216 protein-coding genes, 2 tRNA genes and 3 pseudogenes (2 of these 221 running past the window's edge) are annotated in these 230,686 nt (G+C 55.8%); 85 read left to right on the forward strand and 136 right to left on the reverse strand.

The genetic code is table 11. The features are described 5' to 3' along the window. Positions 1–627 carry the 3' portion of a LacI family DNA-binding transcriptional regulator gene (locus ACRZ91_RS08850; protein WP_480904365.1) on the forward strand. The gene continues 387 nt to the left of window position 1, outside the view, so the window shows 627 of its 1,014 coding nt (coding positions 388–1,014); its start codon lies off the left edge, out of view; its stop codon occupies positions 625–627. A 104-nt stretch (positions 628–731) separates the two neighbouring features. Here ACRZ91_RS08850 and ACRZ91_RS08855 read toward each other — a convergent pair whose 3' ends face one another. Next, positions 732–1,085, reverse strand: a complete 354-nt coding sequence (locus ACRZ91_RS08855) for a winged helix-turn-helix transcriptional regulator (protein ID WP_480654352.1) — start codon at positions 1,083–1,085, stop codon at positions 732–734. Positions 1,086–1,126: 41 nt separating this feature from the next. On the opposite strand from ACRZ91_RS08855, the gene ACRZ91_RS08860 reads away from it, so the two are divergent. Together ACRZ91_RS08860 and ACRZ91_RS08865 are read left to right on the forward strand one after the other, a co-directional pair. Then, positions 1,127–2,248, forward strand: a complete 1,122-nt coding sequence (locus ACRZ91_RS08860) for an NAD(P)/FAD-dependent oxidoreductase (protein WP_480904811.1) — start codon at positions 1,127–1,129, stop codon at positions 2,246–2,248. 58 nt (positions 2,249–2,306) lie between these two features. Further along, a complete protein-coding gene (locus ACRZ91_RS08865) occupies positions 2,307–3,062 on the forward strand; it encodes a globin domain-containing protein (RefSeq protein WP_480904368.1) in 756 nt (251 codons plus the stop codon). A gap of 220 nt (positions 3,063–3,282) precedes the next feature. Here ACRZ91_RS08865 and ACRZ91_RS08870 read toward each other — a convergent pair whose 3' ends face one another. From ACRZ91_RS08870 to ACRZ91_RS08970, 21 genes and pseudogenes are all read right to left on the reverse strand, one after another. Then, positions 3,283–4,251, reverse strand: coding sequence for a D-2-hydroxyacid dehydrogenase (locus ACRZ91_RS08870; protein WP_480904371.1), 969 nt, complete (start codon positions 4,249–4,251; stop codon positions 3,283–3,285). A 53-nt stretch (positions 4,252–4,304) separates the two neighbouring features. Next, positions 4,305–4,508 (reverse strand): hypothetical protein, encoded by a 204-nt coding sequence (locus ACRZ91_RS08875; RefSeq protein WP_480904374.1) that lies wholly within the window; start codon positions 4,506–4,508, stop codon positions 4,305–4,307. Further along, positions 4,505–5,248 carry a maleate cis-trans isomerase family protein gene (locus tag ACRZ91_RS08880; RefSeq protein WP_480904377.1) on the reverse strand — a complete coding sequence of 248 codons (744 nt, stop codon included), beginning with the start codon at positions 5,246–5,248 and terminating at the stop codon, positions 4,505–4,507. Before ACRZ91_RS08880 ends, ACRZ91_RS08875 begins: the two co-directional genes overlap by 4 nt. Continuing rightward, entirely contained in the window at positions 5,245–6,327 is a 1,083-nt protein-coding gene (locus ACRZ91_RS08885; RefSeq protein WP_480904380.1) for a pyridoxal phosphate-dependent aminotransferase, read from the reverse strand. Before ACRZ91_RS08885 ends, ACRZ91_RS08880 begins: the two co-directional genes overlap by 4 nt. After that, complete coding sequence (locus tag ACRZ91_RS08890; RefSeq protein WP_480904383.1) at positions 6,324–7,973, reverse strand: hydantoinase B/oxoprolinase family protein; 1,650 nt, start codon at positions 7,971–7,973, stop codon at positions 6,324–6,326. The genes ACRZ91_RS08885 and ACRZ91_RS08890 overlap by 4 nt, the downstream gene beginning before the upstream one ends. Next, positions 7,970–10,069: a hydantoinase/oxoprolinase family protein gene (locus tag ACRZ91_RS08895; RefSeq protein ID WP_480904385.1), complete on the reverse strand. Its 2,100-nt coding sequence runs from the start codon at positions 10,067–10,069 to the stop codon at positions 7,970–7,972. The genes ACRZ91_RS08890 and ACRZ91_RS08895 overlap by 4 nt, the downstream gene beginning before the upstream one ends. A 382-nt stretch (positions 10,070–10,451) precedes the next feature. Then, a pseudogene (locus ACRZ91_RS08900) lies at positions 10,452–11,072 on the reverse strand (IS6 family transposase); the annotation flags it as partial. A gap of 61 nt (positions 11,073–11,133) precedes the next feature. Next, positions 11,134–12,126, reverse strand: coding sequence for a C45 family autoproteolytic acyltransferase/hydolase (locus ACRZ91_RS08905; RefSeq protein ID WP_480904388.1), 993 nt, complete (start codon positions 12,124–12,126; stop codon positions 11,134–11,136). Between the two features lie 8 nt (positions 12,127–12,134). Next, complete coding sequence (locus tag ACRZ91_RS08910; protein WP_480904391.1) at positions 12,135–13,583, reverse strand: biotin carboxylase; 1,449 nt, start codon at positions 13,581–13,583, stop codon at positions 12,135–12,137. A gap of 17 nt (positions 13,584–13,600) precedes the next feature. Further along, a complete protein-coding gene (locus ACRZ91_RS08915) occupies positions 13,601–16,333 on the reverse strand; it encodes an aminotransferase class I/II-fold pyridoxal phosphate-dependent enzyme (protein ID WP_480904394.1) in 2,733 nt (910 codons plus the stop codon). A 42-nt stretch (positions 16,334–16,375) separates the two neighbouring features. After that, positions 16,376–17,344 (reverse strand): carbon-nitrogen hydrolase family protein, encoded by a 969-nt coding sequence (locus ACRZ91_RS08920; protein ID WP_480904398.1) that lies wholly within the window; start codon positions 17,342–17,344, stop codon positions 16,376–16,378. Continuing rightward, positions 17,341–17,478: a hypothetical protein gene (locus ACRZ91_RS08925; RefSeq protein ID WP_010442677.1), complete on the reverse strand. Its 138-nt coding sequence runs from the start codon at positions 17,476–17,478 to the stop codon at positions 17,341–17,343. The genes ACRZ91_RS08920 and ACRZ91_RS08925 overlap by 4 nt, the downstream gene beginning before the upstream one ends. Further along, positions 17,475–17,825, reverse strand: coding sequence for a hypothetical protein (locus ACRZ91_RS08930; protein ID WP_170543489.1), 351 nt, complete (start codon positions 17,823–17,825; stop codon positions 17,475–17,477). Before ACRZ91_RS08930 ends, ACRZ91_RS08925 begins: the two co-directional genes overlap by 4 nt. After that, positions 17,822–18,295 carry a VOC family protein gene (locus tag ACRZ91_RS08935; RefSeq protein WP_480423145.1) on the reverse strand — a complete coding sequence of 158 codons (474 nt, stop codon included), beginning with the start codon at positions 18,293–18,295 and terminating at the stop codon, positions 17,822–17,824. Before ACRZ91_RS08935 ends, ACRZ91_RS08930 begins: the two co-directional genes overlap by 4 nt. Before the next feature lie 137 nt (positions 18,296–18,432). After that, the gene (locus ACRZ91_RS08940; RefSeq protein WP_480904401.1) at positions 18,433–18,804 is read right to left on the reverse strand and encodes a cupin domain-containing protein; all 372 of its coding nucleotides are present in this window, start codon (positions 18,802–18,804) and stop codon (positions 18,433–18,435) included. 64 nt (positions 18,805–18,868) lie between these two features. After that, positions 18,869–19,576, reverse strand: a pseudogene (locus ACRZ91_RS08945) (IS6 family transposase). Between the two features lie 113 nt (positions 19,577–19,689). Continuing rightward, positions 19,690–20,610 (reverse strand): sugar kinase, encoded by a 921-nt coding sequence (locus ACRZ91_RS08950; protein WP_480904404.1) that lies wholly within the window; start codon positions 20,608–20,610, stop codon positions 19,690–19,692. 33 nt (positions 20,611–20,643) lie between these two features. Then, positions 20,644–22,425, reverse strand: a complete 1,782-nt coding sequence (locus ACRZ91_RS08955) for an IlvD/Edd family dehydratase (RefSeq protein WP_480904407.1) — start codon at positions 22,423–22,425, stop codon at positions 20,644–20,646. A gap of 1 nt (position 22,426) precedes the next feature. Further along, positions 22,427–23,536, reverse strand: coding sequence for a Gfo/Idh/MocA family protein (locus ACRZ91_RS08960; protein ID WP_480904410.1), 1,110 nt, complete (start codon positions 23,534–23,536; stop codon positions 22,427–22,429). Next, the gene (locus tag ACRZ91_RS08965; protein ID WP_480904413.1) at positions 23,533–24,588 is read right to left on the reverse strand and encodes a sugar phosphate isomerase/epimerase family protein; all 1,056 of its coding nucleotides are present in this window, start codon (positions 24,586–24,588) and stop codon (positions 23,533–23,535) included. Before ACRZ91_RS08965 ends, ACRZ91_RS08960 begins: the two co-directional genes overlap by 4 nt. A 24-nt stretch (positions 24,589–24,612) precedes the next feature. Next, complete coding sequence (locus ACRZ91_RS08970; RefSeq protein ID WP_480904416.1) at positions 24,613–25,647, reverse strand: LacI family transcriptional regulator; 1,035 nt, start codon at positions 25,645–25,647, stop codon at positions 24,613–24,615. Between the two features lie 146 nt (positions 25,648–25,793). Here ACRZ91_RS08970 and ACRZ91_RS08975 point away from each other — a divergent pair, with 146 nt between their 5' ends. The 6 genes from ACRZ91_RS08975 to ACRZ91_RS09000 are packed head-to-tail and all read left to right on the forward strand — an operon-like array spanning position 25,794 to position 31,923. Continuing rightward, a complete protein-coding gene (locus ACRZ91_RS08975) occupies positions 25,794–27,023 on the forward strand; it encodes an ABC transporter substrate-binding protein (protein ID WP_480904419.1) in 1,230 nt (409 codons plus the stop codon). A 58-nt stretch (positions 27,024–27,081) separates the two neighbouring features. Continuing rightward, positions 27,082–28,005: a carbohydrate ABC transporter permease gene (locus ACRZ91_RS08980; RefSeq protein WP_480904422.1), complete on the forward strand. Its 924-nt coding sequence runs from the start codon at positions 27,082–27,084 to the stop codon at positions 28,003–28,005. Beyond that, a complete protein-coding gene (locus ACRZ91_RS08985; RefSeq protein ID WP_170780559.1) occupies positions 27,998–28,915 on the forward strand; it encodes a carbohydrate ABC transporter permease in 918 nt (305 codons plus the stop codon). Before ACRZ91_RS08980 ends, ACRZ91_RS08985 begins: the two co-directional genes overlap by 8 nt. Before the next feature lie 4 nt (positions 28,916–28,919). After that, positions 28,920–30,008: an ABC transporter ATP-binding protein gene (locus tag ACRZ91_RS08990; protein WP_480904425.1), complete on the forward strand. Its 1,089-nt coding sequence runs from the start codon at positions 28,920–28,922 to the stop codon at positions 30,006–30,008. 25 nt (positions 30,009–30,033) lie between these two features. Then, on the forward strand, positions 30,034–30,777 hold the full coding sequence (locus ACRZ91_RS08995) for a sugar phosphate isomerase/epimerase family protein (RefSeq protein ID WP_480904429.1): 744 nt from the start codon (positions 30,034–30,036) through the stop codon (positions 30,775–30,777). A 9-nt stretch (positions 30,778–30,786) separates the two neighbouring features. Then, positions 30,787–31,923 (forward strand): Gfo/Idh/MocA family protein, encoded by a 1,137-nt coding sequence (locus tag ACRZ91_RS09000; protein ID WP_480904432.1) that lies wholly within the window; start codon positions 30,787–30,789, stop codon positions 31,921–31,923. Positions 31,924–32,068: 145 nt separating this feature from the next. Here ACRZ91_RS09000 and ACRZ91_RS09005 read toward each other — a convergent pair whose 3' ends face one another. The 6 genes from ACRZ91_RS09005 to ACRZ91_RS09030 form a co-directional block, all read right to left on the reverse strand. Next, complete coding sequence (locus ACRZ91_RS09005; protein WP_480904435.1) at positions 32,069–32,305, reverse strand: fumarylacetoacetate hydrolase family protein; 237 nt, start codon at positions 32,303–32,305, stop codon at positions 32,069–32,071. Next, on the reverse strand, positions 32,281–32,988 hold the full coding sequence (locus ACRZ91_RS09010) for an IS6 family transposase (protein ID WP_480904438.1): 708 nt from the start codon (positions 32,986–32,988) through the stop codon (positions 32,281–32,283). Before ACRZ91_RS09010 ends, ACRZ91_RS09005 begins: the two co-directional genes overlap by 25 nt. A gap of 94 nt (positions 32,989–33,082) precedes the next feature. Then, the gene (locus ACRZ91_RS09015) at positions 33,083–33,535 is read right to left on the reverse strand and encodes a GNAT family N-acetyltransferase (protein ID WP_170558215.1); all 453 of its coding nucleotides are present in this window, start codon (positions 33,533–33,535) and stop codon (positions 33,083–33,085) included. Between the two features lie 55 nt (positions 33,536–33,590). Next, positions 33,591–35,657, reverse strand: coding sequence for an oxidoreductase (locus ACRZ91_RS09020; RefSeq protein WP_480904441.1), 2,067 nt, complete (start codon positions 35,655–35,657; stop codon positions 33,591–33,593). Between the two features lie 75 nt (positions 35,658–35,732). Continuing rightward, entirely contained in the window at positions 35,733–36,401 is a 669-nt protein-coding gene (locus ACRZ91_RS09025; protein WP_480904444.1) for a TetR/AcrR family transcriptional regulator, read from the reverse strand. A 172-nt stretch (positions 36,402–36,573) separates the two neighbouring features. Beyond that, positions 36,574–36,903: a DUF6614 family protein gene (locus ACRZ91_RS09030; protein ID WP_480904447.1), complete on the reverse strand. Its 330-nt coding sequence runs from the start codon at positions 36,901–36,903 to the stop codon at positions 36,574–36,576. A gap of 77 nt (positions 36,904–36,980) precedes the next feature. On the opposite strand from ACRZ91_RS09030, the gene ACRZ91_RS09035 reads away from it, so the two are divergent. After that, entirely contained in the window at positions 36,981–38,273 is a 1,293-nt protein-coding gene (locus ACRZ91_RS09035; RefSeq protein ID WP_480904450.1) for an NAD(P)/FAD-dependent oxidoreductase, read from the forward strand. 21 nt (positions 38,274–38,294) lie between these two features. Here ACRZ91_RS09035 and ACRZ91_RS09040 read toward each other — a convergent pair whose 3' ends face one another. Further along, positions 38,295–39,647, reverse strand: a complete 1,353-nt coding sequence (locus tag ACRZ91_RS09040; protein ID WP_480904452.1) for an MATE family efflux transporter — start codon at positions 39,645–39,647, stop codon at positions 38,295–38,297. A gap of 27 nt (positions 39,648–39,674) precedes the next feature. Beyond that, positions 39,675–40,313, reverse strand: coding sequence for a TetR family transcriptional regulator C-terminal domain-containing protein (locus ACRZ91_RS09045; protein WP_480904455.1), 639 nt, complete (start codon positions 40,311–40,313; stop codon positions 39,675–39,677). Positions 40,314–40,452: 139 nt separating this feature from the next. Between ACRZ91_RS09045 and ACRZ91_RS09050 the strand changes: the two genes are divergently transcribed. The 4 genes from ACRZ91_RS09050 to ACRZ91_RS09065 are packed head-to-tail and all read left to right on the forward strand — an operon-like array spanning position 40,453 to position 46,184. Beyond that, positions 40,453–42,090, forward strand: a complete 1,638-nt coding sequence (locus ACRZ91_RS09050; RefSeq protein WP_480904458.1) for a phytoene desaturase family protein — start codon at positions 40,453–40,455, stop codon at positions 42,088–42,090. Continuing rightward, positions 42,087–43,619 carry a phytoene desaturase family protein gene (locus tag ACRZ91_RS09055; RefSeq protein WP_480904461.1) on the forward strand — a complete coding sequence of 511 codons (1,533 nt, stop codon included), beginning with the start codon at positions 42,087–42,089 and terminating at the stop codon, positions 43,617–43,619. Before ACRZ91_RS09050 ends, ACRZ91_RS09055 begins: the two co-directional genes overlap by 4 nt. Beyond that, the gene (locus ACRZ91_RS09060; protein ID WP_480904464.1) at positions 43,616–44,791 is read left to right on the forward strand and encodes an aminomethyl transferase family protein; all 1,176 of its coding nucleotides are present in this window, start codon (positions 43,616–43,618) and stop codon (positions 44,789–44,791) included. The genes ACRZ91_RS09055 and ACRZ91_RS09060 overlap by 4 nt, the downstream gene beginning before the upstream one ends. A gap of 13 nt (positions 44,792–44,804) precedes the next feature. Beyond that, on the forward strand, positions 44,805–46,184 hold the full coding sequence (locus ACRZ91_RS09065) for an aminotransferase (protein ID WP_480904467.1): 1,380 nt from the start codon (positions 44,805–44,807) through the stop codon (positions 46,182–46,184). A gap of 33 nt (positions 46,185–46,217) precedes the next feature. Here ACRZ91_RS09065 and ACRZ91_RS09070 read toward each other — a convergent pair whose 3' ends face one another. Then, positions 46,218–46,997, reverse strand: a complete 780-nt coding sequence (locus tag ACRZ91_RS09070) for a class I SAM-dependent methyltransferase (RefSeq protein WP_480904470.1) — start codon at positions 46,995–46,997, stop codon at positions 46,218–46,220. A gap of 186 nt (positions 46,998–47,183) precedes the next feature. Between ACRZ91_RS09070 and ACRZ91_RS09075 the strand changes: the two genes are divergently transcribed. Next, complete coding sequence (locus ACRZ91_RS09075) at positions 47,184–49,643, forward strand: GcvT family protein (RefSeq protein WP_480904473.1); 2,460 nt, start codon at positions 47,184–47,186, stop codon at positions 49,641–49,643. 24 nt (positions 49,644–49,667) lie between these two features. On the opposite strand, the gene ACRZ91_RS09080 is transcribed toward ACRZ91_RS09075, so the two are convergent. The 5 genes from ACRZ91_RS09080 to ACRZ91_RS09100 all read right to left on the reverse strand — a co-directional run bounded on the left by ACRZ91_RS09080 (position 49,668) and on the right by ACRZ91_RS09100 (position 54,444). After that, positions 49,668–50,300 (reverse strand): TetR/AcrR family transcriptional regulator, encoded by a 633-nt coding sequence (locus ACRZ91_RS09080; RefSeq protein ID WP_170352666.1) that lies wholly within the window; start codon positions 50,298–50,300, stop codon positions 49,668–49,670. A gap of 1 nt (position 50,301) precedes the next feature. Continuing rightward, the gene (locus ACRZ91_RS09085) at positions 50,302–51,144 is read right to left on the reverse strand and encodes an ABC transporter permease subunit (protein ID WP_170352665.1); all 843 of its coding nucleotides are present in this window, start codon (positions 51,142–51,144) and stop codon (positions 50,302–50,304) included. Next, positions 51,145–52,038 carry an ABC transporter permease subunit gene (locus ACRZ91_RS09090; protein WP_480904814.1) on the reverse strand — a complete coding sequence of 298 codons (894 nt, stop codon included), beginning with the start codon at positions 52,036–52,038 and terminating at the stop codon, positions 51,145–51,147. It lies immediately after the preceding gene. A gap of 65 nt (positions 52,039–52,103) precedes the next feature. Next, positions 52,104–53,246 carry an ABC transporter ATP-binding protein gene (locus ACRZ91_RS09095; protein WP_170352663.1) on the reverse strand — a complete coding sequence of 381 codons (1,143 nt, stop codon included), beginning with the start codon at positions 53,244–53,246 and terminating at the stop codon, positions 52,104–52,106. 88 nt (positions 53,247–53,334) lie between these two features. Beyond that, positions 53,335–54,444: an extracellular solute-binding protein gene (locus ACRZ91_RS09100; RefSeq protein ID WP_170464492.1), complete on the reverse strand. Its 1,110-nt coding sequence runs from the start codon at positions 54,442–54,444 to the stop codon at positions 53,335–53,337. Between the two features lie 466 nt (positions 54,445–54,910). Here ACRZ91_RS09100 and ACRZ91_RS09105 point away from each other — a divergent pair, with 466 nt between their 5' ends. Together ACRZ91_RS09105 and ACRZ91_RS09110 are read left to right on the forward strand one after the other, a co-directional pair. Then, positions 54,911–56,116 (forward strand): aromatic ring-hydroxylating oxygenase subunit alpha, encoded by a 1,206-nt coding sequence (locus ACRZ91_RS09105; protein WP_480904478.1) that lies wholly within the window; start codon positions 54,911–54,913, stop codon positions 56,114–56,116. 388 nt (positions 56,117–56,504) lie between these two features. Next, a complete protein-coding gene (locus ACRZ91_RS09110) occupies positions 56,505–57,770 on the forward strand; it encodes a flavin monoamine oxidase family protein (RefSeq protein WP_480904481.1) in 1,266 nt (421 codons plus the stop codon). A gap of 494 nt (positions 57,771–58,264) precedes the next feature. On the opposite strand, the gene ACRZ91_RS09115 is transcribed toward ACRZ91_RS09110, so the two are convergent. Further along, a tRNA-Ser gene (locus tag ACRZ91_RS09115) sits at positions 58,265–58,354 on the reverse strand. 204 nt (positions 58,355–58,558) lie between these two features. On the opposite strand from ACRZ91_RS09115, the gene ACRZ91_RS09120 reads away from it, so the two are divergent. From ACRZ91_RS09120 to ACRZ91_RS09155, 8 genes are all read left to right on the forward strand, one after another. Next, positions 58,559–59,860, forward strand: coding sequence for an SPOR domain-containing protein (locus tag ACRZ91_RS09120; protein ID WP_480904484.1), 1,302 nt, complete (start codon positions 58,559–58,561; stop codon positions 59,858–59,860). Positions 59,861–59,879: 19 nt separating this feature from the next. Further along, entirely contained in the window at positions 59,880–61,046 is a 1,167-nt protein-coding gene (locus ACRZ91_RS09125) for a D-alanyl-D-alanine carboxypeptidase family protein (protein ID WP_480716384.1), read from the forward strand. Beyond that, positions 61,043–61,669: a dTMP kinase gene (gene tmk, locus ACRZ91_RS09130; protein WP_010442736.1), complete on the forward strand. Its 627-nt coding sequence runs from the start codon at positions 61,043–61,045 to the stop codon at positions 61,667–61,669. The genes ACRZ91_RS09125 and tmk overlap by 4 nt, the downstream gene beginning before the upstream one ends. A gap of 7 nt (positions 61,670–61,676) precedes the next feature. After that, positions 61,677–62,798 carry a DNA polymerase III subunit delta' gene (locus ACRZ91_RS09135; protein ID WP_170476482.1) on the forward strand — a complete coding sequence of 374 codons (1,122 nt, stop codon included), beginning with the start codon at positions 61,677–61,679 and terminating at the stop codon, positions 62,796–62,798. Further along, the gene (locus ACRZ91_RS09140) at positions 62,795–63,601 is read left to right on the forward strand and encodes a TatD family hydrolase (protein ID WP_170476484.1); all 807 of its coding nucleotides are present in this window, start codon (positions 62,795–62,797) and stop codon (positions 63,599–63,601) included. The genes ACRZ91_RS09135 and ACRZ91_RS09140 overlap by 4 nt, the downstream gene beginning before the upstream one ends. Then, positions 63,598–64,395, forward strand: coding sequence for an MBL fold metallo-hydrolase (locus ACRZ91_RS09145; RefSeq protein WP_480904489.1), 798 nt, complete (start codon positions 63,598–63,600; stop codon positions 64,393–64,395). The genes ACRZ91_RS09140 and ACRZ91_RS09145 overlap by 4 nt, the downstream gene beginning before the upstream one ends. Before the next feature lie 44 nt (positions 64,396–64,439). Continuing rightward, entirely contained in the window at positions 64,440–65,372 is a 933-nt protein-coding gene (locus ACRZ91_RS09150; protein WP_170543474.1) for an AEC family transporter, read from the forward strand. Positions 65,373–65,444: 72 nt separating this feature from the next. Further along, the gene (locus ACRZ91_RS09155) at positions 65,445–66,131 is read left to right on the forward strand and encodes a sirohydrochlorin chelatase (protein ID WP_480904491.1); all 687 of its coding nucleotides are present in this window, start codon (positions 65,445–65,447) and stop codon (positions 66,129–66,131) included. 11 nt (positions 66,132–66,142) lie between these two features. Here ACRZ91_RS09155 and ACRZ91_RS09160 read toward each other — a convergent pair whose 3' ends face one another. From ACRZ91_RS09160 to ACRZ91_RS09180, 5 genes are all read right to left on the reverse strand, one after another. Next, positions 66,143–67,141: a diguanylate cyclase domain-containing protein gene (locus ACRZ91_RS09160; protein WP_480904494.1), complete on the reverse strand. Its 999-nt coding sequence runs from the start codon at positions 67,139–67,141 to the stop codon at positions 66,143–66,145. Next, a complete protein-coding gene (locus tag ACRZ91_RS09165; RefSeq protein ID WP_170476494.1) occupies positions 67,138–67,725 on the reverse strand; it encodes a heme NO-binding domain-containing protein in 588 nt (195 codons plus the stop codon). The genes ACRZ91_RS09160 and ACRZ91_RS09165 overlap by 4 nt, the downstream gene beginning before the upstream one ends. Before the next feature lie 123 nt (positions 67,726–67,848). Further along, positions 67,849–69,408: a trimethylamine methyltransferase family protein gene (locus tag ACRZ91_RS09170; protein ID WP_010442744.1), complete on the reverse strand. Its 1,560-nt coding sequence runs from the start codon at positions 69,406–69,408 to the stop codon at positions 67,849–67,851. Between the two features lie 120 nt (positions 69,409–69,528). Continuing rightward, entirely contained in the window at positions 69,529–70,221 is a 693-nt protein-coding gene (locus tag ACRZ91_RS09175) for an HAD family hydrolase (protein WP_170476499.1), read from the reverse strand. Between the two features lie 19 nt (positions 70,222–70,240). Then, entirely contained in the window at positions 70,241–70,525 is a 285-nt protein-coding gene (locus ACRZ91_RS09180; RefSeq protein WP_010442746.1) for a DUF3572 domain-containing protein, read from the reverse strand. Positions 70,526–70,614: 89 nt separating this feature from the next. Here ACRZ91_RS09180 and ACRZ91_RS09185 point away from each other — a divergent pair, with 89 nt between their 5' ends. Continuing rightward, positions 70,615–72,015 carry a diguanylate cyclase gene (locus ACRZ91_RS09185; protein ID WP_480904499.1) on the forward strand — a complete coding sequence of 467 codons (1,401 nt, stop codon included), beginning with the start codon at positions 70,615–70,617 and terminating at the stop codon, positions 72,013–72,015. Between the two features lie 4 nt (positions 72,016–72,019). Here ACRZ91_RS09185 and ACRZ91_RS09190 read toward each other — a convergent pair whose 3' ends face one another. The 4 genes from ACRZ91_RS09190 to ACRZ91_RS09205 are packed head-to-tail and all read right to left on the reverse strand — an operon-like array spanning position 72,020 to position 73,903. Then, complete coding sequence (locus ACRZ91_RS09190; RefSeq protein ID WP_480904502.1) at positions 72,020–72,493, reverse strand: periplasmic heavy metal sensor; 474 nt, start codon at positions 72,491–72,493, stop codon at positions 72,020–72,022. Next, positions 72,490–72,834, reverse strand: coding sequence for a hypothetical protein (locus ACRZ91_RS09195; RefSeq protein WP_480904505.1), 345 nt, complete (start codon positions 72,832–72,834; stop codon positions 72,490–72,492). The genes ACRZ91_RS09190 and ACRZ91_RS09195 overlap by 4 nt, the downstream gene beginning before the upstream one ends. Continuing rightward, positions 72,827–73,441 (reverse strand): RNA polymerase sigma factor, encoded by a 615-nt coding sequence (locus ACRZ91_RS09200; protein WP_480904508.1) that lies wholly within the window; start codon positions 73,439–73,441, stop codon positions 72,827–72,829. The genes ACRZ91_RS09195 and ACRZ91_RS09200 overlap by 8 nt, the downstream gene beginning before the upstream one ends. Before the next feature lie 6 nt (positions 73,442–73,447). Continuing rightward, a complete protein-coding gene (locus tag ACRZ91_RS09205; RefSeq protein WP_480904511.1) occupies positions 73,448–73,903 on the reverse strand; it encodes an EF-hand domain-containing protein in 456 nt (151 codons plus the stop codon). 221 nt (positions 73,904–74,124) lie between these two features. On the opposite strand from ACRZ91_RS09205, the gene ACRZ91_RS09210 reads away from it, so the two are divergent. Both ACRZ91_RS09210 and ACRZ91_RS09215 read left to right on the forward strand, forming a co-directional pair. Continuing rightward, positions 74,125–74,523, forward strand: coding sequence for a DUF983 domain-containing protein (locus ACRZ91_RS09210; protein WP_480904514.1), 399 nt, complete (start codon positions 74,125–74,127; stop codon positions 74,521–74,523). Further along, complete coding sequence (locus ACRZ91_RS09215; RefSeq protein ID WP_170543444.1) at positions 74,520–75,221, forward strand: NUDIX hydrolase; 702 nt, start codon at positions 74,520–74,522, stop codon at positions 75,219–75,221. Before ACRZ91_RS09210 ends, ACRZ91_RS09215 begins: the two co-directional genes overlap by 4 nt. Here ACRZ91_RS09215 and ACRZ91_RS09220 read toward each other — a convergent pair. The 32 genes from ACRZ91_RS09220 to ACRZ91_RS09375 all read right to left on the reverse strand — a co-directional run bounded on the left by ACRZ91_RS09220 (position 75,218) and on the right by ACRZ91_RS09375 (position 104,231). Next, entirely contained in the window at positions 75,218–76,885 is a 1,668-nt protein-coding gene (locus ACRZ91_RS09220) for a ribonuclease J (RefSeq protein ID WP_480904517.1), read from the reverse strand. The two genes, ACRZ91_RS09215 and ACRZ91_RS09220, sit on opposite strands and share 4 nt — an antisense overlap. Continuing rightward, complete coding sequence (locus ACRZ91_RS09225; protein ID WP_010442755.1) at positions 76,882–77,661, reverse strand: type III pantothenate kinase; 780 nt, start codon at positions 77,659–77,661, stop codon at positions 76,882–76,884. The genes ACRZ91_RS09220 and ACRZ91_RS09225 overlap by 4 nt, the downstream gene beginning before the upstream one ends. An 11-nt stretch (positions 77,662–77,672) precedes the next feature. Continuing rightward, positions 77,673–78,422 (reverse strand): biotin--[acetyl-CoA-carboxylase] ligase, encoded by a 750-nt coding sequence (locus tag ACRZ91_RS09230; RefSeq protein ID WP_480904520.1) that lies wholly within the window; start codon positions 78,420–78,422, stop codon positions 77,673–77,675. A 53-nt stretch (positions 78,423–78,475) separates the two neighbouring features. Continuing rightward, positions 78,476–79,918, reverse strand: coding sequence for an NADH-quinone oxidoreductase subunit NuoN (nuoN, locus tag ACRZ91_RS09235; protein WP_480904523.1), 1,443 nt, complete (start codon positions 79,916–79,918; stop codon positions 78,476–78,478). A gap of 15 nt (positions 79,919–79,933) precedes the next feature. After that, a complete protein-coding gene (locus ACRZ91_RS09240) occupies positions 79,934–81,478 on the reverse strand; it encodes an NADH-quinone oxidoreductase subunit M (RefSeq protein ID WP_170543436.1) in 1,545 nt (514 codons plus the stop codon). Further along, complete coding sequence (gene nuoL / locus ACRZ91_RS09245) at positions 81,478–83,658, reverse strand: NADH-quinone oxidoreductase subunit L (RefSeq protein WP_480904525.1); 2,181 nt, start codon at positions 83,656–83,658, stop codon at positions 81,478–81,480. Before nuoL ends, ACRZ91_RS09240 begins: the two co-directional genes overlap by 1 nt. 6 nt (positions 83,659–83,664) lie before the next feature. Then, positions 83,665–83,970, reverse strand: a complete 306-nt coding sequence (nuoK, locus tag ACRZ91_RS09250) for an NADH-quinone oxidoreductase subunit NuoK (RefSeq protein WP_480904528.1) — start codon at positions 83,968–83,970, stop codon at positions 83,665–83,667. A 4-nt stretch (positions 83,971–83,974) separates the two neighbouring features. Further along, positions 83,975–84,577, reverse strand: a complete 603-nt coding sequence (locus ACRZ91_RS09255; protein WP_170543433.1) for an NADH-quinone oxidoreductase subunit J — start codon at positions 84,575–84,577, stop codon at positions 83,975–83,977. After that, positions 84,574–84,984 carry a carboxymuconolactone decarboxylase family protein gene (locus tag ACRZ91_RS09260; protein ID WP_010442761.1) on the reverse strand — a complete coding sequence of 137 codons (411 nt, stop codon included), beginning with the start codon at positions 84,982–84,984 and terminating at the stop codon, positions 84,574–84,576. The genes ACRZ91_RS09255 and ACRZ91_RS09260 overlap by 4 nt, the downstream gene beginning before the upstream one ends. Continuing rightward, entirely contained in the window at positions 84,981–85,475 is a 495-nt protein-coding gene (nuoI, locus tag ACRZ91_RS09265) for an NADH-quinone oxidoreductase subunit NuoI (RefSeq protein ID WP_480904531.1), read from the reverse strand. The genes ACRZ91_RS09260 and nuoI overlap by 4 nt, the downstream gene beginning before the upstream one ends. Before the next feature lie 2 nt (positions 85,476–85,477). Beyond that, entirely contained in the window at positions 85,478–86,515 is a 1,038-nt protein-coding gene (gene nuoH / locus ACRZ91_RS09270; protein ID WP_480904534.1) for an NADH-quinone oxidoreductase subunit NuoH, read from the reverse strand. Between the two features lie 204 nt (positions 86,516–86,719). After that, positions 86,720–88,741 carry an NADH-quinone oxidoreductase subunit NuoG gene (nuoG, locus tag ACRZ91_RS09275; protein WP_480904537.1) on the reverse strand — a complete coding sequence of 674 codons (2,022 nt, stop codon included), beginning with the start codon at positions 88,739–88,741 and terminating at the stop codon, positions 86,720–86,722. A gap of 3 nt (positions 88,742–88,744) precedes the next feature. Further along, complete coding sequence (locus tag ACRZ91_RS09280; RefSeq protein WP_170476539.1) at positions 88,745–89,149, reverse strand: DUF5333 domain-containing protein; 405 nt, start codon at positions 89,147–89,149, stop codon at positions 88,745–88,747. 98 nt (positions 89,150–89,247) lie between these two features. Further along, the gene (locus ACRZ91_RS09285; protein WP_480716407.1) at positions 89,248–89,604 is read right to left on the reverse strand and encodes a hypothetical protein; all 357 of its coding nucleotides are present in this window, start codon (positions 89,602–89,604) and stop codon (positions 89,248–89,250) included. A 75-nt stretch (positions 89,605–89,679) separates the two neighbouring features. Further along, the gene (locus tag ACRZ91_RS09290; protein WP_480716408.1) at positions 89,680–90,183 is read right to left on the reverse strand and encodes a DUF3291 domain-containing protein; all 504 of its coding nucleotides are present in this window, start codon (positions 90,181–90,183) and stop codon (positions 89,680–89,682) included. Further along, positions 90,180–90,596: an MAPEG family protein gene (locus ACRZ91_RS09295; RefSeq protein WP_010442769.1), complete on the reverse strand. Its 417-nt coding sequence runs from the start codon at positions 90,594–90,596 to the stop codon at positions 90,180–90,182. Before ACRZ91_RS09295 ends, ACRZ91_RS09290 begins: the two co-directional genes overlap by 4 nt. A 5-nt stretch (positions 90,597–90,601) precedes the next feature. Then, positions 90,602–91,900 (reverse strand): NADH-quinone oxidoreductase subunit NuoF, encoded by a 1,299-nt coding sequence (gene nuoF, locus ACRZ91_RS09300; RefSeq protein ID WP_480904817.1) that lies wholly within the window; start codon positions 91,898–91,900, stop codon positions 90,602–90,604. Positions 91,901–91,912: 12 nt separating this feature from the next. Beyond that, positions 91,913–92,134 carry a DUF5337 domain-containing protein gene (locus ACRZ91_RS09305; protein WP_010442771.1) on the reverse strand — a complete coding sequence of 74 codons (222 nt, stop codon included), beginning with the start codon at positions 92,132–92,134 and terminating at the stop codon, positions 91,913–91,915. A 30-nt stretch (positions 92,135–92,164) separates the two neighbouring features. Then, complete coding sequence (nuoE, locus tag ACRZ91_RS09310; RefSeq protein ID WP_170775688.1) at positions 92,165–93,265, reverse strand: NADH-quinone oxidoreductase subunit NuoE; 1,101 nt, start codon at positions 93,263–93,265, stop codon at positions 92,165–92,167. After that, on the reverse strand, positions 93,265–94,488 hold the full coding sequence (locus ACRZ91_RS09315) for an NADH-quinone oxidoreductase subunit D (protein WP_170543420.1): 1,224 nt from the start codon (positions 94,486–94,488) through the stop codon (positions 93,265–93,267). The genes nuoE and ACRZ91_RS09315 overlap by 1 nt, the downstream gene beginning before the upstream one ends. Further along, on the reverse strand, positions 94,488–94,613 hold the full coding sequence (locus ACRZ91_RS09320; protein WP_480904543.1) for a hypothetical protein: 126 nt from the start codon (positions 94,611–94,613) through the stop codon (positions 94,488–94,490). Before ACRZ91_RS09320 ends, ACRZ91_RS09315 begins: the two co-directional genes overlap by 1 nt. Next, the gene (locus tag ACRZ91_RS09325) at positions 94,613–94,786 is read right to left on the reverse strand and encodes a hypothetical protein (protein ID WP_010442775.1); all 174 of its coding nucleotides are present in this window, start codon (positions 94,784–94,786) and stop codon (positions 94,613–94,615) included. The genes ACRZ91_RS09320 and ACRZ91_RS09325 overlap by 1 nt, the downstream gene beginning before the upstream one ends. Further along, positions 94,786–95,391, reverse strand: a complete 606-nt coding sequence (locus tag ACRZ91_RS09330; RefSeq protein WP_170476545.1) for an NADH-quinone oxidoreductase subunit C — start codon at positions 95,389–95,391, stop codon at positions 94,786–94,788. The genes ACRZ91_RS09325 and ACRZ91_RS09330 overlap by 1 nt, the downstream gene beginning before the upstream one ends. A 12-nt stretch (positions 95,392–95,403) precedes the next feature. Next, positions 95,404–95,937: a NuoB/complex I 20 kDa subunit family protein gene (locus ACRZ91_RS09335; protein ID WP_010442777.1), complete on the reverse strand. Its 534-nt coding sequence runs from the start codon at positions 95,935–95,937 to the stop codon at positions 95,404–95,406. After that, complete coding sequence (locus tag ACRZ91_RS09340) at positions 95,928–96,293, reverse strand: NADH-quinone oxidoreductase subunit A (RefSeq protein ID WP_480716411.1); 366 nt, start codon at positions 96,291–96,293, stop codon at positions 95,928–95,930. The genes ACRZ91_RS09335 and ACRZ91_RS09340 overlap by 10 nt, the downstream gene beginning before the upstream one ends. A 182-nt stretch (positions 96,294–96,475) precedes the next feature. Next, a complete protein-coding gene (locus ACRZ91_RS09345; protein ID WP_170543418.1) occupies positions 96,476–97,258 on the reverse strand; it encodes a crotonase/enoyl-CoA hydratase family protein in 783 nt (260 codons plus the stop codon). Between the two features lie 2 nt (positions 97,259–97,260). Beyond that, positions 97,261–98,115, reverse strand: coding sequence for a hydroxymethylglutaryl-CoA lyase (locus ACRZ91_RS09350; RefSeq protein WP_170543416.1), 855 nt, complete (start codon positions 98,113–98,115; stop codon positions 97,261–97,263). 79 nt (positions 98,116–98,194) lie between these two features. Further along, positions 98,195–100,126, reverse strand: coding sequence for an acetyl/propionyl/methylcrotonyl-CoA carboxylase subunit alpha (locus ACRZ91_RS09355; RefSeq protein WP_480904549.1), 1,932 nt, complete (start codon positions 100,124–100,126; stop codon positions 98,195–98,197). Beyond that, on the reverse strand, positions 100,116–100,631 hold the full coding sequence (locus tag ACRZ91_RS09360) for a DMP19 family protein (protein ID WP_480904552.1): 516 nt from the start codon (positions 100,629–100,631) through the stop codon (positions 100,116–100,118). Before ACRZ91_RS09360 ends, ACRZ91_RS09355 begins: the two co-directional genes overlap by 11 nt. A gap of 8 nt (positions 100,632–100,639) precedes the next feature. Beyond that, positions 100,640–102,247, reverse strand: a complete 1,608-nt coding sequence (locus ACRZ91_RS09365) for a carboxyl transferase domain-containing protein (protein WP_480904555.1) — start codon at positions 102,245–102,247, stop codon at positions 100,640–100,642. Further along, positions 102,244–102,708: a lysozyme inhibitor LprI family protein gene (locus tag ACRZ91_RS09370; RefSeq protein ID WP_480904558.1), complete on the reverse strand. Its 465-nt coding sequence runs from the start codon at positions 102,706–102,708 to the stop codon at positions 102,244–102,246. Before ACRZ91_RS09370 ends, ACRZ91_RS09365 begins: the two co-directional genes overlap by 4 nt. Further along, positions 102,705–104,231 (reverse strand): AMP-binding protein, encoded by a 1,527-nt coding sequence (locus ACRZ91_RS09375; protein WP_480904560.1) that lies wholly within the window; start codon positions 104,229–104,231, stop codon positions 102,705–102,707. Before ACRZ91_RS09375 ends, ACRZ91_RS09370 begins: the two co-directional genes overlap by 4 nt. A gap of 136 nt (positions 104,232–104,367) precedes the next feature. Here ACRZ91_RS09375 and ACRZ91_RS09380 point away from each other — a divergent pair, with 136 nt between their 5' ends. Beyond that, positions 104,368–104,973, forward strand: a complete 606-nt coding sequence (locus ACRZ91_RS09380; protein WP_480904563.1) for an OmpW/AlkL family protein — start codon at positions 104,368–104,370, stop codon at positions 104,971–104,973. A gap of 46 nt (positions 104,974–105,019) precedes the next feature. Here ACRZ91_RS09380 and ACRZ91_RS09385 read toward each other — a convergent pair whose 3' ends face one another. From ACRZ91_RS09385 to ACRZ91_RS09395, 3 genes are all read right to left on the reverse strand, one after another. Beyond that, positions 105,020–106,183 (reverse strand): isovaleryl-CoA dehydrogenase, encoded by a 1,164-nt coding sequence (locus ACRZ91_RS09385; RefSeq protein WP_480904566.1) that lies wholly within the window; start codon positions 106,181–106,183, stop codon positions 105,020–105,022. 163 nt (positions 106,184–106,346) lie between these two features. Next, positions 106,347–107,537, reverse strand: a complete 1,191-nt coding sequence (locus ACRZ91_RS09390) for a DegT/DnrJ/EryC1/StrS family aminotransferase (RefSeq protein WP_480904569.1) — start codon at positions 107,535–107,537, stop codon at positions 106,347–106,349. 39 nt (positions 107,538–107,576) lie between these two features. Then, entirely contained in the window at positions 107,577–108,248 is a 672-nt protein-coding gene (locus tag ACRZ91_RS09395) for an HAD-IA family hydrolase (protein WP_170543398.1), read from the reverse strand. Between the two features lie 134 nt (positions 108,249–108,382). On the opposite strand from ACRZ91_RS09395, the gene glmU reads away from it, so the two are divergent. Genes glmU through ACRZ91_RS09410 form a run of 3 tightly spaced genes read left to right on the forward strand, consistent with a single transcriptional unit; the run spans position 108,383 to position 112,252 of the window. Next, on the forward strand, positions 108,383–109,735 hold the full coding sequence (gene glmU / locus ACRZ91_RS09400; RefSeq protein ID WP_480904572.1) for a bifunctional UDP-N-acetylglucosamine diphosphorylase/glucosamine-1-phosphate N-acetyltransferase GlmU: 1,353 nt from the start codon (positions 108,383–108,385) through the stop codon (positions 109,733–109,735). 3 nt (positions 109,736–109,738) lie between these two features. Beyond that, on the forward strand, positions 109,739–111,562 hold the full coding sequence (gene glmS / locus ACRZ91_RS09405; RefSeq protein ID WP_480904575.1) for a glutamine--fructose-6-phosphate transaminase (isomerizing): 1,824 nt from the start codon (positions 109,739–109,741) through the stop codon (positions 111,560–111,562). 6 nt (positions 111,563–111,568) lie between these two features. Continuing rightward, positions 111,569–112,252 (forward strand): DNA alkylation repair protein, encoded by a 684-nt coding sequence (locus tag ACRZ91_RS09410; RefSeq protein WP_480904578.1) that lies wholly within the window; start codon positions 111,569–111,571, stop codon positions 112,250–112,252. Here ACRZ91_RS09410 and ACRZ91_RS09415 read toward each other — a convergent pair. Further along, positions 112,240–112,656 carry a hypothetical protein gene (locus ACRZ91_RS09415; RefSeq protein WP_480904581.1) on the reverse strand — a complete coding sequence of 139 codons (417 nt, stop codon included), beginning with the start codon at positions 112,654–112,656 and terminating at the stop codon, positions 112,240–112,242. The genes ACRZ91_RS09410 and ACRZ91_RS09415 overlap by 13 nt on opposite strands. A gap of 91 nt (positions 112,657–112,747) precedes the next feature. On the opposite strand from ACRZ91_RS09415, the gene moaA reads away from it, so the two are divergent. Beyond that, entirely contained in the window at positions 112,748–113,755 is a 1,008-nt protein-coding gene (moaA, locus tag ACRZ91_RS09420; RefSeq protein WP_480904584.1) for a GTP 3',8-cyclase MoaA, read from the forward strand. A 1-nt stretch (position 113,756) separates the two neighbouring features. Then, entirely contained in the window at positions 113,757–115,052 is a 1,296-nt protein-coding gene (locus tag ACRZ91_RS09425) for a 3-deoxy-D-manno-octulosonic acid transferase (protein ID WP_480904587.1), read from the forward strand. A gap of 78 nt (positions 115,053–115,130) precedes the next feature. Here ACRZ91_RS09425 and ACRZ91_RS09430 read toward each other — a convergent pair whose 3' ends face one another. Genes ACRZ91_RS09430 through ACRZ91_RS09450 form a run of 5 tightly spaced genes read right to left on the reverse strand, consistent with a single transcriptional unit; the run spans position 115,131 to position 121,669 of the window. Continuing rightward, positions 115,131–116,294 (reverse strand): M20 aminoacylase family protein, encoded by a 1,164-nt coding sequence (locus tag ACRZ91_RS09430; RefSeq protein ID WP_480904590.1) that lies wholly within the window; start codon positions 116,292–116,294, stop codon positions 115,131–115,133. A 17-nt stretch (positions 116,295–116,311) separates the two neighbouring features. After that, positions 116,312–117,475, reverse strand: coding sequence for a M20 aminoacylase family protein (locus ACRZ91_RS09435; protein ID WP_480904593.1), 1,164 nt, complete (start codon positions 117,473–117,475; stop codon positions 116,312–116,314). 14 nt (positions 117,476–117,489) lie between these two features. Then, a complete protein-coding gene (locus ACRZ91_RS09440) occupies positions 117,490–118,656 on the reverse strand; it encodes a M20 aminoacylase family protein (RefSeq protein ID WP_480904596.1) in 1,167 nt (388 codons plus the stop codon). A gap of 20 nt (positions 118,657–118,676) precedes the next feature. Continuing rightward, complete coding sequence (gene argE, locus ACRZ91_RS09445) at positions 118,677–119,843, reverse strand: acetylornithine deacetylase (RefSeq protein ID WP_480904599.1); 1,167 nt, start codon at positions 119,841–119,843, stop codon at positions 118,677–118,679. A 5-nt stretch (positions 119,844–119,848) separates the two neighbouring features. Next, entirely contained in the window at positions 119,849–121,669 is a 1,821-nt protein-coding gene (locus tag ACRZ91_RS09450; RefSeq protein ID WP_170476593.1) for an ABC transporter ATP-binding protein, read from the reverse strand. Between the two features lie 285 nt (positions 121,670–121,954). Between ACRZ91_RS09450 and ACRZ91_RS09455 the strand changes: the two genes are divergently transcribed. The 3 genes from ACRZ91_RS09455 to ACRZ91_RS09465 all read left to right on the forward strand — a co-directional run bounded on the left by ACRZ91_RS09455 (position 121,955) and on the right by ACRZ91_RS09465 (position 125,733). Beyond that, positions 121,955–123,661 carry a peptide ABC transporter substrate-binding protein gene (locus ACRZ91_RS09455; protein WP_010442802.1) on the forward strand — a complete coding sequence of 569 codons (1,707 nt, stop codon included), beginning with the start codon at positions 121,955–121,957 and terminating at the stop codon, positions 123,659–123,661. Positions 123,662–123,752: 91 nt separating this feature from the next. Continuing rightward, positions 123,753–124,760, forward strand: a complete 1,008-nt coding sequence (locus ACRZ91_RS09460; protein ID WP_010442803.1) for an ABC transporter permease — start codon at positions 123,753–123,755, stop codon at positions 124,758–124,760. Further along, positions 124,753–125,733 carry an ABC transporter permease gene (locus tag ACRZ91_RS09465; RefSeq protein WP_170775653.1) on the forward strand — a complete coding sequence of 327 codons (981 nt, stop codon included), beginning with the start codon at positions 124,753–124,755 and terminating at the stop codon, positions 125,731–125,733. Before ACRZ91_RS09460 ends, ACRZ91_RS09465 begins: the two co-directional genes overlap by 8 nt. 6 nt (positions 125,734–125,739) lie before the next feature. Here ACRZ91_RS09465 and ACRZ91_RS09470 read toward each other — a convergent pair whose 3' ends face one another. The 3 genes from ACRZ91_RS09470 to ACRZ91_RS09480 all read right to left on the reverse strand — a co-directional run bounded on the left by ACRZ91_RS09470 (position 125,740) and on the right by ACRZ91_RS09480 (position 128,686). Further along, entirely contained in the window at positions 125,740–126,876 is a 1,137-nt protein-coding gene (locus ACRZ91_RS09470) for an MFS transporter (RefSeq protein ID WP_480904604.1), read from the reverse strand. Positions 126,877–126,945: 69 nt separating this feature from the next. After that, complete coding sequence (locus ACRZ91_RS09475) at positions 126,946–128,223, reverse strand: DUF3422 family protein (RefSeq protein ID WP_480904607.1); 1,278 nt, start codon at positions 128,221–128,223, stop codon at positions 126,946–126,948. Positions 128,224–128,329: 106 nt separating this feature from the next. After that, on the reverse strand, positions 128,330–128,686 hold the full coding sequence (locus ACRZ91_RS09480) for a VOC family protein (RefSeq protein ID WP_480904610.1): 357 nt from the start codon (positions 128,684–128,686) through the stop codon (positions 128,330–128,332). 740 nt (positions 128,687–129,426) lie between these two features. Here ACRZ91_RS09480 and ACRZ91_RS09485 point away from each other — a divergent pair. Continuing rightward, a complete protein-coding gene (locus ACRZ91_RS09485) occupies positions 129,427–130,716 on the forward strand; it encodes a hypothetical protein (protein ID WP_480904613.1) in 1,290 nt (429 codons plus the stop codon). Between the two features lie 339 nt (positions 130,717–131,055). Here the strand turns inward: ACRZ91_RS09485 and ACRZ91_RS09490 are convergent, their stop codons facing one another. After that, positions 131,056–132,048, reverse strand: a complete 993-nt coding sequence (locus ACRZ91_RS09490) for an AraC family transcriptional regulator (RefSeq protein WP_170700185.1) — start codon at positions 132,046–132,048, stop codon at positions 131,056–131,058. 151 nt (positions 132,049–132,199) lie between these two features. On the opposite strand from ACRZ91_RS09490, the gene ACRZ91_RS09495 reads away from it, so the two are divergent. From ACRZ91_RS09495 to ACRZ91_RS09520, 6 genes are all read left to right on the forward strand, one after another. Continuing rightward, complete coding sequence (locus tag ACRZ91_RS09495; protein ID WP_170568146.1) at positions 132,200–133,573, forward strand: metal-dependent hydrolase family protein; 1,374 nt, start codon at positions 132,200–132,202, stop codon at positions 133,571–133,573. A 66-nt stretch (positions 133,574–133,639) separates the two neighbouring features. Next, positions 133,640–135,151 carry a metal-dependent hydrolase family protein gene (locus ACRZ91_RS09500; protein ID WP_170666093.1) on the forward strand — a complete coding sequence of 504 codons (1,512 nt, stop codon included), beginning with the start codon at positions 133,640–133,642 and terminating at the stop codon, positions 135,149–135,151. 119 nt (positions 135,152–135,270) lie between these two features. After that, positions 135,271–135,672 (forward strand): hypothetical protein, encoded by a 402-nt coding sequence (locus ACRZ91_RS09505; RefSeq protein ID WP_480904617.1) that lies wholly within the window; start codon positions 135,271–135,273, stop codon positions 135,670–135,672. 26 nt (positions 135,673–135,698) lie between these two features. Beyond that, positions 135,699–136,043: a hypothetical protein gene (locus ACRZ91_RS09510; protein ID WP_480904620.1), complete on the forward strand. Its 345-nt coding sequence runs from the start codon at positions 135,699–135,701 to the stop codon at positions 136,041–136,043. A 12-nt stretch (positions 136,044–136,055) separates the two neighbouring features. Further along, positions 136,056–136,871 (forward strand): dipeptidase, encoded by an 816-nt coding sequence (locus tag ACRZ91_RS09515; protein WP_480904623.1) that lies wholly within the window; start codon positions 136,056–136,058, stop codon positions 136,869–136,871. Positions 136,872–136,947: 76 nt separating this feature from the next. Next, positions 136,948–138,201: a carbohydrate porin gene (locus tag ACRZ91_RS09520; RefSeq protein ID WP_170568150.1), complete on the forward strand. Its 1,254-nt coding sequence runs from the start codon at positions 136,948–136,950 to the stop codon at positions 138,199–138,201. Between the two features lie 481 nt (positions 138,202–138,682). Here the strand turns inward: ACRZ91_RS09520 and ACRZ91_RS09525 are convergent, their stop codons facing one another. From ACRZ91_RS09525 to ACRZ91_RS09535, 3 genes are all read right to left on the reverse strand, one after another. Further along, positions 138,683–140,137 (reverse strand): NAD(P)(+) transhydrogenase (Re/Si-specific) subunit beta, encoded by a 1,455-nt coding sequence (locus ACRZ91_RS09525; RefSeq protein WP_170476605.1) that lies wholly within the window; start codon positions 140,135–140,137, stop codon positions 138,683–138,685. 13 nt (positions 140,138–140,150) lie between these two features. Beyond that, positions 140,151–141,722, reverse strand: a complete 1,572-nt coding sequence (locus tag ACRZ91_RS09530) for a Re/Si-specific NAD(P)(+) transhydrogenase subunit alpha (protein ID WP_170476607.1) — start codon at positions 141,720–141,722, stop codon at positions 140,151–140,153. Positions 141,723–141,854: 132 nt separating this feature from the next. Then, positions 141,855–142,304 carry a methyltransferase family protein gene (locus ACRZ91_RS09535; RefSeq protein WP_480904629.1) on the reverse strand — a complete coding sequence of 150 codons (450 nt, stop codon included), beginning with the start codon at positions 142,302–142,304 and terminating at the stop codon, positions 141,855–141,857. 218 nt (positions 142,305–142,522) lie between these two features. Between ACRZ91_RS09535 and kynU the strand changes: the two genes are divergently transcribed. Next, entirely contained in the window at positions 142,523–143,716 is a 1,194-nt protein-coding gene (gene kynU, locus ACRZ91_RS09540) for a kynureninase (protein ID WP_480904632.1), read from the forward strand. On the opposite strand, the gene ACRZ91_RS09545 is transcribed toward kynU, so the two are convergent. Further along, positions 143,709–144,287 (reverse strand): TetR/AcrR family transcriptional regulator, encoded by a 579-nt coding sequence (locus ACRZ91_RS09545; RefSeq protein WP_480873486.1) that lies wholly within the window; start codon positions 144,285–144,287, stop codon positions 143,709–143,711. The two genes, kynU and ACRZ91_RS09545, sit on opposite strands and share 8 nt — an antisense overlap. A 99-nt stretch (positions 144,288–144,386) precedes the next feature. Here ACRZ91_RS09545 and ACRZ91_RS09550 point away from each other — a divergent pair, with 99 nt between their 5' ends. Then, a complete protein-coding gene (locus ACRZ91_RS09550) occupies positions 144,387–144,851 on the forward strand; it encodes a (2Fe-2S)-binding protein (RefSeq protein ID WP_480904635.1) in 465 nt (154 codons plus the stop codon). Positions 144,852–144,854: 3 nt separating this feature from the next. Beyond that, positions 144,855–147,095, forward strand: coding sequence for a xanthine dehydrogenase family protein molybdopterin-binding subunit (locus ACRZ91_RS09555; protein WP_480904637.1), 2,241 nt, complete (start codon positions 144,855–144,857; stop codon positions 147,093–147,095). Positions 147,096–147,134: 39 nt separating this feature from the next. On the opposite strand, the gene ACRZ91_RS09560 is transcribed toward ACRZ91_RS09555, so the two are convergent. The 3 genes from ACRZ91_RS09560 to ACRZ91_RS09570 form a co-directional block, all read right to left on the reverse strand. Then, the gene (locus ACRZ91_RS09560; RefSeq protein WP_480904640.1) at positions 147,135–147,914 is read right to left on the reverse strand and encodes a gamma-glutamyl-gamma-aminobutyrate hydrolase family protein; all 780 of its coding nucleotides are present in this window, start codon (positions 147,912–147,914) and stop codon (positions 147,135–147,137) included. Positions 147,915–148,049: 135 nt separating this feature from the next. Beyond that, entirely contained in the window at positions 148,050–148,475 is a 426-nt protein-coding gene (locus tag ACRZ91_RS09565) for a GlcG/HbpS family heme-binding protein (RefSeq protein WP_480904643.1), read from the reverse strand. An 81-nt stretch (positions 148,476–148,556) separates the two neighbouring features. Next, on the reverse strand, positions 148,557–150,692 hold the full coding sequence (locus ACRZ91_RS09570; protein ID WP_480904645.1) for a malate synthase G: 2,136 nt from the start codon (positions 150,690–150,692) through the stop codon (positions 148,557–148,559). 205 nt (positions 150,693–150,897) lie between these two features. Between ACRZ91_RS09570 and pepN the strand changes: the two genes are divergently transcribed. The 8 genes from pepN (at position 150,898) to ACRZ91_RS09610 (ending at position 160,438) form a co-directional block, all read left to right on the forward strand. Further along, entirely contained in the window at positions 150,898–153,450 is a 2,553-nt protein-coding gene (gene pepN, locus ACRZ91_RS09575; protein ID WP_480904647.1) for an aminopeptidase N, read from the forward strand. A 38-nt stretch (positions 153,451–153,488) separates the two neighbouring features. Next, the gene (locus ACRZ91_RS09580) at positions 153,489–153,875 is read left to right on the forward strand and encodes a hypothetical protein (protein WP_260022846.1); all 387 of its coding nucleotides are present in this window, start codon (positions 153,489–153,491) and stop codon (positions 153,873–153,875) included. A gap of 126 nt (positions 153,876–154,001) precedes the next feature. Continuing rightward, a complete protein-coding gene (locus ACRZ91_RS09585) occupies positions 154,002–155,255 on the forward strand; it encodes a hypothetical protein (RefSeq protein ID WP_480904649.1) in 1,254 nt (417 codons plus the stop codon). A 77-nt stretch (positions 155,256–155,332) separates the two neighbouring features. Beyond that, the gene (gene gatB, locus ACRZ91_RS09590; protein WP_480904652.1) at positions 155,333–156,844 is read left to right on the forward strand and encodes an Asp-tRNA(Asn)/Glu-tRNA(Gln) amidotransferase subunit GatB; all 1,512 of its coding nucleotides are present in this window, start codon (positions 155,333–155,335) and stop codon (positions 156,842–156,844) included. A gap of 152 nt (positions 156,845–156,996) precedes the next feature. Next, entirely contained in the window at positions 156,997–158,235 is a 1,239-nt protein-coding gene (pepT, locus tag ACRZ91_RS09595; protein WP_480904655.1) for a peptidase T, read from the forward strand. A 98-nt stretch (positions 158,236–158,333) separates the two neighbouring features. Beyond that, the gene (locus ACRZ91_RS09600) at positions 158,334–158,765 is read left to right on the forward strand and encodes a DUF4177 domain-containing protein (RefSeq protein ID WP_480609049.1); all 432 of its coding nucleotides are present in this window, start codon (positions 158,334–158,336) and stop codon (positions 158,763–158,765) included. A gap of 178 nt (positions 158,766–158,943) precedes the next feature. Then, positions 158,944–159,432: a hypothetical protein gene (locus tag ACRZ91_RS09605; RefSeq protein ID WP_480904659.1), complete on the forward strand. Its 489-nt coding sequence runs from the start codon at positions 158,944–158,946 to the stop codon at positions 159,430–159,432. Positions 159,433–159,736: 304 nt separating this feature from the next. Then, the gene (locus ACRZ91_RS09610; protein ID WP_480904661.1) at positions 159,737–160,438 is read left to right on the forward strand and encodes an SPASM domain-containing protein; all 702 of its coding nucleotides are present in this window, start codon (positions 159,737–159,739) and stop codon (positions 160,436–160,438) included. Between the two features lie 436 nt (positions 160,439–160,874). Here ACRZ91_RS09610 and ACRZ91_RS09615 read toward each other — a convergent pair. Continuing rightward, positions 160,875–160,950, reverse strand: a tRNA-Thr gene (locus tag ACRZ91_RS09615). A 179-nt stretch (positions 160,951–161,129) separates the two neighbouring features. Here ACRZ91_RS09615 and ACRZ91_RS09620 point away from each other — a divergent pair. Next, the gene (locus tag ACRZ91_RS09620) at positions 161,130–162,005 is read left to right on the forward strand and encodes a hypothetical protein (protein WP_480904664.1); all 876 of its coding nucleotides are present in this window, start codon (positions 161,130–161,132) and stop codon (positions 162,003–162,005) included. Positions 162,006–162,015: 10 nt separating this feature from the next. On the opposite strand, the pseudogene ACRZ91_RS09625 reads toward ACRZ91_RS09620, so the two are convergent. The 8 genes and pseudogenes from ACRZ91_RS09625 to ACRZ91_RS09660 form a co-directional block, all read right to left on the reverse strand. Then, a pseudogene (locus tag ACRZ91_RS09625) lies at positions 162,016–162,126 on the reverse strand (GapR family DNA-binding domain-containing protein); the annotation flags it as partial. 254 nt (positions 162,127–162,380) lie between these two features. Continuing rightward, entirely contained in the window at positions 162,381–162,779 is a 399-nt protein-coding gene (locus ACRZ91_RS09630) for a RidA family protein (protein ID WP_319546576.1), read from the reverse strand. Continuing rightward, positions 162,772–163,686, reverse strand: coding sequence for a sugar kinase (locus ACRZ91_RS09635; protein ID WP_480904667.1), 915 nt, complete (start codon positions 163,684–163,686; stop codon positions 162,772–162,774). Before ACRZ91_RS09635 ends, ACRZ91_RS09630 begins: the two co-directional genes overlap by 8 nt. 55 nt (positions 163,687–163,741) lie before the next feature. Continuing rightward, positions 163,742–164,797: a D-TA family PLP-dependent enzyme gene (locus ACRZ91_RS09640; protein WP_480904670.1), complete on the reverse strand. Its 1,056-nt coding sequence runs from the start codon at positions 164,795–164,797 to the stop codon at positions 163,742–163,744. Then, complete coding sequence (locus tag ACRZ91_RS09645; protein WP_480904673.1) at positions 164,794–166,260, reverse strand: M81 family metallopeptidase; 1,467 nt, start codon at positions 166,258–166,260, stop codon at positions 164,794–164,796. The genes ACRZ91_RS09640 and ACRZ91_RS09645 overlap by 4 nt, the downstream gene beginning before the upstream one ends. 88 nt (positions 166,261–166,348) lie before the next feature. Further along, entirely contained in the window at positions 166,349–167,389 is a 1,041-nt protein-coding gene (locus ACRZ91_RS09650; protein ID WP_480904676.1) for a TRAP transporter substrate-binding protein, read from the reverse strand. Between the two features lie 36 nt (positions 167,390–167,425). Continuing rightward, positions 167,426–168,709 carry a TRAP transporter large permease gene (locus tag ACRZ91_RS09655; protein WP_480716008.1) on the reverse strand — a complete coding sequence of 428 codons (1,284 nt, stop codon included), beginning with the start codon at positions 168,707–168,709 and terminating at the stop codon, positions 167,426–167,428. Further along, positions 168,706–169,224, reverse strand: coding sequence for a TRAP transporter small permease (locus ACRZ91_RS09660; protein WP_480904679.1), 519 nt, complete (start codon positions 169,222–169,224; stop codon positions 168,706–168,708). The genes ACRZ91_RS09655 and ACRZ91_RS09660 overlap by 4 nt, the downstream gene beginning before the upstream one ends. A gap of 200 nt (positions 169,225–169,424) precedes the next feature. Between ACRZ91_RS09660 and ACRZ91_RS09665 the strand changes: the two genes are divergently transcribed. Next, entirely contained in the window at positions 169,425–170,360 is a 936-nt protein-coding gene (locus tag ACRZ91_RS09665) for a MurR/RpiR family transcriptional regulator (protein WP_480904682.1), read from the forward strand. Between the two features lie 332 nt (positions 170,361–170,692). Here ACRZ91_RS09665 and ACRZ91_RS09670 read toward each other — a convergent pair whose 3' ends face one another. Next, complete coding sequence (locus tag ACRZ91_RS09670; RefSeq protein ID WP_170543278.1) at positions 170,693–171,163, reverse strand: nucleoside deaminase; 471 nt, start codon at positions 171,161–171,163, stop codon at positions 170,693–170,695. Between the two features lie 81 nt (positions 171,164–171,244). Beyond that, positions 171,245–172,615 carry an amidohydrolase family protein gene (locus ACRZ91_RS09675; protein WP_480904685.1) on the reverse strand — a complete coding sequence of 457 codons (1,371 nt, stop codon included), beginning with the start codon at positions 172,613–172,615 and terminating at the stop codon, positions 171,245–171,247. A 100-nt stretch (positions 172,616–172,715) separates the two neighbouring features. On the opposite strand from ACRZ91_RS09675, the gene ACRZ91_RS09680 reads away from it, so the two are divergent. Further along, entirely contained in the window at positions 172,716–173,636 is a 921-nt protein-coding gene (locus ACRZ91_RS09680; protein ID WP_480904687.1) for a LysR family transcriptional regulator, read from the forward strand. Between the two features lie 338 nt (positions 173,637–173,974). Continuing rightward, the gene (locus ACRZ91_RS09685) at positions 173,975–175,069 is read left to right on the forward strand and encodes a BMP family ABC transporter substrate-binding protein (RefSeq protein ID WP_480904690.1); all 1,095 of its coding nucleotides are present in this window, start codon (positions 173,975–173,977) and stop codon (positions 175,067–175,069) included. A gap of 350 nt (positions 175,070–175,419) precedes the next feature. On the opposite strand, the gene ACRZ91_RS09690 is transcribed toward ACRZ91_RS09685, so the two are convergent. Further along, positions 175,420–175,689, reverse strand: coding sequence for a DUF2312 domain-containing protein (locus tag ACRZ91_RS09690; RefSeq protein WP_010443248.1), 270 nt, complete (start codon positions 175,687–175,689; stop codon positions 175,420–175,422). Between the two features lie 147 nt (positions 175,690–175,836). Between ACRZ91_RS09690 and ACRZ91_RS09695 the strand changes: the two genes are divergently transcribed. After that, positions 175,837–176,055 (forward strand): hypothetical protein, encoded by a 219-nt coding sequence (locus ACRZ91_RS09695; protein ID WP_010443249.1) that lies wholly within the window; start codon positions 175,837–175,839, stop codon positions 176,053–176,055. 9 nt (positions 176,056–176,064) lie between these two features. Here the strand turns inward: ACRZ91_RS09695 and ACRZ91_RS09700 are convergent, their stop codons facing one another. Continuing rightward, positions 176,065–176,280 carry a hypothetical protein gene (locus ACRZ91_RS09700; protein ID WP_010443250.1) on the reverse strand — a complete coding sequence of 72 codons (216 nt, stop codon included), beginning with the start codon at positions 176,278–176,280 and terminating at the stop codon, positions 176,065–176,067. Positions 176,281–176,522: 242 nt separating this feature from the next. On the opposite strand from ACRZ91_RS09700, the gene ACRZ91_RS09705 reads away from it, so the two are divergent. The 4 genes from ACRZ91_RS09705 to ACRZ91_RS09720 are packed head-to-tail and all read left to right on the forward strand — an operon-like array spanning position 176,523 to position 178,711. After that, positions 176,523–177,386, forward strand: a complete 864-nt coding sequence (locus ACRZ91_RS09705) for an MBL fold metallo-hydrolase (RefSeq protein WP_170775067.1) — start codon at positions 176,523–176,525, stop codon at positions 177,384–177,386. Positions 177,387–177,413: 27 nt separating this feature from the next. Next, positions 177,414–177,842 carry a YeeE/YedE family protein gene (locus ACRZ91_RS09710; RefSeq protein ID WP_260022869.1) on the forward strand — a complete coding sequence of 143 codons (429 nt, stop codon included), beginning with the start codon at positions 177,414–177,416 and terminating at the stop codon, positions 177,840–177,842. After that, positions 177,842–178,273, forward strand: coding sequence for a DUF6691 family protein (locus ACRZ91_RS09715; RefSeq protein WP_480904697.1), 432 nt, complete (start codon positions 177,842–177,844; stop codon positions 178,271–178,273). The genes ACRZ91_RS09710 and ACRZ91_RS09715 overlap by 1 nt, the downstream gene beginning before the upstream one ends. A gap of 9 nt (positions 178,274–178,282) precedes the next feature. Then, positions 178,283–178,711: a TIGR01244 family sulfur transferase gene (locus ACRZ91_RS09720; RefSeq protein ID WP_170543264.1), complete on the forward strand. Its 429-nt coding sequence runs from the start codon at positions 178,283–178,285 to the stop codon at positions 178,709–178,711. 5 nt (positions 178,712–178,716) lie between these two features. Here ACRZ91_RS09720 and ACRZ91_RS09725 read toward each other — a convergent pair whose 3' ends face one another. From ACRZ91_RS09725 to ACRZ91_RS09745, 5 genes are all read right to left on the reverse strand, one after another. Then, on the reverse strand, positions 178,717–179,811 hold the full coding sequence (locus tag ACRZ91_RS09725) for a FliM/FliN family flagellar motor C-terminal domain-containing protein (RefSeq protein WP_480904700.1): 1,095 nt from the start codon (positions 179,809–179,811) through the stop codon (positions 178,717–178,719). A gap of 77 nt (positions 179,812–179,888) precedes the next feature. After that, a complete protein-coding gene (locus ACRZ91_RS09730; RefSeq protein ID WP_480904703.1) occupies positions 179,889–182,570 on the reverse strand; it encodes an ATP-binding protein in 2,682 nt (893 codons plus the stop codon). Next, positions 182,558–182,878 (reverse strand): hypothetical protein, encoded by a 321-nt coding sequence (locus ACRZ91_RS09735; protein ID WP_480904706.1) that lies wholly within the window; start codon positions 182,876–182,878, stop codon positions 182,558–182,560. The genes ACRZ91_RS09730 and ACRZ91_RS09735 overlap by 13 nt, the downstream gene beginning before the upstream one ends. Further along, a complete protein-coding gene (locus ACRZ91_RS09740) occupies positions 182,875–183,255 on the reverse strand; it encodes a response regulator transcription factor (protein WP_010443258.1) in 381 nt (126 codons plus the stop codon). The genes ACRZ91_RS09735 and ACRZ91_RS09740 overlap by 4 nt, the downstream gene beginning before the upstream one ends. Positions 183,256–183,333: 78 nt before the next feature. After that, positions 183,334–184,629 (reverse strand): short-chain fatty acyl-CoA regulator family protein, encoded by a 1,296-nt coding sequence (locus tag ACRZ91_RS09745; protein ID WP_480904709.1) that lies wholly within the window; start codon positions 184,627–184,629, stop codon positions 183,334–183,336. Between the two features lie 176 nt (positions 184,630–184,805). Between ACRZ91_RS09745 and ACRZ91_RS09750 the strand changes: the two genes are divergently transcribed. The 4 genes from ACRZ91_RS09750 (at position 184,806) to aat (ending at position 188,033) form a co-directional block, all read left to right on the forward strand. Beyond that, positions 184,806–185,342: a helix-turn-helix domain-containing protein gene (locus ACRZ91_RS09750; protein WP_010443260.1), complete on the forward strand. Its 537-nt coding sequence runs from the start codon at positions 184,806–184,808 to the stop codon at positions 185,340–185,342. Between the two features lie 150 nt (positions 185,343–185,492). Next, on the forward strand, positions 185,493–185,993 hold the full coding sequence (accB, locus tag ACRZ91_RS09755) for an acetyl-CoA carboxylase biotin carboxyl carrier protein (RefSeq protein WP_480904712.1): 501 nt from the start codon (positions 185,493–185,495) through the stop codon (positions 185,991–185,993). A 9-nt stretch (positions 185,994–186,002) separates the two neighbouring features. Further along, the gene (gene accC, locus ACRZ91_RS09760; RefSeq protein ID WP_170775090.1) at positions 186,003–187,352 is read left to right on the forward strand and encodes an acetyl-CoA carboxylase biotin carboxylase subunit; all 1,350 of its coding nucleotides are present in this window, start codon (positions 186,003–186,005) and stop codon (positions 187,350–187,352) included. Between the two features lie 48 nt (positions 187,353–187,400). After that, positions 187,401–188,033 (forward strand): leucyl/phenylalanyl-tRNA--protein transferase, encoded by a 633-nt coding sequence (aat, locus tag ACRZ91_RS09765; RefSeq protein ID WP_480904715.1) that lies wholly within the window; start codon positions 187,401–187,403, stop codon positions 188,031–188,033. Here the strand turns inward: aat and ACRZ91_RS09770 are convergent. The 6 genes from ACRZ91_RS09770 to ACRZ91_RS09795 form a co-directional block, all read right to left on the reverse strand. Then, positions 187,997–188,356 (reverse strand): DUF2155 domain-containing protein, encoded by a 360-nt coding sequence (locus tag ACRZ91_RS09770; protein ID WP_170775094.1) that lies wholly within the window; start codon positions 188,354–188,356, stop codon positions 187,997–187,999. The genes aat and ACRZ91_RS09770 overlap by 37 nt on opposite strands. After that, the gene (mlaD, locus tag ACRZ91_RS09775; protein WP_010443265.1) at positions 188,353–188,805 is read right to left on the reverse strand and encodes an outer membrane lipid asymmetry maintenance protein MlaD; all 453 of its coding nucleotides are present in this window, start codon (positions 188,803–188,805) and stop codon (positions 188,353–188,355) included. Before mlaD ends, ACRZ91_RS09770 begins: the two co-directional genes overlap by 4 nt. Positions 188,806–188,808: 3 nt before the next feature. After that, entirely contained in the window at positions 188,809–189,192 is a 384-nt protein-coding gene (locus tag ACRZ91_RS09780; RefSeq protein ID WP_480904718.1) for an NADH:ubiquinone oxidoreductase subunit NDUFA12, read from the reverse strand. Between the two features lie 79 nt (positions 189,193–189,271). Continuing rightward, complete coding sequence (locus tag ACRZ91_RS09785; RefSeq protein WP_480656060.1) at positions 189,272–189,634, reverse strand: RidA family protein; 363 nt, start codon at positions 189,632–189,634, stop codon at positions 189,272–189,274. A gap of 191 nt (positions 189,635–189,825) precedes the next feature. Further along, the gene (clpX, locus tag ACRZ91_RS09790) at positions 189,826–191,091 is read right to left on the reverse strand and encodes an ATP-dependent Clp protease ATP-binding subunit ClpX (protein WP_480904721.1); all 1,266 of its coding nucleotides are present in this window, start codon (positions 191,089–191,091) and stop codon (positions 189,826–189,828) included. A 135-nt stretch (positions 191,092–191,226) separates the two neighbouring features. After that, positions 191,227–191,859: an ATP-dependent Clp protease proteolytic subunit gene (locus ACRZ91_RS09795; protein WP_010443269.1), complete on the reverse strand. Its 633-nt coding sequence runs from the start codon at positions 191,857–191,859 to the stop codon at positions 191,227–191,229. A gap of 295 nt (positions 191,860–192,154) precedes the next feature. On the opposite strand from ACRZ91_RS09795, the gene ACRZ91_RS09800 reads away from it, so the two are divergent. From ACRZ91_RS09800 to ACRZ91_RS09815, 4 genes are all read left to right on the forward strand, one after another. Continuing rightward, positions 192,155–192,496: an ArsR/SmtB family transcription factor gene (locus ACRZ91_RS09800; RefSeq protein ID WP_480456298.1), complete on the forward strand. Its 342-nt coding sequence runs from the start codon at positions 192,155–192,157 to the stop codon at positions 192,494–192,496. Between the two features lie 188 nt (positions 192,497–192,684). Continuing rightward, positions 192,685–192,822 carry an entericidin A/B family lipoprotein gene (locus ACRZ91_RS09805; protein ID WP_480904725.1) on the forward strand — a complete coding sequence of 46 codons (138 nt, stop codon included), beginning with the start codon at positions 192,685–192,687 and terminating at the stop codon, positions 192,820–192,822. A gap of 1,376 nt (positions 192,823–194,198) precedes the next feature. Next, entirely contained in the window at positions 194,199–194,411 is a 213-nt protein-coding gene (locus ACRZ91_RS09810) for a hypothetical protein (protein WP_170476667.1), read from the forward strand. A 241-nt stretch (positions 194,412–194,652) separates the two neighbouring features. After that, complete coding sequence (locus ACRZ91_RS09815) at positions 194,653–195,462, forward strand: hypothetical protein (protein ID WP_480904729.1); 810 nt, start codon at positions 194,653–194,655, stop codon at positions 195,460–195,462. Positions 195,463–195,931: 469 nt separating this feature from the next. Here the strand turns inward: ACRZ91_RS09815 and ACRZ91_RS09820 are convergent, their stop codons facing one another. The 3 genes from ACRZ91_RS09820 to ACRZ91_RS09830 all read right to left on the reverse strand — a co-directional run bounded on the left by ACRZ91_RS09820 (position 195,932) and on the right by ACRZ91_RS09830 (position 203,397). Further along, positions 195,932–199,072: an efflux RND transporter permease subunit gene (locus ACRZ91_RS09820; protein WP_480904732.1), complete on the reverse strand. Its 3,141-nt coding sequence runs from the start codon at positions 199,070–199,072 to the stop codon at positions 195,932–195,934. Positions 199,073–199,076: 4 nt separating this feature from the next. Beyond that, on the reverse strand, positions 199,077–200,204 hold the full coding sequence (locus ACRZ91_RS09825; RefSeq protein ID WP_480904736.1) for an efflux RND transporter periplasmic adaptor subunit: 1,128 nt from the start codon (positions 200,202–200,204) through the stop codon (positions 199,077–199,079). A gap of 910 nt (positions 200,205–201,114) precedes the next feature. After that, positions 201,115–203,397, reverse strand: coding sequence for an adenosylcobalamin-dependent ribonucleoside-diphosphate reductase (locus tag ACRZ91_RS09830; RefSeq protein WP_480904739.1), 2,283 nt, complete (start codon positions 203,395–203,397; stop codon positions 201,115–201,117). Between the two features lie 114 nt (positions 203,398–203,511). On the opposite strand from ACRZ91_RS09830, the gene ACRZ91_RS09835 reads away from it, so the two are divergent. After that, positions 203,512–203,943, forward strand: coding sequence for a DUF1489 family protein (locus tag ACRZ91_RS09835; RefSeq protein ID WP_170543240.1), 432 nt, complete (start codon positions 203,512–203,514; stop codon positions 203,941–203,943). Here ACRZ91_RS09835 and hisG read toward each other — a convergent pair. Genes hisG through hisS form a run of 3 tightly spaced genes read right to left on the reverse strand, consistent with a single transcriptional unit; the run spans position 203,940 to position 207,205 of the window. Continuing rightward, on the reverse strand, positions 203,940–204,629 hold the full coding sequence (gene hisG / locus ACRZ91_RS09840) for an ATP phosphoribosyltransferase (protein ID WP_480904743.1): 690 nt from the start codon (positions 204,627–204,629) through the stop codon (positions 203,940–203,942). The genes ACRZ91_RS09835 and hisG overlap by 4 nt on opposite strands. Continuing rightward, positions 204,626–205,714 carry an ATP phosphoribosyltransferase regulatory subunit gene (locus ACRZ91_RS09845; RefSeq protein ID WP_480904746.1) on the reverse strand — a complete coding sequence of 363 codons (1,089 nt, stop codon included), beginning with the start codon at positions 205,712–205,714 and terminating at the stop codon, positions 204,626–204,628. The genes hisG and ACRZ91_RS09845 overlap by 4 nt, the downstream gene beginning before the upstream one ends. A gap of 3 nt (positions 205,715–205,717) precedes the next feature. Further along, a complete protein-coding gene (gene hisS / locus ACRZ91_RS09850) occupies positions 205,718–207,205 on the reverse strand; it encodes a histidine--tRNA ligase (RefSeq protein ID WP_480904749.1) in 1,488 nt (495 codons plus the stop codon). Between the two features lie 125 nt (positions 207,206–207,330). Here hisS and ACRZ91_RS09855 point away from each other — a divergent pair, with 125 nt between their 5' ends. Both ACRZ91_RS09855 and ACRZ91_RS09860 read left to right on the forward strand, forming a co-directional pair. Beyond that, positions 207,331–207,525 carry a SlyX family protein gene (locus ACRZ91_RS09855; RefSeq protein ID WP_480904752.1) on the forward strand — a complete coding sequence of 65 codons (195 nt, stop codon included), beginning with the start codon at positions 207,331–207,333 and terminating at the stop codon, positions 207,523–207,525. 10 nt (positions 207,526–207,535) lie between these two features. Then, the gene (locus ACRZ91_RS09860; RefSeq protein WP_480904755.1) at positions 207,536–208,108 is read left to right on the forward strand and encodes an imm11 family protein; all 573 of its coding nucleotides are present in this window, start codon (positions 207,536–207,538) and stop codon (positions 208,106–208,108) included. 136 nt (positions 208,109–208,244) lie between these two features. Here the strand turns inward: ACRZ91_RS09860 and ACRZ91_RS09865 are convergent, their stop codons facing one another. From ACRZ91_RS09865 to dnaE, 3 genes are all read right to left on the reverse strand, one after another. Then, entirely contained in the window at positions 208,245–208,616 is a 372-nt protein-coding gene (locus ACRZ91_RS09865) for a hypothetical protein (RefSeq protein ID WP_010443295.1), read from the reverse strand. 2 nt (positions 208,617–208,618) lie between these two features. Next, entirely contained in the window at positions 208,619–208,828 is a 210-nt protein-coding gene (locus ACRZ91_RS09870; protein ID WP_010443296.1) for a YMGG-like glycine zipper-containing protein, read from the reverse strand. Positions 208,829–208,914: 86 nt separating this feature from the next. Continuing rightward, positions 208,915–212,415, reverse strand: a complete 3,501-nt coding sequence (dnaE, locus tag ACRZ91_RS09875; RefSeq protein ID WP_480904759.1) for a DNA polymerase III subunit alpha — start codon at positions 212,413–212,415, stop codon at positions 208,915–208,917. A 344-nt stretch (positions 212,416–212,759) separates the two neighbouring features. On the opposite strand from dnaE, the gene xdhA reads away from it, so the two are divergent. The 7 genes from xdhA (at position 212,760) to ACRZ91_RS09910 (ending at position 222,170) form a co-directional block, all read left to right on the forward strand. Further along, the gene (gene xdhA / locus ACRZ91_RS09880; RefSeq protein ID WP_480904762.1) at positions 212,760–214,121 is read left to right on the forward strand and encodes a xanthine dehydrogenase small subunit; all 1,362 of its coding nucleotides are present in this window, start codon (positions 212,760–212,762) and stop codon (positions 214,119–214,121) included. Continuing rightward, positions 214,118–216,520 (forward strand): xanthine dehydrogenase molybdopterin binding subunit, encoded by a 2,403-nt coding sequence (gene xdhB / locus ACRZ91_RS09885; RefSeq protein ID WP_480904765.1) that lies wholly within the window; start codon positions 214,118–214,120, stop codon positions 216,518–216,520. The genes xdhA and xdhB overlap by 4 nt, the downstream gene beginning before the upstream one ends. Then, positions 216,520–217,485, forward strand: a complete 966-nt coding sequence (gene xdhC, locus ACRZ91_RS09890; RefSeq protein ID WP_480904767.1) for a xanthine dehydrogenase accessory protein XdhC — start codon at positions 216,520–216,522, stop codon at positions 217,483–217,485. Before xdhB ends, xdhC begins: the two co-directional genes overlap by 1 nt. After that, complete coding sequence (locus ACRZ91_RS09895) at positions 217,482–218,999, forward strand: ABC transporter ATP-binding protein (RefSeq protein ID WP_480904770.1); 1,518 nt, start codon at positions 217,482–217,484, stop codon at positions 218,997–218,999. Before xdhC ends, ACRZ91_RS09895 begins: the two co-directional genes overlap by 4 nt. A gap of 63 nt (positions 219,000–219,062) precedes the next feature. Beyond that, the gene (locus tag ACRZ91_RS09900) at positions 219,063–220,145 is read left to right on the forward strand and encodes an ABC transporter permease (RefSeq protein WP_480904773.1); all 1,083 of its coding nucleotides are present in this window, start codon (positions 219,063–219,065) and stop codon (positions 220,143–220,145) included. Next, positions 220,145–221,065, forward strand: a complete 921-nt coding sequence (locus ACRZ91_RS09905; RefSeq protein WP_170476699.1) for an ABC transporter permease — start codon at positions 220,145–220,147, stop codon at positions 221,063–221,065. Before ACRZ91_RS09900 ends, ACRZ91_RS09905 begins: the two co-directional genes overlap by 1 nt. 31 nt (positions 221,066–221,096) lie before the next feature. Beyond that, positions 221,097–222,170 carry a BMP family ABC transporter substrate-binding protein gene (locus tag ACRZ91_RS09910; protein WP_480904776.1) on the forward strand — a complete coding sequence of 358 codons (1,074 nt, stop codon included), beginning with the start codon at positions 221,097–221,099 and terminating at the stop codon, positions 222,168–222,170. A gap of 64 nt (positions 222,171–222,234) precedes the next feature. On the opposite strand, the gene ACRZ91_RS09915 is transcribed toward ACRZ91_RS09910, so the two are convergent. The 3 genes from ACRZ91_RS09915 to ACRZ91_RS09925 form a co-directional block, all read right to left on the reverse strand. Then, entirely contained in the window at positions 222,235–223,041 is an 807-nt protein-coding gene (locus tag ACRZ91_RS09915; RefSeq protein WP_480904779.1) for a class I SAM-dependent methyltransferase, read from the reverse strand. Positions 223,042–223,202: 161 nt separating this feature from the next. Continuing rightward, the gene (locus tag ACRZ91_RS09920; protein ID WP_170780658.1) at positions 223,203–224,435 is read right to left on the reverse strand and encodes an HlyD family secretion protein; all 1,233 of its coding nucleotides are present in this window, start codon (positions 224,433–224,435) and stop codon (positions 223,203–223,205) included. A gap of 3 nt (positions 224,436–224,438) precedes the next feature. Continuing rightward, on the reverse strand, positions 224,439–224,840 hold the full coding sequence (locus tag ACRZ91_RS09925; protein ID WP_480904820.1) for a hypothetical protein: 402 nt from the start codon (positions 224,838–224,840) through the stop codon (positions 224,439–224,441). A 203-nt stretch (positions 224,841–225,043) separates the two neighbouring features. Between ACRZ91_RS09925 and ACRZ91_RS09930 the strand changes: the two genes are divergently transcribed. The 3 genes from ACRZ91_RS09930 to ACRZ91_RS09940 all read left to right on the forward strand — a co-directional run bounded on the left by ACRZ91_RS09930 (position 225,044) and on the right by ACRZ91_RS09940 (position 227,168). Continuing rightward, complete coding sequence (locus ACRZ91_RS09930; protein WP_480904782.1) at positions 225,044–226,111, forward strand: NAD(P)/FAD-dependent oxidoreductase; 1,068 nt, start codon at positions 225,044–225,046, stop codon at positions 226,109–226,111. Further along, a complete protein-coding gene (locus tag ACRZ91_RS09935; protein ID WP_480904785.1) occupies positions 226,108–226,761 on the forward strand; it encodes a DUF938 domain-containing protein in 654 nt (217 codons plus the stop codon). The genes ACRZ91_RS09930 and ACRZ91_RS09935 overlap by 4 nt, the downstream gene beginning before the upstream one ends. A gap of 71 nt (positions 226,762–226,832) precedes the next feature. Further along, positions 226,833–227,168: a carboxymuconolactone decarboxylase family protein gene (locus tag ACRZ91_RS09940; protein WP_480904788.1), complete on the forward strand. Its 336-nt coding sequence runs from the start codon at positions 226,833–226,835 to the stop codon at positions 227,166–227,168. Between the two features lie 66 nt (positions 227,169–227,234). Here the strand turns inward: ACRZ91_RS09940 and ACRZ91_RS09945 are convergent, their stop codons facing one another. Continuing rightward, a complete protein-coding gene (locus ACRZ91_RS09945) occupies positions 227,235–229,742 on the reverse strand; it encodes a GcvT family protein (protein WP_480904791.1) in 2,508 nt (835 codons plus the stop codon). Positions 229,743–229,880: 138 nt separating this feature from the next. Beyond that, positions 229,881–230,686: the 3' portion of a hypothetical protein gene (locus ACRZ91_RS09950; RefSeq protein WP_480904794.1), read on the reverse strand. Its footprint extends 439 nt past the window's final position; only the last 806 of its 1,245 coding nucleotides appear in the window; the start codon falls outside the window, past its right edge — the gene reads right to left on this strand; its stop codon occupies positions 229,881–229,883.

A 230,686-nucleotide genomic window follows, 5' to 3' on the forward strand; every position in this document is an offset into this window, starting at 1 on the left:
ATCATCACTGGCATTACCCACAGCCCGGCGTTTCACGAACTGATCGAACGGGCGTCGTTGCCAACGATCGTCACGTCTTTCTTTAATCCGGAAAATCCGCTGCCGACCATCGGGTATGACAACGCGGCTGCGGCGCAACTTGCCCTACAACACCTTGTTGGACTCGGACACCAAGACATTGCGGTCGTGCATGGTCCCGTTAACGATAATGACCGCACCCGAGCGCGCCTAATCGGCCTCAAAGCCTTTCCCTTCGACGGAATCCTTTCGACCTTCGAGACCGAGATCAGCCATCAGGGCGGCGCAGACGCTGCAAAACACTTGGGCAATCTAAGCACCAGGCCAACGGCAATTCTATGTCTATCCGATGTCGTCGCCCTGGGGGTTTTGCTTGGTCTTCAGGCGCAAAATATCATCGTCCCGGACCAAATTTCCATGGTCGGGGTTGACGATCTTCCAACTTCGTCTGTGACCGTTCCGCCACTGACAAGCGTACATTTACCGGTTTCTCAGATGGGTGAACGCGCGGCGGACGCGCTTGCCAACTGGATCACCTCTCATCAGGCGCCCAAATCCGAAGAGCTGTTTACACAACTCGTTGTACGGAACTCTACAAAACGTTGTTGAGGCAAGTGGGCCAGACCAGACATTGGCCGACCCGTTCGATATCGGGCTTCAGTGTCCTGAAAGCAACCGTTGGAAGGATGTAATTACTGCCGGGACGTACGCAACTATATGCGCTCCTTGCTGTCTTTCGGATGTGCCATTTTACCCGCGTTTGTTGCCGCCCATTCATGCATGGCCTGCAACAAGGGGATCAGACTTTGCCCCAATGAGGTCAGACTGTATTCCACATGTGGAGGGATAGTCCGAAAGTCCTTGCGGGACACAAAGCCAGCGTCCTGTAGCTCGCCAAGTTGTCGGGTTAGAGTGCGGTGGGTGATGCTACCGAGGTTGCGCTGAAGCTGATTGAACCGTGAGGTTTCCTGCGCCAGCCAATAGATGATCAAGAGTTTCCACTTACCCGAGATCGCTTCTATCAGTGGCTCAATCAGACAGTTTTCATCTGGTTCGCGCGTTGCCATAGCGGTATCCTATGTGACCGTACTTGTCGTTTTGATCTTGTATTTTTAACTACGCCTCAGACTTACGGAACGCAACGAGGAAGAAGATGACCCAGAAGAAAGTCGTGATTGTCGGCGGTGGATACGTTGGCTTTGAGGTCGCCAAAGCACTGGATGGATACGCTGATGTCACGCTGATCGAGCAACGCGAAGCCTTTGTGCAGCCGCCAGCGACCATTCGTGCACTTTTGCAGCCCGAATTGTTGGATCAGATCATTCTGCCCTATGATCGTTTGCTGATGCGCGGACGCGTCATTCGCGGTCGGGCCTCAAGGGTTACACAATCCGAAATTACGTTAGAAGACGGAACCATCTATACCGCCGATTACATCGTCCTGGCGACAGGTTCGTCCTATGCCGCGCCTTTCAAGCCCGAAGGGAACAGCATTAAGGATTTTCGCGAGGCGAGTGCTGAGGTTAGTTTACAATTGTCGTCAGCAAAATCGGTTGTCATCGTCGGAGCAGGTGCGGTCGGCACCGAGTTGGCAGGGGAAATCGCCGCAGCTCAACCCGACAAAGACATCACATTGGTTTCTTCAGATAACACTTTGTTTCCAATGTACCCGGCAAAGTTGGGCGCGCAGTTGAAACGCAAGCTGGAACGCGCCGGCGTGAACATCGTTCTGGGCCAAAGAGCGGAAAACTTGCTACACTTGGACAGACCCTATGCCGGGTCGGTCAAATTGACCGATGGCCGGGTGATTAGTGCTGATCTGGTGTTTCCTGTGATCGGATCCAGGCCAAATACGGCTTTGGCGCAAACGCTTTCCGGGGTCGCCACGGCACCTTCTGGCCGGATACAAACCGACAAATGGTTACGCCCTTCCAAGCACCCGAACGTCTTCATCGCAGGGGACATTGCCGATATCGGTGACGGTATGACCATTGTGGCAATATCCCGACAGAATCCGTGGCTAATCAAAACCTTGAAACAAGCACTGAAAGGCCAGTCGATCGAGGATCTAAAGCCATATGTGCCATGGAAAAAAGCCCCGATCTTACTGCCCCTTGGTCCCAAAATCGGGAACAGCTGGCTATTTGCGACTGTTGGCGATTGGGTCACGCGCCAGATGAAGGGAAAAGACCTTTTTATTTCGAAGTATCGCAAGGCGTTCGGGCGATAGGATGGGCTGAATGCCCCACAATTCACCTCCCGACAAGAGACTGCCAGGACATAAACTGATGACACGTGTCGACCTTCCGAAATTTCCAACGAGCCACGGGCATATGAGTAAGCGCGTTCAGCAGGCATATATCACAGCTGCGATCGAAAATGGACTGCTGCCCGCTGACGCCCACCGCATGGCAGAGGTTGTTTCGCTAACTGCACCGGGCGACACCTCAAAGCCGATTCAGTTCTGGCAGCTATTCTCTGTCTTGGGACAAGATGCAATTGTTGGCGTAGTCACCAGATTCTATGAACGCGTGTTTGCCGATGAGCCTTGGTTCACATCCGTCTTCGAAAGGGTTGGGGGATTGCACCACCATGTTGCGACCCAGGCATCCATGTGGATCGATGTCATGGGGGGTGGCCCCTATTACCACGGCGCTGAGTTCCGGTTGAACTTTCATCACGCTCATAACGCAATGGCACTGATGAATGACAAGGGGGCAGAAAGATGGGCCACCCTGATGCGACAGACGTTGGATGCCTCTGCGGACCTGCTCACAGATGATCCACGCGTGCGGATCAGCCTCAACACGTTCCTGTCATACTTCATGACAAAATACGCCGAAGAATTCGCCTTCCAGGATCGGCACATTTTTGGTGAAACGAACGCACAGCTAAAGCGCCGAATAAACTTCCTGAGAATGACGGCCGCAGCAATCGAAAATTTGAGCACGCAAGAGCTAAGCGACGCGCTGGCTGAGCACGGTGTGGACGTGTCCCAATATCCGGACAAACAGGCGCTTGTTGAAAAAGCGTTGATGATGTGACGCCTGCAATCCAAGCCAGACACCATATCACCCCACTGAAACACCTGGCAGCATAACAAACGCTAATGTTGAAGCTGCCAGACCGTTTCCGATGATTGTTCCTTGTGCCGTGCAGAAACCGCGTCGCTTGGCAAGCGCGGCTATGCGGCTTGACTTGAAAATTGATCCAGAGGAAAACAGGCGCTTCGAACCAAATAGGCTGCAGGTCAGGTCAATTTCTTTAGTATCCACGCACAGGGTTCACGATATTGACCAATCTCTCACCGCGCATCCAGCGATCCAGGTTCTGTATAAACAGATCAAAAGAAGCCTGTTCCCATTCGGCATAAACCGATGAGCAATGCGGTGAGATGATCACGTTCTCAAGAGCCCAGAGCGGGCTTGTTTCGGGAAGAGGCTCGGTTTCGAACACGTCCAGTACCGCCGCCGCCACATGCGCTGCACTCAGTGCTACGTGAAGGGCAGCTTGATCCACCACACCGCCGCGTGAAACATCCGCGAGGATGACGCCTTGCTTCATCGCCGCAATCTCTCGCGCACCGATCAAGCCACGTGTCGCTGGAATTAGTGGGGTCGAGACTGCAATGAAATCCGCAAATGGCAGAAGGTCATGCAGTTCATCCGCTGCGTGCACCTCATCGACATTTTTCATCGGCTTGGGGCGCGCGCGGGTTCCCAGGACTTTCATTCCGAAGGCCTTGGCGCGCGCCGCCACCGCCTGACCGGTATGACCCAGCCCGATGATCAGGAGTGTTTTGCCCGCGAGCGGCCTGACCGTACGAGCGTTCCAGACCCGCGCAGCCTTGTCTTTCTGCAGACCAGGCACATCCAGGGTAAAATGCAAAAACCCGCCAAAGATATATTCCGCCATCATCCCAGCGGCCACACCCGCAGCATTGGTCACGATAGTCCTCTGAGGGTCCCACAGGCCGTAATGATCGGTACCCGCCCCACCATTGGCAATCCAACTTGGGCCTTGCGGGCCAAACAGCGCGTCGCGCGGATAGCCAGGCGTGCCCGCGAAACGAACCGAATAGACGACCTCGGGCTTATAGCTGTCGATCAGCGCAGGAAGGCCCTCATAGCTGTTGCATTCACGATAATCTGCCTTTGGGAATACGGCGCACAAGCTTTCGGCAAGCGGTGCCGTGTCGCTGTTGTGCAGAATGATACGCGGGGTGTCAGACATGGTTTTCCTCCACGGAAGCACGGACATGCTGTTCCATTTCACTAAATTTGGTCTCAGGCCGCATCAACCGCCCTGGCATCTTTCGCGGTGCCGCGAGTGGCAAAGGCACAATCCACAGTGACTCTCCCTACCATCACACCTCTTGCAGCGGCTACCATGCGAACCGTGTCGATCAGCAGCGCTACGCCCAAGTTTAGAGCACCTCGCAGCATGTCCTGGCATGCGAGCGAGAGCTCAGCGACCCGGTCAAAACTCATAGCCGCTCTCTTTCCAAAAGCTGACCGAACCCCGGCAAGGCCTCGCCGATTCCAGCAAGCTGCATCGCACGGAAAGCCATTGCTTGATTAGACGTGATTACTGGTTTGCCCACAGCTTGCTCTAAATGGGCGATGATCTCGACGCTGCGCATGTCAGTGCAAGACAGCACAATCGCATCGGCCTCGGGATGGTTGGCGGCAAGGCCCAAATCGAACACCGCCTGCGGGTCCAGTTCGCCCTGTCCGTAGTTGTCCAAATCACTGTCCACCTCTGAGCGGATCAAGGTTTCAACACCCATTTGTGCCAGAAATTCGACGGCCATGTCATTGATCGCAGGCACATAGGGCGAGGCAAAGCCGATACGCCCCACCCCCAGTGTAGTCAGCGCGTGTACCAAAGCGCCTGCCGCCGTCACAGTTTGGGCACCACTCGTGGCTTTGATCCGTTCAGCAAGCCCTCGGTCAAATACCGGGCCGTGCGTAAGCGTAGCCGAGGTACAGCCATAAAGGATCACATCCGGACGTACACCCTGCAACAGATGCAGCGACTCGTCCAAATCCGCTGCGCCCAGCCCGTGCATCTGGTCTGCATCGGGGACCTTGTCCTGATCATAGCCCCCCATACGGGCGAAATGCATCGACACGCCATCGGGGCGCAACAGTGTCATGTCGGGTTCGAGATTTGTATTGGTGAAAGGCACCAGAACACCAAATCGGGCACGCCCACGAGAATTCGTCATGATAATCCCTCCTTTACCAGGCGCTCCAGAAGGCTCGCAGCAATGTCGATTTGATCCGCGACACCGATGGTTACACGTAGGCAATCGGCAAGCCCAGCTCCGGCTTGCGGGCGCAAAAACACGCCCTCTGCCCGAAGGGCATGATCGGCGTGGTGCGCCGCTTCAGGGCTTTCCATATGGATCAGGACGAAATTGGTAAAACTTTCAGGCACATTTAGCCCGGCCTGAAGCAGCCGTTGGCGCAATCCGTCGCGCAATCTCGCCGTTTCCCGACAGGTTTCGCGCATATATCCTTGATCCAAGAGCGCAGCTTTTGCAGCCGCCTGGCCGGCAATCGTGATGTTGTTGGGGTTCATCACCTTGCGAAGCTCTCGGGCGATTTCAAGTGGAAACAAGCCCCAACCTACGCGCATCCCGGCCAGACCATACGCCTTAGAGAAAGTACGCAGAACCACCGTATCGCCGCGTTCGACCAGATCGAACACGGGCTCTCTTATATGATCGGTGAACTCGCCATATGCTTCGTCGACCACCAGTAGGGTATCGCGCGGCAAGCCTTCGCGCAGACGTACCAGTTCGGCGCGCGGGATGCGGGTGCCAGTAGGATTGCCGGGATTGGCAACGAAGACGATACGGGTGTCGTCCCGGATAGCTGCAAGCAACGCATCGACTGAAACGCGCTTGTCTTCTTCCGGAGCGTCGTCATAGCGCGCTCGTGCTATCTGCGCGGCAGTTCGGAAAAACGGGTAGGCATGCGCTGGGGCCAGTACCGAATTGTGCTCATCCGCAAAAGCTTGTGTGATGCATGAAATCAGCTCCATCGAGCCACAGCCACACAGGATGCCGTTAGCAGGGATACCATGGAGCCTCGACAACGCTGCGCGAAGCTCCCCCCACTCTGGGTCGGGGTAGAGATTTCCGGCTTCCAGCGCTTTTGCGGCCGCGTCAATCGCGAGGGGACTGGGAGGGCGTAGGCTTTCATTTTGAGAGAGCGAAATCAGGGGCTTCCCCTTCGGTGCATCAAGCTGAGCCAGCGCATAAGGTGACATCGCGGATATATGCCCAACCGAACGGATCATGGTTTGTACCCATAGATATCGCGCGCAGCTTCTTGACTGATCAGTCCTTCGTCCAGATCGCGGCGAACGTCGTTCCGACTACGCTCATGCGGATCTCCAAAACCGCCACCACCCGGTGTTTCGAAAAGCAAGGTTTCTCCTGCCTTCACCCGAACCTCACCTTTTCCAGGCAGATCTGGTCCGTCATGGCCGATGCGGATGCGCCCCGGTGCGCCAGGATCCCCTCCCTGACGCCCGCGCGCAGGGTTCAAGACACGCTCGACCGAAAGAAACACCATGAATTCTTCGTCCTGCGACGAGCGTACTTCGATATGTTGACCTAAGCCGCCGCGTGTTCGCCCGGGTCCGCCGCTGTCCGGAATGAGCTCGCGCCGTGTGATCAGGACAGGCGCGACCGCTTCGGTCGTTTCCACCTGACTTCCCCAGACACCCGACGGAAAGGCGGTAGCCGAGAGCCCATCCAGATCAGGCCGCGCCCCGGTTCCACCGCTGAATACAAGCTCCAGTGCAAACTGCTCATCCCCACGAGACACCGCCTCGGGTGTATGGCGCAGCGGCAGGTCATACATGCATGATGCCCCCTCGGCCGGGACAGAATCCGGCAGCGCCTGCGACAGGCAGCCATAGACCAAATCGGGTGTCATCTGCCCCAGTGTATGGCGCATGGCGACCGGTGCGGGTGCTTGGGCGTTCAGAATACAGTTCTTTGGCCCCGTAACGTGGAATGGCTCAAGCGAGCCCGCATTGTTGGGAATGTCCGGCCCGATAATACAGCGAAAGGCAAACACCGAATATGCGGTGGCGTAATTGAGCGGCACGTTGATACCCTTTTTTGACAGGCCGGAAGTGCCGCTGAAATCCAGATTAACGTAATCTTCACCGATGGTCAGGGTCGCATGAAGATCAATCTCCTGCTCATACCCGTCTACCTTCAGCACAGTGTGCCACGTCCCCTCGGGAAGCTGGGCAATGGCCTCAACGGTGCCACGATATGAAGTGTCGATGATGTAGTCGGCCAGCTCGTCCAGATGGTCGATACCGAACTCATCCATCATGCCGGCAAGTCGCGCGGCACCAGTCTCGCAACACGCGATCAGCGCATAGATATCGCCTTCATTGGCGACGGGTTCGCGAGAGTTGGCTTTGACTATCTCCATCAGAAGTGTGTTTAGATTGCCCGTATCCACTAGCTTACAAGGAGGAATGAGCAGCCCCTCGTCAAAGATGTCAGCGCCCTCTGGCCCCATTCCCAGCCCGCCCAGATCGACTAAATGCGAGGTGCAGGAGGTAAACCCGACCACCTGATCCCGAAAAAACACCGGCATCATCAACAGGAAATCGTTCAGGTGCCCAGAGGCTATCCATGGATCATTCGTTAAGTAAATGTCGCCGGGCCTCATATCCTGAAGCTGAAAGCGGCTGCGCAGTGTTTTGACTGCTTCAGCCATGGTATTGATATGACCGGGCGTGCCGGTCACGGCCTGGGCCAGCATTCGGCCCTGTAGATCGAATATGCCAGCGGAAATGTCACCGCATTCGCGCACGATGGGGCTGAAAGCTGCGCGTATCAGCGCCTGACCTTGTTCCTCTACCACGGCCAATAGCCGATTCCACATGACCTGCAGGCGAGTATTCGACGTGCTCATCGGTTGCCCTCCCGTTTGCGTATGAGGCAAATGTTACTGCCGCCATCCAAATGGGCTGAGAAATCTGCGCTGACGAATGTCGTGGTCTGCGGCTCGATAATCAGGGCAGGCCCGCTCACTTGGTCGCCGGGCCTGAGCGCTGCGCGCTCGTGGATCTCCGCCTCGCGCCACTCACCGGTGACATCACACAGGATGCGCCGCTGCCCATCTGGCCGCGCAGGATTTTTCTCAAGCGTCTCAGGGTAATGCTCCAGCGCGGGTGGCTCTGATGTTACCTCCAGCGCCCAATTCAGAACCTCGATAATCATGCCTGGCACTGCGCGGCTGAATTGGCGGCTGTATTCCTCCTCGAACGTCTTGCGAAGTGCAGGAATGTCCGCCTCTTTCAAGGCCCGGTCAGGTAGCGTGATTTCAATCTCGTGCCCTTGCCCGTGATAGCGCATGAAAGCCTGCCTTTGCCGGGTTAGTCGCCCTTCTGGTGCGCCAGCCCTCACAACGGCCTCAGCCTCACTGATCATTGCGTCGAAGAAGGCATTAAGCCCCTCAAGGTCGAGCGCCTCAAGGGTGCTATAGCGCGAGCGGATGATTTCAAACGAGACCGGAGCAAATAGGAACCCCACCGCCGAACCTACCCCTGGATCACGCGGGACCAGAATGCGATCGACTTGTGCACGCCGCGCCACCCTTGTGGCGTGCAGGGGGCCATTGCCACCAAAAGCGATCATCAACCGAGCGCCCAGATCCTTGCCAGATTCCACCGCATGCATCCGCCCTGCGGCAGCCATGTTCTCATCCACGATCTCGCTGACCCCATGGGCGACCTGTGCGCTGTTTAGCTCCAGCGCCTGCCCGATCCCCGACGCAAGCGCAGTTTCAGCCGCGTCCGTATCGATCCCAAGCCGTCCCTCAGCAAAACGCCCGGGTTCAATCAGCCCCTGCAACACATCGGCATCTGTCACCGTCGGATCGGTTCCACCCTTGGCAAAGGCGGCGGGTCCGGGCTCGGATCCCGCACTTTCGGGCCCGACCTGCAAGCGGCCTAACCGATCCACATGCGCGATCGAACCGCCACCTGCTCCAATCTCGATCATTTCGATCACCGGAATGCGTACAGGCATACCCGAACCCTTGATGAAACGCGCCGCACGCGCGATTTCGAATTTTCGGGCTGTCTGCGGGCGATATTGGTCGATCAGGCACAGTTTGGCAGTCGTACCGCCCATGTCGAAACTCAGCACTTCGCGCTCGCCGGTCTCGGCGGCGATGCGCGCAGCCAGAATGGCGCCCCCTGCAGGACCGGATTCTACAAGTCGGATCGGCAGGCGCGCGGCGGTTTGCATCGTGGTCATGCCCCCACCCGCAGTCATCATCAGGATCGGGCATTGCAACCCCTTATCGCTAAACCGCGCTTGGAAATCAGCAAGATAACTTTCCATCTGAGGCTGGATATAAGCGTTGGCTATGGTAGTTGAGAGCCGGTCGAACTCGCGCGCCTCGGGGCTGACCTCGTGCGATAGCGAAATCGTTAGATCGGGTAGCGCCGCCAGCAGAAGTTCTCGCAGTCGCAACTCATGTGTCGGGTTGGCATAGGCATGCATAAGGCAAATGGCCACGGCCTCAGCGCCGCAAGCAGAGAGCTCTTCAGCCAGTTGGGAAACAGCCCCATCATCGAACGGCTGCAACTCCTGCCCGCGCGCGTCCATTCGGCCTTTAATCGTAAAAGCGCGCGCACGCGGCACGATCAGATCAGGTTTAACAAGATTGATCTCATATTGGTTGTAGCGGCGCTCATAGGCGATCTCGAGAATGTCACGAAACCCTTCGCTCGTCACAGTCGCCACAACTGCTCCGCGGCGCTCGATCAACGCATTGGTGGCCAGTGTCGTGCCATGGATAAAGCCGCTGATCTGAGGCCAGTCCGCCCCGGTTTTGTCCAATACGTACTTAGCACCCGCAAGCGCCCCAAGTGTCGGGTTTTTCGAGGTGGTCGGTGTTTTGGCAGTGGCAAGGATATGACCTTGCTCATCGACCAAAACCGTATCGGTAAATGTACCGCCAATATCAACGGCAAGGCGCAACCCGTTCTTGTTGTGCATCTAGAAAAACCACAATATCAGGAGAGGCAGAAGAGTTGAGGATGCCCGGTCCAGCAAAAGCCAAATCGGTTCATTACCAGCGTCAGTTTAGACGACCAGATCACAGCCGGTTTCCCGGCGTCCCAGTTTTGCAATCATGATTTGCGCCATGTTTGGCCGCTCTTGCTCTTTTCCATTCCCAAAACGCTGCCCGAGTACGGGACTTGCTGTCAACAAAAATGTGGAGATGTCCTGCAAGCATGCGGGTGCGTCAGCCAGATTCGAACCAGCCTCAGATAGACCAATAGGGCCGTCCTTTAAAAAACGCGAAGATCGCGTGATCTGGATGAGCGGCCGTGCGCTTTAATTTGAATACACCCCCGTTGGCTAGCGATCTTTCCTAATTGATGTGGTTCTAAACAAAGGAATGGACGGAGGCGAATTTCTGTAGACTTCGCATGCGCTTGAAACGCCGCATCGCGCGTTCGCATCGTAGGAAAGGAAGATGTGAATTCTCGACGCGGTTTTTGAGCCACCTGCCCGTCTGTTGTTTTTTGTTAGCACCAAGCTCTGTGAGAGCGGCCCGGTACGATGCGAAGCGGTCCGTGACGACGTTTACCGCTTTACCGTGTCGCTTGATCAATTTCTTGAGGAATTTAAGTGCTACAGCTTTGTTTCAGCGTTTGGTGACAACGGCTTCCAGCACCTCGCCCTCATGATCCAAGGCCCGCCAAAGATAATGCCGCTTACCATTCACCTTCACAAAAACCTCATCCACTTACCACTTCCGTTTGGAGAATACGCGCAGCTGCTGAACACGCTTTCTTCGGATCTCAGCAGCAAACATCGGGCCAAACCTGTTCCACCAATACCGGACAGTTTCGTGGCTCACGTCGATGCCTCGCTCGTGCAACAAGTCTTCGACATTTCGAAGCGAGAGCGGGAAACGGATGTAAAGCATCACTGCAAGGCGGATGATCTCGGGGCTGGTTTTGAAGTGCTTAAAAGAGGCAAGATTGGTCATGGGCAAAAGCTACGCAACCGCCCTACCCCGCTCAAGCAAAGTTCTTCTGACAAAACCCGGGCTAGTATGAGACCTCCGCCTCCGCCTTCGGCAATATCAGGCTGACCTTTCCTTCGCTGAAGTTACTAAACGACAGATCCCAGCTCGTCCCTGGCCATACCAGTTGCAATTGCTTTGTTGCTGGTCGGTAGACAGCAGTATAGAGCGTACCGAACCCCGAGCTGAATGCCGTGGAGTAGAGAGGCGGACGCAGGAAAGCGTCGATAAACCGCTTTTCACTTTCGGGGTGCTGGTTGAGACGGTTCAACAGGAACCGTTCCCGCTCGAGCGTAGCGGTAAAGCGTGCATGTTTCGACCATTCCACCTGGCCCTGGTGGTTGGTCGCCACCGGCACGTCAGAGATTTGCGGATGCCGGTCGGGGGCCAGAAACACCGTGCCATGATTGTACTTTGCGTCCAAAACGGTGACGTTATAGCTCATGTGGCAGGGAATACGACTTAGGCATTCAACCGCTTCAGCGGTTGTTTCGCAGGTTTGCAGAACATAGCGCAGGATCAGTGGAACGCCGAACCCATCACCCACCTCGCGCCGCCCACCAAACGTCAGCGACACCGTCAGACCGGCATCGTTTATCCCGTCGAGCAGGCCAAGTACGCCATCACTCATCCCGATCACGCCACGCTCACCCCAGCGGGTTCTAAGCAAGGCGGCATCGAAGGTCTTGGGGTGATAATCATAGTTACGCACCAGAATAGGTGTCTTGCCGCGCCAGACCGCCTGGCTGCACCCCGACAGGTATTTCGGCGGGCAGTAAAAGCTGAGAAACCGCGCTTGGCTGTCGCTGCCGCCGACCAGTTCAACCACCTCTTCATACAGTGGCATGATCTCGGGCATATGCTGTTCCAGCGCGCGCAGACATTCGCGATAAGTGGGGCGGGCCGAATACCCCTCTTGCGCCCACCATTTGCAGTAAGCGGGCCAGTATTCGGCAAACAGCCCGGCCAGCTTGGGACCGGGCTGCGCCTCGTCGATGGAACGAAAAACAAGCGTCATAGGACTTTCTACATGATTTTGAACGCGGGGTCTTCCATCGGTTGCGCAGCGGGCAGAGGTTCAGCCATATAAGCCGAAGTGATCCCATGGATCCACTTTTTCGACTTGTCAGTCAGTTTGAAACCTTTGGTCATCGACCGCCCGCGCGTCACCAGAATGCCCAGATCAGCCCCTTCATAGCGGTAATCGCCAACATTCGAGATGCGCAGGAAAAACGCCTCATTCTCGCCCACGGCGCGGCGGTGATAGTCGAACCGGTCAAACACCACACGCCCGTCTTCCAGCATCTTGTAGATCCCCGATTGCGGGGCCTGCGTGATGCGGTCGACACTGTCATCGGTATGTTTGATCACCATCTGTGACCAACTGTCGATCATGTCCGGGTCAGCCCAGCGGGCATTCAGTTCCTCGACATCCAGTTCGAACGGTTTCTTCGAAAACTCCAGCAGGTGGAACAGGAACAGTGGCGCATCGGCATGAGCAAAGGCTGCGTGGTTGGTCATCGAACTGGCGCCGGTGATGCGGGGGTTCAATTCGCCTAGCCAAAGCTCATCGGTTTTCTTGTCGATCAGGAAGTCGAGCTCGAAATACCCGCGATAACCGGATTTGCGCAGTTCTTCCCCGAACTGGAAGGTCAACTGCCGCGCTTGTTCGCGGGCCTTGGGTGGGAAGGCCGTCGAGAAAATCTCATTCCCGCACCAGCCACCGCGATAGGGGGTGAGTTCCTTAAAGCCCACAAGCTCGGTCATCAGTGGGCCGACGATGGTGCCTTCGGACGTCGCACAGGCCTCGATTGCTGCACCGCGACAATCGATCCGTTTCATGATCTTGATCTCGCCTTCCCCGACGATCTCGTGCTCATGCTTTTTGAAATCGGTCTCGGACTTGATGAAAAAAGTCGTGTGGCCACTGTCGCCAAAGGCCGATTGCAGCACCAGATCGTGGCCCAGACCCGCCTTGTCGCAGATTTTCCGCAGGTGATCGTAGCTTTTGACCACACTCAGGGTGTTTGGCACCGAAGGTACGCCCGCCTTATTGCCGATGCGAACTGTTTCGATCTTGTTGTCGCATTTGGTTCGCAGCTTGGCCTTGGGGAACCAAAGCTGACCGCCCAGCTCCTTGACGAGCTTCTCGGTCGTCTCGTCAAACATCAGGAAGACAAACTTGGGCTTGCCACCGCGCCGCTTGACCAGATCAATGACCTCTTTGTGCTGCAGCAGATAGTTGTTGATGTCTTCGATCGACTGGAATTCGTCATGCGGCATCTCGGAAGGGACGAACACGTTCGGATGTCGACCGTCAAAGCAATCCATGTAGCAGATATAGGTAAAGTTCATCACCCATTCATCCAGCCCCAACAAGTTGAAATTGGTCGCCGATACAAAGTAGATCGGGTCCTTGTTGGTATGAAAATACCGGCGGATTTCCGAGATGTTTTTCAGCACCTTCTTTGGCATATGGTCCTCCCAGTCCCTTATGATTTCTTAATTGTTTTCAAAGCGTCTTCGGTAAATATGCGCAGGCCCAGATCGGCGCGGAATCCATGGATTTCCGAGACGTCCAGTTCCTGCATGAATTTTAGGATTTCGGGGCTGATCACCTGCCCCGGCACCAGAATCGGAAAGCCCGGCGGATAAGGGATCACGAAGGTGGCTGAGACCATTTCTTCCCCGGCCTCCAGCCGGTCCAGCATGTCTTTGTCGGGCTCGACATAGTCGCAGTTGTCTTCGTCATAAGACAAGAAAAACGCTGTGCGGATGTCGCCTGCCTCAGTGCCTTTTTCACAGCGGAACGCATCGTGGAACCGGCTGAAATCGGGCAGCGGCGGGACATGCTCGCTCAGGTTCCTGACGCGCTTGTCGAAAGCCAGTTTCTCCATCTTGGACGCATCATCCATCAGATCGTCCAGTTCCTTGGCGATCTCGACCAGCACTTCGATCAGATAGGCGACGGAACTGCGCGTGGTGCCTATGTTGGTCATGAACAGCACGGTATTACGCGATGTCTTGTTGATCTGGATGCCGTATTTATCCATCAAGATCTTCGTCTTGAACGTATCGCCGTCCCAGCCCGTCGCGCCGACATGCAGGGTGATGCGTGTGGCATCAAGAACGAATTCGTCTTTGGCCCAGCAATCCCAGACATCGGCCCAACCCTGATCCGGGTCGAAATAGCTGGTCATTCCGCTTTCGCGATATTGCTCGGGGATCATGTCGCCTGCGGTGACCAGCCGGAAGTATTTCTTGAGCAATGGATGCGTTGTAACCGCCCGGCGGATTGCCATGGCGCTTTCGACCTGCCGCTGGACGAACTCATACCCTTCGATCTCGACCTGCCTGCGGCCCACGTCCAGCGACGCAATGATCTGGTAGTTGGGCGAGGTCGAGGTGTGGGTCATATAAGCCTCATGAAAGGCTTCTTCGACAGCACCTTTGAACTGCTGGTCGTTGACGTGGATCATCGAACCCTGCCGTAGCGCGGTCAGCGTTTTATGCGTTGATTGCGTGGCATAGACCCGCACCCGTGCGTCCGGTGGTGCGATCAGGCGCGTATCGAGCCACGCGTCATCTCCCTTGCCCTCCAGTTCCTTTTGCTGTGCCGCATAGGCCTCGGCGTGTTCGGTGGTGCGGAACTCTTCTCGCAGAATATTGGCCGAACGCATCGCGGTGCGTACGCGGGTATTGGGCGCAAAGCGGGCGTAACCAAACCATGCCTCATCCCACAGGAACACAAGGTCTTTCTTGATCGCCAGACATTCCTGCATCACCCGCTGGACGTTATAGACGATGCCGTCAAAGGTGCAGTTGGTCAGCAGCACCATGCGCACCCGGTCCAGTTTGCCTTCAGCGCGCAGGGCCAGCAGTTTATGTTTGATTTCACGTACCGGTACCGCACCGTACATCGAGTAATCGTGCAGCGGATAGCTGTCCATGTAGACCACGCTCGCCCCCGCCAGCACCATACCGTAATGGTGTGATTTATGGCAGTCACGGTCGACCAGCACGATGTCACCGGGCCGGACCAGCGCCTGCACGACGATCTTGTTGCAGGTCGATGTTCCGTTGGTGGCAAAGAAGGTCTGTTTAGAGCCAAAGGCGCGAGCGGCGGCTTCTTGCGCCTCCTTTATCGGACCCTTGGGTTCCAGCAGCGAATCCAGCCCACCCGAGGTGGCAGAAGTTTCAGCCATGAAGATGTTCGATCCGTAGAACGCCCCCATGTCCTGAATCCAATGACTGCGGCTGATGGATTTACCCCGGCTGATTGGCATTGCGTGAAACACGCCTGTGGGCTGTTTGGAATATTCCTTGAGCGCTGTGAAGAACGGCGTCTTGTACCTTCGTTGCACCCCCCGCAGGATGTTCAGGTGCAGTTCCAGAAAGTCTTCCTGATTGTAGAACACCCGCCGGCACAGGCCGAGATCAAGACCGGCGATATCTTCCGCCGAGCGGTCGGTGATCAAATAGGCATCCAGCTCGGGACGAAGCATGCCGATCCGGCGACAGGTTTCAGGACCGTATTCCGAGGGTGACAGCGCATCAAGATCGGCGCCCTCGCCATAGAGACTGATATAGCGACCCAAAACATTGGTTTCGTTCTTGGATTTCAGGCTCAGGCCCGGGCGGACGATCACAGCCTGCACATTCTGGTTAAACAGAACTCCGATCAGCGCGTCCTCGACGCTGGGTACCACTACGGTCTCATAGATGAACGGATCTTCGCTGCGGCGCATCCGTTGCAGGCTGGTTTGCAGGAAGCGTTCCTGATGTTCGTTGACGTTGTCGACGATCATCACTTCGAAATAGGGCCGCCCCAGCGCGCGCGCCTCGTGACTTTGGGCCGCTTCGTCCTCGAACTCATCGCCTTCGGTTTCATCCGCGATCAGGGGGATCGAGCGGCGACGATACGCCCCCGATGTAAGCGCACGCGACACCCGGCGCACGGCGGTTGAAAAATCGCCAAAGTTGCCATGATCCAACAACCGGCGCAAATAGTCGAAGGCCGACCCGCCTGGAAAAGCGAAATACACCTCGATCGGGGCCAGCGCCTGCAACAATTGCCGTGCCCGGTCTCGATCCTTGTCGCTCGCACTCTGATCCAGAGATTCGGCCGTTTCCCGCAGCGCGCTCCATCGGTCTGCTCTCAGCTGTGAGGCGCTGTAGTAGTCCGAGATAGTGTGGAGCTTTTCGCTATCGGAAATGCCGTGCATGAAATTTTTCCTTTCTGCCGATACCGAAAAGTTGGGCTGGTATCAGTCTGTGCCGGAGCGCCCTTTGTAGAGATACAGATTGTCGGGCTTGGTCGCGGCGTCTTCGTTATATCCCAGCGCCGTTCTGGGGTCGGATGCAGCGACACCCGCGACGTCGCCTTTCTGCGGAATACGCAGTGGGCCCAGCGTATGCAGATAAGCATCCGCCCCGCTGGTACGGTCATAAACCGGGAAGTCCGCCTCGCGGTCACGGAAACTCTTGAGAACCTGCCCCAGACCTTTCAGTCCAACTTCACGTTGGCGACGGACCTGATCGAGATCGATCTCGATGGGGAAGATGTCCTCTTGCCCTGCCGATTGGTGCAGCACAGTGGCCGATGGGTCGACGACCAACGAGCGGCCAACGCCCCCAGCGGCCAGCCCGTTCACATCGAACACATAGCATTGGAACTGCGCGGCGGTCGCCTTGGCAATCGATAGCTCGGCCTCGCGGTCGGTTGTGCCGGTCAGGACCGGATGCAAAAGAACCTCAACCCCCTGAGAAGTCAGGTGCCGTGTTGTTTCGGGAAACCAGATATCATAGCAGATCGACAGGCCAAACCGGCCCACTTCCGGCACGTCGAATATGCAGAACTCTGTGCCTGAGGCGATGTTTTGTTCATAAGGCTTGAACGGGAACATCTTGGAGTATTTCGAAACGATCTCACCATCCGGGTTGATCACCACGGAAGTGTTATAAATCCGCCCATCCTCGCGTTTCTCGAACATCGAGCCAGGGACCAGCCAGATCCCGTAACGCCGCGCCGCGTCCTGAAAGCGCGACAGGTCGTCATTGGGAAAGGGTTGGGCAAACCGGTCGAGCGGACCGTGAGGCGCCAGCTCGCTGAACAAGGCCATCTGGGTCCAGGGGAACCGAGCCATCATGATGTCGATCCGATGCAACATAGCGTCGACGTTCGACTGCAGCGCGCCGACATGCATCTGGATTCCGGTTATCGCAAAGGGGGTCATATTTCGTTTCTTCTCATTTTCTCGCCGATTGCGACCGCCGCTATGATCCGGCGCTCTTCATCGGAACACAAAATCGTGTATTCACGCAAGCCTGCTGTCCTCAGGCCAATTGTTTTGGAAGATTCCGGCGTCATTGTGCCTCTTCCTCGGCTGCATCATCTGTTAGAGTTTCCACAAAATCGATATCGTTGCGGACCCAGAAGAAACGGAAGCCACAACTGCGCAGCCATTTTTCAAGGCGGTCCAGGCTGGACCATTCCCGCCGCAGACCGCGGGTGGATTCGACCAACGCCCATTGGCCATCGACCAGAAAATACACCGTCCAGGTGTTGGGATGCGTCGAGTGGTTGGCAAAGCCGCCGCTGACCACCTCGCGCGCCGTGCGCACGGCGACAGGGTAATCTCCGATGCGGTTTTCAGCCGCAAGAATCGCCAGATCGTTTTGACGGATAGTGAATGTTGGGAACGGTGCGACGCTCATGCAGCCTCGGTCTGTACGGCGTCGAGCAGCGCCTTGCGCCGTTCACTGATCTCCGCCGGTTTGAGGTTTTCGATACGGGTCGCAAGCGTCCAGACATGGCCGAAGGGATCGGCGATTGTAGAGCAGCGTTCACCCCAATAGGTATCGGTCGCCTCGGCAATCAGGCGGGCGCCATTTTCCAGCGCGGTCGCGAGGGTCGCGTCAGTGTCTTCGACATACATGTGATGTCCAACCGGTGTGACCGTGCCCGAAACGGCGGGACCATGCGCACCCCAACCGGCGGTGACAAACAGCATCGAATTGCCGATCTTGATGACGGCAAATCCCGGAGCCTCTTCCACATCACAGGCCTGGACCTTCGCGCCAAAGGCGCTTTCGTAGAACTGCAGCGCTGCGGGTACGTCACCAACGGCAAGCGACGCGGTGCAGGTACGATAGCCACGGGGCATAGTGGCAGGCTTCTTCATCATTCCGGTCCTCTCCGAATTGGGCGACGGTCGCCCTAAGTGACATGCAGGAAATTCCCGCACTATGCATCATACTGTGGCTCATTCCGGCGGGACCTGCAACACTATGATGCATAGTGCTTATTTTTCACTCCAAATGCTCAGAAAGTTGGCGGTGTGCAGGCGCTGATGATCCGGCAGACTACGGGGTCGACCTGCAGGAACCGTTGCGGCGTGCGACTGTTGAAGTAATGGGCATCGACCGGCCCCAGAACCTTGCGTTGATCGCCCACCGTCACCTCGACCCGGCCCGAGATCACGGCGCCGCCCTCTTCCACCTCATGGCCATACATCACCCGCCCTGTATCGGCGCCAAAATCATAGGTCTCCTGCAAGATCATCATCGCGCGCGCATGCAGGTTTGATCCCACCTGCCACAGCGACAGCCCGCCCTTGCCGTTCTTGGTCAGTTCTTCAGCAGCGTAGAACACTGTCTGCTCACTTTCGATCTCGGACGAGAAAAAGTCCGACATGCTGATCGGGCGGCGCTGTCAGACGAATTCGAACCAGTCTCAGTTAGCCGCGGAAACCGCGAACCTATCCGGAACAAAGTTGACGCCATTCGCTAAGAGCAACGGCCCGGGTCAGCTTGAAGGTGTCTCGGCCGGCTAGCGATCTTTCCTGGTTGAAGTGGTTGTAGACGGAGGAATGGACGGAGGCGAATTTCTGCAAACTTCGCATACGCCTGAAACGTTGCATCGCACGTTCGCGTCTTCGAAACGGCAGGTGCGAGTTCTCGACGCGGTTTTTGAGCCACCTGCCCGTCTGTTGTTTTTTGTTAGCACCAAGCTCTGTGATAGCGGCCCGGTACGATGCGAAGCGGTCCGTGACGACGTTTACCGCTTTACCGTGTCGCTTCATCAATTTCCTGAGGAATTTCAGTGCTGCAGCTTTGTTTCAGCGTTTGGTGACAACGGCTTCCAACACTTCGCCCTCATGATCCAAGGCCCGCCAAAGATAATGCCGCTTACCATTCACCTTCACAAAAACCTCATCCACTTACCACTTCCGTTTGGAGAATACGCGCAGCTGCTGAACACGCTTTCTTCGGATCTCAACAGCAAACATTGGGCCAAACCTGTTCCACCGATACCGGACAGTTTCGTGGCTCACGTCGATGCCTCGCTCGTGTAACAAGTCTTCGACATTTCGAAGCGAGATTGGGAAACGGATGTAAAGCATCACCGCAAGGCGGATGATCTCGGGGCTGGTTCTGAAATACTTAAAAGAGGCAAGATTGGTTATGGGCAAAAGCTACGCAACACCCCTGCCCGCCTCAAGCCAAGTTCTTCTGACAATACCTTGCCGTCAATTGATGTTCTGCAGGCACACAGCCTTTTTGACCTCTGGGCGAGAACTCAAGCCGGTTGAGATTCTTCTGGAATAATCGCCCCCGAATGCATCACGATCTGCGACGCGAGAGAATGCCCGTACTTCATGGCTACGCTAGTATCTCCGGTCTGCAGAAAACGGCCCAGAAAACCACCATTAAAACCATCTCCCGCCGCAGTTGTGTCGACCACTTTGTCCACCGCTTGGAACTGCTTAACTGGTTGCGGGCCTTTCAAGCATAGCGGACCTCGATGACCACGTTTCAGAGCCCCATTTTCGATACCATATGTCTGGAAGCGTTTGACAACCTGATGTTCTGAAATCTCGTCAAACAGGGTCAACTCATCATCCAACGAGGGCAAAGCAATGTCACATTGTCGCCAAGCAGCTTCGACCGCGGTCAAAGCAACGCTCTTTGATGGCCACAATGACGGGCGATAGTTGCTGTCGAAAACAAACTTTCGACCCATTGTGCGATAAGTTGGCAACCAATTTAGAAAGGCGTGACGGATATTCTCATCTAGAATCGCAAGTGTGATTGCCGAGGCGTAGACAACGTCATATTTTTCGAGGGACTGAAATGGATGACGTTCATTCTGCTGAAAGAGCAGACGCGCGGCGGATTGATGGCGCCAGTATTGGAAACTGCGCTCTCCGGATGGATCTGTTGCGATAGCATAGACACCGGGCAATCGACCTTCGATCCTTCCCAAATCGTTGATGCCAATTCCCTCTGCCTGAACAAATCGAGAGATTTCGTCAGAGAAGTGGTCGCTTCCCAGCAGACTGACAAGACTGACACTGTGTTTGGCAGGCAAGGTGCGGCGTAAATAGATCGCTGTGTTTAGCACGTCACCCGCGACTCCGATTCTGGCTGTACCGGGAATGGTAGTGGCAATCAGTTCCATCATGACTTCACCGATGCAGGCGACTTTCAAAGATTTCATTGGCCGTACTCCTTACCGGAACATTGCTTTGCATCAGTGATTGTGTCTGAGGGCGAACTTTCGTTCGATGTCCTGAAATTTAGGTGCCTGCCTCAGCACCATGCCTTCCGAAAAGGGTTGAACAGAGTCTCGGAACATTTGCTGCCATGGGGTTTGGCTTGCTGGGGCCTTGAAGCCTCCCGCGTTTTCCAGCGCCCTTCGTCGGTCAGCCAATTCTTCATCGGCGATCAATACATTGACCGTCCGATTGTTCAGATCTACCCGCACCCGATCTCCGGTCTGCAATATTGCGAGACCACCGCCATCGGCTGCCTCGGGCGAAGCGTTCAGGATTGAAGCGGAACCGGATGTTCCCGATTGCCGCCCATCTCCGATACAGGGAAGGGCGTGAACGCCTTGTTTGATGAGGTAGGACGGCGGTCGCATGTTTACCACTTCAGCACCACCCGGATATCCAATAGGCCCTGCAACCCGCATCACCAGAATGCAATTTTCATCGATTTCAAGTTTCGGATCATCAATGGTTTTGTGAAATACCTCTGGCCCGTCAAATACAATGGCGCGCCCTTCAAACGCGTTCGGATCGTTTGGATTGCAAAGATAGCGCCGGCGAAAGGCATCACCGATGACCGAGGTTTTCATAATGGCGCTGTCAAACAGATTGCCCTTCAGATTGAGAAATCCGGCATCCTGCGAAAGAGGATTTTCCACCGAGCGAATGACATCCGCGTTTGTAGCCTCAATCCCGGAGTTGTTTTGGGCGATCGTCTTACCGTTGGCGCAGATCACATCCGGATGCGGCAGCAATCCTGCGCGCATTAGCTCAGCGACAACAGCAGGCACACCACCAGCGCGGAAAAAGTCCTCACCCAAATACTGGCCTGAGGGCTGAACATTTGCCAACAGCGGAATGGCGTGACCCAGACTTTCCCAATCATCATTGGTCAACTCGATACCCAGATGGCGGGCAATTGCGTTCAGGTGAATCGGCGCGTTGGTCGATCCCCCCAGCGCAGAGTTGATGACAATGGCATTCTCGAACGCTTCGCGGGTCATGATCTTGCTCGGACGCAAATCCTCTCGCACCATTTCGACAATGCGCAAACCGGTATAGTAGGCCATTTGCCCACGTTCCCGATACGGCGCGGGAATGGCGGCAGAACCCGGAAGTTGCATACCCAGCACCTCGGCGAGCGAGTTCATGGTGGATGCGGTTCCCATTGTATTGCAATAGCCAACTGAAGGGGCGGATGAGGCGGCAAGCTCAAGAAACTCTTCTGCGTCGATTTCACCAGCCGCCAGTTGTTGCCGCGCCTGCCAGATAACACTTCCCGACCCGGCCCGTTCACCCTTGTACCACCCATTCAGCATTGGCCCGACTGACAGCGCAATCGCAGGAACGTTCACGGTCGCCGCAGCCATTAACAGCGCAGGCGTTGTCTTGTCGCATCCAATGGTTAGTACAACCCCATCAATAGGATAGCCAAACAGTGTTTCCACTAGGCCCAGATAGGCCAAGTTCCTGTCCAGCATGGCGGTTGGGCGTTTTCCAGTCTCCTGAATCGGATGCACCGGGACTTCCAGCGCAATACCGCCAGCGGTTCGAATGGCCTCGCGCGTGCGCTGCGCGAGCTCAAGATGATGACGGTTGCAGGGCGAAATGTCGCTGCCGGTCTGGGCGATCGCGATGATCGGTTTGTCGGACCTCAATTCTTCCAGTGTCAGCCCATAATTCAGGTATCGTTCCAGATAAAGAGCCGTCATCTCAGGATCATCGGGATTGTTGAACCACTCACGCGAGCGTAGCTTGGTCATGTCACCGCCCCACCCATGCGCCGTCTTTGGCGGACGAAGATTGGGCCGCCGCTATAAACCACATCCCGTCCAGACCGTCCTGCAAATTCGGGATCAGCGCATTATCGGTGCCCGAGGAAATCACATCGGCGATGTCATTGTAGAGCGTTGCAAAACCTTCCAAATACCCTTCGGGATGTCCTGGCGGGATGCGCGTCCAATCCGGGCCCGTTCCGGCCCCACCCCGGGTCAGGATCTGTTTCGGTTCGCCAAAGCGCGTGTAGCTCATGTGGTTGGGGTTCTCCTGTGCCCATTCGAGCCCACCTTTGTCGCCATAAATGCGCAGGCGCAGACCGTTTTCGCAGCCCACCGCCACCTGACTGGCCCAAAGCATTCCCCGTGCGCCGCCTTCGTATCGCAGCAGGATATGTGCGTTGTCGTCCACCTTTCGGCCAGCGCCAAAGCTTTGCAGATCCGCAGACAGCGCCTGAACCTTTTGTCTGGTAACAAAATTGGCCAGATTGAACGCATGGGTACCAATGTCGCCGATAGCACCGGCGCCGGACTTCGTTGGATCGGTGCGCCAACCGGCCTGCTTGTGTCCGTCCTGTTCCAGCGGTTCGGTCAACCAGTCTTGCGCATATTCCGCCTGTACCAACCTGATTTGTCCCAGATCACCGCGCGCAATCAGGGCGCGGGCCTGCCGTATCAGCGGGTAACCCGTGTAGTTGTGGGTCAGAAAGAACCGGGCCTTGCTGGTTTCGACGGCAGCCTTGATCGCATCAGCTTCCTCGCTGCTGGCAGCAAGAGGTTTGTCGCAAATCACGTGGATACCTGCATTCAGGAACGCTGCGCTGGGACCAGTATGCATGTGGTTGGGGGTCACGATGGCAACCGCGTCAATACCATCTGGGCGCACAGCCTCGGCCTTTGCCATATCCTCGTAAGAGGCATATGACCGGTCCGGCGCGATTCCAAGTTCCGCTGCACTGGCCGCCGCCCGATCTGGATCCGAGGACAGCGCCCCGGCAACCAGTTCAAATCGCCCGTCGATACGGGACGCAATCCGGTGCACGGCGCCGATAAAGGCCCCTTGCCCGCCACCAACCATGCCCAGTTTCAAACGTGTCATAGCCCCAACATTCCCTTGATCATTACCTCATCCCGCTCACCACCGGCAAAGTCGTCAAAGGCTTTCTGCGTGACCTCGATCAGGTGTTTTTCAATGAATGGCGCGCCTTCGGCCGCGCCTTGTTCGGGGGATTTGATGCAGCATTCCCATTCCAGAACCGCCCAGCTGTCAAAGCCGTATTGGGTCAGTTTCGAAAAGATCCCGGCAAAATCCACCTGGCCATCGCCAAGCGACCGGAACCGGCCCGCGCGGTTCATCCATCCCTGATAGCCGGAATACACGCCTTGCCGCCCGTCCGGATTAAATTCGGCGTCTTTGACATGAAACGCATTGATACGGTCATGGTAGAGATCGATGAACGCCAGATAATCCAGCTGCTGCAACAGGAAATGGCTGGGATCGTAATTGATCATCGCGGCTTCGTGCCCACCGCAGGCATCGACAAACATCTCGAATGTCGCACCGTCAAACACATCCTCACCAGGATGGATTTCAAACCCGATATCCTGCCCGTGATCGGCATAGTGGTTCAAGATAGGAGTCCACCGGCGGCCGAGCTCGGCAAAGGCTTCTTCGATCAGCCCGTCGGGCCGCTGTGGCCACGGGTAAAGAAACGGGAACGCCAGAGAGCCGGTGAAACTGACCGTGTGCTTGAGGCCCAGCCGTTTGCTGGCAATCGCGGCTTTCATCATTTGATCCACAGCCCATGCCTGACGCCTGGTCGGGTTACCGCGGCAGTCTTCCGGCGCAAAGGCATCAAATGCTGCGTCATAGGCCGGGTTTACCGCAACCAATTGGCCTTGCAGATGGGTCGACAGTTCGGTGATCTCGACCCCTGCATCCGCGCAGATGCCCTTGACCTCATCGCAATAGGTCTGGCTGTCAGCGGCCTTGTCCAAATCAAACAGACGCGCGTCAAAGGTCGGTATCTGAATCCCTTTGTACCCAAGCCCGGCGGCCCAGGCTGCGATTTCAGCAAGTGAGTTGAACGGCGCGTCATCCGCCGCGAATTGTGCCAGAAACAGAGCTGGCCCTTTGATCTGAGTGCTCAATTCGGTCTCCTTGATGTTCGGACGTTAAAGGCTGTGAAGGGCGCTACGGTCGGGCACTTCCAGACATTGCATGGGTGAAATATCGGGGTTCTGGATCGCCTGAATTGTGGCCTTGGCAAGAAATGCTCCGGTCGTATCCACGTTCTCGTGCACCACAATGATCTCGGGGCGCACAAATTGCAGCATTGGAATGGCCTCTTTCGACACGATGTCGAAATCGCGCCCAACCCGGAAATCCAGGCTTTCCATTCCAGCCACAACCGCCATGGTCGCGTTGGTTGAGGCGCATATGAACCCGTCTATCTTGGGGTCTGCAGCCATCTTTCGCGTCGCCCATTCACGGGTTTCGAATGTGGTGGCATCGCTGTGCACCTGTTGTGCAACATGCAGATTCACACCCTGTTTTTCAGCAGCCGCCTTTGCCCCGTTCACCATTTCCAATGCATAGTTCTGGTCAAGCGGAGGGGCGACCAACACAAGATTCCGACGTCCCTTGCGAACAAGTTCATCAACCCCCAGCCGTGCATATGTGAAATTGTCGAAATCGTAATAGGCATGCTGTCCGGCCCATTTGGTACGACCATGGGTGGCAAAGGGAAACTTGCGGTCCATAAGGTATCTGGCGCGCGGGTCCTCGGTCCGGACCTGGTTGAAGATGATGCCATCTGCAGTCTGATTTTCGACGATGTAACGCACCGACTCCATTGGATCATCATCAGGCAGGATCGGAATCACGTTCAGATGGTAAGGGGTCTCGCGAAGGGAAACCCCGATCGACGATAACAGGCGCGCCGTGACATTCATCATTTCGCGTTCGGTTGACATCACCAGTGAGATCACATTGGTGCGTCCGGTCCTCAGACCAACGCCAGCGCGGTTGGGGACATAACCGAGTTCTTTGGCGATCTGCCGAATCTTTTTCTTGGTTGATTCGCTAATATCAGGCGCATCCGCCAATGCGCGCGAAACGGTGGGAACAGCCATTCCACTCGCTTCCGAAATGGTCTTGAGGGTCGGCTTCCGAGAGCCTGATCTGGGCGCAGGGCTTTTATTTTTCATCGTTTTTACCTTCGCTTTACTGAGGCCGATCAGAACTGCAGGGCGGTATCTGATGGCGCTAAATTTATCCAGCAAGAAAACTGTTGCAAGCACAATCTAAAACGTTATAGAAAAATCTACAACGATTTAGTTGGGAGGAAAATGCTATGAAGATCAAAGCCGCACTGGCAACCACTGCAGCAATTGTTAGCGCTAGCGCGTTGAGTGCTGCCGATCTTGAGGTGACACATTGGTGGACATCCGGAGGTGAAGCGGTTGCAGTTTCGGAATTCGCCAAGGCCGTAAACGAAAAGACGGCGCATAACTGGGTGGACGGCGCGATCGCCGGATCCGGTGGTACGGCGCGCCCCATCATCATCAGTCGCATCCTTGGTGGTGACCCAATGGCGGCGACGCAGCTGAACCATGGTCGTCAGGCGGAAGAGCTGATCGAAGCGGGCCTGATGACGGACCTCACTGACTTGGCCGAGGCCGAAGGTTGGAAAGACTTTGTATACCCCTCATCCCTTCTAGAGGGCTGCACCTACGAAGGGCGTATTTACTGCGTTCCGGTAAACATTCACTCGACCCAATGGCTGTGGCTCAGCCACGACGCGTTTGAAAAGGCCGGTATTGAGGTACCAAAGGACTGGTTCGAATTCGTCGCTGCCGCACCCAAGCTGGAAGAAGCCGGATTGGTGCCGATGGCACAGGGTCAGCAAGGCTGGCAGCAGGCGATCGCGTTCGGCGCATTGTCAATCAGTGTGGTCGGGATGGACACCTGGAGCAAAGTTGTCGTCGAAAAGGATGCCGACGTAGCCGGCGGACCGGAATATGCCAAAGTGTTCCAGGCTTCGGCTGATGCCCGCGAACTGGCGCGCAACAGCAACGTGCAGGACTGGAATCTTGCTACCAACATGGTGATCACCGGCAAAGCGGGTGGACAGATCATGGGCGACTGGGCTCAGGGTGAGTTTGCCGTAGCTGGTCAAGTGGCAGGCGAAGACTACACCTGCCTGCCAGGTCTGGGCTTAAACCAGGTCATCGACACCGGTGGAGACGCGTTCTATTTCCCCGTCGTCGACGACCCTGATGTCAAGGCCGCACAGCTTGAGATGGCCTCGATCCTGATCTCGAAAGAGGCGCAGGTCGCCTTTAATCTGGCAAAAGGTTCGCTGCCCGTCCGGGGTGACATTGATCTGTCGACGGCAAATGACTGTATGCAGAAGGGCCTTGCGATCCTCGCAGCGGGCGGCGTGTTGCCCAATGCGGACCAAACTCTGTCCGCTGACACTCAAACTCAGATCAAGGATCTGATGGCCGAGTTCTGGGCTTCGGACATGACCGCCGAAGATGCACAGGCCCGGTACGCGTCGATTATCGCGTCTGCCGACTGAGCCCGACATGTCGGGGCGCGCCTCTCCCCCCGCGCCCCGACCCTTCACGGGGTTTCCTATGACACTTGCAGATACCGCACGCGTATCCGACAACCCGGTACGCCGTCCAAAACAACTATTTCGCAACCTGAGCGCCAAATTCGCCTCGATCCCGATGATCCTCACGGCGCTGGTGGTGTTCGTTGGCGGCACGGCGTGGACAGTCGCACATTCCTTCACCAAGTCTCGCCTGCTGCCAAAGTGGGACTTTGTTGGACTGGACCAATATGAACGGCTTTGGAACAGCAATCGCTGGATCATTTCGGTCGAAAACCTGTTGATCTACGGTGTGTGTTCGCTGGTTCTGACCATGGTCTTGGGTTTTTCCCTCGCGGCCCTTCTGGATCGCAAGATCCGGTTCGAGGGCGCGTTTCGCACCATCTTTCTATATCCTTTCGCCCTGTCCTTCATCGTCACCGGTCTGGCCTGGCAATGGATCCTGAACCCCGATTTCGGCATTCAGGGCGTTGTGCGCAACATGGGCTGGGAGAGCTTTACTTTCGACCCCCTCAACAATCCGGACATCGTTATCTTCGGCATCCTGATCGCGGGCCTCTGGCAGGGCACCGGCTTTGTAATGGTCATCATGCTGGCCGGTCTGCGCGGAATAGATGAAGACATTTGGAAAGCCGCTCGAGTCGATGGCATCGGCATCACCAAAACCTATGTCCGCGTGATCATCCCAATGATGCGCCCTGTATTCGTGACCGCCTTGGTCATCATCGCCAGCGGTATCATCAAGCTTTACGATCTTGTGGTCGCGCAGACCAATGGCGGCCCGGGCATCGCGTCCGAAGTCCCGGCCAAATACGTCATCAACTACATGTTCGAAGCGCAGAACCTTGCGCAAGGCTTTGCTGCCTCAACCATGATGTTGCTCTCGGTCATCATCGTGCTGGTCCCGTGGGCTTATCTGGAATTCGGAGGAAAGAAACGTGGTTGATGCGACATCCCAAACCGCTGGACGGATTCTGGAAGGCCCGCGCGGAAGCAAGCCTAAATCGCGTCTCTCGCGCCGCAACATATTCCTCTATGGCACTTTGCTGCTGGTTTCGATCTACTACCTGTTGCCGCTTTACGTGATGATCGTCACCTCGCTGAAGGGGATGCCGGAGATCCGTCTGGGCAATATCTTTGCGCCACCTGTCGAAATCACCTTTGAGCCTTGGGTAAAGGCCTGGGCAGAGGCCTGCACGGGCATCAACTGCGATGGCCTGAGCCGGGGGTTCGGAAATTCGGTGAAGATCTTGATCCCATCGCTTATCCTGTCCATTTCGATTGCCAGCGTGAACGGCTACGCGCTTGCCAACTGGCGGTTCAAAGGGTCCGAGGTGTTCTTTACCATCCTGATCATCGGGGCCTTCATCCCCTATCAGACCATGCTCTATCCCATCGTGATCATCCTGCGGGAGATCGGGTTGATGGGTTCGCTCTGGGGACTGGTTCTTGTACACACCGTGTTTGGGATGCCGATTCTGACCCTGCTGTTCCGAAACTACTTCACCTCGCTGCCGGAAGAGCTGTTCAAGGCCGCCCGCGTCGACGGTGCCGGGTTTTGGGGCGTCTATTTCCGGGTTATGCTGCCCATGTCGATCCCGATTTTCGTGGTCGCGATGATCCTGCAGGTCACCGGAATCTGGAACGACTTCCTGTTCGGCGTGATTTACACCAAGCCCGAAACCTATCCGATGACGGTGCAGCTGAACAACATCGTGAACTCGGTCCAGGGCATCAAGGAATACAACGTCAACATGGCTGCAACGCTACTGACCGGCCTTGTCCCTCTCGTCATCTACTTTGTCTCCGGCAAACTCTTTGTGCGCGGTATCGCCGCCGGCGCTGTGAAAGGTTGACCCAATGAACATCCATTCCCATTCCGTCGAAGTCCGCGATCTGGACCTGCACTTTGGCGAAGTCAAAGTTCTGCAAGAGCTGAACATCGACATCCATGAAGGCGAGTTTCTGGTGCTGCTGGGGTCGTCCGGGTGTGGCAAATCCACCCTGCTGAACTGTATCGCCGGGCTGCTGGACGTGACCGACGGGCAGATTTTCATCAAAGGTCAGAACGTAACCTGGAAGGAGCCCTCAGACCGTGGCATCGGCATGGTGTTCCAGTCTTATGCGCTGTACCCGCAAATGACTGTCGAAGGAAACCTGTCCTTCGGCCTCAAGAACGCGCGCGTTGCCAGAGATGAGATCGCCAAGCGCGTGGCGCGGGCCGCCGAAATATTGCAGATCGAACCTTTGCTCAAACGCAAGCCGGGCGCATTGTCCGGCGGTCAGCGCCAGCGCGTCGCCATCGGCCGGGCACTGGTACGTGATGTCGATGTATTCCTGTTTGACGAGCCGCTCTCGAACCTTGACGCCAAGCTGCGCACCGATCTGCGGGTTGAACTCAAACGCCTGCATCAGCAGCTCAAGAATACCATGATCTATGTGACGCATGATCAGGTCGAAGCAATGACACTTGCGGACCGGATTGCCATCATGAAAGGGGGCAAAATCATGCAATTGGGCAGCCCGGACGAAATCTACAACCGGCCACAAAACATCTATGTCGCAGGTTTCATCGGCAGCCCGGCAATGAACATGATCGAAGGCCGCATCGACAATGGCCATTTCGCCGGACACGACCTGTCGCTGCCGCTGGACGGCTACGAATTCAAAAGAACAGACCACCACGCCGGACCCGTTGTCATCGGTATTCGCCCCGAACATGTTCTGACCGGCGACGCGGTTGAGACTGCTGCAGCACAGGCAGAGGTCGAAGTTCAGATCGTCGAGAAACTGGGTTCGGATACCCTGGTTCACTCCACCCTTGGGTCACACAATCTACGGTTCCGCATGGATGGGCTCAGCCGCGTGGCCGAAGGCGATCGCCTGCGAATTGGTTTCGATACTTCACGCGCTTCGCTGTTTGACGCCGCGACCGAGACGCGACTGTAACCCGCGTCAGATGAAAGGACATATCATGCCTGCTATTTCATATCAGCTTTACGGTTCGCGAAACTGGCCCCTGCCGGACACGCTCGCCATGCTTTACGCAACAGGATTTAACGAGGTCGAAGGATATGGTGCCCTGTTCGCCCAAGCACCTTCGCTCACGGAAGACCTCGCAACGGCGGGGCTGAGAATGCCCACATTGCACTACGGCCTCGCCGACCTTGAACGCGACCCGGGCGCTGCGATTGATCTCGCCCAGGCTGTTGGAGCCGAAGCGGTGTTCGCACCCTTTCTAGATGCCGAAGACCGCCCGACGGATCGCTCCGGTTGGGAAGTATTTGCCGAACGTCTGGTAGCAGCCGGCAAACCACTGCAAAAAGCCGGGCTGATCTTCGGCTGGCACAATCACGATTTCGAACTGGTCGATCTGGGTGGTGGCGTAACACCGCTGGACATCATTGCCGGGGCCTCGCCCGATCTGAAGCTCGAGCTTGATCTCGGCTGGGTCGTGCGCGCCGGGCTGGACCCGGTACACCTCATCCGAACCTACAGTGATCAGATACATTCGGCGCATATCAAGGACCTCGCGCCGCAAGGCGATTGCGTTGACGAAGACGGTTGGGCCGATGTCGGTTATGGGGTCATGGACTGGACCGCGATCCACGACGCGCTGCAGGACGCCGGTGTCTCTCGTTATGTCATTGAACACGACAACCCCAACGACCACCACCGTTTTGCGTCGCGTTCGCTGGCAACCGTACAAGCCCTTTGAGGATATTCCATGAGCACTCTTGGCGTCGGCATCATCGGATGCGGCAGCATCTCTACTACGTACCTAAAATTTGCGCCCCTTTTTAAAGGGCTGGAAGTCCGTGCGGTCGCTGACATCAATATGAGCGCGGCGCAGTCCCGCGCCGACGAGTATAATATCCGCGCCGAGACAGTGGATGACCTGCTGTCCGCCAACGATATTGACGTTGTCGTCAATCTGACCATCCCCGAGGCCCACTTCGACCTGACCAAGCGTATTCTCGAGGCCGGAAAACACGCCTATTCAGAAAAACCTCTGGTCCTGACATTGGATCAAGGCAAAGCCCTGCGGGATCTGGCCGAAAGCAAAGGGCTACGCGTGGGCTCGGCACCGGACACGTTTCTGGGTGGTGCGCACCAGCAAGCACGCGCGGTCATCGATGACGGCCAGATCGGCCGCGTGATAGGCGGAACCTGCCACGTGATGTCACGTGGCATGGAGCATTGGCACCCAAACCCAGACTTCTTCTTCCAACCGGGCGCAGGGCCTATCCTTGATCTCGGCCCATACTACATCACCAATTTGATCCAGCTGATCGGTCCGGTTAAGGCCGTCTGCGCCATGACTGCTGCAAGTTTTCCCACGCGTACAATCGGCAATGGCACCCGCGAAGGCGAAGAGATCCCAGTCAATACGCCAACCAATATCCACGCGCTTCTTGAATTTGAGAATGGCGCAATCGTAACCTTGGGGGCCAGTTGGGACATCCGCGCTCACACGCATCCTAATATGGAGCTATACGGCACCGAGGGCACGATGCAGGTGCCCGACCCAAACTTCTTCGGCGGAGACGCGATGGTTTCCGATCAAGCTGGCGACCTGCATCCTTTGCCTGGCTCAGAGCATCCATTTGGCGTTCCGAACGAAATCCACGGCGAAGACACGCAGCAGGCAAACTATCGCACCGCTGGATTGGCAGACATGGTACAAGCCATTTCTGAAGGGCGGCCCCACCGCTGCAATATCGGTCTGGCCGTACATACCGTTGATGTCATGACGTCGATACTGGACGCCGGGGAAGGTCGGCGCTGGGTCGAAACCTCGACGACATGCACGAGGCCCGATCCTCTGACCGAGAATGACGCTCGTTTATTGCTTGTCCCATAGATGACGCGATCCTGTTCGCGGTCTTGTTCTATGTTCGGTATGACATGTCCGTGATCTAGAAGAGATCATGCGTGTCAGGGGCGCCGATGGCCTTTCCCGAGTCTGCGTAGTGCTCGATCAATTCAGCGACTAAATGGGGCATCTGTTATCCGTTTACACAAGCATCAGTTACTTTCGCAGAGGAAGGTAGTTGCTCAGTTACGCGGAGGTTCAGACTGCCCAGCTTGTCGATTGCAACGACCATGACATCCCCGCGATTGACCGGACTAACTCCAGAAGGTGTTCCTGAGAGGATGACGTCATCGGTGCTGTCAGACGAATTCGAACCAGTCTCAGTTTGCTGCGAAAACCGCGAACCTATCCGGAACAAAGTTGACGCCACTCGCTAAGAGCGGCGGCGCGGGTCAGCTTGAAGGTGTCTCGACTGGCTAGCGATCTTTCCTGGTTGAAGTGGTTGTAGACAGAGGTATGGACTGAGGCGAATTTCTGTAGACTTCGCATGCGCCTGAAACGCTGCATCGCGCGTTCGCGTCGTCGAAACGGCAGGTGCGAATTCTCCACGCGGTTGTTGAGCCACCTGCCCGTCTGTTGTTTATCGAGTGCGCCCATTTCTCTGAGCGCTGGCGTGTAGGAAGCGAAGCGATCTGTGACGATCTCTTCGGCGCAACCGTGTCGCTTCATCAATTTCTTGAGGAATTTCAGTGCTGCAGCTTTGTTTCGGCGTTTGGTGACAACGGCTTCTAACACCTCACCTTCGTGATCAACAGCCCGCCAAAGATAATGCCGCTTGCCATTCACTTTCACGAAAACCTCGTCAACGTGCCACTTCCATTTGGAGAAGGCGCGCAGGTGCTGAACACGCTTCCGTCGGATCTCAGCCGCAAACATTGGACCAAACCTGTTCCACCAATATCGGACGGTTTCGTGGCTCACGTCGATGCCTCGCTCGTGCAACAGATCTTCGACATTCCGAAGCGAGAGCGGGAAACGGATATACAGCATCACCGCAAGACGGATGATCTCGGGACTGGTTTTAAAGTACTTGAAAGAGGCAGGTTTGGTCATAGACAAAAACTATGCGACCGTCCTTCCTGCCTCAAGACAACTTCTTCTGACAAGACCAGCGCTAAGATAAGTTTTTCTGGCAAGTCGCTACCAGTTATTCATCTTTTTCATAAACTATAAATGGCGTTCTTTTAGCGACTTTGTCGTACAGAACTCGACCGGGATAGTTAAATTCTTGAGTTGTCCAGTAGGTGGTTGGAACACCGTGCTGCTTAGCGATCTGAAAAACAGATTCGATCAGAGCTCGTCCAACACCTTTTCCCCTAACCTTCGGATCAGCGAAAAGATCCATAAGATAACACGTATCCTCCACCGACCACATGGACCTATGGTAAAGGTAGTGCGCCAATCCGACCGGTTTCCCTTCTAACTCGGCGATGAGGCAATTGTATTCACCTACATCCGTTGACAGCAATCTCTTGAACGAAACCTCGTAGACTTCTTCTGAAACAGAGGTCTCGTAGAAATCCAAATATGCCGTCCATAAGCGGCGCCAATCTTCGTTGTCTTTCAATTCAAGAGGACGGATAATTAAGCCTTCCGGCATTGGTGATTTCTCCTGCATTCCCTTGAGTGCGTACAAACGGGATCGCCCAGCGCAGTCAAATCGGCTGCTGCTCGACATCCAGACGATCATGTCTAAGTGGAATGTCCTCATCCACTGCTTCGTCCAATTCCTGAGCGTATCGATGACCTGAATAAACCGCTGCTGCAATAATCGCCGGAGCGTCGCAATCTCCTATGCGACGCAGGCTGAACGACAAATCCTCGGAACTCACCCGCCCCAGCAATCCCCTGTAGAGACCATCATTTGGCTTCCGAGCAGTAACCATCACTATGTTGCCAACCGGAACTTTCACATTTGGACCGCAATAGACGCACTCCAACTCTGCGATTTCGCCATCAAATTGTTGAAGCGACTTTGACGGCAGGATCTCGACCCCTAAGCGAAGCAAATGCGTTCGGATGCGCCAACGTTCGGACGTATTTCCTGCCCAGTCAGAAACACTGTCAGACGGTGTGACCAGCGTGACGGCATGTCCATGCGCTCTGATTTTTTCAGCAATAACACTAGCCATGTAGTAGCCATCACCATCAAAAACGAGCGTTGGTCCATCGGGAATTTTCCCATCCATGATGTCATCGGGAGTAAAGACCCGACCTAAGGCAGACCCTTTTGCGACCGGGGCGAAACGTACTTCGTCAAAATACTCCTTTCGCCAAGTCGCGCCGGTTGCAATCGCAACGTGGTCAGCATCGACGGCCAAGATATCGTCAACTGTCAGCGGGCTTTCACGGTAGATTTCAACGTTGGGCATCTCCATCAATTGCTGCTCGCGATAATCTTTGACGCGAATGTACTCGCTCATTCCAGGCAGAGCCGCTTCGCGCGAGACCCTGCCACCCAACTCACGATTAGCTTCCGCCAATTGGACATCATACCCACGCACGCCAAGTGCCCGTGCCGCTTCCAGTCCGGCAGCGCCTGCCCCGACAATCAAGACGCGCGCATCTGAGGATTTCTTACGAATGATTTCAGGGTGCCAGCCTTTGCGCCACTCCTCTCCCATTGTTGGATTCTGAGTGCATCGAATAGGTACCCCTATCGAGTCACTGGCGTAACAAACATTGCATCCGATACACTCGCGGATCGCGGACAAGCGTCCTTCCTCAATCTTCTTTGGAAGGTATGGATCAGCAATCGACGGGCGCGCTGCCCCGATGAAATCGGTTACGCCCCGCCTGACTTGCGAGACCATGGTATCCGGTGACGTGAAGCGACCAACGGTCACGACAGGCTTATCCGTTACCGACTTGACCCAATGCATGTAGGGTTCAAGAGCTGCTTCTTTGGTAAAACGGGAGACACCCATCTCAACCGAATAATCTGCGATGTTGATATCCCACAAATCCGGCAGGTCAGAGAGCATCTCAAACATCTCTCGTCGTTCACCATAGATTGGCTGGCCATCCTCGCCGATCTCTTCGTCAGCCGAGAACCGAACGGCCACTGCGCACCGGTCGCCAACGGCGTCCTTGGTTTCCTGAATCAATTCTCGTGTGAGACGCACCCTATTTTCTAAGTTGCCACCATATTCGTCACCGCGCGTGTTCACGCGCGGATGCAAAAAATTCGAGATCAGGTATCCATGCGTTGCATAAACATAGACAACGTCAAATCCAGCGTCTCTTGCCCTCAAAGCGGCCTTTCGATGCCAACGGCGTAGATCCCGGATGTCCTGCTTGTCCATGGCGCGGGTCTGAAATGGATGCCCTTTTGTGTTTGGCCGGCTGTCCACATCCATGCCCGGCAACCGGGAGAACAAGTTGTTCGAGTTGGCGCCTCCGTACCATAGTTCAGCACCTGCAAGGCTGCCGTATTCGTGCACCGCGTCCGTCATCAGTGCGTGCGCCCGAACATCACTGTCATCCCAAAGCGACGCGTAGGGATGCGGAAGGTCGTCGGATGATGGGTGGATCGAGTTGTATTCCGTGCATATGACGCCCCACCCTCCTTGCGCCTTCACTTTACGCATAGCAGCAAGCGTACGTGGGTATTGCCAACCCATACCTGTACAGTGTGGCACCTGATAAAACCGGTTTGGCGCAGTAACTGGCCCGATTTGGACTGGTTCGAAAAGGATGTCGTAGCGAGAGTCCCTGTCCATTTATTTGTCCTTATTTAGCTGCGCCATGCGCCGGCTGATCTTGTCTGGAATTTCCGGTCTGAGAGCCATTCTGCTTCAATCACCGTTGTTGAACGCGGGTATTTGAAAGTGATCCGGGTAGACCTTGGCAAGAAAGGCGGCGATGTGATCCCGGGCGACAGAACGCCGAAAATTCTCGGGATAGGTCAAAAGTTCCAACCAGATTCCGTCGTAAAGAGCTTCCAAAATATTGGCGACTTGCCTTGGCGGCATGTCTTCATACCCACCGTCTTCAGCAATCTCTGAACACAGTCTCAGTGCTACGTCGTACCGCTCCTGATCGATGTCATTGATCAGACTGCGATAGACTTCGCGCCGTCCTGCCTCTCCAAAAAACGCAAACCAAACAGCTAGCTTTTTTGGCGTGCAAATCTGAGGGTGAAAGTGCGCATCGATGATCGCCAACAATTTTTCAGGCGCTGACAATCCTGCATCGTCAAAGGCTTCCAACCACTGTTCGTGGTGTTCCTTTGCTAGAAACAGCAACGTTTCTTCCAGCAAGTTCTGCTTACTTTTGAAGTGAAAGTTGACGATGCCAAGTGACAAACCGGCAATCTCGGTCACTGTGGACATGGTCGTTCCACCAATTCCGTATTCGGCAATCGAGTCGATTGTCGCATCGATCAGTTGTTGACGCCTCACTTCCTTGGACTCGGTACGCCGCCGTCCCTCAGGGTTTGTCTTTTCGATTGGCGATTGTCTCACCCGAATGCATCCCATCTACTAAAGCACTTCATCGGTCTTGCCTGCCCCCAACAGCCGTTCTCACTCAGCGTGTGGACAACTGACATCTATGCATAGATGCCATTGATTGAACAATCATTCAATGGAAAAGAGAAAATGATGTGAAAACATCCGGACGTACGCAATCGTAGATCTAGAGTTCCGACCAAAAAGTGAAAACCGGATCGTGCACCAAAGAAATAACTCTACGATGCAAAGCCCCCAAAGGCTCAACGCGGCCTTCAATGGCGGCCCAAGCCGCGTCTGCCTGCGATTGATCCTTGAACTCTATAACAGCCATAAGCGTATGGTTGCGCAGCTCGTCGGTATCGTAACCACTTGCGGGGATGCGCCTGCACAAAGGCGTACTTTCGGCGGCAAGGTCCGTCTTGATCAAGTGTTCGACAAACGCGTACCACGCCTGCTCAAACGCGTCGAGCTCGACGTGTGGTTTCAATTCGAATTGGTTCAAAAGTCTGGGCATTCGTCACATACTATCCGGCAAGTATCACGAGCCAAACCTACGTAGTTCCCCCCACAAGGCAAGCGCGAGGCCACTAAATGATCCGAAACGAAAACCCAGTCATTGCAAATAGCCTGTGGTCAGCAACAGCAGGCTATTCGTCAGAATGTCCACAATTGGTTGGCGAACAGCACTCTGACGTGACCGTGATTGGCGCCGGGTTTACCGGGCTTTCGGCAGCACTTAACCTGGCCGAGAAAGGCGTCAAAGCTGTTGTCATCGATGCGCATCATCCGGGCTGGGGAGCTTCTGGACGTAATGGCGGTCAAATTAATGTAGGCCTAAAGGACGGGCCGACGGGCATCAAAACCAAATTTGGTGACATCTGGGGAACCAGAATGATCCGAATGGCCGGTGACGCCGCCGATCTTGTGTTTGACTTAATAACTCGGCACGGGATTGAGTGCGACGCAAATCGTCCTGGCTGGCTGCGCGCGGCGCATACTCAAAAAACACTCAGAGAACTGCACAAACTAGCCGAGGATTGGGACAACCACGGCGGCGGCATGATGCGGCTTGATCAAAGCGAAATGCAGCGACTGACCGGGACCGAAGCTTACCTTGGCGGCGTTCTGGATCGCCGCGGCGGAGTATTGCACCCGTTAAACTATGCACTTGGGCTGGCCGAAGCAGGTCGCCGCAATGGCGTGCAAATTTTCGGTGGAACGCCTGCCAAGCAGATTTTGTCAGAGGCAGGTCGCTTTCGGATTGAAACTCCCAAAGGAGCGGTCATCTCCGAAAAAGTGCTGATCTGTACGAACGCCTATTCTGGAGATCTTCATCCGCGCTTGGCTAAATCCGTTTTGCCCGTGCGCTCGGTTCAGGTCGCTACGGCGCCCCTGTCCGACAACGTCCGCCAGACAATTCTGCCAGAAGGCAACGCTTTGTCAGACGCACGACGCCTACTTCTCTATTTCAGGCAAGATGCCGACGGTCGCTTTCTGATGGGAGGTCGCGGCACCTACAACGACGATTCCACTCTCAAACAAATTGAGCGGTTGAAACGCATTTCTGTTGAACTTTTCCCCCAATTATCTGGAGTTCAGTGGGAATACGAGTGGGGCGGCTTTGTTGCTTTGACCAAAGATCACTATCCACATCTGCATGAGCTCACACCGGGGGTTATGACAGGATTGGGATATAATGGGCGCGGCGTTGCTATAGCTACGGCAATGGGGCGCGTCCTCGCTAAATGGGCGACTGGAACCAAATCAGACGAGCTGGAATTTCCTGTCACCCTCCTCAGACCACTGCCTTTCTCCTTTGCGAAAGAAACTCTGGTCGAAGCAGAAATCCTGCGCTTGAAACTCTTAGACAAGTTGGGCCTTTAGAAGGCCAGCAAACAGCGCCGCCTAGCCGTTTTGGGAAAAGAAGCGATAGGTCAACGCGATAGCGGCCAATGAGAGACCTGAGCCGTATCCGATCCAAACTCCGTTGGGACCGAACCCAAGCCAAAAGCCCAGCACATATCCAAGCGGCAAAGCAAAGACCCAATAGGCAATCAGGGTAATGGCGACAGGAACATGATTGTCCATCGTGCCCCGAAATGCGCCTAGCATTGTCCCTTGCACACCATCTGCAATCTGCATTGCTACAATCACAAGGAACATCGATATCGCGAGAGAAACGACCTCTGGGTCATCTGACAGGCTATTTGTCAAAGGGGCACGGCCAAGCAAAATACCAGTGACGACCACGGTCATCCAACCAACGACGACCAACAGCGACGCTAAAACGATCGGCTTCAACCTTTCTCTTTCATCGGCTCCAATTGCTTGAGCTACGCGTATAGAAATCGCAATCGAAACGCCTAATGGCACCATGTAAATGACGTCGCTGACCGCCGAAACGATTTGATGGGCGGCGAGCGCGGCGGCGCTGAACCAACCAAGCATAAGGCCAGCAACTGCGTAAGCGGCCCCCTCCCCCAAATAGCCAACGGAGATAATGAATCCTTCTTTGAGCTGCGCTTTGACCTCGGACCTGTCGAAACTCGCGGCCCTCAGAAGGCCTCTCTTTCTTTTGCATACTCGTATGATCACGAGCGCCATTATCAACGGCACTATCTGAGACAACAGACTTGCAATCCCGGCGCCAACAAGACCCAGACCTGGCCAGCCACCAACTCCGTGGATCAAAACATAGTTCGAAGGGATGTTGAAACCGACCGCAAGAAACGCAAGACCAACCCCAATCCAGGGACGGTTCATGGCGTCAAAAAGAGCCTTCAGAGTATACAAAATCGTAAAGGGCACCAAAAGAAGGCTCATCGCGATCCAGTACCCGCCTATTAGACTGACAACTTCAGGCGGCTGCCCAATCCAAGAAAGTACAGGCTTTAGGCAGATCATTGAAACAGCTCCAACTGACCCCACGACCAAAGAAACAAGAATTCCGGCGCTTTTTGCTGCTGCCAACCCTTGGTCACTTGTTTTCCCAAAAGCCTCTGACATGCGCACACCAATTGCGGACACAAAGCCATAGAGCGCTGAATAGAAAATTATCAGCACCGAGGCCGTGACTGAGACCGCTGCCAGAGGAAGTGTGCCCAATGGGGCCACCATCACTGTGTCAACGACACCAATCAAAGCAGCAGCAGCAAGAGAAATGACTATCGGGAGAGCAAGCCGCGCAAGGTAACGTGCCTCTTTTAAGATCGCGCCCCAGGATGGCCGAGGCTGCTGCGATATCCGCACTCGCGTCATATTGCTGGGCCTTTCAGTCGAAATTGACTAAGCCGTATCTCCAAGTAATTCTGGGACCAAACGAACAAGGCATCCCCAGGCAGCTTGCTCCGCCTGCTTTCGGTTCAGGCCTTGCGGAGCGAGATGCAGTCGTTGCCAATAGCCATCCGTTAATGTCTCCATCCATTCAGCCATTTGATCTGCTGAAGTAACGTCGTCTGCTGAGAGCAATTCTTTCCAGATCAATCTCAAGGTCTCTCTTCGACGTGTCTCAAAATGCTCGGCAACTTCATCATACTGCAGTTGAAATCGAAGCTCGCCCCAGAATGCATACCAAAGGGGTAAGACATCCGGACCACACGCATCAGGGTGGAAGTCAGCTTTTATCAAAGCCCTTATCTTTTCAGCGGGCTTGTCCCCTGCTCGCTCTAAAGAAGCTGTCCAGTGCTCCTCGTAACGCTGGTACAGGTCACGCAAAGTTTCGGTCAGAAGACCTAGCTTTGATTTGAAATAAAACGCCGCAACACCCTGAGAAAGCTCTGCCTCAGACGCGACTGTTGCAAGCGTTGTTTTTGCCAATCCATGGGTCAATATTGAGCGGCAAGCTGCGTCCAACAGCTGCCGGCGACGACGATCTGCGTTCTCCTTCCGCTCTTTGCGAGGACGTTTCCGCTCTACTTCGACCAATTGCCGCTCCTCCTACGATTGCAGCCATCTACAGCGCGCAAAAAAGATGCGTCAATAGCTTGAAATTTATTTGAGCGCTCAAATAAACTTTACGAACGCGCACCCGATCTGTAAACGGATAAGAAAGGGATGGAGCAATTTGACAGTTGATAACAGATACGATGTGATTGTGGCTGGCGCCGGTCACAACGGATTAACCGCCGCAGCCTATTTGGCGCGCGCTGGCATGCGTGTTTTGGTGGTCGAAAAAAACGACTGGATCGGTGGCGCGGCAGTCAGCCGGTCGCTACACGAGGGTTGGACATACTCTAACTGCTCATACGTATGCTCTCTTCTGCGGCGCGAGATTGCCAGGGACCTCGAGCTACCAAAATACGGTCTTCAGGTTATTCCGTATGAAGGCGGCGCGAGCTTCACGCTCGATGGGGATTACTTCGCCTACTATTCCGACCACAACGCTCTGAAGCGTGAGATGGCACGTCATTCTGAAAAAGATGCCGACGCCTATCGCCGCTATTCGCAAGCCATTATGCGGCAATGCCGTTTTATCCGTCCGTTTCTACTTCGGGACGCACCGGACCCCGCTTCTCTACATCCGCGCGATCTCGGCGAACTGGCTTACCTCGTAAAAAAAGCACATGGCCTGGGTAGTCGGGAGCTTGGTGAAACGCTGAAATTCTGGACAATGTCTATTGGTGACTTCCTGGATGAACACTTCGAAAACGACCTGATCAAGGCCCATTTGGCTGGCTCAGGCATTATCGGCACCGGCCTCGGCGTTTATTCTCCCGGAACAGCATACGTTTTGCTGCACCACTACATGGGTGACATTGATGGCGGTATCGGTGCCTGGGGTTTCGCGCGCGGCGGGATGGGCGCGATTTCGAATGCGATTGCTGGCTCATTTAAAGAGCACGGAGGTACGATTCACATAGGTTCAGCGGTTGAGAAAATCCTTAGCAAAGATGGACGCGTTGAAGGCGTAGCTCTTGAGGACGGCAAGGTTTTTTATGCCCCTGTCGTTGCCTCCAATATGGATATCAAACGCACTGTTCTGCACCATATTGATACGGCCGAGTTGCCGGATGAATTCACGAAGGCGGTGCGGAACTTCAAAATTCGTGGCTCTTCGGCGAAACTCAACATCGCACTTGACCGCTTTCCAAATTTCCCTGCAGCACCCGAGCACACCAGCTTCCTCAGGGGTGATTTGCATGTGTCGCAAAGCCTCTTTGAACTTGAAAAGGCCTATGATGATTGGAAAGCCGGGCGCTGGTCGGAAAAGCCTTATATCGACATGCTCATCCCCAGCCAGATTGATCCGACTATGGCGCCGACAGGTGCCCACATGATGACGGTTTTCGTCCAATATGCTCCTTACGATCTGGAAATCGACGGCGTTAGATCCGCCGAGAATTGGCACGACAAGCAGCGCAACGCGATGGCAGAAACTGTACTCGAACAGATGTCTGTGGCGTGCCCTGACATTCGCGAGCGCGTTGTTCATATGGAAGTTCGTTCACCATTGGAAATTGAGCGCGAGGTCTGTCTGACAGAGGGCAACATTTTCCAAGGCGAACTAACTTTTGATCAGCTTTTCTTCAATCGGCCTGTCCCGGGTTGGTCGCAGTACAATTTACCTATCAAGGGGCTTTATCTGTGCGGGTCGTCCGCCCATCCCGGCGGTGGGGTTATGGGGGCCCCAGGTGCAAACGCTGCTCGCGCTATTCTCAGGAAAGAAACACGGCATGGCCGAATGAAGGGGTATGCCGCATGAGCCAATTTGATGCGATTGTCATTGGCGGCGGTGTAAACGGCCTGATTGCCGGAACACTCCTTGGTCGACGCGGCAAGAATGTCTGTATCATTGAGAAATCCGACAGGTTCGGCGGCATGGCGTCTTATTCTGTGGACGGCGGTCCGACCCTTGCACACTCGTTATACAACCTGAGCCCGCGGGCATTGGGTGACATCGGCATAGATCTTCAACACCCTGTCCTGTCCGGCAAACCTGTCTCCACGGTTTCTTTGTCTGAGGATGGGCGGCATATCGTCTTCAATAACGTAGGCGTCATTTGGAGCGAGGGGGCAAAACACCCGGAATCCGACGCCTGGTCCGATCTGACAAAGCAGTTGATTACGTATGGGGGCCTTTTGCGCCAACTCGCCGAGGCCCCACCACCTGGCGGTCAAAAAGCCATCCTTTCGCGGGGTGGGCTGAATGAGTTTTTGCGCCTGGCAAAACTAGGCATCGGATTGAAAAAGCTTGGAAAATCCGAGATGCGGCGTTTCATGCAGGTCGTTTTGTCCAATGTCCACGACATTGTAATTGATGACTTGCCGGAAGGACCGGTGGCTGGAATGCTTGCCGCTGATGCAATCTGGGGGTCAGCCACCGGTCCAAGATCTCCGGGCACTGTGTTCAATCTGATTTATCGGCTTGGCCACGGAGGTAACATCACACAACCAGCAGGTGGGATGTCCGCGCTGACCGATTTGATGGTTGAAGCAGCACAAAAGGCGGGGTGCGTGCTGATGCCGGAAACTGAGGTGTCTCGCATTATGTTGCACGACGACACAGTCTCCGGAGTGGCAACTAACGATGGACGAACTTTGACCGCACCCATTGTGCTCAGCAACCTTGCTCCAAGACGAACAAGCCGAATGACCGGACCCTCTGCTTTTGACATCGAAGCAATGCGGCGAGTTCGAAATATTCGAGCTCGTGGAACAGCGGCTAAGGTCAACCTACGGTTAAAAGACGACGCCGCCCTGCCCGGTCTGCCTAGCGAACTAGCCCACGAACGACTGATCTATGCCCCTTCTGTGGAGTACATCGAAGCAGCGTTTAATCCAGCTAAGTACCGTCAAATGTCTAAAGCACCGGTGATTGAAGCCTTTAAAATGCAGACAGCCGATGGGGCAAATTGGCTGTCAACAATAGTGCAATATGCGCCATCTGACATTGAAGGCGGTTGGACTGAGACTGCCAAGGAACAGCTTGCGCAAATCACAGTTGGAACTCTTAGCCGTGCCCTGCCCGGCTTGGGTGATCAAATCGCAGGCAAACAGGTCATAACTCCGGATCAAATCGAAAGCGCGACTGGAGCACCAGGGGGGCACTGGCACCATGCGGAAATGTCCTTGGACCAACTGCTGACACTTCGGCCCGCGAACGGGATGGCCAGATATTCCATGGGGCCGAAGGGGCTATTCCAATGTGGTGCGGCAACGCACCCCGGCGGTGATGTCATGGGGCTCGCTGGTCGCAATGCTGCGCTGGCAGCGCTGGAGGCACAGGCATGAGCATCTTCACCGATCCGAAACTAGGTTTGATCCCCGGGCCATTTCACGAAAAACTCGAAGAGCAAAATCGCGCGCAAAATTGGTACGATTGGGCGGGTTATGCCGCCCCGGGCGTGCTGGACAGTGTCGAGTTCGAGTACTTCGCGCTGCGCAATCAGGCATCCTTGTTCGACATCTCACCAATGCACAAGTACCGATTGACTGGAGCGGATACGACAACGATGCTCAATCGCCTAGTGACACGGGACATCCGAAAAATCGGCGTTGGTCGCGTGGGGTACGCAATCTGGTGTGATGAAGAGGGTATGGTCATCGATGACGGGACCCTTTTCCATCTTGGCGACAACGATTGGCGCCTTTGCTGTCAGGAACAAATGCTGACATGGCTACTCGACGCGGCTTGGGGTTTTGACGTTTCAGTCGTCGACGAAACTCACAGTATCGCTGGACTTTCGCTGCAGGGCCCGACCTCCTACGCAGTTTTGGAGGCCGCCGGGTTAGATGTCAGCCAGCTGAAGCCATTCGATCTTGCTCAAGTTGACCAAGATCTCATGATTTCGCGGACAGGTTTTACCGGTGATCTGGGCTATGAACTCTGGTGCGACTGGGATAAAGCAGAAGCGCTTTGGGACCGTATTTGGACAGGTGGAGCACATCAGGGACTACGCGCCATTGGATACGAAGCTGTAAATTTGGCCCGTATTGAAGCGGGGTTTCTGACCGCAGGCGTAGATTTTCAGCCAGTTCATGCGACCGAGCGGTTGCACCGGGGCCAAACACCCTTCGAACTCGGTCTGGGTCGGCTAGTCGACTTCAAAAAAGGTCATTTCAATGGTCGGCGAGAGCTGCTGTCCAAGCGAGAAACTCCAAGAAGCCTGCTCATGCGTTTCGATGTCGAAGGTTTCAAACCCTCGGAAGGGTCATTGATCTACAACCGACGCAAAAAAGAAGTTGGGCACATAACGTCCGGAATATGGTCGCCGACCGCCAAACGCAATATCGCGTTGGCACATGTCCGTATGCCGGATGCAGGCCGGTCATCCGGCTTAAAGGCGGAAATTTACACTCTGCAAGAAGGCAAATGGGACACCAGAATGGCGCGCCTTACACCTGTCACCAAAGCCTTTTTTGCACCGCCCCGCGCACGTGCCACGCCACCGGCCCGCACCTAAAGGAGAAGCAGACGTGAATACCCTAGGCAATACACCAACCGACGGCGACCTTGTCGCTTGGGATCGCGACCATCACCTACATCCTTGGGCCGGAACCGATGGCTTTGGGTCCGACGAGTACATGCGGGTAAATACAGCGGATGGTATCTACCTTTGGGATGCTGCCGGGAAGCGCTATATCGATGGCCCCGGCGGTATGTGGTGCACACAGATCGGATACGGGCGTCAGGAGATGGCCGATACCATTTCCCAACAGGTTATGAAGATGCCTTACGCATCGCCCTGGTCGTTTACGACTGAGCCCGCAGCCGTTTTGGCACGAATGATCGCAGAACGCACGCCAGGTGATCTCAACACAGTGCACTTCACAACCGGTGGGTCTACGGCCGTTGATACCGCACTGCGGACTGCGCTTTTTATGAACAAACGGCTCGGCCGACCGGAGAAGAAAATCGTGATCGGCAGGGAAAAAGGCTATCACGGATCCACTTTTCTCGCCGCGACTGTCACTGGGAAAGAGCGTTTCGAAACATGCTTTGAAAAAGCTCAGGATCTGGTGCGCTTCCTTCCCGACGTGAACCCTTACCACCGGCCAGAAGGGATGAGCGTTGATGCCTGGTGCGACGCCAAAGTTGCTGACCTTGAGAACCTGATTGCTGACATAGGCGCAGACCGTATTGCCGCTTTTATAGCTGAACCGATCCTGTGTTCCGGTGGCGTGATCGTTCCACCTCCGGGTTATCACAAGCGCACGCTCGAAATTTGCCGGGCAAACGACATTCTGTACATTTCGGATGAAGTCGTAACCGGCTTTGGTAGGTTGGGACACTGGTTCGCCTCAGAAGACGTCTTTGGCATCGTCCCTGACATTATTACCTGCGCAAAAGGTTTAACCTCGGGCTATCTGCCGTTAGGTGCCTGCATAATCTCGGACGCAGTAATGAAACGCATTTCAGACGCACCGGGCGACGATGTTTTCTACAACGGCTACACATACTCCGGGCACCCTGTGAGCTGCGCGGCTGCCATTAAGAATATTGAAATCATGGAGCGCGAGGACATTCTAGGACACGTTCAACGCGTCACACCGCATTTCCAGGACCGCCTAAATCAAATAAAGGAGAAGTTTCCGATAGTTGGGGATGTGCGCGGTGACGGGCTCCTCGGGTGCATAGAATGTCGCCCTGGACTGAACGTCGAGAGTTACGAAGCGCATGTGAAGTTTGGACAGAAACTGGACGATGCGTGCGAGGAGATGGGACTCCTCTTGCGACCATTTGGAAACATGGCCGTGTTCTCGCCCCCTCTGATCATAACTCCGTCGCAGATAGACGAAATGTTCGACATCATGGAAGCTGGTATGGCGCAGGTCAGCAAGGACTACGACGCATAACGGTCATCGCGTCCATTTAAAGTTCCAGTCAGATCAGGCAGGTTTCCGACCACGGATGTGATGCGGGCAATGCTCTCCGGTTTTCAACACTGGCTGCATAGCGTCCCAGATCTCGATCTGATGTTCAATAAACTCCGCACCATGACGAGCTTCCCAGTCGACTCGGTTTGGCCCGGTCAATTCCTCCAGCTCAGCAGCTGATACCTGAGCATACCAAGCGTTGCGGTTGACTAACTCTACGTCTTCAAAGCCAGCCAGCTCCATTGCAGCGCGGTACTTAGAGGGTGACGCCATCTGAAACTCCAAGGCTTCCATCTTTACGTAGTGCGCCATTTCCGGTGACATCTCACCATCATGATTGGTCAGCCAGTCAGAAGCAGCGAAATAACCGCCTGGTTTGAGCACACGATAAGCTTCCGCAGCCATCGCTACTTTGTCGGGGATATGGATGATCGAGTCCTTCGAAAACACTACGTCAAAAGTACCATCTTCGAATGGCATTGGACCTGGAGTGACCTGTATGATATCGACCTTTTCCTCCAGATCCGCCTGCCTAACTCGCTCTTTCGCAGCCGCGCAAACCGGGGCCTCTACATCAATCCCCGTAACTCTAGCGGCGCCGAACTCCCGTGCCATCAACACTGAAATGGCCCCAGATCCGCATCCGATATCAAGGATATGCTTATCTTTCAGATCAATCCCTTTAACAACACGCGCAACTTCTTCAGGGCCTCCCGGTGAAAGAAATCCCTCTCCCCAAAGCTCCTCCAGAAAGCTGATTGCCTGTTGGTCATATAGGATCTCGTCTGACATAGGATTCCCCCGCATCTGATTGTCAGTCAGTCACTGCAGTGAAACCTTTTCTCTCAACTCAGACAAGCTTTATCGCGAAATCGCAGGTCATAGATTCAGCCATAATTGAATGATCATTCAGTCAGTAGACAGCAAGTGATTTGACTGGTATTCGGAGAAAAGAACGCCTAAAAGGATTTTATCGCAATGGCTGACACCCTACCGACGCATGCCCAAACTGTGATTATTGGTGGGGGGTCGATCGGCGCGAACACGGCCTATCACTTGACTAAGCTTGGCCATACCGATGTTGTCGTTCTGGAACAGGGACAACTGACATCAGGGACCACTTGGCATGCCGCCGGCCTGATCGTAGCCGGCCTTCTCAAATCCGAAGCTGAGTGCGCTATCTACACGCACGGTCGAGACCTTTATGCGAACCTAGAGAAGGAAACCGGTATATCCACAGGTTTCCGCGACGTTGGATATCTGCAGATTGCAACCAATGAAGAACGCCTGCATGAGATGCGTCGCGTCGCAGCCTTCATGCGGCGTTTTGGGATAAACAACCACGAAGTCTCAGTAAAAGAAGCGCAGGATATTTTCCCTATAGGGGACCTCTCAGACGTCGTTGGAGCGTTCCTCATACCGGAGGACGGTCGGGCCAACCCGGTGGACGTGACAATGTCTCTGACCAAGGGGGCCAAAAACAGAGGTGCACGTTTCTTTGAAGGTGTGCGGGTTGAAGAGATTTTAGCCAGGAACGGCACTGCGACCGGGGTCCGCACTGCGAGCGGGCATACCATAACAGCCGAAAATGTTGTGATCTGCGGAGGCATGTGGTCTCGCCAACTTGGTGCAAAACACGGTGTAAATCTACCGCTCCAGGCGGCTGAACACTACTACCTGATAACGGAAAGTATCCCGGGCCTACCTCGCGATCTACCCGTTCTCGAAGACCCTTCCACCTACACTTATTACCGTGAAGAAGTCGGCGGGATGATGTTAGGGCTTTTTGAGCCCGGCGCTGCGGCTTGGAAGCTCGATGGTATCCCGGATGAATGGCAATTCGGAGAGATCGAGCCAGACTGGGAACGTGTTGGGCCCGACCTGGAGAAGGCCTATTCGCGCGTCCCGGACACCATGAACTACGGCGTCAAAAAACTATTCTGCGGACCGGAAAGCTTTACACCTGATCTTGCACCACTTGTTGGCCCAACGCCTGAACTGCGCAATCTTTGGGTTGCATGTGGGATGAACTCACTTGGCATCCTGAACGGTGCAGGCACAGGGATGGTATTGGCCCATTGGATGGTGGACGGCTTGCCGCCCATCGATGTCACCGGCATAAACGTCAATCGCTTCTCACGTGAAATGGCGACACCGGCCTTTCGACGCGACAGAACACCTGAATTGCTAGGAAAGCTCTTTGGCCAGCACTACCACAACGAGAATTACAAAACGGCCAGGAACGTTAAGCGTTCAGTGCTCTACGACCGGCTCAAGGAGGCCGGAGCCTTTTTCGGCGAAGGAAATAGCTGGGAACAACCAGATTGGTTTGCTCCGACGCCCGAAGAGGCCAAGGTCGAGAAATACAGTTGGTATCGCCAAAATTGGTTTGAATGGCACGCTGAAGAACACCGGGCAGCACGCGAGGATGTCATCGTAATGGACATGACATCAATGGCGTGTTTCAGCGTCGAAGGACCGGATGCCTGCGCCCTCCTGTCTCGCCTTTCTTGCAATGACGTTGATGTTGAACCCGGTCGTGTCGTCTACACGGCCTGGGTAAATGAACGAGGTGGGTTTGAGGCTGACCTTACGGTTACCCGGCTATCCGATCGGAAATACTGGGTCATCGTGGGAGAAAACTCGGCGGGTCATACCGAGATGCGCATGCGACGGCACGTCCTGGACAACGAGAACGTTGTTATAACAGACATCACCGCAGGGCGCTGCCAAATCAACGTTCACGGCCCAAAGTCGCGTGCACTATTGAGCAGAATATCCGGAGCTGATTTGTCGGACGAAGGTTTTCTCTTCATGACGGCGCGTGAAATTGACATCGGGTACGCCGTAGTTATGGCCTATCGCGTGACGTTTATTGGCGAACTCGGCTGGGAACTTCACGTACCGGCCACTCAGGCCATTCAGACCTACAATCTGATTATGGAAGCAGGTCGAGATCTGGGTGTTCGCAATGCTGGAATGCAAACTCTCAACTCCCTACGGTTAGAGAAGGCTTATCGTGATTTCGGAATTGACGTGGACAACACGGACAACCCAATTGAGGCCGGGCTTGGTTTTGCCGTCAAATTGGACAAACCCGGTGGCTTCATCGGCAGGGAAGCACTCGCCACGATCAAGGCGAAAGGCACTCCCAACAACCGGATGTTGCAGTTCCTGCTAAAAGACCCAGAGCCTCTCATGTACGGCAATGAGATGATTTATCTAAACGGCAATGAAGTCGGATATATTCAAGTTGGCGGATATGGGCACACGCTCGGCGCTGCCGTCGGCATTGGTTTCGCCGAGATTGACGAACCGTTGACCGCGGACATAGTCGCAACTGGGCATTGGCAGATCGAAATCGCAGACGAGAAATACGACGCGGCAGCCTCGTTAAAGCCGCTCTATGACCCCGGCATGCACAAAATAAAGCGCTGAAGCCATATTGTTCGATGCTTTCGCTCAGACTGGAAAGTGTTTTGGGAAGAACCGCGACAGCGAAAGCATGCAAACATCCCTGAATTCCCGACGATCAGCCACTTTTGGATACAACATCAAACTTAGCCAGGCCCCGTCTGACATCGCCTCTACGGCCCGAGCTGTTTTTTCTGGATCAAGATCGTCGTAGCCGCCGTCGGCAATCAATTCACCACATAGGTGCAAAATTCTATCATATCTTTCGTTGTCATATTTATTATGAATCTTCAAGTAATTAGGCCGATACTTCGCTTGCCCCCAGAAGGCAAACCAGACGGCCAACCGCTTGTGGGTACAAATGCTCTTGTCAAAGTCCGCTCGAATAATCGCAGCCAGCCGATGTGCGGCTGTAGGTTCTGCAGCCTCATAGTATTTGAGCCAATTTTCATAGTGTTCTTGTGCAAGGAAACCCAGCGCGGCGTCATACAAAGCTTCCTTACTGTCGAAGTGATAATTCACCACGCCATGGGACAGATTGGCTGTTTCTGTCACGTGTTTAAGCGTCGTGTCAGAAAACCCGCGTTTCGAGATCGAGTCTATGGCGGCCATGATCAACTGTAAGCGACGAACTTCGGGAGGTTCGGTGCGTCGTTTTTTCTGAAGCTCATGCGTCTCCAATTTAACTCTCCTCTCGTTCAGCCATTTGCCTGTCCAACAAATCCGCTCTCTGTTGCCGGAACATAATTATTGCTGCGATAGCGACACAGATAGCGATCACAAGAATCATGATGGTTGCTAGCGCGTTGATGTCCGGCCTGAGGCCCAGTCGAATGCGCGAAAAGATCAAAATTGGCAAGGTATTTGCGCCTGGGCCAGTAACAAAACTTGCTATGACCAAGTCATCGAGAGACAGCGTGAAGGCCAGCAACCATCCCGAAATTAGTGCCGGCGTCAGCTGTGGGATCGTTATGGCCGTCAGAACTTTGAACGGTTTTGCGCCAAGATCGGCGGCGGCTTCTTCCAGTGTTTGCCCCACACCGGTTAAGCGTGCCTGAATTGTTACCGCCACATAGGCCATGGAAAAGGTAATATGCGCGATCGTAATCGTCGCAAAACCGCGCTCAGCAGGCCATCCGATCAGCTGGTTCAGCGAGATGAAGAAAACCAGCAAGGACAATCCGGTTATCACCTCGGGCATCACCAAGGGCGCGACCAACATGCCACCAAACAAGGTCCGCCCCTTGAACCGTCCAAAGCGCACCATAGCCAGACCTGCCAAGGTGCCAAGCGCCGTGGCAAAAGTAGCGTTGACAACGGCAATCTGAAGACTGAGTGAAACAGCACTCCAGACTTCCGCAGATTGAAAAAGCTCTTTGTACCAGCGCAACGACCATCCACCCCAAACCGGTACCAGCTTGGAGTAGTTGAATGAGTAAATAACCAACAGGATCATTGGGATGTAAAAGAATGCCAGTCCCAAGGTCAGCATGATGGTTAAGAAACGGGAGCGTTTGGCGTACATCTATTGCTCCTCCGCTGCTTTGCCTTGGTAGTGCTGGAAAACCATGATTGGCAGCACCAGTATGAACAGCAGAACAATCGCAACTGCGGCGGCCACTGGCCAATCGCTGTTTCTAGAGAACTCATTGTAGAGAACCCGCCCAATCATCTGCACGTTGCCGCCACCTAACAGATCGGGGATAACGTACTCGCCGGTCGCAGGGATAAAGACCAGCAGTGAACCAGCGACAATTCCAGGCATCGTCAGAGGCAATGTGATTTTGAAGAAAGTGTTCGTTGGTTTGGAACCAAGGTCGGCGGCCGCCTCGTTCAGGCTGTTGTCCAGCTTCTCCATATTCGCGTACAGCGGCAGGATCATGAACGGCATATAGGTGTAGACGATCCCGATATAGACGGCGAATTCCGTGTAAAGCATGCGGATCGGCTCATCGATCACCCCCAGCGCTATCAGAAGGTTGTTGATCGTGCCTTGATCCGCAAGCAGGCCCATCCACGAATAGACCCGCAACAAGAAAGACGTCCAAAACGGAAGAATGATTGCAAACAACAAGAGCGGCTTCGCGATCGGCCCTGATCGTACAATTGCATAGGCAATAGGGTAGCCAAACAAGAGGCACAAGAACGTACACGTTACTGAAATCTTGAGTGAATTTACGTAAGTGTCAAAGTACAGGCTGTCTTCCCAGATGTAGACAAAATTGTCGAAGACCAGGCGGATTGTCATGATCCCGTCACCTGTCCACTCAATTAAACTTGTGAATGGCGGGCTCGCAATCGCCAGTTCAGCTAAGCTTATCTTTGCGACAATGAAGAACGGTGCCAGAAAGAATACAAGCAACCAGAAGAACGGTATGACGGTGACGATCTGACGCCATCTGCTATGGATACGCCGCATCACTAAACGGATCATGGGTTGTCGTTCAACCTGCGGCGGTTCGAACATATCCTCGGTGAAATCCGTCATGAGTGGAGCAACATGGCGCTAGACGGATCCCAGCTGATATTTACCTTGTCTTCCCAGGTTAATCGCTGCGCAGCATGCGTCGGACGTGACTGGTTGGGCTGAGTGACGTCGAAGATTTCGCCATTGGGAAGCCTTACCTTGTAGATCGATGTCTCTCCCAAATACCCAACATCATCGATGACGGCCGCTGTCTGGTTCGCGCCCTCAGCAATTGTATCAGATTTCTCAAGTCGAATTTTCTCGGGCCTCAGCGCAACCCAAATCTTGCTGCCAGCCTTAACAGAATGACCGTGATCAATATAAACTTCGCAGAACTCGGTTTCGACCCGAACATGGTCGACCCCATCCTCGGTCACCCTGCCCTCAAAAATATTTGCTGATCCGATAAAGTCAGCCACAAAGCGGGATTCTGGAAACTCGTAGATCTCTGTCGGAGTTCCAATCTGTTTGAAGCGACCCGCGTCCATAACGGCCATTCGCGAAGACAGGGTCATTGCTTCTTCCTGATCGTGAGTCACGACGATGAACGTGACGCCGACCTTGTCCTGAATGTTGGCAAGCTCAAACTGCGTTTGCTTACGCAGTTTTTTGTCCAGAGCAGCCAAAGGTTCATCCAAGAGCAGCAACTTGGGACGTTTGACCAAGGCCCGCGCCAATGCAACACGCTGGCGTTGCCCACCGGACAATTGTTTAGGTTTTCTCTTTTTGAAATCTTCCAACTCAACAAGCTTGAGGATGTCGTGAACTCTGTCCGCAATGTCTAGCTTGGGGACATGGTCTTGCTCCAACCCGAAAGCCACGTTTTTTTCGACGGTCATATGCGGAAACAGCGCATAGCTTTGGAACATCATATTGGTCGGACGTTCGTAAGCTGGCACATCGGCCATATCGACTCCGTCGATAGTGATTGTACCACTGTTCAAATCCTCAAACCCAGCAAGCATTCGAAGTAGTGTCGACTTTCCACATCCAGATCCGCCTAAAAGGCAGAATAACTCTCCTTTGTAGATATCCAGATCAACGTTATCGACAGCAGTCACTGCACCGTATTTTTTGGTTACGCCTCTGATTTTGACCAGAGGTTCCTGTTCTTTTTGATCGAGCCATGGTTCTGGGCTGACAGCCGTGGAAACAGTCAATTTGGGCCTCTTAGTCTGCCAGTCGGGGTCTGGGGATGCAGTAGCGAACCGGTCTGGTCCGCTACTTCATTTGCCAGTGTGAGTGGATTTAGTTTCCGGCCTTAAAGTCAGTCCAGGTACGTGTCTGCAAGCGCTCGACCTTGGGAGGAAGAACGGCAGTCGTGTACATCTTGGCAACCTGATCCGATGTTGGGAACGCGGCTGGGCTGGAGGTTACAGCCTCATCAACCATGGGCTTGGCCGTCAGGTTGGCGGTCGCATACCAGGTGAAGTTACTATCATTGGCCGCAACCTCGGGGCGCATCATATAGTTCAGGAAAAGATGAGCGTCTTCTTTGTTCGCGGCGTCTTCCGGGATCAGCCAACCATCAATCCACAGCTGCGCTGTACGATCACCTTCGGGCAGGAAGAAGTCTAGCACGACACCAGTGTCGGCTTCCGCTGCGCCAGACATGGCAAGGAGACCATCAGGGCCCCATGTGGTTGAGACACAGAACTCTTTCTGAGGCATCCGTTGATAAGCATAGTTATCGAAGGTTTTGATGTATGGCCTGATTTCCGCCAGCATCTCCCCAACTTTCTCATAGTCTTCTTTGTTTGTGGAGTTCGCATCCAGGCCCATATGCGCCAAAGCCATCGGAATGATGTCGCCTGGGGAATCCAGGAATGAAACGCCACACTTGGACAGCTCTTTCATGTGAACAGGATCGAAAACCATATCCATCGAGCCGATGGGGGCATCTGGATACGTCTCTTTCACCAATTCTTCGTTGTATGTGACGCCGTGCGTTCCCCACATATATGGGATGAAGTGTTGGTTGCCTGGATCCCATTCACTTGACAACTGCTCCATGATCGCCGGGTCGATGTGCTTGATATTGTCCAGCTTCGACATATCCAACGGCGCAACAATTCCCGCCTTAATCAGCCGAGCCGTATCGCTGCCGGCATGACTAACCACATCATATCCGCTGTTTCCCGCCAGTAGCTTGGCATCAATTGCTTCGGCAGAGTCATACGGATCATAGATAACCTTAATACCGTATTCTTTTTCGAAGTTCTCGATTGTGTCTTCAGCGATGTACTCTCCCCAATTCGTAACCTTCAACACACGCTCTTGTGCGTAAGCCGATCCCGAAATTGCAGTAGCTGTCGCCGCTAAAACTGTAATTCCGGCGATTTTTCTGATTGAGTTCATAACTTCGCTTCCTCTCCCTGAGTGGTGGCTGAATTTGTTTTGCCTTGTTTGCAAGTTTGTTATCTCGAATGATCACGCCTTCGTAGCGGGCGTAATCACTATGCACCCCATTCCCCCAAGTCGCTATGTTTTTATCTGACTGGTCATTCAGAACGGTAGTCCGCTGAAATCTGCACTGTCAAGCTTGGCTGAATGAATTTTGATCATATCTCTACATATCACTGGTTTTGCACCTGATTTGAGCAGGTAAATCGAAAACCATCGACCAAGGAAACCTCACAGGCGTGACTAGCAGCACATTTCTGAATGATCATTCAGTCAGAAAAAGTTGACGAGCAAGTCAATATAAGCGACACCTACACTCAGTCGAAGAGTGGCGGATCCAGCAAGGCCAAATTTTCATTCCTGGATGCTGTCCCCATCTGAGACCCAAACTGACCAAACCAAAACTATGCGGGTTGTTCCGATGCGCGACGAAGTAAGAAATACAGAAATTCCTACCAATTGGGACCGTCGCGGGTTGCCCGGTTGGTGCTATCACAGCAATGCCCTTCTTGAACTTGAGAAGAGCGAACTTTTCAAAACGCATTGGCAAATCGCGTGCCATGTTTCGGATGTTCCGGAACCCGGTAATTTTCTATGTTTTGACATGTGCGGTGAGCGCGCCCTGATCTTGAAGGATAGCAACTCGGACATCCGCGCGTTTCTAAACGTTTGTCGTCACCGCGGTTCTCGGCTGGTCTCGAAAGAGCAAGGAAAATGTGCAAACGCTCTAGTCTGCCCATTTCACGGCTGGGTTTACAATCTTGATGGAACGCTACGCGGCGCCGCCCGTCCGGAGTCGTTCCCCGATCTAGACAAGCACGAGTTTGGCCTGAAAGAGATTGAAATGGAAATCTGGCAGGGTTTTGTCTTCGTCCGATTCAAACCTGGAACCCAGCCATCAGTAGCCGAACTGCTAGCCCCGATTGAACAGGAAGTCTCTGCCTACAAAATGGCCGAACATGTCCCGACGGACGGAATCTGGACCGAGGAGACTCCTGTAAACTGGAAATCGATCAGAGATGTCGACAACGAAGGGTATCATGTCCCGCTCGCGCACCCTGCCCTTCAGGATTTATATGGCTCGACCTATTCAGACGAACCATATGTCGACGGCGTCTCCCGCTCCGATGGAAGATTCACGCCGACGAAGGGCCGCAGGTGGGCTGTTCGCAACTACAAGAAATTCACTAGACCACAGCCTCACCTGCCGGAACACTTGCGCAAAACTTGGCTTTACTACGGCATTTTTCCAAATGCGGTAATAGCCGTCACACCTGAGACGACCCTCTTTTATCAAGAGTTTCCGATCACGACGGATAAATCCACTCTACGGAGCGCGACATACCGAAACCCGAACGAAGACCGCCAACAAAGAGCGGCACGCTACCTTGCCGCTCGGATTGATCGAGAGACAGTGGAAGAAGATATTCAGCTTACGATATGGTCCAACGAAGCCATGGCTTCAGAGGCGTTCGAGGGCTTCTATCTTTCTGATCTCGAGTACGGCGTACGCTCCCATCATGACCATCTCAGGAAAATTCTTCCAATCTACAACTCTGAATCATCACCTGGAGAAGATGAAGTTGCCGCGTTGAATGATGCGATGTCCGCTGAGCCGAAATCGTGACTAAAGGTATATTCAAAGTGGAGGAAGCAGAAGCTCAAAGGCAGTTCCTGGCAACGACTGTCGGAACGCCTGGTTCTGGTGCCACAAGATATGCAGCTGCGATGTATTTCTTTAAGAACGGAAAGCTTTCTGCCGAGATGCTGGAAATCTACCGAAGATGCAGCAAGTTTGACACGGAAGATCCGCTCGATCTGGCTAGACACGAGGGCGTTTCAGTTCCGGAATTCGTTTGCAATCTATGCTCAAGAACTGACGAATGACTTCTCGCGCGCAAATGACCAAATCCTTAGACAATTCAGATCCTTGTAAATTCTCACGATGCTGAGAAAGCCAAAAACCTACTCCGAACATTGTCTCACAGGCCACTTTAAGTGTTGGAGCGAAAACATTGAAAGTTTACGACTTTGACGTCGTTGTCGTTGGTGCCGGAGCAGCAGGAATTGCAGCTACTCGTGCTCTCAAATCGGCGGGACTCTCAGTAGTCTGCGTCGAGGCATCCAACCGCGTCGGGGGGCGCGCACACACGGACACGGAAATCTTTGGCGTCCCGTTCGACGTGGGAGCGCATTGGATGCACACCGAACATGCAAACGCTCTGAAAGCTCCGGGTCTCGCACTTGGTCTTGATCTCTATGCGGCCCCGGACAACGCGGTGACGTATGGCTTGGAGGATGACGCTGTTCTGTGGGACGAGGTCGACGAAATTCATAGCGCGATAAAAGAAGCGGCGCGCATAGATGCAGAAATTGAAGCAAGCACCGGAATTCCAACAGACCGATCCTTGGCAGACATTTGGCAGAACAAAGGGCATTGGTCGTTCACGGCAGCCATGACATTTGCATTGTCGATTGCCAGGGATTTGCCGGATACATCGCTGCGAGACATAAGTGCTTGGGAGGGCGGCGGCGATTGGTTTTGCCGCGAAGGCTTCGGACACCTCGTTGCATGTACTGCGCAGGGGCTGCCAGTTATACTGGCCACTCCGGTCACAGAAATTAAATCTCTCACTGAAGGCGTGCAGATAACCACGGCTACTGGCAAGATCAATGCTCGAACCGTAGTCGTAACAGTTTCTGTCGGGGTCTTAGCCGAAGACATCATCCGCTTTGATCCCCCGCTAGAACCCGACCGACGCTCAGCGCTCGAGCTCATCACTATGGGTGACTACAATCACGCTGGCCTCCTTTTCCATCCCGGTGCTTTGCCCGTGCAACCGGATACTTGGCTAACATACCAATTAGAACCCGACGCCAAAGGGGGAGCCCGTGGAGGTGGTTTTCTTTGCGACATCTCAAACACCGGTCTAACTAGCTTTGAAAGTTCTGGCAGCTTTTCCAAAGAGTTGCAGGATGTCGGACCTGAGAGCGCCATCGAACATGCGCTCGAAACACTGGTTGGCTTCTTCGGCACAACAGTCAGAAAAGCCTTCATCAAAGGCCACGCTACCGCTTGGCGAAATGAACCCTATGTGCGTGGTTCTTACGCTGGAGCCAAGCCGGGAGGCCACAACAAACGCGCTGTCTTACGCCAGTCTCATGCTGAGCGGGTGCACTTCGCCGGTGAAGCTACACATCCTAACCAACAATGCTCGGTCAGCGGAGCCCACCTGGAAGGATTAAGGGCCGCGGAAGATGTGTTGGCGCAGCTACGCTGAACACCTGGCGATCAACTTGCTCCAGCAAGTGGAACAGTCTTAGAATTTCGAATGAACCTTTGACTATAAGTCACAAGGCCAAGTTCATCTTTCGCATGCAACGCCTATTCGGCTTTTGATAGCTCCAGATCCTGCTTCCCTGATACAGGGTTCGCCCTCCCTGATCCGTCGGCACAATTCCCTGTTCCCGCGAGAAAATTCCCTGTTCCACCTTTTAGGGAATTTGCAGCATAAACCTCTGAAAAACATACAGTTCTGATAGGAGAAATGACGGAAATCAGTCCCGGTTCGCGAAAATTCCCTGTAAATTGCAGGTTATCAGGGAAATCCAGCCCAAAGCGACCCCGCTAAAATGCGACACTGAGACTGGCGCCTGAATTGTCCTCTGAATGTACGGTTTGCTCCGTCTCTGATTGAAAGCGCATGCGCCAACTCGCGGGAATTGCGGCGCAATTCCGGGTCAGAAAACACAACTGAAGTGAGACGGGTATGAGTGGCGGGGAGACAGGGATTCGAACCCTGGGAACGCTCTCACGTTCAACGGTTTTCAAGACCGCCGCATTCGACCACTCTGCCACCTCCCCGCGTGCCGCAGGGTCTAAGCTGTGTTTCAGGCAGAGGCAAGCCATAAAGCGGGAAATCTTGCCTAAGCTTCAGCAGCAGTCTTTCCTTAGCCCCGTGCCCGCGTTATCATTCGCGGACAAGACCGCTAGAGACTGGCAAGAAGAACCAGCAATCACGCGGTGGGGCGCGGCCAATATGGCTTTGTCAGGCAAGGGATTGAGACAATGGAGCGAGCTACGGGCACACGCTTAGGGCCACAACGGCTGGCAATTCTGGTCGTGGGTTTGGCCGCCTTGGCTGGGTGCGAAGAAGGGTTCAGCCTGCAAGAGGCCCCGGAAGAGGAAGTTGCGACCGAAGAGGCAGACAATACCAACAGGTTCGAGTTGTTCCCAGACGCAGCACCTACGAACCAGCGTGATGTTGAGGCACCCGATGTATTTCAGGTGACCGAAGCCGGACTTTGGGATGGACGCCCCTCTCTGGGTGGAATTTGGGTGGCACACCCTGATGTTACTCAACCCGAGCGAGTGCGGATCAAGAACACAGCCAACAACAAGACAGTTACGGGCGCATTGTTCCGCCGCGAACGGGCTTTACCTGGACCTGCGCTACAGGTCTCTTCCTCGGCCGCAGAACAGCTTGGTATGCTGGCGGGGGCCCCAACCAAGGTTCAAGTCGTAGCACTGCGCCGCGAGGCGATTGAGGTGCCCCCTGCCCCTGAAGAGACAGAGGCGACCGAGGACGGAGAGGTTGCGGAAGGAACCGAAGCGGCGACGGAAACAGCTGAAGGCGAAGCAGTCGAACAGCCCGTTAAACGTAAGTGGTGGCAGAAAAAACCAACCGATGACACGAATGCTGGTGCTGCAGTCGTTGCTGGGGCAGCCGCTGGCGCCGTCGTCACATCTTCGGACGATGAGTCGGCCCCTGCCGAAGTGCAAAGCACCGAGGTTGCCGATGCAGATTCACAAGCGACTGAGCAACCAGTCAAACGCAAATGGTGGCAGAAAAAACCAACGGATGAAGCCAACGCTGCGGCAGCAGGAGCAGCTGCTGCCGCCGTCACAGAGGCTGATGCCGCCCCGACCGAGGTGCAGTCGGCGGCATTGTCAGACCCAGAGATAACACCGCCAACTGAGAAGCCCGCTAAGCGCAAGTGGTGGCAAAAGAAAAACCCTAACGAGATCACCGAAACGCCATTGGACCCGATCGCAGGTGCTGCGGCAGCAATTGAAGCATCCGAACCGACCGCTGCAGCGGCACCGGTGGCAGCAAGCACTGCAACGGCAGGAGGCTTATCCAAGCCGTATGTTCAGGCTGGAACTTTTGGCGTTGAATCCAATGCCAAGAGCGCAGCGGAAAAGATACGTCGGAATGGGATGAATGCTGACGTGTTTGAACTGAAAGGTGAAGACAAATCAGTATGGCGCGTTCTGGTTGGACCTGTTGCAACACGCAGCGAACGCCGGGCATTGTTGAATGACGTCAAAGACCTTGGGTTTACTGATGCCTTCACGGCCAAGAACTGACAGAACTAGGAGGCGAATGATGCTTTCCGCTTTACGATCAACCTCTCTTGCCATCGGGCTGGCACTAATGGCGCTGCCGGCCTATGCGTTCGACACCACCGCGCGCGCTGCTTATGTGATCGATCAGAAAACCGGCACTGTGCTGTTGTCGAAAGACGCTGATCAGCCTCTGCCCCCGGCTTCTATGTCGAAACTCATGACGCTTTATGTCGCGTTTGAAGCGCTGCGCGATGGTCGCCTTACGCTGGACGAAACTCTGCCCGTATCTGAACACGCCATGAGCTATGGTGGCTCGACCATGTTCCTGAACACGCAGGACCGGGTGCGGGTCGAAGACCTTCTGCGCGGGATCATTGTGCTATCTGGAAACGACGCCTGCGTCGTGATTGCAGAGGCATTGAGCCCCGACGGGACCGAAGCTGGGTTTGCCCGCTTTATGACCCAGCGCGGGCAACAGATGGGTATGAACAACTCAAACTTTGCCAATTCTAATGGCTGGCCTGCTGCGGGGCACATGATGTCTGTGCATGATCTGGCGGTTCTGGCCGATCGATTGATCACTGATTTCCCTGAATACTATCCCCTCTTTGCGGAAGAGGTTTTCGAATTCGACGGTCGTGCCCCGTCGAACGCACGCAACCGCAATCCTCTACTGAAACTGGATATCGGGGCCGACGGTCTCAAGACCGGTCACACGCAAGAAGCAGGATATGGTCTGGTTGGTTCGGCCAAACAAGGGGATCGCCGGGTTGTCTTTGTGCTCTCCGGGCTCGACAGCGTCGGCAAACGGGCAGAGGAGGCTGAGGCCGTGGTTAACTGGTCGTTTCGAAATTTTGTCGAGAGGACAGTTGCCAAATCGGAAGAACCGGTAGCGCAGGCCAAGCTTTGGATGGGTGCGGAAAAAACTGTGGGTTTGGTGCCCAAAGGTGATCTGACCCTGCTGTTTCCAGTCCTGGGCAACAAAGACATTCAGGCCGAAGTCGTCTACGAAGGCCCGATCAATGCGCCGGTCAGCAAAGGCCAACAGCTGGCTGAGTTGGTGATCAAACCCGAAGGCCTGCCGGAAATCCGCCGACCGTTGGTGGCGGACAGGGATGTACCCCTCGGCGGGTTTGTCGTCCGCATGATGACAGTGGGCGGCATCGTTCTAAAAGACGTGATCAACAATCCGCTGGAGCAAATGTGACGGCGCGCGGCACGTTTCTTACCTTCGAAGGCATTGACGGATCAGGCAAGTCTACACAGGCCCGTCTGCTGGCCGATCACCTGCGACGTGAAGGCCGCGATGTCATTCTGACTCGGGAACCGGGTGGGTCTGCCGGCGCCGAAGAAATTCGCAATCTGGTTTTACAGGGCGACCCGGATCGTTGGTCGGCCGAAACGGAAATTCTGCTATTCACTGCAGCCCGGCGTGACCATCTGGAACGCACAATCGAACCCGCACTGGCCGCTGGAAAAGTGGTCATCTGCGACCGATTTGCCGACAGCACTCGCATGTATCAGGGGATGTCGCGTGGCGATCTTCGCAGCCTCGTGGATCAGCTGCACAATTTGATGATCGGGCGCGAGCCTGACCTGACACTACTGATCGATATGGATCCGGAAACCGGTCTATCACGCGCTAAGGGTCGGCAAGGTGCCGAAGAACGGTTCGAAGATTTCGGTGTCGATCTTCAACTGCAGATGCGTGCAGGTTTTCTCGCTCTGGCGGACGAATTCCAGGATCGTTTTCGAGTGGTGAACGGCAATAGGGACATGGACAGCGTCGCGCAGGATGTGACAGACATTGTTATGACTTCTCTGCGATAGACCAGACATGAGCGACGACACCCCAACTCCGGATCAGGCCCCTGGCGCACCACATCCGCGAGAAACCACCCGGCTTATCGGGCAGGACGCAGCACAACAGGCCTTTCTGACCGCGTACAATTCGGATCGATTGCACCATGGTTGGTTGCTGACCGGTCCTCGTGGAGTGGGCAAAGCAACACTAGCATGGCGGATCGCGCAGTTCTTGCTGGCCACGCCGCCATCTGATGATGGCGGGCTGTTCGGCGCTCCACCTCCGCCTGACACTCTGGACATCGACCCGGAACACCCGGTCGCCCATCGCATTCTTGCCGGGGCCGAACCCGGCCTTGCCGCAATTACCCGCTCTGTCAACGATCAGGGACGGCTGCGCAATGAAATCGTTGTTGATGACGTCCGCAAACTTGGGCGGTTCTTCGGCTTGTCCTCTGCTGATGGAGGGCGGCGGGTTGTCATCGTGGACTCGGCGGATGAAATGAACGTCAGCGCCGCAAACGCGCTGCTGAAAATGCTCGAAGAGCCACCCGCGCGCACAACTCTGCTGCTGATTTCGCACCAACCCTCGCGCCTGCTGCCGACCATCCGGTCGCGTTGCCGCACACTACGGCTATCCCCTCTCTCGCCTGACGACATGCAGGCTGCGCTGTCGCAAACCGATACGGAAATTCCTAGCCAGACTGACCATCTCGCAGCGCTCGCAGCTGGATCAGTGGGCGACGCCGTTCGCTTAATAAACCTCGGCGGGCTGGAACTTTATGCCGAACTGATTGCAATTTTGGGAACCCTGCCCCGGCTTGACCGCCAGCGCGCTCTGAAACTGGCCGAAACGGCTGCGCAGCGGGGGGCGGCCGAACGGTTCGATCTGCTGCTTTCATTGATAGACGTGGCTCTCTCGCGCCTGGCTCTGACTGGTGCGACCGGCACCGCACTGATGCCCGAGGCCGCTCCGAATGAGGCCGAAACTTTATCGCGTCTCTCCAGCTCACCGCAAAAGGCCCGCCAATGGGCCGAAATCGCCGCCCCCATCACGGCGCGTGCGCGGCATGGGCAGGCGGTGAACCTTGACCCTGCCTCGCTTGTCCTAGATACGCTGTTCAAGATACAGGAAACCGCCGGTCACAACAGATGAGCCCCACTCCCGAAATTACCGACAGCCATTGCCATCTGGATTTCCCGGATTTTGACGGTCAGCTGGAAGAAATCGTTTCACGCGCTGCCGTCGCTGGCGTGACCCGCATGGTGACCATCTGCACACGGTTGCGTAACGAGCCCACGGTACGCGCCATCGCTGAGGCTCATGCCCCTGTCTTTTATGCCGCAGGCACCCACCCGATGAGCGCCGCTGACGAGCCGATGGCAACAGTCGATGAACTGCTCGCATTCGCCAAGCATCCGAAATTCGTGGGCATTGGGGAAAGCGGGCTTGATTATCACTACACGGCTGAGTCGGCGGACGTTCAAAAGCGTTCGCTGCGTATCCATATCGAAGCGGCGCAGCGGACGGGATTACCCCTAATTATCCATGCACGTGCTGCGGATGAGGACATGGCACGTATCTTGGCGGATGAGCATAGAAACGCTCCGTATTCCTGTGTCATGCATTGCTTTTCTTCCTCAGCCGAGCTGGCCCGAGCCGCCCTTGATCTTGGCTTCTATCTGTCCATGTCCGGCATTGCAGCATTCCCCAAAAGTCAGGAGCTGCGTGATATCTTCGCCGCCGCGCCCATCGATCGTATCCTGGTTGAAACCGACGCGCCGTATCTGGCGCCGCCGCCCTATCGCGGCAAACGAAACGAACCGGCCTACACCGCGCATACTGCGCGCAAAGGGGCCGATGTGTTCGGTTTGGAGTACGCCGATTTCGCTGCCCAAACACAGGCCAATTTTGACCGGCTGTTCACCAAAGCCGCTAGCTACAAGGCCGCTGCATGAGCGAGCTGCGCTTTACAATACTTGGCTGCGGTTCGTCCGGAGGTGTACCGCGACTTGGGGGACATTGGGGCGAATGCGATCCGGAGAACCCCAAAAACATCCGGCGTCGCTGCTCACTGTTGGTCGAACGCGATGGGCCAGAGGGTACGACCTCGGTATTGATCGATACGTCTCCTGATATGCGCAGCCAATTGCTTGGCACCGGAACGGGGCGTTTGGATGGCGTGATTTACACCCATTCCCATGCCGATCACACCAATGGCATCGACGATCTGCGGATGATTGTTTTCAACATGAAGACCCGCGTGCCTGTATGGGCGGACGGCGATACCCAGAACGATCTACTCGGTCGCTTTGGATATGCGTTTGTTCAACCCGAAGGCTCACCCTATCCGCCCATCCTGGACCTAAAGACAATCAATGGCCCGTTTGAGGTTTCCGGCCCCGGCGGCCAGATCCCCTTTCGACCATTCCGTGTGAACCACGGATCGATTGATGCCCTTGGCTTCAAGATGGGAAATCTCGTTTATCTGCCTGATGTTGCGGAACTTTATGATGAGAGCATGGCTGAGCTTTCAGACCTCGACTGCCTTATCATTGATGCCCTACGCCGATCCCCGCATCCAACCCATGCCCATCTGGAGAAGACGCTGGGCTGGATTGAGCAATTGAAACCAAAACGTGCCGTTCTGACCAACATGCATATCGATCTGGATTATGCCACGGTTGATGCGGAAACACCGGATCATATTACACCTGCTTTTGACGGCATGGTGATCCGGCAACCTCTGTAGGGCAAGACGCTGTTCGCGCGCGCGATACCGTCGATGGCAGCGACATGTTCCAAAGCCTGATCGATGTCATCCTGCCGGTGTTTTTGGTCATCGGCGCCGGGTATACGGCAACCCGGTTCGGATATTTCCGCGAAGATCATATCGACGGGTTGATGAAATTCACGCAGGGCTTCGCCATTCCCTGTTTGTTGTTTCTGGCCATCGCCAATCTCGATCTCAGCGCAAGCTTCGACCCCAGACTATTAACCAGTTTCTATTCGGCAGCTGGCCTCTGTTTTGTCGCCGGAATGGTAGGCGCTCGCCTCATATTCGGACGCGAGTGGGAGGACTCGATCGCGATTGGCTTTTGCTGCTTGTTCTCAAATTCAGTGCTTTTAGGGCTGCCCATCACGGAACGTGCCTACGGACCGGACAACTTGACGGGAAATTTTGCAATCATCGCCTTCCATTCACCGTTCTGCTATTGTGTTGGTATCACCGTGATGGAGATCTTTCGAAACCGTGGCCATGGTGGGACACGGATGGTGAAATCCGTGTTGTCCGCAATGTTCAAGAATGCGTTGATACTGGGCATCTCATTGGGCTTTATTGTCAATCTTACCGGATTTGTAATACCGGGCGTGGTTGATGACGCGTTGAACCTGATTACGCGCGCGGCCCTACCCGGCGCACTGTTCGCATTAGGGGGCGTACTGGTCAAGTACCGACCCGAAGGCGATTTGCGCGCCATTATCTTCGTCTGTTGCATCTCGCTGTTGCTACATCCAAGCCTTGTATGGCTTTTCGGAACATCATTGGCGCTACCGCAAGATCTGTTTCGCTCAGGTGTTCTTACCGCTGCGATGGCTCCGGGCTTCAACGCCTATATCTTTGCAAACATGTATGGGCGCGCCAAACGGGTTGCTGCATCTTCAGTTTTGATCGGCACCGCATCATCCATACTGACTGTCTGGCTTTGGTTGACCCTACTTGGATAGCCAGATCAAAAATCCTGCATTGACTCTGCAAACAAGCAGGACATCTTTCGCAGCACCATCTCGGAGCACCGCATGCCACACGCCGTTATCGTCGCACATGGACAACCGTCAAATCCGGCACCCGCCGAGGCGGCGCTGGCGCGCTTTGCCAGGCAAATAGATTCACTGTGTCATCGGGTCTCGGTTCATTCCGCCACTTTGGCTGCACCTGACACGCTTGAGACGTGCCTTGACGAATTGCCCGGCGACATAGCGATCTATCCGTTGTTCATGGCGAAGGGTTGGTTTGTAACCAAGGCTTTACCTAAGCGACTTGGTTCTCGGTCGGTCAAAATTCTGGATCCTCTGGGTATCGATCCGCAGTTGCCATTTTTGGTTAAAAGCGCCCTGCATCAAAAACTTGAAAATCTGGGATGGTCAGCACCTGACACTGATCTGGTAATCGCAGCCCATGGTTCAGGGCGCAGCAATAACCCGGCAACGGTGGCCCATGGGTTTGCAGATACGCTGGGCCAATTGGTCACATTCAAAAGCACCCGAACCGGCTTTGTTGAGCAATCTCCAGGCATTGCCGCAGCAGCATCAGGATGTGGTGAGAAGGCGCTTTGCCTGCCCTTCTTTACCTGCACCGGAGGCCATGTGCTCGAAGATGTGCCGCAAGAATTGGCCCGCGCAAACTTCGGCGGCCAAGTTATGCCAGTCATTTCTGAGCTACCCCAAGTCGAACAACATATCGCTACGACATTGGACGCCATTTAGGCAAGCGCATTCTATCCGGATTGTTGTGCATCCGAAAACTCACAGTAGAACCGGTGGCAAGATCGTCCGTTTCGTTTTGCGGCATATAGCGCCAGATCAGCGGCGTGCAGTACATCCTGCGCTTTTGGCTTTTCAAACTGGGTCGACAAAGCAGTACCAACGCTCGCTGATACACTGCAGGCCGCTCCCTCGAATTTCATCGGCTGGCAAAGTTGCGCGATCAGGCGCCGGGCAATGCTGTCGAGTTTTTTCCGGTCGGTCATCCCTTTGATAATCAAGACAAACTCGTCCCCGCCGACACGAGCGACCGTATCATCACTCCGCGTTTCATCAAGCATGATCATTGCGGCTTGCTGCAGCACAAAATCCCCTGCGGCATGGCCCAGACGATCGTTGACCGATTTGAAAAAATCCAAATCCAGATGCATTAATGCAAATGACGATTTCGTTGATATCAAATGCCCGAGTATATGGTCCATTGCACGCCGGTTTTTTAGCCCGGTCAGCGTGTCTGTATAGGCCTGCTCCTCAGCTGCCAGCTTTGCACCTTGCAGACGCAGGTTCAATGATCTGGAAGCCTCCATCGCGGCAGATTTAGCTTCGACCAAATACAGCAATTCGATCGCCAAATCGGAGCCTGAGAAATCTGCGCTTGTCAGCGCATAGTCTCGTACCGCGTCCAATATTGAGATACCGAATGACAGGTTAACAACCGATGCACCCTTTCCAGAAAGTGGCGCGATCAGGCCCTTAAAGGCTGTTTGCGGTTGATCTTGGAAACGAAGACGTAACCGCGCGCCTGGCGTCGAAAGCAACGTTGGAAACTCAGTGACAGAACGCGGGCGCTGCAACTCAAAGACGTCAAGAAAACGCCGCCCTGCCATGGGTTGCTCCGGGCGCAGTTTCTGCACTGTGGGGCCCACTTGAACAATTCGCCCCTCATCATTGATAAGAACATACATGGGGCACAAAGTATCGAGAAGGGAACCTAGATCTTCGGTTTCGATCATGATTTCCGCGCCCCAAGCTCAAAATGACGCCCTTCGGCAAAGGCGCTTTCGATCAGTGTAATCGAAATGAGCTCTGACCCATTTCGACGCTCTTCGTTCGAAAGAACAACAAGTGCGCCGTAGTCATCCGCCATAGCCCGCAAAACACCAGTCATAACACTGGAAAATCCCGGCAGCCCGGGAGAGCAATATAGTTGGTATTCCGCTGATGAATGTTCCTGCAATTCAAGGTCCGGCAGCGTGAGATCCGAAACAGCAAGGCGCACTCGATCAGACAAATCATCTAGCGAGTGCAGAAACTCGACATACGTTACGCCCCCGAAACGCAGCAATCGCCTCAGGTCCTCCATATTCGGATGTGATACGAGGTAGGTTCCCAAGTCCTCAAGAAACTCGGACTTTCGACGGTTCAACTCGGTACAAAGCACGTCTAGCACACGATCTGAAACCTCTGCCTCATAGATCAGCATCGCCTCGAATTCGACGAAATCCAATCCTGCGGCTTGGGTCGCCTGCAGCCAGCATTGGCGCCCATAAGTGGCACAAACGAATGATTGGATCGCCCTGTTAATCAGCCCATGCATGAAACAACTCGAATTGGATATCTGCTTCAGGTGACCCCAGAAAACTTAACAAACACCCAATATCCTGGCCGAGATCATGAGAATGTTAGACATTCATGACCTAATCCCCGTGGTACGGTTAGGTCAGAAATCTGTCGGCGCGCCCCCTTCAGCCTTGCGGCGGGCAACAAAGTCTTCAAGCTCTTCGCGGATCGCCTCGTCCAACGCCGGCGCTTCAAAATTGTTAACGATTTCTTTGAACATTCGATGGGCCCGTTCCGCAGTCCAGATACCGCCAGCGACTTCCCAGGCCTCAAAGTTTTTCCAATCGCTCAGAAACGGCTGATAAAACGCCGTGGTATAGCGATCCTGTGTGTGTTGAATGCCAAAGAAATGCCCGTCATTTCCCACTGAACGGATTGCTTCAAGGGCGATCTCGTCCGGTCCTGTTGCTGTCAATTCCGGCTGCATATATCGCTGAATCTGTTGCAGGATTTCGCAATCCATGATGAATTTCTCAGGACTCGCGATCAGACCGCCTTCCAGCCAACCAGCCGCGTGATAGACCATATTTGTTCCAGATTGAACAGCGGCCCACAGTGAATTTGATGTCTCCCAAATGGCCTGGCCATCTGGCACATTCGCAGCGCACACACCCGAAGAGCGCATCGGCAATCCATAGAACCGCGCCATTTGTCCGGTCATCTGCGTCGAGCGCATGTATTCCGGCGTCCCGAACGCGGGCGCTCCGGACTTCATATCAACATTCGAGGTGAACGTCCCAATCACGCATGGAATGCCGGGCCGGACATATTGGAACAGCGCAATAGCACACAATGCCTCGGCCAGCGATTGGGCGACCGCACCCGCCATCGTCACAGGGGCCATTGCACCTGCCAGAGTAAACGGAGTTACCACAATCGCTTGTCCACGCCGCGCCAACCTCAGACAACCATCGATCATCGGATGGTCGTGCTTGAGCGGTGACGTCGAGTTGATGTTGGTATACATCCGAGGCGATGCCTCAAACTCTTCGTGACTCAAACCGCCTGCGATGCGGACCATTTCCATCACATCTTCGACACGTTCCTTACCCAGTGAGTAGGCGTGCATCGCCTTGTCAGTCAGCGTGAGCTTGTCATAAAGCACATCAAGATGTCGGACGCTGGCATGGATATCGACAGGTTCAACCGGATAACCTCCGGCAAAATGGATGCAGTTGAAATACTGCGTCAGTTTCAGCAAATCCTGACACATCCGTCGGGTGCCGGGTACTTTTTTACCAATTTCCATGTCCCAATAGTTCGGCGGTGACGAAACATTGCCGAACAACATGGTTTTGCCTCCAACCTCGATCTGACGGTCCAAATTGCGTGGCGTTATGGTGAATGAGCTTGGGGCTTTGCGCACCATTTCCATGACAAAGTCCCGCCCCATACGGACGTTATCACCAGAGATCGTACAGCCAGCTTCGCGCAAAATGCCAAGAGCTTCTTGATTATAGAACTCGATACCGATCTCTTCGAGGATGCGCATAGCTCCTTCGTGGATCGCCTCAATCCCCTCTGATCCCAACGGTTCTGTTGGCCGGTCTAAGTTCACAGGCGGATTCCACGGCATCTGATCGATGACTTCACTTCCGCGACGGGTGGCTGCACCAGCGCGGCCGCCGCTGCGGCGTCTGCGTGTCCTGCTGTCTTCCATAGCTGTCCTCCTGGCGCTCTCTTTCTCAAGAAAGCCCCGAAGAATTAGCTCTCGCCGCTCTATCTGCGACAAGTGGTGTCGGTTTTGTCGTTCAAACTGGCGTTTCAGAACACCGAACAATCAGATTTCCGACAACCAGCCGGGAATATGGCCGATGTCGGGTAAAACTACATCTGCCAAAGGTTCGAGCGTTTCTGTTGTAGCCAGCCCCGTAAGAACACCAATCGTCACCATGCCTGCGGCGCGACCCGCTTCAAGATCATGAAGACTGTCACCAACCATGGCGACGCGCGACGGATCAACATCGACATGTTTGGCAAATGCCAAAAGCTGTCCTGGACCGGGTTTGAAGCCATGGCCACTGTCATACCCTGCAACAAAATCGAAGTGGCCCCGAACTCCGACCGATTCGAGATGACGCAGCGCCGGTATCTCGGCGTCATTGGTCGCAACACCCAGTTTAAGCCCGGCCTTTCGCATATTTTCAAGAAAAGGTGCGAGAGGAACAGCAGGCATTTGCTCTGACGCTGCGGATGCGTCATTGAGAGTTTCGACGATTTGATGCTGAGCGATGCCAGTCAAGTGCGGCGTCAGGGCACGCGCAATTTCATCGACGGTTCCCGCAATAACGATACTGTCAGAGCTATATCTCTCCTCGGCATAATCAAAACCGATGACCTGGCCAAGTTCAGCCGCGCGCTGCGTATCCCCGTCGGATAGGCGTTCAAGCGCGATACGTCCGAACGCACCCCATGTAGACGCAAAGTCAAAAAGCGTGCCGTCCTTGTCGAAGACGAGGGCGTCAATGTTCATAAATTTAGGCTCCTATTGGTCAGGTCCAGTGCATATCAGAAGTGCCGGATAACACAGCGCGGGCGCGGCCCGGTTCTTCGTAGGGCACGGAATGGGCGTCACAAAAGGCGATCACCCAGGAATCGTCAAGCATCAGAAAGTCCAGTACCGATCCCAAAAACTCGCTTTCTCCTGCCCGAGCACGCAAATCCTCTATGGAAGCGCCGGTTGCACCCAGAAAAACTGGGAGCAACTCATCATTTCCAACCAACCAATTCAGCACCCTCAGGGCCAATGTTTCAGCAGAATGGACAGAGATCGGCATTATCTGGCCTCGACGACGCTCTTAGAAAGGGTTTGTTAACCAGACTCATAAACACTTTGGTAGCGCATGCAATCTAACGGTGAACGGCAATGTCTGTACAGGGTACCATACTGGTCCTCGACGGGGTCTCGACCAATCGCATTATGCTTAAGGTCCAGCTCACCGCGGCCTGGTATCATGTTGTACAAGGGGAAAAGCTGGCCGGATTGGGTGCTTTACTAAGGCGCACGCGTCCTGACTTGGTTTTGACCGCCCAAACCTTGCCCGACGGGACCGCCTCGGATGTTAAGAAGTTAATGGCGGTTGACCCCACTTTGGCTGATGTACCGATTGTTGCCATCACGCCGCAAAATGATAGGACGGCGCGATTAAAGGCCTTATCGGATGGTCTAGACGACGTGCTGGGTTACCCATTTAAGGATACTTTGCTTCTCGCGCGTGTTCGCAGCCTGTTGCGCTCACGTGCCGATCGGCAGGAACTGAGCCTTGGGGACGGCAACCAATCCATTGGTTTTGGTGAGGCGGCACAAATACCGCTTGCGCCACCTGCGATCGCGCAGATTGCGTTGTTGACCCAGACCCCACGCGCCGGAGCGCTATGGGGCAGTGCGTTGGCGCAGCAAACACGACACCGCTTGTCCAATTACACGCTGCCCGATCTGCACGGCGTTTTCTCTGAACCTGCTCCTGATGCCATTGTCGTCGAGATTGCGCCCGGCGGATCTGGAGGGCACATCCTGGCCGATCTAAAATCCCGCAGCGCCACCCGAAACACCGTATTAATCGGCGTTCTGTCAAACGAGGATGCGACCCTCGCCGCCGAAGCTTTGGATAAAGGGGCGGATGCAATTTGTATGGGAGGGTTCCACCCGGACGAAATCTCGCTCCGACTCGACACCCAGATCGCCCGCAAAACCCGCGACGACAAATTGCGCGCGTCGATACGTAAAAATCTATCCGAATCGCTGACCGATCCTCTGACAGGGTTACACAATCGTCGATTCGCCATGAGGGCACTTGATCAGATCGCCCACCAGGCCTTGGAAACAGGGCGTGGGTTTGCACTGATGCTGGCGGATTTAGATCACTTCAAGGCGATTAATGATCGTTTTGGTCATTCTGGCGGTGACATCGTTCTGACAGAAACAGCGCGCAGGCTTCAAGCAGCAACAGGAAAGGCCGGCTTTGTCGCACGCATCGGCGGAGAGGAATTCATGATTGGGCTTCCTCATTGCTCGGCGGAGCAGGCGTTAAAACACGCGGACATGATCTGCGAAAGCATTTGCAATAAACCGTTTTGCCTGCCGGACGAATCCATATTGACCTCGATCACGATCAGCGTAGGCGTAAAATGGTGTTCCTCACCTGATCTGAATATTGCAGGTCGCAGAAATGCCGTCGGTCAGTTGATCCGTTCAGCCGACCAGGCTTTGTATGCGGCGAAAAATGCGGGTCGCAATCAGGTGCATATCCGTAGTTCAGCAGCCTGACGAGTTAGTTTCGTTTCTTGTGTTTACCTGGGCCGCGTTTGACGACCTCCTCCAGCCGATCCGCATATTTGACCCGCTCTTCCGCGCTCATTTGCGTGACTTGCGCAAGCCATTGCTGGTGCAGCGCTGTTTGCAGCTCTGCCGTTGCCTGCGCCTGCTTCTCAAGCAAATCTTCAACCGCAGACGGATCAAATGGCACGGCTCGCAAGGCCTGGCTAAGCGCACCAAAATCCTGTTTGCGTCGATGCGATCCTTTGCCCCGCAGATCTGACAATTCACCTTTGAGAGCTTTGCGATCAGATTTGGGCAGGGCATAGTACAATGCTGGGCCAAATCCTGGCGGTATGGCGGCACGATCACTGCCTTTGAAACGCAAGGCTGTACCCAGGACGACTCCTGCAATTAGCAGGTTCAGAGCAAGCGAAGCGATCAGCAGAATCGGCATCCATTTACGTTTGGGTGCAGGATTATCGCTCATTCCGCGTCCTCCAGATAGTTTTCATCTAAGTTGAGATCAGCCATCAGATAGGTTGCATCCTGCGAGACAAAATAATCTGCAGGGTCAGGTAGAAAAGCAGGCGCAGAAAACCCGATCCAGATGCCAGCTGCACTTGCGGCCACAAGGCCACTTACCCCATGCCATCCGCCGATGACATTCATCCGGTCCCGCCATGTTCGACGCCGTTTGCGTGCGGATCGAGCCAACCGAACCGCCTCTGCATCAGTTTCAATTCGAACGGAAAGATCGTCTGGGAACACATCCCGAGCGTCGCGCGCTTGCGCAAACAGGTGTTCAAGTTCTTTGTCATGATCAGCCATGTTCGTACCCCAGTTCATCCCGACGCCCCGCAAGTAATGTGGCCAGTGATCGTTTTCCACGCGCAGTCAGGCTTTCAACCGCCTCAACCGAGATATCCATAATCCCTGCGATTTCAGGGTTGGACAACTCTTCGATATGCCGCAGAACCACAGCTTGCCGTTGCCGATCCGGCAACTGATCCAATGCCGCCTGCAACGCATCCTTACGCTCGGTATCTTGCATCCGATCAACCACGCTGGCGGATTCGTCTTCTGGCTCGGCAACATTTTCGAGCGCATCAGGCCGATTTCTTCGGCGCATATCCAGGCACAGGTTCAATGTCACACGATAAAGCCAGGTCGAAATCTGCGCCTGTCCCGGCACCCAGTCAGGCGCCATCTTCCAAAGACGCATCATCGCCTCTTGTGTCACATCTTCGGCTTCCGCCTGATTTCCCAACATTCGCAAGGCCACGGAATAGCTGCGCGGTCCAAGCCGCCCGGTCAGCAGACGGGCCGCAGCCGCATTGCCATCAGCAAACCGGCCCAGCAACTCCTCGTCGCTGAGCTCGGGCACGGCAGAAAAACCGCCGTGCGCCTCGTTTGGGTAAGAGGTCAGATCCTCCATCCCGTATCAGTTGTTGTCTGTGTCCGACTTCTGGTGCCGCTTGTGTTTCCGACCCATCCTGTCTTTCGCATCCGCATATTCCTGTTCTGATATCGATCCGTTCCCATCGGCGTCGATACGCTCGAACATCTTGGAGGCACGGCGCGGTTTCGGCAATTCATCTTCGCTGAGGAAACCATCGGAGTTAGCATCGTGCTTCTCAAACATCTTAGAGACACGCTCGCCGGCTTTCGCCTGTGCTGCTGCCTGCATTTCCTCAACGCTCAGCTGCCCGTCTCCGTCAGTGTCAGCAGCCGTGAATTTCTGGTTGCGATGCTCCGCGATCTCGGCCTGAGTTACCTGCCCGTCTCCATCGGCATCCAGTTCCTGAAACGTCGGACGCGGCCCTTTGGCCAGTGCTGAGCTGCCGGATACTGCAACTGCCGCAAGAACGATGGCCGAGATGAAAGTTTTGGTTTTCATTACAAAGTTCCCTGAATTTAGCGGCACCTTGCCGCTGTTGATACTTCTTAAAACGCAGCCCGGGCAGCTTTCCGTCGCATCGTGCACAACTTTTTTCGTCATGTTTGAAATTTGATCAGTTGCTGATACGCTGTAAGCAATCGCCACAAAGCGACGCACCCCCCTTTTCCGACGGGTTGGAAACGGCCTATATCGCCCGAATAGAAACGCGCGAGATTTAAATGACTGATCAGACTATCGACACTGCGGTCGAGGACGACCGCCCGACCAAACCCGCACTGATCCGTGGGTTTCGTTGCAAATGCCCGAATTGCGGCGAGGGCAAACTGTTGCACAGCTATCTCAAGGTGAATGATAGATGCTCGGAATGCGGTCAGGAATTGTTTCACCACCGTGCCGATGATGGCCCGGCCTATCTTACCATTTTGATTGTCGGGCACCTTCTGGCGCCTGCGCTGCACGTCTCATACGTACACTGGCGGCCTGACCCTTGGGTCATGGCAATTGGCTTCTCGATCGCCTGCGTTGCCCTCTCGCTGTACCTTCTGCCCCGCTTGAAAGGGGCTGTGGTCGCATATCAATGGGCGCGTCGGATGCACGGGTTCGGCAAATCTGCATGAGCGCGGACAAAACCGCCATTCGCAATGCCGCGACCGTCATCGTTCTGCGCGACAGGCTCAGCGACCCCTCGATCCTGATGGGGCAGCGTGGTGCGAAAGCCGCGTTTATGCCAAACAAATTTGTCTTTCCCGGCGGTGCAGTCGACCCTGATGACGCTCACGTTCCACTGAGCACTCAGTTACCCGATCTCTGCTCCGAACGTCTGTCACAGCGATCCGAACTAGGGTTGCAGAATGCGCTGGCGGCTGCCGCGATCCGGGAATTGTGGGAAGAAACCGGATTGATCCTTGGGCAACCGGGCGAATGGCAGGGTACGGCCCCGAACGACTGGCAGAGCTTTGCCGCTATGGGCTATCAACCTTCCGCAGAAGCGCTGCAATTCGTGTTCCGGGCGGTCACGCCACCCGGTCGCTCACGCCGGTTTGATGCCCGGTTCTTTTTGGTCGATGCAAACGCAATTCAAGGCGATCTGGATGACTTCACTCATGCCTCGGACGAGTTATCGCATTTGCAGTGGGTCAAAATCAGCCAGGCGCGCGAATTCGATCTGCCTTTCATCACCGAAGTCGTTCTGGCCGAAATCGCCGCGCGCGCTGCAGACCCAAGCCCGCCGGACACAGTGCCTTTTTTCCTCAACAATGAAGAAGCCAGCTTGTTCCTGCAATTGCGCGGCTTTCCAATGCCCTACACGAGCTAACGCATCCGGCTGACGACTACAGTCACCTCGGGTTTTTTGCCGATCTCAGCTTGGGCGGTCTGGCGCGCAATCCGGCGCAACCCCTCTTCCAGCTTGTCGTCATCGCGCAGCGTTTTTGCGCCAGCGCGCATCAGGAACTGGTTCAAATCTTCTTCCAACACCTCGACCAGACCGGCACGGGACGATCCGATCTCGGGCAGTCCCATCGTGTCGCACCATGGCTCGCCCAACGGTTCGTCTTCTTCGTCCAGAATGACTGTGATTGTGATATGGCCATTCAATGCCATGCGGATACGGTCACGCACAACACCATCCAATGCGCCAATCTTGACCGTACCATCCAGATAGGTCCGGCCCGTCTCGATGTAGTCTACCACTTTCGGAGCATTTCCGGTCAGGTCCAACATGGTGCCATTCACGGCCAAAATCCCGGTCCTGCCACCCGCCTCGGCCAGTTTGGCATGTTCACGCAAATGGCGGTGCTCGCCGTGCATTGGGATGACCATTTGCGGATCAACCAGAGCATGAACCTTTTCCAGATCAGGCCGATTCGCGTGACCCGAGACGTGATACAGCCCCGAACTGTCATCGACCACATCCACGCCCTTTTCACTGAGCTGGTTCATAATGCGGATCACACCGCGTTCGTTTCCTGGGATAGTCTTGGACGAGAACAGGAACAGATCCTCCTCTTTCACCTCAAGCCCGCGATACTTACCGCGCGCCAGTTGGGCGCTGGCCGCACGACGTTCTCCCTGACTGCCAGTCACAATCAGCATCAGGTTTGCGCGCGGGACATCCAGCGCCTCTTCCGCGCTTATGACTTTCGGGAAGTCGCTGAGAATGCCCGTTTCAGTCGCCGCCTCGATCATCCGGCGCATCGCACGGCCCAGCAATACGACCGAACGCCCAGCCTTCTGGCCAGCCTCGGCAAGCGTTTTCACACGCGCCACGTTCGATGCAAATGTGGTTGCGATAACCATGCCATTGGCATCCTGCACCAGCTGCGTGATTTCAGGCCCGACCTCGGATTCCGATCGGCCGGGGTGGGATGAAAAGACGTTTGTACTGTCACACACCAACGCTTTGACACCCGACTTGGCCACCTCGGACCACAAGTCAGGATCAAACGGTTCACCCACAATTGGATTGGCATCCAGCTTGAAATCACCAGTGTGCACAACGCGTCCAGCCGGAGTGTCGATGACCAGCCCTGCACTTTCCGGGATCGAATGCGATACCGGCAAGAAACCAACTGTGAATGGTCCGGCATTGATCTGTTCGGGCCACGGAGATGCGGTTCGCACCGTCTCGGTCGGATGGCCATGCTCCTCCATCTTGCGGCGCGCAATATTCGCCGTGAAGGCACGCGCATAAACAGGGGCACCCAGTGACTCATAGCAATGCGCGACCGCTCCGACGTGGTCCTCATGCGCATGAGTGACAAAGATCGCTTCAAGCTGATCGGCACGCTCCTTTAGCCATGTGATATCGGCAAAGATAAGATCAACGCCGGGCGAGGTATCCATGTCCGGGAAAGCAACCCCGAGGTCCACAAGAATCAATCGCTCATGCCCAGGTTTGCCGTAGCCATAGACGTAGGCATTCATGCCGATTTCGCCTGCACCGCCCAGCGGCAGATAGATCAGTCGTTCACTGCTCATGTTGAGCCATTTTCCTTGTTATAGCGATGGATCACGGTCAGGCCGTGCATCGTCAGATCATCTTCAAACTCGTCGAACAGGTCAGCGGCTTGCTGAAACAGGGGCGCAAGCCCCCCGGTCGAGATTACTTTCATAGGCACCCCGGCCTCGGCTTTTATCCGCTCGCAGATCTCGCGCACCAAACCGACATAGCCCCAGAAGACACCGGATTGAATGCACTCTACCGTGTGGGTCCCGATCACCTTTTGCGGCTTCGATATGTCCACATGCGGCAACGCGGCTGCTGCGAGGTGCAGTGCCTCAAGGCTGAGGTTGACGCCAGGCGCGATAACTCCGCCAACATAGGCACCGTCATGAGCGACGACATCAAATGTCGTTGCCGTACCGAAATCCACCACAACCAGATCGCCGCCAAAGCGGTCAAAGGCCCCTGCTGTATTAACCAGACGGTCCGGTCCGACTTGCGTGCCTTCGTCGACACGAGGGTTGGCGGGCAGCAGGCAGTCGGGTTTACCAACGACCAGAGGGCGACATCCGAAGAAACGGTCTGCAAAGACCCGCAGGTTGAAAACAACACGTGGCACAGTCGAAGAGATGATGACATCTGTAATGTCCACCTCAATTCCGTAGTGTTTCACCAATGTCGAATACCACGTGAAATACGCATCCGCGGTGCGCGCGTGGTGGGTTGAGGTGCGCAGGGTGCACAGAAATTTCTCGCCATCCCAGATCGAGAAAACGGTGTTGGTATTGCCGCAATCAATCGCCAGAAGCATTTGTGCCCCCTTTAGAAATAGACGTCCGCGGCAGGAATGCTGACACGGCCCTTGGCGGTGTTTAGGACAAGGCTGCCACCCGCGTCTACCGTTTCGAAGGTTCCTACCGTCTCGGACGCTGCGGTACGCGCGGTAATAACCTCGCCCAGCCGTGCTGCGCGAGAGAGCCACGCGGTGCGGATCGGATCGAACCCATACGTCATGAACTGGGTTTCATAGTGGGCATAGGCCGAAGCCAGTTCTGCCAGAAAATCCTCAGGCGTGACATTGGAACCGGTTTCCGACAGCAACGACACCGGCCGCACGGCGCCGGGTTCGACGCTGCCAGCGGTGGGAGCCTCGGACAGATTGACGCCAATGCCGATTGCCAGATGCGAAACACCTCGTCCCTGCCCAGTGCTTTCCAGCAAGATGCCAGCCAGCTTGCCACCGTTGAGCAACACATCGTTAGGCCACTTCAGTGACAGACCCGCCGCTCGACCGGTCACCGCGACGCAGGCATCGTAAAGTGCGAGGGCCGCGACGAAACTGCGAAGCGCGGCTTGTTCCGGATCTCCAGGCGGTCGCATCAGCAAGGTCGCGGCCAGATTGCCCTTGGGGTTGGTCCAGGCACGACCACGCCGACCGCGCGCTGCGGTCTGGCGATGCGCCAAAATCCAGACGGGTCCCGAGGCGGTCGGCGCGAGTCGCGCGGCTTCGTTTAGGGTGCTGTCCACCTCCTGCAGTACATGCAGCCCGTATCCTTGCGGCCAATCACTCATGTCAAAAAGGCCCGGTACAGTGACCGAGCCCCTTTCTGTTTACGGAACCAAGATCAGTTGACAAGCGTTGTCGCCGCCGCAGCTGCAGCGCCTTCGATTCCGAACTGATAAAACACACCGATCAGCATCAGCGCGGCAGACCCCATCAGAGCGCCCCACAGAACTGGTGACGATCGCGTTTCGATCGGGTCCTCGTTCTCAGCCCCGAAATACATGTAGAACACGATCCGCAAGTAATAGAACGCACCGATGACCGAAGCGATTGCCGAGGCAATAACCAGACCGGTCAACCCGGCCTCTACACCAGCTTGCCAGACGCCAAACTTGGCGAAAAAGCCCAGCATCGGGGGCACGCCCGCAAGGCTGAACATCAGGATCAGAACAGCCAGAGCTTTCCCGGGGTCACGTTTTGAATACTGACGCAATGCATCGATATCCGTCACTGGCTTGCCATCACGCTCCATCATCAAGATGAAGGCGAATGTGCCGATGTTCATCGTCACATAGATTGCCAGATACATCAGCATGGCCTTGACGCCCATCTCGGTACCAGCGGCCAGACCAATCAGGGCATAGCCCATATGTGCAATCGAAGAGAACGCCATCAGGCGCTTGATGTCACGCTGCCCAATCGCCGCGACCGCACCCAGCAGCATCGACAGGACTGACAACAGAACGATCACCTGCTGCCAGTCTTTGACAACCCCGCCAAAGGCATCGTGCAAAACACGCGCGAACAGGGCCATCGCGGCCACTTTCGGGGCAGTGGCAAAGAACGCGGTAATGGGTGTCGGTGAGCCTTCATACACATCCGGTGTCCACATGTGGAACGGCACGGCAGAGATTTTGAATGCAAGGCCCGATATCAGCAAAACAAGGCCAAATAGCAGGCCGAGTGATACGTCGTCGTGATGCACGGTCTGGATGATGCCCGAGAACAAAGTCGTTCCGGTAAAGCCATAGACCAGCGACGCACCGTAAAGCAGCAGGCCAGAACTGAGCGCGCCCAGAACAAAATACTTCAGTCCCGCCTCGGTCGATTTGGCACTGTCCCGACGCAGCGCGGCTACAACGTAAAGTGACAGCGATTGCAACTCGAGGCCCATATAAAGCGACATCAGATCGCCCGCGCTGACCATCATCATCATGCCAACAGCGGCCAGAGCCACCAGAAGCGGATACTCAAAACGCAACAGACCACGGCGTGCCATGTAATCCTGACTCATCAGCAGGACTGCGGCTGCAGAGAGAAGGATTGCAACTTTGGCAAACCGGGCAAATCCGTCATCCACGAACATGCCGTTGAAAGCAATATTCGTGCCATCGCCATTCGTCGCGATCCAGATCGCCAGCAACGCCATAAGCCCTGCCGTTGACCAGACCAATACCGGTGCCAGCCCATCCTTTGTCGTGTAGACAGCCCCGATCAGCGCCGCCATCGCATAGATTGCCAGAACGATTTCCGGCAGGATAATTGTCAGATCAGCCTGGATCATGTCTCCAAAGCCTCCTTAATGCGATGCGGCTGACTGGGTCGCGGTCTCAGCCGCGGCCAGAGCCGTGTCATAGTTCGAAATCAACGCAGCCGTCGAGTTGCCGATCACATCGGTCACCAGCGAAGGATAAACACCCAGCAGAATGGTCATCACGATCAGAGGCGCAAAGATCAGCCGCTCGCGCGAGCTCATGTCGGTAATGGCTTTCAGGCTTTCCTTGATCAGATCGCCAAACACCACACGGCGGTACAGCCAAAGCGCATAGCCGGCCGAGAAGATCACACCGGTCGCGGCCACAGCCGTTACCCATGTGTTGACCTGGAAGGCGCCCATCAGGGTCAGGAATTCTCCTATGAATCCGGACGTACCCGGCAAGCCAACATTTGCCATGGTGAACAACATGAAGACCAGCGCATAGGCGGGCATCCGGATTACCAAACCGCCATACGCCTCAATATCGCGGGTGTGCATTCGGTCATAGATCACACCGACGCAAAGGAAGAGCGCGGCCGAGATGAACCCGTGGCTGAGCATCTGGAAGATCGCGCCGTCAATGCCCTGCTGGTTCGCTGCAAAGATACCCATGGTCACAAAGCCCATATGTGCGACCGAGGAATAGGCGATCAGCTTCTTCATATCCTCCTGCACCAGCGCCACAAGCGAGGTGTAGACAACGGCTATCGCCGACATCCACAGCACCACATCGGTCATCACCGCCGAACCCACCGGGAACATCGGCAGGCTGAACCGTAGGAAGCCATAGCCACCCATCTTCAACAGGATCGCAGCCAGAACAACCGATCCCGCCGTTGGCGCCTGAACGTGCGCATCCGGCAGCCAGGTGTGAACAGGCCACATCGGCATCTTCACCGCAAACGACGCGAAGAAGGCCAGGAACATAAGCGTCTGCATACCGCCGACGATATACACGCCCAGCACGCTGAACCCTTCCGACGAGAACTGATGGCTCATCAGCGCCTCGATATCCGTGGTGCCCGCATCCGCGTACATCGCAACCATCGCCACCAGCATCAGCACCGAGCCAAGGAAGGTGTAGAGGAAGAACTTGAAGCTGGCATAAATCCGGTCTTTGCCACCCCAGATACCAATGATCAGGAACATCGGGATCAGGCCCGCCTCGAAGAACAGGTAGAACAGCACCAGATCCAGCGCCATAAACACGCCCAGCATCAGCGTTTCCAGCAGCAGGAAGGCGATCATGTATTCTTTGACTCGATCCGTGACGTTCCAGCTGGCAAGAATGGTCAGCGGCATGATGAAGGTGGTCAGCAGCACAAACAAAACGCTGATTCCATCCACACCCATCTTGTATTTTAGGCCCAGCAGCCACTCGCCCTCTTCCACCATCTGGAAGCCGGTGTTGGACGGATCAAAGCCTGTGTAGATGCCGATCGAGACCAAGAAAGTCACGGATGTGGCAACAAGCGCCACCCATTTGGCGTTGCGTTGCGCGGCTACGTCCTCACCATGCAGGAACAGGGCCAGAATGCCTGCAGCGATGGCGGGGATGAAGGTGACAATAGATAGGATATTGTCCATTAGTGTGCGCCTCCGCCGATAGACATCCAGGTGACAAGGGCAGCAATGCCCAAGACCATCCAGAAGGCGTAAGTAAAGATGTAACCGGTCTGAGCTTTCCCCGCGAGGCGCGTGAAGAAGGGCACCACGCCCATCGCAACCCCGTTCAGGAAGCCGTCGATTGTGTTGCCATCACCACGTTTCCACAGGAACCGGCCAAGCGCCACGGTGGGTTTGACAAAGATCGCATCGTAGATCTCGTCAAAGTACCATTTGTTCAACAGGAACAGGTAGAGCGGACGCTGGTTCGCGGCCAAACGTGCAGGCAGCGAGGTGTTCGCGATGTAGAACCAGTAAGCCACGATGAACCCGAGTAACATCGCTACAAAGGGTGAGACCTTAACCCATTTCGGGGCTGCGTGCGCATCGTCCAGCACATGGTTGTCGGGTGCCATATAAAGCGCACCTTCACCCGGTTCTCCGGCAAAGACATAGTGGTGATCGCCGCCATGCGCGTCCTTCTCACCATGCGCGTCCTTCTCACCATGCCCGTCATCCTTATGGGCGGTATCGTCATGGCTATCATCTGCGTGGCTATCGTTCGCGTGGCTATCTTCGCCATGCGAATCCGCTTTGCTGTGATCGCCCGCCTCTGCATGCTCTGATGCCTCGGCCACTGGAATCCCGTAGAACTTGCCCACCTTATCCGCATGGCCAAAGAAATTGCCGTACCAGATCATCCCGGCAAACACTGCACCCAGCGACAGCACGCCCAGCGGTACCAACATGGTCATTGGGCTTTCATGCGCATGTTCATGGGTATGCTTGTCGCCACGCTCCTCACCAAAGAAGGTCAGGAAGATCAGGCGCCAGCTGTAGAACGATGTGAACATCGCAGCGATGACCAGCATCCAGAAGGCATATCCAGTGCCACCGGCATACGCGCTTTCGATAATTGCGTCTTTCGACAGGAAACCGGCGAAGCCGAAAGTGGTCAGCGGAATACCCACGCCAGTAATCGCCAGAGTGCCGATCATCATCGCCCAGAACGTATAAGGTATCTTCTTCCGCAGGCCACCATATTCGGTCATTTCCTGCTCGTGATGCATTGCATGGATGACCGAGCCTGCACCAAGGAATAGCAGCGCCTTGAAGAATGCGTGTGTCAGCAGGTGGAACATCGCCGCTGAATACATGCCGACGCCAGCGGCCACGAACATGTATCCCAGCTGAGAACAGGTCGAATAGGCGATGACGCGTTTGATGTCGGTCTGAACCAGACCCACGGTCGCCGCGAAGAATGCGGTCGAGGCCCCAAGGAAAGTGATGAACCCGGTCGCTCCCGGAGCGAACTCCATCAGCGGCGACATGCGGCAGACCAGGAACACACCCGCGGTCACCATCGTCGCCGCGTGGATCAGTGCCGATACAGGCGTTGGGCCTTCCATCGCGTCGGGCAACCAGGTGTGAAGGATCAACTGCGCTGATTTACCCATCGCGCCGATGAACAGCAGGACGCAGATCACTTCAATCGCGGTCCACTCCCCCCACAGGAAGTGCAGCTTTTCTTCTGCCAACGTAGGAGCGGATGCGAAGATGTCCGAGAAGTTGATGCTGTCCGTCAGGAAGAACAGCGCGAAAATCCCGAGCGCAAAGCCAAAGTCACCGACACGGTTGACGATAAACGCTTTCATTGCAGCGGCATTGGCCGACGGCTTACGATAGTAGAAGCCGATCAACAGGTATGAGGCGACGCCCACGCCTTCCCAGCCAAAGAACATCTGCACCAGATTATCCGCCGTCACCAGCATCAGCATGGCGAAGGTGAAGAAGGACAGATAGGCAAAGAAACGCGGCTTATAGCTTTCGCCTTCGCGCCACTGCGGATCATGATCCATGTAGCCGAAGGAATAGAGGTGAACCAGCGCCGAAACAGTCGTCACCACGATCAGCATGATCGCGGTCAGACGATCCAGCCGAATAGCCCAGCTTGTCGACAAAGATCCGCTCTCGATCCAGCGCATGATCTCGATCTGTTGCGTAACCCCGTCGAACGCGAAGAACACGATCCACGACAGCAGACAGGCCAGAAACAGCAGGCCTGTTGCGGTCCACATGGCGGCTTTCTCGCCGATAAAGCGCCAGCCAAACCCGCAGAGCAGCGCGCCCACCAGCGGGGCAAAGAGGATGGTGGTTTCCATGTTCTCTTACCCCTTCATCATATTGACGTCTTCAACCGCGATGGTGCCGCGGTTGCGGAAGAAGCAGACCAGAATGGCCAGCCCGATCGCCGCCTCGGCCGCCGCCACGGTCAGAACGAACAGCGTAAACACCTGCCCGACCAGATCGCCGAGGAAACTGGAAAATGCCACAAGGTTGATATTCACCGCCAGCAGCATCAGTTCGATGCTCATCAGTAGGATGATGACGTTCTTGCGGTTCAGGAAGAGACCGAAGATGCCGATGACAAACAGCGTCGCCGCGATCGTAAGATAGTGTTCAAGTCCGACCATCGTCTTATAGCCCCTGCCCCGGTTTCACGTCCTTTAACTCCATCGCTTTGGCCGGGTCGCGCATCATCTGGCCGATGATGTCCTGACGCTTGATGTCCTGACGGTGGCGCAGCGTCAGCACGATTGCGCCGATCATGGCCACCAGCAGGATCAGCCCCGCCAATTGGAACAGAAGGAAGTATTGATCATAGAGGATGACACCCAGCGCCTCGGTGTTGTGGCGGTCGATCGGGACCGGCTGCGCCAGATTGGCCGCCGCGCCCTGAGCGCTATCCCATGCGCCAAAGGCCATGACGAACTGCATCAGAATGACCAGACCGATCAGCAAGGCCAACGGCATATAGCGCGCCATCTCGGCCTTGAGTTCGGCAAAGTCCACGTCCAGCATCATAACCACGAACAGGAACAGCACCGCGACCGCGCCCACGTAGACGATGATCAGCAGCATCGCCACAAACTCGGCCCCCAACAGAACGAACAGCCCGGCCGAGGATAGAAAGGACAGGATCAACCACAGCACCGAATGCACCGGTTGGCGGCTGATTACCGTAAACAGCCCTCCGGTGATGGCGCTGATGGCAAACAGGTAGAAGGCAAAGACGGTCATTGATCCTCATCCTCGTTATCGCCCATGACCTCTTGCGCTAGATCCAGCGCGCGGGTCATGGCCGGGATGCCGGCAAAGACCGACATCTGCCCGATCGTTTCCACGATCTCTTGTTTCTTGGCGCCTGCTTCCAATGCATGGCGCACAGTCTGGCGCACCGCCGAGTCCGCCTGCGCGCCCTGACAGGTCAGCCCGGCCAGCGTTAGCAACAGGCGGGTCTTGGCATCCAGCCCGTCCTTGTTGACGGTGTTGCCGAACATCATCTCCATGACCTCTTTGGGCATGGTTGGCCACAGCGCCTCGAACCCTTTGGGCGAGAAATTCTCCATCGCCGGGTTCATCGCCTTGGCCATGTCCTGAGCCTGCTTCATCATCAGCTCAAACGGATTTGTCGGGCTATCGCTCATCGGTACGGCGCGTCCATTTCCAGATTGCGAGCGATCTCGGCTTCCCAGCGTTCGCCATTGTCGAGCAGTTTTTCCTTGTCGTAGAACAGCTCTTCGCGGGTTTCCGTGGCGAATTCAAAATTCGGGCCTTCGACGATGGCATCGACCGGGCAGGCTTCCTGACAGAAGCCGCAATAGATGCACTTGGTCATGTCGATGTCATAGCGCGTGGTGCGACGGCTGCCGTCTTCGCGTGGCTCGGCATCGATGGTGATGGCCTGCGCCGGGCAGATCGCTTCGCACAGTTTACAAGCGATGCAGCGTTCTTCGCCATTTGGGTAACGGCGCAGGGCGTGTTCACCCCGGAAACGCGGCGACAGAGGTCCTTTTTCGTGCGGATAGTTCACGGTGGCTTTGGGGGCGAAGAAATACTTCAGCCCCAGCTTCATGCCGACCCAGAAGTCCTGCAAAAGGAAGTATTTGGCAGCGCGGGTGTAGTCGAATTGGGTCATGATCAGCCTCCTACGCTCCAACGGGCGAACGCACCCCAGAACCAGTCGAATTTCGCTGCGAAGGCCACGAAGACCACCCAAGCCAGTGAGAACGGCAGGAATACTTTCCAGCCCAGCCGCATCAGCTGGTCATAGCGGTAGCGGGGGGTAATGGCCTTGACCATCGCGAAGAGGAAGAAGAAGAACGCCATCTTAGCGACCATCCACAACACGCCATCGGGCAAGCCCGGGATCGGCGACAGCCAGCCGCCGAAGAACAGCAGCGTGGTCAGGGCGCACATCAGGAAGATGGCGATGTATTCACCGGCCATGAACAGCAGGAAAGGCGTGGCCGAGTATTCGACCTGATAGCCGGCGACCAGTTCTGATTCCGCTTCGGGAAGGTCGAAAGGTGGCCGGTTGGTCTCGGCCAGCGCCGAGATGAAGAACAGGAAGACCATCGGGAAATGCGGCAACCAGTACCAGCTGAAGAAGCCGAACGAGCCATCCTGCGCGCGGACGATATCACCGAAGTTCATCGAACCGGTCGAGATGATGATGCCGATGATGATCAGACCAATGGAGACTTCATAGGAAATCATCTGCGCCGCCGAGCGCAGCGATCCCAGGAACGGGTACTTTGAGTTTGACGCCCAACCACCCATAATCACGCCATAAACTTCCAGCGAGGACACCGCAAAGACATAGAGTATGGCGACATTGATATCCGACAGAACCCAGCCATCGTTGAACGGAATCACCGCCCAGGCGATCATCGCCAGAACAAAACTGGTCAATGGTGCGAGGATAAACACCGTGCGGTCGGCACCGGCGGGTATAACAACCTCTTTGACCACATATTTTAGGGCATCTGCCACCGATTGCAGCAATCCGTAGACGCCCACCACGTTGGGTCCACGGCGCATCTGAACCGCTGCCCAAATCTTGCGGTCGCCGTAAACGAGGAACAACAGCGAGATCATCACAAAGGCCACAACTGCAAGCACTTGCGCCAGAATAATGATGGCTATTCCGCCTGGGGTGTTAAAGAATTCAGCCATTAGTCCTCACACCGTGGGTATTCCGTTTTCCGCGTGCGATGCAAAGGCCAGTTGCCTGCGCAATCTGCGGCTGGGTCGGCGCGTTGGTGTAAACAGCATCTGCCGTCTTTACGCCACCCTTAATCTTCGATTTCACACGCAATTCCGGCGCGGCTAACTGCCACCCGGGCACCGCGTTTGTCTGCGATATGAAACGTGTCTGGTTCATTCCGCCGCAATCTTCTCGGTCTTGCGGGCCTGCGCTTGTGCCGAAAGCTCGGCCATCAGTTGCGAGGCGCGGGCAATCGGGTTGGTCAGGTAGAAATCCTTGATCGCGTTGCGGAAGCTGGCCTCGCCGAGCCTTCCGGCATCCAGAGCTACCACTTCGTTCTCGATCACCTCGTCAATACGCGCCAGATGCGGAACGGCCTCGATCAGGGCGGTACGCAACTGCGCCAGCGAATCGTAGGATAAAGTGGCGTCCAGTTCGGCCGACAGCGCCCGCAGGATGGCCCAGTTTTCCTTAGCCTCCCCCGGCGCAAACCCTGCACGCATCGCGAGTTGAGGTCGACCTTCCGTGTTGACGAACAGGCCGTTTTCTTCTGTGTAAGCCGCACCGGGCAGTATCACATCGGCGCGGTGCGCTCCACGATCGCCGTGACTGCCCTGATAGATCACAAAGGCGCCATCGCCGATCTCGACCTCATCGGCGCCGAGATTATAGATCACATCGGCCGCGCTGACCGCATCCATGCCGCCTTCGCTGGTGGCATCCACATCCATGGCTCCCACGCGCGATGCTGCGGTGTGCAGAACGATAAGCCCACTTTCGGTATTGCTTGCAATGGTTTGCGCGGCGGCCAGAACGGCAGAGCCATCAGCCTCTTGCAGCGCGCCTTGCCCGACGATGACCAGAGAGCGCTTGCCCTTGATCTCATCATCGCCACCCATATCAACGACGGTTTGCAGCGCAGCACGGTCGTCGCCTACAAGGTGATACTCATAGGTCAGATCGACGGCGGGCCCGACCAAAGCTACCTCGGCACCGTGTGCCCATGCCTTGCGGATGCGGGCGTTCAGAACCGGCGCTTCATCACGTGGATTGGTGCCAACCAGAAGGATACGCTCGGCGCTGTCGATATCTTCAATCGCGGCTGTACCGGCATATGCCCCACGGTTACCCGCCGGCAGCTTGGCACCATCGGTGCGACATTCGACAACACCGCCCTGCCCTTCAATCATCTGTTTCAGCGCGAATACGGCCTCGACCGGGGCCAGATCACCCACGATGCCCGCAGGTTTATCAGCCCCTTTCAACGCCTCTGCGGCCTTGTTCAGTGCCTCTGGCCACGACGCCGGACGCAGTTTGCCGTTTTCCCGCACGTAAGGCCGATCCAGGCGCTGACGGCGCAGACCATCCCAGACAAAGCGGGTCTTGTCGCTGATCCATTCCTCGTTCACACCATCATGATTGCGCGGCAAGAAGCGCATCACTTCGCGACCTTTGGTATCCACGCGGATGTTCGAGCCCATGGCATCCATGACATCGATGCTTTCAGTCTTGGTCAGTTCCCAAGGGCGGGCGGTGAAGGCATACGGCTTCGAAGTCAACGCCCCGACAGGGCACAGATCGATGATGTTGCCCTGCAAGTTCGAGTCTAGAGTCTGGTTCAGATACGACGTGATCTCGGCATCTTCCCCACGCCCGGTCTGGCCCATCTGGGTGATCCCAGCGACTTCGGTCGTAAAACGCACGCAGCGGGTACAGCTGATGCAGCGCGTCATTGCGGTGCCAACCAGCGGGCCAAGGTCCAGATCATCCACGGCACGCTTGGCTTCTTTGAAGCGTGTGCCTGACAGACCATAGGCCATCGCCTGATCCTGCAGGTCACACTCACCGCCCTGATCGCAGATCGGGCAATCCAGCGGGTGGTTGATCAGCAGAAACTCCATCACCCCTTCGCGGGCCTTCTTGACCATGGGTGAGTTTGTCTTGACCACAGGTGCCTGCCCTTCCGGACCCGGACGCAAGTCGCGTACCTGCATCGCGCAGGAGGCCGCAGGTTTCGGCGGGCCGCCAACGACCTCGACCAGACACATCCGGCAGTTCCCGGCAATCGACAGACGCTCGTGATAGCAAAAGCGCGGCACCTCGACCCCGGCCTGCTCACAGGCTTGGATCAGGGTCATCGCGCCATCGACTTCGATTTCCTGTCCGTCGATATTGACTTTGCGGAGGTCAGACATGGTCTAGTTCGCCCTCAAATACACGCCGATGGCGCTGTTTCTTTCAATTTCCTTCTTGCCCAATGTGCAGAAGGTTTTGGGATTTTCGTAAGATACGCCGTTCTGCGCCAGATAGCTTTCGCCCTTGGCGCGCATACGATCTTTTTCAGAATCCGAATCCACATAAGCCCGGATTTCCTTGTCCGAATATCCAAGTTTGTTCGCTTTCGAGCGCAAATCCCACATGACACCAATCGCCTTGAGCCGACGCCCGCTTATTGACGGGCAATACTCCGAAATCTCGTTTGCGATCGCGATGTAATAGAGTTCGTTGTCGATCTCTTTGACTTCGCGCAAGGGTGGCTTCGCCTCAGCCAGAACCGGGATAGATATTACGCAAATCGCGGCGACCAGTCGTATCAAAGACATAACATTTCCTTTCGTCTTGGGATTCCCAAGACGATGGTCGGCGCGCTTGCTATGCAATAACAAGCCGCCGGTCCCGCCGTGATATGCTATACGGTTACTCATGGGCGTTGGCAGCGTCCGGCAAAAGTCAGTTTATCGTTTTCGATACGCAGGTTTTGCGGTTCCGTATCCGGTCCAACCTTCCAGGCGATTCTGGAAGAACCAAAATTCTTAACGCAGAACTTGGTGGCTTCGTAGCGGCCAGCTTCACGCGCACCGTCGAAAGATTGCGAAACGCCGTTTACTGTCACGGTAAACTCAGAAGGCGTAGTTCTCTTGTTCACGTGTTTTGCGCTGGCCCTGAAATAAATGCCGTCAAACGCAACCCGAGTAGCCTGTGATGGCGCCTCTCCGCAGGCGGAGAGCAGTGCTCCCACCAAAACCGACATCGCCAAAATCCCTCGTTTCGCCATCATGACCACTCCTGCATCGTGGCTGGCGCATGCGGTATCTGCCGGTGCGTCTGGGATATCGTGTCCATCACCATCCCCTTACTCAGCCGCGACCTGAACGCAACGGTGGTCGCGCCACTTGCTGGCCTGTTTCAATTCTGCCCATCCAAAGGCACTTTCGCTGGCACCTTTTGTGCGCAACGTCTCTAGTCGTTCCAGCGCTTCTTCCAAACTTGGCTGCTGACCTTTGGGCACCCACCACATGACAAAATGTTGCTCACCGAGTATTTCGAACCATTCTTGCCGACGTTCGTAGAACTGCTTGTGGATGGTACCCCAAACAAATTTCTCAAGACTGGCCACATCTTCCCAGACTGTCAGATTTGCGACGAACTGCGGATCGCTTCCGATGCTGTTTTCGGTATTTCCGGTTCCTGGTTCACCTGAACCTTCCATCATCCAGACAAAGCCCGGCATCCGCTTGCCGAGTCCGTTAACGCGGTCCAGGTTGGCCATAAACTCGGCCACGCGTGGATCGTCGGTAGGTGCCAACAGACGACCAACATTCAATTCGGCCAAGTGATATCCGTCGGGCTGGATCAAAACGCAGCCACCAATGCCATAAGGCCGAGAACGGCCATGCAGGCCCACCCAACTACATAAGACACAGAGCGAACCCCGCTATGCGGTTTGCCGATCCCGCGCAGGTGGATCACCAGCATGACCACCCGTGCTAACAGCGCGACCGAGGCCAGCAGGTTCACCCAGAACGGGCTGACACCCAGCAGGATTGCCGCCACTGTAACGGTCAAGAACGCAGGCAGCGTTTCAGTACCGTTCAGATACGCGCGGTTCAAACGATAAGCCTTGTCAGAATAGTCCTGATCCGGGGTCGCCCCTGGTGCCAACCCCTTGCCGGCTTTTGCGAGCGCCGAAAACGGCGACATGAACAATACGATCAGGGTGAAAATCACCAATGACGCAATTGCGTGGGAATATTCGGCGTAGGCTTCCATCAGGTTTACTCCGCTGCCATCGCACCCATACGGCCCGATTTCTGAGCCTTGATGCGGTCTTCGATCTCTTCCCGGAAATTACGGATAAGGCCTTGGATTGGCCAAGCGGCGGCATCGCCAAGGGCGCAGATTGTGTGGCCCTCGACCTGTTTGGTGACGTCGAACAGCATATCGATCTCTTCCAGCTCGGCTTCGCCACGTACAAGACGATCCATCACACGCATCATCCAGCCGGTGCCTTCACGGCACGGTGTGCACTGACCGCAGCTCTCGTGCTTGTAGAACTTCGACAAACGCCAGATCGCTTTGATGATATCCGTGGACTTGTCCATCACAATCACAGCGGCTGTACCCAGACCCGAACCCAATTCTCCGCGCAGATAATCGAAATCCATGATCGCATCGCGCATGTTCTCGCCACGTACGCACGGCACCGAAGACCCGCCAGGGATCACCGCCAGCAGATTATCCCAGCCGCCACGAATACCGCCGCAATGGGTCTCGATCAGGTCTTCAAAGGAAAGCGACATCGCCTCTTCAACGACGCAGGGGTGGTTCACATGGCCCGAGATCGCAAAAAGTTTAGTACCCGCGTTGTTCTGGCGGCCAAAGCCTGCGAACCAATCCGCGCCACGCCGCAGGATGGTCGGCACAACGGCAATCGATTCCACATTGTTCACCGTGGTCGGGCAACCATAAAGGCCCGCGCCAGCCGGGAACGGGGGCTTCATGCGCGGCATGCCCTTCTTGCCCTCAAGGCTTTCGATCAGAGCTGTTTCCTCGCCGCAGATATACGCGCCCGCCCCGTGATGCAGGAACAAGTCGAAATCCCAGCCGGAACCAGCGGCATTCTTCCCAAGCAGACCCGCGTCATAGGCTTCGTCAATCGCGGCCTGCAGAGCCTCACGCTCGCGGATGTATTCGCCGCGCAGGTAGATGTAGCAAGTATGCGCGTTCATTGCGAAAGACGCGATCAGGCACCCCTCGATCAGCGTGTGCGGATCATGACGCATAATCTCGCGGTCTTTGCAAGTGCCCGGCTCGGATTCATCTGCGTTCACAACCAGATAGGCCGGACGTCCGTCGCTTTCTTTGGGCATGAACGACCATTTCAAGCCGGTAGGGAAGCCCGCCCCGCCGCGACCGCGCAGCCCCGAATCCTTCATTGTCTGGATGATCCAGTCACGGCCATTTTTGATCAGGCCAGCTGTGCCGTCCCAATGCCCGCGGGCTTGCGCGCCTTTCAGCGTGCGCTCATGCATCCCGTAGATGTTGGTAAAGATCCGGTCCTGATCCTTCAGCATCATGTCTTACCTTCAGCTGTCCTGACGCATGCGCCAGAGTTGAAATATGTTCACACCTGCATAGATGAATCCCGCAAGAGCAGCGAAATCAAACAGCAGCGCATAGCGCCCTGGCAAACCCATTGCGGGGCCTATGAACAAGGTCATGCCAAGCCAAAGCACCATCGTCACGGCGATGACGATGCCTATGTGACGACCCTTGCGGGCTATGGCGTGTTCCCTGTCTTTATCCATCTCGTCCTGGTGCCCCGCACGGGCACCCGTTTAGTCTTCGTATGTGCCGTCTTCCTTGGCACGTTTAGCGAATTCGGTTTCCTCACCAGCTGCCAGTTTTGCAGCCTGTTCGATCCATCCGTCCCGTTCGATCCGGCCTTTGAACTTCAGGCGCGCATCGACCCAGGCCACATGCTCTGATGTCCATGCGGCAATCTGATCGAAGTGGAAAAAGCCCAGCTCGTTCAGGGTTTCTTCCAGCTTTGGACCTACGCCCTTCAGCATTTTCAGATCATCAGGCTTGCCATCCCGCGCACCAGACAGCGTTTCGGGCTGTTCCTCTTTCGCCGCTTTCGCCTCAGCGGCCTGTTTCACTGCAGGTTTCGCCGGGGCTGGCGCTTTTGGCGGTTTCGGAGCAGCTTTGGTTGCAGCAGCTTTGCCATCTTTGCCCAGCCACGGGGTCAGGATTGGAACCTCGGTTCCGTCGATACGCTTGACGGTATCGCCCAGTTCGCTCGCAAGCTGAACACTGGCGTTGTATTGCGTCCGGCCACTGTCATACTCCGTCAGGCTGGTCAGCCCTTTCAGAGGTTCCGCCGCATACCGACCATTCTGCGGACCCGGAGTTGGCACTTTGCCCACCACCAGATCATCGAGAATCTTGCCAAAGCTCTCGGTCGTCAGATCTTCGTAGTAATCCTTGCCGATCTGCGCCATCGGCGCGTTGGTGCAGGAACCGAGGCATTCCACCTCTTCCCAGCTCAGCTTGCCGTCAGCAGACAGCTCATGCGGCTTTGCAGCGATCTTTTCCTTGCAGACCGCAATCAGATCTTCGGCTCCGCAGATCATGCAGGAGGTCGTGCCACACACCTGAATATGCGCCACCGATCCAACCGGCTGCAGCTGGAACATGAAATAGAACGAGGCGACCTCAAGCACGCGGATATAGGCCATACCCAGCATGTCGGCGACGGATTCAATCGCCGGACGGCTCAGCCAGCCCTCTTGTTCCTGCGCGCGCCACAGCAGCGGGATGACCGCGCTGGCCTGACGGCCCTCGGGGTATTTCGTAACCTGCGCTTCGGCCCATTGCTGGTTGGCAGCGGTGAAGGCAAAGCTATCGGGTTGTTCGGCGTGAAGACGGCGGAGCATTAGCGGTCAATCTCTCCAAATACGACATCCATGGTGCCGATAATCGCGGCGACGTCGGCCAGTTGGTGGCCTCCGGCAACGTGGTCCATGGCTTGTAGATGCAAGAACCCCGGCGCGCGCAATTTAGCGCGATAGGGTTTGTTGGTGCCGTCGGCGACCAGATAGACGCCGAACTCGCCCTTGGGGGCTTCAACGGCGGCATAGACCTCGCCAGCGGGGACGTGGAAGCCTTCGGTATAAAGCTTGAAGTGATGGATCAGGCTTTCCATCGAAGTCTTCATGTCAGACCGTTTCGGCGGAGTAATCTTGCCGCGTGCCAGAACGTCGCCTGGGCAATCGCGGATTTTGGCGATGGCCTGACGGATGATCAGCAGCGATTGGCGCATCTCTTCCATGCGCACCAGATAGCGGTCATAGCAGTCACCGTTCTTGCCGACGGGGATCTGAAACTCGAACTCGTCATAGCATTCATAGGGCTGCGCGCGACGCAGGTCCCAAGCCAAACCCGAGCCACGGACCATCACGCCCGAGAAGCCGTATTTTTGAATGTCATCCTCGGTCACCACACCGATATCGGCATTACGCTGTTTGAAGATGCGGTTTTCGGTCAGCAGCCCGTCGATATCATCGAGAACAGCGGGGAAGTCGTGGCTCCACGCCTCGATATCGTCCAGCAGTTCTGGCGGCAGGTCCTGATGAACGCCACCGGGGCGGAAATAGGCGGCGTGCAGACGGGCACCGCAGGCACGCTCATAGAACACCATCAGCTTTTCGCGCTCTTCAAAGCCCCAAAGCGGTGGGGTCAGCGCGCCCACGTCCATGGCCTGCGTTGTCACGTTCAGCAGGTGGTTCAGGATGCGACCAATCTCGGAATAGAGGACCCGGATCAGAGAACCTCGGCGCGGCACTTCAACCCCGGTCAGCTTTTCGATGGCCAGACACCACGCATGCTCCTGGTTCATCGGCGCCACGTAATCCAGCCGGTCGAAATACGGCAGGTTCTGCAGATACGTCCGGCTTTCCATCAGCTTTTCGGTGCCACGGTGCAGCAGGCCGATATGCGGATCACAACGCTCGACGATCTCGCCGTCCAGCTCAAGCACTAGACGCAGAACTCCGTGCGCCGCAGGGTGTTGCGGGCCGAAGTTGATGTTGAAGTTGCGGATCTTCTGTTCCCCGCTCAGCGCGTCCGTGCTGCCGTCATCGTATCTTGAGCCGTCCATCAACGCCCTCGTTTCTTCTTCGCTTCGGCCCGAACCCGGACCTTTTCCGCCTCAGCCGCCTTAACAGCAGCCCCGGCCAGCAGAACCCCCAGCGCCCCCAACGCGATCAGCTCCCCCAGACCCATCAGCGGCGCTCCAGCTCTTGCAGTTTAAGCCCGACCCACCACAGCAACGCGATCGTGCCAAAGGGAACCAGACAGAGCAGGCACCAGTATTTGTTGATCCCGAAAAACGGCAATATCTTCACCATCGGAATGATGGTCAGTGCAGACAGGATCAGCCACCAGATGCCACCCATTATTCAGTCTCCTGTTTTTCATCCCCCGGAAGAATGTAGTTCGCACCTTCCCACGGGGACATGAAATCAAACTGACGGTATTCCTGCACCAGCGACACAGGTTCATAGACCACGCGCTTTTGCGCCTCGTCGTAGCGAACTTCGGTATAACCGGTGGTCGGAAAATCCTTGCGCAGCGGATAGCCGCGGAACCCATAGTCGGTCAGGATGCGCCGCAAATCGGGATGACCCGAGAACAAGATGCCGAACATGTCGAACACCTCACGCTCGAACCAGTTGGCCGAGGGGTGAACGTCGACAATTGAAGGTACCATATCTTCTTCACGGATCGACACCCGCAGGCGGATGCGCTGGTTCTGGTACATCGACAGAAAGTGATAAACCACGTCAAACCGCTTGGCGCGTTCGGGGTAGTCGACACCGGTGATATCAACAAGCGTCGAGAACTGGCAACTGCGGTCGGACTTCAGGAATTCGATGAATTCCACAAGATTCGACGGCGCCACATCGACGTTCAGCTCACCATGCGTCACGTCCCAGGACAGAACGCAATCGGTTCGTTTTAGCTCCAACTGCGCGCCGAGTTCTTTGAGTGCTTCGCTCATCTGCCCTCTCCCTCAGCGAACAATCGTGCCGGTGCGGCGGATTTTGCGTTGCAGCTGCATCAACCCATAAAGTAGCGCCTCTGCGGTCGGAGGGCAGCCGGGCACATAGATGTCCACGGGCACAACCCGGTCACAACCGCGCACGACAGAATAGGAATAGTGGTAATAACCACCGCCATTCGCACAGGAGCCCATTGAGATCACATAGCGCGGTTCCGGCATCTGGTCGTAGACCTTGCGCAGCGCAGGGGCCATCTTGTTGGTCAGGGTTCCGGCCACGATCATCACATCCGACTGACGCGGGGACGCTCGGGGGGCAATGCCAAACCGTTCCGCATCATAACGCGGCATCGACGTGTGCATCATCTCAACCGCGCAGCAGGCCAGACCAAAGGTCATCCAGTGCAAGCTACCGGTACGGGCCCAGTTGATGATGTCTTCGGTCGAAGTCAGCAGGAAACCTTTGTCCTGCAGCTCGGCATTCAGGGCCTGGGTGGCGACTTCTTTGTCGACGCCCGCGGTGTTTGCGCCCGTCATCACTCCCATTCCAGGGCCCCTTTCTTCCATTCATAGGCAAAGCCGATGGTCAGCACCGCCAGGAACACCATCATGGACCAAAACCCAACATCGCTGATGTCTTTGAAGCCAACAGCCCAGGGAAACAGGAAGGCGATTTCCAGATCGAAGATGATGAAGAGAATCGCGACCAGATAGAATCGGACGTCGAATTTCATCCGCGCATCGTCGAATGCGTTAAAGCCACATTCATATGCACTAACTTTTTCAGGGTCTGGATTGCGGACGGCAAGCACTACAGCAGCGAGAATCAAGACGATTCCAAGGCCTATAGCGACGGCCAGAAACACCAGGATCGGGAGGTACTCCCGCAACAGGTCTTCCACGTATAGCTCCTTTCCTGCGCATGTCCCGAAAGGGTGCGCCGTCAATTGGCGAGTTGACTGGACATTCTCTATCCCTGTGGGGTCAGAGGGTCAACCGAACAGAAACGCGCAGATGGGCATTATTACAATCGCCCAGCAGGCTATGGCTTAGAATACCTTGCAACGGCCCGACGCGGCTAAACCTACCTATTCCATGCAGGTTTTCGTTTATCGAAGAAGGCCCTGATTCCCTCTTGCGCCTCGTCGGTTTCCCAACGCGTTACCAACTGTCGAATGGTGTGGTCGATCACAGCATCGTCAATGCGTGGTCCCAACGATTGGATCAATTGCTTTGCCGAAGAAACAGCGCCTGGCGCGCAGGACAGATAGGGACGCACTTCGGCCTCGACCGCCTCTGCCAAGGCATCAGCGGGCACCGCGCGCGCCAACAAGCCCAGCTCGACAGCCTCCGCTGCATCAAAGAGACGTGCGGACATGAAGACCCGCCGCGACCTTGCCTCACCCATACGAGCAATAACATAGGGGCCAATCGTGGCCGGGATCAGGCCAAGTCGCGTTTCGGTCAGGCCCATCTTCAGGCTATCCACCCCGATCGCCACATCACAGACCGAGGCCATTCCCACTCCACCACCAAACGCATTGCCCTGCAATGCGCCAATCAGAGGCTTGGGCAGCGTATTCAGGGCATTCAGCATCTCGGCCAGCTTGCGCGCCTCGGTGAAGCGCGTATCGGGATCGGCGGCCATCTGCGCCTGCATCCAACCCAGATCACCCCCGGCGCAAAAGCTTTTGCCTGACGCGGCCAGAATCACCACCCGGACAGCTTCATCACTGGCGAGTTGCCCGGCGGCTTGTGTCAGTTCAGCAATCATCTGCGCCGACAGCGCATTGTGCTTCTCTGGTCGATCCAGCGTTAACGTGGCTACGCCACGACCATCTGTCTTTAAAGTTATCGTTTCGTACATTTCTATTCCGCTCGCATAGCCCGCGCCATGTCTGCAGCTTCTTCCAGCACAGACGCGTCCAACCCGGTTTCATATCCCAACCGTTCCAGATGCGCGGCCACCGCTTCGGTTGCCACATTACCCGCTGCACCTGGCGCATAGGGGCACCCCCCGAGCCCGCCGACGGCGGCATCAAACACCCGTACACCCAGCGCCAAAGAAGCATCGATATTGTCGATCGCCCGCCCGTTGGTGTCATGGAAATGCCCAGCAAGCCGAGTGACCGGGACCCGTTCGCGCACGGCCAACAGCATATGCGCGATCTTGTCCGGGGTCCCTTGCCCAATCGTATCGCCCAGCGAAATCTCGTAGCAGCCATGCGCGAACAATGCGTCCGCCACCTCGGCCACCTTTTCGGGCGGGGTCGGGCCGTCATAGGGGCAATCAGTCACGCAGGACACATAACCACGCACGGGCAAATCGATATGCCGCGCGGCCTCAAGGATCGGCACGAACCGTTCGATGGATTCGGCGATGGTCGCGTTAATATTTGCCTTCGAAAATCCTTCGGAGGCCGAGGCAAACACTGCAATCTCATCCGCCTTGGCCGCCAACGCGTCCTCATACCCACGCATGTTCGGCGTCAGAGCCGCATAACGAACGCCTTCTGCCCGCTTGATCCCGGCCAGAACCTCACCGCTGCCTGCCATTTGCGGCACCCATCTCGGTGAGACAAAGCTTGCAACCTCAATCCGGTTGAACCCGCCACGGCTGAGGCAATCGATCAAGGCGACTTTCTCGGCCACCGGGATCTCGCGCTGTTCGTTCTGCAGGCCATCCCGCGGACCGACCTCGAAAATCTCGACCCGTTCTTTCATCAGCGCATCCCTTCCCGGTTTCTTATCGTTTCAATTACGGATGGCCCGACTGTGCCACGCAATCCACAGGCCGAACAGATCAATCCTCGGCCAACCGAACCAGCGCTGCCCCGGCCTCGACCTGTGCTCCCGCTTCGGCCAGCACTTCTGCAACCACGCCATCGCGGGCGGCCAACAGTGAATGCTCCATCTTCATCGCTTCCAGAATGGCCAGCCGGTCGCCTTCTTTCACCGCCTGCCCCGCTGAGGCAAAGACGGCTTTGACCAGACCTGGCATCGGCGCCTCGATCACATTGGTGTCACCCGCCGCGCTTGCGTCGCGGTCCAAAGGATCAACAACCTCAAACACCTGCCCATAGTCGTCAAATACTGTGACCTGAGACCCGGCCATGACAACATTTGGCATAGGTGTCCCATCAATGGTCCAGCCAGAGCCACGGCGTTGCGCGATTAGCTGCGTGCCTTCGATCTCCCAAATCTGACGATCCGGGCCTTCGACCTGGACATCCAGATCAACAACCTCTCCTTCCCGCAGCAGTTGCACGGCGCGATGTAGCGGCGCCCATAGCGTAAAGCCCGTTTCCGAGACCGTCTCAACCAGGCCCAACGCCGTCATCGCTGCAGCCACGGCTGATGCGTTGCTTGTGCTAGATGCCTGCACCAGTTCGTCAAGATCCCGTCCGATCAGCCCGGTATCCACGTCGCCTGACGCAAACCCGCTGTGCCGCGTAAGAGCCCCAAGAAACGCAAGGTTGGTTACCGTCCCGGCGACCTCGGTCTGGCGCAGGACGCGGTGCAGGCTTTCCAAAGCAACCGCACGCGTCGGGCCATGCACCACGACCTTGGCGATCATGGGATCGTACCAAGGGCTGATCGTATCTCCGGCCCGGACGCCACTATCGGCGCGACACTCTTGCGGAAACTGCAGATGGGTCAGCGTACCCGTCGCAGGCAAAAAACCCTTGGGTACATCTTCGGCATAAAGCCGCGCCTCGAATGAATGTCCGTTGATCGACAAATCACCCTGCTGTTTCGGCAGGCTTTCACCCGCAGCTACCCGTAACTGCCATTCGACCAGATCGACACCCGTTATTGCCTCGGTCACCGGATGTTCGACTTGCAGGCGCGTGTTCATCTCCATGAACCAGAACCGATCAGGCCGCAGCCCGTCCGAGGCATCGACGATGAACTCAACCGTCCCTGCGCCCTTGTATCCAATCGCTTCTGCCGCGCGCACGCCCGCCTGCCCCATCGCATCGCGCATTTCAACGGTCATGCCGGGGGCCGGAGCCTCTTCGATCACCTTCTGGTGCCGCCGCTGCAACGAGCAGTCCCGTTCAAACAGATGCACCGCATGGGTGCCATCCCCAAAAACCTGCACCTCGATATGACGTGGTTTGGCGACGAATTTCTCGACCAGTACCGCGTCATTACCAAAGGCCGTCTTGGCCTCACCGCGCGCGCTGTCCAAAGCAGCCGAGAATTCCTCGGGCTTCTCAACCAACCGCATCCCCTTGCCGCCGCCACCTGCAACGGCCTTGATCAGAACAGGATAACCAATGGTATCCGCCGCGCCTGCCAGGTGTTCGGGGTCTTGATTGTCGCCATGATAACCGGGCACAACCGGAACGCCTGCATTCTCCATTAACACCTTGGCCGCGTCCTTAAGGCCCATCTTACGGATTGCGTCCGCCGATGGGCCGATGAAGGTCAGGCCTGCTGCCTCAACCGCATCCACGAAGTCTGGATTCTCGGACAGAAAGCCATAGCCCGGATGGATCGCTTGCGCGCCAGAATCCAGCGCCGCCTGAATGATCACATCACCTTTCAGATAGCTATCAGCCGGGGCCGCGCCGCCGATATGAACAGCCTCATCGGCCATCTGCACATGCTTGGCCGAGGCATCGGCATCCGAATAAACAGCCACGCAGGATACGCCCATCTTCTGAGCGGTTTCCATCACACGGCAAGCGATTTCACCCCGGTTTGCAATTAAAATCTTACAAAACATCCCACCCCTCCGGTTTTGACAGCAGACCGTTGGCAATGGCAACCTTGGCGTATTGCTCTGCATACGGAACGAATTTCGGGCGGCGACGAAAGAACTTTTCGGTATCCGCTAGGTCGAAAAACCGTCTGTCCAGATCGTCGAAATCGAATTCGAGATTTTCATCAGAAAGCAAATCTTCCCTATCCGGTTTCTCGCAAGGGTATGGAGTTTGAAGCCTGTCCATGGCGGCACGAACTACTTCGACCACATCCGGCATTCCGATCGCCAGATATCCTGCCGATGCCTCCGGCGCCGTCGTTCCAGTCGAGTTCCAAAAATACTGCTCGAAGCCGCCGTTAGAAACTTCGAGGTGAAGCCAATGAACGCAGAACAAATGCACAGCAGGCTCGGGAATGGTCGCAATCGACTCTTCCCATTCCTTTCGCCCGTCATAGAAATTGAACTGATCGTAATAGGTTCCGTACGTGGCCGGGTAGTTTCGAGGTGTATTAATAATCCAGATCATGACCTACCTTACATCCTGAACACGCCGAAACGTGTCTCCTCGATTGGGGCGTTCAGAGCGGCACTTAGGGACAGGGACAGTACGTCGCGACTTTTGCGCGGGTCGATAATGCCGTCATCCCAGAGACGGGCCGATGCATAAAGCGGGTGCGACTGCTCCTCGAACATGCCCAGCGTCGGGCGTTTGAATTCAGCCTCTTCCTCGGCCGACCACGTGCCACCCTGCCGTTCGATCCCATCGCGCTTGACGGTGGCAAGAACGCCCGCAGCTTGCTCGCCCCCCATCACCGAGATGCGCGAATTCGGCCAGGTCCATAGGAATCGAGGCTGATAGGCGCGACCTGCCATGCCGTAGTTTCCAGCTCCGAAAGAACCGCCGACCAGCATGGTGATCTTGGGAACGCTCGTCGTCGCCACCGCCGTAACCATCTTGGCCCCATGCCGCGCGATGCCTTCGTTTTCGTATTTGCGGCCAACCATGAAGCCGGTGATGTTCTGCAGGAATACCAGCGGTGTTTTGCGCTGCGAACACAGCTCGACAAAATGCGCGCCCTTCTGCGCAGCCTCCGAGAACAACACGCCATTGTTTGCGATGATCCCAACCGGGCAGCCTTTGACATGGGCGAAACCGGTCACCAGCGTCTCACCAAAACGCGGCTTGAACTCATCAAACCGAGAGCCATCGACCAGACGCGCAATCACCTCCCGAATGTCATAGGGGGTTCTCAGATCAGCAGGGACAACGCCAAGTACCTCTTCTGGGTCGTAATCTGGCTCCTCGGATGCCTCGAACCGTAGGCCGGGCTTCAGCCCGGCACCGCCCAACGACCCGACGGCGCGCCGGGCCAGAGCCAAAGCATGGGCGTCATCTTCGGCCAGATAATCCGCCACACCAGACAGGCGCGTATGCACATCGCCACCGCCCAGATCCTCAGCGCTGACAACCTCTCCGGTCGCGGCCTTGACCAGAGGCGGCCCGGCCAGAAAGATCGTACCCTGTTCCTTCACGATGATCGTCACATCGGACATCGCGGGCACATAAGCCCCGCCCGCCGTGCAGGATCCCATCACCACGGCGATCTGAGGAATACCCTTCGCGCTCATCCGCGCCTGATTGTAAAAGATGCGGCCAAAGTGGTCGCGGTCGGGAAAGACCTCATCCTGATTGGGCAGGTTCGCACCGCCGCTATCGACCAGATAGATGCAGGGCAGATGGTTTTCCTCGGCGATCTCCTGCGCCCGAAGATGTTTCTTGACGGTCATTGGATAATATGTGCCGCCCTTCACGGTGGCATCGTTACACACCACCATGACCTCGCGTCCCTGCACCCTGCCAATCCCGGCGATCACCCCGGCACAGGGCGCTGCATCACCATACATTCCATGCGCCGCCGTCGCCCCGATTTCCAGAAACGGAGAGCCCGGATCAAGCAGATTCGCTACCCGACGTCTGGGCAGCATCTTGCCCCGTGATTCATGCCGCGCGCGGGATTTCGCACCGCCCCCCATGCGGGCGGCTTCGGCGGCCTCAGAGATATGTGCCAGCGCATCCAGATGTGCAGCTCGGTTCGCCTTGAACCCCTCGGAGGTTGGTATGGCTTTGGATTTTAGTTTCATTCCATCTTCCCCAAGTCGCGCAATTCCACAACGCGTTCAGCGGTTTCGGTCAGCAAGCAAGTTGCGGCTACAATCGAGCGTATCGTTCCACCAGACCATATGCCGTAGGCCAGAGCGCATTCAGCGTCCCGAAACCCGATCCATGCGCGCTGAGCATCTCGCAACTGGTCCGAAAGTTCGGGACTTTGTTCAGCCAGTTCCGCTCTACGCAGTTTATACTGTTCGTTCAGAAATGAATCCCAAACTTGGGTTTCGGCTTGAATACACTCGGTGACGCCAATGGTTGTTTCATTTCCCGGTATCGTTTGGCAGGTATTGGCAGCTGCGCCGAGACATGAGGACAAGCTATCGCCCTGCTGCGACTGGGAAAAACACTGTTGAATGTACGACTGGTCTACCCAAGCGCCCTGAGCGGAAACAAGCGATGGAACCAGCATCGCAGCAACTGCAATTCGCATCATGTAATTGCCTCCCCTGCAGCCCGCGCCTTCAGTTCCTTCCGGATCACCTTCCCCGTCACCGTCATCGGCAACTCGTCCAGAAACGCCACCTCGCGCGGATAGGAGTACTGAGCCAGACGGTCCTTGACCCAATCCTGCAACTCCTGCTCCGCAGCCTCAGCGCCCGGTTTCAACACCACATAGGCCTTCACAATCTCGGTCCGCAGCGGATCAGGCTTACCGACCACGCCCACCGTTGCCACTGCCGGATGGGTCAGCAGGCAATCTTCGATCTCAGCGGGTCCGATGCGGTATCCGGCCGACGTGATCACGTCATCATCGCGACCGACAAAGCGCAGATAGTCGCCCTCCCACACGCCACGGTCTCCGGTGATCAGCCAGCCACCCCGGAATTTCTCAGCGGTCGCATCGGGCCGGCTCCAGTATTCCAGCATCATCGAGGCCGAGCCACGCCGGATAGCGACGTCGCCCTCTTCATTGGTTGGCCGGCCGTCGCCATCAATCACCGCAACTTCATGCCCGGGCACCGGCTTGCCGATACAGCCGGGGTGCACCGGGAAATCCTCAGCGCAGGAGGACACGACCATATTGCATTCGGTCTGGCCGTAAAATTCGTTGATCGTCAGGCCAAACGCCTTTTTACCCCAGGCCAACATCTCGGCCCCCAGAGGCTCCCCTCCGGACGCGACCGAGCGCAAACCGGGGATCGTCTGGTCCGCAGCTTTCAACATACGAAGGGCGGTCGGCGGGAAGAACACATTCCGTACCCCGCCACGCATGACGAGATCAGTGCAGGCCTCGGGAGTGAACTTATCCAACCTCGCCGCAACGACCGGTACACCCAGCGCTAGACCGGGCATCAGCACATCGAACAGACCGCCGATCCAAGCCCAGTCTGCCGGTGTCCACAGACAATCCCCCTGACGCAGATGATTGTGGCTGATCGATACGCCCGGCAGGTGACCCGTCAGTACCCGGTGCCCGTGCAGTGCCCCCTTTGGGCTACCGGTGGTGCCTGAGGTGTAGATCAATACCGCAGGGTCCTCGGGGCTGGTGTCGGCAAACGGGACAGGTGGTCCTTCTTGCCCCATCTGATCGATAAGAATTGGTTTGGCCAGATCACCGACAAGCGCGGCCCCTTCGGGATCTGTCAGAACAAATTTTAAGCCCGCGTCACCGACACGCGATGATAGCGCATCGTGTTTGAACAACTTGAACAGTGGTACCGAAATCGCGCCGATTTTCCAGATCGCCAAATGTGCCGCCGCACACCAGGGCGACTGGCTCAGCAACACACCCACCCGATCACCGGGTCGGACGTCGTTGATCAGAGCACGCGCAATACCATCTACCATTTCACCCAAATCGCCGAACGTAACTTCACGCGGATCAGAGGCCGTCAGGTCCAGTATCGCAACCTTTTCTGAAGGCTGAGAAAGGCACTGTCGCGCCATATTCAATCGATCCGGTATGGCCCAGCATTGATCACCGCGCAGACCCGGTATGACCCTAGCAGGAGACACTCAGATTCTCCCTTATTTTACTGGCAGTTGACCCATGCTTCATCGGCGCAATTTCGATGCGAAATTGATGCAGATCAGAGTTTGGCGGCCTCGGCCCATCCACAAGGTCCATATTAACGCAACCAAAGGCATGAATATGACAAAGAAACTCGCCGCTTTGTCCCTTTCCACCGCGCTTGTCGCGCTGGCTGCTCCGGTGTTCGCCCAATCTCAGGGAGATTGGACTGTTGGTGTAGGTGTCGGTTATCTGGATCCCAAATCCGACAACGGCTCGCTCGCTGGGTTTGACGCCGACGTTGACTCGGACACGCGCCCCATCTTCACCGTCGAGTACTTCGTTCAGGACAACCTCGGGATCGAATTGCTGGCCTCGACCCCCTACAAGCATGACGTCACCCTTGGTGGCAGCGTCGACGCAGGCAGCGTCAAACACCTGCCGCCCACCCTTTCGCTGAACTATCACTTCCCGACCAACAGCGCATGGAAGCCCTATGTCGGAGCGGGTCTGAACTACACCATCTTCTTCGAAGAGGACTCGCCCCTGGGAGATTTGGATCTGGACAATTCCTTTGGCGTCTCGCTGCAGGCCGGTCTGGACTACATGGTCACCGACAAAGGCGCTGTGCGTCTGAACGTGCGTTGGTTCGACATCGACTCCGACGTCACTTTGGACGGCAACGACATCGGCAAAGCCGAAATCGATCCCTTCCTTATTGGCGTGTCCTACGTCCATACGTTCTGATCCAATCAACAAAGCCCCGGAGTTCGTAAAACTGCGGGGCCTTCCCTCACAGCATTTCGTTCATCATCTCACGGCCGATCAGCATCCGACGGATTTCGCTGGTACCGGCACCGATTTCCATCAGCTTGGCATCGCGGAATATCCGACTGACCGGCGCATCTGAAAGGAACCCGGCCCCGCCTAGCGCTTGCACCGCTTGATGCGCCTGCACCATCGCCTGTTCCGAGGCATATAGGCAGCACGCTGCCGCATCCTGTCGGGTCACATCTCCCCGATCACAGGCCTTAGCGACTTCGTAGACATAAGCCCGCGCCGAATTCATCGCGGTGTACATATCTGCGATCTTACCCTGCATCAGTTGGAAGCTGCCGATCGGCTTGCCGAACTGTTTGCGCTCGGCCAGATAGGGCATGACCTCGTCCAGACAGGCCGCCATGATACCTGTCCCGATCCCAGCCAGCACAACACGTTCGTAATCCAGTCCGGACATCAAAACGGCAACGCCCCTGCCCTCTTCGCCCAGAACATTCTCGAACGGCACTTCGACGTCTTCAAAGATCAGCTCGGCCGTGTTCGACCCACGCATCCCCAGCTTGTCGAAATGAGGCGAGGTCGAGAATCCTTTCATCTCTTTCTCGATTAGGAAGGCCGTGATCCCCTTTGATCCGGCCTCGGGGTCTGTCTTGGCATAAACGACCAGAGTATCGGCGTCTGGCCCATTGGTGATCCAATATTTGTTGCCATTCAGGCGGTAGTGATCATTCCGCTTTTCCGCCCGCAGCTTCATCGATACCACATCCGATCCGGCCGAGGGTTCGGACATTGCAAGCGCGCCCACATTTTCGCCCGAAATCAGGCGCGGCAGGTATTTCTTTTTCTGCTCATCCGTCCCATTCAGCTTGATCTGGTTCACACACAGGTTCGAATGCGCCCCATAGGACAACGAGACCGAGGCCGAGGCGCGCGCAACCTCCTCCACTGCAATGGTATGCGCCAGATAGGACATTCCCGCCCCGCCATACTCTTCTGGCACGGTGACGCCCAGCAGGCCAAGGTCGCCCATCTCTTTCCACAGCTCATTCGGAAAGGCGTTCGAGGCATCAATCTCGGCCGCCATCGGCTTGACCCGTTCCTGCGCCCAACGGTGGACCATCTCACGCAGGGCGTTCACGTCCTCGCCCAGATCGAATTGCATTGTGGCCATAAACATGCAGGGCTCCTCCGATTGCATTAATGAACAAGCGTTCAATAATTAAATAGCAGCGATTCCCCCTACGGTCAACGACGACGCGCAGGCCAACGCAAAACGCCGCCCGGCAAGGGACGGCGTATTCAAATAAATCGAGCGTGCGCTGAAAGCGCACTCCGCTGGATTACGACTGATAGACCGCGCTGACCTCAGCCCGGATTATGCGCGCGATTTGGCTACAATCCTCTAGCGAGAAGGTCAGCGGAACGCGCATATCCATGATCCCGGCCAATATCCGATCACTGACCGGCATAGGGGTACTGTCAGCATAGCGCCAACTGTCATAGCGTGAGGTAAAGCCCGACGGCTCGGCCCCTCCGAACCACTTCAGTTCAACCCCGCGCGCGGCACAGCGCTGGATGACCTCGGCAATACGCTCGGGCGTCCAGTCCAGCAACAGGAATTGGATCGACGAACCGACATAGGTCTCAGCATCGGGCCGTTCTACGATTTTCAAACCGGGTGTTCCCCGCAGACCATGCTCGATTTCATCATATCGTTCATTCCAGCGCTGCACCTGCCGGTCCAGATCGCGCAACTGCGGACGTAAGATCGCCGCACGCAAATTGTCCATCCGGCCCGAGACATTGGGGGTGGTGTATTTGATCTGCTCGAAAACCTCCGGCCCGGGCGCTGCCAGATGGCGTTCATAAAGCATGTAAGACCCGGACAACATCGTAGCCTTGGCGGCCAGTTCCGGATCATCCGTGATCAGCAACCCGCCCTCGCCCGAATTGACATGTTTATATGTCTGGCACGAGTAACATCCGATGGCCCCCTGCCGCCCTGACAGCTGCCCGCGCCACGCCGCTCCCATAGTATGAGCGCAATCTTCGATCACGATCACACCCGCCGCATCACACATCTGTATCAGGCGATCCATATCGCACAAATGACCTCGCATGTGGCTGAGCATCAGTACCTTCGCCTGATCCAGCTTGGCCTCAAGATCATCCAGATCGATAGCCAGGGCTTCGGTCACACCAACAAAGACCGGCTTTGCGCTTACCGACGCAATCGCCCCCGGCACCGGCGCCAGAGTGAATGCGTTGGTCAGAACCGGATCACCCGGCTTTACGCCAACTGCCCGCAACGCTGTGGCCAGAGCGTAGCCCCCCGATGAGACCGCCAGACAGTATTTCGCCCCCATCTGGGCGGCGAATTCCTGTTCCAACAGCGCAGTTTCGCTCAACTCGCCAGGTGCAACGTTGTAACGATGCAACCGACCATGGCGCAGGACGGCCACGGCAGCCTCGATGGCGTCTTCGGGGATGGGCTCTTGCTGGGTGAAATTACCCGTGAATGTCTCGGTCATAGGTTTGTTTTGGTGCGGAGTCTCAAGCGGGTCAAGGGATCACGCGGCCGCTCCGATCAAATCGGAGACCAGTTTCGGTAAATCATCAAAATGATGCAGCAACGCCTCGGGCTCCAGCGCGGCCATTTCATCGCCTGACGGGCCGAAAGTCACCAGAACCGAAGGCACGCCTGCAGCCCGCGCCGTGTTCCGGTCGGTATCCGAGTCGCCGATCAGCACGCAATGATCGGGATGCCCCCCGGCGCGGCGCGCTGCTTCACGCAAAGGCTCAGGATCAGGCTTGCGCACCGGCAGCGTATCGGCTCCTACCAGCGAAGCGAAACGATCGCGCGCGCCCATCCGGGACAGCAGCAGATCAGCAAGGCCTTCTGGCTTGTTGGTGCAGATACCTACGCCATAACCAGCGCACTTCAGGGCTTCGACGGCTTCGAGCGCACCGGGATAGAAATAGGTATGCGTATCGATCGCTTGCCCATAGACGTCCAGAAAGACCGGATAATAGGCTTCGACGACGTCCGCGTCATAGGCGCCGACCCGCTTCAATCCATGGGACAACATCAAGCGTGCACCGCGTACCGAAACCGCCGCATCAAGCTCGGGCATCAGTACATCCCCATGACCCATCTCGCGAAAACAGTGGTTTGCAGCGGCCAGCAAATCACCGGATGTATCCGCCAAAGTTCCATCCAGATCAAAGATTACCGTACGCATGTTTATCTCCTGAACCGGCGGGTTTCCGCCATGTCGTGTTGCAAACGGCAATCTTCTTTGATGGCTGAACCGCTTGCGCCTTTGCCCACAGCGGATAAAACGGGCGGCGACAAAACAAAAGAGAAAACGATTTCATGAGCACTGCCCTTGTCATTCTTGCCGCCGGAAAAGGCACAAGGATGAACTCTGATATTCCCAAGGTCCTGCATCCGATTGCCCAGGTGCCGATGCTGGTTCATGCCATACGTGCCGGTGCTGTCCTGTCACCCGAGCGCACCGTGATTGTTACCGGCCACGGCGCGGAAGCCGTTGCACGCGTCGCTGAAGCCGAAGATGAAAACGCCAGCATTGCGGTGCAGGAAGAGCAGCTTGGCACCGCCCATGCGGTTGCGCAGGCGCGTGCAGCGCTGGATGGTTTTCAGGGGGATGTGGTCGTCCTCTATGGCGATACTCCGTTTCTGCAGCCCGACACCCTGCAGCGAATGATTGAAGCGCGCACAAATAACGATCTGGTCATTCTTGGGTTCGAAGCTGCAGATCCCGCCCGTTATGGTCGCTTGGTCATGGATGGTGACTCGCTCGAGCGGATTGTTGAATTCAAGGATGCTACTGACGAACAACGCGCCATAACCTTCTGTAACTCAGGCCTTTTGGCGTGTGACGCTGAAACCCTTTTCTCACTGATCAATGCGGTTGGTAACGACAATGCCTCGGGTGAATATTATTTGACTGACGTCGTTGAGATAGCCCGCGACAAAGGTCTGAACGTAACTGCCGTGGCCTGCGATGAAGCGCAGACATTGGGTGTGAACTCCCGCGCGGATCTGGCGGCAGCGGATGCAGTGTTCCAAGAACAGGCGCGCTCCGAACTACTTGATCTGGGGGTCACTTTGATGGCACCTGATACGGTGTATCTGGCAGCAGATACCGTGATTGGTCGCGACACTGTCATTGAACCAAATGTGGTTTTTGGCCCCGGTGTAACCGTGGAAAGCGGCGCAACGATCCGGGCGTTTTCGCATCTCGAAGGCTGCCATGTCAGCCGAGGTTCCGTGGTCGGACCCTATGCCCGCCTACGCCCGGGTGCAGAGCTGGCTGAAAACGCGAAAATCGGCAACTTTGTTGAGATCAAGAACGCCGAGATCGCAGAAGGCGCAAAGGTGAATCACCTCAGCTATATCGGCGACGCTTCGGTTGGGGCGGCTACAAATATCGGTGCTGGAACCATCACCTGCAACTATGACGGCGTGATGAAGCACAAAACGACCATCGGGGAAAACGTGTTCATCGGATCGAACACGATGCTGGTGGCCCCGGTCACTCTGGGTGACGGCGCGATGACCGCCACGGGGACCGTAGTGACCAAGGATGTTGAGCCAGACGCATTGGCGGTGGCGCGTGCCAAGCAAGAGAATAAGCCCGGCTACGCGCGCAAATTGTTTGAAATGTTGAAGGCGAAGAAGGCTCGCCGCGACAAAGGAGCCTGAATTATGTGTGGAATTGTTGGTGTTCTGGGCAGCCACGAAGCCGCCCCTATTCTGGTCGAAGCACTGAAGCGACTTGAGTATCGCGGCTATGACAGTGCTGGTATCGCTACAGTTAATGATGGCACGCTTGGGCGTCGTCGGGCTGTCGGCAAGTTGGTGAACCTGAGCGACCTTTTGGTGCATGAGCCATTGGCCGGGAAATCCGGCATCGGTCATACCCGGTGGGCGACCCATGGGGCGCCATCAGTGAACAACGCGCACCCACACAAGGCGGGACCTGTCGCTGTTGTGCACAATGGTATCGTTGAAAACTATCGCGAACTGCGCGCTGAGTTGGCCGAGCATGGTGTTGACTTCGTCACGGACACTGACACCGAAACGGTTGCCTTGATGACAGAACGGTACATGTCCGAAGGACAATCTCCGGTTGACGCCGCTTTCAAAACCATCGATCGGCTCAAAGGCGCATTCGCGCTGGCCTTTCTGTTCGACGGGCAGGAAGACCTGATTGTTGCCGCGCGCAAGGGCTCGCCGCTGGCGATAGGTCATGGCGATGGTGAGATGTTTGTCGGCTCGGACGCTATCGCATTGGCCCCGCTGACCGATCGCATCACCTATCTTGAAGAAGGCGATCGGGCGGTACTGACCCGCACTTCGCTGGAGATTCGAACCGAAACCGGTGAGCTTGCCAACCGCGAAGTCCGGCAAATTCAAATCGATCAGACCCGTGCCGACAAAGGCGGCCACAAGCACTATATGGCCAAGGAAATTGCCGAGCAGCCTGTTGTGGTGGCCGAAGCCATCCGCTCGTATCTTCCGACCGGAGGCGATCGGGTGGTGTTGCCCGGTGACGATCTGGATTTCACCAAGCTGGACCGTCTGACCATGGTGGCCTGCGGCACTGCATTCTATGCCTGCCTGACGGCGAAATACTGGTTCGAACAGCTGGCCAAGATGCCAGTTGAAGTCGATATCGCCAGCGAGTTCCGCTATCGCGAGCCTCCGATCTCGGACCGTACGCTTGCGCTGCTTGTCAGCCAGTCAGGCGAAACCGCCGACACGCTTGCTGCCCTGCGCTATTGCGAAGGCAAGGCATACAAGATCGTCTCGGTCGTCAACGTCGCCGAAAGCTCGATTGCGCGCGAAAGCGATGTGGCGTTACCAATCCATGCGGGTGTTGAGATCGGTGTTGCCTCGACCAAGGCGTTCACCTGTCAGCTTAGCGTGTTGCTGATGCTTGCCCTCAAAGCCGCTGCAGATCGAGGCACGCTGAACGACGAAGAGATCGCCGATCACGCGGCAGCGCTGCGCGGATTGCCGACGGTTCTGAATGCTGCGCTGGATCAGAATGACGCCATTCGTCAATCCGCCCAGCGCTTGTCCGAAGCACGCGATGTGCTGTTCCTGGGCCGTGGCCTCATGTACCCTCTGGCCATGGAAGGTGCGCTGAAGCTCAAGGAAATTAGCTACATCCACGCCGAAGGTTACGCTTCGGGCGAGTTGAAACACGGCCCCATCGCCCTGATCGACAAGCATATGCCGGTTGTTGTCATGGCACCGCGCGACGCAGTTTTCGACAAGACAGTTTCGAACATGCAGGAGGTGATGGCGCGTAAGGGCAAGGTTATCCTTGTCTCGGATGATGATGGTATCGCAGAGGCTGAAGATGGGGTTTGGAGTACGATCCGTATGCCACATGTGCACACCAGCCTTGCCCCGATCCTCTATTCGGTGCCCGCGCAACTGCTGGCCTACCACACGGCGGTGGCTAAAGGTACGGATGTGGATCAGCCGCGCAATTTGGCAAAATCCGTCACGGTCGAGTGACGGCACATGCAGGCCTATCTCGATCAGATCAAAGCCCATGCCGATCCTGAACGGGCAGAACAGGTGGCGGCCTATCACAAGGTTGACCGTCCGTATCTGGGTGTTCCGAATCCGGTGCTCAACGATCTGACCAAGGAGTGGCGGCGTAAACTCGAAATCACTGACCGCATCGCCGTCGCCGACAGTTTGTGGCAGACCAACATCCATGAAGCACGGGTCGCTGCGGCAAAGCTGTTGACCCAAGCCCGAATCCGCCCCGATGACGCGGTATGGGATCTGTTGCAAAGCTGGCTGCCAGAATTCGACGCCTGGGCAGTGGCCGACCATGCCAGCATGGCATTGCAAAAGCGCCTGAAAGCCGATCCGACGCGGCTGGATCAAGTCGAACAGTGGACCAAATCAAATCATATGTGGACTAAGCGTGCCGCGCTGGTCGCCACCTTGCCCTGGACCAAACAGAACCACCCCAAACCGAAAGAATTGGAGTGCCGCGACCGTATTCTTGGTTGGGCTGCAAGCTATGTCCCTGACCGGGAATGGTTTATCCAGAAAGCCATCGCATGGTGGCTGCGCGAATTGTCAAAGCACGATTCACAGCGCGTCGTCGCATTTCTTGAAACGCACGGCGCAAACATGAAACCTTTTGCCCGTAAAGAAGCGGGCAAATACCTGCGCGCTCAGTCGGAATAGACTTCCAGTTCTACCAGCTCATCAAACGGCACAAGCAATGCGCGCATTGCCTCTAGTGACAAACGGCTTCCACCGCCTTCAGGCCCCGGCGCGGGGATAAGCGCAACATAGGCCTGCGCGCCTGTACGCGGTACAACGATACGACCATTGATTTCGGTCTTAACCAGGGGCGTTTGCAGCCAACGTCCCGGCGTATTCGGATCGCCAAGTCCTGCGACCGTCGTTTTTGCACCCGCCCAACCGACCGTAGCGACGACAGTTTCGGGCACCTCCTCAACGGTCTCTGATGCGGCAGGCGCGGTCACAGGCGCGGTGGATGACCCACTAAACACTCGGTCCGTGGCGGACCGAACGGCATCGCAGCCAGCGACAAAAACACAAACCAAAACCAAAGCATATTTCATACTGAAAACCCTATTCTTCTAAGCTTGACTGTTCCACCCTAAAACGCAGTTCGCCCTTGCCGCGGCCGGGCCTCCGCTTTACCTATGAGCCATGACAGCTCCGCTAATCGACCCATTTGCTCGCGCCATCACCTATCTCCGCGTCTCCGTCACGGACCGCTGTGATTTTCGCTGCGTCTATTGCATGTCCGAGGATATGAAGTTCCTCCCCAAAAAGGACCTTCTGACGCTGGAAGAACTGGACCGCATGTGCACCACGTTCGTGAACCTGGGCGTCGAAAAGCTGCGCATCACTGGAGGAGAGCCTCTGGTGCGCCGGAACATCATGTCTTTCTTCAACAGCATGACACGGCATCTGGATAGCGGCGCCCTGAAAGAGCTGACACTGACAACCAATGGTTCACAGCTGCATCGTTTCGCCGAAGAACTTTATGCGGCGGGTGTGCGACGTGTGAATGTATCGCTGGATACTCTGGACGAGGACAAATTCGCTAAGGTCACCCGCTGGGGCCGCCTCAAACAGGTACTGAACGGCATCGACGCGGCGCAAAAGGCCGGGCTGCGTGTCAAGATCAACGCTGTTGCGCTTAAAGGTTTCAACGAACCGGAACTGCCCAAGATCACTGACTGGTGTGCCGAGCGCGACATGGACCTGACCTGGATCGAGGTCATGCCCATGGGCGATATCGGCAACGAGGACCGCCTAGATCAATATTGGTCGCTCAAAGACGTCCGCAAGGAATACGAAAACCACTATGCCGTCACCGATCTGGCTGAACGCACCGGCGGCCCGGCGCGCTATGTGAGACTAGAGGAAACGGGTCAGAAAATAGGGTTCATCACACCCCTTTCGCATAATTTCTGCGAAAGCTGCAATCGCGTGCGCCTGACCTGCACGGGCGAGCTGTATATGTGCCTGGGTCAAGAAGACATGGTGGATCTGCGCGGTCCTCTGCGCGACCATCCCGATACGGAGCAACCGCTTGAAAAGGCGATCCGGGCTGCTATCAAACTCAAGCCCAAGGGCCATGACTTCGATTACTCGAGGCAGTCTATCGATGGCCAAATGAGCCGTCATATGAGCCATACAGGCGGCTGAAATGCCCGAAAGCCCACAGCCTACTCTGCTGTACAAATTGTACTGCGGCCTGATGACGACCGCCGAACCGCTGGTCTGGCGTAAAGTCCGTGGAAAACTGCAGGCTGCAGGCGTCTCCAATACTCGCCAGCAGGAACGGCTGGGCCATGCCAGCCTGCCTCGCCCGCAAGGGCAACTGATCTGGTTCCACGCCGCCAGTGTAGGTGAAAGCCTTTCAGTCCTAAGCCTGATCAATCGATTGGGAAATCGCTTGCCGGAAGCCGAATTTCTGATCACTTCAGGTACCCCGACTTCCGCGGAACTGATCGGGAAACGCCTTCCTACGCGCACCCGCCATCAATACCCACCGCTGGACAGCGCGACTCCGGTGCGCCGGTTTCTGGACCATTGGCAGCCCAGTGCAGGCATCTTCGTCGAAAGCGAAATCTGGCCACGATTGATTGTTGAAGCCACCAACAATGGCGCGCCACTGGCATTGCTCAATGCCCGTCTGTCAGACAAATCAGCCACTGGATGGAAAAAACGCCCCAAAACCGCGCGCTTCATTCTGGATCAGTTCAAGCTGTTTCTAACTCAAAACAGCAAAACAGCCGACAACCTGATCGCCATGGGCGCTGATTCTGATCGCGTCCAACCCGGCACAAACCTCAAAGCCATGTCTGATCCGCTGCCCGTCCAGCAGGAAACACTAGACGCGATCAAATCACAGATCGCTGGACGCCCAATGTGGATTGCCAGTTCGACGCATTCAGGTGAGGAAGAAATCGTTCTGGCGGCTCATCGGTTGTTGTTGCAGCGTTGGCCTGATCTTCTGCTGCTACTGATCCCGCGCCACCCTGAGCGCAGGGATGAGGTCATTAAACTCGCAGGCGATGCCGGCCTGTCGACTGCTCAACGCAGCACGGATCAGCCGATCAGGTCAGACACTCAGGTTTATGTCGCAGATACATTAGGCGAAACCGGAACCTGGTACGCACTTTGCCCGATCGTCTTCCTGGGTGGCTCGCTGAAGGAGATCGGAGGCCACAACCCTTTCGAACCTGCGCAAGCTGGGGCCGCGGTAATCACAGGTCCGGGCTTCTTCAATTTTGCCGAAACATTTGCACCCTTGATCGAAACCGGCGGCGCGGTCTTGGTCAATTCTGCCAGTGACCTTTCAGATTCGGTCGCCCTATGGCTGTCGGAAAAGGATGTTCTTGCCGCAGCGCAAACCGCAGCCCAAGCTTGCGTCAACACGCAAAAATCCGCGTTGGACGAGGTGATCGACACGCTGTGCAACCGCCTTTCACTCCACTGACCTTGGGCACCGATCCCGCTTCTTCTGGCTAAAAAATATCCCGAGGAGCGCGAGGGGCTGGCCCCTCGCCTCTCATCTTCAAGCCGCAGGCATCCGTTGTTCAACAATCTCTGCCCACCAGCTGCATCCTGCAGGAATGGCTTCGTCGTTGAAATTGTACTCCGGGTGGTGAACCATCGCCGTGTCGCCATTGCCCACCAGGATATAAGCGCCCGGACGTTCTTCGAGCATAAACGCGAAATCCTCACCACCCATAACCAGAGGGGCCTCATCACAGCTTCCCGAGACCGACTTCGCCACCTCGGCAGCAAAATCCGTCTGTTCGTCGCTGTTCACCATGACCGGATACCCGCGAATATAGGTCACATCTACCGTTCCACCGAACGTTGCCGCGACACCATTGCAAATCTCATTGATCCGCTTTTCCGCCAAATCACGCATCTCTTTGCTCATGGTACGCACGGTACCTTTGATCTGCACCGTTTGCGGAATGACATTGAACGCCTTCGAAGACGTCTCGAACGACGTCACTGACACCACAACCTGATCGATCGGGTCCGCATTGCGCGAAGCAATCGTCTGCAACGCCAGAACCGCCTGAGCGGTCATGACGGTCGAGTCGATGGTCTCCTGTGGCTTCGCGGCATGGCCACCGCGGCCCTCAAAGGTAATGTCAAACTGATCAGTCGCAGCAAAGAACGAACCCGGACGGATGGCGAAACTGCCCACCGGACGGCCCGGCCAGTTGTGCATGCCGTAGACCTCTTGGATATTCCATCGCTCCATCATGCCGTCTTCGCACATCTCACGACCGCCGCCGCCACCTTCTTCGGCAGGTTGGAAAATCACAACGACTGTGCCGTCGAAATTGCGCGTCTCCGACAGATATTTCGCTGCACCAAGCAGCATTGCTGTATGACCATCATGACCACAGGCATGCATCGCGCCATCGGTCTTTGAGGCATAATCCAGCCCCGTCGCCTCAAGAATCGGCAGCGCATCCATATCAGCACGCAGGCCGATGACCTTTCCGTTGGAATCAGATTTGCCCTTAATCACACCAACTACACCGGTGCGCCCGATCCCAGTGACGACCTCGTCACAGCCAAACTCATTTAGCTTTTCCGCGACCAGGGCGCTGGTGCGGTGAGTTTCAAACAGAATCTCAGGGTTTTCATGAATATCACGTCGCCATTCGGTGATTTCAGCCTGCAATTCGGCAAAGCGATTCTTAACTGGCATGTCTTTTCTCTCCTAACTCAAGCCGCCGGCATCCGGCGCTCGACCATTTCGGCAAACCATGAGCATCCCATCGGGATGATCTCATCGTTGAAATTGTATTCGGGGTGGTGCAGCCCGGCGCTGTCGCCATTGCCCAACACGATAAAGGCGCCGGGGCGTTCTTCCAGCATGAACGAGAAATCCTCGCCCCCCATTACCATCGGTGCTTCACCACAGTTGCCGCCTACGGAAATAGCAGCCTCAGTGGCATAGCCCGTCTGTTCCTCGGCGTTGATCGTTACCGGAACACCGCGCGTGTAGGTCACTTTGACAGTGCCACCGAAGGTGTCGGCAATGCCCTGAGCGACCTCGGTCAGCCGCGTCTCGATAAGGTCGCGCATTTCGTTCGAATGCGTCCGCACCGTACCGCGCACCTGCGCCGATTGAGGGATCACATTGAACGCTTTGGATGAGGTCTCGACCGAGGTCACAGACAGAACCGCCTGTAAGATCGGGTCCGCGTTGCGCGATACTATGGTTTGCAGCGCCACAATCAGCTGCGACAACATCACTGTCGTATCAATGGTTTCATGGGGTTTAGCCGCGTGCCCCCCCCGGCCTTCCAGATGAATGTCGAACTCATCCGCAGCCGCCAGCAGTGGTCCGGACCGGATGGCGAACTGACCCGTCGGCACACCGGGTACATTGTGCATGGCATAGACTTCCTGAATGCTGAAACGGTCCATCAGACCGTCCTTGCACATTGCCTCGGCCCCGTTGCCGCCCTCTTCCGCCGGTTGGAAGATCACGATGGCTGTGCCATCGAAATTCCGCGTCTCCGATAGGTATTTCGCCGCCCCCAGAACCATCGCGGTATGGCCATCATGCCCGCAGGCATGCATGGCGCCATCAGTCTTCGACGCATAGTCGAGACCAGTCTGCTCTTGCATTGGCAGCGCGTCCATATCGGCTCGCAGCCCGATCACGCGGCCCTGCGTGTCGGTTTTACCTTTGATCACGCCAACAACACCGGTCCGGCCAATGCCGGTCACGACCTCATCGCAACCGAACTCTTTCAGCTTTTCGGCCACCAAGGCGCTGGTGCGGTGGGTGTCATAGAGGATCTCGGGATGTTGATGGATATCCCGCCGCCAACCGGTGATTTCTTCGTGCATTTCGGCAAGTCGGTTCTTGATTGGCATCTGATCCTCCCAAATCAGGCGACGGGCATTCGTCGTTCCACCAGTTCTGCAAACCAACTGCAGCCGGCGGGTATGGCGTCGTCGTCAAAATTGTATTCTGGGTGATGGCACATGGCCGTGTCCCCATTCCCGATAAAGATGTAGGCTCCGGGCCGTTCTTCAAGCATGTAAGCGAAATCTTCTGATGGCATGATCGGATCGGTACTGTCGTTGATCTTACCTGAGACCGCCTCTGCGGCTTCAGCAGCAAAAACCGTTTCAGCCTCGGAGTTCACGGTCACCGGATACCCTGGTGTCCATGTCATTTTCGCGGTTGCCCCAAAGGCCGAGGCCGTATCTTCAGCGATCCGTCGCACGCGCTCTTCCGCGATCTTGCGATATTCGGGATCAAGCGTACGAACCGTGCCTTGCAGACGTACCGTATGGGCGATCACATTCGAAGCAGCGCTGTCAGTTTCAAATGTTCCGACGGTCAGCACGACACGTTTGATCGGATCGACGGTACGCGACACAACCGATTGCAGTGCAACGACAATATGCGATGCAACCAGCGTCGTGTCCACCGCATCATGCGGGGCAGCAGCATGGCCGCCTTTGCCCGTCACAACGATTTCGAACTCGTCTGATGAGGCCAGCAATGCGCCTGGGCGGATGGCGAATTCCCCAACCGGCATCCCGGGCATATTGTGCATCCCATAGACTTCTTGGATGCCCCAACGATCCATCAGCCCGTCCTGGCACATCGCCAGACCACCTGCCCCGCCTTCCTCGGCAGGTTGAAAGATCAGAACCACGGTGCCATCGAAATTCCGCGTCTCAGCGAGATATTGCGCCGCCCCCAGCAGCATCGAAGTATGACCGTCATGCCCGCATGCATGCATCTTGCCCGAAACGGTCGAGGCATAGTCAAGCCCGGTCGCCTCTTCGATCGGCAGAGCATCCATATCGGCACGCAGTCCGATAACCCGACCCTTCGTATTTTCGCGCCCTTTGATCACCGCGACAACACCAGTTTTGCCGATGCCAGGCGTGATGTCATCGACTCCGATCTCGCGTAGACGATCAACGACAAAACCCGCCGTTTCTTCGACATCGTACAGCAACTCAGGGTGCATATGCAGATGGCGGCGCCACTTGGTGATTTCACCATGCATTTCGGCAAGCCGGTTCTTGACGGGCATCTTAGATCTCCCTTCAGGTGTTATTTGCAGAGACGCTGGACCAGACGCTCCATGAACTTGTGACCCGCATTGAACTGCGAAACTTCTATGAATTCATTAGGTTGATGCGCTTGGGCTATATCACCGGGGCCGCAAATTACCGCCGAGTACCCGGCCTCTTGGAATTGTCCCGCCTCTGTGCCGTAGCTGACGACATGAGTCGCGTTGTCGCCAGTCAGAGAGCGTACAAGTATCTCAGCCTCACCTTCGGTTTCAGGCACCAACGCAGGCACAGCGAAATGATCGGACACGTCTATGCGTGCTTCGGGATGAACGGCCTGAATCTGCACCTCAGCCTGCCGAACCTGATCAAGATATGCGTCGCGCCATTGTGCAGCTTGTTCGCCGGGCACAACCCGGAAATCCATCATGAACCGGCAATCCTTTGCGGTGATGTTATGCGCCGTGCCACCTTCGATCATGCCGACATGACATGTCGTCCATGGCGGGTCGAATACTGCGGCAATGTCTGATGGTTCCGCCGCCATATTTTCAGCGTTGCGCTGATTGGCCCAATCGATCAGCGGTGCGGCCGCCATGATCGCATTAACACCGGTATGCATGATCGAGCTGTGAACTTCGAACCCTACCACATGTGTGTCGTAGCCGAACCCGCCTTTGTGTCCGGTAACGGCCTGCATCGTTGACGGCTCACCCACGATCACTGCTGAGCCCTTGGGTAAGACCTTCTGCATAGCCTGAATCATCGGCGGCGCACCTGTGCATCCCACCTCTTCATCAAAGCTCAGCGCCAGTTGCAGGGGGCGTTTCACATCAGCGTAATGCGCCTCAACCAGAGCCCAAATTGCCAGTGCGTCAAAGCCCTTCATATCGCAGGTGCCACGCCCGTAATACTTTCCGTCTTTCTCGGTTACGACAAAAGGATCTGTATCCCAGGGTTGGCCATCGACCGGCACAACATCCGTGTGCCCCGACAGCACGATAGCACCCTCTTCCCAAGGGCCGACATGCGCGAAAATTGCCGCCTTGTGCGGCTGGTCCGGATCCGGCCAGCGATGGGCGTCGATTCCATGGCTTTGCAGATACCCCTCGACCCAATCCACCAGCGGAAGGTTTGTGTCGCGGCTGACCGTTGGGAACGAAATCAGCCGGGTCATGATTTCAAGCGGCGTCAGGCGTTCGGCCATGGGAATTAATATCCGCTGTCAGTCGTCAACACGAAGTGACCGGGCTCGACCTCATTGTACTCCGATGGCTCCGGCTCGTAACCGATTGGATGAATCGGGGACGGAATAGGCTTGAAGTTCAGATCTTTTTCAGACTTGCGCTTGTTCGGGTCCGCAATCGGAACGGCTTTCATCAAGGCTTGCGTATATGCATGCTGCGGGTTTTCGAATACGCGGGCACGCGGACCCAGTTCAACAATACGCCCCAGATACATCACTCCGACATGGTGGCTGACCCGCTCGACCACTGCCATATCGTGGCTGATGAACAGATAGCTAAGGCTAAGTTCGGATTGCAGCTCCATCATCAGATTCAGCACCTGTGCCTGAACCGAGACGTCCAGTGCCGATACAGCCTCATCCGCGATGATCAATTTGGGGTTCAGCGCCAGTGCGCGGGCGATCGCGATCCGTTGCCGCTGACCACCGGACATCTCATGCGGGAAGCGGCGCATGAAGCTGCGCGGCAGCTGCACCTTGTCGAACAGTTGCGCCACGCGATCCTGCAATTCAGATCCTGAGGCAACGCCATAGTTGCGCATTGGCTCGGCCACCTGATCGACCAACTGCATCTGCGGATTGAGCGAGGCGAACGGGTCCTGAAAGATCATCTGCATGTCCAGCCGCGCTTTGCGCAGCCCGGCCTGATCTAGCTTCATGATGTCGACCCCGTCCAGATCAACCTCACCCGCCATCGGTTCGACCAGCCGCAAGATCGAGCGCCCTGCCGACGACTTGCCGCAACCTGATTCACCCACAAGGCTGAGGGTCTGCCCCCGGTTCAGCGTGAACGAGACATCTTCGACCGCATGCACGTTCGAGATGGTCCGGCGCAGCAATCCACCTTTCACCGCGAAGCGCGTAGTCAGGTTCTTGACCGTCAGCAGCACCTCGTTGGTGCCCGGGATCGGCGCGATAGTCTGGCCTTCCTCACCCAGCAGCTTCATTGGCTCAGGTGCGGCTTTGCCTTGCATCTCACCCAGTTTCGGTACCGCCGCCAACAGTGCCTTAGTGTAGTCGTGCTGCGGGTTCTCGAAGATTTCTTTAACCGTGCCTTCCTCGACCTTGTTGCCGCGGAACATGACCACAACACGATCCGCCATTTGCGCGACCACCGCCATGTCATGCGTGATGAACATCACCGCTGTGCCGGTTTCGCGCTTGAGGCGATCCATCAACGCCAGAATCTCGGCTTGAATGGTCACGTCCAGTGCCGTTGTGGGCTCGTCCGCGATCAGTAGGCGCGGCTCACATGCCATGGCCATGGCGATTACCACGCGTTGGCGCATACCGCCGGACAGTTCATGCGGATATTGTTTCAGGCGCCGTTCGGGTTCGGGGATTCTCACCTGCCGCAGCAGCTCCAGCGCGCGGTCCTCAGCCTGCGCTTTGTTCATGTCCTTGTGGATTCGCAATCCTTCAGTCAATTGCCGTCCAACGGTGAACACCGGGTTCAAGGCCGTCATCGGCTCCTGAAAGATCATTCCGATCTCGTTTCCGCGAATCTGTTTCATCAGATCCTGATCGGCACCGGCCAAATTCATCTCTTCGCCATCTCGGCGGTCGAACAGCAATTGCCCACCTGCAATTTCGCCTCCGCCGAACTCGACCAGGCGCATCAACGACAAGGATGAGACAGACTTGCCCGACCCCGATTCGCCTACGATACAGACGGTTTCGCCCGGATTGACCTCGAACGAGACATCCTCGACCCCGACCACCGGGCCATCTTTTGTTTGGAATTCGACCCGTAGTTTTTTGATCTGGGCAATTGGCTGATCCAGCACGCGCGCTCTCCCCTTGGCGGCTTTTCGGATTGAGTGCCAAACGCTAAGGCCGAGGGATGTGAAAAGTCAAACCGATTGGTCAAAATTCGCACGGCAAGGCTTGCAATTTTCCAAAACTCTGTTTCGATACGCCGCGTAACCGTTTTGGGGAGAGGACGGAAAACTCGTGGGCGAAACTACCGTTTTCGTTTGATTCCATGTTCTTACCCCCTTTGACGGCAACGCCAAATCCGCGGGCATCGCGGAGATAATCGAGACACGTATGTGTCCAACATGGAGTGTATGATGAAAATCAAAACCCTTTTGCTTGGTGCGATTGCAAGCACGGCAATGGCCCCGATGGCCATGGCCGAGCGTGGATCGGACGGCAATGTCAGCATCATTTACTGGCAAGCACCGTCAATCCTGAACCCGTTTCTTTCGGGTGGCACCAAGGATGTGGAATCAGCTTCGTTGGTTATTGAGCCCCTGGCCCGGTACAATCAAGACGGTGAGATGGTTCCGTTTCTGGCATCCGAGATCCCAACGGTTGCAAATGGTGGCGTCAGCGAAGACCTGACCTCAATCACCTGGAAAATCGCGCCGGGAATCACATGGTCAGACGGCACACCGTTCACCTCAGCTGACGTTGTATTTACTGCAAACTATTGCATGGACCCAGAAGGCGGTTGTGCGCAGGTGACCAAATTTGAAGGCGTCACCAACGTTGAGGCTGTCGACGATCTGACTGTCAAAGTCACATTCGACGCGCCGACTCCGTTCCCCTATGGCCCGTTCGTGGGTGGCGAAAGCCCGATCATCCAGGCAGCCCAGTTCGCGGATTGCATGGGGGCCAAAGCACCCGAATGCACCGAGCAGAACTTTAATCCGATCGGCACCGGTCCATTTGTTGTCACCGAATTCAAGCCCAATGACGTGATCACCTTCAAGGCGAACGACAACTATCGCGACCCGGCGAAACCAGCCTTTGCAACCGTGACCTTCAAAGGCGGCGGCGACGCGACTGCAGCTGGCCGTGCGGTGATGGAAACCGGCGAGTTTGACTATGCCTGGAACCTGCAGCTGGCACCTGAAGTCATCGCGCAAATGCAGGAAGGCGGCAAAGGTACTCCGGTTGCAGGCTTTGGTCCGCTGGTTGAACGCATCATGCTGAACCAGACCAACCCATCGCCAGATCTGCCGGAAGGCGAGCGTTCAACTGCAACGCATCCGCATCCGTTCCTGCAGGATCCGGCCGTATATAAGGCGATGTCGCTGGCCATCGACCGGCCACTGCTGGTTGAAATCGGATACGGTCAGGCCGGTAAGGTCACCTGTAACTGGGTTCCCGCACCTGCGGCGGTGAATTCCGACACCTTCAGCTGCGACACGCAGGACATAGAAGGCGCGAAAAAGCTGCTGGATGATGCGGGCATCGTCGATTCCGATGGCGATGGCGTTCGTGAAAAAGACGGCGTGCCACTGAAAGTGGTCTATCAGACCTCGACCAACGCCGTCCGTCAGGACTTCCAGGCGCTGATCAAAGAGTGGTGGAGCCAGATCGGCATCGAAACCGAGCTGCGCAATATCAACGCATCTGTCTTCTTCGGCGGTGATCCGGGCTCGCCCGATACCTTCCAGAAGTTCTACGCAGACGTTGAGATGTATGCGAACACCTTCAATGGCACCGATCCGCAGTCCTATCTGGGCAACGGCCTGTGCGATAAGGCACCCAAGCCGGAAAGCCAGTGGCAGGGTGAAAACATCAGCCGTTTCTGCAACGCGGACTATGACAAGCTGCACGCACAGCTGGCCGAAACCGCTGGCGCGGATGAGCGCGCGCAGATCGCGCGTCAGTTGAATGACATCATGGTCGAAAACGGCGGTATGATCCCGCTGGTTCACCGCGGTCGTCTGTCGGCGCACGCAAACACTCTGGGTGGTGTTGTCCTGAATGTTTGGGACAGCGAGCTGTGGAACATTGCGGACTGGTACCGCAAGACAGGTTCCTAAGCTTTAGCCTTGCAAAACCGCGCCCCGAACTTCGGGGCGCGGTCATTTGCAGACCACTCCAACAAGAAGACGCATATAAAGGCGCCTCTTAATGCTTAACTTTACCATTCGACGACTGGTGCTGGCGGTTCCGACGCTTCTTTTCATCAGCCTCGTCATCTTCCTGCTCCTCGAACTCGCACCTGGCGACCCGATGGCGCAGGTCCCGCTCACCGTTCCCCCTGAGGTCAAAGAGAAGATGCGTGAGGCGCTTGGCCTCGGTCAGCCGATGCATATCCGGTTCTGGAAATGGATCGTGCAATTCTTCTGGATTGAACCGCAGGTGCTAATCGATGCGATGTTTGGCACGACCTTTTCCGAAGGTGATCTGCGTGTGATTTCGTGGCAGACTCGTTCACCCGTTATGGACATCGTCGTTCAGCGTATCCCGCAGACCCTGTGGGTTGTTGGCACCGCCTATGTGGTCGCCATTCTGATCGCCCTGCCCATCGGCATCTATTCCGCGTACCGCCAGTATTCCTGGTTCGACCAGATGGGCACATTCGTGTCGATGGTCGGTTTCTCGGTTCCGCCCTTCTTCTCGGGCGTGCTGGTGATCGTGATCTTCTCGGTTCAGCTCGGCTGGTTTCCGTCGATTTACGATACCACCCTGGTGGTGAACAGTTGGGACAGTTTCATGTTGCAGCTGAAACAGATGATCATGCCGGTCATGGTTTTGGCGTTGCAGATCACTGCGCAGTTGAGCCGCTTCATGCGCGCTTCGATGCTGGACAATCTCAATCAGGATTACGTCCGTACCGCGCGTGCCAAGGGCCTCAGCGAGTACACCGTGGTCATGGTCCATGTCCTGCGCAACTCAATGATCCCCGTGGTCACCGTGATTGCACTGGGTATCCCGGCCATCTTCGGCGGCGCCATCATCACCGAGCAGGTGTTCAAGGTGAACGGTATCGGCCAATTGCTGATCGGGGCCATCCAGGCCAATGATCTGCCGATGGTGCAGACGCTAACCTTCATCTTTGCGGTGCTGATCGTGCTGTTCAACCTGATCGCCGATGTGCTCTACGGCATTCTGGACCCGAGGATTCGCTATGACTGATCATGATCGTACCGATACGCTGGTCCCGGACGAAGGACTTGCGCCCGCCTCGACCGCTCTGCCAACCACTGACGTTATGGAAGAGCTGACTACGCCACCCCGCAGCCAGTGGCGCGATGTCTGGGACCAGTTCAAAACTCACAAAGGCGCGATGATTGGAGCGATTCTGTTCATCTTCATCGTCGCTGGGGTTTATCTGGGCCCATTTCTTTGGAGCATTGATCCGACGCAAATCGACATTCGCGCGCGGAACCAAGGCCCCAGTTGGGCACATCCCTTCGGGACCGACCAATTGGGCCGCGATATTCTGGCGCGGATGATGTCGGGCGGGCAGACCTCGGTTTCAGTGGGCATCACCGCGATGCTGCTGGCGCTGTTCCTTGGATCGTTGATTGGGGTTGTTGCCGGATTCTTCAAACGCCTTGATGGGCCGCTGATGCGCCTGACCGATTTGTTCCTGGCCCTGCCTCTGTTGCCCTTGTTGTTGGTGATGATGCTGCTGTTCCGCGAGCCTTTGTCCGCTGCATTCGGACTGGAACGCGGGATCTTCATCCTGATCGTCTGTGCCATCGGTATAACCTCATGGATGCCCACCGCCCGGATCGTGCGCGGCGATGTGTTGGCAATCAAGGAGCGTGAGTTCGTTCTGGCTGCCCGGTCCATCGGCACCAGCAACACGCAGATCATTACACGGCATATCCTGCCGAACGTGTTGTCTCCTATCATGGTGTCTGCAACCTTGGGTATCGCGACCGCGATCATCACAGAAAGCGCTCTATCCTTCCTCGGCCTCGGCTTCCCGCCGGACTTCCCGACATGGGGTCGCCTGCTTTTCGACGGCGTCGACTATTTGCAGCAATACCCCGAGCGCGTGTTCTGGCCCGGACTTGCAATCTCGCTGACCGTGTTGAGCGTGAACTATCTAGGCGACGGACTACGCGACGCGCTCGATCCGCGTATTCGCGGACGCTAAGCAATCTCAGTCGGCGCGCTTCAGCGCGCCGGCTAGCACAATGATCAGGACGGCCAGCGGCAACAGAACCGCAAACGCCAATCTCAAGGTCATCAATTCCGCCAAGAACCCGATCAGGGGCGGCCCGATCAACAACCCTCCGTACCCCAAAGTCGCGACACTAGCGATCGCCTGACCCGGTGGGACAAGCGGATCATTTGCGGCACGACTAAACGCCAAAGGCATGATCACAGCATAGCCAAGCCCCATCAGGGCAAACCCTGCCAGAGCGAGCCCTGCCTCACTGGCTGTTACCACGGTATACACACCCAGTGCAGCGCAGATGCCGCCAAAACGTGCCGTCGCCACGGGTCCAAATCGGGAAATTACAAAACCGCCTGCCAATCTAAACAGCACCATTGTTACCGAGAAAACAGCATAGCCTAGCGCTGCAATGCTCTCAGCGGCGCCTGTCACGTCACGCAGGAAGATCGCACTCCAATCTGCCACCGCGCCCTCACCCAAAGCTCCACAGAGTGCCGTAAATCCAACCAGCACCAAAGCACCGGAAGGCAATGCAAAAACCGATCCTTTCTTGGCATCCGACCGGCGAGACTTCCATTGCACCCAGGACAAAGCCAATGCCAGCCCCACAACGATGCTGCCTGCCAGCAGGAAATGCTGAACCACGCTCAGCCCCATTTGAACCGCAGTATAGCCGCTGAGAGCCCCTAGCCCTGCGCCGAGGCTCCACATTGCATGGAACGATGACATGACTGGTTTGTCATAAGCCTGCTCAACTTCGGCGGCCCAAGCGTTCATGGCTACGTCCATCGAACCGTGAAATGCACCAAATACGAACAGGAACGCGGCCAGCGCCCAGAACCCATTCGCAAACGCCAGCATGATCAGCGAGGCAGTATAAAGAACCGCGATGATCCGCGTGATCGCCACAGCCCCGAACCGATCCGTCAGTTTCCCGGTGATAGGAAAAGAACAAACCGCTCCTGCTGCCATAAACAGTAGGCCATACCCTAGTGCCTCGTGACTTAGTTCCAGCCGGTCGCGTACCGCTGGAATGCGCGAGGCCCAAATGCCAAACAAAGCACCATTTAGGATGAACATGGCGGCGACTGCGCGCCATGCGGCCAATATACCAATCACGGATTACCCTCGAGAATTTTGCCAAATTATGACGGTTCTACAGGTCCTCCGGCATTTGGCAAATACCGTCTATTCCAACCGCTTGCGAATTTGACGTATGGCAAGCCAAACTCCCAGTACGACCGGGACTGTCACCACTGCTGTCAGCATCCCCTTGCTGATCCCGATCTTCGTCAGTGGATACAGAAAGTAGCTAACAAGCGAAACCGCATAATAGCTGATTGCCACCACTGAAAGCCCTTCGACGGTGTGCTGCAACCGCAACGCCAGATCGGCGCGTCGGTCCATGCTTTCCAGCAAGGCCTGGTTCTGCGCGCTACGCTCAACATCCACCCGGGTCCGCAACAGCTCACCCGCCCGAATGGCGCGGTCGGATAAGGCTTGCAGGCGACGTTCGGTGGCTTTCACAGTTCGGATCGCAGGGTCATACCTGCGCATCATGAAGTCAGCAAAGTTCTGACGACCCTGAAACCGTTCCTCGCGCAGAACCGTTATCCTCTGGTTGACGATCGCCTCATAGGCTCCGGTCGCCCCAAAACGGAACGAACTGCGCGCGGAAATAGTTTCCAACTCGGTCGAGGTTGACAGCAATTGCAACAACAGATCGTCGGGGGCTGCGGATTCATCGGTCATCTGGACCATCAGATCAGACAGTTTCTTATCAAGTTCACCGATGCGCGGCATCAGGTCTTTGACGCGGGCGAAGCCAAGCATGGACATCGCTTTATAGGTTTCGATTTCGCAAAGACGCTGGAGAATTCGACCTGTTCTGCGTTGACCGGCAAATTTCGAAACAAACAGCGCAAACCGCATGTGACCGGCCGGGTCGATACGAAAATCGCTGGCGCAAATCGCCGAGTCATCCAGAACGCTAGCCACAGCCAGGCTTTCAGGCTCGAACCAGTCCGACAGTGCTTGCGTGACCAGGGCATCCTCTGACCGCTCGACCACACGCATCATGATCGAGGTGATCCGCCGCCCCGGGCTAGCCATCAGCCAATCGGGCGGGAACACTTCGAAATCCGCGGGATTAAAAGCCCGATCACTGACATTCTGCGCAATGGCCGTGTATGTCACAAACTCGGTATGCTGTTCCCATTTCAGCCAATGGCGCCCGATTTGACCAGCATAATGCGTCGCGCCTGGCTGCGGGTGCTGCGCACCATGGCGATTCAGCAAGTCGATCAGATGCGCCATATCCAGATTGCGATCCCGGGCCGCTGCGGCATCCGTTTTCTTGATCGCCAGAAATACCGCGGTGCAGGGTGCTGAAGCCACCGGAAAGGGTCGCGCATGCAGTTCATTAGCCAGCGCATAGCGCAGCGGATGGTCATCTATCGGAGTCATGGATCATTCCCCAAGGCTTCCGGCACTATACGCAGCTCACGGAATACATCAATTATCTTTTTATTTCATATAGTTACGAGGATACAATGGTATACAACCCGCTATGTCATTGATTTGGCTGCCAGAGCTCGATGGGGTTCCCCTCGGGATCGTGAATACGTGCAAATTTGCCAACCTCGCTATCCCAATCAGGATGCGTTTCAACTGTAATTCCGGCAGTCTCTAGCTGTGCAATCATGGCATCCAAATCATCGACACGAAAATTGATCATCCATTGCTGATCAGCCCTGCCGAAATAGTCAGTATCCTGCGCAAACGGCGCAAACACGGTATAGCCTTCACGCTGTTTCCAGGGGATGGGGTTGTAGTGATTAACTCCCAGATGCTCCTCATACCACGCCCTCAGAGCCTCCGGATCTTTAGCGCGAAAAAACACGCCCCCTATGCCATTCACTTTCTGCATCTGAATCCTCCCAACAATCGCCCAACGTCACCGTGATACCATATCCGCTTGCTTCATCTGGCCCCAAATACTCCAGGGGGTCCAAGGGGGCAAAGCCCCCTTAATCAAAAAAGAAAAGGGCGCCCCAAGGCAAGCCACTATAGGTAAATGTTGACGAGCTATCGACCAGCAGCTAACCTGCTGGTCGTTTTCGTTTAGAAATAAGAGCTTGTGACATGCCGGACCCCAAGAAAGCTTCGCAAAAATCTGCGAACAAAATGAGAACTCGGCTTCCTCGCCTGCCTGGCGGCTTCTCAGTCAATTTTTGCCGCAATCCACTTTGTGACCTTTACGGCGTATTACCTGACCCACGAGATGGGCGCGGCCGACCAGCTAACCCTGGTTCGAACTTGGCGCGGGGCAAGGTCTCCGGGTCTGGAGGTGAGCGCACCTATATTTGCCCAAGTTGCGGACGGTCTAGCATCCTCAAATCCAACAAGGCATTGGCGGAAGAATACGCAAGGCTCTCCCGCCTGAATAGAAGAACAAAACGTGAAAGTTGTCCGAGTGTTGCATGTATCAATCATGGAGCGACCGTTGGGCTCATGCCGAGCCGGTATCGAAAGTTTGGTAAGACGGCCAAAGGAGATCCAAGATATCAGTGCAAAGCGTGTAAGAAGACCTTTTCGATTGGTCGCTCGACGAGGCGACATAAGCGTAGTGACCTAAATGGTAAAGTCTTTAGATCGCTGGTTAATGGCGTGACGCTTTCAGCTATCTCACGAGTACTCGATACATCACTTCCGGAAGTCTATTCGAAGATCGACTTCATCCACGAGCAATGCCAAGCCTTTGCGGCAGATCGGGAGAAGCGACTGCCCGAAGTATTTGAAGGGGATAGTCCTCACTTCGCCACGGACACACAAATCCTTCAGGTGAACTGGCCCGACAGAGGTATTCGTAAACTTGTAGAAGTGCGCCACATGTGCACCGTCCACAGCGACAGCAAGTATGTCATTGCGTCTACAACAGATGTTGATCCTGACGTTCACCCGCTTGCCGTCGAAAAGGCGATGGATATTGTCGGAGACAAAGAAAAGCCTCGTTCTATGCAGGAGAACGCTCGAATTTGGTTTGCCAGTGAGTACATCGAGTACATTTGCAAGCGACACAAGGCGACCAACCCAAAATCAAGTAGGTGGCACCGTAACAAAAAGCCAAGAGAACTTGATGACGATATCAGGCTCCTTGAGATGGCCGCTAGGGTTCGACAAGACGCGGCCGAGTTTGCACATATCATGCTGCTCAAGAAGAAGATCGGTCGGAAGTATCGACTGCTGAACTTTTCAGTTGACCGCGATACGGGTGTCTCTTCAGCCTTTTTGGCTGTGTTCAAAAATGAAGTGCAGAAGAGATTGGTGCGGATTGCAGACGTCACCATGGCAAAGAATGAAAGCCATCCGCGACGCCTGGGGTTTGTGGCTGATGGTAACAAGGAATTAGAGCGCGTGGAGTATTTGATGCGTCAGGCAGGGTACTTGCCTGGAGACGGTGATCAGGCTGTCTCCAGGCCACAGGACGGCGCCATGGAGTACCTTTTGGAAGCCTCCTTTGGCAATGTGGCGCTCTCCGACATCAGGGCGCTCCTAATGGATCATACCGGTCAGTCTGAATCGGCCGGCATTCACTATCCGTTCCACTTCATCAACGAGCCGCATAAGCGGGTGATTTTCCGCACTGACCCAACACGATTAGATTTTGCCCAGATGGCACAGTTCGCAGTTCGGGCGGGAACGCATCCGGTGGACATGTATCACGCTCGGGCACGGACCAAGGTCATGGGATTTGAGCGTGGTTTGTCAACCTCGGGCCGCAAAAGCCTGTGGTACTACAAGCAGTACTACAATCCGGTCATGGTCATGAAGCTGGTGGATATCCTGAGGTTTGCCCATAACTACACCGACCTCATGGTAAAAGAACACAAGAGCCCAGCTATGAAACTCGGTATTGCAAAGGGCTTTGTGTATGATCGGGATCTCTTCAGTTTCTGAACTCGGCAAGCAAAAAAACGCCGTTCGTTTTTGCGTTACGCTAAGGCTGCTCTGCGGACAAAGCCACCATTTGATCAATGACCGCTTTCCAGAAGTGCGCTTCGTTCGCGGGCTTAGCGTATTTGTTGGATCGTTTGAAAGCTGCGGGGGCCGTATCAGCCCATATCCGAAACGCCCGTGAGAAGCCTGTTGAGTCGGTATGGCCGAGTCTTTACGCTTTTCGCGGCGTTGAAGTCCCACGGAAAAACGCCGGATATCCGAAGCGAGCCAACGCCTGCAGTAAGTTGGGACTTGCGTCGTCGCTTATGAATCTTGGAGCGGTAATCTTTAGCTTAACGATCAGTCAGAGTTGCATATCTGATTGCGTTTCTTGAATTCATTCGGAGTCATCCCGGTCCATCGCTTGAAACTCCTGTGAAAACTGGGTTGGTCCAGAAGCCCAACACTTTCACCAATTTCTTTTATCGAAAGTTGGCTGTTTACAAGCAATGTCTTCGCTCGCTTCGCCCGACATTTTTCCAGTTCTGCTTTGAAGCTTGTACCATTGGCTCTGAAGGTGCGTTTCAAACGGTCGGGGCTTTGCGAATACAACTCGGCAAACCAGTTTAGGGTGGCAGGTTGCTTGTCGAGATGCAGTTCAAGCAAATCGCGGGTTTGCTGAAGAAAGTCGTCGGCGCCTGTGACGTTCTCCGGGAGATTCTGGCTTTGCCCACCCCCGGACCGAAGCAGCAACCAGTTCGCTGGAAACTCGATGCGAGCGCCCAAGCGATTGGTCTGGCGTACCGAAATCTCCTTTTTCTGCCAATCAGGTATGCAATCAGGTTTGCAAACCCAGAAATGTAGCTTTTTGGAATCCCAGTCGGGACCGCAGACGGATCGAACTAGTCGAACCATAAATCCCAGATAATAGCCGTCGACTTGGCCAGGTGGAGAAGATGGCTTGAATGTGCGTTTTGCATCTAACCTGGCGACATGACCGTCGGTCTCGAGATTGTAGGTCGCCATGGACGAAATCCTGCCCACGTCCACAACTAGCGATATCAAAAGGTCACCGAGCGACGCGCTTTGAGTTTCAAGGATCGACAGGTTGGGCAATGTCTTGAGAGCCGCATTCGCACCGACGTCAAACCCCAAATGCGGGTTACTCAATGCCTTCGCGAAATTGTCGATCAGATCGTACCAATGCTGCCCTGCCATGAACGCTTCGCCGCGCTGCACGTCCTTCAGACTGAGGCCGGATGGCTCAAGAAATTTGTCAACTTCAAGGCCATGGCTGAGGGCAAGGGACACAAAAGGTTGCGCCATCGAGCATTCAACAGTTGGGAGTTTCATTTGTCGACCCGAACACTCAGAGTTTAATTTTTTCATTCGCATTTTCGAGCATTTTTTTATGCATTTCAACCACAATGCTAATGACAGTCTGAGCGCCACACGCAAAGATACAATCGTGCAGAGCAGTGCATTGCCACGAAGGAACTCCAAAATGTTCAAAAGTTTAACGGTCGCCACTTTTCTTTCAGCGGTCGCAACATATTCATTTGCTCAAGAGGAAAGCTTTCCGATCCTCTTCACCAACGTGCATGTCTTTGACGGCGTGAACGAAGAGCGGATCGAAAATGCCAATGTTCTGGTGGTTGACAACCTGATTGCCGAAGTTTCGACCGAGCCTCTGGCTGTAGCGAATGTCCAGATCATCGACGGCGGTGGGCGCACGTTGATGCCGGGTATGCATGACCAGCACGTGCATCTTACAGTATTCAATCCGCTCAGCGACGGGTTACGCCAGAATATCACGCCCTTTCATCTTGGCGGCGTCGCCACGATCCGGTCCCAGCGCATTCTCATGAACGGGTTCACAACCGTGCGCGACCTTGGAGGACCGGCCAAATCCATCGCCCGCATAATTGACACCGGAATGTTTCCGGGCCCACGTATCTATTCCTCGGAAGCGTTTATCACCCAGACATCCGGCCATGCTGATTTCCGCAAACTAAACGACCGGCATCCCACATTGTCGGGTCAGGGGCCGTCGCATTGGGTCGAAACGGACATGAGCTTTATCGCCGACGGACCTGAGCAAATCCGAATGGCTGTGCGTGAAAACCTGCGTCGCGGGGCAACCCAGATCAAGATCATGGTCAGCGGCGGGGTTACGTCAGAGTTCGATCCGCTGCACTCACTTCAGTATCAGGCTGACGAGATTCAGATGGCGGTCAAAACGGCCGCGCAGTGGGGCACCTATGTCACCTGCCATGTGTTCACCGAACAGGCGATCCGCAACTGCATCGACAATGGTGCCAAGACGATTGAACACATCCCGTTCCTAACCAAGGAGGCTGCCGAGATCATGGTCGAAAAGCAGATCATGTTCGCGACGGCGGTGGCCCCGGTCTACTCGGTGACCACCGAACAAGCGGAAGCCTTTTACACGCCAGCGTCCTTCGTGAAATGGAAAAGTGTGCGGGATGCTGCGGCCAATATGATCGAAGTGATCCAGACGACGCCGGGCATGATTGATCTCTACACACTGGGCACAGACCTTGTGAACAACTGGGATCAGACGCTTGAGCAGGACAAGAAGATGAACGACGAAATCGGATATCTGCACGAAGCGGGTTTCAGCGCATATGACATTCTGCGCATCGCAACGTCGAACGGCGCCCGCATGAACCAACTGACCGGCTTGAACAACCCGTATCAAGACGGCCCCCTCGGCGTGGTCGAGGAAGGTGCCTATGCCGATCTTCTGCTGGTCGATGGCAACCCGCTGGAGGACATCCTGCTGCTGGCCGAGCCGGACGCCAATCTGAAAATCATCATGAAAAACGGCGTGATTTACAAGAATACACTCGATTGAGTGTCGCGCGGGGTGAATTAACCTCGGCACCCCGCGCACCCCGATAGCGGAAGGGAAAGGAAGCCTATGAAATACCTCGGCAAATCTACAATGATGGCGAGCGCACTGGCTCTCACAACAAGCGCGGCTTTTGCACAAGAGGCCACAGGTGACATCCCCCCTGTTACACTCTTCAAGAATGTGATGGTTTTTGATGGAGTGAATGACGGACTCAAGGACGTCGACGTGCTCGTGGTAGGCAACAAGATTCACAAGATTGACGCTGACATTCCTGAGGGCGGGAAGTGGGAAGTCGATGTGCGCACCGGGGGATCCAAGCGGTTGCCTGATCCAGTCGGCGGCATCGACGGCTACTCCTTCACCGTTCAAACGGAACGCGGCATCGAGACCAAAGAAGTGGATGTGACCGTCATTGACGGAGACGGTCGTACGCTCATGCCTGGACTTATCGACAGCCATGTGCATGTGAACATGTACAAGAACGGGACTATCCCGGTGCTTCAGGACACCACATGGGAAGAGATTGGCGCACGTGCTGCCGCATTCGCGCAGGAAATGTTGGCGATGGGCTTTACAACGGTTCGCGATATGTGCGGCGCTCATGGTGGGCTGAGAGCGGTTATTGATGAAGGATCACTTCCCGGCCCAAGAATTTATTCCTCCGGCGCATGCCTTAGCCAAACGGGCGGACACGGCGACTGGGGTATCGCTGGTCAGCGCAAGAACGAGAGCAATCTTGAGCGACTGGAGATCACCAGATTGGTGGACGGGCCCGCCGAGGTGCTTCAGGGTGCGAGGAGGAATTTTGCTTTAGGGGCAAACTATCTCAAGATCATGGTCAGCGGTGGCGTGACATCGATCAAGGACCCGATATATCAGTCTGCTTTCACAAACGAAGAGATTTCTGCTGCAGTAGAGGTTGCAGGCGATATGGACTCATACGTCGCTATGCACGTATTTATGGACAGCGACCTGTCCCGTGCGCTCGATCTTGGTGTCAAAGTGGTAGACCACGGCCTGACCATTACCGAACCGACGATGCAGAAGCTGGTCGAAAAAGAGGCGTTCTTTTCGCCCAACCTGACTGCGCTTGCGCCCGAAGCTCTGGAACACCCGATGCATCAGGACCCGACTTTCCCGCCGACGGCGAAGTTTCTGTGGTTGCGGGAAAACAGCAAGCAGCTGATGGATCTTGTAAAAAAATACAAGCCGAAGATGGTGTTCGATTCCGATTACGTGCTTCTCACGGGTGTCCCTTATCGCCAGTCAATGGATTTTACGAAGGCGTTTGTCGCGCGTGAGTTTGGCAACCTCTGGGCATTGCAGATGATGACCTCAAATGGTGGCGAACTGGCGGCGCTGACCGGGCGAGGAAACCCTTACCCTGAAGGCAAGCTTGGTGTGATCGAAGAAGGCGCCTACGCCGACATTCTGATCGTAGACGGGAACCCACTTGAAGACATCTCGGCCATCGGCGCGGTGGACACATGGTTTGATGCGCCGCCACGCGGGCAGGATGTCCCAAGCATTCGAATGATCATGAAAGACGGCGTGATCTACAAGAACACGCTGGAGTGATAAGCAGAGGTTTTTTGTACTCTGCCTATGCCTGCGCCGGATCGCGCCTTTTTTGGCGCGAGCATCCAAACAGTAGCCTGTTTCGTCTCGCCGCAGGCTCAGCATTGAAAGGACGCACAATGAAACATCTTATGCTGGGCGCTCTTCTGGCGGGATACGCCACATTGGTCAATGCAGAAGACAGCCAAAACATGCGCACATTTCTCTTCATCGGCACGTCCAACAGTGCCGCGTGGGAAATGCAGATCGCAAATCCAGGTGATCGCGCAGCTAGCGTCAAAGGTGGAATTGAGGCGCTTGGCGGGGAGCTTCTCAGTTACTACTGGGGCCTCGGAAACGGGAAAAACTACATCACCGTTTCGCTACCTGACGATCCCACGTTCATTCAGGCGTTTTACGTCAGCCGTCTTGGGGATGGGCTGCTCGATGACTACCAGATGATCGAACTGATGAGCAGCGCGGACATGGCCGAAGCGTTGTCCCGCGCACCTGAGATCAAAGCGCAGGATGATCTGAAGTAACGGGTCGTGAAAAAGGAGATGAAAGCATGAAAAAGGTTACCAAACTTGCTCTTGCAGCGGTGGTTTTGAGCGGTCCGGTTTTTGCACAAGCACCGCCAAGCGAAGAGGAAATCGCCGCGCGTATCGAGAAACTTGTGGAAATGGCTGATCCCCGCGGGGATGAGGCGAGGCAGGGCGATTTGGCATATCGGGAGCGGTATGTCGACGCCCTAATGATCGATGCGCTTGCGGTCGGCTCGCCCGGGTTCGAGAGTATCGACTTCCTGCTCAAGGATTGGGAGAGCCTTGCCAATCATTACGAGGAGTATGGATACGCTGCGTTCAGCACAACGATATCCAACGGCTCCGAAGGTGCTCTCGCCGTTCTCTAACGGATTGATGTCATGAAGGCGTGGATTGACGAAAACTCTGACCGTTTCACGCTGGCGACGACAGTTCAGGATTTGATTGATGCCAAGGAGGCAGGCGTTGTTGCTGTGATGCTGAACTCGCAAAGCATGGATATGCTCGACGAGGATATCGCGAACGTTCAGCGCTATTGGGATCTCGGAATCCGCCAGATGAATTTTTCGTACAATCAAACCGGCCCCTATTCTGCTGGTATGGTCGACAATGACCCCTTGGCGAGTGACATGGGCGTTACCGAGCTGGGCGCAGCTGTGGTCGCCGAGATGAACCGTGTTGGCATGATCGTCGATTGCTCACACTCTTCATGGGAAACTTGCATAGAAGCAGCAGAGCTTACCACCAAGCCGATGATGATTTCGCATAGCAACTCGTACGCGTTGTACGAGAACCTTCGAAATGTATCGGATGAAGCAATCCGAGCCGTCGCTGCTACCGGTGGCGTTGTATGCGTGAATTTCCTTGGTGGCTTTCTGAATGGGCAAGTTCAGGCTACGCCGGAGGCCATTGCCAAGCATATCAACTACATCGGTCAACTTGTCGGAAAACAGGCAACCTGCTTCGGCGTCGATTATGTCGAGAACTATGCAGTCGCACTTGGTCCAATTATTGGGAATCCCGAAAAGTACCCGCCGGAACAGGGATATGGTCTGCCAACTCAGATGGCCCCGCCCGCCGACGCATGGGCGGTTTCCCGAGTTCTGGAGGAACAGCACGGTTGGAGCGAGAGCGAAATCCGCGGATTGATGGGTGGCAATCTGATGCGCCTTTATGAAGCGAATTGGGGAGAGTAGGTCGCTTTGAAAATATGCCGCGCACGGGCCGGTTGATTCGTGAATGACCCGCTGCCGCCCTAAACGAAGGACGAGTATGACCAAGAAGCACATCAAAATAGTTGCTTTCTTATTTGCCGGTGCCATCGCTTCGGGCGCGTCAGCCCAAGAAAACAGCACGGTACGGCAGTTGGAGGCGGCTGCCACCGCATCGCTTGGGGGGCCAGCGTCGGCTCAGGCGCAATTAGAGCAGGACAGGCTCCGGCGTCTTGAGGATTCCAGATTGCCGGGGCTGGATCGGTTTTTCGATCCCCTCGAACAGTCGCGCGAGGCTTTTGCCAAACGCACTGGGTTGAATTTGTCCTTCGACTACCAAGCGCTCTACCAGAAGTCTTCAGACAGCCTGAGTGGCACCGACGAGGCCGCTTCGGGGCAGGCGCGGATCATTGGCAACTGGGAATTGCTGAATCGTGGGACCGACAATGCAGGCAGTTTCGTCTTTATCCTCGAAAACCGTCATCGTTTGGGCACGGATATCGCGCCGGGCAGTCTCGCGGGCGAAATTGGGTATCTCGGTGTCACGGCAACGACATTCAGCGACACGGACTCTACACTGTCGGTCGCGTATTGGTCGCAGGCCCTGTCCGGGATCAACGGAGGCTTCGTGGCCGGTCGCATTGACCCCGGCGACTATTCCGATATCCTTGGCTACGTGAACCCGCGCACGACTTTTTCGAATTTTTCAATTCTGTTCAGTCCAGTCCTTCCCATTCCCGATCCTGGCTTTGGCGTTGCTGGCGGAGGTTACTTTACAGATCAGATCTATGCGCTTGGCTTGGTCAGCGATGCCAATGGATCATTGACGGATGTAGACTGGTTTCCCGGCGGTTCGGAGTTTTTCACCTACGGTGAGATCGGCTGGACGCCTGCCAGAGACCAGCGATACCTCACCAATGTTCATCTCGGTGTATTCCATGTGGATGACAGAGATGACGCTGGTGTGCCCAGCAGTCACGGAGCGATGCTGTCAGGCAATGTGACCCTTGACGAAAGCATTATGCTGTTCGGTCGCCTTGGCTGGTCCGACGGCGATGCCCCGATTGCCAGACGTGCGGTCAACGCCGGGGTCATGTGGCGCCCCGGGTTTTATGACGACTTGATCGGGTTTGGCGTGACGGTCGCCGACCCATCCGATCAAAACCTTGACACGCAAACCACCGTCGAAGCGTTTTATCGCTTAGATATTTCCGACAACCTCGCGCTTACGGCAGATGTCCAGTATCTGAACAATCCCGGCTTCACCGATGATGACCCTCTGGTGTTCGGGCTGAGGTTGAGATTCAACTTATAAGACAGAAAAAACACGAAACCTCATCCTCATACTTGGTATTCTGTAGGCCAGCTTCCGCTGATTAACCCGCCCGTCAAGTCAATGCAGAGTTGCAGGCTAATTATGATTGGAAGGCTTCTCTGACAAAGTTGAAAACTCCGTTTTCAAGAAGCTTGTCACAGTTTTAGCAACACAGGTTCGCGTTGAAAGCCGAATGTAGCGTAACTCCCTTTCGAAACCCGGTGCTCAAAACCACAACCGTAGCCCGAGTTCAGTGAGAGAGAGGGCAAAGCAGACGTTCGCAACCTATCCTCCAGCGGCAAGTTTGGGCTCGAAGCGGTCCTTCGCTGCACCAAAATCGAACGTCTGATAGTTGGCGGCAATTTTCGAACTTCTCAATCTGAGCACAAAAGGAAAGAGGCTGAACTCTCAACCTCTTTCAACATTTACCTATAGGGCCTTGGCCCCAAGGCGCCCTTTGCAATTTGGTCATGTCCCGTGATCAATCGATCATTGGCAACAGTTTGTCCAAGGACGCCTTTGCATCGCCATAGAACATGCGGGTGTTTTCCTTGAAGAACAGCGGGTTTTCGATTCCAGAATACCCGGTACCCTGACCGCGTTTCGACACGAACACCTGTTTCGCCTTCCAGCATTCCAGAACCGGCATCCCGGCGATCGGGCTGTTGGGGTCCTCCTGCGCTGCAGGGTTCACGATGTCGTTCGAGCCGATGACGATGGCGACATCCGTGTCAGGGAAGTCATCATTGATCTCGTCCATTTCCAGAACGATATCATACGGCACCTTTGCCTCGGCCAGCAGAACGTTCATATGGCCGGGCAGACGACCCGCAACTGGGTGGATCGCAAAGCGCACGTTCTTGCCTTTGGCACGCAGCTTACGGACCAGTTCACTGACCGATTGCTGCGCCTGCGCCACGGCCATGCCGTAACCGGGGATGATGACGATGCTATCGGCGTCGTTCAGAGCCGCAGCCACGCCGTCGGCTTCAATCGCTACCTGCTCGCCTTCAACAGCCATCTGTTCACCCTGAGGGCCGCCAAAGCCGCCCAAAATCACGCTCACAAAGTGACGGTTCATCGCCTTGCACATGATGTAAGACAGGATCGCACCAGACGAGCCCACCAGCGCACCAACCACAATCAGCAGGTCGTTGCCCAGCGAGAAACCAATGGCCGCCGCTGCCCAGCCCGAATACGAGTTCAGCATCGACACAACCACCGGCATGTCGGCACCACCGATGCCCATGATCAGGTGATAGCCGATAAACAGCGCCGCCAGCGTCATCAGGAACAACGGAAAGAAGCCACCGGTCGAGGTGTACCACACCAAGCAGATCAGCGAGAGACCCGCAGCCGCCGCGTTTAGCGCGTGACCGCCGGGTAGCTTGGTCGCAGCCGAAGTCACCTTCCCGGCCAGCTTGCCATAGGCCACGACTGAGCCAGTAAAGGTGATCGCACCAATAAAGATGCCCAAGAACAGTTCTACGTGCAGGATCGCCAGCTCGGCCGATGTTTTCTTAGCAATCAGCTTGGCAAAGGCGCCCAGATTGGACAGGTCCGCTTCTTTCGCGCTGTCAGCAATAGCCATGACTTGCGCCACGTTGCCAATCTCAAAATGCGCATTGAAACCCACGAACACAGCCGCCAGACCGACCAGCGAGTGCATCGCGGCCACAAGCTGCGGCATCTCGGTCATCTGGACGCGCTGCGCCACGTACTGACCGATCAGACCGCCGCCGACGATCAGCAGCAGCGACAGCAACCACAGGCCGGAACCCGGGCCAACCAGCGTGGCAAAGACCGCCAGCGCCATACCGACGATGCCGTACCAAACCGCGCGCTTAGCGCTTTCTTGGTTCGACAGACCGCCGAGCGAAAGGATGAACAGAACAGCCGCAACAACGTAGGCGGCAGTAGTGAAGCCAAATTCCATGTGCCCGGCCTCCTTAAGATTTCTGGAACATGGCGAGCATGCGCCGGGTTACGAGGAAGCCGCCGAAGATGTTGATCCCGGCCATGAAGACGCTAAGCGCTGCCAGCAGAATGACCAGGAACGACCCCGATCCGATCTGCATCAAGGCCCCGACGATGATGATCGACGAGATCGCGTTAGTGATCGCCATCAGCGGAGTGTGTAAGCTGTGTGAGACGTTCCAGATCACTTGGAAGCCCACGAAGATCGCCAACACAAAGACGATAAAATGCTGCATGAAGCTGGCCGGAGCAACCAACCCGACCAGCAGCATCAGCGCGCCACCGACTCCAAGCAGGGTGAACTGCTGCTTGGTTTGCGCCTTGAAGGCCGCGATTTCCTGCGCTTTTTTCTCTTCAGGGGTCAGTTCTTTGACTTCAGGCTTTTTCTGCGCCGCAATCGCCTGCACCTTGGGCGGTGGCGGAGGGAAGGTGATCTCACCCTCGTGGGTCACGGTCGCGCCGCGGATCACGTCATCTTCCATGTCGTGATTGACTTTGCCGTCCTTCTCGGGCGTCAGGTCGGTCATCATGTGTCGGATGTTGGTCGCATACAGCGACGAAGACTGCGCTGCCATCCGGCTGGGGAAGTCAGTATAGCCGATGATGGTCACGCCGTTGTCGGTCACGATCTTCTCATCCGGCACGGTGAGCTTACAGTTGCCGCCCTTTTCTGCAGCCAAATCAACGATGACCGAACCCGGCTTCATCGCCTCGACCATGTCCTTGGTCCAAAGCTCGGGTGCTTCGCGGTTTGGGATCAGCGCAGTGGTTATGACGATATCCATTTCCGGAGCAAGCTCGCGGAACTTGGCCAGTTGTGCCTCGCGGAATTCTTCAGACTGGACCGAGGCGTAACCACCGGTCGCCGCTCCGTCTTGCTGTTCTTCCTCGAAGTCCAGATAGACGAACTCGGCCCCCATGGATTCGACCTGCTCGGCCACTTCCGGACGCACATCAAACGCATAGGTGATCGCACCTAACGAAGTCGACGTCCCGATCGCCGCCAGCCCCGCCACGCCAGCGCCTACGATCAGCACCTTGGCAGGCGGAACTTTACCGGCCGCCGTCACCTGACCGGTAAAGAATCGACCAAAGTTGTTGCCCGCCTCGATCACCGCGCGGTAACCGGCGATATTGGCCATCGAAGACAGCGCGTCCATCTTCTGCGCGCGCGAAATACGCGGCACCATCTCCATCGCGATGACAGTCGCGCCCTTGGACTTTGCGGCCTCCATTCCCTCTTCGTTGCCGGCAGGGTTGAAGAAAGAAATCAGGGTCTTGTCCTTGTTCAGCCGCTTCAGCTCGGTGGCATCAGGCTGACGAACCTTGGCAATGATATCTGCCGCTTTCCAAAGCGAGGCTGCGGTCTTCATGACCTCAACGCCAGCAGCTTCATAAGCGGCATCCGAAAACCCCGCAGCAGCGCCCGCGCCTTTTTCGATCAGGCATTCAAAACCCAGTTTCTGCAACTGCACGGCCGAGTCCGGAGTCATCGCGACCCGGTTCTCGCCCTTATACGTTTCCTTTGGCGTCCCAATTTTCACCAGTCGGTTCCCCCTAATTTTAGATTCAGGCCAGGTGGGTGTTCAGCATAGAATGACAAGCAGACATGTATCCTGCGCAAGATTATTTCGCAAGCGCAGCAATTGTAGTGCTGTGTCATGATGAACACACCCTTAAATCCATCGCCGTGTTTTGCGTTCGTAGCGCGCGAAATCGGCGCGGAATGTGCGGCGCAACCGGTCTTCCTCGGGAATGATAAAACGGCGCTCCAAAAGCCAGACAAAGATCGGAAGCAACACCAACGACAACACCGCGTCGAAGCGCAAGATCAATCCCGCCAATATCAGCACATCGCCCAAATAAATCGGGTTGCGGCTGCGTCTATAGATACCGGATTGAACCATCGTTGACGGCGTTTCATGCGGAAGAACAGTGGTGCGGTGACGGCGGAATTCGACCACAGCCATGATCGCAAGAATAATGCCGCCTCCGACAAGAATGCCGCTGAGCAAATCCGTCACCGCCCCGTTCAAAGACAGCCCCATCGGCAGCACGCGCGCTTGCACCCAAGCCAACGCGGCAAAACCCACAAGCCAAACAGGTGGAAGATCGATCCAGCGCATGGCCTTCCCCAAAGCGGTGACACACACCCACGCATGTCGTTTCTGGGCGCTGTGTTATCGCTTTCTGACTTTGAAGGCAAAAGCAAAGGTTGTCCCATCCTGAAAAGTAAGCGCACGTTCAAGCCAGCAAGGCACGAGGTGCCAAGAATGGACAGGTTGGTTCAGATCAGATAGGCCAAAGTCAAACATCCGAACCAAAGCTGTAGAAAAGAAAATCCATGACCGATTTCGCCACAACCAAATCCATGTTCAATCTACCCGAAGGCGTGTTGTATCTGGACGGCAACTCCCTGGGTCCTTTGCCTAAATCAGCGGCGAACCGCGTCGAGAGCATGTTGAAGGATGAATGGGGGCAGATGCTCATCACCGGGTGGAACAAGGCCGGATGGATGGGTATGCCGACCGGATTGGGCGACAGGATCGGACGGTTGATCGGTGCAGAGCCTGGCAGCGTTGTGGTGGGCGATACTCTGTCGATCAAGGTGTATCAGGCGGTTGCCTCAGCGCTAGAACTGAACCCTACTCGCAGAGTAGTCCTGTCTGACAACGGCAATTTCCCGTCTGACTTATACATGGCCGACGGTCTGCTGCGGTCACTGGGGCCCGACTATGAATTGCGCGTGGTCGACCCTCAAGATGTTGCCAAGCATATCACCGAAGAGGTCGCGGTTCTGATGCTGACCGAAGTTGACTATCGCTCGGGTCGTATGCATGACATGAAAGCACTGACCGAACTCGCCCATGCCAATGGCGTCGTGACGGTCTGGGATCTGGCACACTCTGCGGGGGCCGTCCCGGTTGATCTGTCCGGCTGCAATGCGGATTTCGCTGTTGGCTGCACGTACAAATATCTCAACGGTGGCCCGGGTGCGCCCGCCTTTATCTATGTGGCCTCACGCTTGTCTGGAAAAGTGCGCCCGGCGCTTTCGGGCTGGTTGGGGCATGAAGCCCCCTTTGCTTTCGATCTCGACTATCGCCCCGGTGCCGGGATCGAGCGGATGCGGGTCGGCACCCCACCGGTCATCCAGATGGCCGCCTTGTCGGCGGCGATGGATATCTGGGATATGGCCGAAATGGCCGATGTGCGTGCCAAATCCATCGAATTGACCGAGTTGTTCATCGCTCGCGTCGAAGCCACCTGCCCCGACTTATCCCTGGCGAGCCCCCGTGATCCTGCCCAGCGCGGCAGTCAGGTCTCGTTTCATTTTGATGAAGGTTACGCTGCCATGCAGGCCTTGATCGCGCGTGGCATGATCGGTGATTTCCGAGCGCCCGATATCATGCGTTTCGGCTTCACGCCGTTGTATATCGATGAAGGTGATGTGGAACAGGCCGCCCAAATTCTCGCCGACATCATCACCAACAAATTGTGGGACAAGCCGGAATACAAGATCCGTCAGCGCGTTACCTGATCTCCAGTGCCGCGCCCAACAGCGTGGCCAATTGCGAAATGCCCTGCTCGAATTCTTCAGCGCTGGAGGCCGTCATTTTGATGCCCTTCAACGATGTTGTTATCGTTTTTGCGGCCTCATCCGGTCCAACCGGCAAATGCGCACGACCAGCAGAATTTTCACGACGCAACCAATCCGCGTAAAGACGCGTTAGTTTGGCCTCACCCTCCTGAACGATGTCGGTCGACATGGACTTTGTTGCATCGAGCATTTCAAGCCCATGTGGCGATGCCAAAATCTCGGCCATCCCTTGGGATTGTGCTTGGACGGCGCCTGCAAGAATTTCCGGCAAAGAGCCTTCACCGGCCAATGCCTCAGCCACCAGTATGACTTTTTCGTCGTAGTAATACTGAGTCAGCTCGCGGACGATGGCCTCTTTATTTTTGTAATGCAGATATACTGCGGGCCGCGACATCCCTGCCCCTTTGGCGATGTCATCCATGGAGGTCTTGCGAAACCCATAAGCTGCGAAGGCTCGAAAAGCCGAACTCAGAATGGCCGCAGTCTTGGATTCTTCACTTGCACTCGTCATGAGAGAACCTCTGACATTTCTTGTTTATTTTGTCAATTGACAAGCTGACACTTTTCATTAAATATGTCAGAAACCAGCCAAAGCTAAGAGAGGTGCGCCATGGCGACGGCCCTAAAGATCAACGGAAAGACCCATCAGGTTGATCTGCCTGATGATGTGCCCTTGCTGTGGGTGCTGCGAGATGAGGTTGGACTGACCGGCACTAAGTTCGGTTGCGGCGTGGCCGCCTGCGGTGCCTGCACAGTTCATATTGATGGTGAGGCCGTGCGGTCCTGCCAGGTGGCACTTTCGGATGTTTGGGGAGATGTCACCACGGTCGAAGGGCTTGGTACGCCTGACGCCATGGCAACTATCCAGAAAGCCTGGGTTGATCACCAAGTGGCGCAATGCGGCTATTGCCAGTCGGGTCAGATCATGCAGGCCGCAGCTTTGCTGGCCGAGAACCCGGCCCCATCGGACGCTGAAATCGACGACGCCATGCAGGGCAACCTATGCCGCTGCGGCACCTATCCCCGCATCCGCGCCGCCATCCACGACGCCGCATCCAAACTGAAGAAGGCCTGATCCATGGCAAGTATCGGAAAAATCCTGCGCCGCACCTTCCTGATCGGATCAGCTGCCATTGTCGGTGGCGTGGCCTTTGGCGCCTATTATGTCACTCGTCCTGCCGCGAATCCGCTGAAGCCGCGTGAAGGTGAAACCGCGCTCAGCCCCTTTGTTCTGATCGACCAGCAGGGCGTGACCCTGTTCGCGCCGCGTGCTGAGATGGGTCAGGGCGTGATGACCACCTGGGCGGCGCTGATCGCCGAAGAATTGGATGTCGAACTGGACGATATCCGCGTACTGCACGGACCAGCTGCGGCTGCTTACTACAACCACGCCCTCATGGGGGAAAGCCTGCCAAATAAAGGCTATGACGTCTCGGATTTCCAGCACAATCTGGGTGAGGCACTGGGCGTTTTGGGCCGAACACTCAGCCTGCAGGTCACCGGGGGCTCGACCTCGATGAAAGACGGGTTCGAGAGGATGCGGATGGCCGGTGCCACCGCGCGCGAGACGCTGAAACAGGCTGCAGCGGATCGGTTGGGCGTCGAGCGCGACCAGCTCAAGACTGAAAGTGGCGCGGTCGTTGCCCCGGATGGCACGCGCATTCCCTATACCGAACTGGCCGAGGCCGCAGGCCAGATCGAGCCACCCGAGGTCACCCTGCGTGACCCGTCCGAATGGCGTTTGATCGGCAAATCCCTGCCCCGCATCGACATTCCGGGCAAATCCACCGGCACCGCCGAATTTGGCATCGACGTGCGTCCCGAGGGCCTGAAATTCGCCTCGGTCCGCATGAACCCCAAGCTGGGCGGCGCAATGAACGGTTTTGACGCCAGCGCGGCCGAATCCATGCCCGGTGTTGAAAAGATCGTCGATCTGGGCACCGGCGTCGCGGTGATTGCCAACAACACATGGCTTGCCATGCAGGCGGTCGAGGCGATCGACGTGGATTGGGGTGAAGCCCCCTATCCGCCCGAAACCAACGCGATATTCGCGCAAATTGCCAAGGCGTTCGATGACGCGCCGAACTCGACCATGCGCGATGATGGCGATGTCGAAACCCTACCCGAAGGTGCGACCGAGATCACGGCGGAATACACCGTGCCCTATCTGGCCCATGCCACGATGGAACCGATGAACGCCACGGCGCTCTATACCGGTAACAAGCTGGACCTGTGGTGCGGCAATCAGGCGCCGACGCTGATCCAGATGCGGGTGGCCAACACCGCCGGGCTTGAGACCGAGGCAGTTCAGATTCACACCACCTATTTGGGTGGAGGCTTCGGCCGCCGGGGCGAGCTGGATTTCGGCGAGATTGCAACCAAAATCGCCATGGCGATGCCCGGCACCCCGGTTCAGACCACCTGGAGCCGTGAAGAGGATATGCGCCACGATTACTACCGTCCAGGTGCCATGGCCCGGATGCGTGGTGCGGTGAAAGACGGCAAAGCCGTTCTGATCGACGGCAAGGTCGCCTCCCAATCCCCAACCCAGCAAGCCGTGAAGCGATATACCGGCTTTTCCGGCGGGGGACCCGACAAAGTCCTTGTCGAAGGATTCTTCAACCAACCTTACGCCGTTCCGAATTATCGCATGAGCGGCCACATCGCTGATCTGGCCGTACCGGTTGGGTTCTGGCGCTCGGTCGGCAACAGCCACAATGGTTTCTTTCACGAGACCTTTTTGGACGAGATGGCCCATGCAGCCGGGCGTGATCCGCTGGACTTTCGGATTGAACTGACCAAGACCGAATTCGCCCCAGCTGCGGGATGTCTTGAAGCCGTCAAGGAGATGTCAGGTTGGACCGGCAAGACCCCAAATGGTGTCGGACGTGGCGTGGCCATGACTTACAGCTTTGGGACCCCGGTCGCGCAGGTGATCGAGGTGGTGGACGAGGATGGAACCATCCGCATCCGCAAGGCCTGGATCGCCTGCGATGTCGGCCTCGCGCTCGATCCGGCAACAGTTGAAGCGCAGATGATTGGCGGCATGATCTATGGCCTTTCGGCCGCGACCACAGGCGAGATCACCTTCTCGGATGGTGAAGTCGAACAACTGAACTTCCCGGACTATGACGGGCTTCGGATGCACAGCACTCCGGTAACAGAAGTCCGCGTACTCGAAACCCAGAAACATCTGGGTGGTGTCGGTGAGCCGGGTACTCCGCCCTCGATGCCCGCTTTGGGGAACGCGTTGTTTGATCTGACCGGAGAGCGCGCGCGCAGCCTGCCGCTGAACAATCAGTTCAACTTGATGGTCTAAGAACGATTTGGTCCGGCGCCGCGTCGGGCCAATTCGCCTTCAGGCCGTGCGCTGGAAACGAGCCGCTTCATTCCCTTCGGCCCAAGTGTGTACAGCGCGACCGAACGCCTGGAACAGCGGCCGCGAGACCGGGTCATTCGCCGCATCCCACTCTGGATGCCACTGGACCGACAGGGTAAATCCGGGCGCGTCCTTGACATAAATCGCCTCGGGCGTTCCATCAGGGGCGTGGCCGTCAATCACCACATTCTCGCCCAATGTTTTGATCCCCTGCCCGTGAAGTGTGTTGGTCATCACTTCAGCCGCACCCAACAAGCGGTGGAAAACTCCACCTTCGATCATCTTCACGACGTGCCGCAGGGCGAACTTTTCCTCTAACGTGCCATCGGGTGGCATTCGGTGGTTCTGGCGCCCAGGAAGATCGCGAATTTCGGGATAAAGCGTGCCACCCAAGGCGACGTTCACTTCCTGAAATCCTCGGCAGATCCCAAAAAACGGCTGCCCCCGCTCGGCACAAGCCCGGACCAGAGGCAGCGTGATCGCATCCCGTGCGCGGTCGAACTCACCATGCGCTTCGGTTGCGGGCTCGCCATATTCTTCAGGATGAACATTGGGGCGCCCGCCTGTCAGCAAAAAACCGTCGCAAACCTCTAGCAATTCGTCGACCGATACATAGCGCGGATCAGCAGGTATCAGCAAAGGCAGACAATCCGATACGTTGGACACCGCATCAGAATTCATCGTCCCGCCCGCATGCGTCGGGTACTGATCATTCATCAAGTAAGAGTTGCCGATAATTCCAACAACGGGGCGCGCCATTCCAAGTCCTTTGTTTCGCAGGTATTCTGCGAAACCTATCGGCAGCCCGAGCCGCGCGCAACGACACAGACCCTGCATGGCAGCGCAAGCGAGTGTTCAGCCGCGCACATCACCTGTAAAATCGATCCGAGGGTTTTAGATCTCGCCCACGAGCCCGGCACCCTCAATGCCAACTAGCGCGGCTTGGGCGTCATTGTCGGACGTGTCGCCAGTGGCGCCCACGGCACCAATCACTGCACCCTTGCGGTCACGTACCAAAACTCCGCCTGGGACTGGTACAACCTGACCGCCGTAAACCCCGTTCACCGCCGCCATGAAATAGGCCTGCCCCTCGGCGCGCTGCATCTGCGCAGTACCCGCCATGCCCAGCATCACCGATCCGTATGCTTTGCCATGCGCAATTGCAAACCGCCCCGGCGCGGCACCGTCTTCGCGTTCAAAAGCGATCACGTGACCGCCCGCATCCAGAACTACAACCGAGAGGGGCTTCAGCTCCATCTCACGCCCTTTTTCCAGCGCTTTTCGAATGATGGTCCGCGCTTTGCGCAATGAAATAACCATGCCCGATCCCTTTCATCTGGCCCAAAATATCCTCGGGGGAGCGCGAGGGGGCAGACGGCCCCCTCGTTCCCGCCCCTACCCTTAGCGCAAGCTTGCCTTCAGTTCTAACCGGCGCGCGTGCAGCACCGGTTCAGTATATCCTGAGGGCTGCACTCGCCCACGGAATACCAGATCACACGCCGCCTGAAAGGCGATCCCGTCAAAACCCGGCGTCATCGGCTTATAGGACGGATCATCCGCATTCTGCCGATCCACTACAGCAGCCATTTTCTGCAGCGCTGCCATCACCTGCTCCTGACTGATCAGATCATGATGCAACCAGTTCGCCAACGCCTGAGACGAAATCCGGCAGGTCGCGCGGTCTTCCATCAGACCAACGTCGTTGATATCCGGCACTTTCGAGCAGCCGACGCCTTGATCGACCCAGCGCACAACATAACCCAATATGCCCTGAGCATTGTTCTCGATCTCACGGGTAATCTCCTCAGCGCTGAGATTGCGACCACCCAACAGTGGCACCGTCAACAGATCATCCAGCGTCCCCCGAGCAGCACCAGCGGCCAACTCGTCCTGACGCGCCAGCACATCGACCTTGTGGTAATGCGTTGCGTGCAAGGTTGCGGCAGTGGGCGAAGGCACCCAGGCGCAGGTTGCGCCCGCTTGAGGGTGACCGATCTTGGCCGCCAGCATATCCTCCATTCGATCCGGCATTGCCCACATGCCTTTTCCGATCTGTGCCTTACCCTTTAGGCCACAGGCTAATCCGATATCGACGTTGCGATCCTCGTAGGACGCAATCCAAGGCGTCTCCTTGATATCGCCCTTGGGCAGCATCGGTCCCGCCTCCATCGAGGTGTGAATTTCATCCCCTGTGCGATCAAGAAAGCCAGTATTGATGAATGCGACGCGTGATTTCGCGGCGCGGATGCATTCCTTGAGGTTGGCCGAGGTGCGACGTTCCTCATCCATGATGCCAAGCTTTACGGTATTCCGTGGCAGGCCCAGAATGTCCTCGACCATGTCAAAAATCTCGACCGCGAACGCGACCTCTTCGGGGCCGTGCATCTTGGGTTTGACCACATAGACCGAGCCGGTGACCGAGTTGCCGCCCTCACGCTGCAGATCGTGCATAGAGATCAGCGTGGTGCAAAGCGCATCCATCAGACCCTCACCAATCTCGCGCCCTTCGGCATCCAGAACGGCGGGGTTGGTCATCAGGTGGCCCACATTTCGCACCAGCATCAGCGAGCGGCCTTTCAACGTGGCCGACGTGCCATCGGGTGCTGAATAGACTAGATCCCCCGCAAGTTTGCGGGTGAGCGTAGCACCGCCTTTTGTGACCTCCTCGGTCAAGTCGCCAGCCATCAGGCCCAGCCAGTTTCTGTAGGCCAGCACCTTGTCGGTCGCGTCGACACAGGCGACTGAGTCCTCACAATCCATGATCGTTGAAAGCGCGGATTCAAGACGCACATCAGAAATACCCGCCAGATCGGTTGCGCCAATTGCGCTTAGCACATCAACCTTGATCTGGATGTGCAGACCGTTGTTGCGGAGCAGGACAAATTCCGGGTTCTCGGCTGCGCCACCGTAGCCTGCGAACTGAGACGCATCGGCCAGGGTCGGCATCAGCGCTCCGTTCTGAACGCTCAGCCCTGACACATCCGACCAGGAACCGTCGGCCAACGGTACGGCCTGATCCAAAAAGGCCTTGGCCCAGCTGACGACCCGCGCGCCCCGCTCCGTGTCATAGTCCTTGCCAGTCGGTAGATCGCCCAACGCATCTGTGCCATAGAGCGCATCATACAGACTGCCCCAACGGGCATTCGCCGCGTTCAGCGCAAAGCGTGCATTGGTGATCGGCACAACCAACTGCGGGCCTGGTGTCAGAGCGATTTCGGGATCGACATTGGTGGTTTCGATTTCGAAATCCTTGCCTTCATCAACCAGATACCCAATCTCACGTAGGAAAGACTGGTACTCGCCAGCATTGATGGGCAGGCCGCGCCGCGCCGCATGCCAACCGTCGATGCGCCCCTGAATGTCGGCACGCTTTTCCAACAGCGCGCGGTTCCTCGGTCCCAGCTCATTTACCAAACGCTCCAGACCCGACCAGAACTGATCAGCCGTGACCTTTGTGCCCGGCAGTGCCTTCTGTTCGATGAAGTCCACCAGAACCGGGTCGATCTGCAGCCCGCCGCGGATCTCTCTGCTGCTCATGTTCCGAATCCCCTACGATTGTGTGCCATTGTATGCGACCATCAATTAGGTGGTTTGTTTCCGATAGGCAACTTGTGCCCATAGGTTCAGTTTTTTCGGCCAAACACGAAACTGTTTCAAATCTATCTGGACAATTGCCCATTGGTTGCAGCGCCAGCGCGAAGCCCCTAACGTCACGCCAGATTCCCAGATGATGAGGCCCCCGATGCGCGACGCCGCCCCCACCACGATCTATCTGAAAGACTACACCCCGTTTGGTTACCTGGTGGACAGTGTGCATCTGACTTTTGATCTGGCCCCAAATGCCACGCGCGTGACCTCTCGGATAAGATTCCGTCCGAATCCCGAAGCCACGGACCGCACATTCTTTCTGCACGGGGAAGAATTGAACCTGATCCGAGCTGCGATTGATGGCGAAGTGATTACGCCCGAGATCACCGCAGAAGGCCTCACCGCTACAGTGCCTGACGCGCCTTTCATCTGGGAGACCGTGGTCGAGATTGATCCCGCTCACAACACCGCGCTTGAAGGTCTCTACATGTCGAACGGCATGTACTGCACCCAATGCGAGGCCGAAGGCTTTCGCAAGATCACCTATTACCCTGACCGCCCGGATGTGATGTCCACCTTTACGGTGCGCATCAACGGAGACCTGCCGGTGCTGCTGTCCAACGGCAACCCCTCGGACAAAGGAGAAGGCTGGGCGGAATGGGTCGATCCGTGGCCCAAACCCGCCTATCTGTTCGCGCTCGTCGCCGGGGAGCTGATTGCCCACCCTGGCCAGTTCACCACCAAATCCGGTCGCGACGTTGAATTGAACCTCTGGGTTCGTCCCGGAGATGAAGGCAAATGCGCCTTTGGCATGGAAGCGTTGAAGAAATCCATGAAATGGGACGAGGATGTCTATGGCCGCGAATACGATTTGGACGTGTTCAACATCGTCGCGGTCGACGATTTCAACATGGGCGCGATGGAGAATAAAGGGCTGAACATCTTCAACTCCTCCGCCGTTCTGGCAAGCCCAGAAACTTCGACCGATGTGAATTTCGAACGGATCGAGGCGATTATCGCGCATGAGTATTTCCACAACTGGACCGGCAACCGCATCACCTGCCGTGACTGGTTCCAGCTGTGTCTGAAAGAGGGGCTCACGGTGTTCCGCGACGCGCAGTTCACCTCGGACATGCGCTCAGCCCCGGTAAAACGTATTCACGACGCCATCGACCTGCGCGCGCGACAGTTCCCCGAGGACAACGGGCCTTTGTCGCACCCGGTGCGGCCCGAGAGTTTTCAGGAAATCAACAACTTCTACACCTCAACCGTATATGAGAAAGGCGCTGAGGTAATCGGTATGCTGAAATGTCTGGTGGGTGACGAGGCCTACTCAGAGGCGCTGGACCTCTATTTCGACCGCCATGACGGACAGGCCTGCACAATTGAGGACTGGCTACAAGTGTTCGAAGACTCCACTGGTCGCGATCTAAGCCAGTTCAAGCGCTGGTACAGTCAATCGGGAACGCCAAGGGTCTCGGTCGCTGAGGATTGGGTCGACGGCACCTACACCCTGACTCTAAGCCAACGCACCGAACCGACGCCGGGACAGGAGAACAAGCAGCCTCAGGTCATTCCTGTCGCAGTGGGTCTGCTTGGCCCAAATGGCCACGAAGTTCACGCAACCGAAGTGTTGGAACTGACCGAAGCTGAACAAACCTTTAAGTTCACCGGTCTCGCCGCGAAACCTGTGCCTTCGATCTTGCGGGGTTTCTCGGCTCCGGTGATCCTGGAACACGATTCAACGAATGCAGAACGCGCATTCCTACTTGCTCATGACACCGACCCGTTCAACCGCTGGCAAGCGGGAAGGTCGCTGGCCGAAGACACCCTTCTGCGCATGATCACCGAGGAAGCAACACCAGAGGCCGACTACCTCGATGGTTTGTTGTCAGTCCTTCGCGATGAAACGCTGGACCCAGCTTACCGGGCGCTCATGTTGGCTCTGCCAACGCAATCAGAACTGGCTGCGGCGCTGCATGAAAAGGGGATCACCCCCAATCCGATGGCGATCTGGAGGGCAGTTGAAACCTTGCGTCAAGCCACGGCGCAACATGTACAAGACCTGCTGCCCCGGCTTCACAGTGAAACGCTGGTGGATGCGCCCTACCAACCGGACGCCGAACAATCTGGAAAGCGCGCCTTGGGCAGCGCAGCGCTGGCTCTGACTTCGCGGCTAGATGGAGGTATCAAGGCGGCCAAGGAGTATTCGCGCGCCAACAACATGACCCAGCAACTCACCTCTTTGTCCTGTCTGTTACGCGCGGGTAAAGGTGAGGCTGAATTGGCCGCATTCTATGATCAATGGCGACATGATCGGTTGGTGATGGACAAATGGTTCGCCCTGCAGGTTTCGATGGCCGGTCCAGAAACTACGGTCGAAACCGCGCGCAAACTGACTGAGCACCCGGATTTCAATTGGAAAAACCCCAACCGCTTTCGAGCGTTGATGGGATCTCTGGTCGGAAACCATGCGGGGTTCCATCAGACCGATGGCGCAGGTTATGCATTGCTGGCAGACTGGTTGATCCGACTCGACCCGGTGAACCCGCAAACCACCGCCCGGATGTGCAGCGCGTTCCAGACCTGGAAACGCTATGACGCGGACCGTCAGGCCCTGATCCGAAAACAACTGAACCGCATCGCCGAAACTCCAGGCCTGTCTCGGGACTCAACCGAAATGGTCTCGCGCATCCTGGGCGCATGACCGCTTTCACATTCACACGACAGAACCGAAATCCGCGCATGGTTTTGATTCTAATCGGCATCTATGCGGTTCTGACCGGGCTGATCGTCCTGTTCGATGCGGTCTGGTGGCTGATAGGCCTGCTGGCCCTGACCACCCTGCCCGCGCTTTGGGATGTACTCCAAGATACCAGCGCGGGGATGGAACTGTCAGATGGCACCTTACGCTGGCATACAGGTCAGCGTCGGGGCACGCTGGATCTATCTACAGTGAAACGCTTTCGGTTCGACACGCGATGGGACTTTTCGGTGCGGGTCTCTGCGATACTGAAATCCGAAAAACGACTGCGTCTGCCAGATGAATCACTTCCTCCGCACAAACAGCTTGAAGAGGTTCTGCAACAGGCGGGAATCGCCGTTGAACGTCATCATTTTAGAGTATTTTGAAACGATTCATCGAATCTGAACACGATTGGTGCCTGAAATACCGGCTTGAGGTAGTGTCTCTTTGAATTGAACACAATTTTTGGCAAACTGAACGCGTTACTAATTTGTTCCAGTTCGAGTTCTGCCATGTTTTGGTCTATCAAGGCTTTTGCCGCCCGTTTTTTCGGTTCCTCCCCTTCAACGCCCCTGCCTGCGTCAGTCGCTGATGCCACCGCCTGGCTTGTCGCATCGGGCCAATTGAATGTCCCTATCGTCGAAACGGACGAACAGGATGCAAACGGACATCAGGTGATTGAACGCGGTCGCTATCTGGCGCGGCAGGATATGTGGGCCGAACTTTCGCAAGAGATGCGCGCTGCGGATCAGGCACGCAAATCCACGCCCTGCGGACAGCCCATAGCAGACCTCTTGGCCTTTGGCGCCCGTTCAGATGTCGTGCTGGCTGTCGAGCACGCCCTGTCAGATGGCAAGGCGATGTCAGACTACGATCTGCTGGGTGGAATTTTCGAGCTGGAAGGCGAGATCCAAAACCATCCCAACGATCCGATGATCACGCTGGTCGTTGCATTGGCCCATATTGATCTTGCCTGGGCATGGCGCGGCGATGCGCATCCAGAGGCGCTGCCTTCATTGCATCAATCTCGCTGTGCGGCGCATTTCGACCGTGCGGCAGCATTGCTGCCACTTTGCCGTTCTGCAATGCCAGACAGCCCTGCGATTGCCGCAGCCGATTGCGCTTTGCTGGCAGGTCACGTCGATCCGCGCACCCGTGTGGCAGATAAGTATGAACACTTGATCACTCTAGACATTCAGAACCATCGCCATATGCGCGCGATGGGCAGCCACCTGCTGCCGCGCTGGTTCGGGAGCTATGAAGAGCTTGAAGTTCAAGCATTGCGCAACGCGGCGCGGACCCAGAAAACATGGGGCGCAGGCGGATACACCTGGGTACAGTTCGACGCCATCGCATTGGATGACGAGGCCTGCGCACGGGTGGATGTGGAGTATTTCCTTGAGGGACTGCGGGATATCGTAGCGCGTCGCCCGGATCAGCAAACTATCAACTTACTCGCGGCCTATTGCGCGATCACCCAGCAGAACCGAATGGGGCAAAACCCTCAGGCGGATATCGCCCGCGAACAGATTTGTGAGGCTGCCAATTGGCTGATCCGCGACCACCTGACCGAACTGCACCCTCTGATTTGGGCCCATGCAGCAAACGGGTTCAACAATAGCCTTCGCGTCAACTCATCCGAGCGATTTGCTGCACGCGGTCGCCGCGATGCGTTAAAGGCCATCGCCAACCTGTTACGCGAAGAACTGCGCAGCGGGCAAAGTGTGACGTTCACTCCGTCAGGGCTGCAGTTCTCGGGGAACTAAACCGCCATTGCCCCTTGCCCCTTTGGCGCGCCGGGCCTAATACGCAGGCTTAGACTTCTGCGGAAATGAGGCGCGCCATGCTCGACCTGACATACGAAATGCCCAAACCCAAAACCATTGCCGGGGCCAAGCACGATTGGGAACTGGTGATCGGGATGGAGGTGCACGCTCAGGTCTCATCCAATGCCAAGCTGTTCTCGGGCGCGTCGACCCAATTCGGGGCCGAGCCGAATTCGAACGTGGCGTTTGTGGACGCCGCGATGCCGGGGATGCTGCCGGTGATCAACGAGTATTGCGTTGAACAGGCCGTGCGCACCGGGCTGGGATTGAAAGCGGATATCAACCTGAAATCGGCCTTTGACCGTAAGAACTATTTCTATCCTGACCTGCCGCAAGGGTACCAAATTTCCCAGCTTTATCAGCCTATTGTGGGTGAAGGGGAAGTTCTGGTCGAGATGGGTGACGGCACTGCGCGTATGGTACGGATCGAACGCATCCACATGGAGCAGGACGCGGGCAAATCGATCCACGACATGGATCCGCATATGTCCTTTGTCGACCTGAACCGAACTGGTGTCTGCCTGATGGAGATCGTTTCGCGTCCCGATATTCGCGGACCGGAAGAGGCTGCCGCCTACATCGCCAAGTTACGTCAGATCATGCGTTATCTCGGCACCTGCGACGGTAACATGCAGAACGGCAACTTGCGGGCGGACGTGAACGTCTCGATCTGTTTGCCGGGTGCGTATGAGAAGTATCAGGAAACACAGGACTTTTCGCATCTAGGCACACGCTGCGAGATCAAGAACATGAACTCGATGCGCTTTATCCAGCAAGCGATTGAGGTCGAAGCACGTCGTCAGATCGCAATCGTCGAAGGCGGCGGCACGGTTGATCAGGAAACGCGTCTGTATGATCCGGATAAGGGTGAGACACGCTCGATGCGGTCTAAAGAAGAGGCGCATGACTATCGCTACTTCCCTGACCCCGATCTGCTGCCGCTGGAGATCGAACAAGCGTGGGTCGACGACATTGCTGCCAAGCTACCGGAGCTGCCTGACGATAAAAAATCTCGTTTTATCAGCGAGTTCGGCCTGACCGACTACGACGCTTCGGTCTTGACCGCTGAGGTGGAGTCAGCGACCTATTTCGAAGAGGTCGCCAAGGGGCGCAGCGGCAAGCTGGCTGCAAACTGGGTGATCAACGAGCTGTTTGGCCGGTTGAAGAAAGAAGACCATGACATCACCGAGTCTCCGGTGTCACCCGCTCAGTTGGCGGGAATCATTGATCTGATTTCGTCGAATGCAATCTCGGGCAAGATCGCCAAGGATCTGTTCGAGATTGTCTATACCGAAGGCGGCGATCCAGCGCAGATCGTCGAAGAGCGCGGCATGAAACAGGTGACCGATACCGGCGCCATCGAGGCTGCTTTGGACGAGATCATCGCCGCCAATCCGGCGCAAGTTGAGAAGGCCAAGGTGAACCCTAAACTGGCGGGCTGGTTCGTCGGTCAGGTGATGAAGGCCACCGGCGGCAAGGCCAATCCGAAGGCCGTTAACGAATTGGTCAGCAAGAAGCTGGGTTCGTAAATCTTCCAAGTTGAACAAACCCCGCACAGGGGTTTGTTCAACTTGTACATAACGAAAAGTTAATTTCAGGCTGCTCAAAACGGGCAGGCCTTCAGCTTGACTCCCCGACCGAATGGGCATTCTTCTTCCCGCAACGCGGAGAGGAAGCAGACATGAAAAATCGGTTTGATCAGGAACTGGAAACCCGGCTGGTACGCTACGCAGCCATCGACAGTCAGAGCGATGAGACCTCGCCCTCGACCCCCAGCACCGAAATCCAGTTCGACATACTAAACCTGCTGCGGCAAGAGCTGACCGAGATCGGTGCGCAGGATGTCGAGATGACCGGTGACAGCGTTGTCGTGGCAACCATCCCCGGCACGGCCGACGGACCGACGATCGGTTTTCTCGCGCATGTGGACACCGCGCCCCAGTTCAACGCAACCGGGGTCAAGCCGCGGGTGATCAAAGGGTATAATGGTGGCGAGATTACCTTCCCCGATGATCCCGATCTGGTGCTGTCACCCGAAGAACATCCTTATCTGGCAGAGAAGATCGGGCATGATCTGATCACCGCCTCGGGTACCACCCTGTTGGGGGCTGATGATAAGGCAGGCGTTTCGATCCTGATGACGATGGCGAGGCACTTGCTGGAGAACAATGACATCCCCCACGGTCCGATTCGCATCGCCTTTACCCCGGATGAAGAAATCGGGCGCGGCGTTACCGAACAGCTACCCAAGGATCTCGGCGCGGATTTTGCCTATACGCTGGACGGGCAGGAACTGGGTGAGATCGAATACGAAAGCTTCTCGGCGGACCGAGCCGTGATCAAGATCACCGGCGTGTCGATCCACCCCGGCTTGGCCAAGGACAAAATGGTAAACGCGGCGCATCTGGCGGCAAAGATCGTGCAGACACTGCCTCAGGCGACGATGACGCCCGAGGTCACCGACGGGCGTCAGGGGTTCATCCATGTCACCGATATGAATGGCGGTTCGTCCGAGATGGAGATCAAGCTGATCCTACGCGATTTCGAAATGGAAGCGTTGGAAGCCCAGCGCGAAATTGTCCGTCAGGTCTGTGCTGCCGTTCAGGCCACCGAACCGCGCGCGACCATCACCTGCGACATCTCCCATCAATACCGCAACATGCGCTATTGGCTGGAAAAGGACATGACCCCTGTCGATCTGGCGCGCGAAGCCTGCCGCGAACAGGGGATCGAGCCAATATCGGTTCCGATCCGGGGTGGCACCGATGGCTCCCGCCTAACCGAATTCGGCACACCCACGCCCAACATATTTACGGGCATGCAGTGTATTCATGGTCCACTGGAGTGGATCTCGGTGCAGGACATGGCGATCGCAACCGAAACCTGTCTGTCGCTTGTTGGCAAAGCCGCGCGGAGCTAAAGCCACAGTGGGGGCCGAAATTCGCCAATGCGTGATCTTGGCTTTCACCCGCCTGTCAAAATGTTAATTTGCCCGGATAACGCAACTAGGACCAATTGATGCAGCGCTACGAATATAAAGTTGTCCCCGCTCCGCAAAAGGGAACCAAGGCGAAGGGCGTGAAAACGCCCGAGGGCCGGTTCGCCACCTCAATTGAGCAGTTGTTGAACCAACTGGGCCAAGAGGGTTGGGAATATCAGCGCGCAGAATTGCTGCCCAGCGAGGAACGCACAGGTTTGACGGGTTCAACCACCAACTGGCGAAATGTGCTGGTATTTCGCAGGGTGCTTGCTCCGGATGAGCCGGATTCGAAAAACCCGGTTGAAGAAGGCGCCACCCCGACCGCGCGCCCGGTTCCCGGACCTGACGATGGACTGACAGAACCTCCGGCCGCCCCTGCCCCGATCTCAGAAGAGCCGGAAGACCCGCCATTGTCGCTGAAGCCCTCGGATGAAACGGCAGAAAAAGACCAGACCGGGCCCTCGCGCTAGCGTGACTTCGCGGATTCTAATTGGCTGGCTTGCGTTGAATGTGATCAGCTCTACCAATGATATTTGTGCGCGATCAGGATAAATCCACATCAACCCTGACACATCGCGCCAACCTCTTGCGATGAGCCCCAAAGGAACTATGAGAATGAATTGAGCAATCATCGCTGCTTTGATAGCAATGGCAACTGCTGGTGCCGCTTTAGCCCAACAGCAACTGAAACTGTATGTTGATCCACCGGTCTACTACCAATGGAATAAACAAGTCCAATATGACCCGATCGAGCATGTGGAAGTGATCGGGGCGGTCAACCAGAACCGCGAAAGCCACCGATGTCAATTTGCCCACAGTGTTGGGTACGGCGATGAACAGAGCACGTACCTTTTGACGCGGCACGTGGGGGAGGATCGCGTTGCAGAAATCCACCGGGTTAAGGCTGACATCATATCGACCGAGTATCGCGATATGATCGATGCCATCGAGTTTATTCGCGTTTATGACAACGATGCCGCGTTTGCCTTCGATGGTTGCTTTGCATTTATGACCAACGAAGCGCGGCGCGACGCTCAGACCAAGGCGACAACCCAACGCGAACGGCTAGCTAACTTTTGCCGCGATGAGATAAACCGCAATCTGTCCATGTGCCGCGAGTTTTTACCAGGAAATTAGACCGAACGCGAATTTAGGCAGGTTGCCCTAGTGCATAACAGTAAGGCTTGGCACGACCAGCGCACCGATTTAGGGGAAGCCTTGGAACACAAGGCAGACGTTTACGCGGCTGCTGGGTTCAAACTGGCCGACCGAATCTTACGGACTGAGTTGCAGCGGCGCGACTGACATCAGACTGACACGAGTCGAGCATGTGCGGCAGCGTTTCACTGTATATACAAATTAATTTAACGTTATCAGGATATTCTGGTGCGGAAACCCCAATCAGCATCCAGATTTCGTTGAAATTCTGGAGTACACAGCGATGAAAGGGATTGTTCCCAACTATACGACTAATGGTCGAGGGCTAACTGACGAAGTGCTCCGGGCTACAAGACAAACTTGTGGAGCCGTCGCCGTTTCAGCATATCCGCCATACGATGAGACCAGTCAAACAATTCAAACTCTCGCGGAACACTGTATTAAAACTAATGTTCACTTCATTTTGGATGCAACTAGCATCGACACTGCGATTGACTGGTTGCGCGACCCACCGGAATTTCTGAAGGCCATAAATGCCATCATTTTCCTCAACTACAAACCTTCCGGCCGAAAAATATTTGAAGAAAAGCTGTTACGACACAGCCACCGTCTTGATGAATTTTTTGGCTTGGCAACGTCAACGGAGCGGAACTTGAAAGTAGGGTTCGACGCATGTTGCGTGAGTGGCCTTTTTGGACGCACAAACGCCAACACAAGTCTTGTTGACGCTTGTGATGCTGGTCGGTTCTCCCTTTACGTATCCGAGGATCTCCAAGTTCATCCATGTTCTTTTCAGAGTGGTTTGGCCAAAGGCGACCAACTCGATGAGGATAACTCACTGTTAGACATTTGGACCATGTCTGAAAACATGGCATCTTTTCGAAACTACTTTAGCTCAGACAGATGTGGAGGATGTTCCCATCGCACAACTTGCATGAACGGCTGTCCGTTGTTTGACGAATTGGTAGTTTGCGGAAATCGGTGACCCGCAAACAATTGAACGGCTTCATATGGCAACAAGCTGGTACACTAAACTGGACACCCCAAAGCTATCGGAACTACAGGGCACTATCCTGATTTTAGGACTTGAGGCCGCAAACATAATACAAAATCCGATAATTCTGAGGTTCTTATAGGACTTGATTTATCTCGTTTTGCGCTCGCTTCCCGAGCCAAATTTGATTCCTTTGCAATTTACATATTTCCGCATCAAAGCGTATCAAAACATTGAAATTAAACACAAAACCAAAATGCGACTGCCGTCTTCAAGGCGTTTAGAACGTATTCGACATGTAAGACAGATATTATGAGGACTGTCCCGAGCCTGAATCACACAATGTCTGCTATATGTCTGCTCACAAGGAGGCGGATTTCGAGACGTGCGGTTGCCACGATTATCTCATTGATTTTACTGAAATTAGTGGTGCCCCCACACGGACTCGAACCGCGGACCTACTGATTACAAATCAGTTGCTCTACCAGCTGAGCTATAGGGGCACTGGGTGTCGATTAATCGCTCGGAACAGGGACTGCAAGCCCGAATTTTCGCGTCGCCTTAACTTTGTGATGGTTTGCCTTAGGATAACCTAATAATCAGGCCTTATCCAAATTTGACTGCGCCGGGGACAGGTTGTAACCCAAGCGATAATTTCGCCCGAGGCAAGGACAATTCCAATATGCAGATGGTCATCCAAGCCGGAGCACACTTTACCGACCACGACCCGTTGCTCAATCTGCTTCAGGCGAACGTCCAGCTTGTCGCTGAGAGCCATGCGGCATTTTGGGGGATGCGTCCGTTCAGAAAGATCTTTCGGCCAGCACTGAAGCCTGCGGCTGACCGCCCTTCGCACCAAGATACGCGGGCAAGGTTTCAGAAATTAATGCCTCAGGGGCAACAGGTTGATCGAGCGATCCTGTCAAGTGCGCTGTATCTAGGTGAACGGGCATCGATCATCATGGATGGGCAGTTCTATGCGAATGCGGGTCAAAGGATGTCCTATATGGACCACCTGTTCAGCGATTCGTCAGTCGATCTGTTTGTGGGGCTGCGCAATCCCGGCAGCTTTATTCCGAAGGTATTGATGTTGCTATCGGCCCCCGAGCGCGAACATATAGTTGCGACGACCGATCTGAGTTGCCTGAGTTGGCTTGCGATGATTGAGGACATTCGCGATCTTGCTCCAGACGTCAAGATCACCTTGTGGAGTAACGAGGATTCTCCTCTGATCCTTGGTGACATTGCACGCGCACTTGTCGGACTACCCGCGGACACGCAGCTTGATCAGGAATACGCGTTGCTGTCCTCGCTCATCTCGGATCTGGGTAAGCAGGAGCTGAAGGGGTTGAGGGAACAACAACGCCCACCCAACGACCCCATTCTCAGAGGAAGGTTAGCACAGATCTTTCAGCAGCATGCGCTGACAGAGGCGATCGAGGAAGAGGTGGAACTGCCCGGCTGGAGCGAAGACATTATCGCGGCGTTTACCGAGCTTTATGAGCAGGATCTGGCACGGCTTCGGACCATGCCAGATCTCCGTTTTCTGAGCCCGTGAGCGGCTGAAGTTACATCTCCAGCGCTTCTTTGTACATTTCCAGCATGGCTTCTTCTTCAGTGATATCGTTCTTGTCGCGCTTGCGCAGGACGACGACGTTGCGCATCACTTTGGTATCGTAGCATATTTACGAAATGAATCTGTCTTTAATATCGGGCAAGCTCGTCCGCTCGCAGCCCAAAGCGAACTTTCACAAATGGACTCTGCAAACCCCAGAAGTGCGACCATCCGGTCTTAGCCTTATCAACAATGAATGCCCGTATTACTCCCGGTGCGTTACGAAACGTCCTTCCAAAAATGGTGCTCTATAATATTTCAAGAAAATAGGCTGGCAAAAAGTGCCAGCTCAATTCAATTGGAAAGAGTATCTTGGAGCTAGCCCAGCGGTTTGTATGCGACCGCATCAATCTCGACCTTGGCGTCCACCATGATTTGCGAACGGACGGTTGAGCGCGCCGGGCCGCCATTTGGGAAGTAGCTCGCGTAGACCCGGTTGAACGTCCAAAAATCACGAGGATCGTCCAGCCAGACGCCCACTTTCGCTACATCATCCAGAGTGCAATCAGCCAGCGCCAAAGCTGCGATCAGATTTTCCATCGTTTTTCGGGTTTGTGACTCGATGCCTCCCGCTTCTATTTCCCCATTTTCTTTCATTGCCACCTGCCCGGATATGAACACAAAGTCGCCGGCTCTTACAGCTGGAGCAAAAGGTAGCGGTTGACCACCTGCACCGGTCTTGTCATCGCCCAAGCGCACGATCTTTTTCTCAGTCATTGAAGTGATTTCCTTCTGTTAGGTCTTTTCCGTAAGGAATGGGGTCCACGGCACCAAAGCCCATAGTAGAAAGGGCCGCGCCGCGGTTCGCGATTTCAGCAGACTTCAAGGCATCCTTGTTTTTCAGGTAAGCGGACAGGAAAATTCCGTTAAAACAGTCTCCCGCGCCGGTAGCGTCGACCGCCGGGACTATTACTCCGGGAATTGTGAGAATGCCTTGCCCGTCGGATATGGATACACCGTCCGCACCAAGCGACAGCGCCACAACTTCAGCACCCAGATTGTGGTAGAAGTCAATTATGTCCTCGGGGCTGTGAAGGCTCGTCAATTGACGGGCGTCATCGAGCCCTGGCAGCACGATATTGCAGCGCCGCATTGCATCGTGAGTAACCTGCCGTGCCTTGTCTAACGGCCAAAGAGCTGTCCGCAAATTGGGATCGAAAGCAATTGATACGCCAAACTGCCGCGCTGTGTGGATTGCTTCCTGAGTTGTTGATTGCAGCTCCGGACTTACCCCAAGACTGATCCCGGAAGTATAGAACATCCTAGCATTGGAGATTGCATCGCCTGGAATTTGTTCCGGTAACATCCGACTGGCGGCGGAGCCCTTTCGACGGTAAACGAAATGGTGCCCGTCTCCATCGTGAAAGACAAAATAGAGCCCCGTGTCCTCACCTGAGGCAGATAACACGTGCTCGTGGTTCACACCTTCTCGGGACCACAAACCCCGAAGCTTCTCGCCAAATTGGTCGTCTCCGACGCGCGCAATCAAGGCGACGTCAATCCCCTGTCTGGCAGCAGCGACAGCGACGTTGGAAACATCTCCGCCGAATCCCCCTTTGAACAGGCCATCCTGGCACGCGTTTAATTCGAACAGGGGTTCCCCTAAACATATGAGGTCAGCCATGTTTCACCTTATTGATGCCCGACGCAGGCTGCGTCTTTGGGCTACGGTTTTGCCGTTACTGAACTTTGCCTCGCGCCACGACTGGAACAGGCCCCAGCGAATGATCCCCGCGAATGGTCTCAATCTGATCAACCATGTTGGTCACAACACAGGCATGGTTTGGAATAATCCGGATATGCTCGCCAACTTTTAGATTGATCTTGTCGGCTTTCAGAACGCCATGTTCCTCTGACAGACCCTGAACCAGAATGTCCGGGCGACCTATCACGTATCCGTGGCCTTCCAGTCCCAACAGATCTGAGGTCAACACTTTAGATCCCGCATCAATCACAGCCCGATTGTCTGCAGGGACTGAGATCACCGTTGCGAGGACGCTCAGCGCACAGTCCTCCCACGTGCAGACGCCCTGTGCCTGAAGGGAGCGGTCGTTATAGATGTAGGTGCCAATCCGATATTCAGTTGCAACTGGAACATCCTGCGCCTGCCACATTCCTGGTGAGCCGCCATGGGACACGACGGGCACCGGCAACCCGATCTCTTCGATTTCTCGTTTGGCTCTGGTGAGCCATTCTTGAACAGCAACCTCTTGGCCCACCGGCGGATAGGTCATTAAACCGAGGAATGTAACACCTGGTTGGCTATCGATATAACGTGCCAGATCTCGCGCCTGTTCAGGGGTGGTTACGCCACAACGTGCCGCGCCCGTATCGCACTCTACTAGTACACCCAGTGGTGTCGCAGCATCTGCAAAAGATTTCGACAAACCGTCAACGGTTTCGGTGTTGTCCGCGACAACAGACAATCTCACCTTCTCTGACAGGGCACGCAACCGCGCCAACTTGGCGTCACCGAGGATATTAAAGGTTATCAGCACATCGTCGATACCACCCTCAGCAATCATTGCCTCGGCCTCACTCACTTTCTGGCAGGTTATGCCAATGGCACCGGCCTCTATCTGCCGTTTGGCCAGCATAGGTAGTTTATGGGTTTTGATGTGCGGGCGGACGGCGAGTCCGTGTTTCGCACAATGCCCCTGGAAGAGGTCGATGTTCGCTTCGGCGATATCCAGGTCGACCAGGACAGCCGGTGTGTCGATATCAGGAAAAATCATTCTACAATTTCCTCGTGAGGGTTTTTGACGATAGGCCAAATTGGGCGTGTCAGATTATTGTAGCGTGTTTTGGTGGGATCATTCGGATAGGGGCCTTCGACGGCTGCATAGATAATTTCGGTAGCGACGTCGGAGAACGCACCATGGAAATGGTTTGTAGATTTGACGACCAGTATCTTTTTCTCAGTGACATCGATGCCGAGGTTAGTGAACAGGTCTGGCGAAAACGCCTGACTTCGGTTTGAGTTCAAAACGACCTCTATCCCACCCAAACGAATGACCGAGCAATCTCCCATGGGAACGATGGATGCACCAAAGCTTTGAACTGCATTGCGTTGATTGCGGACAACTGTGACCGTGGCGTCAATTGGGTTACCTGCGAGAGCCGACGTTTTGCCGCCGAAGCGTAGATCGAATACTGCGCCTTCTCCGGCCGCATGGCATAGGCGAACAGCCATGGGATCCCATATCGTGCCGAAAGCGACAGATTTAAGGTTTTGAGCAATGGCCTCTTCAAGGATCAGGGTTGAATCCCCTGCTACGCCTCCGCCCGGGTTATCCCAAACATCCGCTACGACTACAGGTCCATGCGTGGCTTTCTGAGCCTTTTTCAATGCTTCAACCGGAGACAGGTAGTCTGGCTTTGTCTGTCCTCGGAACGAAAACAGCTCCGTTCCCAAATTCCGGGCTATATTGTCGGCTTTGGCCTGATCATCATCTGTCAAAACGACGATTTTGGCGCCGATATCTGGGGAATCGCCGGCCATAAACCCGTGAATGACAGAAGCTGAGAGAACTTCCCCCTTTGCCTCCATCTGGTTCAACTGATCGACAAATCCGCGCATGGGTTCTTGGCTGGTTGGCAGGACATCCAACATACGAACGTCAAAAACTGAGATAACGGGCCGAATGTCTCCTTTGATCGTGCGCAGTGTCATATCGACACAGGCTTCTCCTGCTTCAACAAAATCAGTATGCGGAAATTCTTTGAACACAGTGATTACGTCCGCATTCGATACACGTTTCTGGCTGAGATGACTGTGCGGGTCGAAACTGGCTCCGATAACCGTTTTAGGGCCGACAATAGCACGAACGGCTTCGATCAAATCACCTTCGCAATCCACACACCCTTCGGCAATCATCGCCCCATGCAGACCTAGAACAACACCGTCCAGAGGAAGCGCAGCCATGACCTGATCCAGCACTTCTTGCTTCAGGCGTCCCCATGTTTCGCGGTTTAGCAACCCGCCCGGTTCCGCCCATGTGGCGGTGCCCTCGATCAACTCCAGCTCGTTCGCCTGCGCCCGTTTTCTCAGTGCCGGAAACACAGCGCTGCACAACGTGGGGGTAATGGGATGTTCGCCGGGTGGTGCGTAAAAGCTCTGCTCGAAATCGGAAAAATCCGTGCGCAGGGGGGAAAACGTATTTGTTTCGGTCGCAATGGACGCACAGAAAACCCGCATGTCTAATCCAATTCGTTGTTTGGGTCGGAGACCAGAAACTGATCTCCGACAAGAGGTGCTGCCGGTTGGTTCCGGCAGTCAGGGAGGATCAATCGAGGTAAGACGCGTTGTTCGCGTTCTCTACCGCAGCCTTGAAACTTGCCAAAAGCTCGGCCGCTTTCTCATCCAGGTTTTCCTGAACATGCGCTTCAAAAGCAGGCTGCGTTGCAGCCGCCATGGAACTGCGTTGCTCGTCAGTCAGGGCCGTTACTTCAATCTGATCCATTAGGCCCGCAAGACCTCTATCTGAGGATTCGATGATCCGTGACAGACCGCGGCTTGCAGTTACGCAGTTTTCTGCAGCCGTACGGATCGTGGCCTGCTGGGCCTCGGACAGGCCCTCAAAGAAGGCGCGGTTGATCATGAAAGTGTACGGCGAAAACAGGTGGTTAGTCAGCGTCAGATACTGCTGAACTTCAGCAAAATTGGCGAAGGAGATGATCGGGACCGGATTCATCTGGCCGTCAATCACGCCGGTTTGAAGGCCGGAATACACCTCGCCCCAGGACAGGGGATAGGCTTCGGCGCCCAAGGCTTGCACGATCTTTTGATGTGAAGGCAAAGTCATCGTGCGGATGCGAATGCCATCAAAGTCCTTCAGGTCTGCAATAGGTCTCTGAGAGTTGGTGACCGCAAAGAACCCGCCGGTATCAGGGAAGCCCAGCACCACAACATCACCCAGTTCTGCTTCGATATCTGCGGCCAGGGCTTCGCCGAACTCGCCGTCAAAGACTTCGTAGGTCGAAGCGTTGCCATTAAATGCGAATGGTAGATTCAGCATATCAATCCGCGGGTAGTAGCTTGCCAAGGCGCCAGTCGATGTCAGGGTTGCCTGAATGATGCCGTCCCGCACCTGCTGCACATGCTCGGCGGCGGAGCCCAGTTGGTTTGATCCAAACACTTCGACCGTGACGCTGCCATTGGTGCCGGAATTCACTAGGTTGGAGAACACGGCCGTACAGGCGTGCGCCGGATTCTCAAATGGATCTGTTTTGTTGTCGTGCCCGAATTTGATGACGCCACCTTCGGCCAGCGCACTGGTTGCAAGCATGGTTGCGGTAAGCGCCGCACCTGTCAGAATAGTCTTCATTTTTCTTCTCCTGTTGGTTTGGATTTCGTAGGGAATTTACTGAGCAAAGCCCAACATCCGGGGCAGCCAAAGGGCTGCGTCCTCCCAAAATGCAAAGGCAAATAAGATAGCGATTTCGGCAATCAGAAACGGGAACAGCTTGATGGAAATCCGCTCCAGCTTTTCGCCGGTGACGGACGACAGAACAAACAGACAAGCGCCCACCGGCGGGGTCATCAACGATATGTTTAGGGCCAGAACAAAGATGATCCCGGCGTGAATAGGTTCCAGGCCAACCTGCTGTGTGAGCGGAACCAACACCGGCGCAAGGATGATCAGGATGGCGGTGATATCCATAACCATACCAACAATCAGCAGCAATCCGATGATGATCGCGATAACGGCATACCGGTTATCTGAAAGGCCAAGAACGGTTTCCGCAATCAGTTGAGGAATGCGCTCAAAGCTCATCCACCAGCCGAGAATGCCAGCGAAGGCGATAATCACAAAGATAACGCCAGTGATACGCGCCGTACGGACAAGCATCGCATAGAAGCCTTTGAACGTCAGCGAACGATAGACAAAAATCCCGATGAACATCGCGTAGGCCACAGCAATCGACGCAGCCTCTGTCGGGGTGACGATCCCACCCAGAATGCCACCCAGGATAATTACAGGCATCGCCAACGCGGTCAGTGAGGAAACAAAGGTATCCCAGACCTCCCGAGGAGTCGCGCCGCGCAGTGCTTTTGGAAGGTTTTCTCGCTTACCGCCGATGGCTATGACCGCCATGCAGACGATACAAATCACTAGGCCTGGCAGAACGCCTGCGGCGAACAGGCCTGCAATGGAGACACCCATTAGCGACCCGTAGACAACCATTAGCCCCGAGGGCGGAATGGTCGGGCCGATGATGGATCCCGCTGCCGTGACCGCGCAGGCATAATCACGTTTGTAGCCTTCTTTTACCATTGCAGGCACAAGTGTCCGACCAAAGGCCGCCGCGTCCGCAGTCGCAGAGCCGGTTAGTCCAGCGAAGAAAACCGAAGCCAGCATATTGGTATGGGCCAGCCCACCACGGAACCGCCCAACCAGAACCTGAGCCAGTTTCACAAGACGACTGGTGATCCCGATGTCATTCATGATCTCACCGGCCAGAATGAAGAACGGCATGGCAAGAAAGGGAAAGATATTGAGGCCGTTGAATATCTTGCTGGGACCAATCGCCAAGAACTGCGTTCCGCCCATGTCAATCAGACCCACGACGCCGGCAAGGCCAATGGCAAACCCAATCGGCATCCCGAACAGGATAAGGGCGACAAAAACGATTGCGACGATCACAGCGTTTCCTCCGCCTCAGTGGCAAAGGGTGGTTTGTCAATATGCGACCCCAAATCCCGAAACAGGACTAGCACCAGCTGTACAGATGACAGTGCCGCCGCGACGGGAATGGCTGCGTAGAACGGAGCAAGGCTGGCGCCAAAGATCATCGCCTGGCGGGGAGCCCCGCTTTCGGCGAAGCTGATCCCAAAAAAAGCGACGTACAAGAACAAAGCCAGCGCCAAAACGTCCATCGCAACCAACAGAGTTCGGCGCAAACCGACGGGAAGTATCATGATGAACGCAGTCAATCCGATGTGGTCTCTGCGCGCGATTCCGGAAGAAACAGCAAGCAATGCGGCCCAGATCATCAGGTAGCGTGCCAGCACCTCTGGCCACGGGAGTTGCCAATGAAAATAGTACCGGTCGACGACGCCAAGCCAGACATCCAGCACCAGGGACAACATCAACGCGGCGACGATACCCTCAACGACTGAATTTATTTTTGCGCTTGCGGTTGCAAACCAGCCTGACATTCGCACTCCTCCCCAGGACCCGAATCTGTAACTTGGTTACACCTTGCGCGATCAGGGTCGATTTTTCAACGAAAAAATGTAACTTAGTTTCTTTATGGCTGCCAAAATTAGGGAAATTTCGCGGATATCGGTGAATATCTTGCTCACTCACAGCGATGCATGTAACTAAGTTTCATGAGTGACCAGGAGAAATCACGCACATGCCGAACCAACCGCGCCCTGCCTCAGATGAAAACGCGCCCCCGCATAAGGGCCGTATTGGCGCTGTAGATCTAATCCCGGCACTACATAACTCGCAGACCAAACTGGCAGTTCAAGAGCAGAAAGTCGCTGATTATGTAAAGGACCACCTCAACGAAATCAGCTCGATGACTATCGGGGATCTCGCGGAACGTTGTTCAGTCAGCAAGCCAACGGTGGTGCGGTTCTGCCGTAGCCTCGGCTGTGAAGGCTTTCGGGACTTCAAGCTTCGCCTGGCCCAGAACGTCGCCGTCAGCGCTCAGTACTTATACAGAAATGCCGGTGAAGAAAGCTCTGACGCGAATTCAGCGATTGACCAAGTCCTGGGGGCCTTGTTCGCGACCCTGGATGTCATGCGCGGTCAAATCGATACGGAGAGACTTGAAGAAGCAAGGGATGCCTGCCTGGACCGACGGCAGATCCTTTTTGCGGGAATAGGAGGAGGATCCTCTCTTGTCGCTCAGGAAGCATCCAATCGCTTTTTCAGGCTCGGGATTCCATCGTTCTTCGTCAATGATAGCTATGTCCTACAAATGCGCGCGGCCGCGCTTGGGCCCGAAGACGTTCTCTTCCTTGTTTCGGCGAGCGGTGAAGCCGACGCCATCGTTAGTGCGGCGGAAGTCGCTAATGGTTACGGCGCGACCACAATCAGCATCACCAAGCCCAACACCCGACTATCAGACATATCCAAAATTGCCCTGCTCACGGAATTGCCTGAAGACAGCGACATCTACAAACCTACGGCCTCGCGATATGCCCACCTCGCTATTGTTGATGCATTGGCCATGACCGTGGCGCAGGAGATGACCGATGAAACAAAGGAGAATCTTCGTCGAATTCGTGCGTCCTTGACGGCTTACCACGGAAGAACTGGCCCACAGCCCTTGGGCGACTAACCAAGGAACGAACAGATTAGTTTGTCTCAGCGCCGCTGATCAATATTAGTTCTGACCTACACGGCAATCTCCGGCAACTGTGAGCCATTGAATTGGAACGCTTTTGCGAGTTTGGAAGCTTAGTGCGCGCCGTAGACCCAGATATAGATCGCAGTATTGGAAATGATGTGCTTACGACCATCGTTCACTGCAACTCGCATAGGCGACGAGTCGCGGCCCAAACCGGACATTCATAAAAAGGCTTTGAAGTTTCTGGGATGTGCATCAAATTCGACGCTTCAATTTGGGAATATGAGGCTCATTTGGCAAATTGTTCTCCGAGCTGAATCCAACTACCAGAAACCCGTATGACCCTCGGTAACTTCATCTTCGATTTCGGCAAATGGCCCGCGGGTTTCTACTTTTCGTTGCCCGGCCGCAAATACGGTTTCGCAAGGCAGATCCAGCGTCAGGTTCTCTTCATTGTCGCCGGTGAGTACAGCCAATCGCTTCTCTGTCATCCCGTAGACGACTACACCGATCCCAGCCCAGTAACATGCACCAGCGCACATACAACAAGGTTCCACCGAAGTATAAAGCGTACATCTTTCCAAATAATCCGGTTGATACTTTCTGCTTGCCGCTCGGGCAACGTTCAACTCTGCATGTCCAATCCCTTTTTCATACGAATAGGTATTTCCAGCGCGGAGCAGAATATCACCTTGGGGACCGACTAGGATGGCTCCAAATGGATGATTGCCGGATTCCCGGCTCTCTTTGGCTATCCTGATGGTTTCGCGCAGATATTTTAGATCATTCAGCATTTATTTTCCAATTCCAATTGCAAGTTTGTCTAGCGCGATTTTCCATTGTTTAACGTTCTGCACCAAGATTGGTGCCACTGTTCACACGGGGCTGACCGCCCCATCCACATTATCGGCCAGAAAAGCCGCGCGGCGCTCAAACAGCCCAGGAAGCACAGTATGAACCTCAAGGATCAGATCAGACATTTCAGCGGTCACAAGCCGTCCATCGCTAACAATCGGATTTCCGTCTACCATTGTCATGACTACGTCCGAGCCCCGCGCTGAATGCACAAGATTGTAATGGAGGTTAAAGAATTCACCCTCGCCAATCAAAGGCGTCATCCGCGGCGTATCGGTTCGTACCGCAATGATGTCAGCTTTCTTGCCGACCTCCAACGAGCCGATCTCATCCTCAAGACCGACGCTTCTTGCGCCGTCGATTGTGCCCATTCGCAGGACCTCCCACGCGTCCAAAGCACTGGCGTCCAGATTGTTCAGCTTTCCAAGAAGAGATGTGCACTTCATGTCGTCGAACATATCGAGGTTGTTGTTCTCTTTTTCACCATCTGTGCCGATTCCGACTGCAACACCCGCCCTGAGCAGCTTTTCAACCGGTGCAATGCCACTTGCCAGCTTCATATTACTGACCGGGTTGTGGGCAACGCCAACGCCATTTTCGGCAATGACCTCGATCTCGGAATCGTCCAACCAGACACAATGGGCCAGCAGTGTATTTCGAGGCTCAAAGAAGCCCAGATCCTTGAGAACGTGAACTGAGCGCTTGCCGTAACGGCGATCCATTTCCCGTAATTCTATCTCGGCTTCATTACTATGCGTGTGGAAGCCGGTATCGTACTTCAGCGCAAGATCAATGAAGTCCCGGTGCTTTTCGGGTGACGCATAGAACAAGTGTTCCAGGCCCACCCAGACATTGATGCGACCCTCCGCCCTTCGATGCCAGTCATCCAGAAGCTTTTCGTTGGATGCGAGAGTCTCAAAATAGTTGTAGTCCGGATGCTCACCAACATACGGCACAAGCACAGCACGTGTGCCGATTTTAGCGGCGGCTTTCGCACTGCCATGCATGTACCGCCACATGTCCACGATTGTCGTCGACCCGGAAAGGGCTGATTCCGCATAACAAAGCCATGAGGCAGCTTCTGCCTCACGCGCATTGAGCACCCGGTGCATCGGGTCGATATACATGCGGAGCCAATCCCAGACAGGCAATCCCTCGGCAGTTCCGCGCAAAATGCCCGAATGGCAATGCGCATTGACGAGGCCGGGCATTAACAAGCAGTTGCGAAACTCCTGAATTTCGGCTTGCGGGTTTTCGCGGACCAGCTGATCTTGCGACCCAACAGCGGCGATTTCATGTCCATTCACGAGCACCGCTGCATCGTTCAAGACGGTATTTTGCGCATCCATTGTCAGTACGTGCGTTGCGCACAGCAGGACATCACGTGTCATCTCTCTACCCTTTTTAGAATTTAGTTAAGGCTAGGAGGATGCGGTGTTCCAATCTATGATAATAAACTGCACAAGATGATCGAAAAATTAGGACGCTACCATGCCGCTGCTTACTCAGGCCGCCCACGTTCTTGAAATTGTTGCTAGTTCAGGCTCGATCCGGAAGGCATCGGAAAGAGTGAACCTGGCCCCTTCCGCGATAAACCGGCATGTGCTGAACCTCGAGCGGGAACTGGGCACCCCACTATTCCTTCGCCATGCCAAAGGAATGAATTTGACCGAAGCTGGAAAGCTCGTCGTTGACTACATACGGGAATTCCAAATCCAGGATCAGACCCTGCGAAGTGAAATCGAAGTCCTGAAAGGGCGTGTCGGCCACGTACGTTTGGGAATTATGGAGTGCTTTGCCGAAGGCTTTCTGGCGACGGTGTACGACGAGGTGAGACAAAAACACGGGTCCGTGGCCGTTGATGTCGTCGTGGCCGGGACATCTCAACTGGTTCAGCAAATGCTTGCAGGCGAACTTGATCTAGTTGTTGCATTTAACATGCCCGGAGATCTTGGTTTCCGTTGTCACTATGAATCAAGGCTGGATATCGGAGCTGTCATGAAACCTACACCAGAGCTTCGATCAAAGGGTGTGGTTGGAAAAGACGAACTACAAGGACAGCAATTGGTGCTTCCGGATCGTTCCTTGTCATTGAACGCAACGGTGAAATCCATGATCCAGCGTATGGGCCTGAATTCGCAGGCGATAGCTAAATCCAACTCCGTAAGCGCGATAAAACAGCTTGTCATTCAAGGTGCAGGTGTCAGTTTTTTGACCTGGGCGGATGTGCGCGATGAAGTGACCAGAGGCGACTTGCTGTTCTGCCAGATCGAAGGCCAGAACATATACGAACTTCTGACCCTCAGTGGTCGCAACCTCGCGCAGATGTCTGAGACCACGCAAGCCCTCGCGCAAATATTGGTACAGACCTTGGAGAAAATTGAAGCCGGTGCGAAAACCACGGCTGCGTGACATGTTTTGCTCTGTTAGAGGCGACTTGCTGCAGCGGGTCACAAGTCGCGTGCTTTGGCGATACGCGGCCCGAAGGTAGTTGATATGCTATTGAAGGCGGAGCAGCCCGTTATGGCGTTCTAATTTTGCGTACGCATCAAGCGAATGTATGCGCTTGATTGCATCAGCAACTGATCAATAATTTTCCTCACCAAGTCCAAACAAGAAGCCGAAACAGTGCCAGGCTTCGTGCAACGTAGCAATGCGTGTTGTCACCCGATGCTTGCAACAATTCGCGAGAACGGTGTCACGACCACCTTTGTTCGTTGCATCCAGTGGATGAAAAGGGAGGAAATTCAATGGAAAACTGGCTCAAATTGAAAACCCTAGCAGCAAGCGGGCTTTGCATTGCCGCTTCAATAATGCTGGGTTCAGGACCAGGTTTTGCTGAGGAAAAACTGAAAGTTGGATTTGTTTACCCAAGTCCGATTGGCGACAACGGCTGGTCCTATCGCCATGAGGTCGGACGGCAGGATGTCATTGCACATTTTGGCGACCAGATCGAAACTACATTTGTTGAAAGCGTACCCGAAGGTCCTGATGCCACCCGCGTCATCACCCAGCTTGCCTTAACCGGCCACGAGCTGATTTTTACCGCTTCATTTGGCTTTATGGAGCCGACGCTGCAAGTTGCCTCAAAGTTTCCGGACGTCCATTTTGAAAACAACACCGGCTTCAAGACCGCACCCAATGTCAGCGTGTACAATGCGCGTTTCCACGAAGGTCGGGTTGTCTTTGGAACAATCGCCGGGATGATGACCGAAACAAACACAGCGGGCTATATCGCTTCTTTCCCGATCCCCGAAGTCATCATGGGGATCAACGCCTTTACGCTGGCCGCACAAAAGGTAAACTCGGATGTCGGGGTGAAGGTGGTCTGGGTCAACACGTGGTACAACCCAGCATTGGAAGCAGATGCCGCGCAGGTTTTGCTCGACCAGGGCGCAGACTTTATCACTCAACACACAAACAGCCCGGCCCCGTGCCAGAGAGCCGAAGAGGCAGGTGTTTTCTGCTTCGGACAGGATGCGGACATGTCACAATTCGCTCAAAAGGCGCACCTTACAGGTATCGTGAACAATTGGGGACCTTACTACATTCAACGGGTTCAGGATGTCTTGGACGGCACGTGGGAAACCGATCACACTTGGGATGGTATCAGTGGGGGACTGGTCATGTTGGCGCCATATAACGACGCGTTGCCAGATGACGTGAAAACTGCCGCAACCAATGTCGAGCAAGCGCTGAAGGATGGAACATTGAACCCGTTTACTGGCCCCATCACCAACGCAAATGGTGAAACGGTGATCGAAGAAGGCGAAGCGCTGACCGACAAGCAAGTTCATGAGATGAACTGGTTTGTGCAAGGTGTCGATGGCGAGCTGCCAACCTGACGAAAGTTGCGATCTAGCAAAAACGCGTGTTGCTGAACGTCTCCTGAGGCAAGCTTCTCCCCGCTTCAAGAAAGGAGAGTGCCGTAACCGCCAGGTGAGCGCGTCGAAACCGGCGCGCTCACTCATTCTACTGTGTCGTTCACATACCGCACCCTTTGGGCCAAGAAGGTGTTTGATAGGCAAACCCGCTCAATTCACTTCTCAATCCTGCTGATCTTTGTTCCCTGAAGACTGGTTCGTGCCATAAGCCCCAGACGTCGGTGCTATGTTCCGCTTTGTGCGTTCGTAATCCCGACACCAAGCAGTATTCAAGAAACCTTAGGCTGCGGAGCTGGTTCATTGGCTCGGTTTTAGGTCATACCAAGCGCTTCTTTGTACATTTCAAGAACCGCTTCTTCTTCGGCGATATCATCCTTGTCGCGCTTGCGCAAGGCGACGACCTTGCGCATGACTTTGGTATCGTAGCCACGGGCTTTGGCCTCGGCCATGACTTCTTTCTGCTGGTCGGCAATATCTTTCTTTTCGGCTTCAAGACGCTCGAAACGCTCGATGAACTGGCGCAGCTCGCCTGCGGTCACTCGGTAATTTGCTGCGGCCTGATCTTCAGTGATGTCTTCCATCTGCGTCTCTCCCAAGGGCTGAAAATAAGCAGCCGGATACATCGGCACCGACCCGATCGCAAGCAGACAATCCATACGACGGGCTTGTCTGAATGGCATCGATCCGCTAAGCGCGACGACGGGTTCAACGGGTGAGCGTAAACAACTATGTTCGACATTATCGTCTGGGGCGGTGCCGCCCTGTCCATGGCCGGGCTGATCGGTCTGGTCTGGTGCATCTTGCGGGTGATGAAAGCGCGCAAAGCTAACCTGACCGATGAGGAACTCCGCGCTGCAGTTCAGGGCGTATTACCCTGGAATCTTGCATCCCTTTTCCTGTCGGTTCTGGGGCTAATGATGGTTATCCTCGGAATTTCTTTTAGTTAACCGAACAGATCACACGGGCATATTGTCGAACCGCGCCTCTAACGCATCTTCGCACAGCGCTGCATCCAGCCGCCGCAAGCGCGAAGGTATCTGAACACGCTGCGCGCGCATTTTATCCAGAACCTGACTGACACGGGGCTGAAGAGCCAGTCGGGTCTCCAAGCATGCACCATGTAGCCTTTCTTCCAGCCGTTCCGCCTCTGTATAAAGATCCTGAGCAGTCATTTGCATCCTCCCATACAGTGCCAGTCTGCCTGATATAGGTAACAAGATTAAGACCAGCACGAGACCGGGCCAAAACATCGCGGAATCTTGCCTGTGAGGGCCAAATTCCGTCAATATGACCTTGGTCGCCCAAAACATATGCTCAATTCGCGGCATTTGCTTTGACAGACATCAATTCGTGATTTGGCACTTTAATCACATTCCAGTATTGATATATGAGATAGAGCCGAACGGAGGATCCCATGACGCCCATAGTGAAAGCTTTTTTTGACCCTCAGACCTTCACAGTCTCATATGTGGTGCAGGAGCCCGAAGGACAGGCCTGCGCCATCATCGACAGCGTTTTGGATTTTGATCACGCTTCGGGGCGCACTGACACCAGTTCGGCCGATCAGATTGTCGAATATGTGACCGACAACGGGTTGAAGGTGGAATGGATACTGGAAAGCCATGTCCATGCCGACCACCTGTCAGCAGCGCCCTATCTGCAGGAAAAGCTAGGGGGAAAAATCGGGATCGGTGAGAATATCGTAGTCGTGCAGGACACATTCGGCAAAGTGTTCAACGAAGGGACCGAGTTCCAGCGTGATGGCAGCCAGTTCGATGCTCTGTTTACGGAAGGGGCCAGCTTTCACATCGGCCAGATGCGCGGGGACGTCCTGCATACGCCGGGTCATACTCCGGCCTGCATGACCTATGTGATCGGCGACGCAGCATTCGTTGGCGATACATTGTTCATGCCGGATTTTGGAACCGCACGCTGCGATTTCCCGGGCGGATCTTCGGAGGATCTATTTGCCTCAATCCAAAAGATTTTAGCATTGCCCGACGAAACACGGGTATTCGTAGGGCATGACTATAAGGCACCCGGACGAGATGAATTTGCCTGGGAAACGACGGTAGGCGAACAGAAGGCGTTGAATGTCCATATCGGACAAGGCCGAAGCGTTGAGGAATTTGTCGAGATGCGCGATGCGCGGGATGCGACCTTGGCAATGCCACGTCTGATTTTACCCTCTCTGCAGGTCAATATGCGAGCCGGTCAGATGCCACCGGCGGATGAACAAGGTGATGTTTTCATGAAAATTCCGGTCAACAAGCTTTGACACGGAATATCGGGTGAGGATCTAGAAATGAATGTGGAGTGGATGTGGGGTCTTGCGGGTGGCCTGCTGATCGGGCTGGGTGCCGCTGTATATCTTCTGTGCAATGGTCGGATCATGGGAGCCAGTGGCATTCTTGGCGGATTGGTTGAGCGCAGCGACCGCAGTGCAATGACGGAACGTTTAGCCTTTGTTATTGGGCTGATCGGGATACCTTTCTTGCTACGCCCCTTGATTGCACCACAGACTCAGACTCATCTGACCCCGGATTTAGCAATTGTGATCCTGGCCGGGTTACTGGTCGGTGTGGGCACGCGGATTGCAAATGGGTGCACCTCGGGTCACGGCGTCTGCGGGATTTCTCGCTTCTCCCTGCGCGGGATTGTCGCCACGGTTTTCTATATCCTTGCTGGCGGGTTAACGGTTGTTCTGTTTCGCCAAGTTCTGGGGGTGATCTGATGCGCTCAGTATTTGCTTTTCTCGCCGGAGGATTGTTTGGCAGCGGGCTGTTGATCTCAGGCATGACCAACACCACCAAGGTGCAGGGATGGCTGGATGTGTTCGGCAACTGGGACCCGACGCTGGCCTTTGTCATGGGCGGGGCGATCCTGCCCATGTTGGTGGCGTGGCAAATGACCCGGAACCGAACGCCGCTGGTAGGTGGCAAATTTCCTGCTCCACCTCGTGTTGAGCTGGATCGTCGGCTGATCGTTGGTTCGGTTCTGTTCGGGGTTGGCTGGGGGTTGGCAGGTCTGTGCCCGGGCCCGGCGATGGCCTCGCTCAGTTATGGTGGTGTTGGCGGAATTGTGTTCCTAATCGCAATGATTGCGGGCATGTTGGCCGCGCCAAAGCTGGGTGCACAACTGGACAGGATGGCTGACGCGGCCTAATCAGTTGTCATGGAGATTCGACCGATTACCCCCCGCTATGCCGTCTCACCCCAGATCACGGTTGAGGATGTGCCAGCCATCGCCAAGGCAGGTTTCGTCAAGGTGATTTGCAATCGTCCTAATACGGAGGTGCCGCCAGATCAGCAGTCTGATGCCATCGGGCAGGCCGTGCGCGAGGCCGGAATGGAATACGAGGTATTGGAGCTGACGCACCAGACTATGACGCCAGAGAATGTCGCCCTGCAGCGCGATCTGGCCGAAAGCTGCAGCGGGCCTGTCCTGGCCTATTGCGCATCCGGTACCCGTTGCTCCGTTGTTTGGGCGCTGGGACAGTGCAACCGGCTAAGCACGGATGAAATTCTGGACGCGACGGGTAAGGCTGGCTATGCGCTCGACGGACTTCGCCCAGCGCTGGAGCAGTTGCGCGCACAGGACTAAGCCACCTAGTACGGCCCATCGCCCTCAGGCGCTGGTAGTCCAGCAAGATGTGAAATCTCGGCAACGCGTTGGTCAGGATTCGATGGCAAAATATCATCCGGGTTAAGCAGAGTATCATTCATTGCCTGTTCGCTGGTCACAATTTCTTCGTCCAGCAACGCTGACTTTTCGTCATCGTCCAGTTTGGAAACTGGGCCAGACTTGTGAGCCAGAAAGGACTGTTCGTCCGTCGTTGGAAATGTCGCGACCGGATTGTGTTCATTTATCCGAACCGCGCGCATCCCACCGCATTGCCCCAACCGACCAATCGCCATACGGGCACGGTCGATTGACAGAACTTCAACCCGATCCACACGCGCGCCTAGCAACGGAAGGACGTCGCCAACTGTCAACTCTGACAGAGCAGTCAACGGCAGTGAAATACGGCTTATTAAAGCGTTCAGTTCAGCGCGCATCACGCCGGATGCCTGATCGAGGTTCTTACCCGCGAGACTGTTTTCCGCCTCCTGCTCCGCATCAGACAGAGGTCGGTCAGGCAACAACACGCAAACTTCCCCCTGTCGGCTACCGCCAGCCAACTCGACTGTCAGATCGAATACACGATATGCCTCATCCACCAGCGCCAGTGTCAGGCTGCGCCGATCTTCAGCCCGCGATGTGAACTCAAACCCCGACAGCCTGGCCATATCCGCCGTGGATTCGACCAGCTTCTGCGCCCGGCCCAGCATATCCTCGATCAAGGGGGCGACCATGGCGGCGTCAGTGTCCGTAAACATTCGCTCCGACGGTGGATCAGAGGTGACAACTGCGATCGTCTGCTGCTGAATCACGGCCGACACGCATCCCGGGTCCAGACATACTGCCGCCATGCTACCTTGATCCGAGCCAAAGAGCAGCATCAACCAACCCTGTTTCAATCGCGCGGTCACATCCTCCTGCGCACGCAACGCCTGTTTGGCCCCGATGACTGCCAGCGCTAGCCCCATGCCATCACCTGCCGCCCGCGCCAAACCAAGCCGCAGGGCACGTAGAATTGAACGGGGCGTATCAACTTCACCCTGCCTCGCCGATAGTTTGCGTGCCAATGCTGATTTGGTCATCGCCCCGCTCTGCCGTCTTAGAATACACCTAGGAATTGTGTAACCCGCAGATCGTTACAAATATCTTTATGACATCCTCATTGCGCGGCCTGCCGATAAGCAAGTGGCAGACTCACACGGAAGGCGGCTCCTACGTGCCCAGGCAAATAGGCGACTTCGCCCCCTAGGCGCTGCATGATCTCGCGACAAATCGCCAAACCCAACCCGGCCCCACCTGCCTTGTCCGAGCCAACGCGGGCAAATTTCTCGAACACCAGCGATTGGGCCTCGGTCGGGATGCCGCTGCCATTGTCGATGAAATCAATCACCATCTGCCCGCCAACATCATGGGCCGATATCGTCAGCACCGGTTCATCAGCGTCGCAGTATTTCTGAGCATTCGAGATCAAATTAATGAAGACCTGCCCCAGCCGATCCAGATCAGTGTAGAGCGGGATGCGTTCGTTGGCGCGCACCCGCCGCACACCAATCTTGCGATCACTGCCTGCCAGAGCACTTGAGACTGCGCGATCCAATACCTCGTTCAGCGTTGCGTCATCCATATTCAGGCTGACCTGCCCGCTTTCCAGGACACTCAAATCCAGCAGATCGTCCAGCAGCCGGGTCAGACGCAGCGACTCGTCATGAATGATCGCAGCATAGCGGGTCTGCTCTTCTGCGCTCAGGCCCTCGGCGTCGCGCAGGATTTCGGAAAATGCGCGGATCGAGGTCATCGGCGTGCGCAATTCGTGGCTGACCTGACTGAGAAAGGCGTCTTTCTGCTTTGATACTTGGGTGAGCTTGGCGTTGGCCTCCCTTAACTGGCGCGCAGTGCGGCTGAGTTCAGCCGATTTCGCTTCGAGCTGGCTGGAATATTCCAGCATCTGAGCGGATTCGTCGGCTACGGCCAGCAGGTCCTCGACCGAAACAGACGCACCACCCACGATCTGACCAATCATCGCATGGGCGGTTGCGGCACCTACCGAACCGCTGAGTTCACGTTCCAGCCGTTCCAGAAACTGCGGAGTTGGTTCGGGAAGACGTCCAGGCCGGCCATTCTGCCGTTCCGCTTCGGCCTGAAAGAATTCCTGCGCGGGTATAGTGCCCAAAATCCGCTGGGTCATGATCATCAGATCTTCGCTTTGCGCGACTGACCCGGTCCAGCCGCGCGCCGAAACCGAGTGGTCGAAGACATTGACGAATTGTGCACCCTGCAGGCGTTCCAACGGGCTTGGAAAGCTGAGCATCGAAGCGACGCAGAAGGCGATTGTGTTCAGTGACAGCGACCACATGACTGTATGCACCATCGGATCAATTCCTTCGATCCCAAAGAGCGCTTGCGGGCGTAGCCAGCCCCAGCCGAAAGGTCCGTTTTCGATCACCGACGCCGGGATGATACCACCTTCCATGCCGGGCAGCAGCAGAGTGTAAATCCACAGGAAGAACCCAACACTGAGCCCCACCAACGCCCCGGTTCTGGTCGCACCGCGCCAGAACAAACCACCCACCAGAGCGGGCAGGATCTGAGAGATCCCTGCAAAGGCCACCAGACCGATTGAAGCCAGTGCAGCCCCGCCACCTGACAAGCTGTAGTAGAAATAGCCCAGTGCCATGATCACAGCGATCGAGACACGGCGGGCCATCAGAACGATGGTCCGGACATCACCGGATACTGACGCGGTGCCTTCCTGCGTATTCAGCCAGATCGGCATGACCAAGTGGTTCGAGACCATGGTCGACAGCGCCATGGCAGTGACGATCACCATCGACGTAGCCGAGGAGAACCCGCCGATGAAGGACAGCATCGCCAGCCAGTCATTGCCCTGCGACAGCGGCACGGTCAGCACAAACAGGTCCGGGTTCGATCCCTCAGGCATCAGGTCCAGCCCGACCACCGCGATCGGCACCACAAATAGGCTCATAAGCAGCAGATAAAGCGGAAAGGCCCAGGCTGCAGTGCGCAGATGGCCTTCGTCATCATTCTCGACCACCATGACCTGAAACATCCTTGGAAGGCAGACAAAAGCCGCTGCCGAGAGGAAGATGAAAGTGGTCCAGCGCCCGGCATCCACATGCCACTGACCAATCTCAGACGCGTCGATCTGGTCCATCATCGGCCCCAGCCCCCCCGCGACGCCCCAGACGACAAAGATACCAACCGCCAGCAGAGCAAAGAGTTTAACAACTGATTCCAAGGCAATAGCCGTGACAACGCCGTGGTGGCGCTCGTTTGCGTCCAGATTGCGAGTACCGAAGAGGATCGCAAAGACCGCCAGACCGGCAGCGACCCAGAACACGCTGGATCCCTCGCGGTAAAGGCCGGTTGGATCAGCCTCGGCAAAGATCGAAAAGGACAGCGTGATCGACTGCAATTGCAGCGCGATATACGGCGTGCCACCCAGCACCGCCAAGATCGTCACGCAAACCGCCAGGGTGTTGGACTTACCGTAACGCGACGAGATCAAGTCAGCGATGGAGGTCACGCGCTGGCTGCGTCCGATACGAACCAACTTGCGCAGGCCCCACCACCAGCTGATCATTACCAGAGTTGGACCCAAATAGATGGTCACAAATTCCAGTCCAGAACGCGCGGCATTGCCGACCGCGCCATAGAATGTCCAGGCGGTGCAATAGATCGACAGAGACAGCGTATAGATCAGCGGGGACCGAAGCCATTTCCCACCTCCGCGTGCCGCAACCCGATCAGCGGTAAAGGCCACGCCGAACAGCAGCACCACGTAGCCCAGACAGACCAGGATCAGGACATTTAGCGTCGCCATGACTCGGCCCCGGGCTCGGCGTTCTCGCGTGCTGCCATACGCCTGGCAGCAATGCCAAAGACCACACTGATCAGGATCAGAAACCCCCAGCAGGCAAAGATGTAGAACATGGCTGAGGAAAGCGACAACGCCTCGGCACTTTCACTTTCATCAGGCCACAGAAGCGGCAGCGCAAGCAGGGCGGCCCCCAGAAATGGCAGCAGCCGCGCCGCATCCGCCAGTCTGCGCCGACGATAACCCTGCCGCTCGAGAAACAGAGACGGTCGGGCCAGCGAGGGCCGGCCTTTGCCGTCGTCCGGGGAATTCATGACTGTGACGCCTGCGCATGCAGGTCACGCACCGCCGTCAAAACCTCGGCATTCGAGAACGGCTTGGTCATGAAACGACTGACCCCGGCCTGTTCGGCCATCTCCCGGTCACGGGATTGCCCGCGCGCAGTCAGCATCAGGACGGGCAATGCCTTCATCTCCTCATGCTCGCGCAGATCACGCAGCACATCCATTCCGCTTTTACCCGGCAACATCACATCCAGAATCACCAGATCGGGCTGAGCGGACAGGATTACCTGCACCGCGTCCGTTCCCTCGGCATGCGTTTCGACCTGCCACCCTTCACGCGTCAGCAAAAAACGGATCGCCTCGGTGATATTGGGTTCATCCTCGATCAACAGAACCTTACGGCTCATATTTGTACTTCCTCCCCAGGACCGGTTGCACGTCCGGCCACCTGTCCAGACCAGCTTAAGCGCAGCGTCACGAAACTGTCAAAACCCTTCGCTCAAGATCGACGGTTCCCGACGTGCGCCGCAATCTCGTTTGGGGCAAATCCGACAACTGACCCCGACTTGCGCCGCGTTCTCCGTCGGCCGCACGGTGTCTTCAACTGGCAGCACCAACATGACCGAACGGTAGACCGGCTCGGCTCCGAACGCCTCGGCCGGTTGGGGGGAGGCGATGGCGAAACATTCAAACTGGGCGGCGGTGCGGCCAAGCTGCACGACGCGCTTGCGGATCGGCACCAGAGGACGGTTCAGCGCCGTGAACAAAGGCCAGAGCGGGCACGCCTCGCCATGGCGCGGCAGGGCAAAGCCCGGCGCAGGCTTATAGAAAAGAACGCTGCCCGAGGCGTCGCAGATCACCAGCCCTGCAGGACGTGCCAGCGTGCCTTCGGGCAGAAAGGCCAACCGTCGCAGCACCGTAACCAAATCCACCGAAAATGCTACCGCCAGGGCCAGCGGGTCAGGATCTGTTGTATCAAGCGCGGAGCGCACCTGATCCAACGGCATGGCCAGCGCATCGGCTGCGTAAAGGTTCAGCAAGCCCGAGGCTACGGCGTTGGCGGCGGAGGACTCGAGCCCATCCAGCAGCACATCGGTTAATTCCCCTCCGGCTTCGAGTTCCGGGAAATGATATCCCCGTTCAGCAAAAAAGGCCTCGACCGCATCAAGGGGGATGCCACGCAGATCGCGTTGCCCGTCACTGTCATCAAGATAGGCCACAAGCGCTTTGGAGCTTTCAGCGAGCCGCTCGGCATCCTGATGCAGATTGCGATGGAAGCGGTCGCGCCATTCGGCCTCGATCTCTCCGGGTTCGGCCAGAATCGCGGCAGTTGAGCGGATGGCGGCAGCGGTCGACAGCACCTCATGCATCGAAGCGGCCAGATGTGGGTCATGAGTCAAACGATCCGAAAGGGTTTCGACTGTACGTTCCAATGTCACTACGCGGCGATGCATTTGTGCCAGAACACCGGACCAGCCAGGAAAACGCCCGGCAAATTCTTCGAGCCCGTCAACCTCGGCCTTCTGACCAACCGCATCTGCCGCCGCCTCGCGCAGGGCTGAGATGAGCGTATCTTCTATCCCTTGCGTCAGCAGCGATGGTTCCACTGACAAAGCCGCCGCAATATCAACCAGAAGCTTGCCACCAATGCGGCGGCGATTGTGTTCGATCAGGTTCAGATACGATGCCGAAATCCCCACCTGCCGCGCCAGTTCCGCCTGTCGCAACCCCGAGATTTGCCGCCTTTCGCGTATCCGGCTGCCGGTAAGGGTATCTCGCATCTTGTTTGTATCCTTGACGACTGCAAACAGATTTGCAGAATAACTGCATGATTTTTAACTCTTGGCGAACAATTATCAAAGAATATTTACAACCTTGACAGCGGCCACAGAAAGAAACCCACCCTTTCCCGCCACCTGCTCTTCTAATTCAACGCAATACCCGTCACCATAAGGACATGAGCGATCCCGCCTTCGAATACGCCCCAATCGGCCTTGTTGAGCTTGAGAACCGGATCATCCGGCGGTGCAATCTGCAATTTGCGCGGACCTTTGGCGGGGATGAAGCCGATTACCGCAACATGCCCTTGCTACATCTTTATCCCTCGGTTGCCGACTGGGAGCGGATTGGAGCACGCAGCCTGCAAGTGATGCGCGACACCGGGTACTATACGGATGAACGAGTTATGCGGAGGCGCGACGGGGACCTGTTTTGGTGCCGCGCACGAGGGCGGTCCCTTACGCCCGACGATCCGTTTCGTCACGGGATATGGAGCTTTTCGGATATCTCGGAAGAACGCCCACTTGTACAATTGACCACCCGCGAACGCGAAGTCGCCATCCTGTCCTGCCGCGGCCTGTCTGCAAAAGAAATCGGCGTCGAATTGGGGCTGAGTTATCGCACAATCGAGGCCTATCGCGCCCGTCTTCTAGAGAAATATGGCGCTCGAAAGCTGCCCGAGCTGGTGGCAAAACTGTCAGGGACGCCGCTGTAATTGCTGCGCCCCTCGAACTCGACGCGAAAACCCCTATTTAACGGGCTCAGTCGACGCTTTTCATGGGCGTCTGCATAGCTTATAACCCTGCGTAATCAGACCAAGCCCGCAGGGAACAGACGGGCCATAGGGGAACCTTCGAGGACACTCATGACAGATACCAAACACGAAGCGGATGTCGCGTTTATCAAGGCACTGGCCGAACTGCTGCGCGAAAACGACCTGACCGAACTGCAGGTCAAACGCGAATATGGCGATGACGACAGCCTGAATGTCCGCGTCAGTCGTATGTCGCAGACTGTTGCCGCTCCGGTTCAGGTGGCGGTTCCTGCGGCAGCACCCGCAGCCGCACCTGCTGCTGCACCCGCAGCAGCCGCTGCCGAAGCGCCTGCTGCGATGGACGATCCCGCCAGCCACCCCGGCGCTGTGACTTCGCCCATGGTCGGCACCGTTTACATGCAGCCCGAACCGGGCGCGCCTGCATTTATCTCGATTGGTGCGTCGGTATCCGAAGGCGACACGCTGCTGATCGTCGAAGCCATGAAGACTATGAACCACATCCACGCACCCAAGTCGGGCACCATCAAGCGCATTCTGGTCGGCGATGGTGATGCCGTGGAATTCGGCACGCCTCTGGTCATCGTTGAGTAAGGCGGGCCCATGTTCGACAAAATCCTGATTGCCAACCGAGGCGAGATCGCCCTACGCGTGATCCGTGCTGCCCGCGAGATGGGGATCAAGACGGTCGCCGTGCATTCCACCGCAGACAGCGACGCGATGCATGTGCGCATGGCGGACGAATCGGTCTGCATTGGCCCACCGCCCGGCCCGCAAAGCTATCTGTCCGTGCCCGCGATCATCTCGGCCTGTGAAATCACCGGCGCGCAGGCGATCCATCCCGGCTATGGCTTCCTCTCCGAAAATGCCGAGTTCGTGCAGATCGTCGAAGATCACGGCATCACCTTCATCGGCCCCACCGCAGAACATATTCGCGTCATGGGTGACAAGATCACCGCCAAGGACACGATGAAGGAACTGGGCGTGCCTTGCGTTCCCGGCTCCGATGGCGGCGTTCCCACCTTGGAAGATGCCAAGCGCATCGGCGAAGAGTTCGGCTATCCCGTCATCATCAAAGCCACCGCTGGCGGCGGTGGTCGCGGCATGAAAGTCGCGATGACTGCAGATGAGATGGAAAGCGCCTTCATGACGGCGCGCGCCGAAGGCAAAGCCGCCTTTGGCAATGACGAGGTCTATATCGAGAAATACCTGACCACGCCGCGGCATATCGAGATTCAGGTCTTTGGCGATGGCAAAGGCAAGGCGGTTCACTTGGGCGAACGCGACTGTTCGCTGCAGCGCCGTCACCAGAAGGTGTTCGAAGAGGCCCCCGGCCCCTGCATCACCCCGGAAGAACGCGCCAAGATCGGTAAAGTCTGTGCGGATGCTGTCGCCAAGATCAACTATATCGGCGCTGGCACCATCGAGTTCCTCTATGAGAATGGCGAGTTCTACTTCATCGAGATGAATACCCGTCTGCAGGTGGAACATCCGGTGACCGAAGGCATCTTTGGCGTCGATCTGGTACGAGAGCAGATCCTTGTCGCCGCTGGTGAGGACATGTCGTTCGGTCAGGACGATTTGGAGATCAACGGTCACGCCATTGAGGTTCGTATCAACGCGGAAAAACTGCCGAACTTCTCGCCTTGCCCCGGTAAGATCACGGCCTATCACGCGCCGGGTGGTCTGGGTGTGCGGATGGATTCGGCGCTCTATGATGGCTACTCGATCCCGCCGTATTACGACTCGCTGATCGCAAAGCTGATCGTGCAAGGCCGCGACCGAGCTGAAGCATTGGCCCGTCTGGAACGCGCATTGGGAGAGCTAATCGTCGACGGCATCGACACTACCGTGCCGCTGTTTCATGCGCTGTTACAGGAACCTGACCTGCATAGCGGTGACTACAACATCCACTGGCTAGAGCACTGGCTTGCGGAGAACATGGCCCAATAGGAAAACGGGATCAGAGGGCTACGGCCCTCTGGTCCCGGTGCACCCGGCATGAGCCTTTCCCCTGAACTTCTGCTGCATGGCTACTCCATCGGCATCTTTCCGATGGCAGAGCACCGCGATGACCCCGAGCTGTTCTGGGTCGATCCGAAGATTCGCGGCGTGTTCCCGCTGGATGGCTTTCACATCTCACGCAGTCTGGCGCGTCGCTTGCGGACGTGTGGGTTCACGATAAGCATCAATCGCGATTTTGCGGGCGTGGTGGATGGTTGCGCCGACCGATCGGAAACCTGGATCAATCCTGAACTGCGCCGCCTGTATCAGGAATTACATCGGGCAGGCCGCGCGCATTCCCTCGAAGTCTGGGAGGGTGCTTCGCTGATTGGCGGGGTTTATGGCGTGGTTCTGGGCGCAGCCTTTTTTGGCGAAAGCATGTTTTCGCGCCGCTCGGACGCATCGAAGATCGCACTTGCTTATCTGGTGGATCGGTTGCGCCAAACCGGGTTCACGCTGTTCGATACGCAGTTTCTAACCGCGCATCTGGCCTCATTGGGCGCGATCGAAATCCCGCGTGCAGTTTATCACAGCGAGTTAAAGCAAGCGCTTGATATAAAATCAGATTTCACCGCTGATCTGCAGCAGACGCCTCAGGGTGTGATACAGCGGATCACCCAGACATCGTAACGCGCATGGTCCAGCGCGTTCAGCGCGGGTGAGGTCGCGATCATCCAGCCATCAAATAACTGCTGCGCCTTGCCCTGTTCCCAGATAGTCAGATAGGCAAAGGCGTCGCCTGTGGGGTTGTCAGCCGGGTAGCGGCAATCGCCCAGTGCAACGTCCAACCCGAACACGGTCGCCGTCTGTCCGTTCTGAACCTCGATATCCAAGGTCTGCCCGCTAACCTTATCCAGCCCGCGCAGCATGGCGCCCGGACCGGATTCTACCTTTTGCTGTGCAGCCGCAGCAGTCACGGTGACCAGCAGCGCAGCGAGGGCCGCACGGATCATTCGCTGCCGTCCCCTGCAACAAACTTGACCAACAATGAGATCAGGCTGACCGCGCCCTGTGTGTCCTCGATCTCATCACCCGGCTCAAAATAGAACGGAGAACCGCCGGGCATCACCTCGACAAAATTGCCTCCCAGCAAACCTTCTGAGGAAATCACAACTGCGCTGTCATCCGGGATCAGAATGCCATCCGCCACGGAAAATTGTGTATCGGCACGGTAGGTGTCAGAATTCAATGTAACGCCCGTTACTGTACCGATTTTCACACCGGCTAGGCGCACATCGGTTCCAACGCCGACACCTTCAAGAGAACGAAAAGACGCGCCCAGCTCGTATCCTGCGCTGGACTGGGACAGGCCAGTGGACTGGCTGGCATAGACGCCAAAAGCAATGGCGCAGGCTAGAACGGCACCGCCGACAATAACTTCGGTCTTGGTATGAGCTGACATTGCTTATTCCGGGCTCCACGCCTCGTAGTCCGAGCGCTCTACCGGTTCAGCACGACGCAGCGACCCTGCCGGAGCATAGGCCAGCGCGGTTCCCGTCAGGTTTTCCTGATGCGGTTTCTCCCAGGATTTGTGGGCCAGAGGTTTGTCGGTTGGCGGTTCATCCCAAGTGCGATGCAGCCATCCATGCCAATCAGGGTCGATCCGGCTGGCCTCGGCCTCACCATTGAAGATCACCCAACGTTTGCTGTCGTCTGCGTTACGATAGAACACGTTGCCTTCATCGTCTTCACCGACCTTGATCCCTTTGCGCGCAGTGTAGAACTGCGTGTTCAGGGTGGCTCCGTTCCACCAGGTCACGGCCCGCAATAGACTGTTCAGGATTCCCATCGGCTGCCTCCGGCATTTCTGTCCCCGAAGATATGGACCAAAGGCACGCTGAGGTCCAGTGCCACCGGGCTCGCCTGCGTCATTCCGGCAGAATAGCAGTAACCTCAATTTCAATCCGATATTTCGGATCGATCAACCCGCATTCAATCATCGTGGCTGCAGGAGGGTTCGCGCCAAACCTCTCGGCCAAAACAGGCCAGCAAGGCTCGAACTCAGTGCGATCCGGCAACATATATGTGACGCGCACAACGTCTGAGAATGATGAACCAGCCTCGATAAGCGCATTTTCGATAATCGACAGAGCTGAGCGACATTGGTCAACCACCGTGTCCCCCTGACCTACAGTCCCCGCGACATGAACCCAGCCTCTAGTGACAACTGCGCGGCAATAGCCGGCCTTGGCCTCGAATTCGCCGCCAGATGATATCCGTTTGATTGCCATGGTCGCCCACTAAAATTGCCTCAATGACCTCAGAGCCGATTCAATGCGAGGCTCTGCCTCGCGCTCCGAAGTATTTATAGCCAGATGAAGAGCAGACCCCTGCCTCATCTGGCTATTAATACTTCGGGGAACTCGACCAATGGCGACGGGGGCAGAGCCCCCTAACCAGTGCCGCGGGCAATCAGCCTCGGTCAACCAGCGGAAGCAGATTCAGCTGCATCAGCGTAGATGATCAGTGGTTGCGAATCCGACGTTACCGCTTCCTCATTGACTACGACTTCGGTCACGTTCTTCATGCCCGGCAGTTCGAACATTGTATCCAGCAGGATGTCTTCGAGGATCGAACGCAGACCACGCGCACCGGTTTTGCGCTCGATCGCTTTTTTCGCAATCGCTTTCAGCGCGTCATCGGTAAAGCCCAGTTCGGCGTCTTCCAATTCGAACAGGCGCTGGTATTGCTTGACCAAAGCGTTCTTGGGGCTGGTCAGGATGGTAACCAGCGCATCTTCGTCCAGATCTTCGAGCGTTGCCAGAACCGGCAGACGGCCAACAAATTCAGGGATCAGGCCAAACTTCAGCAGATCCTCGGGTTCAAGATCCTTGAAGATCTCGCCCACACCGCGTTCGTCATTGTCGCGGACATCAGCCCCAAAGCCCATAGCCGAGCCTTTGCCACGTTGCGCAATAATCTTGTCGAGGCCTGCAAATGCACCACCACAGATAAACAGGATATTTGTGGTATCCACCTGCAAGAATTCCTGCTGAGGATGCTTACGGCCACCCTGCGGCGGAACGCTGGCCACGGTGCCTTCCATCAGCTTCAGCAGCGCCTGCTGGACGCCCTCACCCGAGACATCGCGAGTGATCGATGGATTCTCGGACTTGCGAGTGATCTTGTCGACTTCGTCGATATAGACGATGCCGCGTTGTGCGCGTTCGACATTGTATTCGCTGGCTTGCAGCAGCTTGAGAATGATGTTTTCGACATCCTCACCCACGTAGCCGGCTTCCGTCAGCGTGGTTGCGTCCGCCATCGTAAACGGCACGTCCAGAATCCGTGCCAGCGTTTGCGCCAGCAAGGTCTTTCCGCAACCGGTGGGACCGATCAACAGGATGTTGGATTTGGCAAGCTCGATATCACTGCCCGCTTTCTGGGCGTGATTCAGACGCTTGTAGTGGTTGTGTACCGCAACCGACAGAACCCGCTTGGCGGTGGCCTGACCGATCACATAATCATCCAACACTTCGCAGATATCCTTGGGCGTTGGCACGCCGTCCGAGGATTTCAGGCCGCTGGCCTTGGTCTCTTCACGGATGATATCCATGCATAGCTCGACACATTCGTCGCAAATGAACACGGTCGGGCCTGCGATCAGCTTACGCACCTCGTGCTGGCTTTTGCCGCAAAAGCTACAATAGAGCGTGTTCTTGCCGTCACCGCCTGAATTCGTTGCCATGCTTTACCCCTCGGGCTCCGTCTCAGCAGCCCGTCTCGGGACCGCGCTTGCCGTATATGCCTGCAGCTTAGGCCAGCCCTCTGGCAGCTACAATCTCAAAATCAATCCTCACGCCTGACGCGCGCGGATTTGAACCTAGGCGTCGTCGCCGTCCATTTTGGCGCGGTTCTCGACGATCTCGTCGATGTGACCCCACTCCTTGGCCTCTTCCGGGCTCATGAAATTGTCGCGATCCAGAGCCTTTTCAACCGCCTTTTTTGTCTGACCCGTATGACGAACATAGATATCATACAGGCGATCCTTCAGCTTTTGGGTCTCCGCTGCGTGAATCATAATGTCGCTGGCTTGACCCTGATATCCACCGCTGGGCTGATGCACCATGATCCGGCTGTTGGGCAGAGAAAACCGCATTCCCTTCTCGCCACCAGCCAAAAGAACGGACCCCATCGAAGCCGCCTGACCGATCACCAATGTAGAACATTTCGGCTTGATATACTGCATTGTGTCGTAAATCGACAAACCGCTGGTGACCACGCCACCGGGCGAATTGATGTAAATCGAGATTTCCTTGTTCGGGTTTTCAGCCTCGAGATGCAGCAGCTGAGCGACGACCAGATGGCTCATTCCATCGTGGATCGGTCCGTTGATGAAAATAATTCGCTCTTTCAGAAGGCGCGAGAAAATATCATACGCGCGTTCGCCCCGGCTGGTCTGCTCGACGACCATGGGGACGAGAGTGTTCATATATGTTTCAACTGGATCGAACATTCGGAACCTGCCTGCTTTGCGATGGATCGGGACTTTACCCGAAGAAGAGTTACCCGAGTCTTAGTGCTGCTGTTGGGGGGCTGCAAGGGGGGCTGAGCGTTCCGAGGAATTCCTTCGGTTTCCGAAACTCCTCCACGAGAGGTCTGGCAAACCGACAGGAATATACCACATAACATCACGTTATTTTGATCCGTGCATATAATGATACATGCCTAGTAGTTGTACCAATTGCACTTTCAACCTAGTAACTTCAGACAATCTCGAACTTGGGCGAATATAATCGAGGAACACGATCATGGCTTTGCCGCAAATGACCGAAGATATGTCACAGACCGAACTTGAGCGGATGGTTGAGAACGCAACTCGCGCGTCGAATTTCCTCAAGGCGATCAGCCACGAAGGGCGTTTGATGATCCTGTGCCACCTTGTTTCCGGCGAGAAATCCGTGACCGAATTAGAGCGGCTCCTGTCGGCCCGGCAGGCGGCGGTCTCACAGCAATTGTCACGCCTCAGATTGGAGGGGCTTGTCGTTCCCAGACGGGAGGGCAAGACAATCTACTACCGATTAGCGGACGAAAGACCCGCGCGGATACTTGAGGTGGTGTACGAGCTGTTCTGTAGTCCGGAAGCAGGCTAATCCCTGTAAATCTGGCTAAAATCCAAGGTGTAACTGGAAACGGGCCCAAGGTTTTCTCCGTAGTCTTGAGGTCGTATTTACGCGCCGTTCGCTATACGAGCGATGTATGCGAAGGAGCCTTTAAAATCTGTGGCTCTGATACATAAAAGCTGCTACCCAATTCGAAACAAGCACTTATGGAGCAATCGATGATCCGAGCAATTCTAATTGGCCTGGCCCTATTCACACTTACCGCTTGCGAAACCGCAAAGGGTGCGGGCAAAGACATCGAAAATGCAGGCGATGCTATCCAGAACGTGGCTGAGGACGTTCAGGAAAACATCTGATTGCGACGGGATGTTGCGGTTTAGCAACGCCAAATCCGCAATATGTAGTTGCCAGCCCCAAACAACAGGCGTAGTGTCGTCCGCACAGGTGCATAGACGCGGCATTGCATTTCTGACACTTCTACGGGGTTCTTTTGCGCAAGCAAAAGAACCCCGTTCCGTTCCGGAGGTTTGTGCGTGGTAGCCTGTATGAACCTTAAGTTCTAAAAAAGGAAAAGGCGCCAGGTGCTCAGACGCGGTCTTTGCATGCATCCTTACGGACACTCCTGACGCCTTGCCGGTTCGAACCGCCCGAGGGGCGTCCCGATCCAGTTGCCTCTGCCCCCGAAGAGGCATTGGCGACTGCCACACGCGCTATGTCGCGTCGCAGCCCGCGCAGACCTTCTGAGAAGCCGACCACCTAATCCGAACCGAAGCCCAGTTTATCTGATCCACTACCGGTAAACCATTGCAACCAAGAACAAATCCTAAAACCTGCCTTTGTCGCCGTGGCCCCCTTGGCCTTTGCGTCCAGCCCCTGTTCCGAAGATCAGAAGCCGTGTCCAGACTTTTGCATCAGGACCCTGTTCGGGCAAGAAAATAGCACTGCAGCATGAAAATTAGACGGGGATAAACTGTTGATATCCGGCGGGAGATAATTGTGGATAACCCGAGAATTTGCGTCATGACACAGGCTTGGACGCAGACAAATTAAAAAGCGTGCTACGAGCCAGATACTACCCAGTTTCTGCACTTGCGAAGGTTCTGAGCGTTGTTCTTAGGGTGCAGTAACAAAGGAATCGGTATTCTGAACCCCGATTTTTCGAATCGAAGAACCAATGATTCCCTAGCGCACGTGACAATTCCATTCACTTGCGATCCTCAGGACGAGTTGGCATGCCGGATTAACGTAACCCCATCTGATTGCGCGCAAACGCATTGGTGAAATCACCTCTTCCGAAATCGGCCAAGTGTTCATCATTTCTGATGCGCTTTTGGGCAGCCCTGTATTGCGCAAATACTTTTTGTATTCTGTAAACTAATGCGCATGGCACTTGTTTCGCATTCGGATCCGACACGGGTAGGCATTCACTTGAACTGCCACCAATCGCCAATGTCACAAAAGTGCCAAAAACGCGGCAGTGCATTGGCGTTTCATGTTAAGACCGAAACGTCATAGGCTGTGAAATGGGCTGCAAACGGAGGAACCAATCATTATACGAACAATCGTACTCGCGCTTGTGGCAAGCGTCATTGCAAGCCCTTCTTTAGCAACGTTTCTTGTGTCCTGCGAAGCGCCTGATGAGTCAGGCGTTGCGGTAGCATTTGGCTTCGGATCCGTACCCGGCCTTGCGATTGTCAGTGCGATTATCCACGCGGATGGACAGGACTGGAGCATGACAGAGACAGAAGGTGCGCTGCCCCTTGTTTTGGCTCAGGGGGCTGCGGAGAACACGCACACGTTGCTGGATTTCGCCGATCCTGAGTTTGACCGCATTGTTGCATCAGTGCGGCTGATAACGGCTGTTGAAGGCGACGACCAAATCACCGTTGGCACGCTCAAGATCCCGGAGGTCGGGGTCTTTCCGCTGGTCTGTGAAGGACCATGACCCCCATCTTCGCTAGAAACGTGTGGGCGGGCACGGGGAGAAAACCAATGCCCCCGCCCTAGTGAATGAACATCCAGTAATAGCTTCATTTTCCGTTTTTTAGCGATCTCAGCCCACACTTGGCCTATAGATATGAGGTTAACTCCCGGGACATGTTCAGAAGTGGCATTTTCTAGCTACATTCCAGACTACGCCCGCCCGGCAACCTTCTAACGGCCGTGCCACCGCAGGAGACAGTCGCATGATCCAAGAAATACATCGACCCGGAGATCCAGTAGCTGACATTCTCTTCAATTGGCTTCCATTTCTTGGGATGGTTGCGCTCGGCGTAGTAGGATTGGTCATCACCGCGCGGGGCTATCGGCACTATCTGAATTCGACATATTTGAAGCGAGCCGGTCGATCTGGGCAGGCGCGTGTGACCGACAAATGGGTCAAGAAGGGCCACGTTGGTCGCGACGAACGGAATCGCACCAAACCTTCGAAACGTCACTTTTTGCGCTTCCAACTTTTGGATGACCCGCGCGCATTTTCCCTAAAAGAAGTCGCTCCGATAGACCTTTGGAACGCGGTCGAGGTCGGCGACATGGTCGACGTGCTCTATCACCCGCAGCGGCGCTTGATGCGCCTTGCTGCCTGGACGAACTACAGCGGGACAAACGCAGGTGCAGCCCAGATGGCAATTGGTGCGGTCATGCTGTCAGCAGCCGTCGCTTCTGTTTCAGAAGGCGCAGTCTCGGCTTTGCGAAGTCCTGAGCAGCGCATTGCTGGCGAAAAATGGGTTCGTAGCAAGGCAGAGGTTTTGAACATGGGCAAGCCCGCGGATCCGTATCTGCGCATGTTTGCTCCAGGGTCCCGGATGATCCGCGTCGTGTTCGGAGAAACCCATGGAGGCGCATTCTTAGGGAATGAGCGCATTATCCATGTCACTCCAGCAGAAATCGAGACTTACGACATCGACGAAGGCGCGATCCTAGTTGCCTGGATGGACCCGGAGAATGAATTCAATGCTGTTCTGGACCTTGAGCAGCGTGACACAGATTTGCGTTGATTGTTTTGGATCGAATTGTACGGCGACAAATACACTCAGATGGTGGGTTTGTCCCGGATTGTGTCATTGATCGCGGTTGCAAAGAAAGTGCAGTCTTGATTCTGAAAAAGTCGAAGTACTGAATGACCAAATTTGCAACGCGAGCATCGACATCGCTTTGTGTCTACCGCATATGAAAACATGCTGCGACAGCGCTCTCTGAATTTCAAAAGTCTAGAAGCTCCGCGAGTTGCACGTTGATGATTGATCTGATGCTGCGTTGTGGATGAATGTCGGCAATGTGGGCTGCGACCGTAGCATACGAATTGGCTGGTGAATGTTTCTTTTCGGCCGTGTGATCGGGTGTTAAATTCGATATAAAAGTTATTTTGAATAATACATAATGATGAAAAGAGCCGCATGAGAACTTGGTTTTCAAAAAGTGGCTCAGCCGTAACTCGGATTGCTAAATCCTGCTTTTCTGAACGTTCTAAACAGCGTTTTCGCCACCTCCCTCATTCATTTTGCCATGTACTTTCTCCCTGAACCGTTGCGCGATGATGTAAAGGGGCGGGATGACAAATATGCCCACAAGAGCAGCTGCGATCATCCCTCCGAAAACCGGCGTACCTACACCTCTGCGAGCAAGCATAGAGGCACCGTCGGCCACAATCAGCGGGTAGAGTCCGGCAATAAATGCAAAGCTGGTCATCATGACCGCGCGAAAACGCGCACGGGCGCCCTGAATGGCTGCATCCACGGCGTTCAGACCTTGCCGGTACCGATCCATTGCGAATTCGACGATCAAAATTGCATTTTTGGCGGCAAGCGCTATCAGGACCACCAATCCGATCTGGGCGTAGAGGTTGTTCTGGAGACCCAGCAACAGCAGCGCACCCAACGCGCCGCAAACCGCAAAGGTGACCGAGAAAAGGACCGCAAGCGGTATCGTCCAACTCTCGTAAAGCGCAACAAGGAAGAGATATGCGAACAGCAAAGCAAGCCCCAGAACAATAGGTGTCTTTCCGGCGGCCTCAATCTCTTGCTGCGCGGTTCCGGTCCAATCGTAGCTGTAGCCTTCTGGCAGAGTCTGGGCTGCAATTTCTTCCATCGCCGCAATGGCCTCGCCCATTGACACGCCCGGAGACGGTCCACCGTTTATGGTGACGGCCCGAAAATTATTGTAGCGGGCGAGCAATTGCGGACCCAGAATGAGTTCTACCTTCGCCACGGCGCGCACTGGCACCATATCTCCGTCGTGATTTCGGACATGAATACGAGCAATATCTCCGACATTGGCCCGGTATTTCTCATCTGCTTGTAAGTTGACCTGCCACGTCCGACCGAAAAGGTTCATGTCATTCACGTGATACCCGCCCAAAGTGACCTGCATGGCCCGGAACAGGTCGTCGACATCCACGCCAAGCGTCTGCAGCCTTTTACGATCGAGGTCGAGATTCAGTTTTGGCGACTGCGCAGAGAATGTCGTGTAAACGCCCGACAACCGTGGGTCGGCGTTGGCGGTTGTGACGAACCCCGCCGCAGTTGCACCAAGATCTGAAACGCTGTCGCCATGCAAGTCCAAAAGCTCGAACTCGAACCCGGCACCAGTGCCCAGACCAAGGATCGGGGGCAGATTGAAAGGAAAGGCAATGGCGTCTTCCAAACCGGCAAACTCGCGCCGGACATGCCGGATCGAGGATCTTACGGATAAGGCGGGATCGGTTCGATCTTCAAACGGTTGCATGATCGCGATGCCAAACCCACTGTTCGACTTGTTCAGGCCGTCGACAAAGCTGAAGCCTGTGACTGTCATGACATCCTGCACGCCCGGCGCGGATTTGATGATGGTCGAAACGTCCTCCATCACTTTGGATGTGCGATTGATCGAGGCGCCTTCGGGTAGCGCGACTTCAACGAAATAGGCCCCTTGATCTTCGACGGGAAGAAACCCGGAAGGTGTGGTCTTAAACAGCCATCCTGCGCCAAAAAGTGCAAAACCGAGCAGTAAAACAGCCAGGATTGTCCGTCGGGCGAGGATTGAGACCGCATAGGCATAGCCATCGCGCGCGTTGTCTATACGGCGCGATATCCAGGCCAGCGGTCCACGCTTGGGGGCGCTCTCACGGCGCAGCAGCACCGCGCACAGGGCCGGGCTGAGTGTCAGGGCGTTCAAAGCAGAAATAAGCATTGAAAAGGAAACAGCCACAGCGAATTGTTGGAACATCGTTCCCGTAATGCCGGGAATGAATGCAACCGGTACAAACACCGACAGCAGCACACAGGTTATGGCCAAAATGGGGGCCGTAATCTGTTTCATTGCCTCGCCGGTGGCTTCAGCCACGGTCATCTCAGGGTTTTCGCCCATTACCTTTTCGACGTTTTCGATCACCACGATCGCATCGTCCACGACGATGCCGATCGCAAGTACCAGCGCCAGCAACGAGACGGTATTGAGTGAAAAACCCAATGCCAAAATGAACGCCAGTGCGCCAACAAGCGATACCGGAACCGCGATCAGCGGGATCAGCGCCATCCGCAGGTTGCCCAGAAACAAGAAGACCACGATCACCACCAGGGCAAACGCTTGCACCAGAGTTTTCACAACTTCATCGATACTGGCGCGGACGAAGGTCACCGAGTTGTAGGGCACACTCCAGTTAACCCCATCGGGAAAGGCGCTCTGCAATCCAGTCAGCGCCTTTTTTATGGCCTCTGATGTGTCCAGGGCATTCGCGCCCGGCTCAAGGTAGACACCGATCATTGCGGCTGGCTTATTGTCAAAAGAAGAAAAGGAATCCCGGGTCTTTGCCCCAAGATCTACTCGTGCGATATCACTGATCAGAACGAATGAGCCGTCTGGACGAGCCCGCACTACAATCTCTTCGAACTCTGCGACGGTGCTCAACCGGCCTTGCGTCTGAATACTCAGCTGAAAAGTCGGGTCATTTGTCATCGGCTGCGCACCGACGCGCCCCACCGCTGCCTGAACGTTTTGCGCATTCAGCGCGGCAATCACATCGTCGACGGTCACCGAAAGACTGGTCATCTTGTCGATGTCGAGCCAGATGCGCATGGAGTAATCAAGCGCCCCGAACAGCGTCGCATCCCCTACCCCGGGTGATCTTTTGATGCTGTCCAGAACGTTGATTGTCGCAAAATTCGACAGAAACAATTCGTCGTTCTTCGGGTCGTCCGACGTAATGGCCACGACCTGCAACAGAGCCGAGGACTTCTTTTTGGTGTTGACGCCTGCGCGTGTGACCTCTTCAGGCAATGCGGACATGGCCAGGCTGACACGGTTCTGCACATTGACGGCGTTGATATCGGGGTCCGTTCCAGGCTCGAAAGTGACCTGCAGGTTATAGCTGCCATCCGAACCGCTCGTCGATTCCATATACAGCATGTCACTGACCCCGATCACCTGTTCTTCGATGATCTGGGCAACGGTCGACTCGACGACTTCAGCCCCGGCCCCGGGGTAACTGGTAGTAACCTGAACCTGCGGCGGGACAATGTCGGGCAGTTGCTCCACCGGCAGCTGTGTAATGGAAATCAACCCGGCCAGCGTAATCACCACCGAGATGACAATTGCAAATCTGGGGCGGCGGATAAACAGTTGCGAGATCATGGGATCAGTTTCCGCTGGTGGCTGACGATGTGTTCTGGGGTGTGGAGATACTGACCTCGACGCCCGCATGAACGCGCTGAAGGCCGTCGGTGACAACCTGGTCCCCTTCGGTCAGACCGCTCGAAATGACGGCTTCGGCCCCTTCGGTCCGTCCCAATTGAATCGGCTTCTTTTCAACCTTGTCGTCGCTTCCGACCGTGAATACAAAGTAACCCGACTGATCTTTTTGCAAAGCTTTGGCGGGGATCACCAGCGATTTGTCCTGCGTGGGATCTGTGACAAGAACCCGCACCAGCTGATTATCAATGAGTGACCCATCCGCATTAGGAAAAGACCCCCGGACCAGAACGGTATCCGTGCCCGACTGCACCTGCGTGTCAGCCACTTCAATGCTGCCTGTTTCACCGTATGTCGTGCCATCGGCAAGAATCAGCTGCAGTTTCAGCGGTTCAGAGTCCGACGCCTTGGCACGGCGGGCGCGAAACTCAAGCAGTTCGGCTTCGGTTACCGGAAAGGTTACATTGATGGGATCGATGCTGGACAGCGACAACAGGGTTCCACCCTCTGGGCTGACGAATGCGCCCACGGACAAGTCCGTCAGTCCGATCCTGCCATCAAAGGGCGCGGTTATCTTTGTATAAGACAGGTCAAGCTGAGCGTTTTGGAGGCTGCCCTGTAGTTCCAGCACATGCCCATCCGCCTCACCTTGCTGCGCTTCCGCTTTCTGAACGACAGCCTGAGGTGTGTCGCCTTTGGCGTATAGCTTTTGCTGTCGATCAAGCTCGATATCGGCAATTTTCTTTCCCGCTTGTGCCGCTTGGATTTGTCCTTGAATTTCCGTGACGGTCGCCTCGTAGGAACCCGGTTCGATCTCGATCAGGACATCCGCCGCTTTAACGCTTGAGCCGTCCTTGAAATTAATGGACTTCACAAATCCAGGTACGCGCGCGATCAGGTCGACACGATCCAACGCCTCGATCCGGCCAGTGAACACTTCGGTCAAAGATACCTGTTTCATCTCTGCCGACGTCACGGTCACTTTAGGCTTCGTTTGGCTGTCCTGCGCAATGACAACAGAAGGATTCAGACCAAAGTTCAAAATCACTGCGGTGACTAACAGCCTTACTGACAAGTTTCATCCTCCAGAAGAGTTTCGTCTGTGCTCTCGTTGAAACCACGGTAACGTAATGCTGTTGAAAATCCAGCAATCACATTGAGTGCATTTTCCACCGACTCAACCAATTGGAAGTCTTTGCAAATTAAGCAAGGCGCCTTGGTCTCATAATGCTGCCGCCAATACGTCGAGACTTTTGAGCAATCTATGAGTTCAATTAGTTTCTGATCCCGCAGGCGCAGCGAATGTCAGGAGAGAGGGCTGCAACTGCAGCATGGCAATGGCATGACGAACGTCCGAAATAGGTCATTCCAAGAAATTCATGCTCCTCGCAAAAACCGGTCGCTGTCTCTGGCGGTGAAGTGTGTTCTAAGGCGTAATTCCAGAACAGCAAAATCTGCCTCGCGAAGGAACTCCGACGCGTCATCTGCCGATTTAAAGAACTGTGTATTGTCTTTGAACATTCGGTCGTTGCTCGTGGGTAAATATTTGTCGGCGTTCTCTGCTATGGCGTTTCGACGCGTACGGTCGTTCGCATAAACTCAGAAGGTGTTGGGAAATCATTTTTTGACAACGCGCTACTCACATTTCTTGGTTTTGCATTGAGACTGCAGCCTCGACCGAAACGTGTCCAGACGGTATGGCAATCTCTGACAATCAAAGTTGGTGCAACTAATGCTTCGGGTGGAAGAAACTCTAATCTGAATGACTGCTTTCCAAGATTCGCATCTGGATTTCGCATCCACAGTGAATGTCTGCTCCCGGCCCAACCTTTCAAGCAAATTGAATTAGTCAACGTCCCAAGTATTGGGCTTTGGCAGCTGAAGTCCTCCGTTTGAGACAATGGCAAACTTATGAGCTCAAAATGGCAATCCCTAGGGCCAAAATGGCAATACTATGGGTACGTCAACAACTAAGCACCCTGAATCTAACCGCATTTCGAATGGCCGCAACTTCTGCAGGTCATGCAGCCTTCGATCATCACCATGTCGAACTGACCACAGGACGGGCATGCTTTGCCGCGTGGAGTGTCGATATTGACAACTTGCGCCTGGGGGTCCGACTTTAGGCCCATTCCTTCACCTTCGAGAAATCCGATTACAACCATATGCTGCTCGATCACGCCACCAATTGCAGCAAGAATTGAAGGGATGTACTTGCCCTTGACCCAAGCCCCGCCGCGTGGATCAAAGACGGCTTTCAGTTCTTCTACAACAAACGAAACATCTCCGCCCCGGCGGAAAACTGCGGAAATCATCCGCGTCAGGGCCAGCGTCCAGGCATAGTGCTCCATGTTCTTCGAATTGATGAACACTTCGAACGGTCTACGACGACCACTGATGACAATGTCGTTGATCGTCAGATAGATCGCGTGTTCGCTGTCGGGCCATTTCAGCTTGTATGTCGACCCTTCCAGAGATTGCGGACGATCCAGCGGCTCTGACATATAGACGACTTCGCCGCCATCAACCTCCTGCGGCGCAGCGGCACTTTCACCTGGTGCTGTATCTGTACTCTCTGAGACGGTCAGAACGGAACCCGTCACATCGTTGGGGCGATAGGTCGTACAGCCTTTGCAGCCTTGATCCCAAGCCTGCATGTAGACATCCTTGAAGGCGTCAAAGCTTATATCTTCGGGGCAGTTGATGGTCTTCGAAATCGAGCTGTCGATCCACTTCTGCGCCGCGGCCTGCATCTTGACGTGATCAGACGGCGACAGCGTTTGTGCGTTGACGAAAAAGTCTGGCAGCTCCGTATCCCCGAACTTATCGCGCCACAACTGGACGGCATAGTCGACTACTTCTTCTTCAGTGCGCGAACCGTCTTTCTGCAGCACCTTGCGCGTGTAAGCATACGCAAAGACCGGCTCGATCCCTGATGAGACGTTCCCGGCATAAAGCGAAATCGTACCAGTCGGCGCGATCGACGTCAGCAGCGCGTTGCGGATGCCGTGTTCGCGGATCGCATCGCGCACGTCTTCGTCCATCTGCTGCATGGTGCCACTGGCTAAGTACTTCTCGGCATCAAACAGGGGAAACGCGCCTTTCTCTTTTGCCAAGTCCACCGAAGCCAGATACGCGGCGCGGGCAATCGCGTGCAACCAGCGCTCGGTTTGACGCGCCGCCTCGTCCGAGCCATAGCGCAGGCCCAACATCAGCAGTGCATCCGCCAGACCCGTCACGCCGAGCCCGATACGGCGTTTGTCCTGCGCTTCCGCCTCTTGTTCAACCAGCGGGAATTTCGACGCGTCGACCACGTTATCCATCATACGAACGGCGGTGGCGACCAGCTCTTGCAAAGCGTCCTCATCCAGATGCGCCGCATCCTCAAAGGGCTCGGCCACCAACCGTGCCAGATTGATCGAGCCCAACAGGCAAGCACCATAAGGTGGCAACGGCTGTTCGCCGCATGGATTGGTCGCAGCAATCGTCTCAACGTAACTGAGGTTGTTGGCCGTGTTGATGCGGTCGATGAAGATCACACCTGGCTCGGCATAGTCATAGGTCGCCTGCATGATCTTGTTCCATAGATCACGGGCCTGAACGGTGTGATAGACTTTACCGTCAAACACCAGATCCCACGGGCCATCGGCTTTGACCGCTTCCATGAACGGATCGGTCACCAGAACCGACATGTTGAACATGCGTAGCCGCGCCGGGTCGGATTTGGCGGTGATGAACTGTTCGATATCCGGGTGGTCACAGCGCATGGTCGCCATCATCGCCCCACGGCGCGAGCCTGCGGACATGATCGTGCGACACATGGCATCCCAGACATCCATAAAGCTCAGCGGGCCAGATGCGTCTGCAGCAACCCCTTTAACGTCCGCGCCGCGTGGACGGATGGTCGAGAAATCGTAACCGATCCCCCCACCCTGCTGCATGGTCAGAGCGGCCTCTTTCAGCATATCGAAGATACCGCCCATGCTGTCGGGGATCGTGCCCATCACAAAGCAGTTGAACAGGGTCACTTGACGTGCGGTGCCCGCCCCAGCGGTGATGCGACCAGCAGGGAGGTATTTGAAATCCTCAAGCGCGGTGTAGAACTTTTCTTCCCAACGCGCCGGGTCCTGTTCCACCCGCGCCAGATCACGTGCAATTCGCCGCCAACTGTCCTCGACCGTCTGATCGATGGGTGTGCCATCCGCCTGTTTGAAGCGGTATTTCATGTCCCAGATCTGCTCGGCGATGGGGGCGGCAAAGCGGCTCATTGGTGATTCCCTGTGCTGAAAGAGGTATTCAGACTATCATCCACAATACCTTGATGACAATCGCGCATGAGCTACAATGGATAGATAGTCGATGAACGACTCTGTGGGAAAGCTGTGGATAAGTACGTAAACCTCATCAAACTTTCGGTTGGATCAGAAAGCGTCGACACGCTGATCGCATGGCAGGATAGCCGAAAACCTCTCTATGAGGACGGATGTCCGCGCCATGTCACACGCATGTGGCCCAAACGTGAATCGGAGATTTTGAATGGCGGATCAATCTATTGGGTGATCAAAGGAGTCGTCCAATGCCGTCAGCAGATTCTACGGCTGGACGAGGTGCGCGGCGAGGATGGAATCCGCCGCTGTGCCATCGTTCTCGACCCCGAGGTGCATCGCACGCAGAACGCTCTGAAACGCCCGTTCCAAGGCTGGCGCTATCTAAAACCCGAGGATACTCCGGCCGACTTGCCCAGAGGACGCGAGCAAGACGATGCCCTACCCGACGACCTGAACCGTGCCCTGGCGGATATCGGCGTGCTTTAGCGCAACCGATCCAGCAGGTCGTTCAGAATCGTCTTCTCGGATGCGTTATAGGTTACCACCCGGCTGCGCCACAAAGTCGCTTGCGACTGCAAGATCAACCCATCTGATAGGATTTTCAGGTGGTTGGCCCGCAGAGTTTCGCCAGTTGACGTAATATCAGCAATCGCCTCGGCGGTTTCGTTCACCACCGTGCCCTCAGTCGCGCCTTGGCTATCGACCAGGGTGTAGTCGGCCACGCCCGCTTCTGTCAGGAATTCACGAACCAATCGATGATACTTGGTGGCGATACGCAGCCGGTGCCCGTGCGCCTTGCGGAAACTCGCAGCTGCCGCGTCCAGATCGTCCAACGTATCCACATCGACCCAGCAGGCAGGTGTTGCGATGATCAAGTCAGCCTTGCCGAACCCAAGCGGGGCGACCTCTTCGACCTGCTGTTCCCACCGCGGCAGTTTCTCTTGCACCAGATCAATCCCGGTCACACCCAGATGAACGCGCCCAGCGGCAAGCTCGCGCGGTATCTCCCCGGCGGATAGCAGGATCAGCGAGACGCCATCAATCCCCTCAACTTTGCCTGCATATTCCCGGTCCGATCCGCTGCGCGAAAGGGTGATGCCGCGCTTTTCAAACCACGCGAAGGTCTTGTCCATCAATCGGCCCTTCGAGGGCACGCCCAGTTTCAGGCTCATTGCGCAGCCTCCTCGATTTCGAGCATCAGGTCCGGGCGGATCACGCCGCCAATAGCCGGAATCTCGGCCCCACCTCCCAATTGCCGGGTCAGCGCATCATAGCGCCCACCGGTTGCGACCGGTGGCAGATCAGGGCGGCCTTCGGCGTAAAAACCGAATACAAAACCGTCGTAATACTCCATCGAGGTTCTGCCATAAGACGCCTCAAAATCCAGTGTATTCACGTCCACGCCCCGCGCCTGCAGGGCTGCGATACGGGCTTCCAAACGATCCAGCGCGGGCGTGATCTGCGGCAGGTCAACCGCCACGTCGCGCAATTGTTCCAGCGCAAAAGGCATGGTTTCGCGCACATTCAGCAGTGTCTCCAAACCGGCCAGTTCATTGTCCGAGATCGGCGGCGCGGCGCAGTCTTCACGTAGGGCTTCAATCCGGTCGAGGATTTCCGGCGCGCGGCGTTTACCGATCATGGGCACGTCAATCGCCAATGGGTCAGCTGCGTCAAGCAGAGCATCGCGACCCTCAAGGCCCGCTTTGCGCCCGGCGTATCGGTCCAGCAGAACGCGGAACCGGCGAGGCCGCCAGAGATGCCGCATCAGTGCGGCCTTGCGGCGGTCAGTTGTCTTCAGGCCCGCGACAGCGGCGATCAGAATGCCGATATCACCGGTCGCTGCCCGCAAGGGTAGCCCGCGTAGTTGCAGGGCAAACAGCGAAAAAACCTCGGCATCTGCCCCAGCGGGGTCTTCGCGATCAAAGACTTCGTAACCGACCTGGATATACTCATTAGCCCGGTCGTGATCGTGTTCCTGACGACGGAACACTTCGCCGGAATAGGTGTATCTTGCAGGTTCAGCCCCTTCGGACATGTGCATCTGCACCACTGGCAAGGTGAAGTCCGGGCGCAGCATCTGCTCACCCCGCAGCGCATCCGAGGTCACATAGGCGCGCGCACGGATATCTTCACCGTAGAGGTCCAGCAGCGTACCCGCAGGTTGCAACAAAGGTGTGTCCACCACATGCGCACCCGCGGCCTCGAACCGGACGCGCATCATTGCGGCGCGGGCCTGTATTTGGGAACGATTGGGCATGAGTCAGTCCTGACTGTCCAAAATTTCGCGCACCTTGGCGACCAGATCTCCGCGTAGCACTTCAAACTGGCTGGGTCGTTCTTTCCATTCCTCAAGCGTGGCGCTTTCGGCAATCTTGGCGCCAAGAATCAGGTCCTTAATTTGCACAATTCCCTTGTCTTTTTCGTCACCACCTTCGATCACAGCGATCGGAGAGTTCCGCTTGTCCGCGTATTTCAGTTGGTTGCCAAAGTTCTTGGGGTTGCCCAGATACACCTCGGCTCGGATACCTGCATTGCGCAGCTCGGTTACCATGGCCTGATAGTCGGCCATCCGATCCCGATCCATGACGGTGACGACCACCGGACCGGTGGCTTGCGCTGCGATCCGACCCTTTTCGCGGAGCGCGGCCAGTAAACGATCAACACCGATCGAAATACCCGTCGCAGGCACTTCCTGTCCGGTAAAACGCTTGACCAGATCGTCGTAACGCCCGCCGCCCGAGACCGACCCGAATTGCCGTTTGCGGCCTTTCTCGTCGAATATCTCGAAGGTCAGTTCGGCCTCATAAACCGGCCCAGTGTAGTAGCCGAGGCCACGGACAACCGAAGGATCAATCTCGATCCGGTCCGATCCATACCCTCCCGCATCCAGCAGGGCACCGATCTGCTCCAGCTCGGCAATGCCATCCGCGCCAATCTTGCTGTCGCCCACGGCCGCGCGCAGGTTTGCCAGCGTACCAGCTGTGTCGGCAGCCTTCGAGGTCAGGAACGCGATCACAGGTTCGGCCTGATCATCGCTGAGACCAACACCATCAATGAACGCCCCAGAGGCATCCAATCGGCCCTTGGTCAGCAGCTCTCGCACACCGGCCTCCCCGACCTTATCAAACTTATCGATAGTGCGCAGAACATTATCGCGGGCGGCCAATTCTTCGCCGAGGCCCATCGCCTCAAGCACACCATTCAGAACTTTGCGGTTATTGACGCGCACAAGATAGTCACCACGTGGGATGCCGACGGTTTCCAGCGTGTCCGACAGCATGGCGCAAATCTCGGCATCGGCAGCCATCGACGCCGTGCCCACCGTATCCGCATCACATTGATAAAACTGACGATACCGCCCCGGCCCCGGTTTCTCGTTCCGCCAGACCGGACCCATCGCGTAGCGGCGATAGGGCGTCGGCAAATCATTGCGGTGCTGCGCATAGACGCGGGCCAGAGGCGCGGTCAGATCATAGCGTAGGGCCATCCAATCGCCCTTGTCATTCTCATCGACTTCCTGCCATGCAAACACGCCCTCGTTCGGACGATCCACATCTGGAAGGAACTTGCCCAGCGCTTCGACGGTCTCAACCGCACTGCTCTCTAAGGCATCAAATCCGTAACGATGATAGACACCCGCAATCGTCCGCAGCATTTCGGTGCGCTGCGTGACTTCCTCGCCGAAATAGTCGCGAAACCCTTTCGGCGTTACGGCCTTGGGGCGGGGCTGTTTCTTGGGCTTGGCCATGTGGGGCGTCCTTGGGATTTAGTGTTCCGCGCGCGGTCTATCCCATGGCTACCATCGGAGCAAGGCGGGGTTTCACTGGTCATGGGCTGCCGGGGTCGCTAAGAGACGCCTATAAGGAGAGCCCCATGCAGCATCTGGAAGAACAGATCGCCCATCTGACCCGCACGGTCGAAGAGCTGAACTCTGTCGTCACAAACCAACAGAGCGAGATCGACCGCCTGACCCGCCGCGTCGAGATTTTGCTGCAGCGAGAAGCAGAACGCGCGCAGGAAGGTTCAGGCGGAGTTGTGTTCGGCGACGAACGTCCGCCGCATTACTGAGGGCAGGCTGATGGCGAGTGAGGACAGCAACGCGCCTTGCGTGTGGATTGCCACGACAGTGAACAATATCAATGTCATCGAAGGTGTAATCCGAAAGGAATACACTCCTCAATGGCGCGAAAGGCAGTCGTCCGAGGACGTTGAATGGTCCAAGCGAATGGTTCAGGAAACTGACTTGGGTTGGAAACGCGGTGAGCTGCTGACCAAAGAGCAAATTGGCAGTCTGTGGTATTACAACTCCAAAACCGAATACTACACCGCGCCGTTTATCAGCGGAGGTGGCTATCCTCTGGTTTCAGAAGCCGCCAAATCAGTTCTGGAACAGTTCGATCTGGGGGACACAACGTTTCATCCGCTGACGTTGATGGATTCGACCGAAAACCAACTGACCACGTCCGAGCGGTACTACTTTCAGAACGTGTGTAACAAACGATCCATGGGCAACTACGATGTATTGGGGCCAGAGGGGGATATCCGTTCACCGCTGGATAACATCGGCAACGGAATCTGCTACCATCCTAGAAGCAAACGAGAAGCTGAACTTGTAGTCATTCCCGAAGTGTTGGGCGGGCCGGACCTCTGACTGGACCCAAAAGTTCCAAATCTTCTCTTTTTATCCGATCGTCTCGTCCGTGGCCTGAAAGACGCCCAAATGGATAAAGGCTGGGGCCTTGTGCGTTGCCCGGTTGGCAGGCTTTAGCGCCAGCAAGACCAAGCGCTTACAACCCCAGCGTCGATTTCACCGCATTGTCGACCACACCGCCCAGCAGGGCGTTTTTGTCAGCGGCACAGCCCTCGGACAACGCGGCGATAAAGGCTTCGCGCAGTTGCGCCTTTTCCTCGTCAGTGGCTGCATGATCCTCGATATTGATCTGACGATTGTAAAGCGACAGGGCCGTCATCTTTCCAACTACGGCCACGACAAATTCTTCGTCGCCATCAGCCTCTTCAGCGATCGATGCGCATGTATAGTGCATCACGGGCAAGGCATCCTGCACCAATTGCTCTGCAGAATCGTCAGCCACAGCAAATGTCGGAAGGACAAAAAGCGCGGCACAGGCGGTGGATTTGATGGAATTTTTCAGCATCATGATCACTTCCAGTTATGTCCGATAATCGCCCCGGCGACACCGCCGACCGCGGCCCCCTTGCCGTCTCCGACTAAAGCACCGACGCCTGCACCAACCAGAGCGCCAGTAACAGTATTTTTCTTCTTGTCGTCCGCTTGAACGGCAGTGGCCAACGCCAAAGCACATGCCACCGCTAGGCTAAGTGATCTGAAATCAATACCTGAATTCGTCATTTCGGAACCCTCCTGTGAAATGACCCCTAAGGTTATTCAGTCAGCCTAGCTGGGCACATCGCTTAAGGCAACAATTCGGTTTGTGGTCAAACTTCCTCGATCTCCGAGATTCCCTCAAGCGATTTGAGGGCACCTTTGATCTGGGGATTGATCGCATAGTTTCGTCCCAGATCCAATTCGACCTCACCCGGCAAACCGGGATCAAGCAGGCAGACGTAAACTGGGCCTTTGGCAGCCCTTTTGGCGTTGCTATCTGCGTCTTCCAACACTTTCGCCATGCTTGGCAAAACCTTTGAATCTTCCACAAATACGCGCAGGCCTGTGGCCCCAGCCTCGGCGACCACCACGTCGACCGGACCAACTGACCGACCCAACAGCTTGAGCTGATCCGCCTCCATCGTGGCTTCGGCGGTTAATACGACCTGAGCGCCGGTTTCCAAAAACTCGCGCGATTTCTCTAGTGTTTCTGAGAATAGCGTGACCTCGAATGCTCCGGTGGGATCTGAGAGCTGAGCAAATGCGAACCGATTGCCACGCGCCGACTTTCGCTCTTGCCGTCCGGCGACGACACCGGCCATTTTTGCAATAAACGGACCAGAGCGCGCCTTTTCAGTCACCTGATCTAGTGTCAGCACCTGTTTACGCTTCAATGCAGGCATATAATCATCCAGCGGATGGCCGGACAGATAGAACCCGATGGCCTTGAATTCTTCGCTCAACCTCTCAGCGGGCAGCCAGTCTGGTGCGGGTGACAGCCGAGGTTCGGGCAGGTCATCTCCTGCCTCACCAAACAGCGACACCTGGTTCGAGTTTTTCTGATCATGGATGGCGGCTGAATATTGCACCAGCGGGTCCAGGCTTTCAAACACGCGACGGCGATTCTTGTCGAGTTCATCGAACGCACCGGCACGCGCCAGCATCTCTAGCGGGCGCTTGCCGACTTTTTTCAGATCAACACGGCGAGCAAAATCGAAGAGGTTCACAAATGGCTTGTCCGCGCGCCCATCGACGACGAGGTTCATCGCCTCGACACCCACGTTTTTCAGCGCACCCAGCGCATAGACCAGATGCCCTTCCACCACGTCAAACGTCGCCTGAGATCGGTTCACGCAGGGCGGCACATAGGGCAGTTCCAACCCCTTTCGGACCTCTTCAAAATAGACAGCCAGCTTGTCGGTCAGATGGATATCGCAGTTCATGACGCCCGCCATGAACTCGACCGGATGGTTCGCCTTTAGCCAGCCGGTCTGGTAGCTGACGACCGCATAGGCGGCAGCGTGGGATTTGTTGAAACCGTAGTTGGCGAACTTTTCCAGCAGGTCGAAGACCTCGGAGGCCTTCTTGGCATCAACGCCATTCTCACCCGCGCCCTTTTCGAATTTGGGGCGTTCGGCATCCATCGCCTCTTTAATCTTCTTGCCCATAGCGCGGCGCAGCAGGTCGGCACCGCCTAGGCTGTACCCTGCCATGACCTGCGCGATCTGCATCACCTGCTCCTGATAGACGATGATGCCTTGGGTTTCCTCAAGGATATGGTCGATCAGAGGATGCACGGATTCGATTTTGCGCAGCCCGTTCTTGACCTCGCAATAGGTCGGGATGTTCTCCATCGGGCCGGGACGATAGAGCGCCACAAGGGCCACGATGTCCTCAATGCAGGTGGGTTTCATACGCTTGAGCGCATCCATCATGCCCGAGGATTCCACCTGGAACACCGCCACGGTCTTGGCCGCCGAGTAGAGTTTGTATGTCATCTCGTCATCCAGCGGGATGGCGTTGATCTGGTTTACCGCTCCTTCGGCAGGTTCATAGAGTTCCGCGCCGTCGGGCGCGATATGCAAATCCCGCCCAGACTTGAAGATCAAATCCATAGCATTCTGGATCACAGTCAGCGTTTTCAGGCCCAGAAAGTCGAATTTTACTAACCCGGCCTGTTCTACCCATTTCATGTTGAACTGGGTCGCGGGCATGTCCGAGCGCGGATCCTGATAGATCGGCACCAGTGCATCCAAAGGACGGTCGCCAATCACCACACCAGCCGCGTGGGTTGAGGCGTTGCGCAGCAATCCTTCGACCTGCTGGCCGTAAGTTAAAAGGCGGTCGACAACTTCTTCGCTGCGTGCCTCTTCCCGTAGGCGCGGTTCATCCTTCAATGCCTTTTCAATGGAAACGGGTTTAACGCCTTCGACCGGGATCATCTTGGAAAGTCGATCCACCTGCCCGTAGGGCATTTGCAGGACCCGCCCGATATCACGCACGGCAGCTTTCGACAGGAGTGCACCGAAGGTGATAATCTGACCTACCTTGTCGCGCCCGTATTTCTGCTGCACATAGCGGATCACCTCTTCACGGCGGTCCATGCAGAAATCGATATCAAAGTCTGGCATCGAGACCCGCTCGGGGTTCAGGAACCGTTCAAACAGCAGCGAATAACGTAGTGGGTCAAGGTCGGTAATCGTCAGCGCATAGGCCACCAGCGAGCCCGCACCCGAGCCACGTCCCGGGCCAACCGGGATGTCTTCATCCTTTGCCCACTGGATAAAGTCAGCAACGATCAGGAAATAACCCGGAAAGCCCATTCCTTCGATGATGTCGAGTTCGAAATCCAGACGCTCTTGATATTCTTCCGGTGTCACCGCATGCGGGATCACCGCCAGACGCTTCTGCAAGCCCTCATTCGCAATGCGGCGCAATTCTGCCACTTCGTCATCAGCAAATTTTGGCAGGATCGGATCGCGGCGATAGGCCATAAACGCGCAGCGCTTGGCGATCTCAATCGTGTTTTCAATTGCCTCGGGCAGATCGGCAAACAAGGTCACCATCTCTTGCTGCGACTTGAAATAGTGCTGTGCGGTCAGGCGGCGGCGGCCTTCCTGCTGGTCAACATAGGCACCTTCGGCGATGCAGATTAGCGCGTCATGCGCCTCGTACATGTCCGTGGTCGGGAAATAGACATCGTTTGTGGCGACCAGCGGCAGGTTCTTGGCATAAGCCATCTCGACATGACCGCGTTCGGTCAGGCGTTCGGCCTCGGGCTGACCATCTTCATCTGGGTGACGCTGAAGTTCGACATAAAGCCTGCCCGGGAACATCCCTGCTAGTCGATCCATCAGAGCCTCGGCCGCTGGGCGCTGGCCTTGTTGCAACAACATCCCAACCGGCCCATCCGGCCCACCCGTCAAGCAGATCAAGCCGTCCGAGTGCTTTGACAATTCGTCTAATGTAACCTGCGGCAACCGCCCGCCCTTGTCCACGTAAAGGCACGAGCTGAGCTTCATCAGGTTTTCATAACCGACCTCGGATTGTGCCAGAAGAACCAAGGGCGCAGGCGCCTTCGGCTTCTCACCCGGCTGTGCTTGTACGTAGGTCAGATCAACTTGACAGCCCATAATCGGCTGAATGCCCGCCCCGCTGGCGGTCACGGCGAACTCCAGCGCCGAGAACATGGAATTGGTGTCGGTCACCGCAACGGCGGGCATTTCCATCTTCTCGCAAAGACCCGGCAGCTTTTTCAGCCGCACGGCACCTTCCAGCAGAGAATATTCGGTGTGAACGCGGAGGTGAATGAATCGGGGATGGCTGCTCATTCCTGCAAGCTATCCCAGCAAACAGGGATGCAAAAGCAGGAACCCACCCCATGGATTCGGCAAAATAATCGCGCGGATTATTCGGATATTTCTGAAGGTGCTTCTGAGCTCCCGCAAGCCCGATCCAAGAAAATACTTTAATTTCAGAGCACTGAACGATAGATAGATGCGGCAATTGACCACAATTCGCGCCATATGATGTATCACAGAGACAGTTTTTCTTGCCAGATCGCACAGCCTGTTTCTAACATCAGATGGCAAGCTACACGCCCGCCACTCTTTCTACGTCGCATCGAAGGAGAGCATCCAAAGGGCGCAACTGGGTAACGCGACGGGTTTCACTCATGAATATCACGTTTCTTCTGAACGGAGAGACAGTGGAGCTGGAGGATATCGATCCGACGGCGACCTTGCTGGATTGGTTGCGCGAGGATCGCGGCCTTACCGGCACCAAAGAGGGCTGCAACGAAGGTGATTGCGGAGCCTGCACTGTCATGGTGACCGATGAGGACGGTGCCAAGGCGGTGAATTCCTGCATCATGTTCCTGCCACAACTTCACGGTAAAGCGGTGCGCACTGTCGAAGGCGCGAGCGGCCCAGATGGAGACGCTCACCCGGTTCAGAAGACAATGGTGGATCTGCATGGCTCGCAATGCGGGTTCTGTACGCCTGGCTTTGTGATGTCGATGGTGGCAAGTCACACCAATGGCGCGACGGATCACGACAATCAACTAGCCGGAAACCTGTGTCGCTGCACGGGCTATGCCCCAATCATCCGGGCGGCTGAGGCCGCCGAAGCACATCCAGTTCCCGTGTGGGTCAAAGATAAGCCGGTGTCTATCCAGTCGACCCCTGCCAGGTTGCCTGGTTCGTCGGATGAACTCGCCAAGATTTACTCTGAAAATCCAAATGCTACTTTAGTTGCCGGGGCAACGGATGTCGGACTTTGGGTCACGAAGCAGCTGCGCGACCTTGATCCCGTAATCTTTCTTAATCGTTGTGAAGATCTGAAAGAGATCACGATCACCGATGAAGAAATCCGCTTTGGCGCAATGGTCGACATGAACCGCATGGGCGATGCGCTTGCCGATCTGCATCCGTCTTATGCAGAAATGGTTCGGCGCTATGCCAGCGTTCAGGTCCGAAACGCGGCAACAGTTGGTGGCAACATCGCCAATGGCTCGCCCATCGGAGATAACCCTCCTGCCCTTATTGCTTTGGGAGCAAAACTGCACCTGCGCAAGGGTGACGCCCGCCGGTCAATCCTTTTGGAAGAGTTCTTCATTGACTACGGCAAACAAGATCGCGCGCCGGGCGAGTTTGTCGAGGCCGTCAGCTTCCCGCGTCAGGCTGATCGGTTGAAGTGCTACAAACTCAGCAAACGGTTCGATCAGGATATCTCGGCCGTTTGTGGGTGTTTCAACATCACCGCAACCAACGGCACAGTCGAGCAGGTTCGCATTGCTTTTGGCGGCATGGCTGGAACTCCAAAACGTGCAACGGCAGTCGAGGCTGCGCTAACCGGCCAGCCATGGACGCGCGAAACAATTAACGCCGCATTGCCTGCTTTTGCGGAAGATTACGCGCCGATGACCGATATGCGGGCCTCGGCCACGTATCGTCTGGAAACAGCCAAGGCGATGCTTGTCAGATACTACAACGAGGATCAGGGCAAACTGTCCAATGTACTGGAGGTGTCGGCATGAGTGTCGCCAAATCCCTTCCGCACGACACCGGACCACTGCATGTGGCCGGCACAGCGCGCTATGTCGACGACATCCCGACACCAAAGGGATCGTTGCATCTTGCGTTTGGACTAAGCCCTATCGCCAAAGGTAAAATCAGCGCCATGGATCTGTCTGCCGTAAAGGCTGCTGACGGTGTGGAGACGGTGATCACCGCTGATGACCTGCCCTTTGCGAACGACGTATCCCCATCAATCCATGATGAGCCGCTTTTGTCGGATGGAACGGTGCACTATATCGGTCAACCGGTATTTCTTGTCGTCGCCTCCAGCCATCTGGCTGCCAGAAAAGCGGCCCGGCTGGGCAAGATCGACTATGCCGAGGAAGCACCGATTCTGACAGTCGAGGAGGCCCTTGCCGCTGACAGCCGATTCGAGGACGGCCCACGTATCTACGCCAAGGGCGATGCAGAGGCCGCCATCGCAAGTGCGGCTCATATCGTCGAAGATACGTTTGAGATCGGTGGGCAGGAACATTTCTATCTGGAAAGTCAGGCAGCCCTGGCCGTGCCGAATGAGGGCGCCGACATGCTGGTGCACAGTTCGACTCAGCACCCGACCGAGATACAGCACAAGGTGGCCGATGCGCTGGGTGTTCCCATGCACGCAGTCCGGGTTGAGACGCGCCGAATGGGCGGAGGTTTTGGCGGCAAGGAAAGCCAGGGCAACGCTTTGGCCGTCGCCTGCGCCATCGCCGCACGTGCGACTGGCAAGGCCTGCAAGATGCGCTATGACCGTGATGATGATATGACGATCACAGGCAAGCGCCATGGCTTCCGGATTTCGTATAAAGCCGGGTTCGATGAAAACGGACATATTCAGGGCGTTTCCTTTGTTCACTATGCCCTGTGCGGTTGGGCGCAGGATCTGTCTCTTCCGGTTGCAGATCGCGCCATGCTGCATGCGGACAATTCCTATTTGCTGCCAAATGCCCGGATCGAAAGCCATCGGCTGAAGACCAACATCCAATCCGCCACTGCCTATCGTGGGTTTGGCGGCCCGCAAGGGATCGTTGGGATTGAACGTGTGATGGACCACGCGGCGCATGTTATGGGGCTGGACCCGATCGAGCTGCGCCGCCGGAACTATTATGAACCGGCGCATGAGGTGGCCGATCCCACGGTTACTCAGAAACCTCTGGGCCATCCTGACCCGCATGAGGACCTCACCAGCCGAGGCGCGGTCGAGATGGGCGATGCACCAGTTCGCCCTGTACCCGCAGGCGGCAACACCACGCCTTATGGGATGGAAGTCAGCGATTGCGAACTGCATGGCCTTACAACAGCTTTGCTGAAGTCTAGCGACTATGCCGCCCGCAAGCAGGCGGTTGACGCATGGAATGCCGAGAATAGCGTGATCAAGAAGGGAATCGGCTTTTCCCCGGTGAAGTTTGGCATTTCCTTTACACTGACCCACCTGAACCAAGCCGGTGCACTGGTGCATGTTTATCAAGACGGCTCGGTCCACCTGAACCACGGTGGCACCGAGATGGGCCAGGGGTTGTTCCAGAAGGTCGCTCAGGTTGCAGCGTCGCGTTTTGGCATACCACTTGAGCTGGTGAAAATTACCGCCACCGATACGGCCAAAGTACCGAATACATCCGCCACCGCGGCCTCGTCAGGAAGTGATCTGAATGGCATGGCGGTCAAAGCAGCCTGCGACACCATCCGTGACCGGATGGCGGATTATCTGGCTGAACGACATCAGGCCGACCCCACGACCGTGACATTTGCGGACGGGCAAGTTTCAGTAGGCGAAGAAAGCTATAGCTTCGCCGAAGCCGCAGCGTTGGCCTATCAGGGGCGCATCAGCCTGTCCGCAACCGGATTCTATAAAACTCCGAAGGTCGAATGGGACCGGATCAAAGGCCATGGGCGCCCCTTCTTTTACTTTGCCTATGGCGCAGCCATCACTGAGGTGGCTGTCGATACACTGACCGGTGAAAACCGTATCTTGCGCACCGATATCCTGCATGATGCGGGTGCGTCCCTGAACCCGGCGTTGGATATCGGGCAGGTCGAGGGTGCTTATGTTCAGGGCGCAGGCTGGCTGACGACAGAGGAGCTGGTCTGGGACGGCAAAGGCAGTCTACGCACGCACGCACCGTCCACCTACAAGATACCGGCCTGTTCTGACCGACCCGATATCTTCAATGTCGCGCTTTGGGATGGTGAGAACCGCGAGGACACGATCTATCGTTCGAAAGCGGTTGGTGAGCCACCCTTCAATCTGGGCATATCAGCTTGGTTGGCCCTATCGAACGCGGTGGCCGCATGTGGAACCAGCTATCCCGCGCTGAATGCGCCTGCCACCGCAGAAGAAGTCTGGCGTGGAATTCAAAGGGTAAAGGGAGATACCTGATGGGATTTGACAGGGAGGCTTTGAGGGAGGCGGTCAAAACCCACGGCAAGGTGGTTCGGGTCGTCATTGCCGGGATCAAGGGATCATCACCGCGCGAAGTTGGCGCTTCGATGCTGGTATGGAAAGACGGGCAAAGCGGCACCATCGGCGGCGGCACGCTGGAATTTCAAGCCGCTGAAGCTGCGCGTCACCAAACCAAGCCGTCACGGCTGAGCCAGCATGCACTTGGTCCTGATTTGGGCCAATGCTGCGGCGGAGCGGTTTCGCTACTTTCGGAGATATATGACAACGCTTCTTTAACGCATATTGAAGGTACGGTCGTCGCACGACCTGTGACCCAAGAATGCGAAAAAGAGGACCCGCTGGATACTCAGGTTCAGCCTATGGCGGTTAAACGCGTATTAGCGCGGTCTCGCGCTCAAGGCGTCGCACCCGAGCCACAACTGATCGAGGGATGGATGATCGAACCCATCCACGAACCCACCCGCAACCTCTGGATTTGGGGTGCAGGGCATGTTGGCCGTGCGTTGGTGGATGTTCTTTCCCCCCTGCCCGATCTTGCAATCACATGGGTTGATACCGGTCCCGAGCGTTTTCCCAGCAGCATTCCGTCGGGGGTGACTGCCGTGCCGGCGGCCAAGCCTGCAGAACTGGTGCGACATGCACCGCCTGAGGCCGAGCATTTGGTGCTTACTTATTCACACAATCTGGATCTGGAACTGTGCAACAGGTTGCTTTTGCACGATTTCCGTTTTGTCGGGCTGATTGGTTCAGCTACTAAATGGGCGCGATTCCGGTCGCGACTGGCGGCGCTTGGACATCCGCCCGCACGTATAGGCCGGATTACCTGCCCGATTGGCGACCCCAATCTGGGCAAACACCCGCAGATGATCGCCGTTGGGGTCGCAGCGCAACTTCTGCGCCCGGCCCGGCAGAATGAACTGAAGAAGGACCTGAGCGCGTGACCACTCCACTTCTAAGTCTTCAAGGGCTGACCAAAGCCTATCCCGGCGTCGTGGCCAATGATCAGGTGTCTTTCGACATCGGTGAGGGCGAGGTTCATGCCTTGCTGGGCGAAAACGGCGCGGGCAAATCAACGCTGGTCAAGATGATCTATGGCCTGGTGAAGCCCGACAGCGGTTCGATGCTGCTGCGTGGCCAGGCTTTTGCACCGCCTGAACCTCGGGCAGCGCGCTCTGATGGGATAGCGATGGTGTTCCAGCACTTTTCATTATTCGATGCCCTGAACGTCGCTGAAAACATCGCGCTTGGTATGGAAAACCCTCCCGCGATGGGTGATCTGGCGTTCCGCATCCGCGAGGTGTCGGAAACTTATGGCCTGCCGCTGGATCCGTATCGCACAGTGGGCGACCTGTCTGCGGGAGAGCGTCAGCGGGTCGAGATCATCCGTTGCCTGCTGCAAGACCCCAAGCTGTTGATCATGGATGAACCAACATCGGTTCTGACCCCTCAGGAAGTCGATATCCTTTTTGAAACGCTGAACAAATTGCGCTCCGAAGGCACCTCGATCCTGTATATCTCACACAAGCTTGAAGAAATCAGAACGCTGTGTGACCACGCCACGATCCTACGTCTGGGCAAGAATGTAGGCGAGTGTGTGCCCGCCGAAACCTCAGCCCGTGACATGGCTGAAATGATGGTCGGCTCGACGTTGCAAACGCCGGAACGATCCGGTCGGGAGTTTGGCGAAGTCGCACTGGATGTAAGTGGCCTTTCAGTGCCATCGCCTTCGGAATTTGGCACGGCGTTGCGCAATGTTCACATGACCGTCCGCAAGGGTGAAGTTCTGGGCATCGGTGGCGTTGCCGGAAACGGTCAGGACGAATTGCTGGGTGTTCTGTCAGGAGAGATTCCAACTGCTGCGGATGCGATCAAGTTCAATGGTCAAGCGATTGGCAAGCTCGGTCCGACGGCCCGGCGGAAACTTGGCGTGCTGACCGCCCCCGAAGAACGGCTGGGCCACGCAGCTGCCCCTGATATGAGTCTGACTGAAAATGCCCTGCTCACCGGATCGATCCGCGAAGGGTTGGAAAGCAACGGCTTTCTAAAGTGGAACGAAACCAAAGAGTTCGCCGAGAAAATCATCAGCGCTTTCGACGTTCGGACACCCGGACCTGAGAATGCAGCACGATCGCTCTCGGGTGGGAACCTGCAGAAATTTGTGATCGGGCGCGAGGTGTTACAGAATCCCGATGTGTTGGTGGTGAACCAGCCAACCTGGGGCGTGGACGCTGCTGCTGCTGCCTCGATCAGACAGGCGATCCTGGATCTTGCGGCCAAGGGAACGGCAGTGATTTGTATTTCCCAAGACCTTGATGAGCTTATGGAAATCTCGGACAGCTTTGCCGCGTTAAACGAAGGGCGTCTGAGTGCGCCGCGTGAGACCACCGGCCTGACGGTTGATGAGATAGGCCTGATGATGGGCGGAGCACATGGCATAGAGGTGGCGCATGTCTGACGTGTTGAACTGCCTTCTACGAGAATATTTTCAAAAAGATGAAGAAAGCGGGGGGATAATCGGGTGATTGTGCTGGAGAAACGACCTCAGCCATCCAAGGCTTGGTCATATGCGACCCCCTTGGTGGCGGTGTTGGCCACGATGGTTTTTGGCGGATTGCTGTTCGCTATACTGGGCAAAAATCCGGTTGAGGCGATCGGAACAATTTTCTGGGAACCGCTGTTTGGCGAGTTCGCATTCTACTACCGCCCTCAACTGTTGGTCAAAGGTGCGCCTTTGGTGCTGATTGCGATTGGCCTGTCTTTGGGTTTTCGCGCAGGTATCTGGAATATCGGTGCTGAGGGTCAATATATCATGGGAGCCATCTTCGGGGCGGGTGCTGGACTGGCATTCTATCCGATGGATGCGTTTTTCATCTTTCCCATAATGGTGATCGCAGGCGCGTTTGGCGGCTGGCTGTGGGCGATGATTCCGGCCTTTCTTAAGGTTCGGTTCGGAACCAACGAAATCCTCGTCTCTCTGATGCTGGTCTATGTGGCCGAGCAGTTTTTGGCCTCGGTTTCGCTGGGTCTGCTTAAGAACCCCGAAGGGTTTGGTTTTCCCGGATCGCGCAACCTGCAAAGTTATGAAAGTGCACACAATGCGGAACTGATCGCAGGTTCAGGTATGCACTGGGGTGTAGTTGGGGCATTTATTGCAGTGATCTTCTCATATGTTCTGCTGAACCGGCACATGCTGGGCTTTCACATTCGCCTGACAGGTGAGGCGCCTCGTGCAGCCAAATTTGCAGGCGTGAACCCAGCACGTTTGATCCTGTTCTGTCTTGGCCTGTCCGGTGCACTTGCCGGTCTGGCAGGTATGTTCGAGGTCTCGGGCCCCTCGGGCGTGGTTAGCATCGACTTTAATGTCGGCTATGGCTTCACCGCGATCATCGTGGCCTTTCTGGGCCGACTGCACCCGGTAGGTATCCTGCTGGCAGGCGGACTAATGGCACTGACCTATATCGGTGGTGAAATTGCGCAGTCTCAACTAGGCCTGCCTGCCGCCGCGATACAGGTGTTTCAGGGAATGCTGCTGTTCTTCTTGTTGGCATTCGATCTTTTGACAAATTACCGCATCCGTGCGGCACGTAGCGAGGTGGCATAATGGACCTTGGTGAGATTAACCCCGTCCTTCTGGTCGCTTCGCTGATGGTGGCTGCAACGCCACTGCTTCTGGCCGCGATTGGTGAACTGGTCGTCGAAAAGGCGGGCGTTCTGAACCTCGGCGTCGAGGGTATGATGATCGTAGGCGCGATCAGTGGTTTTGCGATCTCGGTTGAGACCGGTTCACCCTGGCTGGGCTTTATCGCGGCAGCGATCGGAGGCGCGGTGCTATCGCTGCTATTCGTGCTGTTGACGCAGTTTGCGCTGGCCAATCAGGTCGCCAGCGGTCTTGCCCTGACCCTGTTCGGATTGGGCTTCAGCGCACTCATGGGGCAGAGCTATGTGGGCATCAAACCCCCCAGCATGGGCGACATACATATCCCGCTGCTCAGCGACATTCCGGTCGTCGGTCCGATCCTGTTCCAACACGATCCGATCCTCTATGTCGGCATCGCGATAATCGCCGCCGTCTGGGCCACGCTCAAATACACCCGTGTTGGACTTATCCTGCGTGCTGTGGGTGAAAACCATGACGCCGCCCACGCGCTTGGCTACAAAGTCATCAAGATCCGCATCATGGCGATCCTGTTTGGCGGGGCCTGCGCAGGACTTGGCGGTGCCTATATCAGCCTGATCCGAGTCCCTCAGTGGACCGAGGGTATGACCGCCGGTGTTGGTTGGATCGCTCTTGCACTGGTGGTGTTTGCCAGTTGGAAACCATGGCGTGTTCTGCTGGGTGCCTATTTGTTCGGCGGAATCACTGTGTTGCAACTGAATTTACAGGCGGCGGGCGTTGCCATCCCGGTCGAGTATCTGGCAATGTCGCCCTACATTATCACGATCCTTGTGCTTGTGATCCTTTCGGCCGACAAGAGCAGCGCACCTGCCTCACTGGGCCGTACATTCCATGCCTCGCTCTAGGGGCTAACTAAACCAACTTGGGGAGTAACACATGAAATTCACTACACTTTTGGCAAGCGCCGCCATGGCGCTGGGTCTGGCCACCGGTGCCATGGCCCAAGACAAGACCAAAGTCGGGTTCGTCTATGTCGGCCCGGTGGGCGACGGTGGCTGGACCTATGAACACAACAAGGGTCGCCTGGCAGTCGAGGAAGAGTTCGGCGACAAGGTTGAGACTGTGTTTGTTGAATCGGTCCCCGAAGGCCCAGACGCCGAGCGCGTGATGACTCAGATGGCGTTGGAAGGTGCTGACCTTATCTTCACCACCTCATTCGGATACATGGACCCGACAATCAATGTCGCCAAGAAATTCCCGAATGTGAAGTTCGAGCACGCGACCGGCTACAAAACCGCAGATAACGTTTCGGTCTACTCGGCCCGTTTCTACGAAGGACGCGCGGTGCAAGGGCACATTGCGGGCAACATGACTAAGTCCAACATCATTGGCTACATCGGGTCGTACCCTATCCCCGAAGTGATCCGTGGTATCAATTCAGCCTATTTGCACGCCAAAAAGGTGAACCCGGATGTCGAGTTCAAAATCGTCTGGGCCTACACATGGTTTGATCCCGCCAAAGAGGCTGACGCCGCCAAGGTTCTGATCGAACAGGGCGCAGACGTTATTCTGCAGCACACCGACTCGACCGCACCGCAAGCTGCGGCGCAGGAAGCTGGCAATGTGGTAACCTTCGGTCAGGCCTCTGACATGAGCGAATACGCCCCCTTCCCGCGTGTGTCATCGATCATCGATGATTGGGCACCCTACTACATCGCGCGGACACAGGCGGTCATGGATGGCACCTGGGAGAGTGTAAATACCTGGGACGGCATCCGGGAAGGAATGGTCGCAATCGGTGAGATTTCCGACGCGGTACCGGCTGATGTCAAAGACGAGGCGCTGGCCCTGAAAGCCGCGATGGCGGCAGGTGAGTATCACCCCTTCACCGGCCCGATCAACAAACAGGACGGCAGCGCCTGGCTGGCTGAAGGCGAAGTTGCTGATGACGGCACGCTGGCCGGGATGAACTTTTACATCGAGGGGCTGGAAGGCGACATTCCGCAGTAAAGTCTAACCCAGTAAGATAAGATCAAGGCTCGCAGAATCCTGCGGGCCTTATTTGGTCATCCGTTCAAGGAGACACCATCTGGAAGAAATGGGCTTTCAGCGGTATCGCCGACGGCTCTGAACCAAAACGTGCACGCATATTGTGTGCGAGATCTCTGGCAATTTCATCATGGTTTCCATCGCGTTCGAGAACCTCAAAATAGGCTGGGCTGCCAAGCATCAGGCCCAGCGCAAAATTATCAAAACTCGCAACAGTTGAGGCATGTTCGACGTATTCGTGGCGTGGCTCGACAAACCCCGCTTGCGCAACCTCATCCAGAATCGCGGCAGCATCGTGTAGCGAGAACGGGACTTTCATGAAACCGGGAGGATGACCATCAAATGCAGCGGATAATGTTTCGATGACCAGTTCGGAATATGGGTTCTCGGCGTTCGTACCCCAAGTCGAAAACAAATAAATGCCACCCGTTTTCAACACCCGGAGCGCTTCGGCGTAGGCTTTGGCACGATCAGGGAAGAACATATGACCGAACTGGCAGATGACCGCGTCGAAACTTGCGTCATCGAATGGAAGCTCCTGCGCATCTGCAGTTTGAAAACTCACGTTATCCGTCTCGCTGAACTTAGTGCGTGCGATATCAAGCATCGGTTCGTTGAGGTCTGTGACCACAATATGCCCATCTTCCAACGCACTAGACACATGCCGGGTCACGATCCCTGTGCCTGCAGCGAGTTCTAACACCTGTCTGGGCGAAACGGCCGCTGTTTTTTGCGCCATAATGCGGGCCATATGATCGAATATCACCGGCCCCATCTCTCGATCGTAATTTCCCGGGATATCTCCTACAAATGCAGAATTTGTATCAACCATCGTAACCTCCATGCACCGAAAAATCCTCAGCCGATCATGGCCAGCTGAGGATATGCTGAGGCATGGTAGCACAGACTGCGCAAGTTCAGCGACATAACCACGTTGAACAAATGGCTGCCAGGGACCGGGTCAAACACCAAGTAATGGATTAGGAGCCGGTTTTAGTGTCCAGTCAAAACCAGAGTGTTCACCGGCATCAGGATCAACCGCAACCGCAAGCCCGCAGCGTGGACAACGCCGATGGTGTCGACCACATGCAGGAATGACTTTTCCCAGAACCCAAGGTTTTCGTCTTCCAGCTTGGCGTGGTTATCCGTGTAGACATTGGCCAGACAGTTGCTTCCCGGCGGCACATCATCGGCCATGCTTTCATAAAGCGGCTCGAGATAGACGAGGATCGAGCCTGGCTTGGTATTGGTCTGGACGTCACGCAATTCATCGGTTGGCCGGATCTGACCTGAAGGGATCACATCCTGTACCTCGACGACGACGACGGGGATCACTGTGAAGGGTTTTGTCATGCACCCGATTTCACCGATCATGCCTGGTTTGATCACTTGCGCTGAAAGCTGGTTGAACGCAGCCTGAAACCGGTCGTGCCCAGAAGAAGACGGCACAAGGATGCCTGCAGGCCGCAATAACGGGCTCACGTAATCGCCGACCTGCAGCCCAAATTGTTCGATGCGACCGGTGACACCTGCGCTGATTATGGTCTTGTCCAGCTCGGTCAATGCCGCGTCAAGCTGGGCATTCGCGCTGGCAAGCTGGGCAGGGATCAGTTCCTCGATCTGCTGCACCACAGCAGCGCGCTTGGATGTGGCGGCCGTGACTTGAGCCTCACGCTCGGCAACCAAATTCTCAAGCCGGTCGATCTCGGCCAGGCGCACGGCACTGGACCCTTCGTCGCGCAATGTTGTATTCCGCTCGAGATCTTCAAGCGCCTGATCCAAAGCGGCGCGTGCACCTGCAATGCCTGCCTCTGCCTCGGCCAGATCGGTTTCCGCCACTTTTAATGAGGCTTGAACCTGAGCGATTTGCGCGTGGGCAGCTTCAACCTGTGCTGTTTGCGTGAAATCCTCAATCCGGAAAATCGGCTGCCCTGCTGTCACCTGCTCATTGTTGCGCACATAAACTTCGGAAACGCGGCCGCCGAGCTGTGGAAGGATCGTAACCGTCCGGAAATACGAGGCTGCCGTTTTGCTGGCCGGATGGAAGTAAAACAAAGTGGTGATCACCGTCAGTGCCAGAATAGCGCAGGTCGTTAACCCCCAACGCAGTTCATACCACATGGTGAACAGAGTAATCTCATGTCCGATCCGTTTGCCCTGAACAAAGCGGCGGAACAGATAATCGGGAAGCACGGTGATCAGTGCGCACAGCATCGTCTCAATCATGGTTCAGTGCCCCTGCGCTGCCGGTTCTGAGGGTTCGGGCTCAATATCCGGTTCGGGTGGATCAGGCACCACGGCTTTATCCTGCCCCGGTGCCAGGGATCGGATGGCATCTGCAATCGACCGCAACGGAGCAGCAAAATCGGGGAACTGAAAACCCGCGACAAGAATTGCCGCAACCCAGAATATTCCGTTGTGGGTAAACAAAGCCAACAGCGCGAGTATTCCAACCAGCTGAAATTGTGGATGGTTATTCTCATGCGCCATTTTTTCCGGGATCGAATGCAGCGTAAAATACGCAACCCCGATCAGAACCACCAAACCGACGGTGAAAATGACCATAAAGGTAAAGAGGTAGTCGCTACCGTCCGCCTGCGTTACATAAGAGGGTATATGTCCCGTTGCCATCGGGTGAATGTTTGCCGAGTTCACGTCCGCCTCCGAATCTCGCTTTGATTGCACTAAGAGCAGGCTGATCGCTTGCGATCAAGTTTCCTGTGCATGGTGCTTGCGTCTTTTCGTTTGAAGGCACGCGTGCCATGGTCAGCACAGGTCACGGGTATATTATGCGTCACACTGATCATCCCGCGGCCGGAAGCGAAAGAACACATATGATTGATTTCCTGATTATCGGCGGCGGTATCGCCGGGTTAAGCGCGGGTGCCCGCCTGTCCAAGCACGGCACCGTCACGGTGTTAGAAGCAGAGGATGCGTTGGGCTATCACACCTCAGGTCGGTCCGCCGCCCTGTTTGAAAAGGGATATGGTCCGCCGTCCGTCAAAGCTCTGAACGAAGAGAGCGCTGCTTTCTTTGAAGTCAATGAATACCTGACACCGCGTGGATTGATGCTGGTGGGTGCCAAGGATCAACAAGAGTTGTTCCTGAAGGAAGCTCAAGACCTTGGAGTTCAGCAAATTTCTTTGGACGAGGCCACAAAGCAAATCCCGATCCTGAATGCCGACACCGTAGGACATGTTGCCATCAGCAATACTGCCTTTGACATAGATACGGACCGGGTGTTGCAGGATTATGCACGGATCATCCGACGCAACGGTGGATCAGTCCTGACCCGAGAGAAGGTCGACAGCATTCGCAAGTCCGGTCACTGGGTCGTTGAAGCCTCTGACACCTTTGAAGCCCGTAACTTGGTAAATGCCGCCGGCGCATGGGTGGACGAGGTGGCGCAAATGGCAGAAATCCAGCCAATCGGTATAACTCCATTTCGTCGATCCATGGCCCGCCTACCATCGCCTGGAGGGCATGATGTGAAAAACTGGCCCATGATGCTGGGGGTCGCTGAGACCTGGTATGCCAAACCCGATGCCGGAAAGTTACTCGTTTCACCTTGCGAGACCGACCCGACCTCACCCCATGATGCCTATGCCGACGACTTGGTTCTGGCAGAAGGTTTGGCACGGTACGAGGCCATGGTGACAGAACCGGTGACACGTGTTGAAACAAACTGGGCCGGGCTGCGCAGCTTTGTATCGGACGGCACTTTGGTTCTGGGGCCAGATCCCACAGACCGAACCTTTATCTGGTCTGCCGCGCAGGGCGGATACGGGTTTCAGACTGCCCCGGCTGCCTCGCAACTTGTGGCAGATCTTGTAACAGGTACTGAATCATCACTTGATGCCACAACTGTGCAAATGCTGAAGCCCGAAAGGTTGCGCAGATGACGCCGCGCAAACTGCCCCCCAATGCAAGCGTCGCCACAGAAGGTGATGACGGCATGCTTGTCGCCCCAGCAGCAAGCCGAAACGCGGCGGTGCTTTGTGATCTGATTGCGCGTGTTGCCCCATCATCGGGCCGCGCATTGGAACTGGCCAGTGGCACAGGTCAGCATGTATCGGCCTTTGCCCGGCGGATGCCCGGAGTTCATTGGCAACCCAGCGAAGTCACCTTGGAACGGCGCGCCAGTATTGACGCCTATTCGACCGGGCTGAGAAACACTTCCCCTGCACTTCATCTGGATGCAACCGCGGCAGGTTGGCACAAAACCATAGCAAGGCAAGATTTGGTTGTGCTGGTCAACCTCTTACATCTGATCAGCTTACCCGAGGCTGAAACCTTGATTGCCGAAGCCGCGCGCGTTTTGAACTTGGGCGGGCGTTTGGTGCTATATGGCCCTTTCAAACGTCATGGGCGCTTGACCAGCGAAGGCGACCAGAGATTTCACGACGCATTGGTTCATCAGGATCCAGAGATTGGCTACAAAGATGACACCCAGATAATGGCGCTGTTCTCTGAAAACGACCTCGAACTGGTCGAGGTCGTTCAGATGCCCGCGAACAACTTGGCACTCATAGGCCAAAAAGCAGCAATCTGATCAGGATCAAAGCCGGTCCCCTTCTTATGTATCATATGCAATTTATCATATGTTTTAAGAAGGATGTTGTAATGAGCTGGCACGAAGCACTGGACGGGACCCGCAAAAGCCTGCGTAATCTCAACGGCGCCATTCCCGATACCGCCCGAGCCTTTGGTGCCTTGGGGAAATCGGTCAAAGAAGCTGGGATCCTGGACTACAAAACCAAGGAATTCATCGCGTTAGGCATGTCGATCGCCGTTCGGTGCGAGCCTTGCATCACCCTGCATACCGAGGCGTTGGTCAAAGCAGGCGCCACTCGCGATGAGGTATCGGATGTGTTGGCGATGGCGGTGCAGATGGGTGGCGGGCCATCTATGATGTATGCGGCGAAAGCCCTAGACTGCTTTGATGAGTTGAACGCATAATAAAAGCCCACCGGAGGCGGGCTTTTTGGGGAAGGCGGTACAGGTTTGTGCCGCCTTTCTAAGTTACTAGCCGTCCTTACGGATGGTTTCATTCTTCGGATCGTAGGGGCTGTCGCATGTGACGACCGCATCCCACAGTTTGTCCTGAATTTTGACCTGAAGCTTAGTACCTTCGACCGCCAGTTCGGGCTTCACATAGCCCATGCCGATGGACTTTTCGAAGGCCACCGAATAGCCACCCGAGGTCAGACGACCGACGCGCTCGCCTTCCGGCGTGTACAGCGCCTCGCGGCCCCATGGATCGGCATCGTCCGGCCCGTCGATCAGCAGAGTGCAGCATTTCACGCGTACGCCGGTCTCTTCCAGCTTGGCCTTGCCGTAGAAGTCTTTCGACAGATCAACAAAGCGTGGCAGGTCAGCTTCCAGAGGGGTTGCGTCACGGCCCAGTTCTGTACCAAACGCGCGATAGGATTTCTCCTGACGCAGCCAGTTCTGGGCGCGCGCGCCGACCAGCTTCATACCGTGCTTCTCACCGGCTTTTTCCAGCAGGTCGAACAGGTAATTCTGCATCTCGATAGGGTGGTGCAGTTCCCAACCCAGTTCACCGGTATAGGCCACACGGATCGCGTTCACGGGGCACATGCCGAGTTCGATCTGACGGGCCGACAACCACGGGAAGCGCTTGTTGGACAGTGAAGTTTCCGGATCGGCGTCCTTGATGACCTCCTTCAGCACGTCACGCGACTTGGGTCCGGCGATGGCGAATACGCCCCACTGGGTGGTCACGTCCTGGATCTCGATGTAGCCGAACTCCTCCATCTTGTCCTCGGCCGCCTTGCGCAGATAGTCGGCGTCGTACTCGGTCCAGGCACCGGCAGAGACGATGTAGTAGTTGTTCTCGCCGTTGCGGACGATGGTGTATTCGGTGCGGGTGGTGCCGTGTGAGGTCAGCGCGTAGGTCAGGTTGATACGACCGACCTTGGGCAGCTTGTTACACGTAAACCAATCCAGGAACTGGGTCGCACCGGGGCCTTTGACGACATGCTTGGTGAAGGCCGACGCGTCGATCAGGCCAACGCCTTCTCGGATCGCCTTGGCTTCTTCGACGGCATACTGCCACCAGCCACCACGACGGAACGAGCGGCTTTCCTTGTCAAAATTGTCCGACGCGTCCAGCGGGCCGAAATAGTTCGGACGTTCCCAGCCGTTCACCCAGCCGAACTGAGCTCCGCGCGCCTTCTGCCTGTCATAGGCCGGAACGGTGCGCAGCGGACGGCAGGCCTCACGCTCTTCGTCGGGGTGGTGCAGGATGTAGACGTGCTCATAGCACTCTTCGTTCTTGCGCGCCGCGAATTCGGTGGTCATCCAGTTGCTGCTGTAGCGTTTGGGGTCTAGCGAGGCCATGTCGATCTCGGCTTCGCCGTCGACCATCATCTGCGCCAGATAGTAGCCGGTGCCGCCAGCAGCGGTGATGCCGAACGAGAAACCCTCGGCAAGCCACATGTTGCGCAGACCCGGAGCCGGACCAACCAGCGGGTTGCCGTCAGGGGTGTAGCAGATTGGACCATTTAAATCGTCTTTCAAACCGGATTCGGCGCAGGAGGGAACACGCTCTGCCATCGCCATGTACTGATCGGCAATCCGGTCCAGATCCAGCGGGAACAGGTCAGCGCGAAAGCTGTCCGGCACGCCATGTTCGAACTGCGCAGGAGCGCCATGTTCGTAGATACCCAGTATCCAGCCGCCACGTTCTTCGCGTGCGTAGGATTCGTTGTCGGCATCGCGGACAACAGGGTGTTCGGGGTTGCCCGCTTCGCGCCATTTGACCAGTTCGGGGTCTTTGTCCATGACGATGAAGGTATGCTCGACCGGGATGGCAGGCATCTTGATGCCCAACATCTTGGCAGTGCGCTGCGCGTGGTTGCCTGATGCGGTCACCACATGCTCGGCAGTGATCACAACCTGCTCATCTGAAGGAACGAGGTTGCCGCCCTTCTCGACCATCTTGGTGCAGGTGACTTCCCAGTGGGTGCCGTTCCAATGGAACGCATCGGCCTGCATCTTGCGAACAATGTCGACGCCGCGTTGACGAGCACCCTTGGCCATCGCCTGCGTTACGTCGGCAGGGTTAATATAGCCGTCCTCGGTGTGATAAATTGCACCCTTCAGGTCCGAGGTTTCGATCAGCGGCCAGCGCTCTTTGATTTGGTCAGGGGTAAGCCATTCGTAGGCAACATCACAGGTCTCGGCTGTGGACGCATAGAGCATGTATTCGTCCATACGCTCTTGCGTCTGTGCCATGCGCAGGTTGCCCACCACAGCGAAACCGGCATTTAGCCCGGTTTCTTCCTCAAGCGTCTTGTAGAAATCGACCGAGTATTTGTGGATGTGGGTCGTCGCATAGGACATGTTGAACAACGGCAACAGGCCCGCTGCGTGCCAGGTGGAACCGGATGTCAGTTCGTCCCGCTCGATCAGCATCACATCATCCCAGCCTGCCTTGGCCAGGTGATAGGCAATCGAGGTTCCGACGGCGCCGCCGCCGACAACCAGTGCTTTGACTTGGGTTTTCATAGCCGGGTGTCTCCCCTTGGAATCTGTTGACACCATATGGCGCATTTGTGGCGCCCGGCGCGACATTCATCCGACCAGTGATAATAGAAAAACGACCCACAATTGATGCAGGTTCGTTATTCGGGCGTGACAATCCGATCAGTTTTTACCGAAGGTGCAGCGTTTAGAGCTTCCACTCATTGCGCAGGAAGATCCTTCGTTTCCCTTTCGAACACGGACGTCTGAGCGTCCTGCGTTTGCTGCAGTAGCGACGGCGCCGCCGCCAAATGCCCCAAAACCGGGGATCTTCTGTAGCAATCCATTGATAAAACCGCCACCCGTGTCAGTCGGGTTGGCGTCGGCTTGACGTTGATCCGAATGCAAAATCAACTCAAGCGCCTTTCCATAAGCCATCTGCAAATTGCCCTGGTTTTCAAAGACTTTGCCGCCAGTGATATCGGCCAGGCCTTCTGCGTTGAAATCCGTCTCTGTGAGCGTGTTCAACATCACAGCTCCGATGTCCATGTTCTCGAGTTTCTGCTGTGTCACCTTGTCCTGCATAGCCACCATTTTGCCATAGAGGTTCAGCATTTTTCCTGCCATTTCAGGCTGATCCTCCAGTGGAACATAAATACCCTGCCCTGTCGCAACCGAGGGAAATTCCAATAGTGCATTCAGCCCGGGCAAATCGACTGAATTCAAAAACTGCCGGATCGTGGCATCGCTTGCATTGGTGTGCAGACGCAGCACTACCTCTTCATCAAATCCGATGCGACCTTTGATCTTACGGATGTCGCTTTCTTGAACATCGCCAGAAAGACCCTCGGTCACTTCCGCAAACGCCACTCCATCAATGACAGCATATCCGTTAGAAAACTGCATCGCGTTCATAAAGTCGGCCTGTCGCCCCAGTGCTAGACCAACCAGAGTATTGCGTGCTTTCTTAGGCTTCAATGTGATGTCGA

The sequence above is a fragment of the Ruegeria sp. O11 genome (assembly GCF_056535285.1).

Bases quoted from the DNA above. Each gene is read 5' to 3' on its own strand.
- ACRZ91_RS09070 (WP_480904470.1), bottom strand. From the start codon at position 46,997: ATGTCAGACGAGATCCTATATGACCAACAGGCAATCAGCTTTCTGGAG.
- ACRZ91_RS09280 (WP_170476539.1), bottom strand. From the start codon at position 89,149: ATGTCTTTGATACGACTGGTCGCCGCGATTTGCGTAATATCTATCCCG.
- ACRZ91_RS08990 (WP_480904425.1), top strand. From the start codon at position 28,920: ATGAACATCCATTCCCATTCCGTCGAAGTCCGCGATCTGGACCTGCAC.
- ACRZ91_RS08920 (WP_480904398.1), bottom strand. From the start codon at position 17,344: ATGACCCCCTTTGCGATAACCGGAATCCAGATGCATGTCGGCGCGCTG.
- ACRZ91_RS09690 (WP_010443248.1), bottom strand. From the start codon at position 175,689: ATGGAAGACATCACTGAAGATCAGGCCGCAGCAAATTACCGAGTGACC.
- ACRZ91_RS09525 (WP_170476605.1), bottom strand. From the start codon at position 140,137: ATGGAATTTGGCTTCACTACTGCCGCCTACGTTGTTGCGGCTGTTCTG.
- ACRZ91_RS09510 (WP_480904620.1), top strand. From the start codon at position 135,699: ATGAAAAAGGTTACCAAACTTGCTCTTGCAGCGGTGGTTTTGAGCGGT.
- ACRZ91_RS09105 (WP_480904478.1), top strand. From the start codon at position 54,911: ATGCGCGACGAAGTAAGAAATACAGAAATTCCTACCAATTGGGACCGT.
- nuoH (WP_480904534.1), bottom strand. From the start codon at position 86,515: ATGGCTGAATTCTTTAACACCCCAGGCGGAATAGCCATCATTATTCTG.
- pepN (WP_480904647.1), top strand. From the start codon at position 150,898: ATGCGCGACGCCGCCCCCACCACGATCTATCTGAAAGACTACACCCCG.
- ACRZ91_RS09315 (WP_170543420.1), bottom strand. From the start codon at position 94,488: ATGGACGGCTCAAGATACGATGACGGCAGCACGGACGCGCTGAGCGGG.
- ACRZ91_RS08855 (WP_480654352.1), bottom strand. From the start codon at position 1,085: ATGGCAACGCGCGAACCAGATGAAAACTGTCTGATTGAGCCACTGATA.
- ACRZ91_RS09640 (WP_480904670.1), bottom strand. From the start codon at position 164,797: ATGATTTTTCCTGATATCGACACACCGGCTGTCCTGGTCGACCTGGAT.
- ACRZ91_RS09295 (WP_010442769.1), bottom strand. From the start codon at position 90,596: ATGGAAGCCTACGCCGAATATTCCCACGCAATTGCGTCATTGGTGATT.
- ACRZ91_RS09175 (WP_170476499.1), bottom strand. From the start codon at position 70,221: ATGAACATTGACGCCCTCGTCTTCGACAAGGACGGCACGCTTTTTGAC.
- accC (WP_170775090.1), top strand. From the start codon at position 186,003: ATGTTCGACAAAATCCTGATTGCCAACCGAGGCGAGATCGCCCTACGC.
- ACRZ91_RS09090 (WP_480904814.1), bottom strand. From the start codon at position 52,038: ATGCGGCGTATCCATAGCAGATGGCGTCAGATCGTCACCGTCATACCG.
- ACRZ91_RS09930 (WP_480904782.1), top strand. From the start codon at position 225,044: ATGATTGATTTCCTGATTATCGGCGGCGGTATCGCCGGGTTAAGCGCG.
- ACRZ91_RS08880 (WP_480904377.1), bottom strand. From the start codon at position 5,248: ATGACGAATTCTCGTGGGCGTGCCCGATTTGGTGTTCTGGTGCCTTTC.
- ACRZ91_RS09815 (WP_480904729.1), top strand. From the start codon at position 194,653: ATGATCCAAGAAATACATCGACCCGGAGATCCAGTAGCTGACATTCTC.
- ACRZ91_RS09395 (WP_170543398.1), bottom strand. From the start codon at position 108,248: ATGCGTACGGTAATCTTTGATCTGGATGGAACTTTGGCGGATACATCC.
- ACRZ91_RS09635 (WP_480904667.1), bottom strand. From the start codon at position 163,686: ATGGCTGACCTCATATGTTTAGGGGAACCCCTGTTCGAATTAAACGCG.
- ACRZ91_RS09785 (WP_480656060.1), bottom strand. From the start codon at position 189,634: ATGGCAATCAAACGGATATCATCTGGCGGCGAATTCGAGGCCAAGGCC.
- ACRZ91_RS09520 (WP_170568150.1), top strand. From the start codon at position 136,948: ATGACCAAGAAGCACATCAAAATAGTTGCTTTCTTATTTGCCGGTGCC.
- ACRZ91_RS09325 (WP_010442775.1), bottom strand. From the start codon at position 94,786: ATGGGTGGCATCTGGTGGCTGATCCTGTCTGCACTGACCATCATTCCG.
- ACRZ91_RS09630 (WP_319546576.1), bottom strand. From the start codon at position 162,779: ATGACTGAGAAAAAGATCGTGCGCTTGGGCGATGACAAGACCGGTGCA.
- ACRZ91_RS09430 (WP_480904590.1), bottom strand. From the start codon at position 116,294: ATGCCAGTTAAGAATCGCTTTGCCGAATTGCAGGCTGAAATCACCGAA.
- moaA (WP_480904584.1), top strand. From the start codon at position 112,748: ATGACAGCTCCGCTAATCGACCCATTTGCTCGCGCCATCACCTATCTC.
- ACRZ91_RS09505 (WP_480904617.1), top strand. From the start codon at position 135,271: ATGAAACATCTTATGCTGGGCGCTCTTCTGGCGGGATACGCCACATTG.
- ACRZ91_RS09215 (WP_170543444.1), top strand. From the start codon at position 74,520: ATGAGCGCGGACAAAACCGCCATTCGCAATGCCGCGACCGTCATCGTT.
- ACRZ91_RS08970 (WP_480904416.1), bottom strand. From the start codon at position 25,647: ATGAAAAATAAAAGCCCTGCGCCCAGATCAGGCTCTCGGAAGCCGACC.
- ACRZ91_RS09125 (WP_480716384.1), top strand. From the start codon at position 59,880: ATGCTTTCCGCTTTACGATCAACCTCTCTTGCCATCGGGCTGGCACTA.
- mlaD (WP_010443265.1), bottom strand. From the start codon at position 188,805: ATGTCAGCTCATACCAAGACCGAAGTTATTGTCGGCGGTGCCGTTCTA.
- ACRZ91_RS09170 (WP_010442744.1), bottom strand. From the start codon at position 69,408: ATGGAAGACAGCAGGACACGCAGACGCCGCAGCGGCGGCCGCGCTGGT.
- ACRZ91_RS08975 (WP_480904419.1), top strand. From the start codon at position 25,794: ATGAAGATCAAAGCCGCACTGGCAACCACTGCAGCAATTGTTAGCGCT.
- ACRZ91_RS09700 (WP_010443250.1), bottom strand. From the start codon at position 176,280: ATGACTGCTCAGGATCTTTATACAGAGGCGGAACGGCTGGAAGAAAGG.
- xdhA (WP_480904762.1), top strand. From the start codon at position 212,760: ATGAATATCACGTTTCTTCTGAACGGAGAGACAGTGGAGCTGGAGGAT.
- pepT (WP_480904655.1), top strand. From the start codon at position 156,997: ATGAAAAATCGGTTTGATCAGGAACTGGAAACCCGGCTGGTACGCTAC.
- ACRZ91_RS09920 (WP_170780658.1), bottom strand. From the start codon at position 224,435: ATGATTGAGACGATGCTGTGCGCACTGATCACCGTGCTTCCCGATTAT.
- ACRZ91_RS08935 (WP_480423145.1), bottom strand. From the start codon at position 18,295: ATGATGAAGAAGCCTGCCACTATGCCCCGTGGCTATCGTACCTGCACC.
- ACRZ91_RS09330 (WP_170476545.1), bottom strand. From the start codon at position 95,391: ATGAGCGAAGCACTCAAAGAACTCGGCGCGCAGTTGGAGCTAAAACGA.
- ACRZ91_RS08960 (WP_480904410.1), bottom strand. From the start codon at position 23,536: ATGACACGTTTGAAACTGGGCATGGTTGGTGGCGGGCAAGGGGCCTTT.
- ACRZ91_RS09085 (WP_170352665.1), bottom strand. From the start codon at position 51,144: ATGTACGCCAAACGCTCCCGTTTCTTAACCATCATGCTGACCTTGGGA.
- hisG (WP_480904743.1), bottom strand. From the start codon at position 204,629: ATGAGCCTGAAACTGGGCGTGCCCTCGAAGGGCCGATTGATGGACAAG.
- ACRZ91_RS09665 (WP_480904682.1), top strand. From the start codon at position 169,425: ATGCCGAACCAACCGCGCCCTGCCTCAGATGAAAACGCGCCCCCGCAT.
- ACRZ91_RS09910 (WP_480904776.1), top strand. From the start codon at position 221,097: ATGAAATTCACTACACTTTTGGCAAGCGCCGCCATGGCGCTGGGTCTG.
- ACRZ91_RS09195 (WP_480904505.1), bottom strand. From the start codon at position 72,834: ATGGCTGATCATGACAAAGAACTTGAACACCTGTTTGCGCAAGCGCGC.
- argE (WP_480904599.1), bottom strand. From the start codon at position 119,843: ATGGCCGAACGCCTGACGCCGCTTGAAATCATGACCCGGCTGATTTCG.
- ACRZ91_RS09260 (WP_010442761.1), bottom strand. From the start codon at position 84,984: ATGAGCGATAGCCCGACAAATCCGTTTGAGCTGATGATGAAGCAGGCT.
- ACRZ91_RS09015 (WP_170558215.1), bottom strand. From the start codon at position 33,535: ATGCCGGAAGGCTTAATTATCCGTCCTCTTGAATTGAAAGACAACGAA.
- ACRZ91_RS09695 (WP_010443249.1), top strand. From the start codon at position 175,837: ATGTTCGACATTATCGTCTGGGGCGGTGCCGCCCTGTCCATGGCCGGG.
- accB (WP_480904712.1), top strand. From the start codon at position 185,493: ATGACAGATACCAAACACGAAGCGGATGTCGCGTTTATCAAGGCACTG.
- nuoN (WP_480904523.1), bottom strand. From the start codon at position 79,918: ATGATCCAGGCTGATCTGACAATTATCCTGCCGGAAATCGTTCTGGCA.
- ACRZ91_RS09120 (WP_480904484.1), top strand. From the start codon at position 58,559: ATGGAGCGAGCTACGGGCACACGCTTAGGGCCACAACGGCTGGCAATT.
- ACRZ91_RS09805 (WP_480904725.1), top strand. From the start codon at position 192,685: ATGATCCGAGCAATTCTAATTGGCCTGGCCCTATTCACACTTACCGCT.
- ACRZ91_RS09855 (WP_480904752.1), top strand. From the start codon at position 207,331: ATGCAGCATCTGGAAGAACAGATCGCCCATCTGACCCGCACGGTCGAA.
- ACRZ91_RS09335 (WP_010442777.1), bottom strand. From the start codon at position 95,937: ATGGGAGTGATGACGGGCGCAAACACCGCGGGCGTCGACAAAGAAGTC.
- ACRZ91_RS09205 (WP_480904511.1), bottom strand. From the start codon at position 73,903: ATGAAAACCAAAACTTTCATCTCGGCCATCGTTCTTGCGGCAGTTGCA.
- aat (WP_480904715.1), top strand. From the start codon at position 187,401: ATGAGCCTTTCCCCTGAACTTCTGCTGCATGGCTACTCCATCGGCATC.
- ACRZ91_RS09180 (WP_010442746.1), bottom strand. From the start codon at position 70,525: ATGCCGATCTCTGTCCATTCTGCTGAAACATTGGCCCTGAGGGTGCTG.
- nuoL (WP_480904525.1), bottom strand. From the start codon at position 83,658: ATGGAAACCACCATCCTCTTTGCCCCGCTGGTGGGCGCGCTGCTCTGC.
- ACRZ91_RS09480 (WP_480904610.1), bottom strand. From the start codon at position 128,686: ATGCAGAAAGTGAATGGCATAGGGGGCGTGTTTTTTCGCGCTAAAGAT.
- ACRZ91_RS09255 (WP_170543433.1), bottom strand. From the start codon at position 84,577: ATGACCGTCTTTGCCTTCTACCTGTTTGCCATCAGCGCCATCACCGGA.
- ACRZ91_RS09705 (WP_170775067.1), top strand. From the start codon at position 176,523: ATGACGCCCATAGTGAAAGCTTTTTTTGACCCTCAGACCTTCACAGTC.
- ACRZ91_RS08905 (WP_480904388.1), bottom strand. From the start codon at position 12,126: ATGACGCTTGTTTTTCGTTCCATCGACGAGGCGCAGCCCGGTCCCAAG.
- ACRZ91_RS08940 (WP_480904401.1), bottom strand. From the start codon at position 18,804: ATGTCGGACTTTTTCTCGTCCGAGATCGAAAGTGAGCAGACAGTGTTC.
- ACRZ91_RS09020 (WP_480904441.1), bottom strand. From the start codon at position 35,657: ATGGACAGGGACTCTCGCTACGACATCCTTTTCGAACCAGTCCAAATC.
- ACRZ91_RS09915 (WP_480904779.1), bottom strand. From the start codon at position 223,041: ATGGTTGATACAAATTCTGCATTTGTAGGAGATATCCCGGGAAATTAC.
- ACRZ91_RS09925 (WP_480904820.1), bottom strand. From the start codon at position 224,840: ATGGCAACGGGACATATACCCTCTTATGTAACGCAGGCGGACGGTAGC.
- ACRZ91_RS09600 (WP_480609049.1), top strand. From the start codon at position 158,334: ATGCAGCGCTACGAATATAAAGTTGTCCCCGCTCCGCAAAAGGGAACC.
- ACRZ91_RS09745 (WP_480904709.1), bottom strand. From the start codon at position 184,629: ATGCGAGATACCCTTACCGGCAGCCGGATACGCGAAAGGCGGCAAATC.
- ACRZ91_RS09645 (WP_480904673.1), bottom strand. From the start codon at position 166,260: ATGCGGGTTTTCTGTGCGTCCATTGCGACCGAAACAAATACGTTTTCC.
- ACRZ91_RS09145 (WP_480904489.1), top strand. From the start codon at position 63,598: ATGAGCGAGCTGCGCTTTACAATACTTGGCTGCGGTTCGTCCGGAGGT.
- ACRZ91_RS09710 (WP_260022869.1), top strand. From the start codon at position 177,414: ATGAATGTGGAGTGGATGTGGGGTCTTGCGGGTGGCCTGCTGATCGGG.
- ACRZ91_RS09820 (WP_480904732.1), bottom strand. From the start codon at position 199,072: ATGATCTCGCAACTGTTTATCCGCCGCCCCAGATTTGCAATTGTCATC.
- ACRZ91_RS09415 (WP_480904581.1), bottom strand. From the start codon at position 112,656: ATGAAATATGCTTTGGTTTTGGTTTGTGTTTTTGTCGCTGGCTGCGAT.
- ACRZ91_RS09515 (WP_480904623.1), top strand. From the start codon at position 136,056: ATGAAGGCGTGGATTGACGAAAACTCTGACCGTTTCACGCTGGCGACG.
- ACRZ91_RS09000 (WP_480904432.1), top strand. From the start codon at position 30,787: ATGAGCACTCTTGGCGTCGGCATCATCGGATGCGGCAGCATCTCTACT.
- ACRZ91_RS09810 (WP_170476667.1), top strand. From the start codon at position 194,199: ATGACAGAGACAGAAGGTGCGCTGCCCCTTGTTTTGGCTCAGGGGGCT.
- ACRZ91_RS09580 (WP_260022846.1), top strand. From the start codon at position 153,489: ATGGTTTTGATTCTAATCGGCATCTATGCGGTTCTGACCGGGCTGATC.
- ACRZ91_RS09845 (WP_480904746.1), bottom strand. From the start codon at position 205,714: ATGCCCAATCGTTCCCAAATACAGGCCCGCGCCGCAATGATGCGCGTC.
- ACRZ91_RS09060 (WP_480904464.1), top strand. From the start codon at position 43,616: ATGAGCATCTTCACCGATCCGAAACTAGGTTTGATCCCCGGGCCATTT.
- nuoI (WP_480904531.1), bottom strand. From the start codon at position 85,475: ATGACCCAATTCGACTACACCCGCGCTGCCAAATACTTCCTTTTGCAG.
- ACRZ91_RS09240 (WP_170543436.1), bottom strand. From the start codon at position 81,478: ATGGACAATATCCTATCTATTGTCACCTTCATCCCCGCCATCGCTGCA.
- ACRZ91_RS09495 (WP_170568146.1), top strand. From the start codon at position 132,200: ATGTTCAAAAGTTTAACGGTCGCCACTTTTCTTTCAGCGGTCGCAACA.
- ACRZ91_RS09465 (WP_170775653.1), top strand. From the start codon at position 124,753: ATGACTGATCATGATCGTACCGATACGCTGGTCCCGGACGAAGGACTT.
- xdhB (WP_480904765.1), top strand. From the start codon at position 214,118: ATGAGTGTCGCCAAATCCCTTCCGCACGACACCGGACCACTGCATGTG.
- ACRZ91_RS08890 (WP_480904383.1), bottom strand. From the start codon at position 7,973: ATGAGCACGTCGAATACTCGCCTGCAGGTCATGTGGAATCGGCTATTG.
- ACRZ91_RS09210 (WP_480904514.1), top strand. From the start codon at position 74,125: ATGACTGATCAGACTATCGACACTGCGGTCGAGGACGACCGCCCGACC.
- ACRZ91_RS09720 (WP_170543264.1), top strand. From the start codon at position 178,283: ATGGAGATTCGACCGATTACCCCCCGCTATGCCGTCTCACCCCAGATC.
- ACRZ91_RS09030 (WP_480904447.1), bottom strand. From the start codon at position 36,903: ATGCCCAGACTTTTGAACCAATTCGAATTGAAACCACACGTCGAGCTC.
- glmS (WP_480904575.1), top strand. From the start codon at position 109,739: ATGTGTGGAATTGTTGGTGTTCTGGGCAGCCACGAAGCCGCCCCTATT.
- ACRZ91_RS09035 (WP_480904450.1), top strand. From the start codon at position 36,981: ATGATCCGAAACGAAAACCCAGTCATTGCAAATAGCCTGTGGTCAGCA.
- ACRZ91_RS09945 (WP_480904791.1), bottom strand. From the start codon at position 229,742: ATGAAAACCCAAGTCAAAGCACTGGTTGTCGGCGGCGGCGCCGTCGGA.
- gatB (WP_480904652.1), top strand. From the start codon at position 155,333: ATGCTCGACCTGACATACGAAATGCCCAAACCCAAAACCATTGCCGGG.
- kynU (WP_480904632.1), top strand. From the start codon at position 142,523: ATGACCGATTTCGCCACAACCAAATCCATGTTCAATCTACCCGAAGGC.
- ACRZ91_RS09165 (WP_170476494.1), bottom strand. From the start codon at position 67,725: ATGCATGGGCTGATTAACAGGGCGATCCAATCATTCGTTTGTGCCACT.
- ACRZ91_RS08895 (WP_480904385.1), bottom strand. From the start codon at position 10,069: ATGCACAACAAGAACGGGTTGCGCCTTGCCGTTGATATTGGCGGTACA.
- ACRZ91_RS09185 (WP_480904499.1), top strand. From the start codon at position 70,615: ATGTCTGTACAGGGTACCATACTGGTCCTCGACGGGGTCTCGACCAAT.
- nuoE (WP_170775688.1), bottom strand. From the start codon at position 93,265: ATGCTCCGCCGTCTTCACGCCGAACAACCCGATAGCTTTGCCTTCACC.
- ACRZ91_RS09455 (WP_010442802.1), top strand. From the start codon at position 121,955: ATGAAAATCAAAACCCTTTTGCTTGGTGCGATTGCAAGCACGGCAATG.
- ACRZ91_RS09560 (WP_480904640.1), bottom strand. From the start codon at position 147,914: ATGGCGCGCCCCGTTGTTGGAATTATCGGCAACTCTTACTTGATGAAT.
- ACRZ91_RS09220 (WP_480904517.1), bottom strand. From the start codon at position 76,885: ATGAGCAGTGAACGACTGATCTATCTGCCGCTGGGCGGTGCAGGCGAA.
- ACRZ91_RS09230 (WP_480904520.1), bottom strand. From the start codon at position 78,422: ATGAGTGATTGGCCGCAAGGATACGGGCTGCATGTACTGCAGGAGGTG.
- ACRZ91_RS09385 (WP_480904566.1), bottom strand. From the start codon at position 106,183: ATGTTTATGGCCACAATGCAATTCGATCTGGGCGAGGACGTGAACGCC.
- ACRZ91_RS09940 (WP_480904788.1), top strand. From the start codon at position 226,833: ATGAGCTGGCACGAAGCACTGGACGGGACCCGCAAAAGCCTGCGTAAT.
- ACRZ91_RS09370 (WP_480904558.1), bottom strand. From the start codon at position 102,708: ATGATGCGAATTGCAGTTGCTGCGATGCTGGTTCCATCGCTTGTTTCC.
- ACRZ91_RS09570 (WP_480904645.1), bottom strand. From the start codon at position 150,692: ATGAGCAGCAGAGAGATCCGCGGCGGGCTGCAGATCGACCCGGTTCTG.
- nuoK (WP_480904528.1), bottom strand. From the start codon at position 83,970: ATGGTCGGACTTGAACACTATCTTACGATCGCGGCGACGCTGTTTGTC.
- ACRZ91_RS09355 (WP_480904549.1), bottom strand. From the start codon at position 100,126: ATGTTTTGTAAGATTTTAATTGCAAACCGGGGTGAAATCGCTTGCCGT.
- ACRZ91_RS08995 (WP_480904429.1), top strand. From the start codon at position 30,034: ATGCCTGCTATTTCATATCAGCTTTACGGTTCGCGAAACTGGCCCCTG.
- ACRZ91_RS09390 (WP_480904569.1), bottom strand. From the start codon at position 107,537: ATGACCGAGACATTCACGGGTAATTTCACCCAGCAAGAGCCCATCCCC.
- hisS (WP_480904749.1), bottom strand. From the start codon at position 207,205: ATGGCCAAGCCCAAGAAACAGCCCCGCCCCAAGGCCGTAACGCCGAAA.
- ACRZ91_RS08950 (WP_480904404.1), bottom strand. From the start codon at position 20,610: ATGAAATCTTTGAAAGTCGCCTGCATCGGTGAAGTCATGATGGAACTG.
- ACRZ91_RS09860 (WP_480904755.1), top strand. From the start codon at position 207,536: ATGGCGAGTGAGGACAGCAACGCGCCTTGCGTGTGGATTGCCACGACA.
- ACRZ91_RS09800 (WP_480456298.1), top strand. From the start codon at position 192,155: ATGGCTTTGCCGCAAATGACCGAAGATATGTCACAGACCGAACTTGAG.
- ACRZ91_RS09380 (WP_480904563.1), top strand. From the start codon at position 104,368: ATGACAAAGAAACTCGCCGCTTTGTCCCTTTCCACCGCGCTTGTCGCG.
- ACRZ91_RS09565 (WP_480904643.1), bottom strand. From the start codon at position 148,475: ATGGTTATTTCATTGCGCAAAGCGCGGACCATCATTCGAAAAGCGCTG.
- ACRZ91_RS08925 (WP_010442677.1), bottom strand. From the start codon at position 17,478: ATGACGCCGGAATCTTCCAAAACAATTGGCCTGAGGACAGCAGGCTTG.
- ACRZ91_RS09460 (WP_010442803.1), top strand. From the start codon at position 123,753: ATGCTTAACTTTACCATTCGACGACTGGTGCTGGCGGTTCCGACGCTT.
- ACRZ91_RS09345 (WP_170543418.1), bottom strand. From the start codon at position 97,258: ATGTACGAAACGATAACTTTAAAGACAGATGGTCGTGGCGTAGCCACG.
- nuoG (WP_480904537.1), bottom strand. From the start codon at position 88,741: ATGTCTGACCTCCGCAAAGTCAATATCGACGGACAGGAAATCGAAGTC.
- ACRZ91_RS08980 (WP_480904422.1), top strand. From the start codon at position 27,082: ATGACACTTGCAGATACCGCACGCGTATCCGACAACCCGGTACGCCGT.
- ACRZ91_RS08910 (WP_480904391.1), bottom strand. From the start codon at position 13,583: ATGCCAAAGAAGGTGCTGAAAAACATCTCGGAAATCCGCCGGTATTTT.
- ACRZ91_RS09865 (WP_010443295.1), bottom strand. From the start codon at position 208,616: ATGATGCTGAAAAATTCCATCAAATCCACCGCCTGTGCCGCGCTTTTT.
- ACRZ91_RS09500 (WP_170666093.1), top strand. From the start codon at position 133,640: ATGAAATACCTCGGCAAATCTACAATGATGGCGAGCGCACTGGCTCTC.
- ACRZ91_RS09535 (WP_480904629.1), bottom strand. From the start codon at position 142,304: ATGCGCTGGATCGATCTTCCACCTGTTTGGCTTGTGGGTTTTGCCGCG.
- ACRZ91_RS09715 (WP_480904697.1), top strand. From the start codon at position 177,842: ATGCGCTCAGTATTTGCTTTTCTCGCCGGAGGATTGTTTGGCAGCGGG.
- dnaE (WP_480904759.1), bottom strand. From the start codon at position 212,415: ATGAGCAGCCATCCCCGATTCATTCACCTCCGCGTTCACACCGAATAT.
- ACRZ91_RS09725 (WP_480904700.1), bottom strand. From the start codon at position 179,811: ATGACCAAATCAGCATTGGCACGCAAACTATCGGCGAGGCAGGGTGAA.
- ACRZ91_RS08930 (WP_170543489.1), bottom strand. From the start codon at position 17,825: ATGAGCGTCGCACCGTTCCCAACATTCACTATCCGTCAAAACGATCTG.
- ACRZ91_RS09010 (WP_480904438.1), bottom strand. From the start codon at position 32,988: ATGACCAAACCTGCCTCTTTCAAGTACTTTAAAACCAGTCCCGAGATC.
- ACRZ91_RS09750 (WP_010443260.1), top strand. From the start codon at position 184,806: ATGAGCGATCCCGCCTTCGAATACGCCCCAATCGGCCTTGTTGAGCTT.
- ACRZ91_RS09650 (WP_480904676.1), bottom strand. From the start codon at position 167,389: ATGAAGACTATTCTGACAGGTGCGGCGCTTACCGCAACCATGCTTGCA.
- ACRZ91_RS09490 (WP_170700185.1), bottom strand. From the start codon at position 132,048: ATGAAACTCCCAACTGTTGAATGCTCGATGGCGCAACCTTTTGTGTCC.
- ACRZ91_RS09870 (WP_010443296.1), bottom strand. From the start codon at position 208,828: ATGACGAATTCAGGTATTGATTTCAGATCACTTAGCCTAGCGGTGGCA.
- ACRZ91_RS09545 (WP_480873486.1), bottom strand. From the start codon at position 144,287: ATGACGAGTGCAAGTGAAGAATCCAAGACTGCGGCCATTCTGAGTTCG.
- ACRZ91_RS09675 (WP_480904685.1), bottom strand. From the start codon at position 172,615: ATGACACGTGATGTCCTGCTGTGCGCAACGCACGTACTGACAATGGAT.
- ACRZ91_RS09730 (WP_480904703.1), bottom strand. From the start codon at position 182,570: ATGGCGACGCTAAATGTCCTGATCCTGGTCTGTCTGGGCTACGTGGTG.
- ACRZ91_RS09225 (WP_010442755.1), bottom strand. From the start codon at position 77,661: ATGCTTCTGGCGATTGATTGCGGCAATACCAACACCGTTTTCTCGATC.
- ACRZ91_RS09555 (WP_480904637.1), top strand. From the start codon at position 144,855: ATGGCAAGTATCGGAAAAATCCTGCGCCGCACCTTCCTGATCGGATCA.
- ACRZ91_RS08870 (WP_480904371.1), bottom strand. From the start codon at position 4,251: ATGTCTGACACCCCGCGTATCATTCTGCACAACAGCGACACGGCACCG.
- ACRZ91_RS09140 (WP_170476484.1), top strand. From the start codon at position 62,795: ATGAGCCCCACTCCCGAAATTACCGACAGCCATTGCCATCTGGATTTC.
- ACRZ91_RS09670 (WP_170543278.1), bottom strand. From the start codon at position 171,163: ATGCTGAATGATCTAAAATATCTGCGCGAAACCATCAGGATAGCCAAA.
- ACRZ91_RS08865 (WP_480904368.1), top strand. From the start codon at position 2,307: ATGACACGTGTCGACCTTCCGAAATTTCCAACGAGCCACGGGCATATG.
- ACRZ91_RS09190 (WP_480904502.1), bottom strand. From the start codon at position 72,493: ATGAGCGATAATCCTGCACCCAAACGTAAATGGATGCCGATTCTGCTG.
- ACRZ91_RS09320 (WP_480904543.1), bottom strand. From the start codon at position 94,613: ATGGGTCTGGGGGAGCTGATCGCGTTGGGGGCGCTGGGGGTTCTGCTG.
- clpX (WP_480904721.1), bottom strand. From the start codon at position 191,091: ATGGCAACGAATTCAGGCGGTGACGGCAAGAACACGCTCTATTGTAGC.
- nuoF (WP_480904817.1), bottom strand. From the start codon at position 91,900: ATGCTGAAGGATCAGGACCGGATCTTTACCAACATCTACGGGATGCAT.
- ACRZ91_RS09360 (WP_480904552.1), bottom strand. From the start codon at position 100,631: ATGATCTGGATTATTAATACACCTCGAAACTACCCGGCCACGTACGGA.
- ACRZ91_RS09680 (WP_480904687.1), top strand. From the start codon at position 172,716: ATGCCGCTGCTTACTCAGGCCGCCCACGTTCTTGAAATTGTTGCTAGT.
- xdhC (WP_480904767.1), top strand. From the start codon at position 216,520: ATGGGATTTGACAGGGAGGCTTTGAGGGAGGCGGTCAAAACCCACGGC.
- ACRZ91_RS08955 (WP_480904407.1), bottom strand. From the start codon at position 22,425: ATGACCAAGCTACGCTCGCGTGAGTGGTTCAACAATCCCGATGATCCT.
- ACRZ91_RS09040 (WP_480904452.1), bottom strand. From the start codon at position 39,647: ATGACGCGAGTGCGGATATCGCAGCAGCCTCGGCCATCCTGGGGCGCG.
- ACRZ91_RS09350 (WP_170543416.1), bottom strand. From the start codon at position 98,115: ATGAAAGAACGGGTCGAGATTTTCGAGGTCGGTCCGCGGGATGGCCTG.
- ACRZ91_RS09905 (WP_170476699.1), top strand. From the start codon at position 220,145: ATGGACCTTGGTGAGATTAACCCCGTCCTTCTGGTCGCTTCGCTGATG.
- ACRZ91_RS09605 (WP_480904659.1), top strand. From the start codon at position 158,944: ATGGCAACTGCTGGTGCCGCTTTAGCCCAACAGCAACTGAAACTGTAT.
- ACRZ91_RS09150 (WP_170543474.1), top strand. From the start codon at position 64,440: ATGTTCCAAAGCCTGATCGATGTCATCCTGCCGGTGTTTTTGGTCATC.
- ACRZ91_RS09475 (WP_480904607.1), bottom strand. From the start codon at position 128,223: ATGACTCCGATAGATGACCATCCGCTGCGCTATGCGCTGGCTAATGAA.
- ACRZ91_RS09200 (WP_480904508.1), bottom strand. From the start codon at position 73,441: ATGGAGGATCTGACCTCTTACCCAAACGAGGCGCACGGCGGTTTTTCT.
- ACRZ91_RS09740 (WP_010443258.1), bottom strand. From the start codon at position 183,255: ATGAGCCGTAAGGTTCTGTTGATCGAGGATGAACCCAATATCACCGAG.
- ACRZ91_RS09365 (WP_480904555.1), bottom strand. From the start codon at position 102,247: ATGAAACTAAAATCCAAAGCCATACCAACCTCCGAGGGGTTCAAGGCG.
- ACRZ91_RS08885 (WP_480904380.1), bottom strand. From the start codon at position 6,327: ATGATCCGTTCGGTTGGGCATATATCCGCGATGTCACCTTATGCGCTG.
- ACRZ91_RS08875 (WP_480904374.1), bottom strand. From the start codon at position 4,508: ATGAGTTTTGACCGGGTCGCTGAGCTCTCGCTCGCATGCCAGGACATG.
- ACRZ91_RS09155 (WP_480904491.1), top strand. From the start codon at position 65,445: ATGCCACACGCCGTTATCGTCGCACATGGACAACCGTCAAATCCGGCA.
- ACRZ91_RS09425 (WP_480904587.1), top strand. From the start codon at position 113,757: ATGCCCGAAAGCCCACAGCCTACTCTGCTGTACAAATTGTACTGCGGC.
- glmU (WP_480904572.1), top strand. From the start codon at position 108,383: ATGAGCACTGCCCTTGTCATTCTTGCCGCCGGAAAAGGCACAAGGATG.
- ACRZ91_RS09100 (WP_170464492.1), bottom strand. From the start codon at position 54,444: ATGAACTCAATCAGAAAAATCGCCGGAATTACAGTTTTAGCGGCGACA.
- ACRZ91_RS09285 (WP_480716407.1), bottom strand. From the start codon at position 89,604: ATGATGGCGAAACGAGGGATTTTGGCGATGTCGGTTTTGGTGGGAGCA.
- ACRZ91_RS09550 (WP_480904635.1), top strand. From the start codon at position 144,387: ATGGCGACGGCCCTAAAGATCAACGGAAAGACCCATCAGGTTGATCTG.
- ACRZ91_RS09780 (WP_480904718.1), bottom strand. From the start codon at position 189,192: ATGGGAATCCTGAACAGTCTATTGCGGGCCGTGACCTGGTGGAACGGA.
- ACRZ91_RS09610 (WP_480904661.1), top strand. From the start codon at position 159,737: ATGAAAGGGATTGTTCCCAACTATACGACTAATGGTCGAGGGCTAACT.
- ACRZ91_RS09770 (WP_170775094.1), bottom strand. From the start codon at position 188,356: ATGATCCGTGCGGCCCTCGCTGCGCTGCTGGTCACCGTGACTGCTGCG.
- ACRZ91_RS09160 (WP_480904494.1), bottom strand. From the start codon at position 67,141: ATGATCGAAACCGAAGATCTAGGTTCCCTTCTCGATACTTTGTGCCCC.
- ACRZ91_RS09305 (WP_010442771.1), bottom strand. From the start codon at position 92,134: ATGGATAAAGACAGGGAACACGCCATAGCCCGCAAGGGTCGTCACATA.
- ACRZ91_RS09440 (WP_480904596.1), bottom strand. From the start codon at position 118,656: ATGCCCGTCAAGAACCGGCTTGCCGAAATGCATGGTGAAATCACCAAG.
- ACRZ91_RS09735 (WP_480904706.1), bottom strand. From the start codon at position 182,878: ATGAATTCCCCGGACGACGGCAAAGGCCGGCCCTCGCTGGCCCGACCG.
- ACRZ91_RS08915 (WP_480904394.1), bottom strand. From the start codon at position 16,333: ATGCACGGCATTTCCGATAGCGAAAAGCTCCACACTATCTCGGACTAC.
- ACRZ91_RS09685 (WP_480904690.1), top strand. From the start codon at position 173,975: ATGGAAAACTGGCTCAAATTGAAAACCCTAGCAGCAAGCGGGCTTTGC.
- ACRZ91_RS09585 (WP_480904649.1), top strand. From the start codon at position 154,002: ATGTTTTGGTCTATCAAGGCTTTTGCCGCCCGTTTTTTCGGTTCCTCC.
- ACRZ91_RS09660 (WP_480904679.1), bottom strand. From the start codon at position 169,224: ATGTCAGGCTGGTTTGCAACCGCAAGCGCAAAAATAAATTCAGTCGTT.
- ACRZ91_RS09435 (WP_480904593.1), bottom strand. From the start codon at position 117,475: ATGCCAATCAAGAACCGACTTGCCGAAATGCACGAAGAAATCACCGGT.
- ACRZ91_RS09055 (WP_480904461.1), top strand. From the start codon at position 42,087: ATGAGCCAATTTGATGCGATTGTCATTGGCGGCGGTGTAAACGGCCTG.
- ACRZ91_RS09075 (WP_480904473.1), top strand. From the start codon at position 47,184: ATGGCTGACACCCTACCGACGCATGCCCAAACTGTGATTATTGGTGGG.
- ACRZ91_RS09830 (WP_480904739.1), bottom strand. From the start codon at position 203,397: ATGAGCCGCTTTGCCGCCCCCATCGCCGAGCAGATCTGGGACATGAAA.
- ACRZ91_RS09410 (WP_480904578.1), top strand. From the start codon at position 111,569: ATGCAGGCCTATCTCGATCAGATCAAAGCCCATGCCGATCCTGAACGG.
- ACRZ91_RS09795 (WP_010443269.1), bottom strand. From the start codon at position 191,859: ATGTTCGATCCAGTTGAAACATATATGAACACTCTCGTCCCCATGGTC.
- ACRZ91_RS09620 (WP_480904664.1), top strand. From the start codon at position 161,130: ATGCAGATGGTCATCCAAGCCGGAGCACACTTTACCGACCACGACCCG.
- ACRZ91_RS09935 (WP_480904785.1), top strand. From the start codon at position 226,108: ATGACGCCGCGCAAACTGCCCCCCAATGCAAGCGTCGCCACAGAAGGT.
- ACRZ91_RS09135 (WP_170476482.1), top strand. From the start codon at position 61,677: ATGAGCGACGACACCCCAACTCCGGATCAGGCCCCTGGCGCACCACAT.